The 206,335-nt window shown below is 73.5% G+C and carries 195 protein-coding genes, 3 tRNA genes and 1 riboswitch (1 of these 199 cut by a window edge); of the genes, 88 read left to right on the forward strand and 110 right to left on the reverse strand.

Annotation, left to right across the window (positions count from 1 at the left end; genetic code table 11):
* Positions 1–148: the end of a helix-turn-helix transcriptional regulator gene (locus Val02_RS03275; RefSeq protein WP_203897319.1), read on the forward strand. Its footprint begins 710 nt before the window's first position; 148 of the gene's 858 nt are visible here — the last part of the coding sequence; the start codon falls outside the window, past its left edge; its stop codon occupies positions 146–148.
* Here the strand turns inward: Val02_RS03275 and Val02_RS03280 are convergent.
* Positions 139–1,974 (reverse strand): AfsR/SARP family transcriptional regulator, encoded by a 1,836-nt coding sequence (locus tag Val02_RS03280; protein WP_239151881.1) that lies wholly within the window; start codon positions 1,972–1,974, stop codon positions 139–141. The genes Val02_RS03275 and Val02_RS03280 overlap by 10 nt on opposite strands.
* Positions 1,975–2,008: 34 nt before the next feature.
* On the opposite strand from Val02_RS03280, the gene Val02_RS03285 reads away from it, so the two are divergent.
* Positions 2,009–2,887 carry an alpha/beta fold hydrolase gene (locus Val02_RS03285; protein ID WP_203897320.1) on the forward strand — a complete coding sequence of 293 codons (879 nt, stop codon included), beginning with the start codon at positions 2,009–2,011 and terminating at the stop codon, positions 2,885–2,887.
* On the opposite strand, the gene Val02_RS03290 is transcribed toward Val02_RS03285, so the two are convergent.
* Entirely contained in the window at positions 2,853–3,707 is an 855-nt protein-coding gene (locus Val02_RS03290) for a helix-turn-helix transcriptional regulator (RefSeq protein WP_203897321.1), read from the reverse strand. The two genes, Val02_RS03285 and Val02_RS03290, sit on opposite strands and share 35 nt — an antisense overlap.
* A 103-nt stretch (positions 3,708–3,810) precedes the next feature.
* Between Val02_RS03290 and Val02_RS03295 the strand changes: the two genes are divergently transcribed.
* Both Val02_RS03295 and Val02_RS03300 read left to right on the forward strand, forming a co-directional pair.
* Positions 3,811–4,806, forward strand: coding sequence for an aldo/keto reductase (locus Val02_RS03295; RefSeq protein WP_203897322.1), 996 nt, complete (start codon positions 3,811–3,813; stop codon positions 4,804–4,806).
* Between the two features lie 150 nt (positions 4,807–4,956).
* Positions 4,957–5,736, forward strand: a complete 780-nt coding sequence (locus tag Val02_RS03300) for a MerR family transcriptional regulator (RefSeq protein ID WP_203897323.1) — start codon at positions 4,957–4,959, stop codon at positions 5,734–5,736.
* On the opposite strand, the gene Val02_RS03305 is transcribed toward Val02_RS03300, so the two are convergent.
* The gene (locus Val02_RS03305) at positions 5,678–6,721 is read right to left on the reverse strand and encodes a LacI family DNA-binding transcriptional regulator (RefSeq protein ID WP_203897324.1); all 1,044 of its coding nucleotides are present in this window, start codon (positions 6,719–6,721) and stop codon (positions 5,678–5,680) included. The genes Val02_RS03300 and Val02_RS03305 overlap by 59 nt on opposite strands.
* A 72-nt stretch (positions 6,722–6,793) precedes the next feature.
* Between Val02_RS03305 and Val02_RS03310 the strand changes: the two genes are divergently transcribed.
* A complete protein-coding gene (locus Val02_RS03310; protein WP_239151893.1) occupies positions 6,794–8,017 on the forward strand; it encodes an MFS transporter in 1,224 nt (407 codons plus the stop codon).
* 127 nt (positions 8,018–8,144) lie between these two features.
* Here the strand turns inward: Val02_RS03310 and Val02_RS03315 are convergent, their stop codons facing one another.
* The 4 genes from Val02_RS03315 to argG all read right to left on the reverse strand — a co-directional run bounded on the left by Val02_RS03315 (position 8,145) and on the right by argG (position 13,246).
* Positions 8,145–8,432, reverse strand: a complete 288-nt coding sequence (locus Val02_RS03315) for a hypothetical protein (RefSeq protein WP_203897325.1) — start codon at positions 8,430–8,432, stop codon at positions 8,145–8,147.
* Positions 8,429–8,773, reverse strand: a complete 345-nt coding sequence (locus Val02_RS03320) for a peptidyl-tRNA hydrolase (RefSeq protein WP_203897326.1) — start codon at positions 8,771–8,773, stop codon at positions 8,429–8,431. Before Val02_RS03320 ends, Val02_RS03315 begins: the two co-directional genes overlap by 4 nt.
* Positions 8,774–8,820: 47 nt before the next feature.
* The gene (locus Val02_RS03325; protein WP_203897327.1) at positions 8,821–11,724 is read right to left on the reverse strand and encodes an Hsp70 family protein; all 2,904 of its coding nucleotides are present in this window, start codon (positions 11,722–11,724) and stop codon (positions 8,821–8,823) included.
* Between the two features lie 73 nt (positions 11,725–11,797).
* Positions 11,798–13,246: an argininosuccinate synthase gene (gene argG / locus Val02_RS03330; RefSeq protein ID WP_203897328.1), complete on the reverse strand. Its 1,449-nt coding sequence runs from the start codon at positions 13,244–13,246 to the stop codon at positions 11,798–11,800.
* Between the two features lie 110 nt (positions 13,247–13,356).
* Here argG and Val02_RS03335 point away from each other — a divergent pair, with 110 nt between their 5' ends.
* Positions 13,357–13,938, forward strand: a complete 582-nt coding sequence (locus Val02_RS03335) for a DUF4232 domain-containing protein (protein WP_203897329.1) — start codon at positions 13,357–13,359, stop codon at positions 13,936–13,938.
* A gap of 4 nt (positions 13,939–13,942) precedes the next feature.
* On the opposite strand, the gene Val02_RS03340 is transcribed toward Val02_RS03335, so the two are convergent.
* Positions 13,943–14,470, reverse strand: a complete 528-nt coding sequence (locus Val02_RS03340) for a MauE/DoxX family redox-associated membrane protein (protein ID WP_203897330.1) — start codon at positions 14,468–14,470, stop codon at positions 13,943–13,945.
* Positions 14,471–14,525: 55 nt separating this feature from the next.
* Between Val02_RS03340 and Val02_RS03345 the strand changes: the two genes are divergently transcribed.
* Both Val02_RS03345 and Val02_RS03350 read left to right on the forward strand, forming a co-directional pair.
* On the forward strand, positions 14,526–14,918 hold the full coding sequence (locus Val02_RS03345; protein WP_203897331.1) for a hypothetical protein: 393 nt from the start codon (positions 14,526–14,528) through the stop codon (positions 14,916–14,918).
* Positions 14,918–17,374 carry a DUF4132 domain-containing protein gene (locus tag Val02_RS03350; RefSeq protein ID WP_203897332.1) on the forward strand — a complete coding sequence of 819 codons (2,457 nt, stop codon included), beginning with the start codon at positions 14,918–14,920 and terminating at the stop codon, positions 17,372–17,374. Before Val02_RS03345 ends, Val02_RS03350 begins: the two co-directional genes overlap by 1 nt.
* Positions 17,375–17,416: 42 nt before the next feature.
* Here the strand turns inward: Val02_RS03350 and Val02_RS03355 are convergent, their stop codons facing one another.
* A complete protein-coding gene (locus Val02_RS03355; RefSeq protein WP_203897333.1) occupies positions 17,417–18,355 on the reverse strand; it encodes a CPBP family intramembrane glutamic endopeptidase in 939 nt (312 codons plus the stop codon).
* Positions 18,356–18,519: 164 nt separating this feature from the next.
* Between Val02_RS03355 and Val02_RS03360 the strand changes: the two genes are divergently transcribed.
* Together Val02_RS03360 and Val02_RS03365 are read left to right on the forward strand one after the other, a co-directional pair.
* On the forward strand, positions 18,520–19,068 hold the full coding sequence (locus tag Val02_RS03360) for a DUF4142 domain-containing protein (protein WP_203897334.1): 549 nt from the start codon (positions 18,520–18,522) through the stop codon (positions 19,066–19,068).
* Between the two features lie 35 nt (positions 19,069–19,103).
* A complete protein-coding gene (locus Val02_RS03365) occupies positions 19,104–21,998 on the forward strand; it encodes a helix-turn-helix transcriptional regulator (RefSeq protein WP_203897335.1) in 2,895 nt (964 codons plus the stop codon).
* 141 nt (positions 21,999–22,139) lie between these two features.
* Here Val02_RS03365 and Val02_RS03370 read toward each other — a convergent pair whose 3' ends face one another.
* Positions 22,140–23,909, reverse strand: a complete 1,770-nt coding sequence (locus tag Val02_RS03370; RefSeq protein ID WP_203897336.1) for a hypothetical protein — start codon at positions 23,907–23,909, stop codon at positions 22,140–22,142.
* Positions 23,906–25,048 (reverse strand): type III PLP-dependent enzyme, encoded by a 1,143-nt coding sequence (locus tag Val02_RS03375; RefSeq protein WP_203897337.1) that lies wholly within the window; start codon positions 25,046–25,048, stop codon positions 23,906–23,908. Before Val02_RS03375 ends, Val02_RS03370 begins: the two co-directional genes overlap by 4 nt.
* 111 nt (positions 25,049–25,159) lie before the next feature.
* Here Val02_RS03375 and Val02_RS03380 point away from each other — a divergent pair, with 111 nt between their 5' ends.
* Positions 25,160–25,648, forward strand: a complete 489-nt coding sequence (locus tag Val02_RS03380; protein WP_239151909.1) for an ArsR/SmtB family transcription factor — start codon at positions 25,160–25,162, stop codon at positions 25,646–25,648.
* Between the two features lie 5 nt (positions 25,649–25,653).
* On the opposite strand, the gene Val02_RS03385 is transcribed toward Val02_RS03380, so the two are convergent.
* The 3 genes from Val02_RS03385 to Val02_RS03395 all read right to left on the reverse strand — a co-directional run bounded on the left by Val02_RS03385 (position 25,654) and on the right by Val02_RS03395 (position 28,815).
* Complete coding sequence (locus tag Val02_RS03385; protein WP_203897338.1) at positions 25,654–26,946, reverse strand: serine hydrolase; 1,293 nt, start codon at positions 26,944–26,946, stop codon at positions 25,654–25,656.
* A 28-nt stretch (positions 26,947–26,974) separates the two neighbouring features.
* Positions 26,975–27,928 (reverse strand): ADP-ribosylglycohydrolase family protein, encoded by a 954-nt coding sequence (locus Val02_RS03390; protein ID WP_203897339.1) that lies wholly within the window; start codon positions 27,926–27,928, stop codon positions 26,975–26,977.
* Between the two features lie 137 nt (positions 27,929–28,065).
* Positions 28,066–28,815, reverse strand: coding sequence for a nucleotidyltransferase domain-containing protein (locus Val02_RS03395; protein ID WP_239151918.1), 750 nt, complete (start codon positions 28,813–28,815; stop codon positions 28,066–28,068).
* A gap of 87 nt (positions 28,816–28,902) precedes the next feature.
* On the opposite strand from Val02_RS03395, the gene Val02_RS03400 reads away from it, so the two are divergent.
* Both Val02_RS03400 and Val02_RS03405 read left to right on the forward strand, forming a co-directional pair.
* Positions 28,903–29,850: a hypothetical protein gene (locus Val02_RS03400; RefSeq protein WP_203897340.1), complete on the forward strand. Its 948-nt coding sequence runs from the start codon at positions 28,903–28,905 to the stop codon at positions 29,848–29,850.
* A 70-nt stretch (positions 29,851–29,920) separates the two neighbouring features.
* Positions 29,921–30,943 carry a tetratricopeptide repeat protein gene (locus Val02_RS03405; RefSeq protein WP_203897341.1) on the forward strand — a complete coding sequence of 341 codons (1,023 nt, stop codon included), beginning with the start codon at positions 29,921–29,923 and terminating at the stop codon, positions 30,941–30,943.
* Here Val02_RS03405 and Val02_RS03410 read toward each other — a convergent pair.
* The 3 genes from Val02_RS03410 to Val02_RS03420 all read right to left on the reverse strand — a co-directional run bounded on the left by Val02_RS03410 (position 30,930) and on the right by Val02_RS03420 (position 34,249).
* Entirely contained in the window at positions 30,930–31,382 is a 453-nt protein-coding gene (locus Val02_RS03410; RefSeq protein WP_203897342.1) for an SMI1/KNR4 family protein, read from the reverse strand. The two genes, Val02_RS03405 and Val02_RS03410, sit on opposite strands and share 14 nt — an antisense overlap.
* 82 nt (positions 31,383–31,464) lie before the next feature.
* Positions 31,465–33,057, reverse strand: coding sequence for a glycoside hydrolase family 27 protein (locus Val02_RS03415; protein WP_203897343.1), 1,593 nt, complete (start codon positions 33,055–33,057; stop codon positions 31,465–31,467).
* A gap of 115 nt (positions 33,058–33,172) precedes the next feature.
* Positions 33,173–34,249 carry an aldose epimerase family protein gene (locus Val02_RS03420; protein WP_203897344.1) on the reverse strand — a complete coding sequence of 359 codons (1,077 nt, stop codon included), beginning with the start codon at positions 34,247–34,249 and terminating at the stop codon, positions 33,173–33,175.
* Positions 34,250–34,312: 63 nt separating this feature from the next.
* On the opposite strand from Val02_RS03420, the gene Val02_RS03425 reads away from it, so the two are divergent.
* From Val02_RS03425 to Val02_RS03440, 4 genes are all read left to right on the forward strand, one after another.
* Entirely contained in the window at positions 34,313–34,831 is a 519-nt protein-coding gene (locus Val02_RS03425) for a copper chaperone PCu(A)C (protein ID WP_203897345.1), read from the forward strand.
* Complete coding sequence (locus Val02_RS03430; protein ID WP_203897346.1) at positions 34,831–35,985, forward strand: Dyp-type peroxidase; 1,155 nt, start codon at positions 34,831–34,833, stop codon at positions 35,983–35,985. Before Val02_RS03425 ends, Val02_RS03430 begins: the two co-directional genes overlap by 1 nt.
* Positions 35,986–36,023: 38 nt before the next feature.
* Positions 36,024–37,340: an MFS transporter gene (locus Val02_RS03435; RefSeq protein ID WP_203897347.1), complete on the forward strand. Its 1,317-nt coding sequence runs from the start codon at positions 36,024–36,026 to the stop codon at positions 37,338–37,340.
* 134 nt (positions 37,341–37,474) lie between these two features.
* Positions 37,475–38,092, forward strand: coding sequence for a copper resistance CopC family protein (locus tag Val02_RS03440; protein ID WP_203897348.1), 618 nt, complete (start codon positions 37,475–37,477; stop codon positions 38,090–38,092).
* On the opposite strand, the gene Val02_RS03445 is transcribed toward Val02_RS03440, so the two are convergent.
* Positions 38,085–38,495, reverse strand: coding sequence for a hypothetical protein (locus tag Val02_RS03445; RefSeq protein WP_203897349.1), 411 nt, complete (start codon positions 38,493–38,495; stop codon positions 38,085–38,087). The genes Val02_RS03440 and Val02_RS03445 overlap by 8 nt on opposite strands.
* A 332-nt stretch (positions 38,496–38,827) precedes the next feature.
* On the opposite strand from Val02_RS03445, the gene Val02_RS03450 reads away from it, so the two are divergent.
* Positions 38,828–39,046 carry a hypothetical protein gene (locus tag Val02_RS03450; RefSeq protein ID WP_203897350.1) on the forward strand — a complete coding sequence of 73 codons (219 nt, stop codon included), beginning with the start codon at positions 38,828–38,830 and terminating at the stop codon, positions 39,044–39,046.
* Here the strand turns inward: Val02_RS03450 and Val02_RS03455 are convergent.
* Positions 39,001–40,164, reverse strand: a complete 1,164-nt coding sequence (locus tag Val02_RS03455) for a CaiB/BaiF CoA transferase family protein (protein ID WP_203897351.1) — start codon at positions 40,162–40,164, stop codon at positions 39,001–39,003. The two genes, Val02_RS03450 and Val02_RS03455, sit on opposite strands and share 46 nt — an antisense overlap.
* 93 nt (positions 40,165–40,257) lie before the next feature.
* Positions 40,258–41,256 carry a M14 family zinc carboxypeptidase gene (locus Val02_RS03460; RefSeq protein ID WP_203897352.1) on the reverse strand — a complete coding sequence of 333 codons (999 nt, stop codon included), beginning with the start codon at positions 41,254–41,256 and terminating at the stop codon, positions 40,258–40,260.
* A gap of 185 nt (positions 41,257–41,441) precedes the next feature.
* Here Val02_RS03460 and Val02_RS03465 point away from each other — a divergent pair, with 185 nt between their 5' ends.
* The 4 genes from Val02_RS03465 (at position 41,442) to Val02_RS03480 (ending at position 42,828) form a co-directional block, all read left to right on the forward strand.
* Positions 41,442–42,170: a DUF2382 domain-containing protein gene (locus tag Val02_RS03465; RefSeq protein ID WP_203897353.1), complete on the forward strand. Its 729-nt coding sequence runs from the start codon at positions 41,442–41,444 to the stop codon at positions 42,168–42,170.
* Between the two features lie 417 nt (positions 42,171–42,587).
* Positions 42,588–42,659 (forward strand) — tRNA-Asp (locus Val02_RS03470).
* Between the two features lie 6 nt (positions 42,660–42,665).
* A tRNA-Ser gene (locus Val02_RS03475) sits at positions 42,666–42,752 on the forward strand.
* A 4-nt stretch (positions 42,753–42,756) separates the two neighbouring features.
* Positions 42,757–42,828, forward strand: a tRNA-Val gene (locus Val02_RS03480).
* Positions 42,829–42,838: 10 nt separating this feature from the next.
* Here Val02_RS03480 and Val02_RS03485 read toward each other — a convergent pair.
* A complete protein-coding gene (locus Val02_RS03485) occupies positions 42,839–43,315 on the reverse strand; it encodes a DUF5997 family protein (protein WP_239151928.1) in 477 nt (158 codons plus the stop codon).
* 50 nt (positions 43,316–43,365) lie between these two features.
* Here Val02_RS03485 and Val02_RS03490 point away from each other — a divergent pair, with 50 nt between their 5' ends.
* Together Val02_RS03490 and Val02_RS03495 are read left to right on the forward strand one after the other, a co-directional pair.
* A complete protein-coding gene (locus Val02_RS03490; protein ID WP_203897354.1) occupies positions 43,366–44,040 on the forward strand; it encodes a LysR family transcriptional regulator substrate-binding protein in 675 nt (224 codons plus the stop codon).
* Positions 44,037–45,236 carry a hypothetical protein gene (locus Val02_RS03495; RefSeq protein ID WP_203897355.1) on the forward strand — a complete coding sequence of 400 codons (1,200 nt, stop codon included), beginning with the start codon at positions 44,037–44,039 and terminating at the stop codon, positions 45,234–45,236. The genes Val02_RS03490 and Val02_RS03495 overlap by 4 nt, the downstream gene beginning before the upstream one ends.
* Here the strand turns inward: Val02_RS03495 and Val02_RS03500 are convergent.
* From Val02_RS03500 to trpS, 6 genes are all read right to left on the reverse strand, one after another.
* Positions 45,229–45,615, reverse strand: coding sequence for a PPOX class F420-dependent oxidoreductase (locus Val02_RS03500; protein ID WP_203897356.1), 387 nt, complete (start codon positions 45,613–45,615; stop codon positions 45,229–45,231). The genes Val02_RS03495 and Val02_RS03500 overlap by 8 nt on opposite strands.
* 30 nt (positions 45,616–45,645) lie before the next feature.
* Complete coding sequence (locus tag Val02_RS03505; RefSeq protein ID WP_203897357.1) at positions 45,646–46,680, reverse strand: LuxR C-terminal-related transcriptional regulator; 1,035 nt, start codon at positions 46,678–46,680, stop codon at positions 45,646–45,648.
* A gap of 34 nt (positions 46,681–46,714) precedes the next feature.
* Positions 46,715–47,212, reverse strand: coding sequence for a cupin domain-containing protein (locus Val02_RS03510; protein WP_203897358.1), 498 nt, complete (start codon positions 47,210–47,212; stop codon positions 46,715–46,717).
* A gap of 75 nt (positions 47,213–47,287) precedes the next feature.
* On the reverse strand, positions 47,288–47,683 hold the full coding sequence (locus Val02_RS03515) for a nuclear transport factor 2 family protein (RefSeq protein WP_203897359.1): 396 nt from the start codon (positions 47,681–47,683) through the stop codon (positions 47,288–47,290).
* A gap of 16 nt (positions 47,684–47,699) precedes the next feature.
* Positions 47,700–47,906, reverse strand: a complete 207-nt coding sequence (locus tag Val02_RS03520; RefSeq protein ID WP_203897360.1) for a hypothetical protein — start codon at positions 47,904–47,906, stop codon at positions 47,700–47,702.
* Between the two features lie 173 nt (positions 47,907–48,079).
* Positions 48,080–49,105, reverse strand: a complete 1,026-nt coding sequence (gene trpS, locus Val02_RS03525) for a tryptophan--tRNA ligase (protein ID WP_203897361.1) — start codon at positions 49,103–49,105, stop codon at positions 48,080–48,082.
* A 536-nt stretch (positions 49,106–49,641) separates the two neighbouring features.
* On the opposite strand from trpS, the gene fusA reads away from it, so the two are divergent.
* On the forward strand, positions 49,642–51,654 hold the full coding sequence (fusA, locus tag Val02_RS03530) for an elongation factor G (protein ID WP_203897362.1): 2,013 nt from the start codon (positions 49,642–49,644) through the stop codon (positions 51,652–51,654).
* A 1-nt stretch (position 51,655) separates the two neighbouring features.
* On the opposite strand, the gene Val02_RS03535 is transcribed toward fusA, so the two are convergent.
* Positions 51,656–52,420 (reverse strand): poly-gamma-glutamate hydrolase family protein, encoded by a 765-nt coding sequence (locus Val02_RS03535; RefSeq protein WP_203897363.1) that lies wholly within the window; start codon positions 52,418–52,420, stop codon positions 51,656–51,658.
* Positions 52,421–52,477: 57 nt separating this feature from the next.
* Between Val02_RS03535 and Val02_RS03540 the strand changes: the two genes are divergently transcribed.
* Entirely contained in the window at positions 52,478–52,765 is a 288-nt protein-coding gene (locus Val02_RS03540; RefSeq protein WP_203897364.1) for a YciI family protein, read from the forward strand.
* Between the two features lie 9 nt (positions 52,766–52,774).
* Here Val02_RS03540 and Val02_RS03545 read toward each other — a convergent pair whose 3' ends face one another.
* From Val02_RS03545 to Val02_RS48120, 3 genes are all read right to left on the reverse strand, one after another.
* Positions 52,775–53,770: a tetratricopeptide repeat protein gene (locus Val02_RS03545; RefSeq protein WP_203897365.1), complete on the reverse strand. Its 996-nt coding sequence runs from the start codon at positions 53,768–53,770 to the stop codon at positions 52,775–52,777.
* Between the two features lie 115 nt (positions 53,771–53,885).
* Positions 53,886–54,011, reverse strand: a complete 126-nt coding sequence (locus Val02_RS48115; protein WP_275415537.1) for a hypothetical protein — start codon at positions 54,009–54,011, stop codon at positions 53,886–53,888.
* 222 nt (positions 54,012–54,233) lie between these two features.
* Positions 54,234–54,356, reverse strand: coding sequence for a hypothetical protein (locus Val02_RS48120; protein WP_275415538.1), 123 nt, complete (start codon positions 54,354–54,356; stop codon positions 54,234–54,236).
* Between the two features lie 56 nt (positions 54,357–54,412).
* On the opposite strand from Val02_RS48120, the gene crcB (Val02_RS03550) reads away from it, so the two are divergent.
* The 5 genes from crcB (Val02_RS03550) (at position 54,413) to Val02_RS03570 (ending at position 58,875) form a co-directional block, all read left to right on the forward strand.
* Entirely contained in the window at positions 54,413–54,820 is a 408-nt protein-coding gene (gene crcB / locus Val02_RS03550; RefSeq protein WP_203897366.1) for a fluoride efflux transporter CrcB, read from the forward strand.
* A complete protein-coding gene (gene crcB, locus Val02_RS03555; protein WP_203897367.1) occupies positions 54,817–55,170 on the forward strand; it encodes a fluoride efflux transporter CrcB in 354 nt (117 codons plus the stop codon). The genes crcB (Val02_RS03550) and crcB (Val02_RS03555) overlap by 4 nt, the downstream gene beginning before the upstream one ends.
* 82 nt (positions 55,171–55,252) lie before the next feature.
* Positions 55,253–57,187: a prenyltransferase/squalene oxidase repeat-containing protein gene (locus Val02_RS47110; RefSeq protein WP_239151938.1), complete on the forward strand. Its 1,935-nt coding sequence runs from the start codon at positions 55,253–55,255 to the stop codon at positions 57,185–57,187.
* Positions 57,187–58,377, forward strand: a complete 1,191-nt coding sequence (locus tag Val02_RS03565; protein ID WP_203897368.1) for an FAD-dependent monooxygenase — start codon at positions 57,187–57,189, stop codon at positions 58,375–58,377. Before Val02_RS47110 ends, Val02_RS03565 begins: the two co-directional genes overlap by 1 nt.
* 54 nt (positions 58,378–58,431) lie before the next feature.
* Positions 58,432–58,875, forward strand: coding sequence for a sigma factor-like helix-turn-helix DNA-binding protein (locus tag Val02_RS03570; protein WP_203897369.1), 444 nt, complete (start codon positions 58,432–58,434; stop codon positions 58,873–58,875).
* A gap of 3 nt (positions 58,876–58,878) precedes the next feature.
* Here Val02_RS03570 and Val02_RS03575 read toward each other — a convergent pair whose 3' ends face one another.
* Together Val02_RS03575 and Val02_RS03580 are read right to left on the reverse strand one after the other, a co-directional pair.
* Positions 58,879–59,676: a hypothetical protein gene (locus Val02_RS03575; RefSeq protein ID WP_203897370.1), complete on the reverse strand. Its 798-nt coding sequence runs from the start codon at positions 59,674–59,676 to the stop codon at positions 58,879–58,881.
* The gene (locus Val02_RS03580) at positions 59,673–60,167 is read right to left on the reverse strand and encodes a SigE family RNA polymerase sigma factor (protein WP_203897371.1); all 495 of its coding nucleotides are present in this window, start codon (positions 60,165–60,167) and stop codon (positions 59,673–59,675) included. The genes Val02_RS03575 and Val02_RS03580 overlap by 4 nt, the downstream gene beginning before the upstream one ends.
* A gap of 110 nt (positions 60,168–60,277) precedes the next feature.
* On the opposite strand from Val02_RS03580, the gene Val02_RS03585 reads away from it, so the two are divergent.
* Complete coding sequence (locus tag Val02_RS03585) at positions 60,278–61,135, forward strand: universal stress protein (RefSeq protein WP_203897372.1); 858 nt, start codon at positions 60,278–60,280, stop codon at positions 61,133–61,135.
* A gap of 132 nt (positions 61,136–61,267) precedes the next feature.
* Positions 61,268–61,987 carry a dienelactone hydrolase family protein gene (locus Val02_RS03590; protein WP_203897373.1) on the forward strand — a complete coding sequence of 240 codons (720 nt, stop codon included), beginning with the start codon at positions 61,268–61,270 and terminating at the stop codon, positions 61,985–61,987.
* A gap of 5 nt (positions 61,988–61,992) precedes the next feature.
* Here Val02_RS03590 and Val02_RS03595 read toward each other — a convergent pair whose 3' ends face one another.
* On the reverse strand, positions 61,993–62,175 hold the full coding sequence (locus Val02_RS03595) for a hypothetical protein (RefSeq protein WP_203897374.1): 183 nt from the start codon (positions 62,173–62,175) through the stop codon (positions 61,993–61,995).
* 64 nt (positions 62,176–62,239) lie between these two features.
* On the opposite strand from Val02_RS03595, the gene Val02_RS03600 reads away from it, so the two are divergent.
* Positions 62,240–62,701: a MarR family winged helix-turn-helix transcriptional regulator gene (locus Val02_RS03600; RefSeq protein WP_239151948.1), complete on the forward strand. Its 462-nt coding sequence runs from the start codon at positions 62,240–62,242 to the stop codon at positions 62,699–62,701.
* A 52-nt stretch (positions 62,702–62,753) separates the two neighbouring features.
* On the opposite strand, the gene Val02_RS03605 is transcribed toward Val02_RS03600, so the two are convergent.
* Positions 62,754–63,050, reverse strand: a complete 297-nt coding sequence (locus Val02_RS03605) for a DUF6223 family protein (RefSeq protein WP_203897375.1) — start codon at positions 63,048–63,050, stop codon at positions 62,754–62,756.
* A 196-nt stretch (positions 63,051–63,246) separates the two neighbouring features.
* Between Val02_RS03605 and Val02_RS03610 the strand changes: the two genes are divergently transcribed.
* From Val02_RS03610 to Val02_RS03625, 4 genes are read left to right on the forward strand one after another with little or no spacing between them, the layout of a single operon-like run.
* Positions 63,247–64,440, forward strand: a complete 1,194-nt coding sequence (locus Val02_RS03610) for a sensor histidine kinase (RefSeq protein WP_203897376.1) — start codon at positions 63,247–63,249, stop codon at positions 64,438–64,440.
* The gene (locus Val02_RS03615) at positions 64,437–65,099 is read left to right on the forward strand and encodes a response regulator (RefSeq protein WP_203897377.1); all 663 of its coding nucleotides are present in this window, start codon (positions 64,437–64,439) and stop codon (positions 65,097–65,099) included. Before Val02_RS03610 ends, Val02_RS03615 begins: the two co-directional genes overlap by 4 nt.
* Positions 65,100–65,139: 40 nt before the next feature.
* Positions 65,140–65,841, forward strand: coding sequence for an arsenate reductase/protein-tyrosine-phosphatase family protein (locus Val02_RS03620; protein ID WP_239151961.1), 702 nt, complete (start codon positions 65,140–65,142; stop codon positions 65,839–65,841).
* Positions 65,838–66,230 (forward strand): VOC family protein, encoded by a 393-nt coding sequence (locus tag Val02_RS03625; RefSeq protein ID WP_203897378.1) that lies wholly within the window; start codon positions 65,838–65,840, stop codon positions 66,228–66,230. Before Val02_RS03620 ends, Val02_RS03625 begins: the two co-directional genes overlap by 4 nt.
* A 7-nt stretch (positions 66,231–66,237) precedes the next feature.
* On the opposite strand, the gene Val02_RS03630 is transcribed toward Val02_RS03625, so the two are convergent.
* On the reverse strand, positions 66,238–66,654 hold the full coding sequence (locus Val02_RS03630) for a VOC family protein (RefSeq protein ID WP_203897379.1): 417 nt from the start codon (positions 66,652–66,654) through the stop codon (positions 66,238–66,240).
* A 128-nt stretch (positions 66,655–66,782) separates the two neighbouring features.
* Positions 66,783–67,901: a glycoside hydrolase family 26 protein gene (locus Val02_RS03635; protein ID WP_239151972.1), complete on the reverse strand. Its 1,119-nt coding sequence runs from the start codon at positions 67,899–67,901 to the stop codon at positions 66,783–66,785.
* Between the two features lie 273 nt (positions 67,902–68,174).
* On the opposite strand from Val02_RS03635, the gene Val02_RS03640 reads away from it, so the two are divergent.
* Entirely contained in the window at positions 68,175–70,277 is a 2,103-nt protein-coding gene (locus Val02_RS03640) for an MMPL family transporter (protein WP_203897380.1), read from the forward strand.
* A gap of 33 nt (positions 70,278–70,310) precedes the next feature.
* Positions 70,311–70,742 (forward strand): DivIVA domain-containing protein, encoded by a 432-nt coding sequence (locus Val02_RS48610; RefSeq protein ID WP_203897381.1) that lies wholly within the window; start codon positions 70,311–70,313, stop codon positions 70,740–70,742.
* A gap of 10 nt (positions 70,743–70,752) precedes the next feature.
* On the opposite strand, the gene rfbB is transcribed toward Val02_RS48610, so the two are convergent.
* From rfbB to Val02_RS03680, 7 genes are read right to left on the reverse strand one after another with little or no spacing between them, the layout of a single operon-like run.
* On the reverse strand, positions 70,753–71,739 hold the full coding sequence (gene rfbB / locus Val02_RS03650) for a dTDP-glucose 4,6-dehydratase (RefSeq protein ID WP_203897382.1): 987 nt from the start codon (positions 71,737–71,739) through the stop codon (positions 70,753–70,755).
* Between the two features lies 1 nt (position 71,740).
* Positions 71,741–72,499, reverse strand: coding sequence for a GntR family transcriptional regulator (locus Val02_RS03655; RefSeq protein ID WP_203897383.1), 759 nt, complete (start codon positions 72,497–72,499; stop codon positions 71,741–71,743).
* 49 nt (positions 72,500–72,548) lie between these two features.
* Positions 72,549–73,043, reverse strand: a complete 495-nt coding sequence (locus Val02_RS03660; protein WP_203897384.1) for a hypothetical protein — start codon at positions 73,041–73,043, stop codon at positions 72,549–72,551.
* The gene (locus Val02_RS03665; RefSeq protein WP_203897385.1) at positions 73,040–74,212 is read right to left on the reverse strand and encodes a molybdopterin-dependent oxidoreductase; all 1,173 of its coding nucleotides are present in this window, start codon (positions 74,210–74,212) and stop codon (positions 73,040–73,042) included. Before Val02_RS03665 ends, Val02_RS03660 begins: the two co-directional genes overlap by 4 nt.
* Positions 74,191–74,829 (reverse strand): methyltransferase domain-containing protein, encoded by a 639-nt coding sequence (locus tag Val02_RS03670; protein ID WP_239151994.1) that lies wholly within the window; start codon positions 74,827–74,829, stop codon positions 74,191–74,193. Before Val02_RS03670 ends, Val02_RS03665 begins: the two co-directional genes overlap by 22 nt.
* On the reverse strand, positions 74,826–75,590 hold the full coding sequence (locus tag Val02_RS03675) for a TIGR04282 family arsenosugar biosynthesis glycosyltransferase (protein ID WP_203897386.1): 765 nt from the start codon (positions 75,588–75,590) through the stop codon (positions 74,826–74,828). Before Val02_RS03675 ends, Val02_RS03670 begins: the two co-directional genes overlap by 4 nt.
* On the reverse strand, positions 75,587–76,246 hold the full coding sequence (locus Val02_RS03680) for a glycosyltransferase family 2 protein (protein WP_203897387.1): 660 nt from the start codon (positions 76,244–76,246) through the stop codon (positions 75,587–75,589). Before Val02_RS03680 ends, Val02_RS03675 begins: the two co-directional genes overlap by 4 nt.
* Before the next feature lie 113 nt (positions 76,247–76,359).
* Here Val02_RS03680 and Val02_RS03685 point away from each other — a divergent pair, with 113 nt between their 5' ends.
* The 4 genes from Val02_RS03685 to Val02_RS03700 are packed head-to-tail and all read left to right on the forward strand — an operon-like array spanning position 76,360 to position 80,068.
* On the forward strand, positions 76,360–77,673 hold the full coding sequence (locus Val02_RS03685) for a hypothetical protein (RefSeq protein WP_203897388.1): 1,314 nt from the start codon (positions 76,360–76,362) through the stop codon (positions 77,671–77,673).
* A gap of 6 nt (positions 77,674–77,679) precedes the next feature.
* Entirely contained in the window at positions 77,680–78,720 is a 1,041-nt protein-coding gene (locus Val02_RS03690; RefSeq protein WP_203897389.1) for an NAD-dependent epimerase/dehydratase family protein, read from the forward strand.
* 33 nt (positions 78,721–78,753) lie between these two features.
* A complete protein-coding gene (locus Val02_RS03695; RefSeq protein WP_203897390.1) occupies positions 78,754–79,020 on the forward strand; it encodes a hypothetical protein in 267 nt (88 codons plus the stop codon).
* Positions 79,021–79,024: 4 nt separating this feature from the next.
* Positions 79,025–80,068, forward strand: a complete 1,044-nt coding sequence (locus tag Val02_RS03700) for a hypothetical protein (protein WP_203897391.1) — start codon at positions 79,025–79,027, stop codon at positions 80,066–80,068.
* Here the strand turns inward: Val02_RS03700 and Val02_RS03705 are convergent.
* From Val02_RS03705 to Val02_RS03715, 3 genes are read right to left on the reverse strand one after another with little or no spacing between them, the layout of a single operon-like run.
* Entirely contained in the window at positions 80,055–84,680 is a 4,626-nt protein-coding gene (locus tag Val02_RS03705; RefSeq protein WP_203897392.1) for a DNA repair ATPase, read from the reverse strand. The genes Val02_RS03700 and Val02_RS03705 overlap by 14 nt on opposite strands.
* On the reverse strand, positions 84,677–86,548 hold the full coding sequence (locus Val02_RS03710; RefSeq protein ID WP_239152004.1) for a flotillin family protein: 1,872 nt from the start codon (positions 86,546–86,548) through the stop codon (positions 84,677–84,679). Before Val02_RS03710 ends, Val02_RS03705 begins: the two co-directional genes overlap by 4 nt.
* A 22-nt stretch (positions 86,549–86,570) precedes the next feature.
* Positions 86,571–87,161, reverse strand: coding sequence for a hypothetical protein (locus tag Val02_RS03715; RefSeq protein WP_239152015.1), 591 nt, complete (start codon positions 87,159–87,161; stop codon positions 86,571–86,573).
* 192 nt (positions 87,162–87,353) lie between these two features.
* Between Val02_RS03715 and Val02_RS03720 the strand changes: the two genes are divergently transcribed.
* The 3 genes from Val02_RS03720 (at position 87,354) to Val02_RS03730 (ending at position 89,581) form a co-directional block, all read left to right on the forward strand.
* A complete protein-coding gene (locus Val02_RS03720; RefSeq protein WP_203897393.1) occupies positions 87,354–88,424 on the forward strand; it encodes a PucR family transcriptional regulator in 1,071 nt (356 codons plus the stop codon).
* A 65-nt stretch (positions 88,425–88,489) separates the two neighbouring features.
* Positions 88,490–89,203, forward strand: a complete 714-nt coding sequence (locus Val02_RS03725) for an alpha/beta hydrolase (protein WP_203897394.1) — start codon at positions 88,490–88,492, stop codon at positions 89,201–89,203.
* 30 nt (positions 89,204–89,233) lie between these two features.
* Positions 89,234–89,581, forward strand: coding sequence for a TM2 domain-containing protein (locus Val02_RS03730; RefSeq protein ID WP_239152056.1), 348 nt, complete (start codon positions 89,234–89,236; stop codon positions 89,579–89,581).
* A gap of 58 nt (positions 89,582–89,639) precedes the next feature.
* Here Val02_RS03730 and Val02_RS03735 read toward each other — a convergent pair whose 3' ends face one another.
* Entirely contained in the window at positions 89,640–91,058 is a 1,419-nt protein-coding gene (locus Val02_RS03735) for an FAD-dependent monooxygenase (protein WP_203897395.1), read from the reverse strand.
* Between the two features lie 196 nt (positions 91,059–91,254).
* Here Val02_RS03735 and Val02_RS03740 point away from each other — a divergent pair, with 196 nt between their 5' ends.
* The 7 genes from Val02_RS03740 to Val02_RS03770 all read left to right on the forward strand — a co-directional run bounded on the left by Val02_RS03740 (position 91,255) and on the right by Val02_RS03770 (position 100,541).
* Positions 91,255–92,259: a LacI family DNA-binding transcriptional regulator gene (locus tag Val02_RS03740; protein ID WP_203897396.1), complete on the forward strand. Its 1,005-nt coding sequence runs from the start codon at positions 91,255–91,257 to the stop codon at positions 92,257–92,259.
* A 45-nt stretch (positions 92,260–92,304) separates the two neighbouring features.
* On the forward strand, positions 92,305–92,814 hold the full coding sequence (locus tag Val02_RS03745; RefSeq protein ID WP_203897397.1) for a hypothetical protein: 510 nt from the start codon (positions 92,305–92,307) through the stop codon (positions 92,812–92,814).
* Between the two features lie 132 nt (positions 92,815–92,946).
* Entirely contained in the window at positions 92,947–94,308 is a 1,362-nt protein-coding gene (locus Val02_RS03750) for an extracellular solute-binding protein (RefSeq protein WP_203897398.1), read from the forward strand.
* Positions 94,305–95,243, forward strand: coding sequence for a carbohydrate ABC transporter permease (locus Val02_RS03755; protein WP_239152075.1), 939 nt, complete (start codon positions 94,305–94,307; stop codon positions 95,241–95,243). Before Val02_RS03750 ends, Val02_RS03755 begins: the two co-directional genes overlap by 4 nt.
* Positions 95,244–95,254: 11 nt before the next feature.
* Entirely contained in the window at positions 95,255–96,133 is an 879-nt protein-coding gene (locus tag Val02_RS03760) for a carbohydrate ABC transporter permease (protein WP_203897399.1), read from the forward strand.
* Positions 96,130–97,725: a glycoside hydrolase family 13 protein gene (locus Val02_RS03765; protein ID WP_203897400.1), complete on the forward strand. Its 1,596-nt coding sequence runs from the start codon at positions 96,130–96,132 to the stop codon at positions 97,723–97,725. The genes Val02_RS03760 and Val02_RS03765 overlap by 4 nt, the downstream gene beginning before the upstream one ends.
* Before the next feature lie 23 nt (positions 97,726–97,748).
* Complete coding sequence (locus Val02_RS03770; RefSeq protein WP_203897401.1) at positions 97,749–100,541, forward strand: discoidin domain-containing protein; 2,793 nt, start codon at positions 97,749–97,751, stop codon at positions 100,539–100,541.
* Positions 100,542–100,553: 12 nt separating this feature from the next.
* Here the strand turns inward: Val02_RS03770 and Val02_RS03775 are convergent, their stop codons facing one another.
* Together Val02_RS03775 and Val02_RS03780 are read right to left on the reverse strand one after the other, a co-directional pair.
* Positions 100,554–101,003 (reverse strand): hypothetical protein, encoded by a 450-nt coding sequence (locus tag Val02_RS03775; RefSeq protein WP_203897402.1) that lies wholly within the window; start codon positions 101,001–101,003, stop codon positions 100,554–100,556.
* Between the two features lie 8 nt (positions 101,004–101,011).
* Positions 101,012–101,230: an alpha/beta hydrolase-fold protein gene (locus Val02_RS03780; RefSeq protein ID WP_203897403.1), complete on the reverse strand. Its 219-nt coding sequence runs from the start codon at positions 101,228–101,230 to the stop codon at positions 101,012–101,014.
* 171 nt (positions 101,231–101,401) lie between these two features.
* Between Val02_RS03780 and Val02_RS03785 the strand changes: the two genes are divergently transcribed.
* Positions 101,402–102,628: an MFS transporter gene (locus Val02_RS03785; protein WP_275415540.1), complete on the forward strand. Its 1,227-nt coding sequence runs from the start codon at positions 101,402–101,404 to the stop codon at positions 102,626–102,628.
* On the opposite strand, the gene Val02_RS03790 is transcribed toward Val02_RS03785, so the two are convergent.
* Positions 102,582–103,037 (reverse strand): hypothetical protein, encoded by a 456-nt coding sequence (locus Val02_RS03790; RefSeq protein WP_203897405.1) that lies wholly within the window; start codon positions 103,035–103,037, stop codon positions 102,582–102,584. The genes Val02_RS03785 and Val02_RS03790 overlap by 47 nt on opposite strands.
* A 97-nt stretch (positions 103,038–103,134) precedes the next feature.
* Here Val02_RS03790 and Val02_RS03795 point away from each other — a divergent pair, with 97 nt between their 5' ends.
* The gene (locus Val02_RS03795; protein ID WP_203897406.1) at positions 103,135–103,512 is read left to right on the forward strand and encodes a VOC family protein; all 378 of its coding nucleotides are present in this window, start codon (positions 103,135–103,137) and stop codon (positions 103,510–103,512) included.
* Positions 103,513–103,523: 11 nt separating this feature from the next.
* Here the strand turns inward: Val02_RS03795 and Val02_RS03800 are convergent, their stop codons facing one another.
* From Val02_RS03800 to Val02_RS03820, 5 genes are all read right to left on the reverse strand, one after another.
* Positions 103,524–104,033, reverse strand: coding sequence for a P-loop nucleotide/nucleoside kinase family protein (locus Val02_RS03800; protein ID WP_203897407.1), 510 nt, complete (start codon positions 104,031–104,033; stop codon positions 103,524–103,526).
* Positions 104,034–104,042: 9 nt separating this feature from the next.
* Positions 104,043–104,840 (reverse strand): SDR family NAD(P)-dependent oxidoreductase, encoded by a 798-nt coding sequence (locus Val02_RS03805; RefSeq protein WP_203897408.1) that lies wholly within the window; start codon positions 104,838–104,840, stop codon positions 104,043–104,045.
* A 76-nt stretch (positions 104,841–104,916) separates the two neighbouring features.
* Entirely contained in the window at positions 104,917–106,089 is a 1,173-nt protein-coding gene (locus Val02_RS03810; RefSeq protein WP_203897409.1) for a YncE family protein, read from the reverse strand.
* A gap of 51 nt (positions 106,090–106,140) precedes the next feature.
* Positions 106,141–106,977 carry a hypothetical protein gene (locus Val02_RS03815; RefSeq protein ID WP_203897410.1) on the reverse strand — a complete coding sequence of 279 codons (837 nt, stop codon included), beginning with the start codon at positions 106,975–106,977 and terminating at the stop codon, positions 106,141–106,143.
* A 12-nt stretch (positions 106,978–106,989) separates the two neighbouring features.
* A complete protein-coding gene (locus tag Val02_RS03820) occupies positions 106,990–107,850 on the reverse strand; it encodes a hypothetical protein (RefSeq protein ID WP_203897411.1) in 861 nt (286 codons plus the stop codon).
* Between the two features lie 31 nt (positions 107,851–107,881).
* Between Val02_RS03820 and Val02_RS03825 the strand changes: the two genes are divergently transcribed.
* The 3 genes from Val02_RS03825 (at position 107,882) to Val02_RS03835 (ending at position 111,477) form a co-directional block, all read left to right on the forward strand.
* Positions 107,882–108,889 (forward strand): NAD(P)H-dependent flavin oxidoreductase, encoded by a 1,008-nt coding sequence (locus Val02_RS03825; protein WP_203897412.1) that lies wholly within the window; start codon positions 107,882–107,884, stop codon positions 108,887–108,889.
* Positions 108,890–109,027: 138 nt separating this feature from the next.
* Entirely contained in the window at positions 109,028–109,735 is a 708-nt protein-coding gene (locus Val02_RS03830; RefSeq protein WP_203897413.1) for a hypothetical protein, read from the forward strand.
* 77 nt (positions 109,736–109,812) lie between these two features.
* Positions 109,813–111,477 (forward strand): methyl-accepting chemotaxis protein, encoded by a 1,665-nt coding sequence (locus Val02_RS03835; RefSeq protein ID WP_203897414.1) that lies wholly within the window; start codon positions 109,813–109,815, stop codon positions 111,475–111,477.
* Between the two features lie 65 nt (positions 111,478–111,542).
* On the opposite strand, the gene Val02_RS03840 is transcribed toward Val02_RS03835, so the two are convergent.
* The 12 genes from Val02_RS03840 to Val02_RS03895 all read right to left on the reverse strand — a co-directional run bounded on the left by Val02_RS03840 (position 111,543) and on the right by Val02_RS03895 (position 124,767).
* Positions 111,543–113,075 (reverse strand): M28 family metallopeptidase, encoded by a 1,533-nt coding sequence (locus Val02_RS03840; protein ID WP_203897415.1) that lies wholly within the window; start codon positions 113,073–113,075, stop codon positions 111,543–111,545.
* 115 nt (positions 113,076–113,190) lie between these two features.
* Positions 113,191–114,171: a YfaP family protein gene (locus Val02_RS03845; RefSeq protein WP_203897416.1), complete on the reverse strand. Its 981-nt coding sequence runs from the start codon at positions 114,169–114,171 to the stop codon at positions 113,191–113,193.
* 72 nt (positions 114,172–114,243) lie between these two features.
* Positions 114,244–115,080, reverse strand: a complete 837-nt coding sequence (locus tag Val02_RS03850) for a class I SAM-dependent methyltransferase (RefSeq protein ID WP_203897417.1) — start codon at positions 115,078–115,080, stop codon at positions 114,244–114,246.
* Positions 115,081–115,118: 38 nt separating this feature from the next.
* The gene (locus Val02_RS03855) at positions 115,119–115,793 is read right to left on the reverse strand and encodes a histone deacetylase (RefSeq protein ID WP_239152330.1); all 675 of its coding nucleotides are present in this window, start codon (positions 115,791–115,793) and stop codon (positions 115,119–115,121) included.
* Between the two features lie 5 nt (positions 115,794–115,798).
* Complete coding sequence (locus tag Val02_RS03860; protein WP_203897419.1) at positions 115,799–116,740, reverse strand: tetratricopeptide repeat protein; 942 nt, start codon at positions 116,738–116,740, stop codon at positions 115,799–115,801.
* A gap of 62 nt (positions 116,741–116,802) precedes the next feature.
* Positions 116,803–116,994 carry a hypothetical protein gene (locus Val02_RS03865; protein ID WP_203897420.1) on the reverse strand — a complete coding sequence of 64 codons (192 nt, stop codon included), beginning with the start codon at positions 116,992–116,994 and terminating at the stop codon, positions 116,803–116,805.
* A gap of 88 nt (positions 116,995–117,082) precedes the next feature.
* Positions 117,083–117,685 carry a GTP-binding protein gene (locus tag Val02_RS03870; RefSeq protein ID WP_203897421.1) on the reverse strand — a complete coding sequence of 201 codons (603 nt, stop codon included), beginning with the start codon at positions 117,683–117,685 and terminating at the stop codon, positions 117,083–117,085.
* Complete coding sequence (locus Val02_RS03875; protein WP_203897422.1) at positions 117,663–118,115, reverse strand: DUF742 domain-containing protein; 453 nt, start codon at positions 118,113–118,115, stop codon at positions 117,663–117,665. Before Val02_RS03875 ends, Val02_RS03870 begins: the two co-directional genes overlap by 23 nt.
* Positions 118,112–118,570 carry a roadblock/LC7 domain-containing protein gene (locus Val02_RS03880; protein ID WP_203897423.1) on the reverse strand — a complete coding sequence of 153 codons (459 nt, stop codon included), beginning with the start codon at positions 118,568–118,570 and terminating at the stop codon, positions 118,112–118,114. The genes Val02_RS03875 and Val02_RS03880 overlap by 4 nt, the downstream gene beginning before the upstream one ends.
* Entirely contained in the window at positions 118,567–121,515 is a 2,949-nt protein-coding gene (locus Val02_RS03885; protein WP_239152092.1) for a sensor histidine kinase, read from the reverse strand. Before Val02_RS03885 ends, Val02_RS03880 begins: the two co-directional genes overlap by 4 nt.
* Positions 121,505–122,686, reverse strand: a complete 1,182-nt coding sequence (locus Val02_RS03890; protein WP_203897424.1) for a hypothetical protein — start codon at positions 122,684–122,686, stop codon at positions 121,505–121,507. The genes Val02_RS03885 and Val02_RS03890 overlap by 11 nt, the downstream gene beginning before the upstream one ends.
* A 440-nt stretch (positions 122,687–123,126) precedes the next feature.
* Positions 123,127–124,767 (reverse strand): DUF885 domain-containing protein, encoded by a 1,641-nt coding sequence (locus Val02_RS03895; RefSeq protein ID WP_203897425.1) that lies wholly within the window; start codon positions 124,765–124,767, stop codon positions 123,127–123,129.
* A gap of 79 nt (positions 124,768–124,846) precedes the next feature.
* Between Val02_RS03895 and Val02_RS03900 the strand changes: the two genes are divergently transcribed.
* A complete protein-coding gene (locus Val02_RS03900; RefSeq protein WP_239152103.1) occupies positions 124,847–125,647 on the forward strand; it encodes a pentapeptide repeat-containing protein in 801 nt (266 codons plus the stop codon).
* Between the two features lie 120 nt (positions 125,648–125,767).
* On the opposite strand, the gene Val02_RS03905 is transcribed toward Val02_RS03900, so the two are convergent.
* Together Val02_RS03905 and Val02_RS03910 are read right to left on the reverse strand one after the other, a co-directional pair.
* Entirely contained in the window at positions 125,768–126,613 is an 846-nt protein-coding gene (locus Val02_RS03905; protein ID WP_203897426.1) for a metallophosphoesterase, read from the reverse strand.
* Entirely contained in the window at positions 126,606–127,535 is a 930-nt protein-coding gene (locus Val02_RS03910) for an acetamidase/formamidase family protein (protein ID WP_203897427.1), read from the reverse strand. Before Val02_RS03910 ends, Val02_RS03905 begins: the two co-directional genes overlap by 8 nt.
* A 93-nt stretch (positions 127,536–127,628) precedes the next feature.
* Here Val02_RS03910 and Val02_RS03915 point away from each other — a divergent pair, with 93 nt between their 5' ends.
* The 5 genes from Val02_RS03915 (at position 127,629) to Val02_RS03935 (ending at position 131,658) form a co-directional block, all read left to right on the forward strand.
* Entirely contained in the window at positions 127,629–127,976 is a 348-nt protein-coding gene (locus Val02_RS03915; protein WP_239152113.1) for a YciI family protein, read from the forward strand.
* Positions 127,977–127,984: 8 nt separating this feature from the next.
* Entirely contained in the window at positions 127,985–129,181 is a 1,197-nt protein-coding gene (locus Val02_RS03920) for an RNA polymerase sigma factor (protein WP_239152130.1), read from the forward strand.
* 20 nt (positions 129,182–129,201) lie between these two features.
* Positions 129,202–130,377 (forward strand): metallophosphoesterase, encoded by a 1,176-nt coding sequence (locus Val02_RS03925; RefSeq protein WP_203897428.1) that lies wholly within the window; start codon positions 129,202–129,204, stop codon positions 130,375–130,377.
* Positions 130,374–131,048, forward strand: coding sequence for a hotdog fold domain-containing protein (locus Val02_RS03930; protein ID WP_308439980.1), 675 nt, complete (start codon positions 130,374–130,376; stop codon positions 131,046–131,048). Before Val02_RS03925 ends, Val02_RS03930 begins: the two co-directional genes overlap by 4 nt.
* Before the next feature lie 82 nt (positions 131,049–131,130).
* Positions 131,131–131,658 carry a GNAT family N-acetyltransferase gene (locus Val02_RS03935; protein ID WP_203897429.1) on the forward strand — a complete coding sequence of 176 codons (528 nt, stop codon included), beginning with the start codon at positions 131,131–131,133 and terminating at the stop codon, positions 131,656–131,658.
* Between the two features lie 567 nt (positions 131,659–132,225).
* Here Val02_RS03935 and Val02_RS03940 read toward each other — a convergent pair.
* The 5 genes from Val02_RS03940 to Val02_RS03960 all read right to left on the reverse strand — a co-directional run bounded on the left by Val02_RS03940 (position 132,226) and on the right by Val02_RS03960 (position 139,463).
* The gene (locus tag Val02_RS03940; protein WP_203897430.1) at positions 132,226–135,051 is read right to left on the reverse strand and encodes a DUF5682 family protein; all 2,826 of its coding nucleotides are present in this window, start codon (positions 135,049–135,051) and stop codon (positions 132,226–132,228) included.
* A 79-nt stretch (positions 135,052–135,130) separates the two neighbouring features.
* Positions 135,131–136,246 (reverse strand): ATP-binding protein, encoded by a 1,116-nt coding sequence (locus tag Val02_RS03945; RefSeq protein ID WP_203897431.1) that lies wholly within the window; start codon positions 136,244–136,246, stop codon positions 135,131–135,133.
* A 12-nt stretch (positions 136,247–136,258) separates the two neighbouring features.
* Positions 136,259–137,566, reverse strand: a complete 1,308-nt coding sequence (locus Val02_RS03950; protein ID WP_203897432.1) for a VWA domain-containing protein — start codon at positions 137,564–137,566, stop codon at positions 136,259–136,261.
* Positions 137,563–138,951, reverse strand: coding sequence for a hypothetical protein (locus tag Val02_RS03955; protein WP_203897433.1), 1,389 nt, complete (start codon positions 138,949–138,951; stop codon positions 137,563–137,565). Before Val02_RS03955 ends, Val02_RS03950 begins: the two co-directional genes overlap by 4 nt.
* Positions 138,951–139,463, reverse strand: coding sequence for a hypothetical protein (locus Val02_RS03960; RefSeq protein ID WP_203897434.1), 513 nt, complete (start codon positions 139,461–139,463; stop codon positions 138,951–138,953). The genes Val02_RS03955 and Val02_RS03960 overlap by 1 nt, the downstream gene beginning before the upstream one ends.
* A gap of 127 nt (positions 139,464–139,590) precedes the next feature.
* On the opposite strand from Val02_RS03960, the gene Val02_RS03965 reads away from it, so the two are divergent.
* A complete protein-coding gene (locus Val02_RS03965; protein WP_203897435.1) occupies positions 139,591–142,242 on the forward strand; it encodes a DUF4132 domain-containing protein in 2,652 nt (883 codons plus the stop codon).
* A 24-nt stretch (positions 142,243–142,266) separates the two neighbouring features.
* Here Val02_RS03965 and Val02_RS03970 read toward each other — a convergent pair whose 3' ends face one another.
* Positions 142,267–143,031 (reverse strand): hypothetical protein, encoded by a 765-nt coding sequence (locus Val02_RS03970; RefSeq protein WP_203897436.1) that lies wholly within the window; start codon positions 143,029–143,031, stop codon positions 142,267–142,269.
* A gap of 27 nt (positions 143,032–143,058) precedes the next feature.
* Positions 143,059–143,433 carry a winged helix-turn-helix transcriptional regulator gene (locus Val02_RS03975; protein WP_203897437.1) on the reverse strand — a complete coding sequence of 125 codons (375 nt, stop codon included), beginning with the start codon at positions 143,431–143,433 and terminating at the stop codon, positions 143,059–143,061.
* 73 nt (positions 143,434–143,506) lie between these two features.
* Between Val02_RS03975 and Val02_RS03980 the strand changes: the two genes are divergently transcribed.
* Positions 143,507–143,872 (forward strand): DoxX family protein, encoded by a 366-nt coding sequence (locus Val02_RS03980; RefSeq protein WP_203897438.1) that lies wholly within the window; start codon positions 143,507–143,509, stop codon positions 143,870–143,872.
* 452 nt (positions 143,873–144,324) lie between these two features.
* On the opposite strand, the gene Val02_RS03985 is transcribed toward Val02_RS03980, so the two are convergent.
* Positions 144,325–145,449: a winged helix DNA-binding domain-containing protein gene (locus tag Val02_RS03985; protein WP_239152149.1), complete on the reverse strand. Its 1,125-nt coding sequence runs from the start codon at positions 145,447–145,449 to the stop codon at positions 144,325–144,327.
* Positions 145,450–145,734: 285 nt separating this feature from the next.
* On the reverse strand, positions 145,735–147,057 hold the full coding sequence (locus Val02_RS03990; protein WP_203897439.1) for a serine hydrolase domain-containing protein: 1,323 nt from the start codon (positions 147,055–147,057) through the stop codon (positions 145,735–145,737).
* A 42-nt stretch (positions 147,058–147,099) separates the two neighbouring features.
* On the opposite strand from Val02_RS03990, the gene Val02_RS03995 reads away from it, so the two are divergent.
* On the forward strand, positions 147,100–148,473 hold the full coding sequence (locus Val02_RS03995) for a M14 family zinc carboxypeptidase (protein WP_203897440.1): 1,374 nt from the start codon (positions 147,100–147,102) through the stop codon (positions 148,471–148,473).
* A gap of 175 nt (positions 148,474–148,648) precedes the next feature.
* On the opposite strand, the gene Val02_RS04000 is transcribed toward Val02_RS03995, so the two are convergent.
* The 3 genes from Val02_RS04000 to Val02_RS04010 are packed head-to-tail and all read right to left on the reverse strand — an operon-like array spanning position 148,649 to position 150,734.
* Positions 148,649–149,737, reverse strand: a complete 1,089-nt coding sequence (locus Val02_RS04000) for a DUF3500 domain-containing protein (RefSeq protein WP_203897441.1) — start codon at positions 149,735–149,737, stop codon at positions 148,649–148,651.
* Between the two features lie 37 nt (positions 149,738–149,774).
* Positions 149,775–150,239 carry a hypothetical protein gene (locus Val02_RS04005; RefSeq protein ID WP_203897442.1) on the reverse strand — a complete coding sequence of 155 codons (465 nt, stop codon included), beginning with the start codon at positions 150,237–150,239 and terminating at the stop codon, positions 149,775–149,777.
* Positions 150,240–150,734 carry an SRPBCC family protein gene (locus tag Val02_RS04010; protein ID WP_203897443.1) on the reverse strand — a complete coding sequence of 165 codons (495 nt, stop codon included), beginning with the start codon at positions 150,732–150,734 and terminating at the stop codon, positions 150,240–150,242.
* Positions 150,735–150,783: 49 nt separating this feature from the next.
* Here Val02_RS04010 and Val02_RS04015 point away from each other — a divergent pair, with 49 nt between their 5' ends.
* The 3 genes from Val02_RS04015 to Val02_RS04025 are packed head-to-tail and all read left to right on the forward strand — an operon-like array spanning position 150,784 to position 153,540.
* Positions 150,784–151,350, forward strand: coding sequence for a TetR/AcrR family transcriptional regulator (locus Val02_RS04015; RefSeq protein ID WP_203897444.1), 567 nt, complete (start codon positions 150,784–150,786; stop codon positions 151,348–151,350).
* Between the two features lie 10 nt (positions 151,351–151,360).
* On the forward strand, positions 151,361–152,389 hold the full coding sequence (locus tag Val02_RS04020) for an alpha/beta hydrolase (RefSeq protein ID WP_203897445.1): 1,029 nt from the start codon (positions 151,361–151,363) through the stop codon (positions 152,387–152,389).
* A complete protein-coding gene (locus Val02_RS04025) occupies positions 152,386–153,540 on the forward strand; it encodes an epoxide hydrolase family protein (protein WP_203897446.1) in 1,155 nt (384 codons plus the stop codon). The genes Val02_RS04020 and Val02_RS04025 overlap by 4 nt, the downstream gene beginning before the upstream one ends.
* Before the next feature lie 66 nt (positions 153,541–153,606).
* Here the strand turns inward: Val02_RS04025 and Val02_RS04030 are convergent, their stop codons facing one another.
* Entirely contained in the window at positions 153,607–158,463 is a 4,857-nt protein-coding gene (locus tag Val02_RS04030; protein ID WP_203897447.1) for a diguanylate cyclase domain-containing protein, read from the reverse strand.
* Between the two features lie 109 nt (positions 158,464–158,572).
* On the opposite strand from Val02_RS04030, the gene Val02_RS04035 reads away from it, so the two are divergent.
* Entirely contained in the window at positions 158,573–158,905 is a 333-nt protein-coding gene (locus tag Val02_RS04035) for a hypothetical protein (RefSeq protein WP_203897448.1), read from the forward strand.
* On the forward strand, positions 158,902–159,714 hold the full coding sequence (cobF, locus tag Val02_RS04040) for a precorrin-6A synthase (deacetylating) (RefSeq protein ID WP_203897449.1): 813 nt from the start codon (positions 158,902–158,904) through the stop codon (positions 159,712–159,714). Before Val02_RS04035 ends, cobF begins: the two co-directional genes overlap by 4 nt.
* On the opposite strand, the gene Val02_RS04045 is transcribed toward cobF, so the two are convergent.
* The 4 genes from Val02_RS04045 to Val02_RS04060 form a co-directional block, all read right to left on the reverse strand.
* Complete coding sequence (locus Val02_RS04045) at positions 159,665–160,393, reverse strand: cobalt-precorrin-6A reductase (protein ID WP_203897450.1); 729 nt, start codon at positions 160,391–160,393, stop codon at positions 159,665–159,667. The two genes, cobF and Val02_RS04045, sit on opposite strands and share 50 nt — an antisense overlap.
* A 10-nt stretch (positions 160,394–160,403) precedes the next feature.
* Complete coding sequence (locus Val02_RS04050; RefSeq protein ID WP_203897451.1) at positions 160,404–160,988, reverse strand: DUF4352 domain-containing protein; 585 nt, start codon at positions 160,986–160,988, stop codon at positions 160,404–160,406.
* A gap of 21 nt (positions 160,989–161,009) precedes the next feature.
* A complete protein-coding gene (locus Val02_RS04055) occupies positions 161,010–162,869 on the reverse strand; it encodes a fibronectin type III domain-containing protein (RefSeq protein ID WP_203897452.1) in 1,860 nt (619 codons plus the stop codon).
* A gap of 160 nt (positions 162,870–163,029) precedes the next feature.
* On the reverse strand, positions 163,030–164,793 hold the full coding sequence (locus tag Val02_RS04060) for a phage tail protein (protein ID WP_203897453.1): 1,764 nt from the start codon (positions 164,791–164,793) through the stop codon (positions 163,030–163,032).
* Positions 164,794–164,916: 123 nt separating this feature from the next.
* Here Val02_RS04060 and Val02_RS04065 point away from each other — a divergent pair, with 123 nt between their 5' ends.
* Complete coding sequence (locus Val02_RS04065) at positions 164,917–165,408, forward strand: SigE family RNA polymerase sigma factor (protein WP_203897454.1); 492 nt, start codon at positions 164,917–164,919, stop codon at positions 165,406–165,408.
* Between the two features lie 13 nt (positions 165,409–165,421).
* On the opposite strand, the gene Val02_RS04070 is transcribed toward Val02_RS04065, so the two are convergent.
* The 9 genes from Val02_RS04070 to Val02_RS04110 all read right to left on the reverse strand — a co-directional run bounded on the left by Val02_RS04070 (position 165,422) and on the right by Val02_RS04110 (position 177,022).
* Entirely contained in the window at positions 165,422–167,296 is a 1,875-nt protein-coding gene (locus Val02_RS04070; protein WP_203897455.1) for a sensor histidine kinase, read from the reverse strand.
* Entirely contained in the window at positions 167,286–167,975 is a 690-nt protein-coding gene (locus Val02_RS04075) for a response regulator (RefSeq protein ID WP_203897456.1), read from the reverse strand. Before Val02_RS04075 ends, Val02_RS04070 begins: the two co-directional genes overlap by 11 nt.
* Before the next feature lie 106 nt (positions 167,976–168,081).
* Positions 168,082–169,074, reverse strand: a complete 993-nt coding sequence (locus Val02_RS04080; protein WP_203897457.1) for a hypothetical protein — start codon at positions 169,072–169,074, stop codon at positions 168,082–168,084.
* A gap of 28 nt (positions 169,075–169,102) precedes the next feature.
* The gene (locus tag Val02_RS04085; RefSeq protein ID WP_203897458.1) at positions 169,103–170,887 is read right to left on the reverse strand and encodes a glycoside hydrolase family 76 protein; all 1,785 of its coding nucleotides are present in this window, start codon (positions 170,885–170,887) and stop codon (positions 169,103–169,105) included.
* On the reverse strand, positions 170,884–173,625 hold the full coding sequence (locus tag Val02_RS04090) for an AbfB domain-containing protein (RefSeq protein ID WP_203897459.1): 2,742 nt from the start codon (positions 173,623–173,625) through the stop codon (positions 170,884–170,886). Before Val02_RS04090 ends, Val02_RS04085 begins: the two co-directional genes overlap by 4 nt.
* A gap of 115 nt (positions 173,626–173,740) precedes the next feature.
* The gene (locus tag Val02_RS04095) at positions 173,741–175,432 is read right to left on the reverse strand and encodes a WD40 repeat domain-containing protein (RefSeq protein WP_203897460.1); all 1,692 of its coding nucleotides are present in this window, start codon (positions 175,430–175,432) and stop codon (positions 173,741–173,743) included.
* Positions 175,429–175,974: a maleylpyruvate isomerase N-terminal domain-containing protein gene (locus Val02_RS04100; RefSeq protein ID WP_203897461.1), complete on the reverse strand. Its 546-nt coding sequence runs from the start codon at positions 175,972–175,974 to the stop codon at positions 175,429–175,431. The genes Val02_RS04095 and Val02_RS04100 overlap by 4 nt, the downstream gene beginning before the upstream one ends.
* A 66-nt stretch (positions 175,975–176,040) precedes the next feature.
* Positions 176,041–176,523, reverse strand: coding sequence for a hypothetical protein (locus Val02_RS04105; protein WP_203897462.1), 483 nt, complete (start codon positions 176,521–176,523; stop codon positions 176,041–176,043).
* A 16-nt stretch (positions 176,524–176,539) separates the two neighbouring features.
* The gene (locus Val02_RS04110) at positions 176,540–177,022 is read right to left on the reverse strand and encodes a pyridoxamine 5'-phosphate oxidase family protein (RefSeq protein ID WP_203897463.1); all 483 of its coding nucleotides are present in this window, start codon (positions 177,020–177,022) and stop codon (positions 176,540–176,542) included.
* A gap of 89 nt (positions 177,023–177,111) precedes the next feature.
* Here Val02_RS04110 and Val02_RS04115 point away from each other — a divergent pair, with 89 nt between their 5' ends.
* Positions 177,112–178,344, forward strand: coding sequence for an MFS transporter (locus Val02_RS04115; protein ID WP_203897464.1), 1,233 nt, complete (start codon positions 177,112–177,114; stop codon positions 178,342–178,344).
* Between the two features lie 7 nt (positions 178,345–178,351).
* Complete coding sequence (locus Val02_RS04120; RefSeq protein ID WP_203897465.1) at positions 178,352–180,547, forward strand: ATP-binding protein; 2,196 nt, start codon at positions 178,352–178,354, stop codon at positions 180,545–180,547.
* On the opposite strand, the gene Val02_RS04125 is transcribed toward Val02_RS04120, so the two are convergent.
* From Val02_RS04125 to Val02_RS04140, 4 genes are all read right to left on the reverse strand, one after another.
* Positions 180,498–180,911, reverse strand: coding sequence for a response regulator transcription factor (locus Val02_RS04125; RefSeq protein ID WP_239152161.1), 414 nt, complete (start codon positions 180,909–180,911; stop codon positions 180,498–180,500). The genes Val02_RS04120 and Val02_RS04125 overlap by 50 nt on opposite strands.
* Positions 180,908–182,953 carry a sensor histidine kinase gene (locus tag Val02_RS04130; protein ID WP_239152177.1) on the reverse strand — a complete coding sequence of 682 codons (2,046 nt, stop codon included), beginning with the start codon at positions 182,951–182,953 and terminating at the stop codon, positions 180,908–180,910. Before Val02_RS04130 ends, Val02_RS04125 begins: the two co-directional genes overlap by 4 nt.
* Positions 182,954–183,175: 222 nt before the next feature.
* Positions 183,176–184,114, reverse strand: a complete 939-nt coding sequence (locus Val02_RS04135) for a lytic polysaccharide monooxygenase (RefSeq protein WP_203897466.1) — start codon at positions 184,112–184,114, stop codon at positions 183,176–183,178.
* A 36-nt stretch (positions 184,115–184,150) separates the two neighbouring features.
* Positions 184,151–185,032 carry a lytic polysaccharide monooxygenase auxiliary activity family 9 protein gene (locus Val02_RS04140; protein ID WP_239152188.1) on the reverse strand — a complete coding sequence of 294 codons (882 nt, stop codon included), beginning with the start codon at positions 185,030–185,032 and terminating at the stop codon, positions 184,151–184,153.
* 70 nt (positions 185,033–185,102) lie between these two features.
* Between Val02_RS04140 and Val02_RS04145 the strand changes: the two genes are divergently transcribed.
* From Val02_RS04145 to Val02_RS04155, 3 genes are all read left to right on the forward strand, one after another.
* A complete protein-coding gene (locus Val02_RS04145; protein ID WP_203897467.1) occupies positions 185,103–185,642 on the forward strand; it encodes an RNA 2'-phosphotransferase in 540 nt (179 codons plus the stop codon).
* A 120-nt stretch (positions 185,643–185,762) separates the two neighbouring features.
* Positions 185,763–186,560, forward strand: a complete 798-nt coding sequence (locus Val02_RS04150) for a DUF3152 domain-containing protein (RefSeq protein WP_203897468.1) — start codon at positions 185,763–185,765, stop codon at positions 186,558–186,560.
* A 23-nt stretch (positions 186,561–186,583) separates the two neighbouring features.
* A complete protein-coding gene (locus Val02_RS04155; protein WP_203897469.1) occupies positions 186,584–187,594 on the forward strand; it encodes an NAD-dependent epimerase/dehydratase family protein in 1,011 nt (336 codons plus the stop codon).
* On the opposite strand, the gene Val02_RS04160 is transcribed toward Val02_RS04155, so the two are convergent.
* A complete protein-coding gene (locus Val02_RS04160; protein ID WP_239152206.1) occupies positions 187,587–188,849 on the reverse strand; it encodes a hypothetical protein in 1,263 nt (420 codons plus the stop codon). The two genes, Val02_RS04155 and Val02_RS04160, sit on opposite strands and share 8 nt — an antisense overlap.
* A 161-nt stretch (positions 188,850–189,010) precedes the next feature.
* Here Val02_RS04160 and Val02_RS04165 point away from each other — a divergent pair, with 161 nt between their 5' ends.
* Both Val02_RS04165 and Val02_RS04170 read left to right on the forward strand, forming a co-directional pair.
* Entirely contained in the window at positions 189,011–189,334 is a 324-nt protein-coding gene (locus tag Val02_RS04165) for a hypothetical protein (protein ID WP_203897470.1), read from the forward strand.
* Between the two features lie 25 nt (positions 189,335–189,359).
* Positions 189,360–189,812, forward strand: a complete 453-nt coding sequence (locus Val02_RS04170) for an SbtR family transcriptional regulator (RefSeq protein ID WP_203897471.1) — start codon at positions 189,360–189,362, stop codon at positions 189,810–189,812.
* Positions 189,813–189,817: 5 nt separating this feature from the next.
* Here the strand turns inward: Val02_RS04170 and Val02_RS04175 are convergent, their stop codons facing one another.
* A complete protein-coding gene (locus tag Val02_RS04175) occupies positions 189,818–190,567 on the reverse strand; it encodes an SDR family NAD(P)-dependent oxidoreductase (RefSeq protein ID WP_203897472.1) in 750 nt (249 codons plus the stop codon).
* Between the two features lie 86 nt (positions 190,568–190,653).
* Here Val02_RS04175 and Val02_RS04180 point away from each other — a divergent pair, with 86 nt between their 5' ends.
* Positions 190,654–191,061, forward strand: a complete 408-nt coding sequence (locus tag Val02_RS04180; protein ID WP_203897473.1) for a hypothetical protein — start codon at positions 190,654–190,656, stop codon at positions 191,059–191,061.
* A gap of 3 nt (positions 191,062–191,064) precedes the next feature.
* Here Val02_RS04180 and Val02_RS04185 read toward each other — a convergent pair whose 3' ends face one another.
* Positions 191,065–192,519, reverse strand: coding sequence for an ATP-binding protein (locus tag Val02_RS04185; protein ID WP_203897474.1), 1,455 nt, complete (start codon positions 192,517–192,519; stop codon positions 191,065–191,067).
* Between the two features lie 247 nt (positions 192,520–192,766).
* On the opposite strand from Val02_RS04185, the gene Val02_RS04190 reads away from it, so the two are divergent.
* Complete coding sequence (locus Val02_RS04190; RefSeq protein ID WP_203897475.1) at positions 192,767–195,472, forward strand: type 1 periplasmic-binding domain-containing protein; 2,706 nt, start codon at positions 192,767–192,769, stop codon at positions 195,470–195,472.
* A gap of 15 nt (positions 195,473–195,487) precedes the next feature.
* On the opposite strand, the gene Val02_RS04195 is transcribed toward Val02_RS04190, so the two are convergent.
* Together Val02_RS04195 and Val02_RS04200 are read right to left on the reverse strand one after the other, a co-directional pair.
* Positions 195,488–195,982: a hypothetical protein gene (locus Val02_RS04195; RefSeq protein ID WP_203897476.1), complete on the reverse strand. Its 495-nt coding sequence runs from the start codon at positions 195,980–195,982 to the stop codon at positions 195,488–195,490.
* 79 nt (positions 195,983–196,061) lie between these two features.
* Positions 196,062–197,252 carry an MFS transporter gene (locus tag Val02_RS04200; RefSeq protein WP_203897477.1) on the reverse strand — a complete coding sequence of 397 codons (1,191 nt, stop codon included), beginning with the start codon at positions 197,250–197,252 and terminating at the stop codon, positions 196,062–196,064.
* A gap of 76 nt (positions 197,253–197,328) precedes the next feature.
* Between Val02_RS04200 and Val02_RS04205 the strand changes: the two genes are divergently transcribed.
* The 3 genes from Val02_RS04205 to Val02_RS04215 all read left to right on the forward strand — a co-directional run bounded on the left by Val02_RS04205 (position 197,329) and on the right by Val02_RS04215 (position 200,724).
* Positions 197,329–198,711, forward strand: a complete 1,383-nt coding sequence (locus tag Val02_RS04205) for a M1 family metallopeptidase (protein WP_203897478.1) — start codon at positions 197,329–197,331, stop codon at positions 198,709–198,711.
* Positions 198,712–198,744: 33 nt separating this feature from the next.
* Positions 198,745–198,864, forward strand: a riboswitch (SAM riboswitch).
* Between the two features lie 86 nt (positions 198,865–198,950).
* A complete protein-coding gene (locus Val02_RS04210) occupies positions 198,951–200,150 on the forward strand; it encodes an aminotransferase class V-fold PLP-dependent enzyme (RefSeq protein WP_373317854.1) in 1,200 nt (399 codons plus the stop codon).
* A 115-nt stretch (positions 200,151–200,265) separates the two neighbouring features.
* Positions 200,266–200,724, forward strand: coding sequence for a GNAT family N-acetyltransferase (locus tag Val02_RS04215; protein WP_203897480.1), 459 nt, complete (start codon positions 200,266–200,268; stop codon positions 200,722–200,724).
* Positions 200,725–200,827: 103 nt separating this feature from the next.
* On the opposite strand, the gene Val02_RS04220 is transcribed toward Val02_RS04215, so the two are convergent.
* Entirely contained in the window at positions 200,828–201,400 is a 573-nt protein-coding gene (locus Val02_RS04220; RefSeq protein WP_203897481.1) for a TetR/AcrR family transcriptional regulator, read from the reverse strand.
* A 61-nt stretch (positions 201,401–201,461) separates the two neighbouring features.
* Here Val02_RS04220 and Val02_RS04225 point away from each other — a divergent pair, with 61 nt between their 5' ends.
* Together Val02_RS04225 and Val02_RS04230 are read left to right on the forward strand one after the other, a co-directional pair.
* Entirely contained in the window at positions 201,462–201,863 is a 402-nt protein-coding gene (locus Val02_RS04225; RefSeq protein WP_203897482.1) for a nuclear transport factor 2 family protein, read from the forward strand.
* A gap of 130 nt (positions 201,864–201,993) precedes the next feature.
* On the forward strand, positions 201,994–203,145 hold the full coding sequence (locus tag Val02_RS04230) for an epoxide hydrolase family protein (RefSeq protein WP_203897483.1): 1,152 nt from the start codon (positions 201,994–201,996) through the stop codon (positions 203,143–203,145).
* Positions 203,146–203,280: 135 nt separating this feature from the next.
* Here the strand turns inward: Val02_RS04230 and Val02_RS04235 are convergent, their stop codons facing one another.
* The 4 genes from Val02_RS04235 to Val02_RS04250 all read right to left on the reverse strand — a co-directional run bounded on the left by Val02_RS04235 (position 203,281) and on the right by Val02_RS04250 (position 206,145).
* Entirely contained in the window at positions 203,281–203,499 is a 219-nt protein-coding gene (locus Val02_RS04235) for a BldC family transcriptional regulator (protein WP_203897484.1), read from the reverse strand.
* Between the two features lie 240 nt (positions 203,500–203,739).
* The gene (locus Val02_RS04240; RefSeq protein ID WP_203897485.1) at positions 203,740–204,936 is read right to left on the reverse strand and encodes an MFS transporter; all 1,197 of its coding nucleotides are present in this window, start codon (positions 204,934–204,936) and stop codon (positions 203,740–203,742) included.
* 55 nt (positions 204,937–204,991) lie between these two features.
* Positions 204,992–205,546: a GNAT family N-acetyltransferase gene (locus Val02_RS04245; RefSeq protein ID WP_203897486.1), complete on the reverse strand. Its 555-nt coding sequence runs from the start codon at positions 205,544–205,546 to the stop codon at positions 204,992–204,994.
* Positions 205,547–205,557: 11 nt separating this feature from the next.
* Positions 205,558–206,145 (reverse strand): hypothetical protein, encoded by a 588-nt coding sequence (locus Val02_RS04250; RefSeq protein WP_203897487.1) that lies wholly within the window; start codon positions 206,143–206,145, stop codon positions 205,558–205,560.
* Positions 206,146–206,335 lie beyond the last annotated feature (190 nt).

Raw genomic sequence — 206,335 nt, forward strand, 5'->3', positions numbered from 1 at the left:
TCCGGCGGTGGGGGAGATTCGGCTCGACTGCGAGGTGCTGATGGTGCCGGGCGCCGACCTGAAGCTGCTGACGATGTTCGCGCTGCCGGGGTCCGACGCCGCCGCGAAGCTGGGCGCGCTGCGGGCCGGTGCGGCCGTTCAGAGGTAGTCGGCCACCGGGCCGAAGGTGAGCAGGCCGCTGGCGGCGCCCGCCACCTCACCGGCCGCCGGCAGCAGCGCCGCGCGGGCGCGTTCGGCCAGCGGGGCGTCTCCCCACCGGGCCGCCGCGCGGGCGGTCAGGCACCACAGCGCCTCGGACAGGTGGTCGCGCGGCGGCTCCGGCAGACGCCGCAGCGCCGCTGACGCCGCGTCGCGGGTCGTCGCGAGCAGGGGCTCCACCCACGGCCGGTACGGGCCGTAGTCGAGCGGCTCCGGGGGTTCGCCGGCGCGGAGGCGCAGGCCGAGCAGGGCCAGCGGGAGGAGGCCGTGCGCGAGGCCGGGCATGTCGGACAGGCCGGCCACCCGCGCCGCGTGCCGGTAGGCGTCCGGGTCGGCGCTTCGCATCGCGCGGTACCAGACGGTGAAGACGCGGCCGAGCGGGAGTTCGTGGCGCTCGGCCAGGTCGTCGACCGCCGCCGCGTGCCCATCGGCCGCCGGGTGGTCGGCGAGCGCGGCGCACGACTGCAGGCAGATCAGGTGGCCGAGGACCGCCGCCGTCGCCAGGCCGTGCCGCTGCGCGACCTCGACGAGTTCGTGGCCGATCGCCAGCCGTTCGGGGGCCAGGCCGGTGCGGTGGAACGTCTGCATGAACAGGCCGTTCAGCGCGAAGGTGAGCAGGCCGGGGTCGCCCTGCTCGCGGGCGATCCGCACGGCCTGCGCGGCCGCGTCCCGCTCGGTGGCCGTCCCCCTGGTCTCCACGGCGATCGTGGCCAACAGGCGGGCGCGCAGCGCCGGTGGAGTCAACGACGGGAGGGCCCGGCGGGCGGCCGCCACGATCGCCGCCGCCTGCGCCGGATCGTCCGACCGGGTCCAGATCGCCGGCACGTCGTAGGCGCCGATGATCCGCGCGGTGAGCGCCGGGTCGCCGAGTTCCGCGGCCGCCTCGATCGTGGCCAGCCGCTGCGAACGGGCCGCGTGCAGGCCGTCGCCGCCGGTCACCGCGAGGCTGCGCAGCAGCGTGACGGTCGACTCCAGGCGGGTGCGCGTGCCGACCCGCACGAGCCGGTCGTAGGTGGCGGCGACCTCGGCCCACGGTTCGGTGGCGCCGGCGAGGCGCGGTTCGTGGCGCAGGATGTCGACCTCCAGGCCGGCGAGGGCGGGGCCGGGATCCACGCCGAGCGTCTCCGCCAGCATCTGCCGCGCCCGGCGCAGCACGGCGAGGGCGTCCCCCTGCCGCCCGGCCCGGTACAGGGCGAGCGCGAGCAGTCGCCAGCCCTCCTCGCGCCACGGATGTTCGGTCACGTGCGCGTCGAGCGCCGGGATCGCCAGCTCCGGCGGCCGACCCGACGCGTCGCGTTCGACGGCGTGCAGGCGCAGTTCGGTGAGGCGGGCGCGTTCGGCCGTGGCCCAGTGCGCGTCGGGGAAGTCGGCGTACGCGGGGCCGCGCCACCAGCGCAGCGCCTCGTCCAGCCGGGTTCCGGCGTCGACGGCGGCCTCGAACCGCCACGCGTCGACCGCCCCCGCCGGGACCCGCAGCGCGTAGCCGGGGCCGTCGGTGACCAGCAGCGACGGCGGGGTGCGCGGGGCACGCCCGGGCTCCAGCGCGCGGCGCAGCGCCGCCACGAACGTCCGCACCGCCGCGACCGCCCCCTCGGGCGGCTCCGGCCACAGGTCCGCGACGAGGGTGTCGAGCGGCACGACCCGTTCCCGCGCAATGATCAACCGGGCGAGAACGGCGCGGTGGCGCGGACCGCGCAGCGCGACCTCCTGTCCGCTCCCGTCCCACGCGGCGACCGGACCCAGGACCCCGAACCGCACGTCCATCGCATCGCTCATCGAACGCTCATCCGCCCGTCGCACCGTTGGCGGCATGACCTTGACCATTCCCGGCTTCACCTACCGCCGCGTGCCGGCCGCCGAGGGCGTCGCCCTGAACGTCGCGATCGGCGGCCACGGTCCGGCCGTTGTGCTGCTCCACGGGTTCCCTCAAACGCACTTGATGTGGCGACTCGTCGCCACCGAGCTTGCCACCGACCACACGGTGATCGTCCCGGACCTCCGGGGTTACGGCGCCAGCGACAAGCCGGCCGGCGACGACCCGGACGCCTACGCGAAGCGGACCATGGCCGCGGACGTCGTGACGGTGGCCGGGGTGCTCGGCTTCGACCGGTTCGCGCTCGCCGGCCACGACCGCGGCGCGCTCGTCGCGATCCGGGCCGGACTCGACCACCCGTCCAAGGTCACCCACCTGGCCTCGCTGGACGTGCTGCCGACCCTGGACATGTGGGACGTCATGCGCGGCACCACCGCGGCCGTCGGCTTCCACCTGTACCTCATGGCGCAGCCGCCCGGCCTGCCGGAACGCATGATCGCGGCGAGCGCGGACGAGTTCTTCGGCCACTTCCTCGACCTGTGGTCGCGCGACCCGGCCGCGATCCCGGACGACGTGCGCGCCGAGTACCTGCGGGCGAGCCGCGAGGCGGTGCCGTCGATCGTCGCGGACTACCGCGCCTCCGCCGGGGTCGACGTCGCGCACGACGCCGCCGACCGGGCCGCCGGCCGGCGGCTGACGATGCCGGTCACCGTGCTCCAGCAGGACTGGGGTGCCGCGCTCGGGTTCGACGCGGTCGGCCTGTGGCGGGCGTGGGCGCCGGACCTCGTCCACCGGACGGTGGACTTCGGGCACTTCATGGCCGAGGAGGCGCCCGTCGAGGTCACTCTCGCTCTGCGGGAACTGCTGAAGCGTTGAAATCTTGGGTGCCGAGGACGCGCAGGAGTTCTAGGCGCTCACGGGCCTCGGCGTCGGCCGGGGTGAGCACCAGCAGCTCCTGCCGCTGATCGGGCGTCACCAGCGTCTCGCAGTCCAGCACGATCGGGCCGACCCTGGGATGCACCAGCGTCTTGCGGTCGGCCCGCCGGACCGCCACCTCGTGCGCGGCCCAGAGGCGGCGGAAGTCCGCACTCTCCCGCTCCAGCCGTGCGACGAGGCCGACGACGTCCGGGTCCCCGGCCCGGCGCCCGGCGACCGCGCGCAGGTCGGCGACGAGCCGCCGGGAGTGCGCCTCCCGGTCCGCCGGCAGGTGCAGGGCGTCGCCCTCGGTGAACCAGCGGTACACGATGTGCCGGCGGATGCCGGTGATGCCGGTGTGGTCGCCGATCAGCAGGGTCGACATGCGGTTCTGGGCAAGGATCTCGCCGAGATCGGAGATCACCATGGCGGGCGTCCCGCCGAGCAGGTCGAGCATGCGCACCAGGCCGGCGCGGGCCAGCCGGGCGGTCGCGTCGGCCGGCGGCGGCTGATGCCCGGCCAGGTGGAACAGGTGGTCGCGTTCGTCGTCGGACAGGCGCAGCGCCCGGGCCAGCGCGCCGAGGAGTTGGGTCGACGGCTGGCTGCTGCGGCCCTGTTCGAGGCGGACCACGTAGTCGACCGACATGCCGGCGAGCATCGCCACCTCCTCGCGGCGCAGGCCGTTCGTGCGGCGGCGCGGGCCGTCGGCGATCCCGACCTCGGCCGGGCGGATCGCCTCGCGGCGGCGGCGCAGGAAGTCGGCGAGCTGCTCACGGTGCATGGCTCCATCGTCGCCGCTTTCCGGTGCGCGCAGCCAGGGAGCGGCTCTCCCACGATGAACTCTCCGCTCCCGGGTCCGTCGCCGGCGGCGCACGGTGGGAGGCATGCAGACACGACAACTCGGCAGCACCGGCCCGACCGTCTCCGCGTTCGGCCTCGGCGCGATGGCCATGTCCGGCCCCTACGGCACCTCCGACCGCGCCGAGAGCATCGCCACCGTGCACGCCGCACTCGACGCCGGGATCACCCTGATCGACACCGGCGACCACTACGGCAGTGGCCACAACGAACTCCTGCTCGCCGAGGCGCTGCGCGGCAGGCCCCGCGACAGCTACGTGCTGAGCGTGAAGTTCGGGGCGATGATGGGCGCGGATCGCCGGTTCTACGGGCAGGACAACCGGCCCGGGGCGGTCAAGACCCTGCTGGCGTACACGCTCACCCGGCTCGGCACCGATCACGTCGACATCTACCGGCCGGCCCGGCTGGACCCGGCGGTGCCGATCGAGGAGACGGCCGGCGCCGTCAAGGAACTCATCGACGCCGGCCTGGTGCGCCACCTCGGCCTCTCCGAGGTGAACGCCGACACGATCCGCCGGGCGCATGCCGTCGCACCCGTCGCCGACCTGCAGATCGAGTACTCGCTGGTCTCCCGCGCGGTCGAGACGGAGGTACTGCCGACCCTGCGCGAACTGGGCATCGGGCTCACCGCGTACGGGGTGCTGGCGCGCGGGCTCATCTCCGGCCACTGGCGCCCCGGCGGCTCGTCCGTGCCCGGCGACATGCGCGGCATGCACCCCCGCTTCGCCGACGAGAACGTCGCGCACAACCTCGCCCTCGTCGAGGCGCTGCGGCGGGTCGCCGACGCGCGGGGGCGCACCGTCGCGCAGCTGGCCATCGCCTGGGTGGCGGCCCAGGGGGAGAGCATCGTGCCGCTGGTCGGCGCCCGTTCGCGCGAACGGCTCGCCGAGGCGCTGCCGGCGCTCGACGTGACGCTGACGCCCGCGGACCTCGCCGAGATCGAACGCGCGATCCCGGCCGGTTCGGCCCGCGGCGACCGTTACCCGGCGGCGATGATGTCCACGCTCGGCGTCGGCAACTGAACGCGGGTCCGGCAGCGCAGTGGCCGGGAACGCGGAGCGGACCGGCCCGGAGCGGTGCGCGCGGGAGCGTACGGTCGTGCCCCCGGCGGACGCGCGTAAATCAGTGAGCTTTTGACCTTGCCCGTGGGGAAAGGCCTAGCGTCGTCTCCCGTGCGGGACCTCACGATCGGGCAGGCGGCGCGCCTCGCGGGCGTCACCCCGAAGGCGCTGCGCCACTACGACCGCATCGGCCTGCTCGCCCCGGCCGCCGTCGACCCGTCCACCGGGTACCGGTACTTCCGGGCCGAGCAGGTCGAACGGGCCCGCCTCATCCGGCGCCTGCGTGACCTCGAACTGCCGCTGGAGGAGATCCGGCGGCTGCTGTCCCTCGACCCGTCGGAGTTCGCGGCGGCGCTGAAGGAACACCGGCGCCGGATCGAGGCACGGCTCACCCGGCTGCAGCGGATCCTGCACACCCTCGACCACCTGGCCGCCTCGGAGGAGACCATGCTCACGGAGACCGACCGCGAACTGCCCGCCGCGCTGTTCAACGGCACCTGGACCCTGATGGAGAAGGAGGACCGCACGCCCGACGAGGACGCCCTCATGATCCATCAGGCGCACGCCTCGCTGTACCACTGGCTGCAGGTCGGCACGCCGCACAACGCCGCCCGCGGCGAGTGGCAGGTGTCCCGCGTCTACACGGTGCTGCGCCGGGCCGAGCCCGCGCTGTACCACGCGCGCCGCGTGCTGGACATCTGCCGGCGCCACGGCATCGGCGACTGGGACCTGGCGTTCGCGTACGAGGCGAACGCGCGGGCGCACGCCGTGGCCGGCGACCGGGACGAGGCGCGCCGGTGGGTGGAACAGGCGCGGCTGGCCGCCGTCGACATCACCGGCGAGGAGGATCGGGAGGCCCTGCTCGCCGACCTGGAGACGATCCCGCTGTAGCCGTCGTGCCGCGCACCACGAGCCGGGGCGGCAGCAGCACCTCGCGGTGCGCGACCGGGGTGCCCTCGATGCGGGCGACCGCGCGGGTGATCGCCTGTGCGGCCATCGTGTCGATGTCCTGCGCGACGGTGGTCAGGTCGATGTGCGCGAGCCGGCTGAACGCGGTGTCGTCGTAGCCCACGACGCTCAGGTCGTCCGGGACCCGCAGGCCGTGGCGGCGCACCACGTCCAGGAGGCCGGTGGCGCACAGGTCGTTGAAGACGGTGACGGCGGTGGGCGGCTCGTCCAGCAGCAGCCGCGCGGCGCGGGCGCCGTCGTCCTCGCCCGACCCGCCGGGAACGACCCGCGCCGACGCCTCGAGACCGTGGCGGCGCATGGCGTCGCGGTAGCCCTGGCGGCGTTCGGCGGAACCGTGGCTGCGCCCGCCGTCGACGTGCGCGATGCGCCGGTGCCCGAGCGCCACGAGGTGGTCGACCGCCAGCTGGGAGCCGCGCCGGTCGTCGGTGCGCACGACGTCGAGCCCGCGGTGGCGCACGCCGCGCATGAGGGTGACGACGGGCAGCCGGGCGCTGATGCCGGCGAGTTCGGCGACTGGGGTGCGCGGGCCGAAGAGCACCAGCGCCTCGCAGCGGTCCTGCAACAGGCCGGCGAGCGCGGTCCGGTCGTCCCGCCGGGGCGTGACGGCGCTGAGCGTGAGCTGGTACCCGGCCGTGTCGGCCGCGGCGTACAGCCCGGTCAGCAGGTCCACGTGGAACGGGTGTCGCACGTCGAAGACGACCCCGAGCAGGTGGCTGCGGCCGCTTCGCAGCAGGCGGGCGCGGCTGTCCGGGCGGTAGCCGAGCCGGCCGGCGACGTCGAGGACCCGCTGGCGGGTGGCGGCCCCGGCGCCGGGTGCGCCGCGCATGACGATCGAGGCGAGGGCGACCGAGACACCGGCCTCGGCGGCGACGTCGGCCAGGGTAGTGCGCCGTTCCCCGGAAGGCATCGGCTCAGCCTACTTTGTGATCACTGGAACGTTCTATCGGCGCGTCTACTAGAACGTTCTAGAGTCGGTGCGGTGGACACCAACCGGCGCTTCGCCGCCCTGCTCGCGCTCGCCCTCGGCGGCTTCGGCATCGGGCTCACCGAGTTCGCCGCCATGGGACTGCTCCCGGAACTCGCCCGCGACCTGCTGCCGGAGGCCTACGCGCGCTCCGCGCCGGGCGCCGTCGCGACGGCCGGCTGGACGATCACCGTCTACGCGCTCGGGGTCGTCGTCGGCGCACCGACGATCGCCGCGCTGACCGCCCGGGTGCCGCGCCGCAGCCTCGTGCTCGGACTGCTCGGCATGTTCGTGCTCGGCACCGTCGCCTCCGCGCTGGCGCCGACGTTCGCGCTGGTGCTGGTGGGGCGCTTCGTGGCGGCGCTGGCGCACGGGGCCTACTTCGGCGCGGCCGGCCTCCTCGCCGCGAACATCCTCGGCCCCGGCAGCCACGGCAAGGGGTTCGCCAGCGTGCTCGCCGGGCTGACCGCGGCCAACCTGGTGGGCGTTCCGCTGGTGACCGCGCTCGGACAGGCCCACGGCTGGCGCGTCGCGTATCTCGCCGTGGCGGGTGTCTTCGCGCTGACGTTCGCGTTCGTGGCGCTCACCGTTCCGCCCGTGGCGGCCGCGCCGGGCGGGTCGATCCGGGCCGAGCTGCGGGCGTTCCGGTCGCCGCAGGTGTGGCTGGTCGCGGCGGTCGTCGCCGTGGGGACCGCGGGCTTCTTCGCCGTCAACAGCTACGTGGCCCCGGTGACCACGCACGTCACGGGTCTTTCCGAGGACGTCGTCCCGTGGGTGCTCGCGGTGATGGGCCTCGGCATGACCGTGGGCATCGCCGTCGGCGGCGTCACCGCCGACCGGGACGTGCGCCGCAGCGTGCTGGTCGGCTTCGGCGGAATCCTGGCCTCCGTGGCGCTGTTCGCACTCGTGGCGCGCAATCCCGTGGGGCTGTTCGTGAGCGCGTTCCTGGTCGGCGCCACGAGCCTGGCGATCGCCCCGGCGCTGCAGGCCCGGCTGATCGCCGTCGCCCACGGGACGCAGCTGATGGGGGCCGCGCTCAACCAGTCGGCGTTCAACGTGGCCAACAGCGTCGGGGCCGCGCTCGGCGGCGCGGCCATCGCCGCCGGATGGGGATACCTCTCCTCGGCGTGGATCGGGGTCGCCCTGGTCGCGGGCGGCCTGCTGCTCGCCCTGCTGAGCTTCCAGGTGGGGGAACGGCATGAGCAGCCGGCCGCGCAGCGCGAGTCAGTGGTCGTGTAGGTGCCCCAGGCAGGAGTCGAACCCGCTACAGCCGTTTTAGAGGCGGCCGCTCATCCGTTGAGCATCTGGGACCGGGAGTGACCGGCGGCGGCCCGCGCCTCGGTAGGCAGGGCCGCCGCCGAGAATATTACGGCTCTTCGATCCGGTCGCGCTGCCGGTCGTCCGTGATCTCCGCGCGGGCCTTCCGGTACTCCTCCGCGGACAGCGACCGGCCGAGCCCGTCCAACGTGCGCAGGACGAACCGCTGCGTCACGATCCGGCGGTTGAGCGCGTCGAGTGCCGCGGCCTGCCGCCAGACCTTGCTCTGCAGCCACCGGGTCGCCTTGGGCAGGTCGCCGTCGAGCTGTGCCCGCAGGGCGTCGCGTTCGGCCGTGACCTCGGTGAGCCGGCTCCTCAGGTCGGATGCATCGGTCATGGAATCTTCACCTCCCCCCACCGTGCGAGGGCGAGCGGGAGGTTCGAGACGAGCCGATGAGCGGCGGGCTCCAGCGCGGCGGCGGTCAGCTCGAAGCCGAGGTCCGGTTCGTGGAACCGGACGACCCGGAGACCGAGTGCCGTCGCGTCATCGCACAACCACCCCAGTGCCAGCTCGTCAGGGACGGCGAGCAACACCAGGGTGTTGGACGTGGAATGCCAGTCACCGATCAGGTCCGGATGGCGAACGGCGAAATCGAGCGCCGCGTGCGCCGCCTGACAGGCCTGGACCCCGGGCCGAAGATCGTCACGGGTGACCAGATAGAACCGAGGGACATGCACCTACCGGAATGGCATGTCCAGAAGACTATCCGAGCGCCGCAACCGAATTACCCGACCGGCCACACCCGGACGGTGCCGGCCAGGTCAGCGGCGACCAGGGTCTTCCCGTCGGGCGAGAAGCGCAGCACCGACACGTTCGACACGTGCCCGCCGAACGTCATCACCGTCCGCCCGCTCGCCACGTCCCGCACCAGGCCGCCGTGCGCGTTCCCGACGGCGAGCCGCTTACCGTCCGGGCTGAACGCCAGTGCCGACACTCGGCCGAACTCGGGCACCGTGCTCGTCACCCGGCCGGCGGGCAGCTCCCACAGGCGCAGCACACCCCGTTCGTCGACCCCGGCGAGCTGCCGGTGTGCGGGGTCGAACGCGATCGTGGGCACCCGCATGCCGAGGGCGAACCCACGCACGCGGCGCGACGGCGTGTAGCCGGCGTCCCAGAACTGCACGCGCTTGTAGGTGTGGTCCGGCCCGTTGGCGATCAACAACAGGTTGTCGGGGCCGTACCCGACGACGCTCTTCTCGTAGGCGCCGTCCTCGGGCGGCTCGGTATCGATCTCGTAGGGGGCTCCGGTCGAACCGTCCCGCCATACGTAGGCATGTCCGGACCGGCCGGCGGAGGCCACGTCCTTGCCCTTGCGGTCGAACGCCACCGAGTATCCGAAGCCGGCGCTGCCGAACGTGCCCTCCTGCCGGCCGACGGTCGAGTACCTGCGTCCGCCGATGACCGGGGCCTCCACCGCCACGGCCTTCCCGTCGGGGCTGAACGCGACGGCCGCGTCGAGCGGCCCCACCCCGAGGCTGAGGTCGGCGACGAGCCTGCCGGAACCCGGTTCGCGCAGTTGCACCGACGGGTTTCGGCCGAGCGGCCGGACCGAGACGGCGACGAGGTCGCCGAGCGGCGAGTACGCCAGGTCCGACACGAAGCCGTCGACCAGCATCAGGGTCCGGGCGTCGAACGCCGGCGCCACCACCGTCGCCGCACCGGCAGAGGTCGCCACTGCCAGCGCGGTCGCCGCGGCCACCGCGTGGGACCGGCCGGCGAGCGGTAGCGGAGCGGCGACCGCCAACCCGAGCGCCGCCCCGATCAGCGGCCACAGCAGCCCGAACGCCACCGGGATCGCGGCCGCCGCACCGGACCAGGCCAGGTTCTCGCCGAACAGGCGCGTGTGGACGACTACCACGCCGCAGACTCCGAACAGCACCGGCAGCCACCGGGTGCGCCCGGGCAGCCAGTCGACCAGGGCGCAGGCGATCCCGGTGAGCACCGTGAGGGTGGTCTCCAGCATGTCGCCGCCGTACGTGGCGGTCGTATAGCCCGGTGTCCACCGGAACTCCATGATCAGATTGACGCCTTCGTCGTCGGCGAGGACGGTCAGCCGCAGGACCCAGCAGACGACCAGCGCACCGAGCATCAGCCGCGCCGCCGTCGCGTGCGCCCAGTGGCGGGCGAGTCCCGCGACGACGGCGGTCAACGCCACCAGCGCGAGCCACGACGCGACCCGCTCCTGACCGCCGAGGCTCAAACCCGTGGCCACCAGGAGCGCCACGGCGCCGCCGCCGGCCGCGATCCGCGCGGCGGCACCCCTGCCTTCCCTCGGGCTTGTCCCGGCATCGGCGGCGGTCTCGGTGTGCGGGTCCGGCCCGGCCGCCGGCAGCGCGGTGCCTCCGCCGCCGGCGCCCGTCCGAGCGGCGGCGCTGGGGCCCACCCGCAGGCCGGCGGTGCGCGGCGCGACCGCTGCACCCCTGACGGCGCGCGGACGGGCAATCGTCGGGGCGGCGAGCCGTGGCGCGGTGGCGGCCGCACCCGGGGTGGCGTTCGGGGTGTCGTGCGGTGGCGGGGTCGCGGGCGTGCTTGCGGCGGTGTGCGGGGCTGCGGTCGTCGGGGCGGGGGTGTGGGCGGCGCCCTCGACCACCACCAGCTCCGGCTGGTCGACGACGACCGGTGCCACCCGAAGTGTGCGGTGCAGCAGGCTCGCGGCCAGCGGTACCCGGCTCGCGCCGCCGACCAGCAGCACTCCCTCGACCGCCGTGCGGGTCACCCCGGCGCCGCGCAGCGTCTCGACGGTGACGTCCACGGTGCGTTCGAGCAGCGGCCGCGCCACCGCCTCGAACTCCGTGCGCGTCAGGTGTACGTCGCGTTCCAGCAGCGGCAGATGCAGGTCGGCGACGGAGAGGCGGGTCAGCTGTTCCTTGGCGGCGCGGGCGTTCTGCCACAGCGCGTGCCGGGCACGGCGGTCGGCCGGCGTGCGGGGCCACTCCAGCCGGGCCCACACAGGTGCGTCGGCGGAGTCGGGTTCCGCGGGTCTCAGGTGTGCCACCACGGCCGCGTCGAGGTCGAGCCCGCCCACGTCCGGCAGCCCGCCCTGGGCGACGACCGCCATCGTGCCGTCGACCCGGCTGACGACCGCCACGTCGCAGGTTCCCGCGCCGAGGTCGTACACCACCAGGTGACGGCCGGCGGGCAGGTCGCGTTCCAGCGCCGTCAGGTAGAACGCGGCGGCCGCGACCGGTTCGGGCACCAGGGCTACCTCGCCCAGGCCGGCGCGGGCCGCCGCCTCGGTCAGCACGCCACGCCGGGGCCCCGCCCACGCTGCCGGATGCGTCAACACCACGCCGTCGGGCGGTTGTCCGGCGATGCGGAGCACGTCGCCGGCGACCCGTCGCAGAACGGCGGCGATCAGGTCGACGACGGCGACCTCGTGCTCGCCCAGCCAGACTGTGCCCTCGTCGATCACCCGCTTGGGGTGCGGTTCGTAGCCGGCCGGGTCGGTCACCGCCGCCCGCGCGCCGTCCGTGCCCGTCAACAGGACCCCGTCCGCCCCCCGGAACACGCCGGAGGGCAGCAGCGGGGAGGCGTCGAAGAGCACCTGCCGGGTGCGCCCGTCGGCCCAGGCGATCAGCGCCACCGTGGCGGAGGTGCCGAAGTCGACACTCAGGCGGTACCCGGTCATGCGCGCCCGGCGCCGGCGGGAATCGGTAGCGGCATGCGCGCAATCCTATTGACGCCCGCCACTGCTCCGGGGCTCAGTCGGTGCCGGCCTCCATGGCGGCCTGGTCGAGCAGCACGTCCTCCGCGGAGACCGTGCCGCGCGAGGCGATCGCCTGGGCGCCGCCCTCCGGCATGTCGCCCACGAGGCCGGTCGAGGCGACCTGCGCCGCGCCGACGAGCATCGGGTGCGGGCTGCCGACCATGGCCAGGCCGGCGTACTGCTCGAGCTTCGCGCGGGAGTCGGCGATGTCGAGGTTGCGCATGGTCAGCTGGCCGATCCGGTCGACGGGGCCGAACGCGGAGTCCTCCACCCGTTCCATCGAGAGCTTGTCGGGGTGGTAGCTCAACGACGGACCGGAGGTGTCGAGAATGGAATAGTCCTCGCCACGGCGCAGCCGCAGCGTGACCTCGCCGGTGACCATGGTGCCGATCCACCGTTGCAGCGACTCGCGGATCATGAGCGCCTGCGGATCGAGCCAGCGCCCCTCGTACAGGAGGCGGCCCAGGCGGCGGCCGTCGGCGTGGTAGCTGGCGACGGTGTCCTCGTTGTGGATGGCGTTGACCAGCCGCTCGTAGGCGATGTGCAGCAGCGCCATGCCAGGGGCCTCGTAGATGCCGCGGCTCTTCGCCTCGATGATCCGGTTTTCGATCTGGTCGGACATGCCGAGGCCGTGGCGACCGCCGATCGCGTTGGCCTCCAGGACCAGATCGACCGACGAGGCGAACTCCTTGCCGTTGACGGTGACCGGCCGCCCGCGCTCGAACCCGATCGTGACGTCCTCGGGCGCGATGGCGATGTCCTGGTCCCAGAACCGCACGCCCATGATCGGCTCGACGAACTCCACGCCGGTGTCGAGGTGTTCCAGGCGCTTGGCCTCGTGCGTGGCGCCCCAGATGTTGGCGTCGGTCGAGTACGCCTTCTCGGCGCTGTCGCGGTAGGGGAGCCCGTGCTCGAGCAGCCACTCCGACATTTCCTGACGCCCACCGAGCTCGCTGACGAACTGCGCGTCCAACCACGGCTTGTAGATGCGCAGCGACGGGTTGGCGAGCAGGCCGTAGCGGTAGAACCGCTCGATGTCGTTGCCCTTGAACGTGGAGCCGTCGCCCCAGATCTGCACCTCGTCGTCGAGCATCGCGCGCACCAGCAGGGTGCCGGCGACGGCCCGGCCGAGCGGCGTCGTGTTGAAGTAGGTCCGGCCGCCCGAGCGGATGTGGAACGCGCCGCAGGCGAGCGCCGCGAAGCCCTCCTCGACGAGCAGCTCGCGGCCGTCGACCAGGCGGGCGATCTCGGCGCCGTAGGTGGTGGCGCGCTGCGGCACCGAGGCGATGTCGGGCTCGTCGTACTGGCCGATGTCGGCGGTGTAGGCGCACGGGACGGCGCCCTTCGCGCGCATCCAGGCGACGGCTACCGAGGTGTCGAGACCGCCGGAGAAGGCGATGCCGACGCGCTGACCGACGGGGAGCGAGGTGAGGACCTTGGACACGGCTGAAAGTATATACACACGACCGCATAATCATGCACCCTCTCCGCCGTGCCGATCTTCTTCCGGCGTCCGGCGCCGGTAGCCTGGCGGCGGGACGGGGAGGTGGATCGATGCGTCGTCGCGTGGTCGCGCTGGTGGTCGTTCTCGCGCTGGGGTTCACCGGTGGGTGTGCCGGTGCGCGGGTCGACGACGTGGCGGAGCGGGCCGGCACGGGGGTCGAGTCGGGTGCCGCGCCGTCGGCGCCGAGCGGTTCGGCGTCGTCGAGCGTCGAACCGGTGCCGACCGGCTGCCCGGAGAGCGGACTGCGGGTCACCGCCCCCGCCGAGGCGAACGCCGCGATGGGCTACCGCGAGCTGCCCCTGTACGTCACGAACTGCGGCGACAAGCCGGTGAAGGTCGAGGGCCGCCCGGAGATCGTGGTGCTGGACAAGGAACGCAGGCCGGCCGGCACGTCGATCGTTCCGAGCGTGCGCCACGCGGGGGAGCCGCGCACGCTGACCCTCGCACCGGGGCAGAAGGCGGTGTCGGTGCTCGCGTGGCGCAACACGGTCACGTCCGTCACGGACCCGACGGTGGAGGGGCATTACCTGTCCGTCGCCCCGAACGCCGGCGGCGCCCGCCAGCTGGTGCAGCTGCCCCATCGGCTCGACCTCGGCACCACGGGACGCCTCGAGGCGAGCGTCTGGCAGTAGGGGTTCAGGCGTCGGCGCGCAACGGCGTGAAGAGCTCGACGAGGTCGTCCAGGCGGGTGACCAGGACCGCCACGACGATCCCCGCCGCCGCGGCGACCATCGCCTCCGGCCAACGCGTCGGCGGGTCGGCCCGGACCGCCGCCGCCCCGATCCCGCTCACGACGAGCAGCACGGCGTTGCGCGCGACGTGGTACCGGCGGAACCGCGCCGGCCTGCCGCCGCCGAAGCACCGGCACGCGGCCGGCGTGCCCCGCCGCAGCACCGTCACGATCGCGGCGGTGAACCCGAGCAGCAGCACCGCCGCCGCCGCGAACCCGGCCGCCGGCAGCGTCGACAGCAGCAGCGGCACCGCCGCCTCGCCGAGCACCACCAGGGCCGCCACCGGCCGCACGGCCCGCGGCGCCAGCAGCCGCATCTCCGACAGCGAATCGCGGAACTGCGTGAACCCGCCCCCGACCGGTGCCTTGCTCGCCGCCGACAGCAGGAACACCAGCCCGATCAGGCAGCGGGAGAACGCCTCCACATAGGCCATGGGCGATGAGCCTACGCCCGGGTTTTTGTCAGAGGGCGCTGGCATGATGCCCGGCATGGCGGCACTGACGGTGTACGACGCGACCCTCACCGGCAAACGGCTGGACAGCATGGTGCTGCCCGACGTTCCCACGCGCATCACCGCGCGCGAGCTGATCCGGCTGCGGGTACGGGAGGAGGTGGCGCGTCACAACGCCGCCCTCCCGCCGGTGTTCCAGGGACTGGTGCGGCCGACGGAGGCGGAGATCGTGCGCAACGGCTACCGGCTGCGGGAGCCGCGCCGCCTCGATTGGGAGCGGCAGGCCGACGCGGCGTGCGCGGCGTTCCTGCGCAACGGGTTCGTGCTGCTGGTGGGCGAGCGGCAGGTGGCGGAATTGGACGAGGTGCTCGATCTGGACGGCGCGGCCGAGGTGGCGTTCGTCAAGTTGGTGGCGCTGGTGGGTGGCTGATGGCCGGCACGTTGGAGGCGCCGCCGGAGCTGCTCGCGGCGTACGGGGCGGAGCTGGCTGCCACCGAGGCGGAGGTCGGTGGCGGGCGTTCGTGGTGGACGGGCACCGGGCGGGACTGGCTCCGGGCGTGGCAGCACCTGCCCGTGTCGCGGCTGTCCGCCGATCGGCGCCGGCACGTCGCGCTGTCGCTGGTGCGGGCCATGAGCCGGAGCAGCTACGAGGACGACGACGAGCTGTTCCGGCGGATGCCGGCGATGGTGTCGCAGGTGCTCGACCCGGCCCTGCCATGGCGCGCCGACGACGTGGCGTTCCTGGTGCACGAGGGGCGGGCACTGGTGCGGGAGCCGTCGGAGGAGCTGCCGACGGCGCTCGTGCGGGCGCTGCGCACCGTGGTCGCCGCGCTCGACGCCGAGGGTGTGGCGCGGGTGGAGCCGCTGGTGTCGGCGTTCTGCGACGCGATGTCGAGCCGCTGCCGGGGTACCCAGCCGGAGTCGCTGCGGGTGGAGGTCACCGCGCTGCGGGCCGACGCGGTGGGCGAGGGGCGGACCGATGTCGTTCCACCGCATCTGCTGCACGGCGGGGACCTGTACGGGCCGGCGGCGCGCGAGCTGCTCGGCGATCTGCTGATCGCGCCGGGCGTGCCGGCGGTGCTGTCGCACTGCGCCGCCCTCGACCGGCCGGTGCCGACCAAGGCGTGGCGGGCGCAGTTCGCCCGGTTGCTGGCCGCCGCGCCCGGAGCGGTCCCGGCCGCCCGTGCGTTGCTGGAGCTTTTCGTCGAACACGCGCGGCGGGTCGAGCAGCTGCACCACGACGCCGAGTCGCTGGTGCGCGGTTTGCTGTGGGTGCTCGCCGACCGGGACGACGAGTGGGCGACGCCGCTGCTGGCCGACGTGGCGGTGCAGGGTTGCGCGGCCTACCCGCCGACCTCCGGCGTGCTGATCCATCCACGCATCGGCAACGCGGCGGTGGGGGTGCTGGCCGGCCGGGCGGGACAGGTGCCGCTCGGGACGCTGGCCCGGCTGTCGACGGTCGTTCGCAACAGGGCGCTGCACGGGCGGGTCGTGGCCGCGCTGGAGACGCTCGGCGCCGCGCGCGGCTGGTCGCTCGCGGAGGTGATGGAGCAGGCGGTCGACGATCACGGCCTCGATCCGGCCGGCGAGATACGGCGCGCCGTCGGCGAGTACGAGGCGACCGTGCGGCTGGTGCCCGGCGCGGGCCGGGCGACGCTGACGTTCACCCGGGCGGGCCGGCCGGTGCGCACGCCGCCGCGGCCGATCCGGGAGGAGGCCGCCGACCTGAAGGCCCTGGCACGCGCGGTCGACAAGACGCTCGCCGCCGAACGCGCCCGCGTCGAGTCGCTGCTGTCGACGACGCGCACGTGGGCGTTCGGGGAGTGGGCGTCGCGCTGTTGCGCGCATCCGGTCACCGGCGCGATCGCGCGGACCCTGGTGTGGGAGGTGCGCACCGGCGACGGCCCGTGGCGCGCGGGGCTGCCGGTGCACGTCGACGGCGGGTGGCGGCTGGTCGACCGGGCCGGCGCCCCGCACGCGGGCGAACGGGTGCGCCTGTGGCACCCGATCCGGGCCGACCTGGACGAGGTGCGCGCCTGGCGGGACCACGTCGCCGCAGTCTGGCCGGCGCAGCCGTTCAAGCAGGTGTTCCGCGAGGTGTACCTGCTGACGCCGGCCGAGGAGGAGACCGGCACGTACTCCAACCGGTTCGCGGCGCACGTGCTGCGCTACGGGCAGGTGGCGGCGCTGATCCGGGCCCGGGGCTGGCGTGCCAACCATCTCGGCCCGTTCGACGGCGGGTACAACGCCGAGGCGCAGAAAGAGTTCGCCGGCGCGTGGCGCGCGAGCTTCTTCATCGACGCCGTCGAGCCGGAGCGGCACCGCTACGAGGTGCGCCACTGCACGACCGACCGGGTGCGCTTCGCCCGGCGGGACGGCGCCTACTGGGCGGAGGCGCGGCTGTCGGACGTGCCCGTCGAGGTGTTCAGCGAGGCGATGCGCGACGTGGACCTGTTCGTCGGCGTGACCTCCGTGGCCGCTGATCCGGCGTGGGTCGACGGCGGCGACGAGCGGTTCCGGGCGTACCGGGAGTCGACGGCGTTCGGGACGCTGAGCGCCAACGCGCAGGTGCGGGCGGAAGCGTTGGCGCGGCTGCTCCCGCGCACCAAACTGGCGGCGGTCGTCGCGCTGGACGGGCGGTGGCTGCGGGTGCGCGGGAGGCGCCGCACGTACCGGATCCACATCGGTTCGGGCAACATCCTGATGGAGCCCAACGACGAGTACCTGTGCATCGTGCCGGCGCGCGGCAAGGGCACGTCGGTACAGCTGCCGTTCGACGACGATCCGATCCTGTCGGTGGTGCTGTCGAAGGCGTTCCTGCTGGCGGCGGATGACCGGATCACCGATCCGACGATCCTGGCGCAGATCGGCCGGGGCCCGGCGTGAGTTTCCGCTCGGCGGCGTGCGCCGTCCGCGTCGCGCCACCGGTCACGTGGCGCCGATCGCGGTCGTGGTCGCCAACCGGCGGCGGCCGGCCAACCAGCGCACGACGAGCGCGTACGCGACGAGCAGCGGCACGTCGATGACGAACAGCTGCCACGGCATGTCGGCCGCCGTGGACAGGTCGTTCGTGGGGCCGCCGGTGATGACGTCCAGGGCGAACGCGACGACGTTGTTCACCGCGTGCAGTGCGATCGCCGCCTCCAGCCCGCCGGTGCGGTACGCGAGCCATCCGGTGACGAGGCCGAAGAGCACCAGTTCGACAAAGCCCCAGCGGGTGCCGAGACCATGGGCGAGGGAGAACGCGAGCGCCGACACGACGATCGCCGGGATCGCGGAGCGGGTGTAACCACCCACGGCCTGCAACAGCCAGCCGCGGAAGAAGTACTCCTCGCCCGCGGCCTGGAACGGCACCAGCGCCAGCGTGAGCGCGAGCCCGACGAGCACCTTCGGCCAGGCCCCGAGGGTCAGCGCCGCCTCGCCCGCGGGCTCCGTCAGGGCCAGCAGCGCGATGCCGCCGCCGAGCGTCAGCACCGGCACGGGCACCGCCACCAGCAGGCAGATCCCGAGCCACCGCCAGCGCAGGCGGCCGGTGACCGACGACAGCGAACCCGCCGGACGGTTCTGCAGCACGCGGGCCGCCAGCAGCACCACCGGGATCGTCAGGCCCAACGCCCCCACCAGAAGCCACGTGTCGGTCGCGCCGCCGAAGACCGGGTAGCCGTCGGGCCCGTCCGGACGGCCGGCGACGAGTGGGGCGATCGCCGGGACGAGCTGCACGACCACGATCCCCACCAGCACCGCGAGGGTCGCGAGCGGCGGCAGCCACCAGTGGTGCCGTCCGAGGCGGCCGAGTCGGTGGAACGGCAGGTCGTGCCGCGGGGCCGGGGCCGGCGGCGCGACGGGTGCGGGGGCGGTCGTCGTCATGGCGCCCAGCAAAGCACCGGCATCGATCATGAACGTCGGCTGTCCGGATGAACCACGCGCCACCCCCGGGTGGAGTAGGCGCTGTGCGTTACGGAGTACGCGCAACGGGTAGTGGATGTCGGGCGCGGGTGAGCCGCCCGCCGGAACACACGGGGGAGAACGCTATGAGGATCGGTTCGCGCGCGGTCGGCGCCGTCACGACCGCACTGGCACTGGCGATCACGACGCCGGCGCACGCCGCACCGGGAGACGAACCGGCACCGGACGAGCCGGCCGCCGCCTGCCTGGAGGACGTGAAGTACCTGTACCGGGCGCACCGGGGCAACCTCGCGGAGCAGGCCGCCGCCGAGGCCGCGTTCGCCGGCACCGACAACGAACGCATCCACGAGATCGCGCGGATGCTCGACGAGGACCACACGGCGTTCGACCGGAAGGTGACCGCGCTCGCCGAGGCGCACGACGTGACGCTGCCGCCGCGGCCCAACCAGAGGCAGCGCGACGATCTCGCCGCCGTCGTGGCGCTGCGCGGGCGGCAGTTCGACCGCGGCTGGCTGGAACTGCAGACAGCGGCGCACGAACAGACGCTCGACCACATCGGGCGGGTGCGCGAGGGCGGCTGTGCCCCGGACGTGCACGCCGCCGCGGAGCAGGCCGAGCCGGTCGTCTCCGCCCACCTGGAGGCGGTCGAGGAGGCATCACGCTCCGTGCGGTGAACGGGCGGTAAGTCCGTGGTGACTACGATGCGCACGTGGTTCCCGCTCTCCTTGTCGGCCGCGACATCGAGACCGCGACGCTGCGCGCCCGGGTCGCGGCGTGCGCCGCCGGACACGGCCGGGCCACGCTGATCGGGGGAGAGCCGGGCATCGGAAAGTCCGCTCTGGTCCGGGACGTGTGCGACGCCGCCGCCGCGGCCGGCCTCACGGTCCTGCGGGGCGCCGGCGACGAACTGGGCCAGGTGCTGCCGCTGCTGCCGTTCCTGGCGGCGCTCGAGGTGAGCGGCGGTGCCGCGGCCGAGGAACCCGGCGGCCGGCGCGCCGCCGTGCTGCGGCTGCTGCGGGGCGAGCAGGAGTTCCGGGCCGTCGACGCCGTGTCGGCCGCGGCCGAGCAGCTGTTCGCGCTCGTCGAGGAGAGCGCCGCGCGCCGCCCGACCCTGCTGGCGATCGACGACCTGCAGTGGGCCGACCAGGCGTCGGTCGCGCTGTGGGCACGCCTCGCGCGTGCCGCCGGACGGCACCGGCTCCTTCTCGTCGGGGCCGTCCGGACGGCGCCCGGCGACGTGCTGCGGGCGTTGCGCCGGGTGGTCGAGCCGGCCGATCTCCTGCGTCCCGGGCCGCTCGCCGCCCCGGCGGTCGACGCGCTGCTGACCGCGTCGGTCGGGGCGCGGCCCGGGCCGCGGTTGACCCGGCTCGCCGCCGGCGCCGCCGGCAACCCGCTCTACATCACGGAACTGGTGGGTGCGCTCGCCCGCGCCGGACGGCTGGCCGAGGGGCCGGCGGGCGTCGTCGACTTCACCGGCGCCCGTCCGGCCGACGGAGCACCCGACCCGGCCGGTCGGACCGCCGGCGCGGACGAACCGCTCGCCGGAGGCGTGTCGGCGGCCGACGACGCGGTCCCGCCGTCGCTCGCCGCCGCCATCGCCGACCGGCTCGATTTCCTCTCCGACGAGGTGCGCCCGACGCTGCGGGCCGCCGCGCTGCTCGGCGTCCACTTCGACGTCGAGGACCTGGCCGCCGTCCAGCGGTGCGGCGTCGCCGAGCTGGTTCCGGTGCTCGACGTGGCGATCTCCGCCGGTGTGCTGGCCGACTCCGCGCACGGGCTCGGGTTCCGTCACCCGTTGATCCGGGCGGCCCTTTATGAGGAACTGGCACCGTCCGTGCGGCGCGCCTGGCACCGCGACGCCGCCCGCGCGCTGGCGGCCGCCGCAGCGCCGGTCGACCGGGTGGCCCGCCAGTTGCTGCCGGCGGCCGAACCCGGCGTTCCGCTCACCGGCTGGATGCTCGACTGGCTCGTCGAGGCGGGGCCGCCGCTGACCGCACAGGCACCCACCGTCGCGATCGACCTGCTGCGACGGGCCGTCGCCGGTCCGGGGCGGCCGGGTGAACGCACCTACGGCATGCTCGCCCGGCATCTCGCCGACGCCCTCTCCCGCGCCGGCGAACAGGCCGAGGCGGAGCGGGTGGCGTTCACCGCGTTGGGGCGGGTCACCGATGCCGAGGTCGTCACCGAGCTGCACTGGTCGCTGGCCCAGGTCCGGCTGAACGCCGGCCGGGTCACGGACGCGCTCGACGACCTCGACCGCGCGCTGGCCGCCCCGCATCTCGCCGAACGTCACCGCGCCCGGCTGCTCACCATGAAGGCCCGCATCGTGCGCTGGATGGGCGACATCGACCTGGCCGGCGCACTCGCCGACGAGGCGCTCGACGGCGCCACGGCCACCGGGGACACCGCGACGGTGGCGTGGGCGTTGCACACCAGGATCGTGGTGCTGGCGTTGCGGGGCGAACAGCTCGCGCTGCCGCCGCTGTTCGACCGGGCGCTGGCGGCTGTCGCGGACGAGCCGCGCCTGGCGGACCTGCGACTGCTGCTGGAGAACAACCGGGCGGTGGTGCTCGGCGCCGTCGACCGGATGGGGGAGGCGATCGCGCAGGCGACGGCGGTGTGCGCGGCGGCGGCTCGCACCGGCAGCGTGCTGAGGCTGGCCGGCGCCCATGGCACCCGCGGCGAACTGCTCTACGACGCGGGGCGGTGGGACGAGGCGCTCGCGGACGTGACGGCGTTCCCCGATGAGGTGAAGGACGTGTCGATGGTCTGCAACGCCCACGGGATCGCCGCGCTGGTCCTGCTGCACCGAGGCGGGATCGCCGAGGCGAGACGGCACCTGGAGCGCGGCATCCCGGCGGCGGCCACCATCCCCAACCGGCTCGTCGGCTCGCTCGTCGCCGCCCGCGCGCTGCTGGCCGAGCACGAGGGGCGGCCGGCGGACGCGCTGGCGACGCTCACCGCGTGGATCTCCGGCGACCAGGAACTCACCGAGGTGATCGACCTGCTCCCCGACGGGCTGCGCCTGGCGCGCGAACACGGCGATCCGGCCACCCGGGCGGCGATGCTCGCGCTCGCCGACAGCCTGTGGGCGAAGGCCGACGTGCCGCACCGCGCCGGCCTGGTGCACTACGGCAGGGGCCTGCACAGCGGCGACCCCGCCGTGCTGCGTCGGGCCGCCGCGTGCTTCCGGACCGCCGAACGTCCACTGTGGACAGCCACGGCGCTGGGCGCGGCCGCTGTCGCCGCGGCCGAGGCGGGGGACCGCGCGGGTGCGCGCGCGGCGTTCAGCGACGCGGTCGACGGCTACGAACGCCTCGGCGCCGCCTGGGACGTCGCGCGGTTGCAGGCGCGGATGTGGGCGTTCGGGATCCGGCGGGCGCCGCGGGTGAAGCACCGCACCGCGCGGCACGGGTGGGACAGCCTCACGCCGTCGGAGCAGCAGGTCGTCGCGCTGGTGCTGCGGGGGCTGTCCAACCCGCAGATCGCGGAGGAGTTGTACGTGTCGCCGCGAACGGTGGGCACGCACGTGTCGCGCATCCTGGCGAAGCTCGACCTGTCGTCGCGGACGGACCTGGTGCGCGAAGCGGCACGCCGCGGCTGATCCCCGTGGACGGCCGCCGTGCGGCGCGGTCCCGGGCGACGCCGGGCGTGAGCGCGGGTAGGGCCCGTCCACCGGGTGAACCGGCGGCGATTCGCGTGCCGCGTGTGCGGCCAAGCGGTGATTCCGGGTGTGCGGCCCGGGTCAGGCGCGCGGGCCGGGCCCGGGTGGGGCCGACTCGCGCCACGCCAGGCCGGGCTGGGCCGATCCGGGCCGGACCGACGCGGGCGGTGCGGGGACGGGCTCAGCCGGCGCGGCGGGGTACGACGGGGGCCGTCCCGCGCCGTGCCGGGCAGCCGGGGCACCGGCCGGCTCACGCCACGGCGACCCGGCCGGGTGCGGCGCGGCGCGCACCGGCACGGACCTGGTCACGGCGGTGTCCGGGAATCCCCGCGGCCCCGACCGGGCGGGGTCCGGACCCGCCTGCGCCGGCACGGGCCGGGTCACCGTCGGGTCCACGGGCCCACGCAATGCCGCGCCGGGTGCGGCGGCGGGGCGCGGCGTCCACGCCGGTGTGGCCCACGCCGCGATCGGCCGCACCGGCTCCGGCGGGCTCGGCTCCTGCCACGCCGACCCGATCCGGCCCGACCCGGCCCACGCCGTCGCCTCGGCCGCGTCGTCGGCGGCGAGTTCCTTCCAGGTCAGCCCGGGCTGGGCCGAGCCCGGCCGCACCGGCTTGGGCCGAGCCGGTTGCGGCCGGACGATGTGGCGCCGGGCCGATTCCGCGCGGGCCGGTTCCGGCCAGGTGAGCGGGGGACGGGTCGGCGCGCCGCCGGGCGCCGGGACGTGCGCCCGGGCCGAGTGCACCCCGGCGTGGAACCCGGCCGCCACCAACGCCCCGCACACCAGCAGCGCGGAGGTCCCGGCCCCGGCGACGTACCCGACGGTCTGCGCGGTCACCACGACCGGCAGCAGCCGAACGGCCAACGCACTGCCCAGCGCCCGGGTCGAGGCGGCCCACGCGAGCACCCGGGTGACGGCCCCGCCGCGGGTGCGTTCGGCGACCCGGGAGTCCATCTCACCCTCGAACGCCGTCATGCACAGCCCCGCCATGAACTGCGCCACCAGCAGCGCCACGGGATGCCACGCCGCCACGGTCCACCCGGCGAGCATGCCGACGCCCCACAGCGGCCAGCCGACGGTCTGCGGCAGCCGCAGCCGCCCGACCGCCTCGACCGCCCAGGACGAGCAGAGGCATCCGACGCTGAACGCCGCGGCCGCGCCCGCGACCCACACCTGCCCGTGCAGTTCGGCGGCGAGGGCCACGGCCAGCAGCGTCGGCCCGGTGGCGAGCAGGGCGATCCCGGCCCCGCCGCAGAGCGCCCAGACGGGCAGGCGCACCCGTGCGGTCCCGCCCGGCGTGGGCGTGGCGACGACCCGTGCGCGCCGGGCGCTCAGGTACGCGGGCAGCAGGCTGAGCACGTAGACGGCGACGACCCACAGCGGCACCGTCTCCCCGGGCAGGAGCGCCGCCGCCCCGGCACCGGCGGCCTCGATCGCCGCGATGGTCATCACGTAGCCGGTCATCGCGCGGGCGGTCGCCTCCACGGCGGCGACCTCGGCCCGCATGACGGCGTAGCCCGAGTACCCGGCGAGGTACATGACGGCCACCCCGGCCGCGATCAGCGGTGTCGGCGCGCCGGCGAGCAGGCCGGCGATGGTGGCCAGGCGCAGCGCCGCCTCGGTGAGCGAGACGAGGCGCAGCAGCGGGCCGCCGTTCATGCGGCGGGTGAGCCAACCCGTGACGGGTGCCGAGAGGACGACTCCGACCAGCATCGCGGCGTTGTAGGCGGCGGCTTCGGGCAGGCCGCCGCGCCGGACGGCCAGCAGCACGAACACCGTCCACCCGAGGGACAGCCCGAAGGAGTCGACCAGCCCGCAGAAGCGCAGTTCGCGTAGCCGGTCGGTGGTCATGACAGGAACGTCGTCGCGGGTGGGGCGAAGCCGTTGAAGTGCGAGGCGAAGCTCAGCGTGTAGGCGCCGGCGTGGCCCAGGTACACCCGGTCGCCGACGTCGACGGTGGTGGGCAGGAGGACGTTCTCGTAGACGGTGTCGGTGCTGTCGCAGGTCGGGCCGGTCAGCGTGAACGGGGCCAGGGCGCCGTCCGGTCGCGAGGTCCACACCGGCAGGTGCCAGCGGCCGTTCATCTGTTGGGCGTCGAGCAGGCCGTTGTAGGCGCCGGCGTCGAGGTGCAGCCAGCGGGTGCCGCCCCGCACGCTGCGGCCGATGACGCCCGCCACGAGCACGCCGGCCTCGGCGACCAGGTAGCGCCCGGGCTCCGCGGCGATGAGGGCGGGCCGGTACGGGAGACGTTCCAACGCGGGCCTGACGGCACGGGCGATGTCCACGATGGACGGTGCCGGCTCGACGTAGGGGACCGGGAAACCGCCGCCGAGGTCGAGCATGTCGAGCCGGATGCCGTCGCGCCGCAGCTGCGCCATGATGTCGCCCGTCGTGCGCAGTGCCGCCACCCAGGCCTGCGGATCCGCGCATTGACTTCCCACGTGGAACGTCAAACCGTACGGCCGCAGCCCGAGTGCGGCCGCGGTGCGGAAGAGTTCCCGGGCACGGGCCGGCTGTGCGCCGAGCTTCGCCGACAGCGGGAACATGCTGCTGCTGTCGTCGACCACGATGCGCAGATACACCGCGCTGCCGGGGGCGTGCCGCGCGAGCTTGCGCAGTTCGCCGGCGCTGTCGAAACTGAACCGCCACAGCCCGGCCGCGTAGGCCTCCTCCACGTGCGCGGGCACCTTCACCGGGTTGCTGAACAGCACCGTGGCGGGGTCGACGTCGACGGCGCGCAGCGCACGCAGTTCCCCGATGGAAGCGATCTCGAACCCGCAGCCCAGCGCGGCGAGGGAACGCAGGATCTCGGGGGAGCCGTTGCACTTCATCGCGTAGAAGCACGCGACGCCCGGCAGGGCGGACCTGAACGCCGCGTACCGCCCGGCGACGGTGCCGAGGTCGCAGGCGAGGAACGGCGTCGCCAGGTCCAGCGCGGCGAGGCCCAGCGGATCCGGCCCGGCGGGTGCCCGCGCGGCGGTGACTGTCATGCGAACGACGATCTCCCGGCCGGTTCGCGCAGACATCGGTCGATCGACGTACCCGGGAAGCCTGCCCGCCGGCCATTGCACAAGGCGTCTTGTATATGGAACGTTCGATGGGTGTCGGAGTCCCAGGTCCTCGCCGCGCTCGCCCACCCCTTGCGCCGCCGCCTCGTCGAGGTGCTGCGGGCCGGTGGCCCCTCGACGGTCGGCGCGCTCGCCGCGCACACCGCCCAGGCGGTCGGCAACGTCAGCCACCACATCCGCGTGCTCGCCGCCGCCGGACTGGTCGAGGAGGCCCCGGAACTGGCCCGCGACCGCCGCGAACGCTGGTGGCGCCCGGTACCCCGCCGCCCGGTGCCGGCGGGGTTGGACGCACACGGCCGCCGGGTGCGCGAGTGGGACTCGGCGCCCTCGGCGGAGCTCGCGGCGTGGGGCGACGCGCCGTTTCGCACCGACCGCTGGCTGCACCTCACCCCGGCCGAACTGGCCCGGCTCGGCACCGAGATCGAGGCGTTGCTGGAGCGGTGGAGCCGACGCCCGGCGCCGGAGGAGGGGGAGCGCGGCACGGTCTTCGTCTTCGCCCACGGTGTGCCGGCCCGCCCCTGAGGCCCCTATCGGCGATGTGCCGTCGTCCCGGTCCCGAACTGGTGCAGCGTCAACGACGTGGGCCGGCCCGCCGGATCGAGGGCGAAGGTGAGCGAGGCGCCGGCGGCCGGAAGGTGCGCCAGCGTGTCCGACCGGGGATCCACGACCAGCGGCGGCTGCCCCGGCACGCGCAGCAGCAGCTCGCCGCCCTCGGCGCTGATCGCGATCGGGACGCCGCTGTCGGTGTCGTAGCGGCCGACGTAGCGCGCCTCCGCCGACGCGGCGACCACGGCCGAGGCGGTCTGCTCGGGCGGATAGACGGGCGGATCGGGCCAGCCGGTCGCGGCCGCCGCCGCCTCGGCCAGCGCGTGGGCGACCGAACTGCCGTCCTCGCTGTTGGTCATGACGGCGACGGCGTGCCCCTCGCGAACGGTGGCGAGCAGGCCGCACCGGTAGCCGCGGTTGCTGCCGCCGTGCAGGAAGCGCCTGTTCGGGCCGGTGTGCTCGAGCTGGAGACCGAGGCCCCAGCCCGGCAGCTGTTCGGTCAGCAGCTCGGCACCGAGTGCGGGTGGCAGCAGCGCGCCGGGTCGCCCGGCCGCGGCGGCCTGAACGGCGGCGGCGAAGCGGACCAGATCCGTCGGCGTGCACCACAGCCCCGCGGCGGCCTGTTCCGGGTACACGTGCCAGCCGCCCGGCACCGGCACGCCGTCCACGTGCCCGACGGCGACCCGCGTCGGGTCCGGTGCGCGGAATCCGGCGCCGGTCATGCCGGCCGGCGCGAGTACCAGTTCGGCGGCCAGGTCCGCGAACGGCGCACCGGTGAGCTCCTCCAACAACAGCTGCAACAGCACGTAGCCGCCGCCGGAGTACCGGAACGTGAGGCCGGGGATCCCGTCGACGCGCACCGGTGCGGTGTCGGCCGGCGGCCGGCCGTCCAGGATCTCCACCAGGCCGGGCAGCGGCGCCCCGACGGGATAGCCGGGATAGCCGCTCATGGTGAGCGCGCCGCCGTGACACAGCAGGTGCCGGACGCTGACCCGGGCCGCCCAACCGGGCCGGGGAGGCAGCCGCCAGGAGCGCAGGACGTCGTTGACGTCGGCGTCGAGATCCAGTTCGCCGCGGGCGACCAGCCGCAGTGCCGCCATGGCCGCCACCGGCTTGCTGATCGACGCCGCCTGAAACCTCGTGTCGGGCGGCGCGCCCCAGGCCGCGTTCGTCAGCGTGCCGTCCGCGAGAACGGCGACGGAAACCGCCGGTACCCGCGCGCCGAGCGGGTGGGTCGCGACGATCGCGGACAGTCGGTCAGTGAGGGAGGGCACGGACCCATCCTGCCCGGTGCCGGCGCAGCTACGCGTGACCTGTGTAAGTCCCCGGTACTTCGTTCGCCGGGGTGTCGAGCCGCTCCGCGAGCCGGCGCAGGTCGCCGGCGCGCAGCACGCGGCCCGGGATCTCCACGTGCAGCGGCGCGAGCCAGCGTTCGGGGATCGCGTCGAGGCCGTACGCGACACCGGCCAGACCGCCGGTGACGGCCGCGACGGTGTCGGTGTCCCCGCCGAGGTCGATCGCCGCCCGCAGCGCGTCCGCGAAGTCGCCCGTCGTGCGCAGCGCCCAGAGCGCCGAGCCGAGCGTCGGCCACACCGCGCCGTCGGACTCGGTGGCGAGGTCCGGATGCCAGTCCCGGTCGAGGACCGCCGCCCACCGCCCGCGATGCTCCTTCTTGATCAAGGACAGCGTCCCGGGAACGGCGTCCAGCAGGTCGCCTCCGGCCAGCCCGACCCGGATCAGTTCGTGGTAGACGGCACACCCCTCGCCGGCGGACGGGTCCCCGTGGGTGAGCCCGGAGATCACCCGTGCGGCGTCCATTGTGGACTGTCGGCCGGCCCGGGCGAAGTACACCGCCGACGTGGTGGCCCGCATCAGCGAACCGTTGCCGGCCGCCCGGCGATGCGTGGCCGCGTGCGCGGCGGCGGCCCGGTCCCACGGCAGCCCGTTCGTGAGCACCTGCTCCGTCTGCAACCCGATGTCCTTCGGCTCCGACCGCGCCCACGCCCGGAACCGCGCGAACATGTCGGCCGGGTCCAGCCCGCCACACTCCACAAGGGACAGTCCCACGAGAACGGCCAGCTGCGTGTCGTCGGTCGCCTCGCCCGGCTCCCAACCGCCTCCCCCGCACATCGTCGCGTCGGCGGGAAACCGCTCGGAGAACGCCCGCGGCGCCCCGAACTCGAACGGCGCACCGAGCGCGTCCCCCACGGCCGAACCGAGCACCGCCCCGGCCACCCGCCGCCCCCGTGTCGGCACCGCACACCCCCGATCGTGAAAACCACCTGACGCGCGCCGGCCGCAGCGGCTCGCGGTGCTGTGCGTGGTGGCCGCCTCGGCGGGCCCGCCTTCCCCGGCGCCCGGAGGCGCGGCCGGGCCGCCGGCCGACAGCGGTCCTACGGCTCGGTGAGGACCGGGCGCAGCCGCTGCGCCAGCGGCGCGTCCGTCCGCGCGATCTCGTCGAGCAGCACCTGCGCCGCGGCCCGCAGCGCGCGGCGCAACTCGTCGTCGTCCAGCGAACGCACCAGCGTCGGCCCGAGGGCGTCCGTCACCTCGGCGGGCAGCAGGTGCGCGCCCTTGGCGTAGGCGCTCGGCAGCCCCAGCCGCAGGCAGGCCAGCGCCAGGGTCTGGGTGCGCAGCGCGCCGATCCAGTGTTCGGCCTGCCAGCGCCGGCCGCGCGCGATGGCAGACCGGGCGTGCAGGGCGTGGTGCCACGCGTGCCCGATGAGGTCGGCGGCGCGCGGCGGGGTCGCCGGCCGCGGCTCCCGCGCCTGGCCGAACACGGTGCGCCAGCGCGGTGAGTGCGCCGCGAACTCCTCCGGCGGCCCGAACGCCAGATCCACCTCCAGCCCGCCGGCCAGCAGGAACACCCGATACGTCGTGGCGCCGGCCGGCAGGTCCCAGTGGTGCAGCGCGCCGAACTCGTCGTAGAGCCGGCGGGTCCACCGCTCGCGGGCGGTGTCGAGCGAACCCTCGACGGCGAACACCAGATCGAGGTCCGACCAGCGGTCCTCGTCACCCGTGGCGGAGGAGCCGACGACGGCCACCCCGACGACGGCCGGATCCTCCGCGGCGAGCCCGAACAGCCGCTCCCGCACCAGGTCGCGTTCCTCCGGAGCGAACATCAGCCCGGTGCCTCCCGCCACCCGATCCCCACGCCGACAGACCCTACCGCCCAGCCCCGGCACGCCAGGATCGCGTCGTGCGGAGGCGGTGCGGGTATCCTCCCGGGCGTGACGGATCTTGCACTGCCGCCCTGCGGACCCGACGGACCCGACGCGGCGGCCCTGATCGAATCCGTGCGCGCGTGGTTCACCTCGCCGGCCCTGGCCGCCCTGGTGGAGCACTTCGGCGGGGCCGTCCCGGACGGGCCGCTGGACACCGTGCTGGACCGGGTGGCCGAGTTCTCCCGGGTGTGGGACTTCCGCGGCGGCGTCCGGGAACGCTTCGACACCGACCGGATCAACTACCTGCCGGCCGTCGACGAGATGCTGCGCGGGCACATCCGCACCCTCAACCTCGGCGGCCACCCGCCGGCCCACGACGAGTACGACCACGTCATCGTGCTCGGCGGCGGGATCCGCATCTCGATGGGGCGTTCCGGGTACGCGGCGCGGCTGGTGGCCGGCGGCCTGCGCACCCGCACCGTCGCCGGCCTGGGCAGCCTGCGCTACCGCGACGACCGTGAGCACCGGGAGGGCCTCCGTCTCGGGTTGCCCCCGGTCGAGACCGAGGCCGACATGATGTCGGTGGGTCTACGGCATTTCATGGAACTGCCCGAGCCCACCACGCACACCGACGGCGACGGCTGGTGGCACCGCGTGTGGGCCGGCACGCCCACGGTGCACGTGCTCGCCGCCGCGTCGACCCGCCCGCCGCTGCGCGCCAACACCGCCGACACCCTGATCGGCTGGGCGCACCACGTGCACACGCCCGGCCCGGGCGAACGCGTTCTGCTCATCACCAACGATCCCTACGTGCGCTACCAGCAGTGCGACGCCGTGCGCCTGCTCGGGATGCGCTTCGGCTGCGGGATCGAGACGGTCGGCTTCGACGCCGAGGCGCGGCGCGAGTGGTACCGCCCGCTCAGCACCACCGAACTCCTCCAGGAGGTGCGCTCGTCGATCCTGGCGATGCGCAACCTGCACCACGCCGTCGTGGCGGCCGCGCTGGGCGGCTGATCGGCCGGTTCGGGGAGCGATGCGTGGGGCCGCCGCCACCGGCGTGGGACCGGTGCCTACGATCTCGCTCATGTGGGGACGCCTGTTCGGCCGCGGGAACGGCACCGCCGAGCCGTTCGTCGACGATGATCCCGCCGTCGACGACCGGCCGCTGCGGACCGCCCGCGACCTCGTGCGGGCCGGTGACTGGCACGCGGCGCGGGACATCGTCCGGGCGGCCGGCACCGACCGGGAGCTGCGCGGCCGCCGCATCGGCGTGCTCACCACCGCCGCCAAGGAGAGCGACGGCTGGCTGATGGCCTGGCTGACGGCCGAGCCGTCGTCCCCGGACGCCGCGATCATCTTCGCCGCGCTGCTGAACGACCGCGCCGGCGACGCGCGCGGCTCCGCCTCCGCCGCGCACACCACACGAGAGCAGTTCGCCGCCTTCGGGGAACTCTCCCGGGCCGCGCACGAGGCGAGCCGCCGCGCCGTCGCGCTCGCCCCGGACGACCCGCAGCCGTGGATCGAGATCATCTACTCGCAGTTCGCCACCGGCGACCGGAACGCCTTCGACGAGGCCGTGCGGGAGGCCCTGCGCCGCGACCCGACCTACATCCGGGTGCACATCGCGGGGGTGTCGTTCCTGTGCCAGAAGTGGTTCGGGTCGCACGAACGGATGTTCGCGGCGGCCCGCACGCCGGCGGCGAGCGCACCGCCCGGGTCGGACCTGCACATCCTGCCGGTCTTCGGGCACATCGAGTACGCCCTGACCGAGTACTCGTTCCGCGAACGGACACCGCAGTCGTTCGCCGCGTGCCGGCGGTACTTCCAGCGGCCCGACGTGCGCCACGAGGTCGACGCGTGCGTGGCCCGCTTCCGCGCCGGTGGGCCGCACACCCGACTGCGCTCCCTCACCTGCCTGAACTGGATCGCCGTCGCGTACACCCTCGGCGACCGGCGGGCCGAGGCGAAGGCCGTCTTCGACGAGATGCTGCCCTACTACACCGACGCGCCCTCGTGGGGCTACTTCTGGGGCGACTCGTGGGTCGGGTTCCGCGACGCGTGGCGGTGGGCGCAGGGGCACACCCGCCACCCGTTCACAGATCGGTGATGCTTCCGTCGTCCGCGAACGCCGACACGGCCCCGAGCAGACGTTCCAGGAAAGAATCGAGATCCGGGGCGATCACCGTGACCGGCCCGTCGTAGAAACCGTCCACATAGGACGCATCCCGGATCCGGTACACGGCGTCGCCGAGGGCGTAGAGCGTGCCGCCGCCGTCGCTGCCGAAGACCACCACCTCGCCCTCGGCGATCCGGTCGACCGTGTACGGGGCCTGCAGGAAGTACCCGTTGCCGATGTCCGGCAGCGACACCGGGCCGACGGTGCGCAACAGCGCCGCCAGATCGGCCGGCAGCGGCACCGGCGCGTCCGGCTCCGGCGGCCCGATCTCGTGCGCGCCCGCCTCGAACGGATACGTCGACACGACGTCGCGCAGCGCCCGGTCGACCTCGGCCCGCAGCCGCGCCGCCCACTCCTGGAGATCCCGCACGGGAGAACTCTTCCAGAAGACCGCCGGCACCGCCGCCCCGCACCCGTCCCGGCCGGGCGTTCAACGCCGGCGCAGAGCCCCGTCAGCCGCGGGTCCAGCGCTGGTTGGGCTGGCCGTGGCAGTCCCAGATGATGATGCCGGTGCCGGGGGCCGTCTTCGCGCCGTCGACGTCGAGGCACAGGCCCGACTGCACGGCCGTGACCGTGCCGTCGGCGTTCAGGCGGAACTGCTGATTGGCCCCGCCGTGGCAGTCCCACAGGAGCACCTTCGTGCCGCCCGTGGTGCCGCCGTGGTCGACGTCGACGCAGCGGGTCCCGTCGTACGCGCGCAGTTCGCCCGAGGGCGTGAGGTTGAACCGCTGGTTGGCGCCGCCGTTGCAGGTGAAGATCTCCACGGCGGTCCCGTTGGCCACGATGTTGTCGTGGATGTCGAGGCACTGGCCGGTCGCCTGGCTGACGAGGGTGTGCCCGGCGTAGGCGGCGCCGCCGCTGATCCGGAAGACGGCGGTGCCGTGCGCGGGAACGGTCGCCGACAGCGCGCCGGTGGTCGTGGTGCTGGTGCCGGTCCACAGGTCCTTGACGGTGTAGGAGGCGGCGGCGTTCATGCCGACGCGGGCGGCCGTGGTGGCGATGGTCTGCGCGGTGTCGTTCTCGTTGAACAGGGCGACGGCGCGGTCGCCGTTCGACAGGATCCGGCTGAAGACCCACGCGCCGCCACCGTTGGCGACGACGTAGGCCTGCCGCCCGGCGGGGTCCTGGTCGACGGCGATCAGGTCGCGGTTGGTGAGGATGTCGAACGTCGCCTGCGAGGCGCGGCGCAGGTCGGTCCCGATGAGCAGCGGGGCCGCCATCATCGCCCAGAGCGCGAAGTGCGTGCGGTACTCGGTGTCCGTCATGCCGCCGTTGCCGACCTCCAGCATGTCGGGGTCGTTCCACGCGCCGGGCCGCGCGTACGCCGCGAGCGCGCTGTTGCGGCGGATGATGTTCAGCACCGAACCCCAGTTGTCCTCGATGTCGCCGGTGCTGCGCCACAGGTTGCCGACGGCCGGGGCCCACCGCCACGGCTCGCTCTCGCCCCACTCGCAGATCGCCAGGATCATCGGTCGGCCGGTGCGGGCGATCGCGTCGCGCATCCGCGTGTAGCGTTCGATCGCCGGGCGGCCCTGGTTGTTGCAGTTGTCGTACTTGAGGTAGTCCACGCCCCACGAGGCGAACAGGCGGGCGTCCTGGTCCTCGTGGTCGAGCCCGCCGGGGAAGCCGAGGGGGTTGCACGTCTTCGTGCCGGCGCTGGTGTAGATGCCGAACTTCAGCCCTTTGCCGTGCACGTAGTCGGCGACGGCCTTGATGCCGGACGGGAACCGGGCCGGGTCCGGCACCAGGTCGCCCTGGGCGTTGCGCTGCGGCAGGGCCCAGCAGTCGTCCAGGTTGACGTACTCGTAGCCGGCCGCCTTGAGCCCGCGTTCGACGAAGATGTCCGCGATGCCCTTGACCATCGCCTCGTTGAACTCGGCCCGGCAGTGCGTGGAGTTCCAGTTGTTGAAGCCCATCGGCGGCGTGCGGGCCAGCCCGTTGTCGATCGCGGCGGCCGGGGCCTCGGCGGCGACCTGCACCACCGGGACGACGGCGCCGACGGAGAGTGCGAGTGCGAGGGAGAGCGTCAACCGCCGGATGCGCATGCGGGCTCCTCAAGGTCACCGATGGGGAACATAGGTGACCATCAATGAGCATCGATGTCAACGGCGGATTTCCGGAGTGTTTCCCGCGCCACGGCGGTGACGTCGGGGAACGCGCTTACCGGCCGACGGTGTCGAAAGCCAGGCGCATGTGGTGCGTGTACCGGTCACCGGGACGCACTTCTGCCGACGGGAAGTGCGGGTGGTGTGGCGAGTCCGGGAACAGCTGCGTCTCCAGCGTCACCCCGGCGTAGGCCGGATACCGCTCGACCGGCGCCTTGCCGGTGACGCCCGCGAGGTATCCGCCGCTGTAGACCTGCACCCCCGGCTGGTCCGACGAAAGGGTGAGCCGCCGCCCCGACGCCGGGTCGGTCAGCACCACCACCTCCCGCGTGCCGGTGCCGTCGAGCACCCAGTTGTGGTCGTAGTTCCCGCGGTCGGCGGTGGTCCGGCCGGCGCCGGCCTGACGCACCTGCCCGAGGTCGCGGCCGATCGGCTTCGGCGTGCGGAAGTCGAACGGCGTCGCGTCGACCGGCCGCACCTCGCCGGTGGGCAGCAGGTCGTCGTCGACCGGCAGGTAGGCGCTCGCGTCGATGCGCAGCACGTGGTCGAGAACGGTGCCGCTGTCGTGGCCGCCGAGGTTGAAGTACGAGTGGTGCACGAGGTTCACGACCGTGGGGGCGTCGGTGGTGGCCGCGAAGTCGATGCTCAGCGCGTCGGGGCCGAGCGCGTACGTGACCGACGCGGCGAGCGCGCCCGGGTAGCCCTGGTCGCCGTCCGGCGACTCGAGGTGGAAGCGCACGGTGTGCTCGTCGACGTGTTCGGCGCGCCACAGCCGCTTGTCGAAGCCGTGCACGCCGCCGTGCAGGTGGTTCTCGCCCTCGTTGAGCGTCAGGGCGTAGTCGCGGCCGTCGACGCTCAGCCGCCCGCCGCGGATGCGGTTGGCGTAGCGGCCGGCGGTCGAGCCCATGTACGTCTCGTCGCTCGCCGACGTCTCCAGATCCGGCCGTCCCAGCACGATGTCGGCGAGGGCGCCGTCCCGGTCCGGCACGTGCAGCTCGAGCAGGCGGGCACCGAGATTCGTGAGGACGGCGCGCAGCGCTCCGTTGACGAGGGTGTAGCGATCGGCGTTCATCATCACCGTTCCCGGGTCGTCGCGTGCCGGCGGAAAGTTCCCGCCGGTGGCGAATGCCATGCGCACAGCGTATTTCGGCCATCGACGGGAACCGTCGCGGGGTCGCGCACGACCATTGCGATCATGCGTACACCGTGTATCCCGCGCCGCGGCATCGCCGTTCTGGCCGCTGCCGCCGCGCTCTCCCTCGGCGCGTGCGGCTCCTCCGACGACACCGCCGCCGCCACCCCGACGGCGTCCCCGGCCGCCGCCCTCACCGTCCGGGATCCGTGGGTCAAGGCGGCCGACTCCGGGATGACGGCCGCGTTCGCCGTTCTGGCAAACGACTCCGACACCGACGTGACCGTCACCGCCGTCACCTCTCCCGCCTCTCCGATGGAACTGCACGAGATGGCGATGCAGGAGGGCAAGATGGTGATGCGGCCCAAGGCGGGCGGCTTCGTCGTCAAGGCGCACGGCACCCACGAACTGTCGCCCGGCGGCGACCACCTGATGCTGATGCAGCCGTCCGCGCCCATCAAGCCGGGCGACCGGGTGGCGTTCACGCTCACGCTCGCCGACGGGCGGTCGGTGGCGTTCACGGCGGTGGCGAAGCCGTTCGCGGGCGCCGGGGAGAGCTACGCGCCGGGGATGCACGGCTGATGCGGCGGCGGCTCCTGCTCTCCGGCGGTGCCGGCGCGGCCGTCGGCGCGGTGGCCGCGACCGTCGCGAGTGGACGGTCGCCGGATCCCGCGGCACCGCCGTCCACTGTGGACGACACCGGCACCGGCGTGGTGCCGTTCCACGGACCGCGTCAGGCGGGCGTGAGCACGGAACCGCAGGCGCACGCGGCCTTCGTGGCGTTCACCCTCCACAGTGGAACGGACCGGGCCGCGCTCGGCCGGATGATGCGCCTGCTCAGCGACGACGCGTCCCGGCTGACCCGGGGCGTGGCGCCGCTCGGCGACACCGAACCCGAACTGGCCGTCCTGCCCGCGCGGCTGACCGTCACGTTCGGGTTCGGCCCCGGGCTCTACGCCGCCGCCGGGCTTCCCTCGCCGGTGGCCGAACTCCCGCCGTTCCCCATAGATCGGTTGGAAGAGGCGTGGTCGGGCGGTGACCTGATCCTCCAGATCTGCGCGGACGACCCCCTCACGGTGACCCACGCGCAGCGGATGCTCGTCAAGGACACCCGCCCGTTCGCGGCGGTCCGCTGGGTGCAGCGCGGCTTCCGGCGCAGCCGGGGCGCGCAGGCGCCCACCCACACCCAGCGCAACGTCATGGGCCAGCTCGACGGCACCGCCAACCCGCGCGACGCGGCGCTGGAAACCGCCGTGTGGGCCGGCGACGCGACGACTCTGGTGGTCCGCCGCATCCGCGCCGACCTGGAGCGCTGGGACCTGCTGAGCGCCGCCGACAAGGAACAGGCGGTCGGCCGGCGGCTGGGCAGCGGGGCGCCGCTGACCGGCACGCGCGAGCTGGACGAGCCCGACTTCGCCGCCGTGAACGCCGCCGGGCTGCGGGTGATGCCCGACTTCGCGCACGTGACGCGTGCCCGGGTCACCGACGACCGGCTGCGGATCCTGCGCCGCCCGTACAACTACGACCACTCCGTCGACGCGGCCGGACGGCCCGACACCGGACTGGTGTTCGCGTCGTACCAGTCCGATGTGGAGAGACAGTTCGTGCCGATCCAGCGGCGACTCGCCGAGATGGATCTGCTCAACGAGTGGGTCACGCCGGTGGGCTCGGCGGTCTTCGCCGTCCCGCCGGGGTGCCCCGAGGGCGGCTGGATCGGCTCCGCGCTGCTGTCCTGAACCCGGCGGGCCGGGCCGGATCGGGGCAAGATCCGTACATGGCCGTGGTCCTGGCGCTGTCGCTACTGTTCATCGAGTTCCTGGCGGGGCTGCAGCGCTACCTGTCGCAGGCCGTGCTGCCGCTGGTCGCCGCCGAACTGCACGGCACCGGCCTGTACGGGCCGCTGGACGCCGCCGCGCAGGCGCCGATGTTCCTGATGATGCCGGTGGGGGCGTGGCTGCTGTCGCGCTTCACGGTCGGCCGGCTGATGGTGACGTTCACGGCGCTGACCGTCGCCGGGGCCGGGCTGTGCGCCCTCGCGCCGTCCATGCCGGTCTTCATCGCCGGAACGGCGCTGCGTGCCCTGGCCTCCGGTGCGCTCGCCACCGTCGGCATGGGCGCGATCAGCCGGGGCCTGCCGCCGAGGTACCGGCAACTCGTGCTCGCCGGCATGTCGGGGATCTGGGTGTTCTCCTCGGTGCTCGGGCCGGTGTACGCGGTGGCCGCCGCGTCGGCGTTCGGGTGGCGGTGGGCGATGGTGCTGTACCTGCCGCTGCTGGTGCTGGCCCGGGTGGCGATCGCGCGCAGCATGCCGGAACGCGCCGAGGAGGCCGGGCCGGAGCAGGCGCCGTGGGGCTGGTCGTTCGTGCTCGCGGCCGGGTCGGCGGTGCTGTCGTTCCCGCTCGGCGGGTGGTCGGCGGTGGCGGTCCTCGCCGGTGGGGGCCTGATGCTGGTGGCCACCCGCGCGGTGCTGCCGCCGGGCACGTTCGGCGCGGCGCGGGGGCGGCGGGCGGCGTTGACCGCGCTGACGGTGACGGCCGCGGTGTACTTCGGGGCCTCGATGGTGCTCTCGGTCGTCGCGCACGACGCGTTCGGGCTCGGTGCCGGGCGGTTCGGGTTCGTCATCGCGGCGCCGGGCCTGATGTGGGCGGTGGCCGGGCTGTGGAGCGGCTCGCGTCCGGCGTCGGACGGGGCGGCGTTCCGGCGGCGAATGCTGCGCGGCGGGGCGACGATCGCGTTCGGGGTGGCGACGCTGCTGGTCACGACCTCGGCCGGGGTGCCGGCGTTCGGCGGCCTGCTGGTCGGCGCGGCACTGCTCGGCCTCGGTATGGGTGCGCTCTATCCGGACCTGCTCGGCCGTTGCCTGAGCCGGCCGGAGGTCGACGACGGGATCTCCGAGGACCGGATGGCGGCGGCGGTGGTGCTCGCCGAGTCGGTCGGGCTGGCGTTGGCGACGACCGCCGCGTACACGTGGCTCGGCACCGGCCTGGGTCTCGTCGACGACCCGCTGCGCCGTGCGCAGACGCTCTACGCGCTCCTGATCCCGCTCGCCGCGCTGATGCTCCACCGCCTGACGTCCGCCGCCCGCCCCTGATGCCCTCGCCGATCTTGCAGTTGTGGCTGGGACAGGGCGGGGCAAAAGCGGGCGCACCGGGCACCACAGGTGCAAGATCGGCGGAATGACGGGCGGCGCGGGAACTAATCGCCCCTCCCCGACGACGACTGTGCATGCGGAACTCTCTGCGCGCGGTGCAGTGCGCCCTCGGCGCCGTCGCCGTGCTCGCGCTCGTCGTCATCCCGGTCTCGCCGGCCGCCGCGCACGCGGCCCTGCAGAGTACCGACCCCAAGGCCGACAGCACCGTGTCGCAGGCGCTCACGCAGCTCACCCTCACCTTCAACCAGCAGGTCAAGCAGCAGTTCAGTGAGGTCGTCGTCACCGGGGCCGACGGGGCGGTCTACGGCGACGGTGCGCCGCGTTCGGTGGACAGCAACCTCGTGCAGGGCGTGAAGCCGCTGCCCGTCGGCAAGGTGACGATCGGCTGGCGGACGGTGTCGGCCGACGGCCACGCGATCCAGGGCCAGTTCGCGTTCACGAACGCCTTCGCGCCGCCGGCCCCGTCGCCCTCGCCGGTGGCGTCGAGCGCCCCGCCGGCGCCGACCGCGGCCGCCACGACCGGCGGTGCCGTGTCGACCACGCCGAAGAGCGACGAGTCGTCGGGGAGCGGGCTGTGGATCGGGCTCGTCGCCGCGCTGGTGGTCGTGGCGGCCCTCGGCGGCGTCCTCCTGTGGCGGCGCCGCGCCGCCGGCCGGCGCGCCGACCAACACGCTGCGAGAACATCTATGTGAGCAGGCCGCGCTGGTTGTCGATACCGCCCCGGATCATCCGTCCGTAGTCGTCGTCCGGCAGGACGGGTGCGTGTTCGGTCGCGAACGCCAGGTGCCGGCGCGCCGCGTCGAGGTCGCCGAGGCGCCGGTAGGCGTCGGTGAGGTTCAGGTGCAGCGACGGCAGGAAGCCGGTGAAGCGCGCGTCGGGCTGCTCCGGGACGACGGCCAGCGCGCGCAGGTCCCACGCCAGTTCCTCCGCCACGGACTCCTGAACGTCGGCCGCGTAGTGCGCGATCGCGCACCGCTGCACGGGGTCGTCCGCCTCGTCCCACAGCTCGGCCAGCAGCTCGCGCGCCGCCGCCGGGTCACCCTCGCGGCCGAGCGTGACGGCGGCCCCGACGCGTTCCATGATCTCCTCGGACATGCCGCCGATGCTGAACCCTGCACCGGGTCGAGGGTCAAGTCACGGTGGGGCGCCATGGGGTTCGATCTGCACGGGGGGCTGGCCGCCGGACTGCGCGACGCGGGCGGGGCGTGGCGGTTCATCCGCGGCTTCGCCGAGGCGCACGCCACCGCGATCCGGCCCGGCGACGGCAATACGGTGCGGGAGCTGGACGCCGCCGAGAAACGTTCGGGGACAACCCTTCCGGACGCCGTGCGCGACGCGTACCGGCTGTTCGGGCGGCGCGACGACCTCACCGGCGGGCAGGATCGCCGGCTCGCCCCGGACGACTGGTCCTGGTCGACGACGGGCGGGTGCTGGAGTTCCGCCACGAGAACCAGTACGTCACGCGGTGGGGTGTGCGGCTCACCGGCGCGCCCGACCCGCCGACGCGGTGGTTCGCGGGGGAGGGCGCGGTGCTGCGGGTCGACGCCGGCGACCGGCTGTGGGTGCGCGCCGAGTCGGCCGATGCGATCGCGGCCGTGCGTCAGGCGTTCCCGGGGGACTGGCTGATGTCGGAGCCGAACGGCTGAGCCAGCCAGGCCCGCAGCTCGGCGCCGTGCTCGTCCAGCCCCGGCGGCGGCAGGTCGTAGCGGGGCGGCGTGCGGGACAGGCCGATCGGGTTGCGGGTGGTGGGGATCCCGCCGACGTCGACGATCGGGTCGAGCCCCAGTTCGGTGGCGAACGCGACGCCGTCCGCGACGCTGTTGATCGGCCCGCACGGCACCCCCGCGGAGGTCAGCGCGCGGAACCACTCGGCCCGGGTGTTCTTGCGCAAAGCCGTCTCCAGCAACGGTTTCAGCGCGTCCCGGTGCGCCGTGCGATCGCGATTGCGGGCGAACCGGGGATCGTCGGCCAGCGCGTCCACGCCCAGCACCGCGCACAGCTTGCGGAACTGGCCGTCGTTGCCGGTCGCGACGACGAGTTCACCGTCCTGTGTGGACAGCGGCTCGTAGGGGAAGAGGCTCAGGTGCGCGTTGCCCATCCGGGTCGGCACGACACCGCCGGCGATGTACGCGCTGGTCTGGTTGACCAGGCCGGAGAGCGCGGAGGAGAGCAGGTTCACCTCGACGTGCTGCCCCTCGCCGGTCTCCCGCCGGTGATGCAACGCCGACAGGATCCCGATCGCCGCGTGCAACCCGGCGATGACGTCGAACACCGCCACCCCGGCCCGGTAGCCCTCGCCCGCCGGGTCGCCGGTGAGGCTCATCAGGCCGCTGACCGCCTGCACGATCAGGTCGTAGCCGGGCAGTGCCGCGCCGGCCCCGGTGCCGAAGCCGCTGATCGACGCGTAGACCACGGAGGGGTTGGCGGCGCAGACCGCGTCGTAGTCGAGCCCGAAGCGGGTCAGGCCGTTCGGCCGGAAGTTCTCCACGAAGATGTCGGCGCGGGCGGCCAGCTCCCGCGCGAGGGCCACGTCGTGCGGATCCCGCAGGTCGAGCGCGACGGACCGCTTGTTGCGGTTGATCGACAGGTAGTACGTGGCCGTGTCGTCGCGGGTCGGCGGCATCCACGCGCGGGTGTCGTCGCCGCCGGGGCTCTCCACCTTCACCACGGTCGCGCCGAGGTCGGCGAGCAGCATGGTGCAGTACGGTCCGGCGAGCACGCGTGAGAAGTCGGCGACGAGCAGGCCCGCGAGCGGCGCGGTCATCCGAGCACCACGTCGGCGCGGGCCTGCGGGTCGGCCGCGGTGCGCTCGAGCCGTTCCACGAGATCCACTGAACGAGCGTAACCGCCGGTCCGGTCAGGCGGCGTCGGCCTCGGCCGGCGGGATGAACGGCCCGCGGGCCGGGATGCTGTCGGCGCGCGCCGCATCGGTGCGCCAGAGGCTCCCGTCGGCCGCGCCCTGAGCGGTGGCGAGCATCGACACGAACGCCGTCCGGATCTGGAACTCGACGTCCGGGATCGAGGAGAGTTCGAGCAGCATCGAGGCGCTGCCGAGGATCCCGTAGGCGTTGCGGGCGATGCCCTCGTAGTCGCCGCCGGGATAGCGCGTCACGTTGGCGCCCGCGATCGCCGTGGTGCGCTCGACGTTGTGCACCACGAGCTGCTTCGAGCGGGTGCTCTCCGGCGCCAGCGGGCTGGTCGGCCACAGCACCGACGCGGTGGTCTCCCGCCCGTCCGGCTGAACGTAGCGGCCCTGCATGTGGTAGTCGACGACGACCGACGGCCGGGTGGCCCGCCACAGGCGCAGGATCGCCACCGACTCGGGCACCGGGTTGTCCGCGATCGGCGTGAGCGGGTTGTGGTAGCGGTTGATGTCGTAGCCGACGCCGGGTTCGGCATACTCGCCGGTGGCCGACGGATCGTGGTTGTAGCGCTGGTCGCGCGCGGCGCCGTCCGGGTTGGCCTGCACGACCACGTCGATCGTCACGCGGCCGCGCAGCCATCGGTGCCACGGGGTGTCCGGCACGCCGAGTGTCCACAGTGCACGGACGGCGGCGGGGGTGCCGAGCGGTTCGTCGCCGTGCTGCTGCGTGACGTAGAGGAGCCGGGTGGGGCCGTGGCCGACGGTGGCGAGCCGGATCGGGCGCCCCTCGTTGGTGCGGCCGACGGTGCCGGTGCGCACCCGGCCGTGGCTGTCCCGGGCGATCCGGGCGAGGGCCCGGCCGACCTGCTCGGGCGTGGGATCGGCGGGGATCAGGGCCGCCGGTGCGTCGTTGGGGATCGGGGCGGCGACGGCGGGCTCCGGGGCCACCAGGGCGGCGGCGAGGGTGGCGAGGACCATGAGGATCGATTTCACGCGAGCACTCCCCATCGAGGGCGATAAATCGGATCCGCCCACCCTACGACGTTCGGGTCCGCGCAAGGAGTGTCCCTCGTGGGCGCATCGGATTCACCCGTAGGGCGGGTGAGGGGTCGCTCATGCATTCACGTCGCGCCGACGGGTAGCCCGTTCAGCACCGCCGAACTGGAGGGAAACCGATAATGGCGAACACGCAGGAGCGCATCGACCCGTTGCGGGGCAAGGACGTGTACGACCGCAACGGCGACAAGGTCGGCACCGTCGGGCAGGTGTGGGCCGATGACGCCGGCCGACCCTCGTGGGTCTCGGTGCACACCGGTCTGTTCGGGCTCAACGAGTCGTTGCTGCCGCTGTACGACGCCTCGGTGGCGGACGACCGGCTGATCACCGGCTACGACAAGGATCTGGTCCGCCGGGCCCCGAACGTCGACGTCGGTGCGCACGAGGAGTTCGACGCCGACGGGTTGGCGCGGTTGTACTCGCACTACGGGCTCGCCCGGGGGGACGAGCGGACCGGCGCCGACGACGACGCGATGACCCGTTCCGAGGAGCGGCTGCGCGTCGGCACCGAACGCGAACGGGCCGGCACGGCCCGCCTGCGCAAGCACGTCGTGACCGAGCACGTGCAGACCACCGTCCCGGTACAGCGCGAGGAGGTGCGGCTGGAGACCGAGCCGATCACCGACGCCAACCGCGACCGGGCCTACGCCGGGCGGGACCTCTCCGAGGCCGAGCACGAGGTCACCCTGCACGCCGAGCGCCCGGTCGTCGACAAGGAGACTGTTCCGGTCGAACGGGTGCGGCTGGGCACCGGGACGGTGCGGGACGAGCACACCGTCGACGAGCGGGTGCGCAAGGAACGCGTCGAGGCGGACCTGCCCGACGAGCGGGGGAGCCGGCGCTTCGGCTGAACCCCGCCCGAACGGCCGATGGCCGGTCCTGCCCCGCGCCGGACCGGCCATCCGGCGTCAGGCCCGCGGGATCGCGAGCCGCGGCCGCCGCCGACCGGGTACACGCGCCCACTTGAATAATCGGTTTCACCGTGGGGGCCCGTGCCCTACCGTGGAACACATGACGAGCTACACCACCTTCGCAGGCGACAGCGCCGCGGCCGCGAGCACCAGCGCGGTGGCGAGTGATGTGGTCGCCCGGCACCGGTGGCGAGCGTAGACGCGAAAGAAGCGTCGAAGCCGCCCACCCGGGATCCGGGATCGGGCGGTTTTTCTTTGTTTGCCACACGGGCGACGCACAGGTGTGCAGCGTTGTCTTGCAAACAGCGCGGGCGCGGTTCGATACCGCGGTTGTCCACTCGGCGCGTGAGCGTCCGAGCCCTGTTAGCTCAATGGGAGAGCGTCCGCCTGTCGAGCGGAAGGCCGCCGGTTCGATCCCGGCACGGGGCGCGCAGTGAAGGGTTGGCCGAGTCCGGTCGAAGGCACCGCAGTGCTAATGCGGAGCGGGTCATACCGCCGGGGGTTCGAATCCCTCACCCTTCGCCTCGCCCGTGTAGCTCAACGGCTGAGCAGCTGCCCTACAAGCAGCGTGATGGGGGTTCGAATCCCTCCGCGGGTACTTTTCGCGATCAGCGGGCGCGCCGCTTGCTGATCTTCTTGGCGGGTGCTTTCTTGGCGGGGGCCTTCCGCACGGGCTTCTTGCCCGCGGCCGCCGCTGCCTTCTCGGCCGCGTCGGACTCGCGTTTGCCGGCGAGGCGCTGCTCCTCGCGCTTGGTGTCCGCGAGCGTCTCGCGTTCGCGCACCAGCCACTCGGGCGGGTCCGCGGCGAGCGCGGCGATCTGCTCGCTCGTCAGCGGCTCCGTCACACCCCCGCGGGCGAGGCCGCTGTTGGACACGCGCAGGCGCGCGGCGACGACGTTGCGTGGGTGCGGGCCGTTGCGGCGCAGCTCGACGAGCCACTGCGGCGGGTTGTGCTGCAGTTCGTCGAGCTCCTCGCGGGAGATCATGCCGTCCTGGAACTCCGCGGGTGTCGCCGGCAGGTGGACGCCGAGCTTCAGCGCCGCCGTGGCGGGCTTCATCACCTGGGACTTCTTCGGTTTGGGCATCCGCACAGGGTAGCCGGGCGGGTGGACGCCGTCGCCGGTACCCTGGCGCGGTGACGTTCCACCTGCTGGTCGTGCCCGGCGTGATCGTGGACCGATGGGCGCGGACCTGGTCGGAGCGACGGCCCGGGGTGCCCTTGGAGATCGTGCCGGTCGGGCCCCGCGCGGCCGCCGACGCGCTGCTGGCGAAGGAGGGCGACGCGGGCCTGATCCGGTTGCCGGTCGACAAAGAATCGTTTCACGCGATTCCACTGTGGACGGAGGAGACCGTCGTGATGGCGCCGCGCGACCACCTCTTCGCGGCGGCCGAGGGCGAGGTGTTCGTGGCGGACCTGGCCGACGAGACGCTGGTGCGCCCGCTCGACGACGTGCTCGCGTGGGAGTCCGTGCCGGGCGCCGACGTGGCGCGGCCGGACGACACGGCCGAGGCGGTCGAGTTCACCGCCGCCGGCGGCGGGGTGCTGGTGGTGCCGCGCTCGCTGGCCCGGCTGCATCACCGCAAGGACCTGGTGGTGCGGGTGGTGCCGGACGCGCCGACGTCGTCGGTCGGCCTCGTGTGGGAACGCGACTCGCACACCGAACTGGTCGAGGAGTGGATCGGCATCGTGCGCGGCCGCACCGCCAACAGCACCCGCGGGCGTGCCGAGGCGGCGCCGAAGCCGGACAGCGGCCGCGGGCGTGCCGCTGCGCAGGCGGCCAGGGCGGCGAAGGGCCGCCGGCGGCGGTGAGCGCCGGGGACGGCGACGGCGCGCCGGCGCGGGTGGGCGGCGACGCGGTACGGCGCACCGAACGCTGGTTCGTCCGGCACGGCGTGCCGCAGATGATCGCCGACTACGGCTTCTACACGTACGTGCTGCCGCGGATGGTGCCGTTCCTGGCGTTGGTGGCGGCGACCGGGCTGCTGTGGCCGTTGCGCGGGCATCTGTCGCCGGGGCAGCGGTTCGTGGCGGTGCTCGGCGTGCTCGCCGTGGGTCTGCTGGCCGGGGTTCTTCCGGCGAGGCTGTGGCGGCTGCCGCTGTTCCCGCGCCGGGCGTCGGTCGTCGTGGTGGCCGCGTACGCGTGCGTGCCGTTCCTGATCCCGCTGCTGGACGTGACCTCCCCCCGGGTGCGCGCCGGCGAGATCACCGACGGGGCCACGGACTACCTGACCGCGGCGACCGGCTTCGGGACCCTGTTCCTGGCGCTGTTCGCGACGGCGTGGGCGTCGACGACGTTCGGGGCGCTGCCGCTGCTGGGGCAGGCGGTGCGCTACGCCGGGCACGACATGCGCAACACCGTTCGCCTGCAGAGCCGCGCCCTGCCGACGCTGCTGTTCGTCACGCTCTTCTTTTTCTTCACCGGCGAACTGTGGCAGGCGATGGACCGGCTGTCGTGGTGGCGGCTGACGGCCGTGCTGGCGCTGTTCGCCGCCGTGACAGTGCTGGCCGCCGCGGGTCGGCTGCGCGAGGAGATCGGCGGCGTCGAGCAGGACCTGGACCTCGACAACGCCTGCCGCGGCACCCCGCTCGAGGGCGTGGACGTGCCCTCCGACGTGCCGCCGCCGCTGGACCCGTGGCAGCGGGCGAACCTGTTGATCCTGCTGGCCTCCCGGCAGATCGTGCAGGCGTTCGTCGTCGGCCTGGGGCTGTTCGGCTTCTTCCTGGTGCTGGGACTGCTGGTGGTCGACGACGCCACGGCCGAACAGTGGATCGGCGCGGCGCCGCACCACTCCGCGGCGCTGCCCGGCGTGCCCGTGGCGCTGCTGCGCAACGCCGCCCTGCTGGCCGGGTTCGGCAGCATGTACTTCGCGGTCACGTCCATGGTGGACAGCGAGCCGCGGCGTCAGTTCTTCACGCCGATCCTGGAAGAGGTGAGCCGGACGCTGGCCGTGCGCGCCGCCTATCTCGCGGTGCGCGCGCGTTCCCCCGAGAAACCGATCAGGTGAACGCGACCGCGATGCCCACCATCGGCGGCCGCTTGATGCGCAGCAGGCGGGCCAGCCCGTTGCCCAGCCGCGACGTGACGTACTTCTCCGCCACCAGTGCGCGCACCCGGCTGATGCCCTCGGCGTCGTCGATGACGCGGGCCGTCCCGGGGACGGTCACGGCCCCTGCCGGCGACACCCCGCGCACGTTGCACGGGGTCACCCGGACGCTGCCGTTGTTGCGGACCCGCTTCACCTTCCACGACGCCGCCTCGGTGACCACGAAGATCTCGTCGCCGTGGGTCACCTGCCACACCGGCGTGGCCACCGGCGTGCCGTCCTTGCGGAACGTCGTGAGGCTGACGTACTTGCTGCGGCTGATCTCCTGCGGCACGGTCACCGCACCAATGTAGCGGGCGTTTCCGGGAGGCTATGCCCTGTTCAGGTGGGCGACCAGGGCGGCGCGGCCACGCACCCCCAACTTCGCGAAGATCGACTTCAGGTGGTCCTGCACGGTGTCCACCGTGATGTGCAGTTCGGCGGCGATACGCGCGTACGGCAGCCCGTCGGCCACCCGCGCGGCCACCTCGCGCTCGCGGGGGCTCAGCCCGTGGGACAGGGCCAGCATCTCGGCGACGTCGGGGGCGGCGGCGCGTTCGATCACGACGACGACCGGCTCGCCCGCCGGGACGGCACCGTCGCCGGCCGTCATCGGCGACGCCCGCAACGACACCCAGGCGCCGCCGCGCGAACGGACCCGCAGGCGCGCGCGGGCATCCCGGCCGGCGCGGGCCGCCGACGCGACCTCCGCGACGCCCAACCCGCGGATGCCCGCGGCGAGCCAGGCCCGGGCGGCGTCGTTCGACATCAGCGTCGCGCCGCGGTCGTCGAGGACGAGGACGCCGGTGTCGGCGTGGGGCGTTCGCGGGTCGGCGGTGTCCCCGGCCGCCCGCCGCAGCGCCAGCGCGACCGGCCGGGACACCGCCCGCAGCAGGTCCGCGTCGGCGGCGGAGAAGTCCGGCCGTTCGCCGGTGCGGAACATCGCCACCGCACCCCAGCAGCGGCCGTCGGCGACGAACGCGGCCCGCAACTCGTGCCGGGCGCCGATCAGCGGCAGCACCGTGCGGAACCGGTGACTGGAGGCCGGATCGCCGCCGGTCGACCGGCTCAGGATGCCCACCGGATCGGCCGCCCGGGCCAGGTCGGCGAACTTGTCCACGTCCGGCACCCGGTACTCGTTGTGCGCGGCGAGCGGACCGGCCTCGGCCGGCAGGCCCTCCGACACGTCGTCGGTGACCAGCAGCGTCGTCGGGTCGAGCGTGCCGAAGCAGTACGCGTCGGCCGGGACGACGGGGCGCAGCCGGGCCATGACGGCGGTGCGCAGGGCGCGTGAGTCGAGCCCGGCGGCGCAGGCCCGCTCGACGGCGCGGACCGCGTTCAGCCGCGCACCGGAGATCCTCGCCACGCCGGTGATCGTAGCGAGGCGATCATGGTCCGGCTCAGGGGAGCGGCAGCCGGGGCAGGTCGGCGTCCGGCGGCGGGCCGAGCAGCTTCTGCCCGTTGCGCGCGGCCGCCTCGGCGAGCATCTCCCGGGTGACCGCCCAGCCGTCCGGAACGGGCTTCGTCAGGTCCCACCCGGCCGCACGGAAGAAGTTCTCCATACCGGCCGGGGTGGCCATGGCGAGCATGTCGACCCGCGGCGAGGTGAACCGGTACGCGTGCGGGACGCCGCGCGGCAGGAAGGCGACGCCGCCGGTGGACAGTTCCTGCCGCCGGTCGCCGACCCAGACGATGCCGCTGCCCGCCAGCAGCACGATGATCTCGTCCTCGTGGTCGTGCAGGTGCACCGGTGACGCGGTGCCGCCGACTGCGTCGGACCGGAACACCGTCAGCCGCCCGTCGGTGTGCCCACCGTCGAGCAGCACCCGCAGGACGCCGCCGCCCAGCCATCCGATCTGTTCGTGCTCGGCCGCCTCGGCCAGGTAAGGGATGCTCACCGCGCGAGCCTAGGGTCGGGACCGGTGCCGGCCGTATCCCAGGAATCCGGGATGGCGGCCGACGGGCGCGAACGGTCAGCCGGCCGACGGACGCGCGAGGTGGCCCTCCTGGGCGTGCGAGTAGTCGCGCGCCTCGGCGACCAGCCCGTCGGCGTCGAAGCGCAGCAGCGTCACGCCGCAGATCGTCAGCGGCGCACCGCCCGGATAGGTGACGGCCCAGTACTCCACGGCCGCGGTGTCCCCGTCCACGAACGGCGCCCCGAACCACACCTCGGCCGGCCGGGTCTCCGCGGCGAAGCACTCCGCCACGTACGCGCGCAGCCCGTCCCGCCCCCGGTACGGCCGGAACATCGACGCCCAGTGGTCGCCGTCGACGGCCTGCAGCGCGCAGATCGCCTCGACGTCCCGGGCCGGCCAGGCGTCGCGCCACACGTCGGCCCACCGTTGCGCGAGTGCCCTGATGTCGCTCATCCGCCAGACAGTACGGCTACCGCACCTGCTCCTCGACGCGGCGCCGGATGCCCTCGTTCGGGTGCGCGCGGGCGACGGCGATCACCTCGGCCCGCAGCGGCAACAGCTCCGCGGGGTAGTACTCCTCGTGCAGCGGCGTGATGGTCAGGATGGACTGCCGTACCCGGAGGGTCTCGTCGTCGATGAACACCCGCAGCGCGGTCGCGATCCAGGCGAGCGACACGTCGGTGGTGTCCTCGTCCCAGCCGTGGTGCGAGGGCGGCAGGCAGGTCCAGTACCAGGCCCGCGCCGCACCGGCCCCTTCCGCACGGCCGCGCCGACCGCGAAGCCCATCAGCGCGTGCAGCGCGGCGAGGTTCTCCTCGCGGGCCACGCTAGCCATGGACGGCAGTCCAGGTCAGTACGACATGCCCATCGCCTCCCGGACGGTGCGCAGCGTGCTTTCGGCGATCTCCTCGGCGCGCGCGTTGCCGGCCCGCAGCACCTCCCGCAGGTGGTCGTCGGCGCCGGCGAGCCGCTGACGACGTTCCCGCAGAGGACGGAGAGTGTCGTTGACCGCGTCGGTGACGACCCGCTTGAGCGCGGCGGCGCCGCCGTCCCCGATCTCCGCGGCGAGCGACCCGGGAGAGCGGCCCAGGCACGCCGCGCCGGTCGACAGGAGGTTGGCGACCCCGGGCCGGGCGATCGGGTCGTAGGTGATGTGCCGGTCGGCGTCGGTCTTCGCGGAACGGATCAGCCGCGCCGTCTCGTCCTCGCCGGCCCGCAGCGCGATGGCGTTGCCCGCGCTCTTGCTCATCTTCGCCCCGTCGGTGCCGAGCAGCAGCGGGACGGCCGACAGCAGCGCCTCCGGCTCGGTGAACACGGGCCCGTAGCGTTCGTTGAACCGCCGCGCGATCAGCCGGGTCGTCTCGACGTGCGGCAGCTGGTCGCGGCCGACCGGCACCAGGTTCGCGCCGCAGAACAGGATGTCGGCCGCCTGGTGCACCGGATAGGTCAGCAGCAGGCCGCTCAGCGCCCGCCCGCCGGTCGCCGCCGTCTCGGCCTTGACGGTCGGGTTGCGTTGTAGCTCGGCGACGCTGACCAGGCTGAGGAACGGCAGCAGCAGCTGGTTGAGCGCCGGCACCGCGCTGTGCGTGAAGATCGTGGCGGTGCGCGGGTCGATGCCGGCGGCCAGGTAGTCCAGCAGCAGCTCACGCACGTTCCCGCGAACATCGCCCGCGGCGTCGCGATCGGTGATCACCTGATAGTCGGCGATCACGATGAAGACCTCGACGCCGGCGGCCTGCAGTCGCACCCGGTTGGCGAGCGTGCCGAGGTAGTGGCCCAGGTGCAGCGGGCCGGTGGGGCGGTCGCCGGTCAGCACGCGGAAGCGCGCGGGGTCGGCGGCGACGCGTTCGTCGAGAGTGGCGGTGGTCAGGGTCATCGGTGCTCCTCGAGGAAAAGGAGCCACCCGCCGCACGCCGAGAACAGTTCGAGCCGCCGGAGGGCGGCTCGGGACAGGGTCAGGTCGCAGCCGCTACAGCGACTGCCACCGGGTGCGCGTGAACGTCAGCACCCCGGCATCGTACTCGACCGACGCCCACCCGTGCAGCAGCCGTCGTTCTACGGTGACGTTCAGCCGGGTGGTGCCTCGCCGTCGGGCGCGCTCACCACCCGAGGGCGGCGCGGAAATCTGATGTACGAATCTTGCACGGAGTACGTACACTCCTGCCGAAGCCGATCGATCGAGAGGGGAGCCCGCCGTGCGCTACCGCACCGCCGTCGTCGTCCCCCGGTCGCTGCACGAGGTGATCCTCGTGTCTTCGCGTCGCCCGTAGCCGGCGGCATGACCGGCCACGGGCGTCCGTGGCGATCCCCCGAACCCGCCCGTCGCGGCGGGTTTCCATGCGAGCCCCAAAAGGGGCGTTCGCCCGGACCGCGCTGTCCTTTTCCGTGGAACTTCCGAAAGGCCAACGCGCCATGCGCACCGACCTCGACCGCGTCCGCAACCTCGGCATCCTCGCGCACGTCGACGCGGGCAAGACCACCGTCACCGAACGGATCCTGTACGCCACCGGCACCACGTACAAGCAGGGTGAGGTGCACGACGGCACCACGGTGACCGACTTCGACGAGCAGGAACGCAAGCGCGGCATCACCATCTACGCCGCCGCCGTCACCTGCGAGTGGAACGACCACCGGATCAACCTGATCGACACGCCCGGCCACGTCGACTTCGCCGACGAGGTCGAACGCGCCCTGCGGGTGCTCGACGGCGCCGTCGCCGTGTTCGACGGCGTCGCCGGTGTGCAGCCGCAGAGCGAGTCGGTGTGGCGGCAGGCCGACCGGTACAACGTGCCGCGGATCGCGTTCGTCAACAAGCTCGACCGGGCGGGCGCGGACCTCGACGCCGCCGTCTCCTCCATCCGGGAACGCCTCGGCGTGCGGCCGCTCGTCGTGCAACGCCCGATCGGCCGGGAGGACGCGTTCGTCGGCGTCGTCGACCTGGTGCGCATGCGCGCGCTCACCTGGGACTCCGGCGTGCTGTCGACCGGTCCGGCGCCGGCCGACGCGCACGCTCAGCGGCACCTGCTGGAGGAGGCCGTGGCCGAGCTGCACCCGGCGGCGTTCGAGGAGTACTGCGCCACGTCCGCCCTGTCGGACGCGACGCTGGCGGCGGCCCTGCGGGAGCTGACGCTCAGTGGTGCCGGCGTGGTGGTGCTGTGCGGTTCGGCCAAGGCCATGCGCGGGGTCGAACCGCTCCTCGACGCGGTCGTCGCCTACCTGCCGGCGCCGGTGGACGTTCCCGCGGTGCGCGGCACGTGGAACGGCGCCGAGGTGACGCGCACCGCCGACCCGGCCCAGCCGTTCGCGGCGCTGGTGTCGAAGGTGCACGTGGCCGCCACCGGCCGGCTCACCTCGGTGCGGGTCTACTCGGGCACCCTGCGCAAGGGCGACGCGGTGCGCGACGCGACGACCGGCCGGGTCGAACGGGTCGGCCGGATCCTGCGCGTGCAGGCCGACCGGCACACCGACGTGGACGTCGCGACGGCGGGTGACATCGTGGCGCTGGTGGGCGTGAAGGAGGCCCGCGCCGGCGCGACGCTGTGCACCCCCGGCGCCGAACTGGTGCTGGAACCGCCGTCGGTGGCCGAACCGGTGGTCTCCGTGGCCGTCGAGGCGGTCCGCGGCACCGACACCGAACGCCTGGCCGTGGCGCTGGGTCGCCTCGTCGAGGAGGACCCGTCGCTGCGGCTGCGCACCGACGCCGAGACGGGCCAGACGGTCCTGTCCGGCATGGGCGAACTGCACCTGGAGGTGGCGGTCGAGAAGATGCGCCAGAGCGGCGGGCCCGCGGTGACCGTGGGCCGTCCGCAGGTGGCCTATCGCGAGACGGTCACGCGTGGCGTGTCGGGCTTCGTGTACCGGCACGTCAAGCAGGTCGGCGGCGCGGGGCAGTTCGCCCACGTGGTGCTCGACGTCGAGCCGTACGCCGACGGCGAGTTCGCGTTCGAGTCGGCGGTGGTCGGCGGCCGGGTGCCGAAGGAGTTCGTGCGCGCGGTCGAGGCCGGTTGTCGGGACGCGCTCGCGGACGGTCCGCTGGGCGGGCACCCGGTGATCGGGCTGCGGGTGCGGCTGGTCGACGGGCAGACGCACGTGAAGGACTCCTCCGACACGGCGTTCCGCATCGCCGGGCGGCTGGGCCTGCGGGACGCGCTGCGCGCCTGCACGGTCGTTCTCCTGGAACCGATCGTCGAACTGACGGTGACCACGACGGAGGAGACGGTCGGCGCGGTGCTCGGTGACCTCGCGGCCCGGCGGGGTCGGGTGCACGGCTCGACCCTGCGGCGCGGAACGGTCGTCGTGACGGCGACGGTGCCGCTGGTGGAGGTGTTCGGCTACGCGACGGCGCTGCGCAGCCGCACGCACGGCCGGGGCACCTTCTCGACCCGCCCGACCGGCTACGCCCCGGCCCCGGGGGTCGCGGTCTGACCTAGGGAAGGGCGGCCCGCACCGCGGCGACGAAGCTCCAGAAGGTCGTCGTCGTGGTGTGCGGCCGCCCGGCGCGCGTGTTCGTCGTGAACATCGCGCCGCGCAACGGCGTGGTCAGCTCGAGCTGGGCCCCGCCGCCGCTCAGCGTCCGGTTGACGATGTTGGCGGGATCGTCGCCGTCGAGCCCCGGCACGGCGGCGGCGTCCCGCGCGTCGAACCCGGCCGCGCCGAACGCACCCAGCAGCGCCTGCTTGAGCCCGGCGTCCCGCCCGCCGACCAGCACCGCGGCGGTGCCCTCCGGCAGGCCGGCCTGCGTGGGCGAACACCCGTGCAGGGACACCGCCCGCCGGGCACCCCCGCACAGCGACAGGGCCTGCGGATCGTCGCAGTGCGTCGACGTGACGTGCAGCGCCGCGTTGCCCGAGGAGCGCAGCCCCTCGAACATCCAGTGGTCGTGCACCGCCCCGCCGCCCGGCGTGAGGTCGGCGGGCCGGTAGCCGGCCACGGCGAGACACAGCTCGGAGGTGCCCGGCTCGATCCCGCCGCCGTGCGGGGCCAGCACCACGGTCGACGGCCACGCCCCGGTCTCGCTCGCCGCGTGCCGCCGGATCCGCCGGCCGTAGTCGACGCCCGCGACCAGCTCCGGGTCGGCGTAGAGGGCCGTGTAGGAGGGGTACCGGTCCGCGGCGCTCGCCCGGACGGCCGGCAGCACCGGCACGAACGCGGCACCACCGGCGGCGGTGAGGAGGGTGCGTCGACGAGGCATACGGCATCGTACGCCCCGGGAAAGATCGACGAGGGTGCCTGCGGCATGATCGGTCGCATGCCCGATGAGTCGACGTTCCTGGTGACGTACCGCTACGTGCCCGGGATGGAGGAACGCCGCACCCCGCACCGCGCCGCCCACCTGGAGTGGATACGCGAGTTGCACGCCGCCGGCCGGGTGCTGGTCGCCGGGGCGCTGCAGGACCCGGTCGACTCCGCGGTGCTGATCTTCCGCGCGCCGGACGGGTACACGGTGCGTCAGCTCCTGATGCACGACCCGTACGCCAGGGCCGAACTCATCGTCGACGTCTCCGTCCGCCCGTACGGCATCGCCGTCGGCGCCTGACGCCCGGTCTCAGCCGAGCCGGCGCAGGGCCACCGCGACCGGGTGGGTCGGCGGGCAGCGTTCCGCCACGATCGCCGACGCGCGCCGCACCAGCGCCGCGGACTCGGGCGTGCGCAGCAGCCGCGCCAGATTGTGCGCGATCGCCGCGATCTCCGGATGGTCGGGGCCGAGCAGTTCCTCCTTGACGGCCAGCGCCTGCCGGTAACGGCGTTCCGCGTCGGCGGTGCGGCCCTCGACGTGGTCGATGCCGGCGAGGTTGTGCAGGTGAACGGCGATCTCGTAGCGGCGCGGCGGGTGCGCCCGCGCACACGCGCGCATCGCCTCGTGAAAGAGCGCCCGCGCCTCGTCGAACCGGCGCTGCCCGGCCAGCGCCGCACCGAGCACCGCGACGTCCTGCGCGACGTCCACAGTGGACGAACCGCGGTCGGCGCGGCGCAGCGCCACCGCCCGGCGGGCGTGCCCCTCGGCCTCGACCCAACTGCGGCGGGCGTGCGCGAGGCCGGCGAGATTGTGCGCCAGGGCCGCGTCGTCGCCGGCCGTTCCGCCGCCGAGCGCCAGCAGCCGGCCGGCCTCGGCGTAGTGCGCCGCCGCCGCCTCGAACGCGCCGGTCTCCTTCGCCACGATGCCGTCCATCATGGACAGTGCGGCCCGCATCAGCGGCGCGGCGGTGCGCAGCCGTTCGCGGGCGTCGGACAGGGCGGCCGCCGCCTGCGGATACCGTGCGGCGCGGCGGTGCAGGTCGGCGACCTCCACCAGCACCCGGCCCCGCGACACGTCGTCGGTGAGCACGGATCCGGCCCGCCGCAACGCCTCCAGGGCGGCGCCGGGACGGTCGCGGTCGCGTTCTATCCGGGCCGCCGTGACGGCCGCGTCGGCGAGCAGGTCGTCCGGACCGCGCAGCGCCAGGCGTAACGCGTGCCGGGCGTGCACCGCCGCCTCGTCGAGGTCGCCGGCGTGGATCCAGTACCGCGCGAGCCGCAGCCTCCGCCGGGCCCGCCCGTTCACGGCGCGATCGGTTCGCAGTGCTGGTGCCCGACATGGGCCTGCGCGGCCACGCCGGCGAGGGCGAGCAGGCCGGTGACACCGGCGAGCAGGATCACCACCCGGCGGAACGCGCGCATCACTGCGCCACCAGTGGTTCACAGTGCTGGTGTCCGCTGTAGGCCTGCGCGGCCTCGCCGAGGAGCGCGAGCAGCCCGGTGATCCCCGCGACGAGGACGACGGCACGCCGGAGCCGCGGCCTCACGAGGTCACCAACGGCTCGAGCATCTTGATCGGGATGTAGGCGTACGCCGCCGAGCCGGTCACGACGAGCAGGCCGGCGATCCCGACGATCAGGGCGACGATCCGGCGGATCATGATTCGACCAGCGGTTCGGTGTGCTGCTGCTGCATGATCGCCCATGCGGCCGTGCCCGTCAGGGCGAGCAGCCCGGTGATGCCGGCGATGAGGATGAGGACGCGGCGCGTCATGATTCCTCCAGCGGTTCGCAGTGTTGCAGGTTCATGCCGGCGTGGGCGGCGTCGCCGAGCAGGGCGAGCGCGCCGGTGATCCCGGCGAGGAGAACGAGCGTGCGGCGGATTCGGGTCATGTCCCGTACGGCGTTCCACGCCGTTCCACCGGCGGCGGGGCTTGTAATCTGCGGCGGTGCGATCATCCGACCTCGACCCGGCCGTGCTGGCGGTCGTCGCCGTCGGCGGCGCGCTCGGTTCGGCGGCGCGCTACGGGGTCTCGCTGGCGCTGCCGCACGACCCGGCGTCGGGGCTGCCGTGGGCGACACTCGCCGTCAACGCCGTCGGCTGCCTCCTGATCGGCGTGCTGACGGTCGTGGTCACCGAGGCCCGGACCGCGCACCGCCTCGCCCGGCCGTTCCTCGGCGTGGGGTTCCTGGGCGGGTTCACGACGTTCTCCACGTGGGCGGTGGAGGTCCGCGGCATGCTGGCCGGCGGGCGGGCCCTGGTCGGGGTGGGATACCTGGCGCTGACGCTGGTCGTGGCGTTCGCGGCGGTCGCCGCGGGGCTGTCCGTCGCGCGGTGGGTCCGGGGGAGCCGGTGACGCTCGCGCTGGTGCTGCTCGGCGGCGCCGTCGGCGCCCTGCTCCGCTACGTCACCGAGGTCGTCGTCCGCCGCCGGCTGCGGACCGCCTTCCCCGTCGGCACCTTCCTGGTGAACGTCACGGGCAGCCTCGTTCTCGGCCTCGTCACCGGCGCGGCGACGGCGTTGCCGCCGGAGGTGGGAACCCTCGTCGGCACCGGCTTCTGCGGCGCGCTCACCACGTACAGCACGTTCGGCAACGAGACGCTGCAGCTGTGGCGCGACGACCGCCGCCGGATCGCTGTCGGCTACGTGACGGCGAGCGCGTTAGCGGGACTGGCCGGCGCGTTCCTCGGCGTGGCGCTTACGTAGTCGGCCGGCGCATTTGCGTAGCCGGATCATGCATCGACGGCCATAGAGTCGAAAGGACCGCTCCCTCGGAAGGTGGTCCACTGTGGACAGACGCGTCGACGCGGCCATCGCGGCAGCCGCCGGTTCGCTGTGGCGCGAACGCTCCCCGGACGGCGGGTTCACCGGCGGGGAACCGTCCGGCTCGGTGCTCGCCACGGCCGGCGCGATCGTCGCCCTGCACGCGGCCGACCCGGTGGGTTCCGCCGCACGGGTGGCCGCCGGTGCGCAGTGGCTGCGCCGCCACCGGGGTCCCGACGGCGGGTGGGGCGATCCGGCGGCCACGGCGGTGGCGATCGCCGCACTGCGCTGCACCGGAACGTCCACAGTGGAGGTCGCCGGCGGCCTGCGGCGGCTGCTCGCCATGGGCGGAGTGGCCGCCGTGGCCGACACCGCCACCGCGCACCTGTGCCGGCAGTTCCTCGACCTGGCCGGCCTCTCCGACGGCACGCGCCCGCACCGGCTGCCGCTCGAACTGGTCCTGCTCGACGGGCTGCGCCGGCGGCGGCTCGGCTACCGCTGCGTGGCGTTCGTGGCGACGGCGCTGCTGCAGGAGGTGACGATGCCGCCGCCGGGGCCGCCGCGCCGGTGGACGCTCGGCCGGGCGCGTGCCGCCGCGGTGGACCTGCTGGAGCGCGTGCACGACGACGAGGGCCGAACGGGCGAGTTCGGCGCGCAGCCGTGGCAGGCGGCGCTCGTCTGCCTGGGACTGGCCCGGGCCGGCCGCGCCCCGCACATCGTCGCGGCGACCGTGGGTTACCTGCACCGGGCGGCCCGCCCGGACGGCGGCTGGCCCGCCACGACCGGCCCCGACCTCGAGGGCACCGCCGTGGCGCTGGCCGCCCTGCTGACCACGCGCGTCGCGCCTGCCGACCCGACACCGCGCACCGACCCGGTGGCCGACGCCCTCCGCCACCTAGCCGCGCGCACCGCCCCGGACGCGGAGACATCCCGCTCCGCGCCCGGCCCGGGAGCCGCGACCGCAGCTCCGCCCGGCTCCGGGCTTGCCGGCCCGAGCGGCGACCGTCGCGGGCCCGCCGATGGGCCCGCCGCTCGGAGCGCGGACCCGGACGTGCGGGGTTTCGGGGACACGCCGCCCGGCGCGGGGCGCGTCGACGCGGCCGTCGAACGGCGGTGGCCGGACGGCCCGGCGGGCGGGCCCGGTGGGCTCGGCAGCGGTGGCCGGGACAGCGGTGACGCGCGGCTCGCCGAACTCCTGGAGTGGTTGCGGCGCAGCCGGCGGCGCACGCCGTTCCACCTCTTCGACGCGCCGGCCGGGGGCTGGAGTCGTTCGACCGGAAAGGGCTGGCCGAGCGCGGCGGCGACGGCCGAGGTGATCGTCGCGCTGGCCGCGGCGCCGGGCTCCGCCGACGACCCAGTCCTGCCGGGCGCGGCCCGCTGGCTGGTCGGACGCCGGGACCGCCGCGGCGCGTGGAGTCCGTGGGTGCGCGACACGTCGGTGGCCGGCGAGGGGCCGTGCCCGAGCGTGACGGCCCGGGCCGTCGTGGCGCTGCTCGCCGCGGGCGTCCCGGTGACCGACCCGCCGCTGCGGCACGCGCTGCGCTGGCTGCTGGCGGCGCAGCGCCCGGACGGCACGTTCGACCGGGCCGGCCACCGGGGGCGCACGCTCGGGACCGCGTGCGTGCTGGAGGCGCTGGCCGTCGCCGGGCTCGGCGCGCATCCGGTGGCCGTGCGGGCCCGGGACCGGCTGCTGGAGGTCCAGCGCGCGGACGGCTCGTGGGGCGACGGCACGGCCGAGGAGACGGTGTGGGCGCTGCTGGCGTTGCTGCGCGCCGGCGTTCCGGCCGACAGCAATGCGGTCCGGTGGGGCGTCGGCTGGCTGCTCGCCGCGCAGCGCCCCGACGGCACCTGGCCGACCGTCCACATCGGACAGGTGGCGGTGACCGGCAACGCGCTGCGCGTCCTGTCCCGCTACCGCGCGGCCGTCCCGGTCCCGGCCCGCGACTGGGCCGGTGCGTGATGGGCCCGGACGTCGTGGTCTGCGGGGCCGGTGCCGCCGGACTCGCCGCCGCGCACGCCCTCGGCCTGCTCGGCCTGCGGGTTCTCGTGTTGGAACGGCGCACCGCCCCGAGCGGCGTCGCCAAGGGCGAACTGCTGCAACCCGAGTCGATCGGCGCACTCGACGGCTGGGGCGTGCTGCCCGCCCTGTACGACGCCGGCGTCGGCGCGCTCGCCCGGATCCGCGTGCGGGACCCGCTCGGCGCGCCCCTGCTCACGCTCGACTACGACACCCTCGGCGGCGCGTACCGGCGGATCGGCTGCGTGCCGTACCCGACGCTGCTGCGCGCGTTCGCGGAGCGGCTGGCCCCCACCGTCGAACTGCGCCGCAACGTGCGCGTCGTCGAACCGCTGCGCAACGGCGGCGGCCGCGTCAACGGGGTGCGGGTCGCCGACGGCGAGACCATCCACGACATCCCGGCCCGGCTCGTGGTCGCCGCGGACGGCGTGTCGTCGCGCCTGCGCACCGCGCTGCTGATGCCGGCCCGTCGGCGCCGCTACGACCACAGCCTGCTCACCCTCGAACTGCGCGGCGCCGGCGTCGCCGAGGAGGTCAGCGCCCACCGCACCCCGCGCGGGCTGCGCCTGCTCTACCCGCTGCCGGACGGCCGGGTGCGGCTCTACGCGCAGGTGGGGCGCGACGAGTTCCGCGGCGGGACGGGCGACCTGAACGCCTGGGCGGACCGCCTCCTCGCCGACACGCCCGCGCTCGCCCCGCTCGCCGGGCCGCTGCGCGAGGGCCTGCACCGCCGGCAGCTGTTCGCCGTGTACCGGGTCGACGCGAGGGCGTTGGCGGCGCCCGGGTTCGTGCTGGTCGGCGAGGCCGCCCACGCCGTGCACCCGGTCGCCGCCCAGGGGGTGAGCGCCGCCCTCGCCGACGCGTGGGCGCTCGCCGCCCACCTGGCCGCCGCGGGCGGGATCGAGGCGGCCGCCGTCGACCGGGCCCTGCGCGGCTACGCGCACGAGCGGATGACCCGCCACGCCCGAACGGCCACGCTCGGTCACGACCTCGCCCGCATGCTCACCGGCACCGGCGGCCTGCCGCGCCTGCTCGGCACCCGCACGTTGCGCCGCGCCGCGACGAACCCTGGGGCAATCCTCGGAGAATTGGCGGGTGTCGCCATGTCCACGCCCCACTTGACGGGAATCTGACGCGCCGCCTCCTACCCTTCGACGGACGTCGCAGTCCGTAGGGAAAGGTGGTCGATGGACAGGACGGCGGTCGAGGAGGAGTACGTCGAGTACGTGACCGCACGGGCGGACGGGTTACGCCGCCTCGCGTTCGCGTTGACCGGTGACCCCGATCTCGCCGACGCCCTGGTCCAGTCGACCGTCACCGACCTGTACGTGCACTGGCGGCGGGCCCGTTCCGCACCCGACCTCGACGCCGACGTGCGCTCGGCGCTGGTCCGCTCGTGGGTGCGCGGCCGCCGCAGGGTCGTCGGCCGGGCCTCGGCCGACTCCGTGCGCGCCGCCATGCAACGGCTGCCGCGCCGGGTGCAGGCGGTGCTGGTGCTGCGGTTCGGCCTCGGCATGTCGGTCGACGCGACGGCCGCGACGCTGCGCTGCACCGACCGGGCCGTGCGCCGGCGGGCCGCCCGGGGGCTCGAGGCGTTGCGCGCGCACCTGGGCGACCCGCCGCCGGCGTGAACGTCAGATGTGCAGCGCCGGGTCGGTGGCGATGGCGATCAGCTGTTCCATGGTCAGCACCGGTTCGGTCTGGCGCGGGCCGCCGGTGTCGCCCTGGCCGCCCTGGTTGGCGGCGACGATGAGGATCGCCGTGCCGTCCGGGCGGGTCACCGCGACGTAGTTGTCCCGCACGACGCCCTCCTCGATGCGGTTGGCCAGCACCGTCTCGCCGCGCGGCCCGGTGCTGACCGTGCACAGGTGCGCCGGGAACGACGTGCAGTCCGTGGGCACCGACCAGACCGTGCTGCGCCGGCCGACCGACAGGGACACCTCGCCGGAGCGGCCGTTGCCGGTGACGTCCGCGGCCGCGTTGTAGTGGTCGAAGTCGCCGCCGCTGCGGTCCGCCTCGTGATACAGGTACGCGAACCGGAACGGGTCCTTGCCCTCGTGGCTGCGCCCCGTCGTGGCGCCGGGCACGACCCGGGTCAGCGCCGCCTTCGTCGCCTCGGACAGGCGCGCCTCGGTCGCCTGCGCCTCGGCCGGCGGGGTCCGGTACGCCTTGCCCAGCGGCGACGGGGTCGGGTTCGCCGACGCCGACGGTGACGGCGAGGGCACCGGCGGCGCCGCGTACTGCTCCTGCGGGCCGGTTCCGCCGGCCGTCACGAGCAGCGTGGCGCCCACCAGCCCGACCGCCGCCACCGCACCCCCGCCGGTGGCCCAGCGGCGCAGCCGCTCCCGGCGGCGTCCGCGCGCGATCACCCGTTCCACGTCGACGCCGGGCGGCGGCATCGCGCCGATGGCCTCGTCGAACACTGTCCTCATGGTCTGACTCCCGATTCTTCGGCGTGCTGTCGCAGGGTGGCGAGGGCGCGGGCACACTGGCTCTTGACGGTTCCCACGGATGTGCCCATCAGGGCGGCGGTCTCCTCGATGGAGTGGTCGGCGTAGAAACGCAGCACGACCACGGCCCGCTGGCGCGGCGGCAGCCCGCGAAGCAGGGCCATCAGCCCCTGCTCGTCGCCCGGCGGCGCGGCCGGGGCCTGCCGGTCCGGCAGCGCGCCCGCGGACTCGCGCCGGCGCCACGCCCGTTTCCGCTCGTCGAGCCACGTGTGCAGCAGCATCGCCCGCACGTATCCGTCGAGGTTCTCCGCCCGCTCGGCCTGTCTCCACTTGGCGTAGAGCTTCAGCAGCGTCGCGGCCACCACGTCGTCGGCCGTGTGCCAGTCGTGGCAGACCAGGTACGCGATGCGCCGCATCTCGTCCATCCGCGCCGCGACGTACTCCCGGAAGGCCGCCTCGTCGGCTGACTTCACCTTCGCTCCCTTCGGTCCCTCATCCGTGGAGACGGCGGTGACCCCCGCGTGGGGTTGTCGATGGGTCGATGTTGCTGCGGGGGAACGTCGGCACGGCGCACCATCGGGGCATGGAGCTCACGCCGCAGGTGGTCGTCGGGGTCGACGGCTCGGACCCCGGTCGCGCGGCGCTGCGCCTGGCCGCCGCGGAGGCCGCCCGGCGCCGGAGCGCGCTGCGGGTGGTGTGCGCGTTCGAGCCGGACTGGCCCTCCTCCCTCTACGGCGCCTCGCCGGACGTGCAACGCCTGGTGCGCGAACGCGCCGAACAGGTGGCCCGCGAGGCGGCGCACGACGCCCGGCGGTTCGCACCCGACGTCGAGGTCGTCGGCGAGGCCGTCGCCGGGGATCCGGGGGAGGTGCTCATCGACGCGGCCGACTCGGCGGGACTGCTGGTGATCGGCCATCGCGGGCACGGCGGCTTCGCGAGCCTGATGCTGGGCGCCGTGAGCCACATGGTGGCGATGCACGCGCGGGTGCCGGTTCTCGTGGCCCGGGGCGACACCGAGCCGGGCGACAAGCCGGTCGTCGTGGGCGTCGACCACACCAGCGAACACGCGGTGCGCGCGGCGTTCGAGGAGGCGGCGACGCGGGGCTGCGCACTGGTGGCGGCGCACGCGTACACGGTGCCGGTAGCGGCCTGGCCGGTGGTGTCGCTGCCGATCCCGTGCGAGCCGGACGTGGTGCGCAACGCCGCGTTCGAGGAGCTGAACGCCGCCCTCGCGCCCTGGCGGGACAAGTTCCCGGCGGTGCCGGTGAAGCCGGTCGCGGCGCGGGGGAGCGCGGCGCGCATGCTGGTGGGGATGTCCAGCGGGGCGGCCGTCGTGGTGGTGGGTTCGCGCGGGCACACGGCCGCCGTGGGCACGCTGCTCGGCGCGGTCGGCATGCAGCTGCTGCACCACTCGGACTGCCCGGTGCTGATCGCCCACTGACCGGGTGTGGTAGCTTCACCCGCACGTTCGACCGAGGGAGGTGAGACCGATCAACGCAGTGACAGGTCGGGGCTCCCTCGCCGGCGAGGCCTAGGGAGCGCCCGCAGCGGCATCCCGAAAGGCTCATCCTTCATGCGTTTCACCTCACGGGCGTCGTCCGACGGCGTCCTGACCCGGGAGTTCCTCCTCGACGGGATCCCGGCGGTGCTCCGGACACCCGACGGCGCGACCGGCACCCGCCCGTTGGTCCTGATCGGGCACGGCGGCGGCCAGCACAAGGCGGCGCCCGGCGTCGTGGCCCGGGCGCACCGGCTCGTATCGGAGTGCGGCTACGCGGTCGCGGCGGTCGACGCGCCGGCGCACGGCGGACGCCCCCGCAGCCCCGAGCACGAACGCCTCATCGGCGCGCTGCGCGCCGGCGGGGACCCGACCCCGGTCCTGACCGAACTGCACGCGCACCTCGCGGCGCAGAGCGTGCCGGAGTGGCGGGCCGTCCTGGACGCGCTGCGCACGCTCGACGGCGTCGGCGAGGGGCCGGTCGGCTACGTGGGCATGTCGCTCGGCTGCGCGCTGGGTGTGCCGTTCGTGGCGGCCGAGCCGCGGGTGCGCGCCGCCGTCCTCGGCCTGAACGGCGCCGGCACCTCCGTCGAGGCGGCCCGACGGATCACCGCCCCGGTCGAGTTCGTGCTCCAGTGGGACGACGAACGGGTGCCCCGCGACGCGGCCCTGGCGTTGTTCGACGCGTTCGGCTCGACGGAGAAGACCCTGCACGCCAACCCGGGCGGGCACGGCGACGTGCCGGCGTTCGAGACGGACAGCGCGATCCGCTTCCTCCGGCGCCACCTGGGCTGACGGGTCTACCGGTCCCCGGCGGCGGCGCGGCGGGCGGCACGCTCCTGCGCGGCGATGCGCTTGCGCTCGGCCCAGTGCCGCTTCCACTGCTCGCGGGCCTCGTTGGTGGCGCCGTGCAGCGCGCCCTCGACCGTCGCCGGGCCGTAGACCTTGAACAGCAGCGACCAGTGCCAGTCCCGTCGACTCACGGTTACCCCTCACGCCAATAGTTGGTACACAAATAATAGGCACACCATGCGTTAGGCTGGGAGGGTGACAAAGGCCGCAGCCACCGAAACCGACGATCTCCTCGCGCTCGAACGGCAGGTGTGCTTCGCGCTGGCCGTCGCCTCCCGCAACGTCATCGCGCTCTACCGGCCCCTGCTGGAGCCGATGGGGCTCACCCACCCGCAGTACCTGGCGATGCTGGCGCTGTGGGAGCGTTCGCCGCTGCGCGTCAACGAGCTGAGCCACCTGCTGCAGCTCGATCCCGGCACGCTGTCGCCGCTGCTCAAGCGCCTCGAGGCGGGCGGGCTGGTGCGCCGCGAGCGGGCCGCCCACGACGAACGCGCGCTCGCCGTGTCGCTCACCGACGCCGGCCGCGCGCTGCGCCGCGAGGCCGAGAAGATCCCGCCCGCCGTCGTGGCGAAGCTCGGCATGCCCCTGGCGAAGCTGCAGGAGCTGCACGCCGCGCTGACCGAGGTCATCGCCGCCACCCGCACGCCCGCCCGCTGAGCCCGACCGCCGTGCTCCCCGCGCGGCGGTACCCACGGCGGCCCGCGGGCGGCTACGCCCGGCGGCGGGCCAAGCCGCCCATGACCACCGCGGCCACGCCGAGCACGACGGCCGCGAAGCCGCCCACGATGCCGCTCCCGCTGCCCGGCCCGCCCTCGGCGGTGGCCACGACGAACACGCCCACGAGCGCGCCGGCCGTCCCGGTGGTCAGCGCGACGAGCGCGCCCCGACGGCCGGCGCGGCGGGCGAGGGCCAACCCGGCGACGATGACGGCGGCGAGCGCCACGAGCGCGGCGACGCTGGCCACGGCCCGATCGGCCGTCAGCGCGTAATTGTCCACAGTGGACATTGGTTCCTCCCGAATTCCGGTCCGGATGTGTGGCCCCGATCGTGTCCGGCGGCACCGCCGGCCGTCATCGTGCGGGCGCAGGCGCCGCGCGCTGCTGCGCCGGTGGTAGGCGCGGGGAAATACCGCGTGCGTGGTAGGCCGGCGCTCCTCCGCGCGCAGGAGTCGCGGCGGGCGCCGGCGCGGATAGGGTGCCCGCATGGGCAGGGCAAACGTCGCCCTCCGGGACTGGGCGGTGGCCGTCGGCGTGGCGGCGGTCGTTCTGGTGGCCGGGCTGGGCCTCGATCCGGGCGGCGGAGCCCCGGCGGACCTCACGGCGCGCGCGGTCGGCGGGCTGGCGCTGCTGGTCGCCGGCGGGCTGGCGCTGGCCGTGCGCCGGCGCGCGCCGGTCGCCGTCCTGGTCGTCACCGGGCTGTGCGCGGTGGGCGGGCAGGCGGCGGGGCTGGATGTTCCGGCGGTGGCGTACGTGGTCGCGGTGTACGCGGCCGTCCGGGCGGGGCACCGCACCGTCGCCGTCGTCGTCAGCCTGCTCGTGCTCGGGGCGCTCCCGCTCGCGACGATGGTGACCGGGCCGCTGGACACCGGTGCGGCGTTCGCCCGGGCGCGGGGTGTGCTGGAGCTGGCCTGGCTGATCGCCGCCGGCGCCGCGGGAGAGGCGGTGCGCCAGGCGGAACGGCGGGCCGACGAGGCCGAACGCACCCGTGAGGAGGCCGCGCTGCGCCGGGCCGGCGAGGAACGCCTGCACATCGCCCGGGAGTTGCACGACTCGCTCACGCACCAGATCTCCGTGATCACCGTGCAGGCGGAGGCGGCCGTCCACGTGGCCCGCCGGCGCGGCGAACCCGTCCCGGACGCGCTGCTGGCCATCCGCGACGCGGGCCGCGAGGCCTCCCGGGAGCTGCGCGCCACCCTGGAGACGCTGCGCGACGACGGCGCGAACGCCCCGTGCGGCCTCGACCGCCTGCCGGAGCTGGTGGCCCGCGCCCGTGCCGCCGGCCTCGACGCGACGCTGACGATCGCGGGGGAGCGCACCGGTGTGCCGGCCGCCGTCGAGCGGGCCGCGTACCGCATCGTGCAGGAGTCCCTGACGAACATCGCCCGCCACGCCGCGGCCGCCACGGCGACGGTGCGCGTCGAACACCTCCCGGGCAGGTTGACCGTGCGGGTGGAGGACGACGGGACGGCCCGCCCGGACGCCGTTGCGGAGCCCGGTGTCGGCCTGCGCGGCATGCGCGAACGGGTCACCGCCCTCGGCGGCCGCCTCCGCGTCGGCCCGCGCCCCACGGGCGGCTTCGCGGTGGAGGCCGACCTCCCCCTGACATCCGCCGCGGAGTCGTCGGTTCCCACCGAAGAACGTCGCCCGGCCGGGTCGGTGGCGGGGCGCACCGCGTGATCCGGGTCCTGATCGTCGACGACCAGCCGCTGATCCGCAGCGGCTTCCGTGCCCTGCTGGAGATCGAGGACGACATCGAGGTGGTCGGGGAGGCCGCCGACGGCGCCGAGGGGGTGGCGCTGGCCCGCCGCCTGCTGCCCGACATCGCGCTCGTGGACGTGCAGATGCCGTTCGTCGACGGGATCGAGGCGACCCGGCGGATCGCGGCCGACCCGGCGCTGTCCGGGGTGCACGTGGTCATCCTGACCAACTACGGCTTCGACGAGTACGTTTTCGACGCGCTGCGGGCCGGCGCGGCCGGGTTCCTCGTGAAGGACATCCGGCCCGACGACTTCCTGCACGCGGTGCGCGTGGCGGCCCGGGGCGACGCGCTGCTGGCCCCGTCGATCACCCGCAAGCTGATCGACCGCTACGTCACCCAGCCGCCGCGCCCCGAGCCCGGGCCGGCGCTGGCGGGGCTGACCAACCGGGAGCGCGAGGCCGTCGCGCTGGTGGCCCAGGGCCTGTCGAACGACCAGATCGCGACCCGCCTCGTGATCAGCCCGGTGACCGCGAAGACGCACGTCAACCGGGCGATGACGAAGCTGCGCGCCCGCGACCGCGCACAGCTGGTGGTGTTCGCCTACGAGTCCGGTCTGGTGACGCCCCGCAGCAGCTGAACGCTGTTGCATCAAATCAGTTTGATGTAGTCTGCGGGGCGTGGAGTTCCTCATCGCGGTGGGTCATCCGCTGCGCCGGCGCCTGCTGGGCGAGCTGGCCCGGGGCGACCGGGCGGTGCGCGAGCTGACGGCCCTGGTCGACGAGCCGCAGAACCTCGTCTCCTACCACCTGTCGAAGCTGCGCAAGGCCGAGCTGGTGACCGCCCGACGCAGCAGCGCCGACGGCCGCGACACCTACTACACGCTCGACCTGGACCGCTGCGCCGACCTGCTCGCCGGGGCCGGCGCGGCACTGCACCCGGCGCTGCGCCTGCGCCCGCCGGAGCGACCCGCGCCGGTCGGCGGACGGGTGCTCTTCCTGTGCACCGGCAACAGTTCGCGCTCGCAGATGGCCGAGGCGCTCCTGCGTCACCGCACCGCCGGGGCCGTCGAGGCGCACAGCGCCGGCAGCCGTCCCCGGCCGGTCGATCCGGACGCGGTCGCCGCGATGGCGGCCCGGGGCATCGACCTCACCGGGGCGCGGCCGAAGCACCTGGACGGCTTCACCGGGCAGCGGTTCGACCGCGTGATCACGCTGTGCGACCGGGTACGGGAGAGTTGTCCCGAGTTCCCCGGGCACGCCGAGCCGGTGCACTGGAGCATCCCGGAGCCGGCCGACCGGGCGGCGTTCGAGCGGGTCGCCGACGTGCTCGACCGGCGGATCGCACTCCTGCTGCACACCCTGACAACGGAGGCGTCATGACCGACCACACCGTGCACGTCCGTTACCTGGTGGACGACGTGCGAGCCGCGATCGACTTCTACACCACGCAGCTCGGCTTCACGTCCGACACGACGTTCCTGCCGGCGTTCGCCGACGTGCGGCGCGGCAACCTGCGGCTGCTGCTGTCCGGCCCGACGAGTTCGGCCGGCCGCGCGATGCCGGACGGGCGCAGCCCGCACCCCGGCGGCTGGAACCGCATCCACCTGCTCGTCGAGGACATCGACGCCGAGGTCGCGAAGCTGCGCGCGGCCGGTGTGCCGTTCCGCAGCGACGTGATCAGCGGGCCGGGCGGTCGGCAGATCGTGCTGGACGATCCGGCGGGCAACCCCGTCGAGCTGTTCCAGCCGGCCGACCGCGCGCCCCGCTGAGAGTGGCTCAGGCCTCCCGGGGCGCCCCGAGGTTGAACATCCACGAGACCCCGAACCGGTCCACGAACTGGCCGTACTCGTCGCCCCACATCTGCTTCTTCAGCGGCTCGTTGACGGTGCCGCCGGCCGACAGCTTCTCGAAGTAGCCGCGCAGGGTGTCATCGACGTCGCCGTTGATGCAGATCGTGACGCTGTCGCCCGCCTTCACCGGCATCTCGGGCGGCGTGTCCGCGCCCATGAGGGTGTAGCCGTCGGCGGTCTCCAGCTGGCCGTGCATGACCTTGTCGGCGACCGGCCCTTCCATGCCGAACTCGCCGAACGTGTTCACGGTGAGCGTTCCGCCGAGCACGCTCTTGTAGAACTCCAGCGCCTCACGGGCGTTGCCCTCGGGGAAGCTGATGTAGGGGTTGAGTCGAGAGGCCACGATGCCCTCCTTGGTGGGGACCGAAGGAACGCCCGCAGCCTAACGGGACGGCGACCCCACAAGTGCAAGATCAGCGAAGAACCGCCCCGACCGGCTCCGCCGGCCGGGGCGGTTCGTGGTGCGTGGATCTAGCGGACGCGGACGTTGAAGATCGGGTCGGCCGCGACCTTCCGGAACGCGGTCAGGCTCTCCCTGGTGCTGTCGATGCGCATGTCCAGGCCCTGCTGGTCGGAGGCGGTGTCGAAGTACACCATCGCCTTGATCGCGGGCATCGCCTTCAGCTGCTGCAGGACGGTGCCGTACAGCTTGGCCTTCTCGGCCGGCGAGCACTTCGTCCTGCACTCGTACATGCCCCACTCGGCGACCATGATCGGCTTGCCCGTGGTGAGCGCCCAGTTGTACCAACCCGGGAAGACGTTCTTGTCGGTGGTGCGGTTCATGAGGTTGTTGAAGTCGCCGTAGTGGTAGCCGTTCGGCTGCGAGTTGACGTAGGAGTCCACGCCGACCCAGTCGACGACGTCGTTGCCCGGGTACAGGTCCTTCCACCAGGAGGAGTTGTTCCACTTCTCGACGTTCATGTAGGCCATGACGAACACGACGTTGGTGACGCCGTTGGCGCGCATGCGCTGGACGGTGTGGCGGTACATCGCGGCGTAGTCCTTGGCGGTCATGCCGCTGCCGGTGTTGGTGGAGACGTCGTTCTCCGGCTCGTGGTGGATGGCCATGAAGAAGGTGTCGGTGTAGTTCGCCTTGATGTACTTGGCGAGCTTGTCGATGCGGGCGTCCTGCTTGCCCTTGGCGACGTCGGCCCACTTGGCGCCGTAGCCGACCTTCCAGTTCGTGAACAGGATGCGCGGCTTGCCGGCCTCGCGCGCCATGGCGATCTCGTCCTTGGTCGGGAACATCTCGTCGCCACGGTGGTAGGTGTGGTAGACCGACGCGGTCCGGCCCGACTTCTGCTCCCAGGTGCGCAGCGCCTCGTCGCGCGGGGTGTCGGAGAAGCCGCCCGCGGCCGCGCCCCACAGGATGTTGCACGAGGGCACGAGCTTCGCGTCGACCGTGCAGTTCGGCGCCGGCTTGGCCGGGGCGGCGGGAGCGGTCGGCGTGGTGCCGGCGAGGGCGCCACCGGCGAGGGCGATGCTGCCACCGAGGGCTGCGATGGTCGCCGCGAGCGGCAGGATCGCGCGGGTGATCACCCGGGCGGTCGAGGTGCGGCGGGCCGTGGTGTTGCGGGCGGTGGCAGTCACTGGGCTTCTCCTTCAGAAGTCCGTGGGCTGGACAAGAAGAAGATTCGCGGGCGGAAGTGGCGGGCCCGGGTCGCCGTTCGTTGCCGTCGAGTTGCGCCGTTCCCGGGAGGACCGTCCACAGTGGACACAGCACGCGGAAACCCGCTCCCGGCACGGTTTTCACCCGTCGGGAGCGGGCGGTTGCAGACGGGTATCCGGGGCTGATCAGCCGCCCCGCGGCCGGGGTGCGCCCGCCGTTGCCGGTTCGTGTCGTCGCGGTGCTTCGATACGGCGGTGGACGGGATCATGCGGGGGCTCGGCCGGTTCTGCACGCGCCGGCCGGGGTGGGTGGTGACCGGCTGGCTGCTGGCCGCCGTGGCGGTGGCGGCGTTGGTGGGGGCGTTCGGGCGGCCGGTCGCGGAGGACATCACGCTGCCGGGCAGCGACGGGCAGGTCGGCCGCGAACTGATGGAGCGCGCGTTCGCCGGTTCGGGGAACGGCACCGGGCAGCTGATCCTGCGGGTGCGCGACGGCAGCCTCGCCGACCCCGGCCGGGCCGAGGCGATCGCCGTCGCGCTCGCCGAGGTGAGAGCGCACCCGCACGTCGCGAACGTCCGCCCGCCCGACGCGGCACAGGGCACGCTCGGTGCCGACGGGCGCATCGGCTACGCCACGGTGGAGTTCGACGTGATCTCGCGGGAGGTCGACCGGGCGCTGGCCGAGGGGGTGCTCGACGCGGCCGCCCCGGCCCGCGCGGCGGGGGTCGAGACGGTCGGCGCGGGTGCGCTCGCCCGGCCGGAGTCCGGCACCCGCACCGGCGAACTCCTCGGGTTGGCCGTCGCGGCGCTGGTCATGGTGGTGGCGTTCGGCGGGCTGGTGGCCGCGGGGCTGCCACTGGTGACGGCGCTGGTGACGCTGCTGTGCGGGCTGGGGCTGATCGGGCTGGCGGGACACCTGACCGACGTGCCGTCGGTGGCGACCACGCTCGCCACGATGATCGGCCTGGGCGTCGGGGTCGACTACGCGCTGTTCCTGCTCACCCGGTACCGCGCGCTCGGCCGGGACCGGGCGGCGGTCGTGGCGACCGTGGCGTCCGCCGGCACGGCCGTGGTCTTCGCCGGCGGTTCGGTCGTGGTGGCGTTCGGGGGACTGGGGCTGGCGGGCGTGCCGATCCTGACGACGCTGGCGTGGACGGCGGGGCTGGTGGTGCTGCTCGCCGTCGGGGCGGCCACCACGCTGCTGCCGGCCGTGCTGACGCTGCTCGGGCCCAGGGTCGACGCGCTGCGGGTCTTCCGGCGGCCGGCGGGCTCAGGTCGTTCCCGCTGGGGAAGGCTGGCGGAGCGGATCACCCGGAAGCCCGGGCGGTACGCCCTGCTCACGACGGCGCTGCTGGTCCTGGTGACCGCTCCCGTCGCGGACCTCGAGACGGGGCAGCTCGACTTCGGGAACAACCCGCCGGGGACCGCGACGCGCACCGGGTACGACCTGCTCGCGGAGGGCTTCGGGCCGGGGATCAACGGGCCGCTGACCGTCGTCGCCGCGCTCGACCCGCCGGCCGGCGACGGCGACGGCCGGATCGCCGCGCTGCGGGACGCGGTCGCGCGCACGCCCGGGGTGGCCCGCACCCGGCCGGCCGCGGTGTCGGCCGACGGGCGGGTGGCGGCCGTGCGCGCGGAGGCGGACTCGGCGGCGAACGACCCGCGCACCGCCGACACGATCAGGGCGCTGCGGCGGGTGACGGTGGCCGGCGCGGACGTGCACGTGACCGGCGCCGTGGCGATCCGCGGCGACGTCGGCGAACGGGTCGCCCGGCGCATGCCGTGGGTCATCGCGGCGGTCGTGCTGCTGTCGGCGGTGCTGCTCCTGCTCGCCTTCCGGGCGCCGGTGCTGGCGCTCAAGGCGGCCGTCATGAACCTGCTCTCCGTCGGCACCGCGTACGGCGTGCTGACGGCGGTGTTCCAGTGGGGGTGGGGCGTGCGGGCGATCGGCCTGGACGGTCCGGTGCCGGTCGAGGCGTATGTGCCGATGATGCTGTTCGCGCTCCTCTTCGGGTTGTCGATGGACTACGAGGTGTTCCTGCTGAGCGCCGTGCGGGACGCGTGGCGGGCCTCGGGGGACAACCGGGCGGCGGTGCGCGACGGGCTCGCAGGCACCGGCCGGGTGATCACCTCGGCCGCGCTGATCATGGTCTGCGTCTTCGCGAGTTTCATCCTGAGCCCGAATCCGATCATCAAGATGTTCGGGCTCGGGTTGGCCGTGGCGATCGCCGTGGACGCCACGATCATCCGCGGGCTGCTGGTCCCCGCGACGATGGCGCTCCTCGGCGACCTGAACTGGTGGACGCCCTTCCACAAAGCGGGTCGAGGCGGGTCGATACCGGCGTCGCGGATCCGGTAGCCTCTGCGCTCCGGGCACACGGTGGGAGGGAAAGTGTCGGGCGAAATGGGCCTGGCCGCATGCGCCACCATTGTGTTGATCATCTGCCTGTTCCTGCTGATCCGCGGGCGGGGCAGCGACGACGATGACGACGCCGTGCCGGAGCCCAGGATCGACGCCCGTCCCGCCGAGGCCGTCCGCCGCGGGCGGGAGCACACCTTCGAGACCCTCGCCCGGCGCACCGACGAGATCACGTTCCGCCGGCCGCGGATGGGCCGGCCGGGCTACGAGGAGGACGAGGTCGACGCCTTCCTCGACGAGGTGATCCGGGCCTGCGCCGAGGGCGTGCCGCTGGATCCGGCGCGGGTGCGCGGGGTGTCGTTCCGCAAGTCGCGGATCGGGCGGCGCGGGTACGACGAGGACGAGGTCGACGTGTATCTCGACGAGGTCGAGGAGGCGATGCGCCGGCTCGGCGGCCCGACCTGATCGCGGCGTGCTACCAGGCGGACTCGGCGACCAGGAGGCGGTCGCGCAGCGGCGCCCACCACGCGCGGTGCGACGCGTACCAGTCGATCGTCGCCGCCAGGCCCGCGTCGAAATCGACCGTCGGGGCCCAGCCGAGTTCGGCGCGCAGGCGGGTGGAGTCCAGCAGGTAGCGGCGGTCGTGGCCGGGGCGGTCGGGCACCGTCTCGATCCGCGCCGCCGGCAGGCCCAGGTGCGAAAGGATCCGCCGGGCCAGGTCGGCGACGCTCACCTCGACGCCGGAGCCGACGTTGTACGTCGCGCCGATCCGTCCACTGTGGAGGACCCGGTCGATCGCCGCGCAGTGGTCCTCGACGTGCAGCCACTCCCTGGTGTTCTGGCTGGTCGCGTAGACCGGTAGCGTCCGGCCGTCCAGGCCGTTGGTCACAAAGAGCGGGATGACCTTCTCGGGGAACTGGTAAGGCCCGAAGTTGTTGGCGCAATTGGTGATCGTCACGGGCAGGCCGAACGTCTCGTGGTACGCCCGCACCGCGTGGTCGCCACCGGCCTTGCTGGCGTTGTAGGGCGTTCGCGGCCGGTAGGGGGACTCCTCGGCGAACGCGCCCGGGTCGTCCAGGGCCAGGTCGCCGTAGACCTCACAGGTCGACACGTGGTGGAAGCGGGCCACCCCGACCCGGCGGCAGGTCTCCAGGAGGCGCTGCGTGGCGAGGACGTTCGTGGCGAAGAACGCCCCGGGGTCCAGCACGGCGCGGCTGTTGTGCGACTCGGCCGCGAAGTTGACCACCACGTCGATGCGGTGCTCGCGCAGGGCGGCCTCCACAGTGGACGGATCCCCGATGTCGGCGTGCACGAAGGGCATGCCCTGCGGCAGGGACTCCCGCACGCCGGCGTAGGTCAGCGCGTCGAGGGCGACGACGCGGTCGTCGGGGTGGTGCGCGTGCCAGTAACGCACGAAGTTCGCCCCGATGAATCCGGCGGCACCGGTGACGAGCAGGCGCATATCACGTTCCCCCAATGTGGAGACCCGGCGGGTCGGCGGCGGGCCAGCCCCGGAACTCGACGTCGAGCCGGAACCGGTGGCCCAGATAACGGTGGTCGGACAGGGCCAGCGGGGTGGCCTCGTCGCGCAGCGCGAGCCGGCGCACGAGCAGAACGGGCGTGCCGGCGGCGACGTCGAGGAGCGCGGCGACGGACTCGCTCGCGGCGGCGGCCGCGATGCTCTGGCGCACGATCGTGACGCCGTGCCCGTGCCGCCGCAACGTCTCCCACACGCCCGGCTGCTCGGCGTCGGCGCGGCTGACCGGCGCGGCGACGGGCAGCGGCACCCACTCGGTGACGACGTCGAGCGGATGCGCGCCGGCGACCCGCACGGTGCGCACCCGCAACGCCTCCGCGCCGGCCGCGACGTCCAGCGCCGACGCGGTGTCCGGCGGCAGCGGCCGGTACCCGTACTCCACGACGCGCCGGGTCAGCGGCACACCGGCGTCGGCGACGGCCGAGGACGCGTGCTGGAACGTGCCGAGCGCCAGCGACTGCCCGAACGCCGCCCCGGCCGCGACGTACCAGCCGGAGCCCTTGCGGGCGGTGACCAGCCCCTCGTCGCGCAGCTGCTCGAGCGCGCGCCGCACGGTGACCCGGCTGACGCCGTGCCGCCGGCCGAGGTCGGCCTCGCTCTCCAGGGCGCCGGAACGGGCGTAGTCGCCGAGCGCGATGCGTTCGCGCAGCTCGGCGGCGAGCTGCGCGAACCGCGAACCTGTCATGGATCTGTATCGTACAGCAAGCGATCAGGTGCCCGCGCCCTCGTCGGCGTCAGGTGTCGGCGCCCGTGCCCGGGTCAGCGGGGGTGGCGACGCCGGGCCCGCGACGTGCCCGCCGCAGCGCCGCGCCCGCGATCCACGCGGCGACGCCCGACCAGACGACCGCGGCGGTCAGCGCCAGCCCGACCCCGTAGTCGCGCGGCAGCACCGACGGGTTGTCGGCCGGCGCCCCCGGCCCGAGCGCGAGCGGCAGCGCCACGAACGCGAGCACCGCCGTCACGAACAGGCCGCCGAGCACCGGCGTGCGAGCGGGTCGCGGCAGCCACCGGGTCACCGCCGTGCCGACGAGCAGCGCCGCCGGCAGCAGGACGAAGTCGTGCCCGACCAGGACCGCCGCCAGCACGACCAGGACCCCCGGCCGCCGTGCGTCGTGGTCCGTCAGCGCACCCACGAGGGCGAACGCCATGAGCCCCACACCCAGCGCCCCCAACAGGATCCGCACCGTCATCCCCGCCGCCGGCCGCTTCGACGGCGGACCGGCGCTCACGCGGACACCTCGATCCGGCCGACCCACTTGGTCTGCAGGACACCCGGACGGTTCGGGGCGATCAGCCGCAGCGGGTACCCGTGGTCGGGGTGCAGCGGCTCCCCGCCGAGCCGCAGCGCCAGCAGCGCCAGCGGATCGGCCGCCTGCGCGGAGTCCAATGTGGACACCCGGTACCGCCCCGCGCGTTGCAGCGACTCGACGGTGACACCGCTGTCCCGGGTGCCGCCGACGGCGCGGACCAGGTCGGTGACGCGCACGCCGGACCAGACGCCGTTCGCGCTCCAGCCCTCGACGCAGGCGATCGGCAGGGTCGCCGTGTGCTGGGGAAGCGCCGCGAGGTCCGCCAGGGAGAGCCGCAGCGTGCGGGCCGGGCCGGCGACCTCGAGCCGGTACTCCTCGGCCGTCGTCCTCACACCCGCGGCGGCGGCGGTGCGGTTCACCGGGAGCCCCTGCGGACCGATGCGCGGGTCGCGGGGCGCGAGGACGGACAGGCCGGCGAGCGGCCGCAGGGTCTGGCCGAGCGTGGCCGCCGTGACGGCGATCCCGGCCGCGCCCACGAACCCGAACAGCGCGCGCCGGCTCACGCCGTCCGGTGCCGGCGCCGGTGGCGGTCCGGTGAGCGCCGCCCTGATCAGCGGCAGCTTCACGGCCACGTGCAGCAGCAGCCCGCCGACGACGAGCCACGCCGCCCGGTAGTGCGCCGCCGGGAAGTAGAACGGCATCAGCCCGTAGACGCGGGCGACGTTCAGTACGCCGGTGACGAACTCGAACAGCGTGCCGGCGACGAGTGCGGCGATGCCGGCGCGTTCCAACGCGTGGGCCGCGTCGCGCACCGGCGGCAGTGCGAACAGCCGCGGGTACACCGACCACAGCTTCGCGGCCAGCAGCGGGATCGCCGCCAGCCCGGTCGCCACGTGCACGCCCTGCGTGACGCGGTACAGGCTCACCGGCCGCGTCGGGAACGTGAACCACCACGCCGGGTGCTGCAGCGCGTGGCTGTAGAGCCCGGTCGCGAAGCACACGCCGATCGCGAGCGCGAGCCACAGACCGAGCCGGCTCACCAGCCACGGCGACCGCAGCGCCGACGTGAACCGCGGCACCGGCCCTTTGCTGAGCGCGGCGCGTGCCCTACCGACCGGCCCGGCCCTCAGCGCAGGCGTACGAACCATCGGCCCGCCTCCGTCCAGATCCGCGCCACGGCGAGCCCGGCCGCCGCGGCCACCGTCCCGATGTCGGTCACCGTCACGTAGGCCCACGGGAAGGGCGTGCTGATCCGGCCGCCGCTCGCCAGCGCCACCTGCCCCCGCCACGAACGGGCACCCGGCGGCTCGCACTCCACGAGCACGTCGCCGTCGGGGGAGCGCAGGACCGCGCACCGTTCCAGCAGCCGCACCGGATCGCCGCCGATGCCGATGTTGCCGTCGGCGAGCAGCACGTGCCGCCAGGTCCCCTCGTCCGGCAGCGGCCCGAACAGGTCGGCGCGCACCGCCGGCGCCCCGCACCGCCGGGCCGCCCGCACGGCCGTGGCCGAGATGTCCACGCCGAGCGCACCCGTGCCCCGGGCGGCCAACCGCGCGGCGAGCCGCCCCGGCCCGCAGCCCAGATCCAGCACCGGCCCCACGCAACCGTCCATGATGGACCGATCGCCGGGGCGTTCACCGGTGTAGCGCCGCGCGTCGAGAACCTGCACCGCCCGGCCGCTCAGGTCGACGAGGCGCAGGACCGCCTCGGCGCCGCGGGTCGCCCGGCGCAGGGCGGCGTCGTACATCACCAGCGGCGCCGTCACGACCCCACCTCCCGCGCCGCCCCGACCGGTGTCGCTGCGGCGTGCGGCGGGTCGGCCGAGATCGCGCCGGGCTGTGCCGCGCCGGCCGGGGGCGGGAGGATCTCGCGCACGGCACGGGCGAAGCGGCCGTGCGGGGCGAGCGCCGCGACCGCCCGCGCGTCGGCCGCCGTGTCGACGTCGGTGCGGGTCGGCAGGTACGCCACGGACAGTCCGCGCGCCCGGAGGGCGGCCACCGTGCGCGCCGCCGTGTCCGCCCTGGACATCGGCACGTCGCGCAGTGCCGCGCCGTGCCGCGGGTCGCGCAGGGCGAGCGCCCACCAGCCGCCGTCGGCGGCCGGACCGATGGCGGCGTGGGCCGTCGCCAGGGCCGCCGCGGCGGCGTCCAGGTCGTCGCCGTCGACCTGCGGGGTGTCCATCCCGACGAGCACGCTCGGGCCGCCGCCGTCCGCGGCGTGGTCGGCGTAGGCGTGGGCGAGGCGTTCGGCGAGGCCGGTGCCGCGCTGCTGCCGCACCCGCCATCCCGCGGGCGGCCCGTGGTGTCCACTGAGGACGATCGTCCGTTCGACGAACGCGCGGGCGGCGGAGCCCGCGTCGAGGGTGTCGGCGAGCGCGGCGGCGGCGATCCGGGCGGCCTGCTCCGGGCTGCACGGCGGGCAGAGCCGCGTCTTCACCAGCCCCGGCACCGGCGCCTTCGCCATGAGGAGCAACGCCGTCCCCCACCCCGCCGCGCCGAGGGACACCGGGTCGGGCCGGGCGGTCATCGGGCACCCGCCAGCAGCCGGCTCATGTCCCGGACCGCCCGGGCCGTCCCGCGCACCGACCCCGTCACCTTCGAACGGGTCCCGGCCGCGCGCGGCCCGTAGGAGACGTCGACCTCCGTGACCCGCCACCCGGCGGCACCGGCGCGCAGCACCATCTCCAGCGGGTAGCCGAAGCGGCGGTCGCGCAGGTCCAACGCCCGCAACGCCTCCCGTGGCGCGGCACGCATCGGGCCGAGGTCGCGCAGCGGCAACCCGGCGGCGCGGCGCAACCGGTGCGCCAGCACGGCGTTCGCGACCCGGCCGTGCAGCGGCCACGCCGCCGCGCTCGTCGGTCGTCGCCGGCCGAGCACCAGATCGGCGGCGCCGTCGCGCACCGGGAACGCCACCCGGGGCAGTTCGGCAAGGTCCAGGGAGCCGTCGGCGTCGGCGAAACACACCACGTCGGCCGTCGCGGCGAGCAGCCCGGCATGCGCGGCGGCCCCGAACCCGCGCGTGGGCTCTTGCACGACCGTGGCACCGTGTCGTTCGGCGACCTCGGCCGAACCGTCGGTGGACCCGTTGTCCACCACGATCGCGCGGAAGCCGGCGGGCAGGCCGGTCAGCACGGCGGGCAGGGCGGGCGCCTCGTTGAGACAGGGCAGGACAACGTCAATCACGTGGCGGACGCTACCCACGGCGACGGCGGCGATCGCTTACGGAAATCTGACGGCACCTTACGAACCGAGAACGCGTCCCGTCGATGCGCGTCGGCACGCCTACGGTCGGACGTGTGCCCCTCGCATCCCGCGTCGAGCCCGCGTCCGCGACCCGGACCGTGGGTCCCGCCGTCGCCGTCGCCGTGGCCGCCGTCCTGGTCGCCGGCACCGCGCTCGGCGGTTACCTGCTCAGCCGTTCCGGCGTCGACCTGCACCTCGGCTCGACGCGGCCGGTCGGCGGGCACTACCGGGCGCACCTGACCGGCTGGCTGCTGCCGGCGGCGTTCGTCGCCCTCGTCGGCGTCCACAGTGGACAGCGGTGGGCGGCGACGCTGCCGTGGCGGCGGCTGCTCCTCGCCTCCTGGGCGGGTACGGTCGCCTGGGCGGTGACGCTGGCGCTCGTCGGTGGCGGCCCGCGCGCGTTGGGCGCGCCGCTGACCAGCCGGCACGAGTACCTGGCCGAGGTGGCGCGCGCCGACGCGATGGGCATCGGCGGTTTTCTGCGGGAGTTCGCGGTGTACATCGTGGACACACCGCCGGTGTGGACCACCCATGTGGCCGGGCATCCGCCGCTGGCGACGCTGGTCTTCGTGCTGCTGCACCGGATCGGGCTCGGTGGGCCCACCCCGGCCGCGCTGCTGTGCGTCGCCGTCGGCGCGTGTGCGGTGCCGGCGGTGCTGGATTCCGTGCGCCGGCGCGGCTCCGAGGGCATCGCGCGGCGGGCGGCGCCGTTCCTGGTGCTGGCGCCGACCGCGCTGTGGGTGGCGACCAGCGCCGACGCGCTGTTCGCCGGGGTCGCCGCCGTCGGGCTGTGGCTGCTCGTCTCGGCGGGCGGCCCGGCGCGGGCCGTGCTCGGTGGTGCCGTGCTCGGGGCGACCCTCTTCCTCTCCTACGGGCTGGTGCTGCTGGCGCCGCTCGCCCTGGTCGCCGCGTGGCGCGGCCGGGAGACCGCGCGCGTCGTCGGGCCGGCGCTCGCCGGGGTCGCGGTGGTGGTCGCCGGTTTCGCCCTCGCCGGGTTCGTCTGGTGGGAGGGACTGGCGGCGACCGCGCGGCGCGTGGTGCTCGGGGCCGGCCACCGGGATCGCCCCGGCTGGTTCTTCCTCTTCGGGAACGTCGCCGCGTCCGCAGTCGCCGTCGGACCGGCCACCGTCGGGGCGCTCGCCCGATGGCGGCCCGCGCCGTGGCTCTGGTTCCCGGGCGCCGCACTTCTCGCCATGACCGTCGCGACGGCCTCGCAGCTCTCCGTCGGCGAGGTCGAACGCATCTATCTCCCGTTCACGGTGTGGCTGCTGCCGCTGGCCGCACTTCTTCCGTCCGGACGGCGTTGGCTGGCCGCCTCCGCCGGGTGGGCGTTCCTGATCGCGATGACGACCGAATTGGCCTGGTGACGAAAGATGCGCGTACTCCTGACCGGCGCGGCCGGTTTCATCGGCACCCACGTCGCGTCCGCGCTGCGCGAGAGCGGGCACGACGTGGTGGCGCTCGACGGCTGGCACCCGGCCGCGCACCGCGGCGCACCACCGTCCATCGTGGAGGGTGTGCCGCTGCTGCACGCCGACGTGCGGGACCGCGCCGCCGTGGAACGGGCGCTGCACGGCGTCGACGCGGTGGTGCACCAGGCGGCCATGGTGGGCCTCGGCGCCGACGTCCAGGATCTGCCCGACTACGTGGGCTGCAACGACCTCGGCACGGCCGTGCTCCTCGCCGCGATGGCGGCCCACGGGGTGCGCCGGCTCGTGCTCGCCAGTTCCATGGTGATCTACGGGGAGGGGGCGTACCGGTGCGCCGCCCACGGCCCGGTCGTGCCCGCGGCCCGGCGCGAGAACGACCTGCGCGCCGGCCGCTTCGACCCGCCCTGCCCGCACTGCGACGCGCCGCTGACCCCGGAACGGGTCGACGAGGACGCGCCGGTGCGCCCGCGCAGCGTGTACGCCGCCACGAAGGCCGCGCAGGAACACCTCGCGGGCGCGTGGGCCGACGCGACCGGCGGCAGCGTCGCGGCACTGCGCTACCACAACGTCTACGGGCCCGGGATGCCGCGCGACACCCCGTACAGCGGCGTCGCGGCCATCTTCCGCTCCGCGCTCGAACGCGGGCAGCCCCCGACCGTCTTCGAGGACGGCGGGCAGCGGCGCGACTTCGTGCACGTGCGCGACGTGGCCCGCGCCAACGTGGCCGCGCTGGAGGCGGCACCGCCCGGCTTCCGCGCCTACAACATCGCCTCCGGCCGCCCCTGCACGATCGGCGACGTGGCGGCTTCCCTGGCGCGGGCGTGCGGTGGCCCGGCCCCCGTGGTGACCGGCCGGTTCCGGGCCGGGGACGTGCGGCACATCGTCGCCGCCCCGCACCGCGCCGGCGCCGAACTCGGCTTCACCGCCGCGCTCGCCTTCGCCGACGCGGTGGGGGAGTTCGCGATCGCGCCCCTGCGCGCCTAGCTCTCATTGACGTTCGCCGCTACCGTTTCCGGCGTGGACGACTTCGAGGCCTGGCTGGCCGCGACCCGCGACCAGATCTTCGGGGAGATCGACCGGCTGCACGAGCAGGTCCGGCGGGACGGCGCCGAGTTCCTCGCCGAGGAGGGCGGCAGCCCGGAGTTCGACGAGGTGGCGCAGCTGGTCGTTGCCGGGCGGCTCAGCTGGTCCGACGTCTGCACCGGCAACAGCGCCGACCCGGTGGTGCAGTCGCTGCACCGCCGGTTCTGGCAGGCCCCCGACGACGACGCCCGGCGGAGGTAGCCCGATGGCCGCCATCGAACACGACCCGCGCGACCTGGTCGCGTTCTCGGCGAACGTGCTCGACCCGAGCTGGGACCACTTCACCACGGTCAACCTGTACCTGCACAGGCACTGCGCCACCACCGAAGGGCTTGACGGCGTCTTCGGGGCGCTGCTCGGTCCGGCCGTGCGCAACTACGCGGCCGAGTGGCGCACCGTCGTCTCGCCCGGCGCCGGTGTGCTCCAGGCCGACTCGGCCGACCTGCGCAAGGCGGCCCGCAGGTACGAGCGCAACGAGCAGTACAACGCCGACTCGCTCTTCACCACCGGCAAGCGGCTGCAGCCCGGTTCCGGCGTGGAGGAACGGGTCGCGTTCGACACCGCGACGCCGAAGCTGAGCGTCGGTGCGTTCAAGCGGGTGTCCTACGGCGAGTTGGGCACCCCCGAGGTGCCGGCCGGACAGAAGGACTTCAAGCAGGCGTTCCAGGAACTCGACAGCAAGCTCGGCTGGCTCGAGCAGAAACTGCGCGAATACGTCGACGTCGACCTGCACGGCTACGTCCAGCCGCTGATCGGCGACTGGGGCGTGCTGTGGCGCATCTCCGACGCGTGGCGCCGCGCCGCCGGGCAGGGCGGCGACACCGCCGGGATGTATCCCCTCTACAAGGAGCTGCACACCTTCTCGCCCGCCCTGTACGCGCACTGGAACGGCCCCGGCGCGCGCGCGTTCGAGTTCCACCTCGACCGGTTCGAGGCGGCCGTGCTCGCCGCGTCGAACCAGGCGCAGTACGCGGCCGAGTCGGTGAAGGCCGGCGCCGTGTACGCCGAGAAGATCTTCAACCTGGTCTTCGACAAGGTCGAGGAGGCGCTCACCCGGGTGATGAAGCTCGCGACGTCGAAGGGCGGTGCGGCCGGGAAGTACCTGGAGGTCGTCGACCTCGTCGTGACGTTCCTCAAGGGCCTGCTGCAGACCGTCACCGACGGGGTCGGGACGCTCGTCGCCGGGTTCGATCGCTGGGTGGCCTACATGCGCACCGGCGGGGACTTCTCCGTCTTCAGGGAGAGCTGAGCGGCCGCGTCAGCTCCGCGAAGCGGCGCAGGTTCTCCGCCGCGTGCCGGGTCAGCGTCTGGGCCTGTCCGCGGTAGTGCTCCGCGACGAGCCCGTCGACCTCGGCGCGGTCCATCACCGGCAGGATGCGCGCGGCGATCGCGTTCAGGTCGCGGTAGGAGCCCTGCAGGAGGAACGGCGCCCCGTCCGGCCGGGTCGCCGAGTCGAGGTAGGTGCGGTTGACCGCGCGGACCACGTCGCGCGCGTGCGTGACGTGCCGCAGCACCACGGCGATCTCGTCGTCGGCGCGGGCGCGTTCGGTCAGGTCGACGCCGTCCACTGTGGACAGCGGGGCCAGCACCGGGTTGACGGCGAGGGCGTTCTCCAGGAACGACAGGGCGAACAGGTCGTCCCGGCCGGCCGTCACGTCGCCGAGGTTCCACACGTCGGCGCGGTTGGTGAGCATGTCCGGCACGCGGAAGCGTTCGCCGTGGCCGGTGTACGGGTTGCCGGCCAGGCAGACCGCGAACCGGCGGCCGCGCAGGTCGTACGTGCGGGCGACGCCGTCGCGGACACCCTCCATCCGCCGCTGGGCGTCGCACAGCGGCACGAAGCGCTGGAGCAGTTCGGGGGAGGTGTGCTGGATGTCGTCGACGTACAGCAGCACGTTGGTCCCCAGTTCCAGGGCGAACGTCACCTTCTCCACCTCGCGGGCGGCGGCCGCGTCCGGGGCCCGCGCCGGGTCGAGGGAGACGGTGCGGTGGCCGAGCGCGGGGCCGTTCACCCGGATGAACAGCAACCCGAGACGGCTCGCCACGTATTCCATCAACGTCGTCTTGCCGTAACCCGGCGGCGACACCAGCATCAGCAGCCCGGAACGCTCCACCGGCCCGCTGCCGACCGCGCCGAGCTGGCGCGCGAGGTTCTCGCCGACCAGCGGCAGGTACACCTCGTCGACGAGCCGGTTGCGGCGGAACCCGTCCGGCACGCGGGCCCGGAACTCGGCCGGCCGCAGGCGTTCCTCCGCGCGGCGCAGCACCTCCCGGCGCGCGGCGCGGTAGGCCCGCGCGACCGGCACCTCCTCTGCGGCGAACCGTCCGACCCGCACCAGCACCTCGTCCAGCCGCAGCGTCAGCGTGCCGTCGACGACGCGCGGGTGCGTGCCGACGAGTCCGTCCACTGTGGACGTCGCGTCGGTGTCGTCCGGATAGCGGGGCACCGCGCAGGCCAGCAGCGCCACCGCCTCCGGCAGGTCCGGCCCGGACTCGAACCCGGCCAGCCACGCCGCCGCCAGCCGGTAGCGGTCGACGGGCGACTGCTCCAGGGCGTTCAGGTCGGCGAGCAGCGTCTCCCAGGCGGGGCCGAGGGTCCCGGCGAACCGGTCGAGCAGGTCCCGCGCGCCGCGGCCGCTGACGAAGCCCTCGGGGCCGGCCGCCAGTTCCGCGACGAGGTAGTCGCCGGGGGCGGCCGGCACACCCCACTCGGCGAGGAACGGTCCGGCCGCCGCGTCGATCTCCCGCGCCAGGGCCGCCCGCGCCGCAGCGGGGGCGGTGTCGAAGGTCCGCGCGGCGCGGGCCAGGGACCGCGCCCGGACCGACCACAGTGGACCGACCGGCCCGTGCGCCCAGAAGAGCTGCGCCGCCGCCCGCACGTCCGGCGGATGGCGCAGCAGGCCGACCCGCGCGTCGAGGTCGGCGAGCGCACGAAGGATCCGTTCGGCGTCGCGGTCGTGCACGCCGCGCGTGTACCCCTCGTCGAGCCGCGTCAGGACGGCCTCGTCGACCGCGGCCCGCGGATCGGCGCCCGCGCGCACGGCGTCGAGCAGCGACACCGCGAGATACTCGGCGCGGTACACCCGTGGGGACTCCGACGGCACGGTCGCGGCGCGGTGCCCGCCGGCGAGCGCGGGGTCGCGCACCGGTTCGCGGTAGTCGGTGCCGCTGACGACCAACGCGGTCCCGTCGCCGTCGGCCACGAGCGTCAGCTCCATCGGCCGGGTGTGCACGGCGAACCGGTGCCGGCCCAGGCGCACCGTCCCGTCCTCGGCGTAGAGGTCGGCGCGGTCGCGCAGGATCCGCAGGGCGTCGAGGCGCACGGCGGCGAGCCGGCCCTCGAACTCCTCGGCGGCGGCCGCCTCGCCCAGGTCGCGCAGCTGCCCGAGCACGGCCCGCAGCCGGGCGACCAGCGGGTCGAGTTCCTCCACTGTGGACAGTGTCGCGGTCCGCTCGCGGATCGCGTCGAGGCACCGCCGCGCGGTCTCCGTGCGCCGGCGCACCCGCTCGGCCCGCTCGCCGGCCAGCGCCTGCCGCCGCTCCGCGAACGCCTCCACCACGTCCGCGCGCAGGTCGTCGACCGCCGCCGCGGGGGCGGTCTCCGGACGGCGTGCGTCCAGGTCGGTCAGCCGCTGCAGCAGTCCCGTCAGGCCGGCGTCGCACGCGTCGGGCGTGTCCGCGCCGTCGAGCGCGGTCGGCACCGCCTGCCGCAGCAGCGCCAGCTCCGCCGCGAACGCCGCCCGCTCCGCCCCGCCGCGCAACTCCCGCAGGTGAGCGTCGAGCGTGGTGCGCACGGCGTTGAGCCGCCCGAGCAGCACACCCGTACGCGCGAGAACATCCGCCCGCGCGGCCGGGTCGACGTCGTCCAGGCCACCGACGAGGTCGCCCAGGGCGCGCAGGGCGTCCGCCTCGGTCCGCACGTCGGCGACGACGGCCGCGCCGGCCGCGTACGCACCGCCACCGCTGCGACCGCCATCGCCGCCGCCGGAAGGCCCGGCCGCCACGCCGGCGGCTAACGGCCCGGTGCCCGCTGCTCCCGCTGCGCCCATGCCGCCGGCCGCCGCCACGCCGGTGGCGCTCGCTGCGCCGGAGCCGCCGGCCGGGCCGGGACCACCCGCCGGTGGCCCTGCCGCGATCGCCGCCGCCCTCGCCTCCAGCGCCCCGACGCGTTCCTCCTGCTCCGCGAAGCCGCCCGGCGCGGACAGCAGCGCCACCACGTCCCGCCCCGCCGCCGCCAGCGCCGCGTCCATCTCGTCGGCGAGCCCCGTGAGCCGGGTCCGGTCGGCGTGCGGCAGGTCGTGCAGGGCGGCGAGCCCGGCCCGTTCCCGCCGGAGTGACGCGATACGGGTCGTCCACTCGGCGCTCGTCCGGGGCCGGACGGACCGGTGTGCCAATGACACGACCCGTTCCGCGGCGGCGTCCACAGTGGACGCGGTCGCTGCGGCGAGCGCGTCGACGCGGACCCGTTCGGCGGCCACGCGGGCGGCGGCGTCGCGGACGGCGACGACGGGTGCGCGCAGGTCACCGACGTCGGCGTCGCCGAGCCAGTGGTACCGGTCGAGCAGCCGGGCGCACGCCGTGCGCACCTGGTCGGGCGCCGGTGTCGACCCGACCGCCAGGCGGTGCAGCGCCGAGGCGTCGGCGACGGCGGCCGCGAGGTCGGCGTTCCCGATGCGGGCGAGCGGGCCGTCGGAGCGCGGCGCCGCCACCGTGGCGAACGGCGTCCGCCACACCTGCGTCACGAAGTCGTCGCGCAGCAGCACCAGCGTCCCGTCGTCGCACAGCGCGTACCCCCGCCCGACGAGCGGCGCCGGTACCTCGCGGCGCACGGCGCTGTACGGCATCAGCAGCGTGCGCCCGTCCACCGGGGAGCGGAACGCGTACAGCACATCGGTGCCGTCCGCCGCGCGCACCGCGCCGTCGAAGGCCAGGTCGGCGGCGTCGACCGAGAAGGTCCGCCCCTCGCCGGTGGCCAGGTGGTAGCCGCCCGGGAAGACGACGCCGTGCCCGTCCGGCAGCAGGCGGCAGCCCTGGCCCACCGCGTCGACCCGGGTCACCGTGCCGGACGGCGGGTGGCAGATCAGGAAGCGTTCGACGGTCTCCCCGTAGGGCCGGATCCGCAGCAGCACCAACGGTTCCGCGACGGTCCACGCCACGGCGAGGTCGGCGAGGCTCTGCAGCGGCTCATCGACCGGCTCGCTCCACACCCGGTCGTCCGGGCGGGCCGAGACGGTCAGTTGTCCACCGTGGACGCGCACCGACAGGCCGCCCGGCGCGGCGACCGCACCGTCGACGAAGTCCTCCCGGGCGGCCCGGGTCCACGGCGGTTCCCCGTCGGCGACCGGGGACTGGCCGCGGTCGTCGAGGTAGCGCACCCCGTCCGGGGAGACCTCCCAGCGCAGGACCCGCAGATCCGGCCCGGTGCGGAAGACCGCCAGCAGCAGGCCGTCGGCGACCCGCAGGTCGGTCAGCCGGGCGTCCCGGAAGTACCGGAACAGTGTGGCCACGTCGGCGAGGAGCCGCTCGTCGGCCAACCATGCCGGTTGCGCCGGGGCACCGTCCACTGTGTACGCCCGCAGCACGTCGTCGACCCCGCCGGCCCGCCTCGGCCGCACCCCGACCAGAAGTTTCCCGTCCACGGCCACGATGTCGACCGGCGTCGCCGCGCCGTCCCACGCCAGGCGGCCGGTCCGCAGCAGGCGCAGCCCCGGGTCCCCGAACTCCGCCACCCGCCGCGACTCCAGCAGCGCGACCCGGCGGGCGAGTTCGGCGGCCCGGCCGGCGAGCCGGTCGCGCAGCACCGCGTAGGTGCCGTCGTCCGGCCCGCCGGCCGCCACCGGGGCCACGGCGAGCGCCGTCATCCCGCCGCCCCGTCGTGCGACGAGGAACCGCCGTTGGCCGAAGCCGGGGCGACCTTCGACGCGAGGAACCGGGTCACCGGCTCCACCAGGCCTTGCGCCAGTTCGGAGCGCTCCAGGAAGCCGTCGACGCTCTTGCCCAGCGTGACGGCGCCCACGAGCCGGTCCACGAACACGCTGTCGCCGCCGACGATGTCGATGTTCGCGTTCTCCAGGCCGGTCGACAGCACGAGCGCCTGCGCCTCGGCGACCTTCTGCTGCGCGGCGATCCCCGCGAGGCGCACCTCCTTGTCGGCCTCGACGCGCAGCCGGTACTCCTCGTGCCCGCGGCTCGCCTCGTCCAGGGCGGCCATCGCGGCGGCCTTGTCCACCAGGCCGGCGGCCTCGCCCTTGAGCCGGTCCCGCACGGCGGCCGCCTCGACGCGGGCCTTCTCCGCCGCCACGGCCGCCTCGGCCAGGCCGACCTTCTCCAGCGCGTCGGCGTCGCGCTCGCGCACCTGCGCCGCCGCCAGCCCGGCTGCCGCCGCCTCGGCCTGCAGCCCCTCCGCGAGCCGGATCTTCGCGGCCGCGTCGAGATCGGCTGACTCCTGCCGGGACCGCGCGAGGGTGATCGCCTCACGGGCCCGGAAGATCGCGGCCTGCTCGGCGGCCTCGGCGGCCTTGATGTCCTTCACGAGACGTTCCTGCGCCTCGGCCTCCGCCGCGATGACGACGGCCTGGCGGGTCCGTTCGGCCTCCTCGACGGTGCGCAGCCGCTTGATCGCCTCCTCCTGCTCGGCGACGGTGCGCTCGACGGCGATGCGTTCCCGCACGACGTCGGCGATGAGCCGCTTCTCGGCCTCCAGTTCCTTGTCCCGGCTGATGGCCGCCAGCGACACCTCGCGCTCCCGCGCCACGACCTCCAGCAGCCGGTCCTTCTCGATCCGCTCGGCCTCGACGGCGATGACCCGTTCGCGGTTCTTCCGCGCCACGGCGATCTCGCGGTCCTTGTTCTCGTCGAGGACGCCGATCTGCTCGTCGGTGCGGGTGTGCGCGGTCTGGTAGCGCAGGCGTTCCTCCGCCTGGACGCGGGAGATCTCGGCCTCCTCGCGGGCCCGCACGGTCTCGATCTCACGCCGCTGCCGGATCTCGGCATCGGCCTGACGACGTTCCAGCTCGAGGATCGCCTCGCGGGCGTCGACGTCCTGCCGAGCAATTTCCTTCTCCTCCGTGCGGCGGAACTCGTTGGTGCGGACGTGTTCGATCGCCGTCAGCTCGGTGATCTTCCGGATGCCCTGCGCGTCGAGGATGTTCGCCGGGTCGAGCCGCGCCATCGGGGTCTGCTCCAGGAAGTCGATCGCCGCGTCCTCGAGGCTGTAACCATTGAGGTCCGTGCCGATCACCCGGATGATCCGATCGCGGAACTCCTCCCGCTTGGTGTACAGGTCGACGAAGTCGAGCTGCTTGCCGACGGTCTTCAGGCCTTCGGAGAACTTCGCGTTGAACAGCTCCTGCAGCGTCTCCCGATCGGAGCCGCGCTGCGTCCCGATGGCCTGCGCCACCTTGATGACGTCCTCGACGGTCTTGTTGACCCGCACGAAGAACGAGATGCGGATGTCCGCACGGATGTTGTCCCGGCAGATGAGCCCCTCGGGACCGGTCCGCTCGATGTCGATGGTCTTCACCGAGATGTCCATGATCTCGGCCTTGTGCAGCACCGGCAGCACGATCGCCCCGGTGAACGTCACGTGCACCTGGCGCACCTTCGAGATGATGAGCGCCTTTCCCTGCGGAACCTTGCGGAAGAGGCGGGTCACGAGCAGCACCGTGCCGACGGCGACCAGCAGGCCGACGGCGAGCAGTACTCCGATTCCCGCGGTGATGACGTCCATGCGTGACGCCTCCTTCGGAAAGTCAGGTGATGGGGGTGATCCAGAAAACCTCGTCGTCGGCGTCGTATCCGTAGATGAGCGCCGTCCAGCCGGCCGCCTCGTGCGCCTCTCCGACCAGGCGCACCTGGATGACCGCGGACGAACCGTCGTCGGCCGTCACCTCGGCCTGCCCGTAACCGGTGTCGACGTGCCGGGTGCGCACCACGCACGTGCGCCCCACGAACGCCGACCGCGAGGCCCCTTCCGACGTCGGCAACAGCCGTCGTCCCGCCACGACGAGCCCGCGCGTGCCGGCCCACGCCACGCCGAGCGCCGCCGGCACCAGCAGCACCGCCAGCGTCGCCCGCACCGGACCCGGAACGGGCACCCGCCCGAGCAGTTCGCCGCCGGCGAGGCTGACGAACCACGCCAACGCGATCAGCGTGGTGCCGGCGACGGCGACCGGGACGCCGCTGAGTCCGACGGCGCCGGCGATCTCGTCGAGCCCGCCCTCGGCCCCCTCGGCGTCGGCCGCACCGAGGAGGACGAAGAGCCAGTAGCCCACGGCGACCAGCAGCAGGAACGTGAACAGCCCCGTGGGGAAGCCGAACGCCGCTTCCGCGAACCGGTTCACGAGCCACCTCCCGCCACGGTCCACAGTGGACCCGGGCGCTGCGCCCCCGTGCCGCACCGCCCGTGTGCCATAGCGTGCCCGGTGGGCGGGGCCCGCGACAGTGCCCGCTCCGGCTACGCTTGACGCGCCTTGATTGCCGGGTTCCGGCAACGAACATCGGAGGTGCACGTGGCCGTCAGCCGCTCGTCACGCATGTCCGCTCATTCCGCACTGCTGGACGGATACCCCGAGATCCTCGACGACGTGTGCCGCACGGGACGCCGGCTGACCCGCCGGGAGCGCGACGCGCGCCGGCGTCTCGGGGTGGCGGCCGCGGCGGACAACGTTCCGCTCGGGACGGTGGTGGACCTGTACCTCACGGCCACCCGGCGGGCGTGGGCCGACCTGACGGTGCCGCCGGCGCGGGCGCACGAGGTCGCCGGTGCCGTGCTCGACGCGGCCAACGACGCGATCGTGGCGCTGACGAAGGGCTACGACGAGGCGCAGCGCACGGCGATCCGGGCGGAGGAGGCGGCGCGTCGGGAGTTCGTCGACGACCTGCTCCTCGGTGGCGACCCGGGCCGGCTGGCCGAACGCGCGGGCCGCTTCGGACTGGTGCTGACCGCCCCGCACGTGGTGGCGGTGGTGCGCGGCGAGCAGCCGTTCGGGGACACCGACGAGCGCACCCGGCGGGCGGCGGAGCTGGCGCGGTCTCGGCTGGGCAGTGCACTGGTCGCCACCAAGGAGGGGCTGCTGGTGTGTGTCGTGCCGAGCGGCGACGACGCGGCCGTGGCCGACCGGATGCGCGAGGCGATGGGGCACGACCGGCCCGGCACCGTCGGCGTGGGGCGGCCGTACCCGGGGCCGGGCGGGGTCGCGCGTTCCTACGACGACGCCCGCACCGCCCTGGACCTGGCCCGGCGCCTCGGCCTTCCGGCCGGTCAGGTGCTCGGCGCGGACCTGCTGGTGTACCAGGTGCTCGGGCGCGACCGCGCCGCGATGGTCGATCTCGTGGCGACGGTGCTGGAGCCGTTGCGCGGTGCCCGCGGCGGCGCCCAGCCGCTGCTCGACACGCTCACCGCGTACTTCACGGCCGGCAGCGCCGCCGCGGCGGCGCGGGCGCTGCACCTGAGCGTGCGGGCGTTCACCTACCGGCTGGCGCGGGTGCAGCAGCTGACCGGCTACGACCCGGTCGCGCCGGCGCAGCGCTACACGCTGGAGACCGCCGTCCTCGGCGCCCGCATGCTCGGCTGGCCCGCCAACGACCTTCCCCCGCGCGGCTAGGGAATCGCCTGGATCGGGGCGTTACGGTTGGTCCGTCGAAGAGTCGGCGACCTACGGTCCCGGTCATGAACTTCGTCTTCGTGCCCGGCGTCAATCACGGCGGCTGGTGCTGGTACCCCGTCGGCCGGCGGGTCCGCGCGGCCGGGCACGCCGCGTACGCCCTCACGCTGCCGGGCCTGGCCATGGGTGACGATCCCACCGGCCTGCGTCTGGCGGACGCGGTCGATCACATCGTCCATGAGGTCGAACGTCGCGACCTGCGCGATGTCGTGCTCGTCGGCCACAGCTTCGCGGGCGTTCCGATCACCGGCGCGGTCCCGCGCATCGCCGACCGGCTGGCGCACCTGGCGTTCTTCAGCGCGTTCATCCCGCGGCGCAACGAGTCCATGGCGCAGGCGCTCGGTCCGGAGACGGCGGCATGGATCCGCGCCACCGTCGATTCGTCGCCCGACGGCACCGTCCCGCTGGACTTCGCCACGTTGAGCGGCCGGCTCATGCAGGACGAACCGGAGGCCCTCCAGCGGCTGGTCTTCGACCTGCTGACCCCGCAGCCGGGTGGCTACATCCTGGACGCGCTCGACGTCGACGGGCTGGCGACGCACGGACTGCCGATCACCTATCTGCTCGCCGAGCGGGACATCGCGCTCGCGGCGCCGGGCGTCGAACTGGCCGCACGCCTCGGCGTCGAACCGATCATGGTGCCCGGCACCCACGAGGCGATGCTGACGCACCCCGACGAACTGGCCGAGGCCCTGCTCAAGCACACCGTCGGCGGCTAGGACGCCGGCGGGGTGCGCTACCGTCGCTGCGTGCACACCATCGGCTCGGGGCCCTCCGCCGTGCCCGCGCACCTGCGGGCGCAGAAGGGGCTGCGGGCCGTCGCCGAGTACAACGACGTGCGCAAGTCGGCGCGGGTCGCCTATGCGCTCTGGTGCGTCGTGGGCATCTTCGGCGGGCACCGCTTCTATCTCGGCGACACCCGCCGTTCCATCGGAATGCTCTTCACCCTGGGCGGCCTGGGGCTCTGGACGGTGGTTGACGTCTTCCTCATCGGGCGGCGGGTCCGCGAGGTGAACGAGGCCCGGCGGGCCGCGGTCCTCGCCCGGCACCGGATCGCCGACTTCGACGGCTCCCCGATCTGGCTCGCCCGCCGCTGACCCCGCGACCCTGGGGCGTCCCGGGCGCCGCGGCCCGACGGGATCCACCGGACAGGACCTATGCGGCGCCGCCGCACCAGTGCGCCACCGCCGCGGCGAGCCCGGCCTCGTCGCCGCCGGCCCAGGCGATGTATCCGTCGGGGCGCACGAGCGTGTACCGCAGCAGCGGCGCGGCGGACCCCACGGGGACGGCCGGCACCGGCACCGACGGGGCCGGGCCCCGGTGGGCGACGACGAAGCCGCCGTCGCGCAGCGCCTCGTAGACGCCGTGCAGGCCGCCCGAGTCGACGTCCGGGAAGCGGCGGCCGGCCCACTGGCCGTCGCCGGCGTACCGGATGCCGACGCCGGTGATCCGGTCGGCGAGCGCGCGCCGCACCGGTCCGAGGCTGAGCGCCGTGCGGATGCCGAGGTTGCGCGCCTGCACGCCGAGCCGGGAGCGCGAGAGGACCGCCTTGAAGAGTAGGTCGGTGAGCTTGAGGACGCCGGCGCCGACCGGGTGGCGTTCGGACTGATAGGTGTCGAGCAGTCCGGGGAAGGCGCGCCCGCGCAGCTCCGCCGCCAGTTTCCAGCCGAGGTTGATCGCGTCCTGGATGCCGGTGTTCATGCCCTGGCCGCCTACCGGCGAATGGACGTGGGCCGCGTCGCCGGCCAGGAAGACCCGTCCCTCGCGGTAGCGTGCCGCCTGGCGTAGTTCGCTGAGGAACCGGGTCGACCACCGCGGGGCGCTCATCCCGAAGTCGTCGCCGGCGATCCGGGTGAACGACTCCAGCAGTTCCGCGTGCGTCACCGGAACGTCCAAGGGCACCGTGTCGCGCCGCCGGTCCCACGCGATCGCGCGGAACCATCCGTCGCCGAACGGCACGAAGAGCACCATGCCGTCGGGCGACCTGCGGGCGAAGAGCGTCTCGACGGGCGGCCGCGCGAGCTTCACGTCCGCGAGGATGATGTGCGTGGCGTACTGCTCGCCGACGAAGGGGATGCCGCTCAGTTCGCGAACGGCGCTGTGCGCGCCGTCGGCGCCGACGGCGTAGGTGGCGTCCACTGTGGACGGACCGGCGGGCGTGTCGACGGTGAGGCGCACGCCGTCGGCGTTCTGGGTGAGGCCGGTGACCCGGGCGCCACGGTCGATGCGGGCGCCGAGCTTGAGCGCGCGTTCGGTCAGCAGCTTCTCGGTGCCGCTCTGCGGGACGATCAGCGCCATCGGGTAGCGGCTGTCGACCGTGTCGAGCCTGACGGAGGCGCCCGGCGTGGGGGCCACGGACGTGACGGTCAGCCCGCGGGGGATGAGGTCGTCGGCGAGCCCGCGCCCGTCGAGCATCTCCAGGGTCCGGGCGTGCACGGCGAACGCGCGGGTGAGATTGGGCTCGTCGGCGCGCCGTTCGAGCACCCGGCACTCGATGCCGGCGAGACGCAGCTCGCCGGCGAGGGCGAGGCCGGTCGGGCCGGCTCCCACGATGGCGACCTCGGTGTCGGTCATGGTCGGGCTCCTGTCTCCAGCGCTGCATCGGTAACGGGGGGAAGGTACCCAGAATTCATCAAGCGTTGAAAGCCCTTTTTCATCATGTGATGAATTCGTTGGGTGCGTCGTGGCTTGCGTCCCGGCTTGCGCGAGATCGCCGAAAGCCATTCCGCAAGGATTGCAAGTTCTTGCATAGCTTGCGTACGATGCCGTCATGACGCGGCGGCTGGCAGAGGTGGCGAAGAAGGTCGGGGTCTCCGAGGCCACCGTCAGCCGGGTGCTCAACGGCAAGCCCGGCGTCTCGGAGGCCACCCGCGAGGCCGTGCTCACCGCGCTCGACGTGCTCGGGTACGAGCGGCCGACCCAGCTGCGCGGCGACCGTGGCCGGCTGGTCGGGCTGGTGCTGCCCGAGTTGCAGAACCCGATCTTCCCCGCGTTCGCCGAGGTGGTCGGCGGGGCGCTGGCCCAGCAGGGGTACACGCCGGTGCTCTGCACCCGCACGGCCGGCGGCGTCACCGAGGCGGAGTACGTCGAGCTGCTGTTGCAGCACCAGGTCTCCGGGATCATCTTCGCCGGGGGCTTCTACGCCCAGGCCGACGCGCCGCACGCGCACTACACCCGCATCCTGGAGCGCCGGCTGCCGGCCGTGCTGGTCAACGCCGCGATCGACCGGCTGGAGTTCCCCCGCGTCTCCTGTGACGACGCCGTGGCCGTCGAGCAGGCGCTCGGCCACCTGCTCGCCCTCGGGCACACGAGGATCGGCCTGCTGCTCGGGCCCGCGGACCACGTGCCGTCGCGGCGCAAGCGGGCGACGTTCACCGAGCTGGCGGGCGCGGCCGGGATCGACGCCGAGCTGGTCGAGCACGCGATGTTCTCCATCGAGAGCGGCCAGGCGGCGACGGCCCGGCTGCTGCGGCGCGGGGTGACCGGGGTGGTCTGCGCCTCCGACCCGCTCGCGCTCGGTGCGGTCCGCGCGGCCCGGCGCAGCGGCCGTTCCGTGCCCGGTGACCTCTCCGTCGTGGGCTACGACGACTCCGCGCTGATGAACTGCACCGACCCGCCGCTGACCACCGTGCGCCAGCCGATCGAGGCGATGGGTCGGGCCGCCGTCGAGCTGCTGGTGGGACAGATCGACCGGGCCTCCGTCTCCACGGACGAGCTTCTGTTCGAACCGGAGCTCGTGGTGCGCGGCAGCACCGGCCCGGCCGCCACCCGCTGACCCGATCCGCTGACGGGGCGCCCGCAAGCTCCCTACGCTGGTGGGATGCGGCTTCCGTGGCGTCGCCGGACCCCGGCGCCGGGCGAGGCGGCGGCGACGCTCGCGGCGATGTTCGCCGAGGAGGCGCGCTGCGACGGCCGGCTCGTGTACCCCGAACACCTCGACCGGTCCCGGCTGGACTTCTCGGTGAGCAGCCTGCTCGTGGTCGACGACTATCTCGACCACCTCCACGCGCACCGGCCGCCGGAGGTGATCAGCGGCGCGTTCGAGGGCGACGCGGAGTCGTCCTGGGGCCGCACCGTGATCCGCGCCGGTATGTACGTGGGTGAGGTCCTGCGCTGGAACAGCCGCCCCGGCTACGAGTGGCTGGCCTTCGACGCGGCCCGCGCGCGGTTCCCGGACTCCTTCCGCGACGTCGAGTGGAGCCTGTCGGCCTGCGCCGTGCTGGCGACGGCGGGGGGTGACCTCCTGGCGCCCGTGAGCAAGGTGCTGAAGTTCCTCGACAACGGTCGCGAGGACAGCGTGTACGCCTTCGCCGCCTACATCTGCCGGTAGCTGACCTGCGTCTTGGCGATTTTTTGCAGGGTTCTATTTACTTCTTGCGGAGCCTCGGCCTAACCTTCTGGGCACATCGAGGCCCGTGAGGGCTCCGTGCCACCCACCCTGCACCCCCTTGAAGGATCTGCCATGCAGAGACCCACCCTCTTGCGGCGCGGACTCCCGCTGCTGCTCGCCTCCGGGTTAGTGATCGCCGGCGCCGCCGCGTGCGGCGACAGCGACGAGGACTCCGCGGACGGCGTCACCACCATCACCGTCAACGCGCTGCCGCCGGAGACGGAGACCGTCAACCGCAAGAACTTCCTGGCCGACGTCGCGGAGTTCGAGAAGAAGTATCCGAACATCAAGATCAATGCCAAAGAAGGCAAGATGGACCCGAAGACGTTCAGCACCAAGCTGGCCGGTGGCCAGTTGGAGGACGTCTTCTACGTCTACTTCACCGATCCGGCGCAGCTCATCGCCAAGAAGCAGACCGCCGACATCACCCCGTACCTCAAGGACTTCCCGTCCGTGCAGAACCTCAAGCCGGACATCATGAAGGTGTTCAAGGACGAGAAGGGGAACGTCTACGGCCTGCCGTGGACCAACTACACGCTCGGCCTGCTGTACAACCGGGCGGTCTTCACCACGGCCGGCCTCGACCCGGACAAGCCGCCGACGACGTGGGCCGACGTGCGCACCGCCGCCAAGAAGATCGCCGACCTCGGTGACGGCTACGTCGGCTACGGCGACTACAGCAAGAACAACACCGGCGGCTGGCACTTCACCGCCGAGCTGTACTCGATCGGCGGCGACATCGCGGTCAAGAACGGCGACACGTGGAAGGCCGCGTTCAACAACGACAAGGGCAAGCAGGTCCTCCAGCAGCTGTACGACATGCGCTGGGTCGACAACAGCATGGGCAGCAAGCAGCTGCTCGAGTACGCCGACCTGCTGACGATGATGGGCTCCGGCAAGCTCGGCATGTACGTGGCCGCCGCCGACAACATCCCCACGATCGTCAACCAGTACCAGGGCAACTACAACGACTACGGCCTCGGCCCGATGCCCGGCGGCGTCAACGCGCTCGGCGGCGGCGAGGCGTTCATGTTCAACGCGAAGGCGTCGCCCGCCAAGCTCAAGGCCGGCATCACGTGGGTCACCTGGATGTACGCGAACGCCGACCGGCTGGAGTTCGACTACGCGCGCAAGAACGCCGACAAGGTGCCCGTCGGCCTGCCGCAGCCCAACCTCTTCACCGGTGCGGACGACGCCAAGCAGGCCGAGGCGGCCAAGAAGCACGGCAACGTGCCGACGCGGAACTACGCGCCGTTCGTCGCCGGCCTGGATAAGACGCCGCTGAAGCTCGAACCCCCGGCGGCGCAACAGATCTACGCCGTTCTCGACACCACGATGCAGGGCGTCCTGACGGACAAGAACGCCGACATCGGCAAGCTGCTCAATGAGGCCGAGAAGCAGGTGAACCAGATTCTCGCGGCAGTACCCAAGTGAGTGTGATCCAGCAGGAGCGGGTCGCCGGTCGCAGCACGCGGCCGGCGACCCCGCCGCTGACCAAGCGCCGCCGCAGGCTCGGCGACAACCTGCTCGCCTACGTGTTCCTCGCCGCGGCCCTCGTCTGCTTCGGGCTCTTCTCGTGGTACCCGATGGTGAAAGGCGTCGTCCTCAGCTTCCAGAAGGACTACCTCGTCACCGACCCCGAGTGGGTGGGCCTGGACAACTACCGCACGGTTCTCGCCGACCCGCTCTTCCTCACCGCGTGGTGGAACACGCTGAAGTTCACCGGGCTGGCGCTGGTCTTCGGCTACGCGGTGCCGTTCGGGATCGCCGTGCTGCTCAACGAACTGCGGCACTTCAAGGGCTACTTCCGCCTCGTGGTGTACCTGCCGGTGATGCTGCCGCCGATCGTGACCGTGCTGCTGTGGCAGTACTTCTACGACCCGGGGGCGGGGCTGTTCAACACCGTCCTCAGTGGACTGCACCTGCCGACGTCGGCGTGGACGCAGGACGCCGACACGGCGATGCTGTCGCTGGTGCTGGTGTCGACCTGGTCCAACCTGGGCGGCGCCACCATCATCTACCTCGCCGGCCTGCAGGGGATCCCGGGCGAGCTGTACGAGGCGGCGGAGCTGGACGGCGCGAACATCTGGCAGCGGCTGCGCCACGTGACGCTGCCGCAGATGCGGTTCCTGCTGCTGGTGATGCTGCTGTTGCAGGTCATCGCGACGATGCAGGTCTTCATCGAGCCGTTCCAGCTCACCGGCACCACGACGCCGTCGACAATCACGGTGATGATCCTGGTGTACCGGTACGCGTTCGCCGTCAACAACGACTTCGGGCTGGCCGCCGCGATGAGCGTGCAGCTGTTCATCGTGCTCGGGGCGTTCTCGGCGATATACCTGCGACTCACCCGCGACCGGAACGCGTGAAGGGCGAGGCGATGCGGACCCTGATCTCCGACAAGGACCTGAACCGACCGCGCGGCAAGGCGATCTACTGGACCGTCCTGACCCTGGTGACCGTCCTGTTCACGCTGGCGTTCGTCTTCCCGCTCTACTGGATGTTCGCCAGCGCGGTGAAGGCGCCCGCCGAGTACGCCGCGCCGGATCCGACGCTGATCCCCGAGTCGTTCCACCCCGAGGCCTATGCGAACGCCTGGACCCGGCTCGACGTCGCGCGGTACTTCTTCAACACCGCCTGGTACGCCCTCGGCGGCTGGCTGATCCAGCTCGTCGTCTGCGTCCTCGCGGCGTACGCGCTGTCGAAGCTGCGGCCGCGCTTCGGCAACCTGGTGCTGGGGGCGATGCTCGCCAGCCTCATGCTGCCCGCCTCGGCCCTGCTCGTGCCGGCCTACCTGACCGTCGTCGACGTGCCGCTGCTGCACGTCAACCTCATCGACACGCCCTGGGCGCTGTGGCTGCCCGCCGCGGCGAACGCGTTCAACGTGTACGTGCTCAAGCGGTTCTTCGACCAGATCCCGGACGACCTGCTCGACCAGGCCGCGATCGACGGCGCCGGACGGCTGCGAACGCTCTGGAGCGTCGTGCTCCCGCTGTCGCGGCCCGTCCTCGCGGTGGTCTCCATCCTGGCGGTCATCGCCATGTGGAAGGACTTCGTGTGGCCGCTGCTCGTCCTGCAGGACCCGCAGAAGCAGACGCTCAGCGTGGCGCTGTCGCGGATGGCCGGCATCGGGTCGTTCGTGCCGCCGACGGAACTGATGGCCGGGCTCGCCATCGCCAGCGTGCCGATGATCGTGGTGTTCCTGATCTTCCAGCGCCAGATCCTCGCCGGACTCTCCTCCGGCGGGCTCAAGGGATGAGGACTGTCATCAACACAGAACAGCCGTGGTGGCCCGGTGCCGCCATCTACCAGGTGTACATCCGCAGCTTCGCCGACGGGAACGGCGACGGCGTCGGCGACCTCGCCGGCCTGCGCGCCCGCCTGCCGTACCTCGCCGGGCTCGGCGTCGACGCCGTGTGGGTCACGCCGTGGTTCCCGTCGCCGATGGCCGACGGCGGGTACGACGTGGCCGACTACCGCGCCATCGACCCCGCGTTCGGCACGCTCGCGGAGGCGGAGAAGCTGGTCGAGGAGGCGCACTCGGTCGGCCTGCGGATGATTATCGACCTGGTGCCGAACCACTGCTCCAGCGAGCACGCGTGGTTCAGGGCCGCGCTCGCCGCGCCACCCGGTTCGGCGGAACGGGAACGCTTCGTCTTCCGCGACGGCGTCGACGGCGGGCCGCCCAACGGCTGGGAGTCCATCTTCGGCGGCCCGGCCTGGACGCAGGTCCACGATGGACAGTGGTACCTGCACCTGTTCGACACCGCCCAGCCGGACTTCAACTGGCACAACCCCGAGGTGCGGGCCGAGTTCCTCGACATCGTGCGCTTCTGGCTGGACCGCGGCGTCGACGGTATCCGCATCGACTCGGTCGCCGTGCTGCTGAAGGACTTCGCGCTCGGCCACCCCGAGTCGTACACGGATCGCGACGGCATCCACGACATCTACCGCGAGTGGCGGCGCGTCGCGGACACGTACCCCGGCGACCGGCTGCTCATCGGCGAGATCTGGCTGCCCGACCACGAACGCTTCAGCGCCTACCTGCGGCCGGACGAGCTGCACACGGCGTTCAACTTCGAGTTCCTCTGCTCGGCGTGGGAGGCCTCGTCCCTGCGGAAGGTCGTGGACGCCACGCTCGCCGCGCACGCTCCGGTCGCCGCGCATCCCACCTGGGTGCTGTCCAACCACGACACCACGCGCCACGTGACCCGCTACGGGCGGGCGGACACGACGTTCGCGTTCGGCGGTGCGCTGCACAGGAGTCCCACCGATGCGGCGCTCGGCACGCGGCGGGCCCGTGCGGCGGCGCTGCTGTCGATGGCGCTGCCCGGCGGCGTGTACGTCTACCAGGGCGAGGAACTCGGGCTGCCCGAGGTCGAGGATCTGCCGGACAGTGCGCGCCAGGACCCGATGTTCCACCGCACGAACGGCGTGGACGCCGGCCGGGACGGCTGCCGCGTGCCGATCCCGTGGTCGGGAACCGTTGCGCCGTACGGCTTTTCCCCTGCCGATGCGCACGCGCAGCCGTGGCTGCCGCAGCCGTCGGACTGGGCCGGTCTCTCCGTCGCGGCGCAGTCCCGACAGGAAGGCTCGATGCTGAATCTCTACCGCACCGCGCTCTCCCTCCGCTGTGACCTGGAAGCGCTCGGCGCGGGGGCGATCGCGTGGCGCGAGGACCTGCCCGAGGGCGTGGTGGCCTTCGACCGCGATCCGGGATTCACCTGCGTGGTGAATCTGTCGCCCGCACCGATCGACCTGCCGGCGCACAGCGAGGTGCTGCTGGCGAGTACACCCCTCGACGGCGACCGGCTGCCCACGGACGCCGCCGTCTGGCTTCGTCGCGCATAGCCCCTTTCGAAAGGACACCCCCCATGTCCAGACGCACCATGGCCGTGACCGGTCTCGCCGCGACACTCGTCGTGGCGGCCGGTGCGGTCGCGTTCCTCGCCGTGCAGGCGCCGCCCGCCCGCGCCGCCGGCTTGTCGCCGTTCGACATCCAGGGGCGCGGGGCCACCGTGCCCTTCGTCGAACAGGAGGCCGAGGAGGTCCCGCACACCGGTACGAAGATCGGGCCGGACCGCTACTACGGCACGCTCCCGTCGGAGGCGTCCGGCCGGGAGGCCGTCACCCTGGACGCCGTCGGCGAGTACGTCGAGTTCACCCTCACCGCGCCGGCCAACGCGATGACGTTCCGGTACAGCCTGCCGGACGGGCCGGGCGGGGTCGGCCGCGACGCGTCGATCGACGTGCGGGTCAACGGGAGCGTGCTGAGGAGCGTGCCCGTCACCTCGAAGTACGGCTGGTACTACGGCGCCTACCCGTTCACCAACACGCCGGGCCTGAATCCGCACCACTTCTACGACGAGGCGCGGACCATGTTCGGGTCCACGCTCGCCCAGGGGACGAAGGTGCGGTTGCAGGTCTCCTCGACCGCGCAGTCGCCGACGTTCACGATCGACCTCGCCGACTTCGAGGCCGTCCCGGACGCGAAACCCAAGCCCGCCAACGCCATCGACGTGGTCGCCGACTTCGGCGCCGACCCCGGCGGTGGGAGTGCCGACAACACGGCCAGGTTCCAGGCCGCGGTCGACGCCGGTCGGGCGCAGGGCCGTCCCGTCTACGTTCCCCGGGGGAACTACACGCTGTGGGACCACGTCGTCGTCGACGGCGTGACGCTGCAGGGCGCCGGCCCGTGGTACTCCGTCCTGGGTGGACGGCACCCTACCGAACGGAACCGGGCGGCCGGCATCTACGGCAAGTATGTGAGCGGCGGCGGCTACAAGGGCGGCATCCGTCCGCACGAGGCGAACGGCCCGAGCCGCAACGTCACCGTGAAGGACCTCGCGGTCATCGGCGACGTGCAGGAGCGGGTCGACGACGACCAGGTGAACGCGTTCGGCGGCGCGATGTCCAACTCGGTCATCGACAACGTGTGGATGCAGCACACGAAGGTCGGCGCGTGGATGGACGGCCCGATGGACGGGCTCACCATCCGCAACAGCCGCATCCTCGACCAGACCGCCGACGGCGTGAACTTCCACTGGGGCGTCACCAACTCCACCGTCACGAACACGTTCGTGCGCAACACCGGTGACGACGCGCTCGCGATGTGGGCCGACACCGTGCCGAACGTCAACAACTCGTTCACGTTCAACACGATCGGCGTCACGATCCTCGCGAACCACCTGGTGACCTACGGCGGGCGGGACATCAGGATCACCGACAACGTGACGGCCGACTCGGTCACCAACGGCGGCGGCATCCACGTCGCGAACCGCTACACCAACGTGCGCGGCGCCTCCGGCGTGCAGGGCACCGTCACCGTCGCCCGCAACACCCTCATCCGCAACGGCAACAGCGACTACAACTGGAACTTCGGCGTCGGCGCGATCTGGTTCAGCGGCCTCAACGAGGCCATCACGCAGGCCACCATCAACGTCACCGACACCGACATCCTCGACAGTTCCTACGCGGCGCTGCACTGGATCGAGGGCGAGGTGCACAACGTCAACCTGACGAACGTGCGCATCGACGGCGCGGGCACCTACGCGTTGCAGATCCAGGAGGCCGGCTCGGCGACGTTCACCAACGTGCGGGCCACGAACATCGCGCAGCCGAACCCGATCCACAACTGCAAGGGCAGCCTGTTCCGCATCACGCAGGGCGCCGGGAACTCGGGCTGGTATGCGGATCCGCCGTTCTGCGGCGACTGGCCGGCTCCGCAGTGGAACCACGGCCCGTCGACCCCGCCGTCCTCCGGCGGCCCCTCCAACCCGACGTCGCCCTCGCCGTCGCCGTCGAATCCGACGAACCCCGGCGGGAACCTCGCCCAGGGCCGGCCCGTCACCGCGTCGTCCACGAACGGCTCCTTCGCCGCCGGCAACGCGGTCGACGGCAACGCGAACACGTACTGGGAGAGTGCGAACAACTCGTTCCCGCAGACGTTCACGGTCGACCTGGGCTCGTCCGTCGAGAGTGGACGGATCGAACTGAAGCTGCCGCCGCCGTCCGCGTGGCAGGCCCGCACGCAGACCATCGAGGTGCTCGGCTCGAACGACGGGTCGAACTTCACCCGGCTCGTGGCGCCCACCGGCTACCGCTTCGACCCGGCGACCGGGAACACCGCCACCGTCGCGATCCCGTCCGGCAACCGGCGCTACCTGCGGCTGGCGTTCACCGGGAACACGGGCTGGCCGGCGGCGCAGCTGTCCGAGCTGGGCGTGTACCGGGGAACTTCGTTGCCGACCGGCAACCTCGCCGCCGGCAGGCCGGTCACGGCCACCAGCGCCACCCAGTCCTACGTCGCCGGCAACACCGTCGACGGCAACGCCGACACGTACTGGGAGAGCGCCAACAACGCCTTCCCGCAGTCGCTCACCGTCGACCTCGGTACGGCGACGGGTGTGGCGCGCGTCGTGCTGAAGCTCCCGCCGGCCGCCGCGTGGGCGGCCCGCACGCAGACCGTCGAGGTGCTCGGCTCCACCGACGGATCCTCCTACGGCACGGTGAAATCCGCGGCGGGGTACGGCTTCGACCCGGCGAGCGGGAACACCGTCACCATTACCTTCGCGGCCACCACACAGCGGTACCTGCGGCTGGCGTTCACCGGTAACACGGGCTGGCCGGCCGCTCAGGTGTCCGAGGTGGAGGCCTATTCGAGCTGACCGTAGCGGCGCTCAGTGTCGGCTCTCCGCCCAGGCCCGCCACTCGACCTCGGACGCGCGGTCGGCATCGGAACGGTCGGTGCCGGCCGCGCGGCGCTGTGCGGCCCCGACGAACGCGAACGCCGCGCGTGGCGCCGCGAGGGCCTCGGGACCGACGTGATCGGCCCCGTGCACGAGGTGGTACTCGTGGCCGATGTCGGCGTCCCACAGCGCGCGGTGCAGCTGCTCGGTCCCGTCGTGCATCCGGAACATGTCGCGGTCGCCGACCCGCAGGAAGATGGGCAGCCCGCTGGCGCGCACCGCGTTTGCGTTCGTGCGCAAGCGATGCAGCACGCTGTCGTCCTCCGCCATTGCCTCCTGGAGCTGAGCGAGCACGCCGAACGTGTTGCGCGGCCCGGCATTCTCCGGCAGCACGGCCGGGGCGATCGCGGCGATCGCCTGCCAGCGCTCCGGTGCGGCCATGGCCATTTTCAGCGCCCGTAACCACCCATCGACGACCCGACCAGCGACACCCTGCCGTCGGCGACGTCGTACTCGTCCACCAGGTGCTCGACGAACTCCTCCGCGACGAAGCTCTCCCAACGGCCGATGTAGAAGCCGCCGACCGTCGGCGTGGAGGCGCAGGCGACCGGTCCTACCCGGCCGGTCCGGGAACGGTATACGGCACGTCGCGCAACGCCGCACGCCACAACAGAGAACCCATGAGCGGGTACGCTACCGGCAGACAGAGGGGAGCCTCACATGCGTATCACCACCGGTACGGTCACCGCCGCTTCGCGCTGACCGCGTTTCTACGCCTTCCTCGGCGCGGAGCGGCGGCTTTCGCTGACCGTTTCCGTTTCGGCTTGAGGAGCTCTCCTTTGTGTGCCCATCTCGGTGGGAATTTCTCGAAACTGTGGGCCGCTTCGGCGGTGTCGAATCTCGGTGACGGGGTGACCATGGCGGCCGGTCCGCTGCTGGTCGCCTCGATCACCACCGCACCGGCGGCCGTCGCCGGTGCGGCGTTCGCGCAACAGTTGCCGTGGCTGCTGTTCGCGCTCGTGAGCGGTGCCTTCGTCGACCGGCTCGACCGGCGGCGGCTCATCGTGGCCGTCAATCTGTGCCGGGGGCTCGCGCTCGCGGTGCTGGCGTTCGCGGTGGTGCTTTCCGCGGTGTCGGTTCCGGTCGTGTACGTGGTGTTCTTTCTGCTGGGAACGGGGGAGACGCTCGTCGACACCGCGGCGGGCGCCCTTCTTCCGGCGATCGTTCCGGCCTCCGGGTTGGCGAGAGCCAACGCGCGGCTGTACGCGACGTTCACGATCGGGAACCAGTTCGTCGCGAAGCCTCTGGGCGCCTGGCTTTTCGGGGTGTCGGCGGCGGCGCCGTTCGGGTTCGACGCGGTCACGTTCCTGCTGGCCGCACTTCTCGTGGCGAGGATCCGGGTCGCGCCGGCACCCGCGCCGGCGCGTTCGTCGCTGCGGGAGGAGGTCGCCGAGGGGCTGCGGTGGTTGTGGCGGCACCGGCTGCTGCGCACCCTCGCGATGAGCATGGGGATCGGCAACGTCGCGTTCGGTGCGGCGTTCGCGGTGTTCGTGCTCTATTGCCGCGCGCGGCTCGGCCTGTCGGCCGTGGGGTTCGGGTTCCTGCTGACCGCGTTCGCGGTCGGGGGACTCGTCGGGACGGCCCTCGTCGAGCGGCTCACCCGCCTCGTCGGCGCCTCGGTGCTGCTGCGGGTCGGGTTGTTCGTCGAGGCGGCCACCCATGCGGTGCTCGGGTTCACCACCTCCGGGTTGGTCGCCTCCGCGGTGCTCGTCGGGTTCGGCGCGCACGCGATGGTGTGGGGCATCACGGTGGTGTCGTTGCGCCAACGGGTCGTGCCGGCGCACCTGCTCGGACGGGTGGGCGGCGTGTACTCGCTGCTGGACCTGGGCGGGGCGGCGCTGGGCACGCTGCTCGGCGGGCTGCTCGCGTCGATGTGGGGGCTGGCGGCGCCGTTGCGGTGCGCGGCGGCGGTGATGCTCGTCGTGGCACTGCTCGCGTGGCGGCCGCTGCGCGGCGCGGCTACCCGGGAAGCAGTTGCCGGGTCAGGCGTTCCAGGCCGTCCCTGATCAGCCGGCCGTAGTCGTCGTCGCCGAGCGCGTCGATCCCGGCCCGGGCCGCCGCGAGGTGTTCCCGGGCCGGGTCGAGCTCGCCGAGCCTGCGGTAGCACTCGGCCAGGTTCAGGTGCAGCGACGGGTACAGGCCGGCGACGGAGATCGGCACCCCGGCCGCGGCGACCCGTTCGTCGGTCAGCCGTGCGGCCGCCGTCAAGGCCCGCCGGTCCCATTCCAGTTCCGCGCGAACGTCGTCCTGCACGTCGGCCATCGAGTGCGCCAGCACGCACACGTGCAGCGGATCCCCCAGTTCCCCATCGATCTCGTCCCAGATCTCGGCGAACCTGAGCCGGGCCGCCGCACGCCGCCCCTGCCCGTGGTGCAGCGCCACCGCTTCGCCGATGCGCACCATCGTGGGATCCATGCTCGTCATCGTTCCCTACGGGCTGTGGCACGGGGGAGGGCGTGTCGCGCGACAGAACTTCCCTCGATCTTGAGGCGGGTGGGTCAGAATCGACGGCGTGTTGAGGCTGGGAGTGATCGCGCTCGGCGTGACCGACGTGCCGCGTGCCATCCGGTTCTGGACCGGGGCACTGGACTACCGACTGCACCCGGAAGGGTTCGGGGGGTGGACCAACGTGCTGGTCCCGCGCGACGGCGTGGGGACCCCGATCGCGCTGCAGACCAGTGTCGAGCCGCCGCCGGAGCACCCGCGGATCCACCTCGACCTGCACGTGGCCGACCTGGCCGAGCAGCGGGCGGAGGCGGAACGGCTGGTGTCGCTGGGCGCCGCACGGGTCGACTGGGACAGCTATCCCGACGACCCCGACTTCGTGGTGCTGGCCGACCCGGACGGGAACCGGTTCTGCATCGTCGACCTCGGTCACGTCCCGCGCTGAACCGCCGCCCGTCACGACACGGTCAGGTGGGCGAGTGCCCGCGCGACGTTGGCGTCCAGCGGCTCACACGCGTCGAGCACGAGGCGTTCGTCCTCCCAGGACAAGAAGCCCGCCCGGCGCGCCTCCACCGACTCCCACGTCGGCTCGCGGAACCCGGCGATGTCCCGCCGACGCGACTCCAGCCGCCTGCGGTGCAGCGCGCGATCGGAGCAGATCACCTCGATCCACCGCACCGCGAGGCCGTGCCGGGCGGCCAGCCCGCGCCACTGCGCACGCGCCTGCGACGCGTGGTTGACGGCGTCGACGATGACGTCCTGCTCCAGGGCGAGGATGTCGCTCGCGACGGCCCCGGCGGCGACGTAGGCGGCGAGGCCGGTGGGCTGTGCCCGGTCGACGCCGGCCCGCCACAGCGCCGCCTCGATCGGGTCGACCGACACGACCGGTGCCGGTAGGGCCCGGCCGAGGCGCTGCGCGACGGTACTCTTTCCGCTGCCGGGCAGACCGGACATCACCACCAGCACCGAGCGAGACTACGTGCCCGAGCCCGGCTCCGACATGCCGCGGTGCACCTTCGCGGCGACGGTCGCCGGGGTCACCTTGGCGGCGCCGGCCATCACCCGGTTCTTCATCGAACCGGCCACCACGTGGTCCTTGCCCTTCATCAGCGCCTTGAAGCCCTCCTCGGCGACGCGCGCGGGGTCGTCCTTGGAGCCCTGGCCGACCTTCGTGTCCGTCATGCCGGCCCGTTCGAAGAACTCGGTGTCGGTCGGCCCCGGCATCAACGCCGTCACGGTGACGCCGCTGTCCTTGAGTTCCTCCCGCAGTCCTTCGGAGAACGACAGCAGGAACGCCTTCGACGCCGCGTACACCGCCTCGAACGGCCCCGGCTGGGTGCCCGCGATCGACGACGTGAACAGGATGCGCCCGTCGCCGCGCGGCACCATGTCCCGCACGCACAGCTTCGCCAGGTGCACCGCGGAGCGCACGTTCAGGTCGACGAGGCTCAGCTCGGCGTCCAGGTCGGTCTCGGCGAACGGCCCACCGACACCCACTCCCGCGTTGATCGCCGCCGAGTCGACCGGCCGGCCGATCGCCTCCACGCGCGCCCACAGCGTCTCGACGCCCTCGAGGGTGGCCAGGTCGACCTGCACGGGGTGCACCTGCGCACCGGTCTCCTCGAGCTGCTGCGCGGTCAGCCTGATCTCCTCCCGCGAGGCGGCGACGACCAGGTCGTACCCGTGCTCCCCGAACTGTTTGGCGAGCTCGTACCCGATGCCGCTGGAGGCGCCGGTGACGACGGCGAGCGGACGGCTGCGCGGCGTTCCCATGATGGTGCTCCTTCCGTGTACCTCGTAGACACCTGCCCAATAGGGGGGCGGTTATGCGTCCAGGTACGACCGGGGGCTACCGCAGGATGCCGGTGTGCCCCAGGGAGTAGCGGCCCGGCTGCGGCCACACGCACAGCCCGTGCGGCTGCCCGCCGACCGGGATCTTCGCCAGCAGGTGGCCGTCGCCGGTGTCGAGCGCGTACACCTCCCGGTGGTACCGGCCGGAGAGCCACAGCACCTTGCCGTCGGCGGAGACGCCGCCCATGTCCGGGCTGCCGCCGCCGGGGATCTTCCACTTGTTGACGACGGTGCGGGTGGCGAAGTCCACGACGGAGACCGAGCCCTCGCCGCGGTTCGCCACGTACAGCACCTTGGAGTCGCGGCTCGGGTAGAGGCCGTGCGCGCCGTCGCCGGTGGCCATGAACGTCGGCTGGGTGAACGCCACCCCGTCGAGCAGCCAGACGCCGCCGGTCTGCATGTCGGCGACGTACCAGGTGCGGCCGTCCGGCGAGATCTTGATGTCCTGCGGCATCGGGTGGTGGCCGGGCAGCTTCAACTGCGCCACGACCTCCTGGCGCGCCACGTCCACCTTGAGGAGTTCGCCGGAGAACTCGCACGTGGCGATGAACCAGCGCCCGTCCGGCGAGAAGTCGACGTGGTTGACGCCGGCGCAGTTCACCGTCAGGGTCTTGCGGACCTCCATGGTGTGCGGGTCACGGAACACGATCTGCCTGCGCGCCTCCGCCATCACCACGGCGTACCTGCCGTCCGGAGTGAAGTACAGGTTGTACGGGTCGTCGACCGGCACCGGCTTGCCGAAGGCGCCCGTGGCCGGGTCGATCGGCACGAGGTCGTTGCCGTTGTTGTCGTTCACCCACAGGGTGCGCAGGTCCCAGGACGGCACCACGTGCTGCGGCCCGCGGCCGACCTTCTCCGTCCGGATCACCTTGAACGTCGCCGGGTCCACCACGGACACCGTGCCGCTGTCGAAGTTCGGCACGTAGACGCGGGCCAGGTGCGCCTTCACCGTGTCGGACAGCATGCCCGGCCGGCCCGCGGCGTACACGTCGGCCGTGTCGAGCGGCGCCGGCATGCCGGGCAGCCCGTCGTAGGGCGGCGGTGCGCTGGACGGGGCCGGCGGGACGGACGTCGGCGCCGGGTGCGCGGCGTGCTCGGCCCGGTCGTCCCCGCCGGAACATCCGGCGAGGGCCAGCAGCCCGGCGAGGGCGAGCGCGGTGAGGGACCTCATGAGGCCAGGACGGTACCGCCCGCCCACCCCGCCGTGGGGGCCAACGCCCGTTCAGAACCCGTTCGCGTGGATCCCCAGCGCGTAGGCGAGGTGCGGGGTGGTGGTGCCCTCGGCCCGGGCCCGCAGGTCGGCGTAGGTCGCCACGAGCAGCGGCGTCGTACAGGCCGCCGCGACGCCGCCGAACAGCGTCGTGAGCGTCGGGGCCAGGACCGTGATCAGCGTCTCGAGGGTGTCGAGGTCCGTGACGAAGAACGCGGACATCGCGGCGACCAGGCTGCCGAGCACCTGCGCGACGAGGAGGCCGACGAGGGTCAGTACGGCGAGCGTGACCGTGCGCGCCAACGCCGTCCCGAAGGAGGCGTGGAAGAGCTTGAAGCAGCGCGGGACGGCCGCCGAGCCGCGTTCGAACGCCACCACCGCCGGCAGCATCAGCACGACCAGCCCGACGTAGAGCGAGGGCAGCACCAGCAGGACGACGGAGACGGCGATCAGCAGCCCGGCCACGAACTCCCACGCGAACAGCGGCAGCGCCCGCCGCAGCGCGTAGCCCAGCGCCGTACCGACCCGCACCGGCGCACCGGCGGCGCGGGCGACGACCGCGTGCACCCCCGCGACGGTGACCACCGCCTGCGCCGCCAGCCGCACGGCGAGCCCGACGACGATGTACGACGTCGCGACGAGGATGGTGGGACCGTCGGTCACGACGCTCAACCGCCGGGCGGCCAGGAACAGCGGCACCTGCACCGCGGCGGCGACCAGCGCACCGACGAGGTGGACGGCGAGCAGGGGCCAGAAACAGCGGCCGAGCAGCCGGAGGCCGCGCGCCCACCACCCCCCGTAGTCGGGGCTGACCAACGGATCGGCGACTGCCGGGGCGGGGTAGTACATAGAGCCAGGACTCTACAGCCCGAGTTCCACCGCGAGGGTCGAGGAGGTGAGCGGCTCCGCGTGCGCGCGGATGTCGGCATAGGCCGTCAGCAGCAGCGGCGCGGTGAGGACGCCCCCGACGGCGCTGACCAGCCCGGCCGTGATCGCACCGCCGGCGAGGCCGGGCACCTCGACCATCGAGCCGAGCAGCCCGAGCCCGTCGCCGAACCGGGACAGCGCCTCGCCCGCCATCGCGAACCCGACGCCGACCAGCCCCGCGATGATGAGCCGGCTCGCCGCCACGTCCGTGCGGTGGTGGAACAGCCGGAAGCAGCGCACCAGCGCGCCACCGCGCTCGAACGCGACCACCGCCGGCAGGATCGACAGCACGGTGAGCACGTAGAGGACCGGGACGACGCAGGCGCACAGCGCGAGCAGCGCCAGCAGCCCGCCCAGGAACTGCCACCCGAGCAGCGGCAGCGCCCGCCGCAGCGCGTAGCCGACGGCGGCCCCGACGCGGGCCGGCCGGCCGAACGCCACCGACGCGGCGACGTGGATCGCGCCCACCGTCGTCACCGCCTGCACCCCGACGAAGACGGCGATCACCAGAAGCGTGTAGCCGCCGAGCGTGGCGAGCGTCGCCGCGTCGATCGTCTCGGCCCGCGGGTCGAGGTCGTCGGCGCTGCCGGCCGCCAGGAACAGCACCGGCGTCACGAACAGCGCCTGCGGGACGAGCCCGATGAGCTGGACCAGGAAGAGCGGTCGCCAGCCGGCCGAGACGATGCGCATCGCGCGGGCCCACCAGCCGCCGAGGTCGCCGCCGATCAGCGGGTCGCCGTAGGGCGGCGGTGGCGGCGGGTAGCCGTTCGGCGGCCCGCCCGGCCATTGATCCATGGCACGGCAGCGTACCTGCCAGACTGGCGTCATGACGTGGCGGGAGAACGGGCTGACGCGGCGCCTCGGGCTCGGCGTGCCGATCGTGCAGGCGCCGATGGCGGGCGGGTGGACGACGCCGCGGCTGGTCGCCGAGGTGTGCGAGGCGGGCGGTCTCGGGTCCGTCGCGGGGGCGATGCTGCCGCCCGCCGACCTGCGGGCGTTCGTGCGCGAGGTGCGGTCGTTGACGTCCCGGGCCTTCGCGGTCAATCTCTTCGCGCCCCTGCCCGCTCCTTCGGGGGAACGCCTTGAGCCCTGGGCCCGGCTGAGCGATCTGGCCGAGGTGCCGGCCCCGCGGGCGGCCGTGCCGTTCGAGGATCAGCTCGCCGTGGTGCTGGACGAACGGGTGCCGGTGTTCAGCTTCACCTTCGGGCTGCCGCCGCTGTCCGCACTGTCCTCTGTGGACACCGCGGACGGGGTGTTCGTCATCGGGACGGCCACCACCGTCGCCGAGGCGGTGGCGCTGGAGGAGGCGGGTGTGCACGCGATCGTCGCCCAGGGCTACGAGGCGGGTGGGCACCGCGGGACGTTCCTCGCCCCGGTCGAACGTTCGCTGGTGGGCACCGTGGCGCTGGTGCCGCAGGTGGTCGACGCGGTGTCGGTGCCGGTGATCGCCTCCGGCGGCATCATGGACGGGCGGGGGATCGCGGCGGCGCGTGCGCTCGGGGCACAGGCGGTGCAGCTCGGTTCGGCGTTCCTGCGAACGGAGGAAGCCGGCACGGGCCCGGAGTACCGCGCGGCACTGGGCCGCGACACCACCGTGACGAACGTCCTCACCGGCCGGCACGCCCGCGCGGTCCGCACCCCGCTGGTCGAACGCCTCGAGGCCTCCGGCGTCCGCCCGCCGGACTACCCGCTGCCCCGCCTGTTCCTGAAGGAGCCGCCGCTGCTGGTGGGACAGGCCGGCGCGATGGCCCGGGCGCTGCCGGCGCGCGAACTGATGGCGGCGCTCGCGGCCGAGACGGACCGAGCGATCGGCGGGATCTCGGGCGTGGCATGATGCCCCGGCGCGTTCATCGATCGCGCTGAGCGTCGGCTGTCGGTTGATCGGCGGGCGTCCCGGGCGGAAAGGCCGGTGACCCGTCGTCATCGCGCGTGGCATGATGCTCGCGCTCTGCACGGACGGGGGAGGAACGCGGTGCGCGCATCGATTGTGGTCACGGCGGTCGGCCTGGCGCTGCTGGCCGGCTGCGGCACGCCGGACGGGGACACCGTCTCGGTCGCCCGCCGGGCCGGCCCCGCCGCGTCCGCCTCGGGAGCCGCCGCGTCGCCGGCGCCGACCCTCGACCGCGCCGCGCTGGTCACCCGCAGCCGCGCGGCGATGGTGAAACCCGACGCCTACAAGGGTTTCGGCGTGCCGGCGACGGTCGAGAAGCAGCAGTACGACAACGACGAGGCGACCTCCCAGATCTGCGGCCTGTCGGTGATCGGCGAGAGCAACCTCACCCACGTGTCGAACTTCATCTCCTGGGACGGGCCGGACATCTACGTCCTGCACTTCACCCACGGGTACACGAAGCTGACCGGCAAGGAGGTCGTGGAAGCCGTGCGCCGCAACGCCTCCAACTGCACCACGTGGACCGAGCGGTACACCGACGGCGACATCAAGTACACGTTCCTCGAGACGTACGACCTCGGCGGGGTCGTCGCCGGCGCCGACGCCAGCTACGCGCGCTGCGACAACCTCAAGTTCGTCTCCGGCGACGACACGATCTACTGCGACGCGTTCATCGCCAAGGGGCCGCTGCTGACCCGCCTCTCGGTCACCTTCGGCTCGGTGCAGGAGACGAAGGCGAAGCTGAACCAGATGCTGCCGACGGCCGTCGCCGCGCTCGTCGCCGCCTAGGTTCCCGTCTCGGGGCTCCCGCCGGCACCGGAAAGCGTCAGAAGGCGCGTCGCGCACCATTGCCTCAGCAACGGCGGGTGCCGGCCGATCCCGAACGCGACGAGTACCAGCCGGAGCCGGGCGGAGTTGCCTCGATGTCGCTCACGCGGATGACCGTTGTCCAGAAGTTCATCACCGTTGCGCTCACCGGGCTGCTGGCGACGTTCCTGTCCGGTGGCATCGCGGTCCTGGGCTTTCTGACCCTGACGGAGGAGGCGGAGGACGTACGCCTGATCGAACAGCTGGACCGGCGGCTCGAACAGCTGGACCGGCAGGCGACCGAACTCGCCGCCGTGGCGTACCGGACGGCGGCCGCACCGGATCCGGCCGCCGCCCGTTCGATGATCGAGCAGACCGTCGCGGAGGCCGGCGCGGCGCTGGATCGCGCGACGGCCGCCGCCGACCTGGTGGCCGCCATGGACCTCGACGCAGGTCGCCTGGACATGCGCGGGGAACTCACCGCCGTGCGGACCGATCTCGCGGCGTTCAGCGACGTCGTGACGGCCCGACCGACCTCGGCCGGGGCGTCGGCGACCGGCGACGTGATCGACCGGCACCGCAGCGCCGTCGGCGACCGGTTGCGGACGATGATGAACAGGGTCGCCTCCGCGGCCCGGGCCGCCCGCGCGGATCTCGCCGAGACCTCCCACGATGCCCTCATGATCATCGGCGGCGCGGTGATTCCGCTGGCGAGCGTCTATCTCGTTGTCTGCGTGCTGGTCGCACGTTCGGTCGTGCGCCCGGTGCGGCGGGTCCGGAGGGTGCTGAACGCCATGGCCGGCGGCGACCTCACCCACCGGGTGGGCGTCCGGGGCCGGATCGGGATCCGGGGCCGGGACGAGGTCGCCGAGATGGCCCGGTCGCTGGACATCGCGCTGGACAGCATCGGCGGTTCGATCCGGGCGGTCGGCGACAGTGCGAGCCGCCTCGCCGACGCGGCGCACGGCCTGTCCGAGGGCAGCAGCGCCATCGCCGGCGCCGCCACCCGGACCAACGGTCAGGTCGCCGACGCCTCGTCCGGATCGCGCGACATCTCCTTCCACGTGACCAGCCTCGCCACCGGAAGCGAGGAGCTGGGCACGTCGATCGGCGAGATCTCCCGGCGGGCGAGCGACGCGGCCGAGTTCACCTCGGAGGCGGTGCGCGAGGCCGGCTCCGCCGACGAGAAGGTCGAGCAGCTGGGCGTCTCCTCCGACGAGATCGGCAAGGTGCTAGACCTCATCTCCTCCATCGCCCAGCAGACGCACCTGCTCGCGCTGAACGCGACCATCGAGGCGGCGCGGGCCGGGCGGGCCGGGGCCGGGTTCTCGGTCGTGGCCGCGGAGGTCAAGGAACTGGCGTCGGAGACCGCCGGCGCGACGGAGCAGGTGCGTCAGCGGGTCACGGCGATCCAGGACGACAGCGCCGCCGCGGCGGCCGCGATCCGACGCATGGTGACCACGGTGGAGAAGATCAACGATCACCAGGACGCGATCGCACGCGCCGTCGGCGAACAGGCCACGACCACCGCGCAGATGAGCCGGAGCGTGTCGGAGGCGGCCGGCGGGGCACAACGCGTCGCCGGCAACCTGGTCACCGCGGCCGGCGCCACCGTCGAGACGGCCGAGATGGTCAAGGCCACCGACCGGCGGATCGGCGAACTCGCCACGATGTCGCAGGAACTGCGCGCACTCGTCGGCAGGTTCGTCATCGACGCGCCGTGAACGGCCCCGGGCGGGCCGCGTGCTGAGGCCTCCGGCCCGCCCGGGAACGTGCGGCCGCGGCGCCGTCAGACGATCCGCGCGATCCGCACGTCGTCCACGGCGGCCTCGACGAGGCTCGCCCCGCTCGCGTCGGTCACCTCGACGAGGATGCGCACGCTCTGCCCGGCGAACCCGCTGATGTCCACAGTGGACGAACCCCACGCGGCGGCCCGGGTGCTCGCCGCGCCGGTCACGTTCAGCACCGTCGTCGTGGTCGTGCCGACGACCCGCACGCGGAAGAAGTCGGCGCTGCTGGAGTTGTTCAGGTGCGCCAGGTACCAGGAGAACGAGAGCTGGAGCGTGGCGCCGGCGGGCAACGCGACCGCCGGGCTCCGCACCGAGGTGAGCCCGCCGTCGACGTCGAAGTCGCCGGCCGTGCTGCCGGCCGAGGCGCCGGTGACGAGGTCGTTCGTGCCGCTGACCGTGGTGCCGAGCTGGGTGGCCGTGCCGCTGGAGGTCGTGGCGGCCGGGTCGCCGCGCTCCCACGCCCCGGTGGTGGCCGTGTCGGTGCCGGACGGGTTCGTGGTCCAGCCGGTGGCCGTCTCGAACGAGTCCGACCAGACCGTCTCCGTCGCCGGCGGCGCGGCCGACAGGGTCCAGACGGCGTGCGCGATCGCGTCGGCGTTGCGGTCCAGGGCGGTGTCGTTGACGTTCGACGTGGTGTCGCAGGCGCGGTGGTAGCACGGGTCGAACGCGCTGCCGGCCGTGCCGCCCCACTTCGTCGCCTGGGCGCTGGACTTGGTGCCCTCGGCGCCGGTGAACGTGCCGCCGGCGGCGATGCCGACCGAGATGAACGGGCCGTAGTCGGAGCGGCCGTCGAAGTCGGTGTCCTCCATCGGCACGTTGATGCCGGTGAAGTAGCTGCGGATGACGTTCTCGATCTCGGTCGAACCGGCGGGTCCGGGCCCCGCGCCGGTGCCGGCCGAGTTGTCGCCGTCGTAGACGAAGTAGCCCGGGTTCGGCGAACCGACCATGTCGAAGTTGAGGTAGCCGGAGATCTTCGCGCGGTCGGCGGTCGGCAGGTTGTTCACGTAGAACTGGGAGCCGCGCAGGCCCAGTTCCTCGGCGCCCCACCAGGCGAAGCGCAGGTGCTTCGCCGGCTGGAAGCCGCTGCTGGCAACGGTTTTGGCGACCTCGAGGATGGCGGCCGAGCCGGTGCCGTTGTCGTTGATGCCGGGGCCGGCCGTGACGCTGTCGAGGTGCGCGCCGGTCATCAGCACCTGGTTCGGGTCGCCGCCCGGCCAGTCGGCGATGAGGTTGTAGCCCGTGGCGCTGTTGTAGGTGAACTGCTGCACGGTCGTGGTGAAGCCGACGGCGTCGAGCTGCGCCTTCACGTAGTTGATCGACGCGAGGTACCCGGGGCGGCCGTGTGCCCGGTTTCCGCCGTTGGCGGTGGCGATGCTCTGCAGCTGGGTGAGGTGCGCCTTGACGTTCGACAGGGAGATGTCCGGCGCGGCCTGAACGGTGACCGGCGCGGCGACGGCGGGTGGGGTCGCCACCGGCGCCAGGGCCAGGACCGCGACGGCGCCCGCACGGAGGGCGTTGCGCAACAGGGGCATGGAAGCTCCTCTATGGCTCGGGTGCGCAAACCCTAAAGCCGGGGCCACCCGCCCCGGTACCCTCTGTGTCCACCCGCTCGCGGCCCGGGTCCCCGCGCCCGGGCCGCGACGGCGGTCAGGTGACCGTGAAGGTCGCGATCTCCTTGCCGGCGCCCTTCTCGCCCTCGTCGCCCTTGCCGGTGAACGTCCCGTTGTAGGTCTTCGCGGGCTGGCCGCCGACCCGGACCGTCACGACGTAGTTGGTCTTCGCCTCGTCGCAGTTGGACCAGTAGTCCACGCGCACCGTGTAGGTGCCCGGCGGCGCGTCGGTGAAGGTGATGTTCTCGTTGTTGGTGTTGTCGATCTCGCACTCGGCGTTGGAGTCGAGGTCGAGTTCGCCGCCGGAGGCCGACCGGTCGTGGTCGTAGTAGATCTCCTCGCCGCTGGCGTCGACGACGTGCAGGTCGACGTCGCTCGCGGCGTCCCAGGAGACGCTGACCTGCACCTCACCGGTGCCGACCTGAACGGCGTCGACGGCCTGCCGGCCGAGCACGCCCTGCACGCCGCTCGCGTCGACGGCCGCGTAGAAGAAGACGAACGCCGACGAAGGCAGGTTCTGCTTGAGGCTGACGACGATGTCGGCCTCGGCGACCGCGGAGGGCAGCGCGATCTCGAAGTAGCCGCGCTCCGGGTTGGCCGAGGCGGCCTCCGCCGGTGCGGACGGGGCCTGGGTGCGGGGCCGGCCGCTGCGGCTCGCGCTCGGGGTCGGGGCCGCCGCGCTCGCCGACGGGGCGGGGAGGGCCTTGATGCCGAGGCGCAGCTTGCCGAAGGGCGCACTGGCCTTCACGGTGTCGCGGGTGCTGCCGCCGTTGACGGCCTTGGCGACGCCGGCGACCTCGATCGTGGGGCCGTTGCCGGCGCCGGCCTGCAGCGGCTTGTTCTGCAGCTCGGCCTTTGCCGAGTCCTGGCCGACGACGGCGACGGACTCGACGAAGTCGCCGATCACCGGCGGGGGCAGTTCGGGTGGGTCGGGCAGAAGCGGGGTGTTGCACGCGGCGAGCACCAGCGCGGTGACCGCGAGGACAGCGGCGACACCCCTAACGCGGGGAAGATTCACGCAGTGGAACGTAGGGGACGATCGCAACTGTTCCGCACGCAGGCCCCCCAACGGACCTCGATGTCTGCCCCGTTAGTCCGTCGGCAGGGGCATGCCCTCGTCGTAGCGCCGCGCGAGCAGCCGGATCCGGTCGCCGAGCCGGGGGTGGGACATGCTGCGCGTGCCGGCCGAGACCCAGTCGGAGAGGAAGAGCCGGCGCGCGTGGCGGATGCGGTGCCCGCGCGGGCGGTAGAAGCGTTCGAAGACGGTGTCGCAGTCGACGACCCGGAAGCCGCAGTCCACGACGAGGCCGATCAGCGTCTCCGGGGAGAAGTGCCAGCGGTGCACGTCGGGCGCCCACGCGGGCCAGGCCGCGCCCTGCCGTCCGGCGGCGGCGGAGGCGATGTTGGGCACCTCCAGGCAGAGCCAGCCTCCGGGCGCCACGGCGCCGCGGGCCACCTCCAGGAATTCGCGCGGGTTCTCCACATCCGGGAGAACGTCGAACGCGCACACGACGTCCACCTCGTCCACCGTCGCGGCGAGGGTCTCGAAGTAGCCGTGGCGCACCGGTGCGCCCATCATCTCGTTGGCGTAGCGGGCGGCCTCCCGGGAGACGTCGATGCCGGAGGCGTCGATGCCGGCGCGGCGGGCCGCCACGACGAAGTGGCCCTCGGCGCAGCCGGCCTCCAGGAGCGTCGCGGGACGGGCCACGGCGGTGATCCGGCGCAGCCGCCGGTCGGCGACGAGGCGCCGCAGGTCGTCGTCCTCCTCCGGCAGTTCCGCGTAGAGGCGGGCCGGGGAGGGGAGTTCGGCGGTGGTGCGGCCGAAGCCGCAGGAGACGCACTGCTGGACGGTGCCGTCGAGGAGCGGCCGGTGCGGTCGGGGGCCGCACAGTACACAGTGGACGGTCGCGGAGATGCTCGTGGTCATGTGCTCGTCCTCTCTGATGTGAGCGGGCTGCACCTTCACTATGCGGCCGTTTCATGCCTGAACCGGGCAAAACGCGAAAATCGGCTCTCCTCGGCACGGACGGCCCGCGCGGCGATCCGGGCGACCCGTGCGCGGGACCAGTGGCCCGCCACCCCGGGGCGGCTCGTCAGGTAGTCGGCGATGCGGGCGGCGTTCCAGCGGTGGGCCTCGTGCAGTCCGCCGGCCAGCATCGCCAGGTAGCGCGGCGCGGGCGGGTTGGGCGTCACGTCGGCCGCCGACCACGGGGCGGTGAACGTCAGCACCGGGAACCCGGCCCGCGTTCCGGCGCGCACCAGCGTCTCGTAGCGGCCGTCACCCAGGACCGCCCGGCCCGTCGCGACCGCCTCGGCGAGCCGTTCCGGACCGATGCCGGGCGGCGGGCGGTGCATCTCCTGCGTGGCGATGTCCAGGAACTGCCGCCCCGTCACCAGGTACCCGCGGGCGGCCGCCACCCCGGGCAGCGTCGGGTCGTAGAACGCGATCCCGCCGGTCCACGTCACCGACTCCCACGCGAAGTGGATCCCGCCGGGCAGCAGCAGCGGGGCGGTGCGCCGCGGCGGGCGGGTGTCCCGGCAGCCGGGGCAGGCCCGCAGGCCGCCCGGCGGCGTGCCCCCCGTCAGGTAGAACCGGAACCGCGCGGCGTGCATGTTCGACCCGTACGCCGCGTACCACACCCCGCTCAAGTGACGCGGGTAAGGACGAGGTCGAAATCCTTGTGCCAGTTCTGCCCGTCCCGGCACATCTCCCAGTAGCCGGTGATCGTGTTCCCGTCCGCGCTCAGCCGCCCGGTGTAGCGCTGCGCGAAGCCCGGCTGATCCCGGCTGAGGGTCCACACGCCCGCGGAAAGACCCATGGCGTACACCCGGTGCACGCCCCGCGCGTCGGCGTACAACTGCGTGAACGCACCCGTCCCGTCGTCGATGCCGATCACCGAGGAGGTCGGCATGGGGGAGTTCTCGATCCAGGCCGGCGGCGGCGTGAAGTCCTCGGCCGGGATCGACTCGGCCCGCTGGACCAGATGCGTCCCACCCGGCAGCCACCCGAACGTCGTCACGCCCACCATCACCGGCGCGCCGTCGACCTCGGCACGCATGCGCCACGTGCCCACCAGCGGGGCCAGCGGTGCCAGCGCGGGGCTGACGGTGGGCTCGGCGACCAGTTCGGCCACGTAGTCGCGCAGCGCCCGCCCGTACATCGTCAGGTGCGGCACCAGCGCCGTGAGCGCCGTCGCGACGGCCTCCCGGTCCCGGCCGGAGTCCAGCAGCGCCAACGCCAGGAACGCCCGCACCTCGTCGGCGAGCGGCTCATCGCGCGCCGTCTCGGCCCGCAGCAGCGCGACGCTCTCGCTGAGGCGTCCCACGTTCCGCAGCGAACTGGCCAACTGGATCACGGCCTGGCGGCGCCGCTCCCCGGCGAGTCCGGCGGCGAGCGCGCGCTCGTAGAGGGGGATCGCCTCGGCCGGCCGGTCGGTCCCGTCGTACGCCCCGCCCAGCTCGAACGGCCCCACCGGATCGTCCGGGTCCAACTCGGCGACCAGGGACCGGATGCGCGCCACGATGTCGGCCTCGGGGGTGTTCGCCCAGACCTCGTCGACCCGGGCCTGCCACTCGGCTGTGCTCATCGGCCCAGCCTCGCAGATCAGCCGCGCCCGCGCCGGGAACGACCCGGCACGGGCGCCGGGCATCAGAGGTAGAGGTCGATGCCCTTCTTGTCGTTGATCAGGTTGACGACCTTCGTCGGAAGGTCCACCTGCCGGATCGCCTGGAGCAGGTCCGCCTGGGCGTTGACCTGTGCCTGACGGGCGGCCGGGTCCGGCGTACGACCGGCGGCCGCGACGAGGCCGAGGGCGTTGCCGGAGATCGAACTGACAGACATGCGTGACCACCTTCGTGAGCGCCGGCGCGTGCCGGCGGCGACAGTTGTCACCCACTCCTGTCGGACGGTCGGTCGGATATCTGAGCCTTTATGCCCTCAACGGCGAGCGGTGCGACACGGCCCGGTGCAGCGCCAGGTCCAGGACGACCAGCAGGGCGTCGCGGACCGAGGTGCGGTTGCGCGCGTCGAACGCCACGACCGGCGTGTGGTCCTGGATGGCCAGCGCCCACCGCACGGTGTCGAGGTCGGCGCCGAGCCTGCCGTCGAACGCGTTCACCGCCACGATGAACGGCAGGCCCACCTGCTCGAAGTAGTCGACCGCCGGATAGCAGTCGTCCAGCCGGGAGGCGTCCACCACGACCATCGCACCGAGCGCACCGCGGGACAGGTCGTCCCACATGTACCCGAAGCGCTCCTGTCCCGGGGTGCCGAACAGGTACAGCTTCAGCGAGTGGTCGATCGACACGCTGCCGAAGTCCATCGCGACGGTGGTGGTGCGCTTCTCGGTGCGCTGGCCCGGATTGTCGATGCCGACGGACTCGGCCGTCATCTCGGCCTCGGTGGTCAGCGGCGGGATGTCGGAGATCGCCCCGACGGTCGTGGTCTTGCCCACGCCGAACCCGCCGGCGATCACGATCTTGACGGGAACCGGTGGCCGTCGGACCGGTTCAGTGGATCGCGCGGAGTCCATTGATCACTCGCAAAATGGTGTCGGGGTCGAAGACGGGATCGGTCTCGAACGCGTGCAGGTCGAGGTAACCGGCGTGGTGCAGGTCGGCGACAAGGATCTTGATGACGCCGAGGTGCAGGTGCAGCCGAGCGGAGATCTCGGCCACGGACAGCGGCGACTGGCACAGGTGCAGGATGTGCTGCGACTCCGGTGCCATGGCCGCGACCAGGTGCGGCGGCGCCCCGGGCCGCGCGGTCACCTGTGTCTCGAGCTTGATGTCCGCGCTGTCGGCGTTCACCCGACCGCCGGTCAGGATGAACGGCCGCAGCGCCGCCTGGCCGGCCTGGGGGACCGGTTCGACGTGCTGCGACGGCGCCGGTGGGCGGGCCGGCGCGCCGGACAGGAACGGGCGGATCCTGGGTGCCCCACCGCCCTCCGGCGGGATGCTCACTGCTGGACGGCGTTCTTCAATTCAGCGATGAGGCGCGGCGTGAGGGCGGCACCGGCCCGGCGGGCGAACAGGGTCATCTCGTACGCCACCGCGCTGAGGTTGGCTGCCCGGGTCGCGATCACCCCGAGCACGGAACCGGCGCTGATCGAGGTCAGCAGCAGGTAGCCGTCGCTCATGTCGATGATCACCCGGTTGACCGAACCCAGCGTGTACCAGTGCGCCGGACCGGCCGCGAGGCTCGTCATGCCGGAGATCGCGGCGGCGAGACGGTCCGCGTTCGCCCGGTCCTTGGTCGCCGACATCGCCATGAGCAGGCCGTCCGAGGAGACGGCGACGGCCTCGACGACACCCGAGGTGCTGGAGGTGAAGGTGTCCAGCAGCCAGTTGAAGGTCTGCGCCTCCGAGCTGAGCTGCGGGCGTGCCTGAGCGCTGTCCTGGATGTAGGGACTGGTCATCGCGTCGTTCCTTCGTCGGTCGGCAGGGAGGGGTCGTTGAGCGCGCGGAACACGCCCGATTCAAACGCATCGATCAGGTCGCGTGCCTCGTCCGGATCGGGCAATCCGGGGTCGACGGCCGGACGGTTCATCGGCACCTCGTCGCCCTGCAGGGCACGGAGGCTCGCCCCCGGAACCCGGCGGGACAGGCCCCGGGGCGCACCGGCTGGGGCCGGTTCGTCCCGCGGGACCGGCTGGTCCCCTCGGGCCGGTACCGCCACGGGCTCCTGCGGCCGTACCGGCGGCCACTGGCGGGGCGGCGGTGCCAGGTCGGCCGGCGCCACCCGCTCCACCGGGGGAGCGAGGAACGCCGCCGACTGCGCGCCGAAGCCGAGCGGCTCCGGTTCGTACGCCGGCGCAGGGTCATACGCCGGTGGTGCCTGCGGGAACGTCGGCGCGGCCGCGAAGGCGTCCTGCGGGGCCACCTCGGCCCGCTGCACGGCGTCCTCGAAGCCCTCGAGCAGCGCCTGCACCTCGGCCGCCTCGGACGCCACGTCGGCGGCGGAGGAGAGGTCGGCCAGCGGGCTCGGCGGCGGGGCGCCGCGCAGCCCGGCGGGCAGGTTCGCCCCGGGGACCCGTCGGCGCACACCCGCGCCGTTGGTCCCGGCGGGCGGCGGTGGCGGCGGGTCGGCCGGCCGCGTGGCCGGTGGCCAGTTCGGGGGCGGGCCCGTCGGACCCACCCGGCGCGGCGCGGCCGTCGGCATCGGGGCTACCGCGGCGACCGGCGGATACTGCGGCGGCAGCGGCGCCAGCGGCTCCGTGGTGAACACCGCGCCGGACGGTGCCGGGCCGTCCGTGACGACCGGGATCTCCATGGTCGCGTCGATGGTGTTCCCCGAGTGGACGGCGCGGCGCGGCTGCTCCGGGGCCATCGGGGCGGCCCGGCCGGCCGCCGGCGGCAGTGCCGGTGCGGCGTTGCCGCCGATCGCGCGCTGCGGCATCGCGAAGCCGTTCCAGGACTTCGCGTTCTCCAGCTGCTTGGCGACGCGGGTCAGCGTCCCCATGTCCAGCGGCGTGGAGGCGCCGACGCTCACCAGTTCCTGGGGGCGGTGGTGGTGGCGGGAGGCGATGTGCACCGACGGGATCATCAGCGTGGCCGTGACGCCGCCGTCGGGCGTCTGGGCCAGCGACACCCCGATGCCGTGGCGCCGGGCGAGCCGGCCGACCACGAACAGGCCCAGCACCTCGGTCGGCACCAGGTCCAGCCGCTCGCGGCGGGTCAGTCGGGCGTTCTCCACGGCGATCTGCTCGGCCGGCATGCCGATGCCGTGGTCGATGATGGTCAGCCGGATGTCGGCCACGTACGGCTCGGCCGTGACCGTCACCGACGTGTGCGGCGGGGAGAAGACGGTGGCGTTCTCCATCAGCTCCGCCAGCATCAGCACCAGGTCCCCGATGATCGCCGGGGCGACCATGATGTCCTGCGGGATCTGCACGCTGACCCGGCTGTAGTCCTCGATCTCACCGAGCGCCAGGCGGGTGGTGTCCAGCAGCGCCAACGGCTCGATGTACGCGTCGCTGGTCGCCTCGCCGGAGAGCACGACCAGGCTGGAGGCGTTCCGCTGGAGGCGGCTGGCCATGTGGTCGAGGCGGTACAGCTGCTCCAGGCGGTCCGGCTCGGTCTCCCGGCCCTCGAGCGTGTCGATCAGTTGCAGCTGCCGGCCGGCGAGGTTCTGCGTACGGCGGCCGATGTGACCGAACATCTTCGCCACGTTGCGCCGCGAGGCCACCTGACGTTCCACCAGCTGGGCGGCGGTCTCCTGGAGCCGGTCGAACGCCCGCGCCAGGTCGCCGATCTCGTCCTTCGTGGTGATCTCCACCCGGTCGAGTCGCACGGGTTCGTGGTCGTCGACCTCCTCGTCGGAGACACGCACCAGCTCCTGCTCGGCGACCTGCGCCACGTGGCCGGCCGAGGTGGTCAGCCGGTCCAGCGGGATGGCGACCGCGCGGGCCGTCGCGATGGACAGCAGCAGCACCAGGACGAACATGATGAGCGCGAGGCTGGTGACGACGTACGCCGTCGTGGTCTCGGTGCGCTGCCGCTCCTGCATCAGGGCGTTCACGTCGGTGACGATCTTCGCTTCCACGAAGCGGCCGAGCGCGATGTAGGACTCCAGCGGGTCGAACAGGTTCTCCGGCGCCGCGAGCCGGGCCAGGGCCTGGCGCGGGTTGCTGGTGAAGTCCGAACCGGCGCCGCCGAGGCCGGCCTCCAGGTTCTGTGTCGCCTGGTCCTGCAGGAGCCGCTGCTCACGGGTCGCGAAGCTGCGGAACCGGGAGGTCGCCGTGCGCATCGCGGACAGCGTTCCCGTGAAGCTGACGATACTGGCGTCGGTCTTGGTCGCCGCCATGATCAGAACGAGACCGGCGGCGGAGGCGTTGCCCTCGTCCACCCGCAGCAGCGAGTCCAGCGCGATGACCTGCCGGCCCTCGGTCGTGGTCGCGTCGACGCCGTCGACGAGGTGCAGCGTGTTGATGAGGCGGTCGATCGCGGCCGAGTAGATCTGGTGGATGTCCTCGACCCGGGCGTTGCCGGACTCCACCACGATGCGTACGGCGGCGAGCGTGCTGATGTTGTGGATCGAGTCGCGCAGGTCGTCGGGGAGATCCTCGCCGTACTCCGCGTTGAGGTCGGTGACCCGGTCGGTGACGTTGGCGATCTGGAGCATGACGCGGCTGCGGTCGGTGAGGCCGAGCCGATGGCCGACCGCGAGCATCCGCTCCTGCTGCAGGTCGCGGATGAGCGCGCCGACGGCACCGGCGACCTGGACGTTGCGGGCCGTGTCGGCGGCCCGGTTCGCGTCCCGGACGTTGGTGACCGCGAGGCTGGCCGTCAGGACCGCCACCGCGATCAGCGGCGCCAGGACCAGCAGCGTCAGCTTGGTGCGGATGCGGAGGTTACCGAGCACGGGACCACTCCCGCTCCGCGTTGCGGGCACCGCCGTCGAGCGCGGCCAGCGCGGCGTACGGGTCGTCGTCGCGCGGCCGGCCGTGGGTCGGTGCGGGCGGCGGGCCGGGGGGACCGGACGGTGCGGTGGGGCCGGCCTGGCGCGGGGCCGGGGCCGGGCGGGCCGCCGGGCGGCGCAGGCCGGAGACCAGCAGGGCGGCCAGCGGCACCAGCGCGAGCAGGATGCCGGCGAGCAGCAGCAGTAACGCCATCAGGCGCGAGCCGCTCAGGTCGTCGCCGCGCTGCGCGATCAGGCCGTCGAGCTCGTCGAGGATGGTGGCGGCCAGTTCGACGCCGGCGGCCTGCAGCTCGACGCGGGCCGGGTTGACCCGGGAACTGTCGACCGGGGTGCGCCCGTCGAGCGCCGACAGCGACTGGGTCAGCGACTGCACGCCGCGCTGGAACCGGTCGAGGCGGCCGAGCAGGTTGCCGCTCATCGTGCGGCTGCTGGTGCCCTCGATGGCCGACTGGAGGTCCTGCGCGAGGTCGGAGACCGGCGACAGCACCCCGTCGCGGGCGGTCAGCAGGTTGGCGGTGGCCGTGGGCAGGTCGGTGCGCACCTTGCCGGTGAGGACCGCCAGGTCGGCGAAGCGGCCGGCGGCCACGATCGCCTCGGGCAGTTCCTCGGAGGCGCCGTCCTGCAGGTAGTAGGCGTCGGCGTCCTGCTCACGGATCAGGTGGGAGCGGTCGCGCACCTGGTCGTAGAGGGCGAGCAGGAGTTCGGCGGCCTCGCCGTAGTTGTTGTAGACCGTGGTCGCGTCCGGGGTGTCGCCGCCGAGCAGGCCCTCGATCTTCTCGCGGAGGCTGGTCCAGCGCTCGTGGGTGTGCAGCGAACCGCCGATGCGGGCGTCGACCGCGGCGGTGGCGGCGACGGCCTGGGTGAGCGTCTCGCGCTTGAACTCCCGGCCGGCGACGGCGGCGGACTGCGCGTCCGTCAGGGCGATGGTCAGCGGCCCTAAGGTCTTCAGGTACTCGATGCCCAGCCGTTCCTGGTCGGCGGTGGCGATGCGGTCGCCCTCCTCGCCCCAGGTCCGGCCGAACAGGAGGCCGACCGGTACCACCAGTGCCACGGCCAGCAGGCCGCGCAGTACCAGTGCGGTGACCGGATACGACCGGGTCGTGTGTGTCGCCATGTTCAGGCCTCCGGCAGTGCATTCTCGAATTCGGCTACGCCGCGTAAAGCCACCCGTGGGCGGGCTCCGGATTGCTGCGTAATTCCGGTGCCGGTCCGAGACGGTAAACCAGAATTCGCTGAATCGGGTCCCCAGTTGGTCGAAGAGTTTTCGATTACACGTAGCCAATTCGAAGGGTTGCCGGCGAGTAGCATTGCGTGATCGACATTTGTCCGGATCGCGGTAGTAGGAGTTTGATGTTCGCATCGCGCTGATGTGCCATGCGTGGGCGTTATCTACGGATAAACCGGTGAGGCTGCCCTCACCCGGGTCACGGCGCCGGACCCGGCCACTTCCCGTGCGTAGTCACGAAGCGTGGCATCGACTCGGGTCGTCATATTGCGTTCGGCGCCCCCGGGCGCGTCCTCCGAGAGCGCCGTATTCGGACTATGAAATCGACGTTATTCGTTCGATGCGTCGATCCTGCGGAGGGTGTCCACCAAGCCGTCCAGTCCGATGGGGCCGACCTCAAGGGCAGCCGTGTGCCACCGTTTCAGGTCGAATCCGCTCCGCCGTCGGGCCTCCTCGCGGGCGGCCACCCAGACCCGTTCGCCCAGCTTGTAGGAGATGGCCTGCGCCGGCCAACCGAGGTAGCGCACCAGCTCAGCGTGGATGCGCGCCTCGATCAGATGCCCCCGCTCGCGCAGCACCGTGGACGCCCGATCGAACGTCCACGCTTGACCGGCCCACTCCGTGCCCGCCGGCAACGGCAGCCCGACGTGCACCCCGATGTCGACCACGACCCGCGCCGCCCGCCACGCCGAACCGACGAGCATCCCGATCCGGCTGCCCGGTTCGGTGTACCAGCCCAACTCGTCGGCGAGCCGTTCGGAGTAGAGCGCCCAGCCCTCGGCGTTCGCCGGCACGAACACCGTGCGGGCGAAGCGTGACAGTGCGTCACCGGAGGCCTTCATCGCTCCGAACTGCAGATGGTGCCCGGGCACGCCCTCGTGGAACACCGTCGCCAGTTCGTTCCAGGTGGCGAAGCGGTCCCGGCCGGACAGCGGCCACCACGTGCGGCCCGGGCGGCTCAGGTCCTCGCTCGGCGGCGTGTAGTACGGCGCGCCGGAGTTCGAGTCGTGGGCGATCGTCACGTCGACCGTGCGCAGCTTCGCGGGGATGTCGAAGTGCACGCCGTCGAGCCGGTCGACCGCCCGCTCGTGCCACTCCTTGAGCCAGGCGTGGTACGCGTCGACGCCGGTGACGTACTCGGTCCCGTTCAGCAGGTCGATCGCCTCCGCGACCGACGCGCCGGGGCTCAGCTTGTCGGACTCGGCGACCAGTTCGGCCTCCAGGCGGTCCAGCTCCGCCCAGCCCCACTCGTACGCCTCGTGCGGGTCGAGGTCGGTGCCGAGCATCTTGCGGGCCAGCACCTTGTACCGCTCCAGGCCGACGCCGTCCGCCTGGGCCGCCCGCGGCGCGTACTCCTCCCGCAGGAAACGGGCCGTCTCGGCGTAGGCCTCGTGCGCCCGTTCCGCCGCCGCCGCGAGTTCCGCGACGAGCGTGCCGTCCGCCTCCGCGGCGAGCTTCGCGTGGGTGCCGCCCGCGTACCGGTCCGCCTGGACCGCGGCCTCCAGGGCCTGGCGCCGCGCCGCGGGCAGTCCGGTCGCGAGCCCGTGCGCCAGGCTCGCGCGCCATCCTTCGAGCATCGCGGGAACGTCACCGAGGCGCGTCAGCACCCGACGCCAGCCCTCCTCGTCGGCGTGTGCGATGAGGTGCACCCCGTCGCGGACCTGGGACAGCGGCCCGAACTGCGCGCGCAGCTGCCGCCACTGCTCACCCGTCTCGTGCCAGGCGGCGTCGGCCTCGAGGCGTTCGCGCAGGTGCGCCGCGGCCCGCCGGTCGGCCTCCGAGGTCGGCTCCAGCGGCGCGAGCCGGCCCAGGGTGGCGGCGATCAGCTCGGCCCGGGCACGGTAGCCGTCCGGGCCGTAGTCGGTGCCGTTGCCGGCGCCGCCCACGATGCCGTGCATCTCGGCCTGAACCGGGTCCAGGGCGGCCCAGGCGGTGATGTACTCGTCGCACAGTTCGAAGATCGGTGTCACCCCGCCAACCTATCGATCACGTCCCGTGGCGGCACGTCCCCGGCCGCGGGGACAGCGGGCGCGGGTAGGCTCGTTCGTCGTGCCCGCACCGTTGGACCGTGCCCCGCTTCGCGCGGACTGCGCGCGTTGCGCCGCGCTGTGCTGTGTGGGACTCGCCTTCCAGGCCTCGGCGGACTTCGCGATCGACAAGCCGGCCGGCACGCCGTGCGTCAACCTCCTGCCGGACAGCCGCTGCGGCATCCACGACCGCCTGCGCGAGAACGGCTTCGCGGGCTGCGTCACCTACGACTGCTTCGGTGCCGGCCAGCGGGTGACCCAGGAGACCTTCGGCGGGCGGCCGGCGCCGGGGATGTTCGCGGCGCTGGAGGTCGTGCGTCAGCTGCACGAGCTGCTCTGGTACCTCGCCGACGCCCGCGAACGCCCCGCGACCCGCCCGCTGCACGCGGCCCTGGGCAAGGCCGCCGCCGCCACGGAACGCCTCGCCGCCGGCGACCCGGAGGCACTGCGCACGCTCGACGTGGCCGCCCACCGCACCGAGGTGAACGCCCTGCTCCTGCGGGCGAGCGCACTGGTGCGGGCGGCGCACCGGGGCCCGGACCGGCGCGGCGCCGACCTGATCGGCCGGGACCTGCGCAAGGCCCGGCTGCGCGGCGCGGACCTGCGCGGCGCCTACCTCATCGGCGCCGACCTGCGCGGCGTGGACCTTCGCGAGGCCGACCTGATCGGCGCCGACCTGCGGGGAGCCGACCTGCGCGCCGCGGACCTGACCGGCGCACTCTTCCTCACCCAGTCCCAGGCGCAGTCCGCGAGAGGCGACGCGTCCACCCGCCTCCCCACCACACTCCTGCGCCCCACACACTGGACCGCCGAACGTGTGTGAGCTCACGGAGGTCAACAAGCTAGTTGATATCCCTGAGCTCACACACGTCCGCAGTGAACTCACACCCGTGCGGCGGCACGGCGGTCGGTCGCGCCCACGACGGACGCGCGTAGACGGAAGCTATTGAAATGCGCGGTGGACGCGGGCCGCGTCGGGATACAGCGGCCGCAACCCCGCACGCGCCACCTCGGCCGCGGAACCGGCGGGACGGCCCAGGTCCCACTCCAGGTAGACCTTGTCGCCGTCGTGGCAGCCGAAGCTCGTCGACACGCACAGCAGCGGCTCGTGCTCGATCCAGTGGCCCTCGCGCACGACGTCGTGCCCAAAGACCGCGACCCGGGCGGACGGGTGCAGGGCGCGGAGAAAGGCCCGGGCCCGCTCCGGCGTCGTCGTGCGGGCCCAGAGCAGCGCGCCCAACGGGCCGGCGGCCGTCATGCGATGCGTGGGCGTGTCGACGTTGCCGCGCAGGTCGATCGCCTCGAGGTCGGCGGGCCCGGAGATCCGCGCGTGCGGCGCCCCGTGGGTGAACGCGATCCCGGCGCCGGGCGCCACCGCCGCGAGCGCCCACGTGGACAGCCAGCCGCGGATCGCATCGAAGTCGCCGTACCGCGCCTCCAACGCGGCCGCCTCGTCGTCGTGGAACTTCGACAGCCGCGGCCCGCCGAGGTGCGCGTGCTCGTGGTTGCCGAGCAGGAAGTGCACCCGCCCGGGGAACTCCTCGGCCAGCCGCAGCGCGTGGGACAGCAGTTCGGGGGTGCGGTCGGCGTAGAAGCTGCCCAGGTGTTCGGGCCAGTGCCGGCGGGGGATCGCGGGGCCGTGCACCAGGTCGCCGCAGAAGAGCAGGTGCGCGTCGGAACCGAGGTCGCGGAAGCGGTGCTCGACGGCGTGGAAGTCCTCGAGATTGCCGTGCAGGTCGGTGACGGCCAGCAGCGTGCCCGTCGCCGGAAGGGCGATGACCCTAGGCATCCAGCACGCCGTCGCGCAGAACGGCGTGCGCGCCCACCGTGCGGTTGACGATCTGGGTGATCCGCAGGTCGACGGCGACGCTCGCCAGGGCGGCCGCCTCGGCGCGCTTCACCCCGTGCTCGCGGCCCATCAGGTCGAACATGGCGTTCAGGGCCTGGTACATCGCGGCGTCGACGGTGTCGCCGAGCCCGAGCGTCAGCCATGCCCCGCCGGAACGCACCACCGGGCCGCCGATCGGCAGGTCGTCGCGCAGGTCGAAGGTGAGCGTGACCCGCTCCATCGGGCACTCGACCGCGGTGCCGCCGACCTCCCCGTCGCCCTGCGCGGCATGCCCGTCGCCCACGGAGAAGAGCGCCCCGTCGACCGGCACCGGCAGGTACAGCGTGCTGCCGGCGACGAGATCCTTGAGGTCGAGGTTGCCGCCGTGCGCCCGCGGCGGGATGGTCGAGTGCCGACCCGGCTCGGCCGGCGGCATGCCCAGCACCCCCATGAACGGCCGCAGCGCCACCCGGTGCCCGAACTGGTTCACGCCGCGCATGGCGGCCGGGTCGAGCGTCCAGTCGAGGACGGCGTACTCGTCCAGCAGCCCGTACGCCTCGGTGAACGGCGTCGGCCGCCCACCCGCCACGGTCGCGCCGTAGGCGCCGGGCACCACCGCGTCGACGTTCACCACGAGGGTCGTGCCGGGTCGGGCGCCGCGCACGGCCACCGGGCCGATGAGCGCGTGGCCGTAGCCGGTGCGGTGCTGCGGGACGCGTTCCCAGAGGCTGGGGTCGAGGCCGGGCTGGGCGCCGGTGCGCCACCAGCAGTCGAGCGTGCGGAACGTGACCGTGTCGCCCGGGTCGATCGTCAGCACCGGAGCGGCGTCGGGGTCGAAGAAGCCGTGCAGGGTCGTGTCGTCCGGGACGAGGGTGTACTCCACCCGGCCCATCGTGCCGAAAAATCATCGCGCCGTCGCTGTCGATTTCGGCGGGGAGCGTTCGTTCAGAGGGTGTAGACAGGCCCGAAGGAGGCGATGGAGATGACGCAGTACCTGCTCGCGGTATACCAGCCCGACGGTGAGCCGCCGCCGCCCGAGTTCCTCGAACCGATCATGGAAGCGGTCGGCAAGGTCGAACAGGAGTGCAAGGACTCCGGCGCGTGGGTGTTCTCGGGCGGGCTGACGGGGGCCGAGAGCGCCACGGTGGTGCGCGTGCAGGACGGCCGCGAACTGCTCACCGACGGGCCGTTCGCCGAGGGGAAGGAACACCTCGGCGGCTTCACCATCGTGGACGTGCCGGACCTGGACGCGGCCCTGGTGTGGGGGAAGAAGTTCGCCGCCGCCACCGGCCTGCCGTTGGAGGTCCGCGCGTTCCGTTGGTAGCAGATCCGGTGGTAGTGGATCTCGACTCGCTGTACCGCGCGGAGTACGGCCGCGCGGTCGCGATCGTGACGCGCGTGACGGGTGACCTGGACCTGGCCGAGGAGTCGGTCCAGGAAGCCTTCACGTCGGCGGCGGCCCGCTGGCCCACGGCCGGGCCGCCGCCGAGCCCGGTGGGCTGGATCATCACGACCGCCCGCAACAACGCCGTCGACCGGCTGCGCCGCGAGTCCCGCCGGGCGACCAAGGAGGCCGCGTTCGTCGTCGACCCGGAGCCGGAGGAGGTGGGACCCGTGTACGACGACCGGCTGCGGCTGATCTTCACCTGTTGCCATCCGGCGCTCGCCCCGGCGGCCCGCGTGGCGCTGACGCTGCGCCTGCTCGGCGGGCTGACGACGCCGGAGATCGCGCGGGCGTTCCTGGTGCCGGAGAGCACGATGGCGCAGCGGCTGGTGCGCGCCAAGAACAAGATCCGCGAGGCGCGCATCCCGTACCGGGTGCCGGCCGAGGCGGACCTGCCGGACCGGCTGTCGGGCGTGCTGGCCGTGCTCTACCTGATCTTCAACGAGGGCTACGCGGCCAGCGGCGGCGACGCGCTGGTGCGCGCCGAGCTGTGCGCCGAGGCGATCCGGCTCGGGCGGGTCCTCGCCGAACTGATGCCCGACGAGCCGGAGGCGCTCGGCCTGCTCGGGCTGATGCTGCTCATCGAGGCCCGCCGGCCGGCCCGCACGACCCCGGACGGCGCGCTGGTGCGCCTCGCCGACCAGGACCGGACGCGCTGGGACGCCGGACTGCTCGCCGAGGGGCGGGCCCTGGTGCGCCGCTGCCTGCGCCGCGACCGGCCCGGGCCGTACCAGCTCCAGGCGGCGATCAACGCCGTGCACAGCGACCCGCCGCCGACCGACTGGGGCCAGATCCTCGCGCTCTACGACCACCTGCTGGCGATCGCGCCGTCGCCGGTGGTCGCGCTGCACCGGGCGGTCGCGGTGGCCGAGGTGCACGGGCCCGTCGCGGCTCTTCGCCTCGTGGACGAGCTTCCGTTGGAACGGCACCACGTCTACCACGCCGTCCGGGCCGACCTGCTGCGCCGGCTGGGTCGCACCGATGCGGCCCACGAGGCCTACGGGACGGCCGCCGACCTGACGGGCAACGAGGCCGAACGGGCCTTTCTGAGAGCCGCACAGGAAGCGTTGGTCGAGCGGCAATAACGCGTGTAATGCTGGGCGACATGTCAGCTGACGTGGTTCAACCGGCGCGGCGCTCCCTCGTGCGGCCGCTCCTCTTCGGGCTCATCCTCATCACCCTGCTGGGGCTGCTGTTCGGTGTGCCGTGGTGGACCCTCGTCGCCGCCGGGCAGTGGCCGACCGGTGTGTTCGTGGCGGGCACGGCGCTGTTCGCGGTGGCGGTGCTGGCGTTCCCCGTGCTGATGTTCCGGGGACACGCGCGGGGCAACGACGGCGCGACGGTCACCGCGGACGTCCTCCTCGGCGCGATCTGGGTGCTCTTCACCTGGTCCGTGATCGGCAACCTGCTGCGGCTCGCGCTGATCGCCGCCGGGGTCGAGGACCCGACGCGCTCCCGCGCCGTCGCCGTCTCGGTCACCGTGATCTCGGCCGTCCTGCTCATCTGGGGGAACGTCGAAGCGATGCGGATCCCGCGCATCCGCCGGGTCACGGTCGACCTCCCACGCCTCGCGCCCGGCCTGGACGGCACCAAGGTCGTCCTGATCACCGACACCCACTACGGCCCGATCGACCGCGTCGCCTGGTCCAAGGGCGTCACCGAGGCCGTGAACGCGCTCGAGCCCGACATCGTCTGCCACACCGGCGACATCGCCGACGGCAGCGTGGAGCAGCGCCGCGACCAGGCCGCCCCGCTCGCCGACATCCGCGCGAAGCTCGCCCGCACCTACGTGACCGGCAACCACGAGTACTTCGGCGAGGCCGACGTCTGGATGACGCACATGCGCGACCTCGGCTGGGAAGCGCTGCACAACCGGCACATCGTCGTCGAACGCGACGGCGCGTCGCTGGTGATCGCCGGCGTCGACGACCGCACCGCCAAGAACTCCCGCCTGCCCGGCCACCGCGCCGACCACGCCACCGCCCTCGCCGGGGCCGACCCCGACCTGCCGGTGCTGCTGCTGGCGCACCAGCCGAAGCAGATCGACGACGCGGTCGCGCACGGCGTCGACCTGCAGCTGTCCGGGCACACGCACGGCGGGCAGATCTGGCCGTTCTCCTGGCTGGTGCGCCTCGACCAGCCGGTGGTGCAGGGCCTGTCCCGGCACGGCGCGCGCACCCAGCTCTACACCAGCCGCGGCACGGGTTTCTGGGGGCCGCCGTTCCGGGTGTTCGCGCCGAGCGAGATCACCGAACTGACGCTGCGGTCCGGGGCGGCGTGAGGATCACGGTCGGGGCGCGGTTCAACGGGCCGCCCGGGTCGGGGAACGGTGGATACTGCGCGGGGCTCTTCGCCTCGGGTGCGGGGCTCTTTTCCTCGGGTGCGGGCAGTGCGGTCGAGGTGACGTTGCGCAAGCCGCCGCCGCTCGACACGCCGCTGTCCATTGTGGACGGTGAGGTGCGGGCACCGGACGGGACGCTCGTCGCCACCGTGTCCGTGGGGGCACCGGTCACGGAGACCGTGCCGGCGGTGCCGTGGGACGTGGCGGAGGCGGCCGCGCGGACGTACGACGGGTTCGCCGGGCATCCGTTCGGGACGTGCTACGTGTGCGGGCCGGACCGCGTGGACGGGCTGGGCATCTACCCCGGACGGCTCGCCGACGGGACGACCGCGGCGCCGTGGACCGTGCCGGGCGAGGTCGGCCCCGAGACGGTGTGGGCCGCACTCGACTGCCCCGGCGGCTGGACCGTCCTCGGGCCGGACCGCGCCTGCGTGCTGGGGCGCATCGCCGTTCACATGAGGGAACTGCCGAAGCCCGGATCGCGGTGCGTCGTCCGCGGCGCGCTCGTGACGTCCGAGGGGCGCAAATCCCTGGTGCACACGACGCTGTACGGGCCCGACGGGGCCGAACTGGCGCGGGCCCGGGCCACCTGGATCGAGATCACGATCTGACCGGCTACCGGATCGCCCAGAGTTGGCCGCCGGGGGGCCGCCGCGGCCGGGCGGGCGCGTCGGCGCGGCCTAGCATGACCCGGTGAACGAAAAGTTGACCTACCGCACCGCCACCGAGGACGACGTGCCCGCCCTGGTGGAACTGGTGCAGTCGGCCTATCGCGGCGACGTCAGCCGGCAGGGCTGGACCAACGAGGCGGACATCCTCGAGGGCCAGCGCGTCGACGCCGAGATGGTGACCGCCGCGGTGAACGACCTCGCCGCCGTCGTGATCGTCGCGCACGCCGGCGCCGAGATGGTTGCCTGCTGCCACCTCGAACGGCGGGACGGCTTCGCCTTCTTCGGGATGTTCGCCGTGCGGCCCACGCTGCAGCGCGGCGGAGTGGGGCGGGCGGTGCTCGCCGAGGCCGAACGCGTCGCGCGCACCGACTGGGACGTGGCCGAGGTGCGGATGACCGTCATCGGCCTGCGCGAGGAGCTGATCGCCTGGTACGAACGGCGTGGCTACGCGCGCACCGGCGAGTCGAAGCCGTTCCCGTACGGGGACCTCCGCATCGGCGTGCCGCTGCGGAACGACCTGCGCCTCGTGGTCCTGTCGAAGAAGGTCTGACCGCTTTTCGTGCGCCGATCTTGCCCGGCGCTCGTGGCGTCGGCGGCGGCGCGTCCCCGTGTCGCCTGCGTCGCCTGCGTCGATCTTGCAGTTGTGGTGCCCGTTGTGTTGATTTTGGCGGTGATTGTTCCCGCCATAGGTGCAAGCTCGATGAGCGGTGCGGCCTGGTGCGGCCTGGTGGGTCCCGGTGCCGGGCGTGGGTGACGGGCGCCCCGGCAGGGCGACCGGCTTGGGCGCGGGGGCGCATCCGAGGGCGACGGCGTCTCGGGTCGCCGCCCGCCGCATGGGTGATGTCCGGTGTGTCGGCTGTCAGCCGCCTGCCGCCGTCGGGTGATGTCCGTGGGTCAGCCGCCCGCGTCCGCTGTCGGGGGTTATGCGCCAAGCGCGGCCCGCCGGTGATGTTTCCTGCGTCGGCCGCTCGCCGCCCGCCGCCGGGGCGATGTGCCGTGCGTCGGCTGTCGGCCACTGCCCCGGCGGGGTGATGTGCCGTGCGTCCGTCGACCGCCGCCGTGGATGGGTGGGCCGGCCGCGCGGGGCCTGGGAAATTGTCACCGCGCGGCCGGGGCTTCAGGGTGACAGCAGCGCCGCGAGGGCGCGTGCCGTCTCGGGATGGGACTCCAGCAGGGCCTGCGCCTCGGCGGCGCCCGTTCCGGTGGTGCCGTGTGCGCCGTTGACGCCGGCCGGTCCGGCCCCGGCGGGGGTCACCGCGCGCCAGCCGGGCTCGAGGCCGAGGAGCGCGGCCAGCGCGTCCGTCGCCGCCGGGTGCGCCGCGAGCAGGTCGGCCGCCGGCCCACCGACGGGCAGCGCGACGGCCGTGTGCGTCGCCGGAGCGGTGCGGCGCTCCCAGGGTGGGGTCCAGGCGTCGACGGCGGCCAGGCCGGCCGGGAAGGTCCGCGCCGCTTCGCGCACCAGCACGGGGACCAGTTCGCCCGCCTGCTCCTTGAGCGTGGTGATCAATGTCGGCAGCCACGGCAGCAGCACTGGATCCGGCAGCCGCGCGAACGCCTTCGACATGGCCTCCACGACGAAGCCCGCGAGGCCCGGTGCCGGTTCGAGGGACTGCACGAAGCCGCTCAGGTACTGCGGGAACGCCGGCACCACCAGCGGGTTGTCGAGCAGCGCGTCGGTCCGCTCACGCAGTTCGGCGATCGTGAGCTGGCCCAACTGCGTGCGTGCCGCCCACAGCAGCGCCACCTTGGCGGGCGACTCCGGATGCGACTGCCGCACGGCCAGTTCGAGCTGCGCCCGGTCGCAGCCCAGCGACAGCGCGAGGCTCTCCAGCGTGAACAGGAAACCGAGCATCGCGGCCACCTGCCGCACCGGCGTCTCGTCCTCGACGAAAGCCGTCGGCAGCAGCGTGCAGTAGTGCGCGTACCCGACCTTGACGAACTCCTCGCACCAGTGCGGCAGCGCGGGCTCGGCCGTCCGGTAGTAGGCGAGCAGGCCGCGGATGCGGCGCAGCACCTCGGGGGCGTCGTCGACGGTGCGCTCGGCGGCGAGCAGTTCGACGGCGCGGCCGCCCAACTCGTCGGTGAAGCGCCTGCTGTCGAGGTACAGCAGCGCGTCCTCCACCGCTTCGAGCGCCTTCGCGGCGGTCGCCTGCGGCTCCCGGACGGCTTTGCGCAGCCGCTGCTCGAGCACCTGCTCGACGGTGACGCCCTCGTAGCCGAGTTCGATGATGGCGCGCTGGTTGCGGCCGATGTCGAGATCCCAGCTCTCCTGCGGCGAACGCTGGCCGAGCCGCCGCTGGCCCATGATCGGCCGCACCGCGCCCCGCGGCAGCAGCCGGCGCAGCACCCACAGCAGGTGCGAACAGGGCACCAGCTCCGGCTCGGCGTCGAGATTCATCAGCGCCCGCTGGATGGTGCGCCGGTCGAGGTCGAGGCCCAACGGCGCGAGCCGGTCGTAGACGTCGCGGGCCAGCGGCGGCAACGCGTCGTAGCCCACCTGCCCGATCCGGTCGCCGCCGAGCAGGATCTCGCACAGGCGGCGGACGTCCCGCCGGCCCGGCACCACGTCCTTCTCGATGCACGTGACGGCCGCGTCCTGGAAGTCGTACGGGGTGGGGCGGCGCCGGTTGCGCATCCCGGCCAGGAGGATCGACGTCTCGAAGACCGCGATCGCGTCGGCGGTGCTCGCCAGGTAGCCGTTGCGGCGGGCGAGGCGCACGATGTCGACGCTCCAGCCGAGCAGTTCCTCCTCGTCCAGGCCGTGCAGGAGGGGTGGGCCGGAGAGGAACCCGCTCAACCGGTCGGTCGTGGGCGGGTCGACGACCGGCTGCGCGGCGAGTGCCTTTTTCGCCCGTTTGCGGCTGCCCTGCTGGCCGTCGAGCTGGAACGGCGTCACCGCGTAACGCGTCAGCGCCCGGCTCCACGTGGCGCCCGCGATCGACACCGACCCCGACGCCAGCCCGAACTGCGCCTCGATCGCCCCGTGGCTCGACGGGATCAACCCGTACAGCCATCGGGTGGCGGTGCGCGGCGACGGTTCGTAGGCCTCGGCGGGCTCCGCCGACCCGAACTGCGCCACCCGGCTCGCGGCGTGGAACGCACCGCACACGTACAGGCAGTCGGCCCGGTCGGTGCCGGTCGCCGCGAGATGTTCGCGCATGCGGGTCCACATGTAGCGCTCGCGGTCCTCGTCGCGGGCGAGCCGCTCATCGCCCCGGGACGGTGCCAGCCGGCGGAACAGGCTGCCGATGAGCACCATCACCTGGCGGTACTCCTCGTAGTCCGCCCCGACGAGCGGCTGCTCCACGTACTGGTCCCACCACTCCGACCAGTGCCGCACCTTGCCGTGGTGCAGCAGGTGCTCCTCCAACTCCGCGAAGCGGGGCCGCAGGTCGCCGATCTCGATGCCGACGGCGTCGCCGTGCAGATCGGTCTCCTCGTCGTCCACTGTGGACTGCGGAGTCTCGGGTTCGCGCGGCAGCCACTGGAACACGTGGTCCGTGGAGCGGTCGACGAGGACCAGTTCGACGCCGGGCGTGTCCAACGCGTAGGCGATCGCCTGGTACTCGGCCGACGCCTCGGTGATCGGTGCGACGACGTTGAGCGGCGACCAGTCCTTCGGAAAGCCGTCGGTCTCGGACGCGAACGCCTGCAGCGCCACCGGCAGGCGGCAGTTACGCAGCTCGTCGAGGAGGGGGCGCAGGTCCTCACACAGTTCCAGATAAATGACCTTGGGCTGCTTGGCCCGCAGCCGGCGCACCATCGCCAGCCCCGACGAGGGGGAGTGGTGGCACACCGGGAAGATCTCCAACGGCTCGGCGAGCGCGCGGTCGACGTCGTCGACGATCCCGGCCAGGATCTCGGACAGCGCGTCGGGGCCGCCGGCGAAGCGCGCGGCGGCGTCGACCAGCTGCCCGCGCAGGGCGGAGAAAGCGCCGCTCATGTCACCGCCTCGCTTCGCTCACCGGCGCCATGAGACGCGTGGCGCGCAGTGCTGATGATTCGCTCCCGCAAGCGTCCGCTCATGACAGTGTGCTGATCGCCTGGCGGCCGCCCTCCAGGAACGCCGGCCACTCGCCGCCGTCCTGCTTGCTGCGCGGCTCCACGACACCGTGCCAGTACTTGTTGAGGATGGCCAGGTCCTCGGGGCTGCGCCGGGCCAGCGACCCGACCAGCGAGCCGGCGAGCGTCTCCGCCCGCAGCGTGCGGTCGCCGAAGAAGTTGCTGTGCAGCACCGCGTCCTCCAGCACGCCGATCTGCTCGGCGGTCGACAGCGCGGACTCCAGCCGCTCGTCGTCGCTGCCCGCCGCCGCGGACGCCGCGCGCAGGTCGGCGAAGCTCTGCAGCAGGATGTCGAGCAGCGTCGGCGGCACCTCCAGCTCGATCTCGTGCCGGCGCAGCAGCTCGACCGTGCGGAACCGGACGATCTCCGCCTCGCTCTTCTTGTTGGTCACCACGGGGATGCGCACGAAGTTGAAGCGCCGCTTGAGGGCGGACGACAGGTCGTTGACTCCCCGGTCGCGGCTGTTGGCCGTCGCGATGATGGAGAAGCCGGGCTGCGCGAACGCGATGTTGTCGGTGCTCAGCTCCGGGATGGAGATGTACTTCTCGGACAGGATCGAGATGAGCGCGTCCTGCACGTCGCTGGTAGAACGGGTCAGCTCCTCGAAGCGCCCGATGCGGCCGGTCTCCATCGCCGTCATGATCGGCGAGGGGATCATCGACGCGCGGGACTGTCCCTTGGCGATCACCATCGAGACGTTCCACGAGTACTTGATGTGGTCCTCGGTCGTGCCCGCGGTGCCCTGCACGACCAGGGTCGAGTTGCGGCAGATGGCCGCGGCGAGCAGTTCGGCCAGCCAGGACTTGCCGGTGCCCGGGTCGCCGATCAGCAGCAGCCCGCGGTCGGAGGCGAGCGTCACGATGCTGCGTTCGACGAAGCTCCGGTCGCCGAACCACTTCTGGCTCACCTCGCGGTCGAGCCCGTCGGCGCGTTCGGAGCCGAGAATGAACAACCGCACCATGCGTGGGCTCAGCCGCCACGTGAACGGCTTGGGCGCGTCGTCGATCGACTCCAGCCAGTCGAGCTCCTCGGCGTACTTGACCTCGGCCGGCGGGCGCAGAATCTCGTCGGACATTGCGGTGCTCTCCTAGGTGAGGAAGTTCTTCAGCTCGAAGACGAGCTTCTTGATGTGCCCGGACAGGACGGGTGTCCCGAGGTCCTTGAACTTCTCCCGGAACCACGGGTTTACGCTCTGGTGGCCGCCGCTTCCGACCGACCCGACGGGGATGACCCGCACGCCGGAGCGGTGCAGCCCGGCCAGCCCGTCGAAGACCTCCTGGTGCTTCCACTCGTAGTAGTCGGAGATCCACACGACGACGGTGTTGCGCGGGTCGGCGACCTTCGGCCCGGCGAGCAGCAGCGCGGCGGTGCCGTCGGTGCCGCCGCCGAGCTGGGTGCGCAGCAGCACCTCGAACGGGTCCTTCACCCACGGAGTCAGGTCGATCGCTCGCGTGTCGTACGCGATGAGGTGCACGTCGACCTTCGGCAGGCCGGCGAAGATCGACGCGAGGATGGTGCAGTTGACCATCGCGTCGACCATCGAGCCGGACTGGTCGACCACCACGATCAGCCGGGCCGGCGTGGTGCGGCGGGCGGTGTGCCGGTAGTAGAGCGCGTCGACGTAGAGACGCTCGTCCTCCGGGCTCCAGTTGGTGAGGTTCTTCCAGATGGTGCGCTCGATGTCGAGGTTGCGGAACACTCGCTTCGGCGGCACCGACCGGTCGATCGTGCCGACGCTGGTCTGCTCGACCTGCGTGCGCAGCACCTCCGCGACCTCGTCGACGAACCGCCGGATCAACGCCTTCGCCTGCGCCAGCGCGACCCCGGAGAGGTTGTGCTTGTCGCGCAGCAACTGCTCGATGAGCGACATGCTCGGGGTGAGCTGCCGCGCCAGGGCCGGGTCGGCGAGGACCTCGCGCAGTTGCATCCGCTTGACGAGGTCGCCCTCGATGCCGGCGAGCACCCCGCCGATGTCGCTGTCGCGCGGCCGCTGCCGCAGCGATCCCGGTGCGCAGCCGAGCCCCTGCTCGAACCAGCCAGCGTCGGACTGCCACCCGGCCAGCTGCGTGGCGGTGACGTTGCCCGTGCCGGTGGCGAAGACGTTGAGCAGCAGCTTGGAGACGAGGGCCGCGCGACGGACCTCCTCCGCGCCGGTCTCCTCCGACGTAGCGTCCTCCGGCGAGGGCGCCATCAGGCCACGGAACTCCTCGGCCAGCTCCGGATGGCGCTGCACCACCGTGTCGACCGACACCGACGGGTCGAGCAACGCGGTCGGCAGGCCGATGTCGTCGACGATCGCGACGCTGGCCGACTCGAGGGCCCGCTGCTCCTCGGGGTCGAAGAGCCGCGCGATGAGCCGCCAGTAGAGGACCTGGCGACGAGCCTGTGCGTTCATTTGCGCAGCAGCCTTCCCGCGCGTTCGCGTAGCACGGACACCGCGTCGCCGGCCTTCGCCGCGGCCTTGACCACCTTGGGATCGGTCGGTCCCAGCGCCCAGTCGCCGGTGTGCGTGGCGACCGGCTTGCGCTTCACCGTGCCCCGCACGGCGAGCGGCCGCAGCGACCACCGGCCGGCGTCCCAGCGCAGCAGCCCGATGCAGGCCTCGGCGGCGGCCACCGCCTCGGCGGTCAGCGGCCCGCAGTCGGGTAGGGACTCGACGTCGACCGTGAGCGTCTCCCCGTCGATGTCGAACCCGCCCTCGCCGGCCGTGAAGCCCTCGATCAGGACCGGCGTCGCGACGCCCACCGGATGGCGGTCCAGCGGGTGCACCGGTGGCGCGACGGCGCCCGGCAGCAGCACCCGCGCGGTCGCGAACGGGTCCGCCGGCGCACCGGCGCTCGCACGCTCGTCGTGCCACACCAGGTCGCCGCCGGGCAGCAGCGGCATGTCCACGAGGTCGAGGGCGTGCCCTCCGGCGAGCGCGCCGAGCAGCACCGGCCGGTCGCCGAACAGTTGCCACACGGCCGGCCCGACGATCGTGTCCACCTTGGCCGCGACGAGGTTCGTACGCACCAGCCGGGGAGTGTCGCCGCCCGCCGGCTCGAGCACGCCGTGCACCTGGACCCGCACCGCGGTGGCGTGCTCGTGCACGTCGACCCCGAGCACGAGCAACCGCCCGGTCACGTCGGTGGCGCCGGCGGCACCCCACGCGCCCGCGCGGGTCAGCAGCAGCGCGCGGGACCACAGGTCGGCCCAGCGGCGCTCCGGCAGGCGGGGCATCGTCGCCACCGGCGAACTCGCCCGCAGCTCGTCGGTGAGCCCGTCGAGGAGCACCGCGACGCGGCGCAGTGCCGGCTCGCCGTAGAGCGCCTCGACCAGCGGCGCCGACGCCGAGACGAGCTCGTGGTCCACACCGCGCCAGCCGGTGACGGCGACCTCGGTGAGCCAGGCCCGGACGCCGGCGAGCAGGTTTGGTGCGACGGGTGGGCCTTCGGAGGCCGACGGCTGCCATGACTCGCGTGTCCGCCCGAGCGCGGCGTCGCAGCGCGCCAGCAGCGCGTCGTGCGCCGCGCCCAGCAACGCGGCCCGCGCGGCGGCGAGCGCGCTCAGGTGCTCCTCGGAGACCGAACCGGCGGCCACCTTGGCGACCGCGTCGGCCACGGCGTCCCCGAGCGGACTGCCCGCGACGGCGCCCGCGAGGACGGTCAGCCGGCCGGCGCGTTCCTCACCGAGTCGCGCGAACCCGTGCCCGAGCGCGTCGTCGAAGCCGTCGACCAGATCCAACGCACCGTCCACATCGGACAGTGGCGCGCGCAGCTCCGCGAGATTGCTGCCCCGCATCAGCGCGCCCCTCCCGTCGGGAACCAGTCCAGCTCCGGCACCGGCGCCACACTCACCGGAACCTCCAGATACGCCAGGTGCCGCAGGAACCGGCTGAACACCGTCGCGGCCGGTGTCGAATCGCGCTGCCCGCGCAGCTGTGCCATCAGCTCCGCACCGCTCTCACCGGCCGCGTCGACCTGCAGATAACGCGCCACCCGCGCGAACCCGTGCTGCAACACGGCTTCGTCCACAAGGGACTGAAGGTGCTTGCAGGGGCGTGACCCGAGGCCGCCGCAGGGGCGGTTGTTGTTGGTGCTGCAGGAGAAGCCGTGCGTGCCCGCGCCGATCGACGACACGTACACCCGCGCGATGTCCGAACCGCTGGAGACAACACCCTGCAGCCGCCCGTCGGCCAGCTCCACGAACGGCACCTTCGCCAGCTTGCGCGGCCGCACGGGCGGCACGACCCGCGCGGTGCTTGCGCGCTCCCACCCGGAATCGTGCTTCTCAAAAGCACTCTCGTCGTCCACCCGCGTATTTGTACCCCATCGAAGAAAGCCGCGATATCCCGTCATTCTTTGACGGTGTTTTCGCGTCGTATCGGCCCTGAACTGCCCCTTCGGGAAAATGTCGGACCCCACGGTTAGGTTGCGCGGCATGTCTGTGGTGGGCCGGGACGACGGCGAGATCAAACGAGCACCCGTGGTGCGTGGCGACCTTCGGCTGCCCGGATTGCTGCTCCGTCCACCGTGGACGGTCGACCGTCCGGCCGCGCGTCCGCCGATGATGCCCGGGCTGCGCTGCCCCGACGCCGTGTGCCTGAGTTGGGAGCCCGGCGAGCGGGCCGGGTGGTGGGAGTTCGCGGCGGCGGTGGGCGTTCCGCGGCGGCGGCCGGACTGGGAAAGCGTCGCCGCACGACAGCGCGACGGGGTGCTGGAGCCGTTGTGGCAGGCGGCCTTCTTCCTGCACGGCCCCGCCGATCTCGCGCGCCCGTTGGTCGGTGCGTGGCTGCCCGACTGGTCCGGCGACACGGGCCGGTGGGCGCGCGCGGCTCTCGCGCGCTTCGGGCTGGACGCGGTGCCGTTCGCCCTCGCGGTCGCCCACGACGGGCCGGGCTGCGCCGAGGTCCTGCTGCCGCTCACCGGACCGCCGGTCGCGACGCTCGTCGCGCGCTGGCTCGGTCGCGCGGACGGCGAGGAGCGCCGCCGGGTGGCCCGTGCCTGGCTGCGCCGTCACCCCATGGCGGCCGCCCGTGCCCTGGTGCCGCACGCCCTCGGTCGCATCTCGGTCGAACGCCACATGGCCGGCCGCGCGCTGCGTGCCCTGGTCGCGGCCGGTCATCGGCCCACCGTCGAGGAGGCCGCCGCGTCCTACGGCGCACCGGCCGACGAGGCCGTGCGGCGGCTGCTCGACGCGGACCTGTTCGCGGCGCTGCCGGTGCGGGTGCCCGGGCTGCCCGACTGGGCGGAGCCGGACCGCCACCCGGCGATCCGCCTGCGCGACACCGACACCGCCGGGCACACGGGCACCGCGTTCCTCCACGGCACCGACGGCGTGCCGCCCGTCCGCGGCGACACCGAGCGGCGCGGTGCCGACCGAGTGCCACCCGCCCGCGGCGATGCCGCGCGGCGTCGCGCCGACGGCGTGCCGTCCCCCCGTGGTGATGCCGGTCGGCGTGGTGCCGGCGACATGCCACCGGCTTTCGGCGATGCCGCGCGGCGTGCCGTGGACGGCGTGTCGTCCGTCCGCGACGGTGCCGGCCGGCGTGGTGGCGGCGACATGCCACCGGCTTTCGGCGAAGCTGCGGGGCGTGGTGGCGGCGATGGGCCGGGCAGCCCGGACGACGGGGTGGTGCGTGGGGTCGATTCCGTGCGGCAGGGCGGCAGCGTCGTCGGGTTGTCGGTGGGCGGTGCCGCGTCCCGGGCCGGCGCGATCGCGCTGCGCGGCGGCGGCGTGCTGTCCGCACGCGCCACCCGGCACCTGACCGTCATGCTCGCCATGTCCCGCCCCGGCGCCCCGTACCCCGGCGTCGCGCAGGCGGCGGCCGCCTGCGACCCGGCGAGCCTGGCCGCGTTCGGCTGGTCGCTGTTCCGGGACTGGCTGGCGTGCCACTCGCCACCGGAAGGCGCCTGGACCCTGCTGGCGCTCGGGCTGATCGGCGACGACACGACCGTGCGCCGGCTCGCGCCCTACGTGCGCCGCTGGCCAGGCCGCGCCTCGCCGGCCCGCGCGGTGACGGCGCTGGAGGCGATCGCGGCCATCGGTTCGGACGTGGCGCTGCGGCACCTGCACCTGCTCGCCGGCCGCGCGGAAAACCCCGGGATCCGTGCGCGGGCCGGTGCGCTGCTGGCCGAGACGGCGGCGGCCCGCGGGCTCACCGGCGAACGCCTCGCCGACCGGCTGGTCCCCGACGCCGGGCTCGATGCGGACGGCGGCATGTCGCTCGACTACGGTCCGCGCCGCTTCCGGGTGGGGCTCGACGCGAAGCTGCGGCCGTTCGTGGTGGACGCCGCGGGCGAACGCGCCTCGGAGCCGCCCCCGCCGGCGTTCGGCGACGATCCGCAGCGGGTCGCGGCGGCGCGGGACCGGTTCGCCCGGCTGCGGCACGAGCTGCGCACGCTCGGCGCCGACGAGATCCGGCGGATGCAGCGGGCCATGGTCGACGGGCGGCGCTGGGGCGGGGCGGAGTTCCGGGAGTTCGTGGTGCGCCATCCGCTGCTGCGGCACGTCGCGCACGGGCTGGTATGGGGTGTGTTCGACGGGGCGGGCGCGGCGACGGGCACGTTCCGGCTGGTGGCCGGTGAGCCGGTCGACGTGCACGGGCGGCCGTTCCCGGTCAGTGACACGGCGCGGGTCGGTGTGGCGCATCCGGTGCACCTCGACGGTGTCGCGCGGCGGTGGGCGGAGGTGCTCAAGGTGCAGCCGTTCGCCCAGCTGCGCCGCGAGGTCGGTCGGCTGCGCCCCGACGAGGAACGCCGCACCGTGCTGGTCCGCTACGCCGGCCGGACAATGCCGGCGAGCCACCTGTCGGCGTTGCGCTGGCACGGCTGGCGGCCGGGCGAGGCTCTCGACGACGGCCTGCGCCACTGGATCGAACGCGACCTGCCGGGCGGCCTCTCCGCGGTGGCGACGGTGGCGCCCCCGCTCGCCGCCGGGCTGGCCGACGGGGGAGACCGCACGCTCACCGGGGTCGCCGTGCTGGGCCGGCACGACGACCGTTCGGCGCCCGGCGGCGGCCTGCCGTGGGGCGAGGTCGACCCGGTGCTCGTCGCCGAGATCCTGCGCGACCTCGACCGCGCGGTGCCCTGAGATGGACGGCCTGGCGTGAGACCCCTATTCGTGCGGCAGCAGATAGCGCCAGTTCACCGAGACGAACGCGCCGGCGCGGGTGCGGTAGTGCGACCACACTCCCTCGTCGGTGTGCGGGATCAGGCGCTTCACCGCGCGCGCCTGCTTGTGGCGAAGCTTGCGTTCCTTGTAGATCACGTCCTCGCCCACCGGGGGCAGCGGCACCTCGTCGGGCCAGCGCTTCGCGTCCTTGGGATCGAGATCGAGGTGCACGGCCACCAGCAGCACCGCGTCCGGCCGCCACGGCTGGCCCTGCCGGCTCACCTTGCGCCGCAGCGGGGCCACGTGGTCGTACAACTCGTACATCGGCTTCGGGAAGACCCGCTGCTCCCGCGCCATGACCCAGCCGTCGAGGCCGGCCCGGAAGACGTCGTTCCGCTCGTCGCGCACCTCGAGGATGTCGGCCGGCACGTCGGCGACGATCGGAGCACCCGGGCGGCGGGTGGAGTTGCGCTTGTCGCGGAGCACCTCGGCGGCGTGCCGCTGGAGGTCGCGTTCGGCCCGGCCGCTCAGGTCCAGGGCCCGGCTCGCGTCGGCGATGGCCAGGCCCCCGTGGTAGACGACCAGCGGCGGCGGCACGAGCACTCCCACGCCCGGCGGCACGAACCCGCCCGAGATCGACCAGGAGAACATCGGCCCGCGCACCGTCTCGGCAGGAGCGGCGGAGGCGTGGGCTGGGGCGGCTGCCGCACCGGTGGCGGCGGTCAGGGCCAGCGCACCGCCGGCGGCAAAGAACGTTCTACGGTCCACCCCGCCAGGATAAAGGTGCAAATAGGATTATTTGCCCCGTTCCCGGTAGGCCGCCCGGCTGGCCTCGATCTGCGGCACGTGCTCCATCGCCCACCCGGCGAGCGCCAACGCCGGCGCCAGCAGGCTGCGCCCCGCGTCGGTCAGCGCGTACTCGACCCGCGGCGGCACCTCGGCGTGCACGGTGCGCGCGACGAGCCCGTCGCGTTCGAGGTTTCGCAGGGTCAGCGTCAACATCCGCTGCGAGATGCCGGGGACCCGCTGCCGCAGGTCGCCGAAGCGCACGGTGCCCTCGTCCAGGGTGGCCACCACCAGCAGGGTCCACTTGTTGCAGATCCGGTCGAGGATCGCGCGGATCGTGCGCCCGCCGTCGCCGCGGATCATGCACGTGTGGCCGTAGTCCATCGCAGTCTCCTGTGCCTTACTAACACGCATGTGCCTTTTGTAGGCCCGTCGATACTGACGCATCATCGCCGCCATGGAGATCGCATACTGGGTCGTCGGCGGCCTGCTGGCAGTGTTCTACCTCTACGCCGGTGGCAAGAAGGCCGTGCAGAGCAGGGAACAGCTGCTGCCGATGATGGGCTGGGTCGACACGATGCCCATGCCGCTCGTCCGGACCATCGGCGTGCTGGAGCTGCTCGGCGCCGTCGGTCTGATCCTGCCGCCGTTGACCGACATCCTGCCGGGGCTGGCGGTGGCGGCCGCCGTCGGGCTGGTGCTGATCCAGATCGGGGGCATCGTGACCCACCTGCGCCGGGGCGAGGCCCGCCTGATCGGCCTCAACATCGTCCTGCTGGTGCTCGCCGCCGTGGCCGCCTGGCTCGCCACCTCTGTCGTCTGAGGATCACCGCCCGAAGGCGCGCCACCGCCGGGCCGCGCGGGGCCGGCGGGCGCCGAGGTCCGGCCGCCGGCCACCCGGTGAGCGCCGCCCCGCCGACGCCGGCGGGCTGCCGCCCCGCGAAGGTCCGCGCTGTGCGGCTGGGCTCGACCCCGAGGGGTCACCTCGCGGGCCGGCTCGACGCCGCAGTGCAGCCGTGCGGCCGGGCTCGCCGTGAAGGTCGGCGCCGTGCGGGTCGGCTCGCCGCGAAGTGCCGCGTGCGGCCGGCTCACCGCGGAGGGGCGGCCGCGCGGGCCGGCTTGCCGCGAAAAGTGCCCGCCGTGCGGGTCGGCTCGCCGTGGATGGGCCGCCGTGCGGGTCGGCTCGCCGCGGACGGGCCGCCCTGCGGCTGGGCTCGACGCGGAGGGACCGCGCGCGGGCGGGCCGAGGCCACGAAGCGGTCCACCGACGCATGCTCAGGCGTGTGGGCCCACCGTCACCGGGCCGACCGTCAGGGTGGGGACGGCCTCCAGTGCGGCTCCGACCCGTTCGACCTCATGGGCGAGCGCACGGCGCAGGGCGACGGTCAGCGGTGCCAGGGGCTCGACGGTCACCGCGATCCGGCGGCCCGACCGCCGCTGGTGCCATACGCCCGCGACCAGCCCGTCCACGACGAGCACCGGGAAGTTGCCGGCCTGGCCGGTGCGGCTGAGCGCGCGCTCGGCCGCGGCACCGGCGAACAGCGCCGCCCGGGGATGGGAGCCGACGACGTACGGATCGAAGTAGGGCAGCAGCCGCAGGCCGCTCGGGGGTGCGTCGAAGGTGTCGCCCGGCAGGCGCCACAGCGTCTCGCCGGCGACGGTCACCGGTTCGAGGTCGTCGTGTGCGGCGAAGCGTTCGGTGGCCCAGCGCACCGGTGCGGCCAGCCACTGCGCGAAGTGCCGCGGGGCGGCCGGGCCGTAGGCCTGCAGGTAGTCGCGGACCAGGTCGGTCGGGCCGTCCGGGGCGAAGCCGGGCGACCAGCGGGACGGGCCGGTGTAGGTGACCGTGCGGCCGCGCGGCGGGCCGAAGCAGAGCGCGCCGCGGTGCGCCGCCGTGCCGATCGCCTGCCGCCACCGGGGCCACCAGCCCTGGAACGCCGGCATGCACAGCTCGCCCGCCCACGGTCCCAGCGCGTCGACGACGGCGCTGTCCAGTTCGTCGACGGTCAGCTCGGCGCCGGCCAGCGCGGCACCGATCGCGGCCACCACGTCGTCGGTCCGCGCCGCGTCGAGCCGCGCGGCGGCCGGCAGCGGGACGGGCTGCCACGGGATCGCCGACAGGGCGCCGACCCAGCGCGGGAGGTCGGTCGTGGGCAGCAGATGCACCGTCCCGCGCGGCCCGAACGTCTTCACCAGCACCCGGTCCCGCCAGAGCGCGTCCCGCACGGACGTGCGCGTGGCGCCGTCCCACCGCAGCGCGACGGAGAGTTCGGCGGCGGAGATGACCTGCGCGTGCGCCCCGCACATGGCGCGCACGGCCGTGACCGCGTCCGGCCCCGGCGCGGTGAGCAGATGCCGCGCGGAGCGCGCCCGACACACGTCGACGAAGGAGACCTCCACGCTCCCCATCCTCGCCGAGCCGGCCCCCGGAGGGATGGACGCACGGCCCACCGGTCTCGAGGAGGTGCGCCCCGCGAAACGAGGCCCGACGGCACAAGCGCGGCGTGGCCCACGCCTGACGAACGGGTCCGGCCCGCGACGCGGCACCGCTGGAGCCGCACCACCCCCCGGACAGGTCGGCGGCGATCGGTGAGCGCCGCCCGGCGAGCGGGTACCACGCGAGCGACGCTCCACGGCCGAGACCGGCAGCGCGGCGTCGCCCACGCCCGACCAACTGGGGCACCGCTACACGCGCCGCGCCACCCGGCCCGCGTGCAGGAACCCGTCCACGAACGTCACCGTCGAATGCGCCCCGTCGTGCCCCTCGACGGACACGAACGTGTCGTCGGTCAGCGCCACGTACCGCTCCACCCGGGGCTCCCCTCCCGCCTCGGCCGCGAACCCGACCGGGGTCGTCCGCAGCGAGATCCCGCCCTCGGCGCCCGTCACCTCGTACTCCGCCATCGGATAGGCGTACCTGCCGAGGAACGGCGTCACGTCGAGCGCCCGCGGCGCGGCGGGCGGAACGGGGCCGGCCGGCACCGTGACGCCCGTCATCTCCGAGACGATCGCGCCGAGCAGGTCCCGCATGAGCCCGTACCCGTTGCCGTTGCTGCAGATCGCCACCACGAGGTCGTGCCCGGGGACGATCCGTAGCACGGTGTCCTGCCCGGGGGTGCCGCCGTCATGGCCGAACGCGGGCGTGCCGTTCCAGTCGAACAGCTCGGCGCCGAGGCTCCACGCGTACGACCCCATGATCGGCGGACCGGGAACGCGCACCTCGGCGTCGCGCATCGCCGGGTGGTGCGTGAGCAGATACCGGCCGAGCTTGAGGAGCTCGCGCGGGGCGGCGCACGGCGTCGACCCGGCCGGAGCGTTCGACCGCGGCATCTGCCACCGCGACACCACCCTCAACCCGCCACCACCGCCGGAGGAAGAGTCCGCGGCGGGAGAACGCAGATGCCCGACGGCCGCGCCGAACATCAACGCCTCGTCGGCGAACAACGCCGTGCGGCTCATGCCGAGCGGCTCGAAGAGGCGTTCGCGGACCAGCGCCTCCCACGTGTCGGCGCCGCGCAGCCGCACGGCGAGCGCACCGAGGACGCAGTAGCCGGAGTTGCAGTACGAGAAGAGCGCGCCGGGCGGGTAGAGCTGTCCGGCGGCGTCGCCGAGCAGCGCGACGTACCGGTCGAGCGCGTCGTCGCCGCGTCCGGTGTCGGTGAAGATGTCGCCGTCGAAGCCGCCGGTGTGGGTCAGCAGGTGCCGGACGGTCACGGTCCGCGTCACCTCCGGGTCTTTCACGCGGAACGTCGGAAGGTGTCGGCGCACGGGATCGTCGAGCCCGACGGTGCCCTCCTCGACGAGCTGCATGACCAGCGCCGCCGTGAGCAGTTTGGTGACCGAGCCGATCTGGAAGACGCTGTCGGGGCCGACCGGGAAACCGGTGTCGCGGCTGAGCACACCACTCGTCGCGGTCCACTCGGCGGCGCCGCGGCCGACCGCGACGGAGATGCCGGCGACGTCGCGGCCGGCGCTGAGTTCGTCGAGAAGGGATTGAAGGTCACGCATCTGTCGAACCCTTTCACAGCGGGCGTCACCTTACGATGGGTTGTGATCGACGAACTGTCCGAGGTGATACGTTCCGTACCGTCCGCCGACCGGTTTCCGACAGTGGACGAGTTGGCCGCTTCGGTCGAACGCCTCCGCGCCGAGCACCCCGACATCATCACCGAGCACCGCATCGGCACCTCCCGCCTCGGCGAACCCCTGTCCGCGATGCGCGTCGGCGACGGCCCGCGCCACGCCATCGTGTTCGGGGGCGTGCATCCCAACGAGCCGGTCGGCGGGCTGACGGCGGTGCATCTGGTGCGCACGCTCGCCGCCGACGCCGGCCTGCGCGCACGGCTCGGTTTCACCTGGCACGTCATTCCGTGCATCGATCCGGACGGCATGCGCCTCAACGAGGGCTGGTTCGCCGGGCCGCTCAGCTGGGGGTCGTACGGGCGGGCGTTCTACCGGCCGGCGCCGGACGAACAGGTGGAGTGGACGTTCCCGCTGCGGTACAAGCGGGCCTGGTTCGACCGGGTGCTGCCGGAGACCCTGGCGCTGATGCGGCTCATCGACGACACGCGGCCCGCGCTGCTGTGCTCGTTGCACAACGGCGAGTACGGCGGCGTCTTCTACTACCTGTCCCGCCCCGAACCGGAGCTGTACGACACGTTGACCGCGATCCCGGCTCGGCTGGGCCTGCCGTTGCACACCGGCGAGCCGGAGGCGCCCTGCATCGCGAACTACGCCCCGGGTGTCTACGGCACCATCAACGTCGCCGACGAGTACGACTATCTGGAGTCGCACGGCATCGACCCGGTCGGTGCGCTGGCCGGTGACTCGAGTGCGGCCTACGCGGCGCGCTACGGCGCGCTGACGCTGGTGAGCGAGGTGCCGTACTGGGCGCACACCGACGCCGACGATCCGGCACCGACGGCGGTTCCCTACGCGCAGCTGCTGCGCGAACGGGTCGCCGCCGTGCGGGAGGTGTACGCGACCCTCCAGTCGGTACTGTCCACTGTGGAGGGTGAACTCTCGGTCGGGTCGCCGTTCCTGCGGGCGTGCCGCAGTTTCGTGCCGAGTCTCGACGGGCTCGCGACCCGCGAGGCGGAGCGCGCCGCCGACCCCGCGCACGCCCGGCCGGCCACCGTGGCCGAACGCTTCAGCGGCGAGGCGATGCTGCACCAGATGCGGATCAGGTTCGGCGGGATGCTGTTGCGCGCGATCGAGGGGGAGTTCGCGATCGGGCACGCGACGCCGGTGCTGCGCCGCCAGTACGCGCTCCTGTCGAGGGCGTACGACGCGTGGGCGCTCGAGGCGGAGACGACCACGACGCCGCACACGGTGCCGATCGGGGACCTGGTGGCGATCCAGTACGCCGCGATCCTGGCGACCGCCGTCCACCTCCGCGACGCCGGGAGATCCACCTCGACCTAGTGTCCTAGGATGCGCTAGGCGGCGCGAGCGCCGCCACCCGGGACGAGCGCCGCCCTCGGGGGACAAGGATGATCGTGGATCTTGAAGCACCGATGTCGTGAACCGACCCGTGGATCAACCCCCACGCACCAAGATCCACGATCAAGCCGCCGGAGGGGTCAAGCCGCCGGTGAGGTCAAGCCGCCCCGTAGTCGGCCCCGGGCTCGCGGTACACCGCGTGGATGTGCGAGGCGCCGCCGCCGTTCGGACCCGACCCCTGCTGGTGGGCGAACTCGATCAGGAACGTCGCCCCCTGCACCCGGTAGTACACCGGCTGCCCGAGCGTTCCCGACCCGGACCACGCGAACGTCACCGACGCCACCGTCCGCCGCACCGCCTCCCGCTTCGCCGCCGCCTGCGAGGGGTTCAGGGCGTCGATCCACTCGTCGACGAGTGCGTACAGCAGCAGCCGCTGCGCCTCGGTGAAGGTCGTCGCCGGGACCCCCTCGGGGGCCAGGGTCCGGCCGTCCTGCCCGGGACCGAGCACGATCTCGGCCACGCCGGCCGGCAGCGTGGCCGCCGCCCGCTGTTCCTCGTCGAGGGCGTTGAACAGGGCGAACGCCTTGTGGGTCTCGGCGCAGAGCGGTTCGGACAGGCCGCCGTCGGCGGAGGGGTGGCTGGCCGGCTGGGCGCCCCAGAGCGTGGGTGCGAGGGTCATGCCGGTGCCGTCGACGGTGATGTTGAGGCCGAGGTGGTGGCCGCCGTACTGGATCGTCCAGCGGCCCAGCGCGGCGGGCACGCCGAGGATGCGGATCCAGTAGTGGTCGGCGCCGAAGTCGAGGTTGATGCCGCCGGAGTCGGCGAGGACGCCGTCGGCCGCCGCGATGCCGAGCACCTGCCGGTAGCCCTCTTCGCTCAGCGCCGCGCGCAGGATCGCGTGCGCGGCGCGGCGTTCGTCGGGGCTGAGGGTGTCCATCCGCAGGCCCGCGCGCTTGAAGAGCTGGTCGGGCAGGTGGGACCAGTGCGCGAGGTTGGCCGGTGTCCGTTCGTCCCGCACGACCGTCCGGCGCGTGCCGTCGAGCATCCGGAGGAACGTCTCCGTAGCGGCCAGCGTCGCCGTGGCCGCCTCGCCCGAGGCCGTCGCGGTGGGCGAGGGGGAGACCGGGCACTCGGCGGGGGTGCCTGACGGGTAGCCGGCCGGGGCGGGCTCGCGGTAGTCGGCGGCGCCGCACGCGGAGGCCAGCGCGGCCACGAGTGCCAGCCCGACGAGCCTGCGAGTCACCATGTGTCGCAGGCTAGTCAACGCACGGTGCCGGGATGGCTCAGTCGTGGAGTTCGGCCCGGCGCACCTCGTCGAGCGCGGCGGCCAGGTACGGCGCGAACGGCCGCCCGTCGAGCAGGAACGCCACCAGCAGCGGCCCGTGCTCGGCCAGCGCGGCGGGGTCGAGCGCACCCTGTTCGTCGGGGTCGTGCAGGCCCAGCGCGCCGGCGAGCAGCAGCAGCAGGACGTGCGGGTCGACGTCGGGTCGCCAGCTGGCGGCGCCGCGCACGCAGTCGGTGAGGATGCGCTGGATGTCGCCGCTGTCGAGGCCGTCCGGGTGGCGTTCCTCCAGGATGAGCCGCGTCGCGGAGCCCATCGCCAAGCCGGTCTGATCGGTGGTGGCGAGGGTGCTCACGGCGTTCCCGTAAAGCTCCGTGTCCTGTGTGGACGCGGCGGCGACGGCCTCGTCGGCGGCGGCCGCGACGGCGCGCGCGGCGGGTGGCAGGTGGCGCCAGGATGTGGTCACTCAGGTCCTCGCGACGGCTGGACGGCGGCGGCTGGCCAGCGAGCGTAGCAACCGCACGTACGGCGACCAGCGGGCGGGCCGACGAACGGCACCGGTGGCGGCGCGTTCGGCATTGTCGAGCAGGTCGCGCAGGAGGGCGTCGTGCAGCCACCGGAACGCCAGCGGCCAGCCGAGCACCATCGCCCCGTGCAGCCGTCCGCCCATGTCGTGGACGAGCCGGCTGCGCCCGGCGCCGACCTCCTCGACCCGGAACTCGTGGAACCCGTCGAGCCCGATCGTCGGGTCGAACGCGAAGCGCAGCCGCCGCCCGGGCTCGTACTCGACGACGGTGTACCGGATCGGCCCGTGGCGGTCGCGCGATCCGACGGCGAGCCCGTCGTCGAGGCGGGACGGCGGCCACCGGTCGCCGGGCCAGAGCCGCTGCGGCAGCCCGTCCAGCAGGGCGCCCAGGACGGGCGCGGGGACGGCGAACTCGCGGTGATGGGTGTTCCTCATGAGGACCTCCATACGGTTGCGTATGGAAAACGTACGCTACCGTATGGTCATGGCGGAACCCCGGACCCGACTCAGCGCGGAGAGCTGGGCCACAGCGGCCCTCGACGCGATCGGCGAGGGCGGCCTGGCGGCCGTCGCCGTGGAGCCCATCGCCGCCCGGCTGGGCGCCACCAAGGGCAGCTTCTACTGGCACTTCGCCAACCGGGACGCGCTCGTCGCGGCCGCCCTCGCGCGGTGGGAGGAGCGGCACACCGGCCGCGTCATCGCCGAGGTCGAGGCCGCGGCGAGCGATCCGGCGCGGCGGCTGCGGTTGCTGTTCGCGGCGGTGACCGGGCACGCCCGGGCCGACGCCATCGAGCTGGCCCTCCTGGCGGCCGCCGACCACCCGCTCGTCGGCCCCGTCGTCGAACGGGTCGCCCGCCGCCGCATCGACTATCTCGTCGGCCTTTTCTCGGCGATCGGATTCCCGGCGGCCGAGGCGAAGCGGCGCGGCCTCTGGGCGTACAGCACCTACCTGGGAAACCTTCAGCTGGCCGGCCGGATGCCGGGGCTGCTGCCCGGGGGCAGGGCCGCCGACCGCTACCTGGACAGCATCATGGACACCATGCTGAGCTAGGGCAATGCCTATGCCGTGGAGTCACGAGTTTGCCGGCCGTCTCGACGAGCACACCATCGACAGCGCGCTCCTGCGCGACAACCCGCTGGGCGACCCGGCGCAGCGGCCGCTGTGGGTCTACGTCCCGCCGGGCTACGACGAGGAACCGCGGCGCCGCTACCCGAGCGTGTACGTGATCCAGGGCTACACCGGGCACCTGGCCATGTGGCGAAACCGTTCGGCGTACCGGCAGCCGTTCCCGGAGACCGCCGACGCGCTCTTCGCCTCGGGGGACGCGCCGCCGTGCGTCGTGGTCTACGTGGACGCGTGGACCGCCTACGGCGGCAGCCAGTTCGTCGACTCGCCGGGGACCGGGAAGTACCACTCGTACCTCTGCGACGAGGTGGTGCCGTTCGTCGACGCGCGCTACCGGACCCTCGACGCGGCCGCGCACCGGGGGGTCAGCGGCAAGTCCTCGGGCGGCTTCGGCGCGCTCATCACCCCGATGCTGCGCCCCGACCTGTTCGGCGGACTGGCCAGCCACGCCGGTGACAGCCTCTACGAGTACGCCTACCTGCACGAGTTCGCGCTCGCGACGCGTGCGCTGCGGGACCACTACGAGGGCTCGTACGAGAAGTTCTGGGCCGACTTCCGGTCCCGGCCGGCCTTCACCAAGGAGCACGACGGGACGCTGGTGATGGTGTACGGCTGCGCGGCGGCGTTCTCGGCCGACGCGGACGGGACGGTGCGGCTGCCGTTCGACCCGGTGACCGGGCAGCTGGTGCCGCAGGCGTGGCAGCGGTGGCTGGACTGGGACCCGGTGCGCATGATCCCGAAGTACGCCGACGCGTTGCGCGGCCTCAAGGCGATCTACCTGGACGCGGGCAAGCGCGACGAGTGGTTCCTCGACCTGGGCCACGGCGCGGTCCGGGCCGAACTGGCGAAGATCGGCGTCACCGACGTGCACCACGAGCTGTTCGAGGGCACGCACATGGCCATCGACTACCGCTACCCGATCGGCCTGCGGTACCTGGCCGAGCGACTCGCACCGGCGTCGTGACGCTGCCGTTCGGACCGTCCGATGTGGACGATCTGCGCGTCCGGCTGGCCCGCACCCGGTGGCCGGACGAGCCCGCGGGCGCCGGAGACCGGTACGGCCTGCCGCTCGCCGACGCCCGCGACCTCGCCACGTACTGGGCGGAGGGCTTCGACTTCGACGCGTTCGCGCATCGGCTCGACGCGCTGCCGCACCACGCCGTGCAGATCGACGGGGCGACCGTCCACTGTGTACACGCGCGGTCGTCCCGGCCGGACGCCACCGCGCTGCTGCTGACGCACGGCTGGCCCGGTTCGATCCTGGAGTTCACCGGCCTGCTCGACGCGCTCACCGAGCCGGATGGGCCCGACGTGCCGGCGTTCCACGTGGTGGTGCCGTCGATTCCGGGCTTCGGGCTGTCCGGCCCGACGCGGGACACCGGCTGGGGCACGGCGCGGATCGCGCGCGCGTTCGACGTTCTCATGAATCGGCTGGGCTACGACCGCTACGGCGCGCACGGCGGCGACTGGGGCGCCCTCATCACCCGGGAACTGGCCCTGATGGCGCCGCAGGCCCTGTCCGGCCAGCACCTGACGATGCTGCCGTGGGCCGTGGCGCGGCCCGGCGTCGAGGTGCCCGGCGCCGACCCGGAAACCGTCGCGGCGTCGGCCCGGCGCGCGGCGCTGGCCCGCCGCGACGAGCTGGGCTACGGCATCCAGCAGGGCACCCGGCCGATGACCCTCGCGTACGGCCTCACCGACTCGCCGGTCGGGCAGCTCGCGTGGATCGCGGAGAAGATCTACGCATGGAGCGACCCGGCGTGCCGGCCGGACCGGGACACGATCCTGGCCAACGTGAGCCTGTACTGGTTCACCCGCACGGCCGGCTCGTCGGCGCGGCTGTACCGCGAGTACTACCGCTCCACTGTGGACACTGCCGCGCGCGGGGAGGGACCGGCGCGCGGCCACGTGCGCACCGGCGTCTCGGTCTTCCCGCACGACACCTCGTTGCCCGTGCGGGAGCTGGCCGAACGCCTCGACCCGGTCGAACGCTGGACGGTGCACGAGCGCGGCGGCCACTTCCCCGGCTGGGAACAGCCCGACGAGTTGGTCGCGGAGCTGCGCGAGTTCCTCGGCAGGAGGGGAGCGGGACGGCAGCACACGGCCGAAAGGTGACCTTCCGACCGTGTGCGCATCTGTACCCGTTGACACGTGCCGCACGGGGCATCGGTTCACGGGAATCTATGGGCCGGCACACCTCACCCGGTCCCGCCCGTCCTGCTTGGCGACGTAGAGCGCGGCGTCGGCGCGGCCCAGCAGGTCCTCCGGCGCGTCCTGCCGGCGCGGCACCACGGCGGCGGCGCCGGCGCTGACCGTCACGATGCCCAGCTCGCTCGCCTCGTGCGGCAGGGCCAGCGCGGCGACGGCGGCGCGGGCCCGTTCGCCCAGCGCCGTCGCGCCCGCCCGGTCGGCGTCCGGCAGCACGATCGCGAACTCCTCGCCGCCGTAGCGGCACACCAGGTCCGTGGCGCTGCGGGTGCCGTGCGCCAGCGTCGCCGCGACCCGGCGCAGGCACTCGTCGCCGGCGACGTGGCCGTAGTGGTCGTTGTACCGCTTGAAGTGGTCCACGTCGAAGAGGACCAGCCCGAGCGGCTGGCCGCTGCGCAGCGCCCGGCTCCACTCCGACTCCAGCGTCCGGTTGAACCGGCGCCGGTTGGCCAGGCCGGTCAGCGCGTCCGTGCCGGAGAGCACCTCCAGTTGCCGGTTCGCGGCGGCGAGGGCCTCGGTGCGGTCGGCGACGCGTTCCTCCAGCGAACCGTAGAGGACGGCGTTGGCGAGCGAGACGATGAGCTGTCCGGTGATCAGCGTGACGGCGTCGAGGCGGTCGGCGGTGAACGCGCCGCTGCCGTGCTCGTTCGCCAGCATCAGCACGGCACGCGTCTCGCCCTGGTGCAGCACCGGCACCACGAGCAGCGAACATCGACCGAGCCCGGCGACGTAGGCGTCCCGCGCGAAGCGGTCGTCCCGGGTGGCGTCCTCGACGAGCAGCGGCTCACGGGTACGTTCGGCGTACCGGAACGCCGTGATCGGCAACAGCCCGCGCCGCCCGGCGTCCTCGACCGGCAGCGCCTGCTCCCCGGCCGAACCGGGCGCGGCCTGCGCCAGCAGGAACCACTCGCCGGTGTCGTCGTTGCGCAGCACCACCTGCACCCGCGTGGCGCCGGTGATGGCGGTCAGCTGCTCCACGATGGCGGTGTGCAGGCGTTCGAGGTTCGTCTCGGAGCTCAGTGCCTGCGAGGCGCGCAGGATGGCGAGCATGTCCAGCCGGTCGGCGTCCGCGTCGGACTCGTCGGCCGGTGCCGTGTGCCGTGGCGGCGGGGGCAGCTCGTGGCGCTCCTCCAGCCGGTGAACGGCCGCGTCGGCGCCCCACGTCCGGTAGCGGTCGCGCGCCTCGGCGAGCCAGCGCAGTCCGTGCCGGGGCAGGTCGTGCGCGAGGTGGAACAGGCCGAGGCGTTCGGCGATCAGCGCGTGGTGCCAGGGCCGGCCGCGCGGGCTCACCTCGCGCGCCGCCGCGTCGTACGCCGCCAGCGCCGCGGGGAAGTCGCCGGCGGCGTCGGCCCGTTCGGCGCGCACGAGGGCGGCCAGGTGGGCGACGTTCGCCGGGGCCTCGGCGGCGCGGGCGTCGAGCCACTCCAGGTGCCGGTCGAACTCCTCGGAAGGGCCGCCGCGCGCCAGTGCGAGGGCGCGCAGGAAGCGCAGCTGCACGTTCGGGTAGCCGGGGATGAAGGAGGCGAGTTCCCACGCACGGGCCGTGTGCGCGTCGAGGGCCGCGGGGTCGTCGAGGACCGCCGCCGCGATCGCGGCGCAGATGTGCAGCATGCCGGTGGCGAGCGGGTTCCCGGCGACCTCGGACTCGGTGAAGCCACCGCCGTGCATCAGGGCGTCGGCCAGTTGCCGGTACCCGGCGGCGTACTGGACGTTGAGCCGGTTGGCGGTGCGGGTCGCCATCGCGACGGCCGCGTCGATCTCGGCGACGAACGCCTGCAGCGAATCGCCGCTGTCCAGCCGGGCCGGCAGCAGCGTCATGCTGGTGTTGCAGGCCATCTGCAGGTCGCCGCCGCGCAGCAGCCCCTCCCGGGCCAGGCGGGCCTGTCCGACGGTGTTCTCCAGCGGCTCCGCCCAGGGCTGCAGGTGCAGCGCGAACCGGTGGCGCAGCACCGACGTGTCCGGTTCGTAGCCGCGCGCCTCGGCCACCGCCAGCACGTGCCGGCCGACGGTGTAGCCGATGCGGTAGTCGTTCGAGGCGGCGGTCGCCATCGGGCCCACGATGGTCAGGTTGGCCGCCAGGCCGCCGGACGGGCCGTGCGCCACCCACATGCGCTGGCTCTCCAGCACGATCCACGCCAGCGTCACCTTGTCCCCGACGAAGAACGCCGTGGGCAGCAGCCGGTTGAACAGCCGCTGGGTCGCGCGCACCCGCGGCGGCAGGTCCTCGGGACGGGCCAGGTCGGCGGCGAGGTCCAGGTGCGCGGCCCACTCGGCGAGTTCGGCGCGGCGGGCCGGCAGCGTGGCGGGGAAGTCGGGGCCGGGCACCGGGTGGCCGAGCCGGGCGATCAGGTCCAGGCCCAGGGCGATGGCCTCGGCGTGCGCGTTGCGCTGGGTCAGGCTGCCGATCTGGATGCCGGCCGCCGGTTCCAGCGTCACCGGGTCGGGGTCGCGGCGCACCAGCGAGGCGTAGACGGCGTCGGCCTCGTCGAGGCGGCCGAGCGCGTGCAGGGCGGCGTGGCGTTCGATGTCCAGGTCGATCAGCGCGGGGGTGTCCGGTGCGACGCCGAGCGTGTCCCACAGGGTCGCGGCGGCGCTCAGGTACCGCTCGGCGGTGGCGTGGTTGCTGATCCGCCACGCGTTCGTCGCGGCCGTGCGGTACAGGGCGATGATCGCCAGCGTCTCCTCGGGCGAGGTGTCCCGCGGCGCGGCGGCGAGGTACTGCTCGGCGGCCTCCACCTGCCGGCCGGTGCGGCGGGCCAGCCGGCGGGCGAGGGCGAGGTGCAGGGCGGTGCGCCGGTCCGGGTCGAGGCTGGCGTAGGCCGCCTGGTGCACGCGGTCGTGCCGGAAGCGCACCCGGTCGCCGTCGGGTCCGGCATCGCGGTCGATGACGAGCAGGCCGTCCTCCAGCGGCGGGGTGAGCCGTTGCAGCACCGCGCCGGTGCCCGGCAGCAGGTCCGGGGCGGGGTCGCCGGCGGCCGCCGCGAGCACCTCCAGCCGCACGTCGCCGCCGAGGCAGGCCATCATCTGCAGCAGTTCGCGGGAGAGCTCGGGCAGCCGGTCGATGCGCTCGCGCAGCAGGTCGACGACGTCGCCGCGGGAGACGACCCGGCGGATGGCCCGGTCGTCCCAGGTCCAGCCGTGCGCGCCGAGCACGAGGGCGTCCTCGTGGCGCAGCGTGTTGATCAGTTCGAGCGTGTCGTACGGGTTGCCGGCGGTCCACTCCCGCACGGTGTCGGCGAGTGCGGCCGCCCGTTCGGCCGGCAGCCGCAGCAGCTCGGTGAGCAGGGCGCCGAGGCCGGTCGGCGGCAGGTTCGACAGGTGCAGCGGCGGCGGTGCGACCCCGAGGTGCCGCCACCGTTGCAGCATCGCCGTCAACGGGTGCGTCGGATCCGTGCCCGCCCCCCGGAACGCCCCCACCACCAGCAGCCCGGGCAGCGCCGACCCGGTCAGCACCGCGTCGACCAGCCCGAGCGTCGCCGGTTCGGCCCACTGGAGGTCGTCGACGACCAGCACCACCGGCCGGACCGGGGAGACGACGACCCGCAGCACGTCGAGCAGCGCCTGCCGCAGCCGCACCTCCGCCTCCACCGGGTCGGTGGTGACCGACGCGTGGCCGGCGCCGAGCAGCACCGCGAACTCCGGCAGCGCGCCGGTGACGAGCCCCGTGTTCGGCCCCAGCACGTCGAGCAGGTGCCGGCGGGTCGCGGCCAGGTCGGTCTCGGTCTCGGCGAGCAGGCGCCGGCCGAGCGCGCGGACGGCCTGCAGCCCGGCCCCCTCCGCGGCGTCCTGCCGGAACTGGTCGGACTTGCCGACCACGAACCACCCGTCGCGCGCAAGGACTTCCGGCCGCAACGCGTCCACCAGCGACGACTTCCCCACGCCCGGCGCGCCGGCGATCAACACGGCCCGGGCCGCGCCCTCCGACGCCTGCGCGAACGCCGACCGCAGCTGGGCCACCTCCTTGTCCCGCCCGACCGGCCGGGACGGCGCCACCAGCCGCGGCGGGAAGTCCCAGGCGCCGAGCCGGAACCGCAGCCCCGGCCGCTCCTCGACGGCGGCGAGGTCCCGGGCCAGCCCCTCGGCGCTCTGGTAGCGGCGGTCAGGTTCCTTCTCCAGCAGCCGCGCGACGATGTCGGCCAGCGCCGGCGGCACGTCCGGTGCCAGTTCGGTCAGCGGCGGCGGGACCCGCACCAGGATGTCGCGCACCAGCCGCAGTTCGTCGTCGCCCTCGACCGGCGGCCGGCCGGCGACCAGCCAGAACAGGACGGCCCCGACGCCGTACAGGTCCGCGCGGTGGTCGACCGGCTGGCCGGTGCGGCCGGTGCACTCCGGCGGCAGGAAGCCGAGCGTGTCGAGCGCGCCCCGGTGCACGGCGGCGCCGGGACGCCCCTCGGCGAACGTCGACGCCGAGTCGAAGTCGATCACCATCGGCCGCCGGTCTGCGCCCAGGACCAGGATCGACTCCGGGTTGAGGTACTTGTGCAGCACGCCGGCGTCGTGGATCGCGCCGACGACCGTCACCAGCCGGCGGGCGAACCCGAGCACCAGCGACAGCTCCAGCCGCACGTGGCGCAGCTGCGGACCGGCGCAGCCGGCGAGCAGCACCTCGTCGGGGCCGGCGCCGGGCAGCAGCCGGGGGACGCCCGGCACCTCGGCGAGGCGTTCCAGCAGGGTGATCTCGGTGTGCCGGCGGGCCGCGGCGAGCGGGCCCCGGTACTCCTTGCGGACCAGCACGCCCTCGGGGCCCTCGTAGCGGGTGATCCGCTTGCGTTCGTCCTCGTGCAGCACCGTGCCGCGCCGCTCGTCGGCGGGCGATTCCCGCACCGGCACGGTCCCCACATCGGTCGTCTTCGGCAGCACCCACCCCGGCCTGAGGCAAACGAGGCGCTAGACTGGTTCGGCAGATCTCTCGTTCTTCAGGTTGTTAGGGGAAAGTTCAATGGCGGGTGGTAAGACCTCCAAGACCGCGCGCGCGTCAGTCGCAGCCGGTCAGCGTGGTGCAGCCGGTGGCGTCACCGTCCTGGGGGAGATGAAGTTCCTCATCCCGCTCAACCTGGGCAAGCACGTGTACGTCCGCAACATCTCCACCGGCCGCACCGAGCACTGCGCGACCGACTCGGACAAGCTGGTCGAGCAGCTGCGCACGCTCGCCACGGCCGGCCACGCCGCCAAGCTCCGTGACGAGGTGAAGCTCCTCCAGCAGGCGCACCCGGACCACGGCTGGGACAAGGTCGAGGCGAAGCTCGTCTCCGAGGGCGTCTTCGCCGAGTGACCGAAGCGTCAGAGCGCGGCGTTCCCGACGGGGGCGCCGCGCTTTCTGGTGCCCGGAAACTGCTCGTCATCGGCATCGGTGCCGGTGACCCGGAGGACCTGACCCTGCGGGCCGTGCGCGCCATCGGCGAAGCCGACGTCTTCTTCCTGCTCGACAAGGGCGAGGCGAAGGAGAGCATGATCCGGCTGCGCCGGGAGATGCTGGCCGCGTACGCGAAGCCCGGCCACCGGGTCGCCGAGGGCGTCGATCCAGACCGGGACCGGCGGCCCGCGGACTATCCCGAGGCGGTCGCCGCGTGGCGGGCCCGGCGTGCGGAGATCACCGGCGACCTCATCAGGGGGCACCTGGCCGAGGGGGAGACCGGCGCGTTCCTCGTCTGGGGCGACCCGTCGCTCTACGACAGCACCCTCGGCGTGCTCGCCGATCTCGACGTTCCGGTCGAGGTGACGGTGGTGGCGGGCATCAGCAGCGTCTCGTCGCTCGCCGCCCGGCACGGGATCGGGCTCAACCGGGTCGGCGGTGCCGTCGCGGTGACCACCGGCCGGCGGCTCTCCGAGGGGTGGCCGGACGGGGTGGACGACGTCGTGGTGATGCTGGACGCGCGGCAGGCGTTCGCGGGCGTTCCGGCGGAGGGCGTCGAGATCTACTGGGGCGCTTACCTGGGCACGCCCGACGAGCTGCTGGTCGCCGGCCCGCTCGCCGAGGTCGCGGGGGAGATCTCCCGCGTGCGCGCCGCGGCCCGCGCCCGGCACGGCTGGATCATGGACACCTACCTGCTAAGGCGGACAACCACGCCACCGCCGCGCTGACGCCGCTCACGCGCGTCCCGGCCGTCTCCTCCCGCGGTCTTTCCGCGAGAACGACCGGAAGGCGCAGTTCTCGACAGGCGGTCAGCTTGGCGTCGGCGGCCCCACCGCTGTCCCGCGCGACCACCACGTCGATCGCGTGGCGGGTGAGCAGGTCGCGTTCGCCGTCGACGGTGAACGGCCCCCGCTCGCGCACCACGTGCAGCCGCCGGGGCAGGGGCGGGGCGGGCCGCTCGACGGTCCGGGCCAGGCACCACGCGTCGACGCCCGCGAACGCGGCCAGTCCACCGCTGCCCACGGCCAGGAAAAGACGTTCGCCCAGAGTGGGAGCCAGCGCGGCGGCGGCCTCGAGGGACGGCACCCGCCGCCAGTCGTCGCCCGGCCGCTCCGTCCACGGTGGACGGACGAGGCGCAGCAGCGGCACGCCGACGGCGGTCGTGGCCGACGCGGCGGCGGCCGAGATGCCGGCGGCGAACGGGTGGGTCGCGTCCACGACCGCGTCGAAGCGCCCGACGCGCAGGTAGTCCGCGAGCCCGCCGCCGAACCCGCCCACCCGCACGTCGCCCTCCGGCAGCACCGGCGCGGCGGTCCGCCCGGCCAGCGACGACACCACGTCGAACCCGGGCAGCGCGCCGGCCAGCTCCCGCCCCTCGCCCGTCCCGCCCAGGATCAGCACCCGCACGGGACGATCGTTACACGACGGGCCAGTCGTGCGTCTTGCCGCCGCCCTGGGAGTGTTCGCTCTCGGAGTACCGAACGGCGCTCGGCCGGCTGTTGGGCACGTCGAACACGATCCATCCGCGCACGCAGGTGCCGGCCGCCAGCGAGTGCTCCCGCGGGTAGGCCGGCTGCGGGAAGGCGGGGTTGTCGAAGCCGTAGGCCGCCACGGTGGAGGTGTCGCCGAAGACCAGCGTGAACGGCTTCGTGTCGATCACCTGCACCAGGGAGGTGGTGCGGTTGCAGGTGCGCACGTCGATCGCCGCGAACTGGTGCCCGGCGGTCTTCGGCGTCGGCGGCTTCGCGCTCAGCGGCTGCTTGTACTCGAAGACCGTCACCTGCAGCGGTCCGCTCCACTCGGCGACCGACAGCGGGGTGCCGATCTGCGGCGGCGCCTCGGCCTTCGCGCTCGCGGCGGGTGAACCGGGGGGACCGCTGCCGGACGGTGAACCGCTCACGGGGCGGGTGGCCGGCGCGGTGGCCGTGGGGCTCTCGTCGTCCCCACAGCCCCCGAGCGCGACCCCCGCCCCGAGAACGATCACCAGAAGTATCCTTCGCACTTACTCCACGTTACCGTGCCGTCACTTCGTGCTCGCCCACTCGCCGACGGAGACCGTCATGTTGTCGTACGGGTCCATGCCCGAGTAGTGCAGCGCCGTCCAGTCCCGCTGGTTGTTCGCCAGCTGCCACTCCCACACGTGGAACCCGGCGTACTGGCCGGTCGGGATCTGTTCGGCGGCGCAGCCGGTGCCGTACAGCGCCTTGAGGTCGGCCACCTCCAGGACCGTCCTGCCGTCGACCGTCGCGACGAACGTGTTGCCGAACGCCCGCAGCGTCACCCGGTGCTGGGCGAGCGTGGTCGTCCCGGGCGGGGCGAACGCGCCGGCGAGCCGGGTCGCGCAGCCGGTGCGCCCGTCGCTGCGCGTGTTCGTCAGCGTGAACCCGGGCCCGGTCAGCGTCTGCCCGTCGACCGTGGTGGTGTAGGCCGGCTCGTAGCGCAGCACCAGGCCCTGGCCCCACCGGTCGCCGCGCAGGATCGCCCCGTAGCCGCGCTCCGCCGAGAACTTCGTGGTCCAGATGTCGTAGGCGAGGCCGTGGTCGGCGCTGCGCAGCGGCTCCGCCGTCACCCGCACCGAGCGGCCGGTCTGCTCGGCGTCCTCCCAGCTGCCGCCGCTCGCCAGGTCGTAGGCGCTCAGCGGCATGTCGCCGCCGATCTGCGCGGTCTCCCGGGACCACTCCTGCTCACCGGTCTCGCTGACCCCGCTGACCACGATCGTGTACAGGCCCTGCGGCACGTCGTACATCGAGATGGCGGTGGTGCCCGGTTCCAGCCACTGCTCGGCGGTGTACCCGTCGGCGCGGGAGATCCGCATGACCGTGTTCGGGTAGGCGGCCAGGTCGCCGCTGGCCAGGTCCAGTTCGGCCTGGATCCGGCCGAGCGTGTGGTTGACGGTGACCCGCTGCGCCTGCGACTCCTCCTGCGCGGGGGCGACGCGGGCCGTCGGACCGACGCCGCTCGCGTACCCGTCCGCGTAGACGGCGTTCACGGCGAACTCCGCGGAGCCGGTCGCCTCGGGCCACGACTCCGGCAGGTCGATCGCGGTGGAGGTGCCCGTGACGTCGACCTGGGTGGCGTCGGCCCACGACGCGTCGTACGCCACGTAGGCGCCGTCCGCGTAGCCGTACCGCACCGTGTAGTGCGCGATCGCGCCGTGCTCCGGGCTGACGCCGGCCTTCCAGTTCAGCAGGAACCGGCGCGGGTCGGCCGGGTCCCGCTTGGCGGTGAGGCCGGTCGGCTCCGCCACCGGGGTCGCGACGGCGGCCGGCACGACGGCCTGCGCCTGCGGGCCGCACGACTCGTAGCCGTTGCGCGCCGACATCCGCACGGTCAGCCGCGTGGTCGCCGGAACGTTCGGCAGGACGACGGAGTGCCCGCCGGGCCACAGGTGGGTGTTGTAGTTCTCGCCCCAGCCGTCGAGCGTGTAGCCGGTGATCGGGTGGTAGCCCTCGTCGCGCGGCGTCTCCCAGGTGACCGTGACGTCGCTGCCGTTGCGGGTGGCCTTCAGCCCCTCCACCGGCCCGGGGGCGACCGTGCCGAGCCAGACGCTCTTCGAGACGGTGCCCGCGCCGGCGGAGTCCCGCGCCGCCACATTGAACCGGTACCGCTTGCACCCGTCCGGCACCGCGAACGACATCGAGGTGGTGCCCGCCGGCACGACCGTCACGGTGTCCTTCTTGCCGTCGAAGAAGCTGACGTAGTACCGCGCCGCGCCCTCGACCGGCTGCCACGTGAGGTTCGCCGTGTTCAGGTCCGCGCCGCGGGTCACCTGCACGCCGCTCGGGGCGCCCGGGCCGGCCATCGCCACCCCCGCGCCCCACGCCAGCAGGGTCCCCCCGGCGGCCACCGCCACCAGCGGCTTCGCCGCGCGCTTCCAGTTCATCGTGTGCGTTCCTCCCCGGTCGCTGCCAGGTCGTTCACGTTGCCGGGCGGGGTTCAAGCGCGGCTCAAGGCCGGCTCCGGATCGGTTGTTCGCAGCCGGCGGGCGCGGACGCGTCGAAGGCCCTCCCCGGTGTGGGAAGGGCCTTCGACGCATGGAGCTGTCAGACGCCGGTGCCGATCGCGATGTTCGAGAACGGCTTCAGGTAGATGTCGTGCCACACGTGCACGGCCACCTTCTCGCCCCGGGGCGCGTCGCCGCCGCAGTTCGCGGCGTTCACGGCCTTGATGTCGGAGACCTGCAGGACGGTCTTGCCGTCGACGGTCGCGGTGAACGTGTTGCCGATCGCGCGCACCACCACCCGGTGCCGACCCGCGCCGAACGTGCCGGGCGGGGCGAAGGCGCCCGCGAGCTGCTTGCCGCACTCGGTGTTGTTGGTCAGCTTCACCAGGGAGAACCCGGGCCCGGTCAGCGCCTTGCCGTCGACCGTCTCGGTGTGGTTCGGCTCGTAGCGGAACACCAGGCCGCTCTGCTTGGTCGAGTACACGTCCGCCGTGGCGCGCACCATCGCCGCGTAGCTCTCGTTGGCCGCCGTGTCGATCGAGTACGCGAGGCTCTGGTCCTGGCTGCCGAGCGGCTTGTTCACCGCCATGATCGCGTTGCCGCTGGCGCCCTTCCAGGTGGTGCCGAGGTCGTCGAAGTCGGCGTCCGAGGCGAGGGTGTCGCCGCCGATCTGCACCGTCTCCCGCGACCACTCCTCCTCGCCCAGCTCGTTCGCGCCGCTGACCGTCACCGTGTAGACACCCTTGGGCACGTCGTACATCGCGATCGAACGGGTGCCCGGCTCCAGCCACTCCTCGCTGGTGTAGCCGTCGGCGCGGCTGACCCGCAGCACGGCGTTCGGGTAGGCGGCGTACTGGCCGGAGGCCAGCTCGAGGCGGGCGAAGATCCGGCCGAACGTGTGGCTGACCGTCACCTTCTGCGACGGCACGTAGGGCTTGCCGCCGAGGTTCGCCCACGCGTGGCCGCCGAACTGGCCGTCGGCGAACCACGCGACCACGGCGAAGGTCGCGCCGTCGGGGTCGTTCCACGTCTCCGGCAGGTCGACGGTGGTGCTGGTGCCCGTCAGGTCCACCGTCTTCCAGGTGGTCGAACCGTACAGGTACTTGAACGTGTAGTGGTGCACCGCGCCGTGCGAGGTGTTCTTCGGCGCCTGCCACGTGAGGGTCAGGTGCCGCGGGTCGGCCGGATCCCGGTTGACCTTGAACTGCCCCGGCTCGTCGGAGTCCGGGTCCTTGCTGACCTTGGACATCACGTGGGTCGAGGTGCAGCCGGCGAGGCTGTTGTACGGGCTCACCATGGCCAGCGCGTCCATGGTCGGGCTGACGTCGGTGAACGTCGTCGTCAGGCCGGTCACGGAGCGGCGCACGGTCTGGCCGTTGACGCTCAGCCCCACGTCGTAGTGGTCCACCGGGGCGTCACCCGCGTGCGCCGGCGGCTGCCAGGTGACCGTCACGGCGGTCGCGTCCGCGCTGCGGGTCACCTTGACGTTCGACGCCTCACCCGGGCCGGCGGTGTCCAGCCAGGTGCTCTTCGACGCGGTGCCCTTCCCGGAGGCGTCCCGGGACGCCACCTTGAACCGCCACCGCCCGCACAGTCCGGCGTCGTCGAACGCGAATGAGGTGGCGCCTCCGGCAATCACGGAGACCTTCTCGTGGCTGCCGTCGGAGACGCTGACGTGGTAGTTCGTCGCGCCCTCGACCGGAGCCCACGACACGGTCACCTTGGACGGGTCGTCGGCGTTCCGGGTCACCGTCACGCCGGTCGGCGCACCGGGACCGGCCATCGCCACGCCCGCGCCCCACACCAGCAGGGTCCCGCCCGCCGCCACCGCCACCAGTGGCCTGGCCGCCTGCTTCCACCTCATCGAGTTTCTGTCCTCTCACTGTCGGTCAACCTGATCGAGAGTGCCGGGCCAGATTCAAGAGCGGATCAAGGAAGGCTCCGGTCCTGACAACTTCTTCACATCCCCCGACCAGGATCTCGAGGTATGCCGGAGGAGTTCGTCGAGTACGTGCGGGGCCGTGCCCCCCGCCTGCGCCAGCGCGCCTACCTGATGTGCCGGGACCGGGCCTTCGCCCATGACCTCACCCAGGACACCCTGGCCAAGCTCTATGTCTCGTGGGAACGGGCCCGTGAGGCGGACAACCTCGACGCCTACGTCTCGCGGATCATGCTGCGCACGTTCCTCGACCACAAGCGTTCGCGCGCCGCGCGTGAGGTCGCCGTGGCGGAGATCTTCCCGCACGGGGAGCACCGGGACCCGTCCCCGGAGACCAGGCTCGCCCTGATGGCGGCGCTGCGGCGGCTCCCGACCCGCGACCGCGCCATCGTGGTGCTGCGCTACTGGGAGGATCACAGCGTCGAGTCGGTCGCCGCGATGCTGAACGTCTCCACGTCGATGGTGAAGACCCGCAGCATGCGCGCCCTGGCCCGGCTGCGTCAGCTGCTCGCCGCCGAGGCCACCGCGCTCGCCGCGTAGGTGTTGCTGTTCCCTAGCGGATGGCCGGGGCGCGGGTCGGGAAGCGCATCGTGAAGGTGGTGCCCCGGCCCGGCGCGCTCGTCACCGTGACGCTGCCGTTGTGGGCGTCCACGATCTGCTTCACGATCGCCAGGCCCAGGCCGCTGCCGCCGGTCTCCCGGGTGCGCGAGCGGTCGGCCCGCCAGAAGCGGTCGAACACGTGCGGCAGGTCCTCGGCGGCGATGCCGGTGCCGGTGTCGCTGACCTCCAGTTCGACGACGTCCTCGACCAGCCGGCCGTGGACCGTCACGCGGCCGCCGGGCGGGGTGTAGCGCACGGCGTTCGACACGAGGTTGCCGACGGCCTGGCGCAGCCGCACCGGATCGGCCGGCAGGCTCGGGTCGCCCGAGGTGCGGGTGGCCAGGGTGACGGCCGCGGCGTCGGCGTTCCCGCCGTGGGCGGTCACCACCTGGTCGAGCAGGTCCGCCACCCGCACCGGCTCGCGGTGCAGTCGCAGCCGGCCCGCGTCGGCCGCGGCGAGGTCCTGCAGGTCGTCGATCAGGTGCTGGAGCTGCAGCGCCTCGTTGAGCAGCGCGGCGGTCAGCGCCGGGTCGGACAGCGGCGTCGCGAGGCCGTCCTCGGCCGCCTCCAGCCAGCTGCGAATGTTGGTCAGCGGGGTGCGCAGCTCGTGGGCGACGTCGCGGACCAGGTCCTTTCGTTGGGCGTCGGCGCGCTCACGCCGTTCCGACAAGTCATTGAGGGCCGCGGCCAGCACCCCGATCTCACCCCGGTCGCCGACGCGGGCCGGGCCTCCCGAAGGGTCCTGGGCGGCCTCGGTCAACGCCCGCAGCGGACGGATCAGCCGGGCCGCGACGAGCGCCGTGATCGCGATCGTGATCGTCAGGACGAGCGCGGTCACCCCGGCGATGCGCAGCAGGTTCTCCCGCGACAGGTTGAACCGCGTCGTGGAGATGCCGCCCGGGCTCATCACGAACAGCAGCGCCGGCGGCGCCACGTAGGGCCGCAGCTGCTCGCGGTAGCTGGAGTCGACACAGTTCTGCGCGGTGACCCGCTGGTTCTCCGGGAACATGTCGCTGATGTCCCGTTCGGTCGGCGAGCGGAGGTAGAACTTCTGCGCCGGGATGCCCTGGCGGGACAGGCACGCGAGCGAGGAACGGTTCAACACGTCCAGCGCCCGCAGCTCGGTCGGCATCAGCTCGTCCAGGTATCCGTCCGGACCCAGGTCGGCCGCCTCACCCGGCTTGACCGGTCGGGCGCCACCGGCCGGGCCGCCGCACTCCTGCCGGATGACCTCCTTCTCCTTGGCGTCGTCCAGGCCGGCGTAGTTCGGGGAGGTGATCTCCACCTTCTGCCGGCCGTTCGGCTGCTCCACCGCGCGCGCATCAAAGCCCGACCTGGTCAGGCAGGTGAGGATCCGGTCGGCCATCGTCTTCTGGTCCGCCCGTTCCTGATCGGTCAGCCGGTAGGGGCCGACGGCCCGCCGGTCGATCCGGTCCGACGCCGAGTTCGGTGACAGCAGGGAGTCGGTGTTGAGGGGGTTCAGGGTGGCCGACTCGCGCTCGGGCAGGTCGGCGGCCGGCGAGGAGACCGCGATCGGGGTGCGCCCCTCGAGGGTGGTGATCACGATCTGGCGGCCGGTGCGCTGCGAGAGGTCGGCGACGAGTTCGCTCACGCCGTCCCAGGTCGGGTGCAGGGCCGCGAACCCGACGAGGGCGTCGTAGATCGCCGCGTCGTCGGTGAGCGCCTGCCCCTGCGCCTGCTGGAACGCCCGCGTGGTGCTCTGCACCGCCAGCCAGGCCGTGGCCGCCGTCGAACAGACCACGATGAGGATCGAGGTCGCGATCAGCCGCAGCAGGAGGCTGCGCCGCAGGGGGACCCTATCCGCCATGGATCTTGTATCCCACGCCGAACACCGTCCGGATGTACTCCGGTCGGGCCGGATCGGCCTCGATCTTCTTGCGCAGGTTGCGCACGTGCACGTCGACGGTGCGTTCCGTGGTGGCCCGGTCGATCACGCTGGTGCGCACCAGCAACTGCTGGCGGGTGAAGACGCGGCCCGGCCGGGCCACCATGGCGGCCAGGATCTCGAACTCGCCCGGCGTGCACTCCACGGGGCGGCCGTCGACGCGGACCTCGCGGCGTTCGACGTCGACGGCCAGGCCGCCGGCGCGCAGCAGTTGCCGTTCCTCCTGGGCGGGTGCCGGTCGGCCGGCGCGCCGCAGCAGGGTGCGCACGCGCGCCACGAGCTCCCGCGGGCTGTACGGCTTGGTCAGGTAGTCGTCGGCGCCGGTCTCCAACCCGATGAGCAGGTCGTCCTCGGTCGAACGGGCGGTCAGCATGAGCACCGGCACGTCCGACTCGCGGCGCAGCACCCGGCAGACCTCCAGGCCGTCGGTGTGCGGCATCATCACGTCGAGCACGACGAGATCCGGCCGTTCCCGGCGGACGGTGTCGATCGCGGCGCGTCCGTCCCGGACGACCGTCGTCGTGTGGCCGTCCTGCTCCAGATAGCGGCGGATCACCTCGGCCTGCATGGCGTTGTCCTCGGCCACCAGCACGAAGGGCATGGCGTGCACCGTAAACCCGCTCGCGAATCTTGACAAACCTCGCCCTCTTCACCACTTCCTGACATCCCCGTGCCGGCCGCCCGGGCGCCCGATCAAGATCACCCGCCTACGGCCCGAACGGGTCCCAGTGCGCCGCGGTGCGCAGCAACGACAGCGCCGCCTCCGGATGAGCGGCGGCCCACCGGTCGTCGAAGAGGAACCACTGGTCGAAGCCGAAGAAGTCGTCGATGTACCGGGCGACCTGCGCGATGTGTGGATCCACCCGCACCAGGGACCGGGTGGGCGGCTCCGGATCGGGCCGCAGGTCGAAGAGCGCCGCCTGCTCGGGTCGCGGCAGGAGGACCGGCGGCACGAGTTCCGCGGACGGGTCGTAGCCGTCCAGCCGGGAGTAGCGGTGCAGCGCCGGCCCGGGGTCGTTCTCGCCGGGCGCCACGAGGGCCCGGAGCAGCCGCGCCTCGTCCGGCAGGGCCTCGGCCCGCGCGTCGTCGAGGTCGCGCAGCGTCGCGCCGAGGTTCGGCAGACTCACGCCGGGGAACGCGACCGCGCCGGCCACGTCCAGGTTGGAGCCCTCGGGCGTCGGGTCCCAGCCGATGCGCACGGACCAGACGCAGTGCGCGGCCGGCGGGGCGATCCGCACGGTGCGCACCGGCACGTCGGGCACGAACGCGTCGCCGTCGCCGGCGGAGAAGGGCAGCGGCCACGCGTCGTTCAGCAGGTACGCGAGCCGGTCGGGCGACGCCGCCACGGCCACGTCGTCGAGCAGGTAGTAGGCGAGGTCGACCTCGTCGTCGTCGGTGCGCACCCGCAGGGTGTGTTCGTCCAGCCGAACGTTGACGGTGACGTCGTCGCCCTCGACGTACAGGTGCTCGTACAGCAGCGCGCGCAGTTCGTCGACGGTCGCGGGCTTCGGCAGGTCGTGCTCGTGCACCGCCTCGAAGATCGACTCCAGCCCGTAGGCGTCGATGTCCTGATCGGCGAGCCACTTCTCCGGATCCTCACCCCAGCCCCGACGGAACCAGTCGAGGACGGTCGCGTCGGGGAGGGTGACGATCGACTTGCTGAACGGCCCGAAGTCCCGCCAGCGGCACACGTAATACACGCGGCCACTCTAGGGCGCGTCTCCTGCCCTAGACCGCCAACAGTGCCGCCAGGCCGGTCGCCTGGGTGCGCCAGTCGCGCGGGTTCGTGGCGCTGCCGCCGCTCCAGCGCAGCCCGATGCGGTTGAGGGGGTCCCGATCGGCCGCCCAGAGCGTGTCCGCCTGCGTGCGGGCATAAGCGCGGTACCGGGCGTCGCCGGTCGTGTCGGCCAGGTCGTCGAGGTAGCGCATGAACACCCCCTTGAACTGCTTCTGGTTGTCGTCGCAGGTGCCGGCCGGATCGCAGGACTCGGTCAGCACGCCGTTCCTGGTCAGGACCGTGGAGGCCAGCGCGGCGTCGGCCAGACGGCGGGCCCTGGCCAGCAGGTTCGGGTCGCCGGAGGCGCGGTACAGCTCCAGCGCGCCGCCGATCGCCAGGCCCTGGTTGTACGTCCAGACCGTCTGGCCGTTGTTGGCGCAGCCGCCGGTGAGGCCGTCGTTGACCAGACCGGCGCCGTTGATCAGGCCGCTGCCGTCGAACCAGCGCCAGCCCGCGTTCGCGCGGGAGAGCCAGGTGCTGTCGCCGGGCAGGCGGTTGTGCAGGGCCGCCGTCAGGCGGATGTACAGGCCGACGGTGACGGCGTTCTTGTAGGTGCGTTCGCGGTTCCACCAGACGCCGCCGCCGCACGTGCCGGTGTCCCAGAAGCCGTGCACGTACGTGGCGATCGTCGCCGCCATGTCCAGGTAGCGCCGCTCACCCGTCAGGTCGAACGCCGCCACCCAGGCGATGCCCCACCAGGCCGCGTCGTCGATCGCGCGGCTGATGAAGTTCCCCTCGATGGGATCGCTGCTCTTGATCCCGGCGGGGAAGGTGCCCTTGTTGACGTCGAACGTCCGCTCGACCAGCCACCGCAGGTCCGAACGCCCGGCCCGGCGCTGCCAGTCGATGACGGTCGTGAGCGTGGCGGCGGTGTTCCACCAGCTCGACGGCCACCAGGCGGTGTCGGCGCGGTACGCGTACAGCAGGGCGTCGGCGGCGGCGTTCGCCCGGTCGAGCGGCGGGCGGGCCCAGGCGGTGCAGGAGCCGTCGTTGCCGTCGACGCCCTTCCCGCATGCCCGGACGGCCCCGCCGTACAGCAGCGAACGCGGATCGCGCGTCTGGAACAGCGCGGTCCGGCCGGTGGTGGTGCGCCCCAGCGACGAGCCGCCCGGCCAGGAGGCGCCCTCGTCCCAGGAACGGTCCAGCCACACCTCGTCGCCGGCGACGCCGTTCGTGAGCGTTCCCCAGGCGAGGCCCCGGCTGTCGACGTGCAGCGCGATGCGGCGCCCGCGCAACGTCGTCTCCGGCACCGGCTGCACGTCGCCGGCGGCACCCGACGCGGCGGCCCGGTCGCACACGCCGCCGTCGCAGACCGACGGGTACACCCACTGCGTGCAGGCGACCCCGCCGGCGTCGCCGCAGGCGCGCACGATGCCGCGCCGGTGGTTCACCGGGTCGGCGACGTTGTACATGAGCGTGCGCGTGCCGGTCCACGTCGACGGGATGCTGGCCCGGCCGAGCAGCCCGTCCCAGGTGGCGCCGCCGTCCCAGGAACGGTCGAGCCACACCGCGTTGCCGGTGGTGCCGTTGTCGATGCTGCCCCACGCCATGCCGTCGGTGTCGGAGACGTGCAGCACGAGGCGGCGCCCGTTGAGGTTGACCTCCGGGACGGGAAAGATTTCCTGTCGGGCCCGCGACGGGTCCAGCGTGTCGCAGAACTGCGCGCAGACCGTGGCGGCCGACACCGCCGGCACCTGCGCGGGTGCCAGCAGCGCCAGCAGGATCAGCAGCCTCACGTCGGGGTGCCGTTCACCCAGGCGGTGGTGACCCGCCACGTGACGTCGGCGTCGAAGCTGCCCGGGTTGTCCCAGGTGTTCCCGCCGCCGTTCGTCGCGATGTACACCAGCTCGGCGTAGTGCCGGATGAAGTAGCCCGGATAGTTGAGCGACTCCAACGCCGCGTTGCCGCCCGTGCCGCCGCGCGGCGGCTGCGCGCAGAACGTGGCGTCCTGGGCGAACAGCGCCGAGTTGTCGTTGGTGTTGCGCACCAGCCGATAGCCGCTGTGCCGCAGGAACTGGCCCTGGTAGTTCACCGACTCCAGGGAGAAGCAGCTGCTGTCGGCGAGGCCCGGGCGCAGCGTGAAGCTGGCGTCCTGCTTCGTCACGGTGGTGCTCGAGGCGGTCACCACGTCCGTGCGGGCGGCGCCGTCGAAGTGGCGCAGCCACCGGTCGGTGTAGCCGGACGTCGTGACGCGCAACGAACTCACCTGTCCCTGCGGCAGGTCGGCGCCGCTGCGCCACCAGGGCGGGCTGACCGTCCACGTGGCGTCGTCGTTGTACGAACCCGTGCCGGGCGGGTCCATCCACACCTCCCCGCCCCGGTGCCGCAGGAACGAACCGGGCAGGCTCGGCGACTCGAACGACGTCGCCCCGCCGGAGCGGCCGGGCCGGGCGCAGAACGTCGCGTCGGCCCGGTAGGTGCCTCCGGTGTCGGCCTCCTTGTACACCCGGTTCCCGCGATGGCGCAGGTACTGGCCGGGGAAGTTGCGCGACTCGAACGAGTAGCAGTTCGCGTCGGACAGCCCCGGGCGCACCCAGAACGTGGCGTCCTGCTTCAGGGTCTGGCCGCTGGAGCCGTTGACGACCTCGGTGTTGACCACGCCGTTGATGTGCCGCAGCGAACGGTCCTGGTAGCCGGGCGTGGTGACCTTCAGCGACACCAGCCGGTTCAGCGGCAGCACGGTGCCGGACGCGGCGGCGATGACCCGCAGGTTGACCGCCCGCACGCGGGCGAAGTCCATCTTGCGCACCTGCCGGTCGTAGGTGAAGAAGCCGTTGATCTCGTCCTCGACGTCGGTCGGCTCCGTGTAGATCGAACCCGAGACGCCGCTGCCGTTCTGCAGGTCGACGAGCTTCTCGGTGATCTGCACGTACCGGGCGGTCAGCGCGTCGACGGTGGGCAGCATCTCGTAGGCGAACGTGTTGCCCGGGTTCCACTCGTGGCCCGTGACGTGCAGGCCGAGGCCGCCGTACTCGCCCTGGACCAGGATCCGGGTGCTGCTGGGCTGGCGGGCGACGTTCGGGCCGACGTACCAGTGGTCGTCGATCACGTCGCCGTTGCCCGGGTCCGGGTCGGAGTCGCAGCAGTTGGAACCGCTGTTGTGGTTGACCAGCCGGGTCGGGTCGAGGCTCTTCACCAGGTCGGCGATGCGGCCGGCGTCGTACTCGCCCCAGCCCTCGTTGAACGGCACCCACTGCACGATCGACGTGATGCCGCGCAGGTTCTCGACCATGCGGCGCAGCTCGACCTCGAAGCGCTGTCTGCCCACTGTGGACGGTTCGCGGCCGCTGGCCAGGGCCGGCATGTCCTGCCACACCATGAGTCCGAGCCGGTCGGCGTGGTAGAACCAGCGCGCCGGCTCGACCTTGATGTGCTTGCGCACGGTGTTGAAGCCGAGCGCCTTCTGCTGCTCCAGGTCGAAGCGCAGCGCCTCGTCGGTCGGCGCGGTGTACAGCCCGTCCGGCCAGTAGCCCTGGTCGAGGGTGCCGAGCTGGTAGACGAACTTGCCGTTCAGCGTGGGGCGCAGGACGCCGCCGAGCATCGCCTTGCCGACCGAGCGCATCCCGAAGTAGCCGCCCACGGAGTCGCCGCCGCTGAGCGTGACGCGCAGGTCGTACAGGTACGGGTCGTCCGGGGTCCAGAGGCGGGCGTTCGGGACGGGCACCCGCAGGAGCGAGCCCACGGTGCCGGTGGCCGTCGCGACGAGGGCGCCGCCGCTGTAGACCTGCGCGGTGACGCCCTGCCCGGCGGTGCCCTGCACGGTCAGGTCGAGCGCGCCGGCGGCGAGGTTGGGGACCGTGTCGAGGCGGGTCACCCGCGCGGCCGGGGTCGGCTCGAGCCAGACCGTCTGCCAGATGCCCGACGACGGCGTGTACCAGATGCCGCCGGGGGCGAGCCGCTGCTTGCCGACCGGGATCTCCTGGGCGTTGACCGGCGCCCACACGCCGACGATGATCTCGTTGCTCCCGGTCCGCAGTGCGCCGGTGATGTCGTAGGTGAACGGGTCGTAGCCGCCGTCGTGGGTGCCGAGCAGCGTGCCGTTGATCCATACCTTGGAACGCCACATGACGGCGCCGAAGTTCAGCTGGATGCGCTGACCCGACCAGTCGGCCGGGACGGTGAAGGTGCGCCGCGAGTACGAGTAGTCCTGGTGGCGCATGATGCCGGACAGCGCCGACTCGATCGGGTAGGGGACGAGGATCTCCTCGCCGAGGTTCTGGCCCACGGGCGGGTTGTCGATGTTCGTGGCGCCAGCGAACTGCCACGTGCCGTTGAGGCTCAGCCAGCGGTCCCGGGTGAGCTGCGGGCGCGGGTACTCGGGGAGCGGGTTGGTCGTGGAGACCTGTCCGGTCCACGGGGTGGCCAGACGCGGCGGCTTGGGGGCGGCGACGGCGGGCGTGCTCGCGACGAGGGTCCCGGCGAGAAGGGCGGTGACGGCGATCCAGACGGAGGTGCGACGGCGTGACGCGGCCATGGGCGTGACCTCTCACAAGGTCGGGGACCGCGGGAGGACGGGCCGGTCGACTCTTCAGAAGATTGACGACGACCAATGTCGTTGGGAAAACGTTATCCGATCTCGAAACCGGCCGTCAATCGACGTCGCGCCACTCCACCAGCAACCCGTCCAGGGTCCCGATGACCAGCCCGCCGACTGCGGTCAGCGCCAGGGAGAGCGGTATCCGGGACAGCCCGCCCGCCTCCACCTCGCGGCGCCGGTGGAGCCGCCCGGTGACCGCGTCGAGCACCGCGACGTCGCCGTTGTTGAACGCCACGAAGACCCGCCGCCCGTCCGACTCCACCGCCGTCACCGGATGATCCGCGCGGTGCACCCACGACACCGTCCCCGACGGGTACGCCCGCCGCACCACGAACACGCACCCGGTGCGCAGCGCGAATCCACAGTGGACGGCGCCGGCCTGCACCACCGCCGGCCCGCCCGCGTCGGTCAGGAACACGGCCGGCCCGCCCCCGGGAACGCCGTCGCGTTCGGTGCCCCAGTCGAGCGGGAACACCGGCCGCACGCTCCCGTCCGGCACGTCGACGGCGACCACGCACCGCTGGCCGTCGACCTCGTCGACGCAGAGCAGCTCGGGGGAGTGCCGCACGTCGAAGTAGAGGCCCGGCCCGCGCAGGTCCACAGTGGACACCGCCGTCCCGTCCGGCCGGTACAGCACCGACCCGGAACGCCCGCGCAGCACGAACCACCCGTCGCTGCGCGACACCAGCACGGCCGCCCCGTCGGACGGAAGCTCCGCCCGCGGCAACCCGGTCCCGACATCCAACAGGGATACCACGGCCGCCCCCGCCTCCCCGGCCGGATCCGCCGCGCCGCGCGCCGACGGCGCCCCGCCGCCGAAGAGAGCGGCCGCCGCGCCGCCGGCCGAGCCGTCCGCCCCGGCGCCGTACAGGGCCGCCGCGTCGTCGACGGCTCCCGGCACCGTCACCACCGACGAGCCGGCGACCGCCAACTGGCACCCCGCGCCGATCACCGGCACGGACCAGTCCGGCGATGGCCCGGCAGACCAGCACTCCGCCCGCACCCCCGGCCCGTCGGCGGACAGCCCCGCGAGCGCGGCGAGAACCCGCCCGTCCGGCAGGGCACGCAACGCCCACACGGCACCCCGCCCGACCCGGTGTGTCCCGCGCGACGTGCACAACCCGTCCACGATCAGCGCCGCGTCGCCGGCTTCGGCGTTGCCGGACGGCACGGGCGCGGCCGGCTCCGGCCGCCGGCACAGGGCGCCGACGCGCACCATCCCGGGCTGCGCCCGCCGCCAGTCGGAGCGCCGAACCGCCACGGTGAAGCGCGCCGCGCCCTCCCGTTCGGCCTCGCCGTCGTTGCGCGTCGACAGGATCAGGTCGAGGGTCTCGCCGTCGGGCCGCCACGCGACCCGGTGCACCCAGCGCAACTCGTCCAGGACGGAGACGACGTCGCCGGTGCGCACGTCGAGCAGGAGCAACTCGCCGTCGGAACGCCATCCGCCGTCGTAGGTGCCGGTGCCGACGGCCACCAGCGGCAGCGTCGGGTGGAACGCGATCGAGGACGGCTCCCAGGACGAGGTGACCAGGTGCGCGCAGGACAGGTCGGCCGTGCGGTACACCCCGATCGGGTACCAGCCGCGGTGGGGCTCCGGGCGTTCCCCCACATCGAAGCCGTGCCAGCGGGGAGCCGACGGCGCGCCACCCACGGCGACCAACGTCCCGTCGGGCGAGACTTGGACGGCCACCGGCCGGCCGACCGCGGCGAACGGTCCGTCGCCGCGCACGCGCGCCGCGCTCACCCGACCCGGGTGACGGCGGTCAGCAGGCCGCCCAGCCGGTCGAGCAGCGCGCCGTCGCCGCGAGCGGTCACCTCTCCCGCGAAGCCGCGGTTCCACAGCCGGCGCAGCAGGGGGTCGGGCACCCCGTGGACCACCGCGTCCGGGGTCCCGCCGCCGGCCGGCCCGACCCGCACGCCGTCGATGCGGTGCATCGCCGTCTCGTGCGCCATCCGCCGGATCCAGAAGCCGACCGTGTCGGGTTGCCCGCCGCACGACTCCGCCGGGTCGCCGCCCTTCAGCCGGCGGAGCAGCTCGGCATGGCCGCGGTCCAGCGCGGCGATCGGATCCTCTGCCGACAGATCTTCCGGGGGAACGTCCTGCGGCAACCGCAGCCGTCGGGACGCCACGTTGAGGTACGCGTGGGCGACGTGGCGCACGAGGTCGTCGAGTGTCCACTCGGGACACGTCGGCACCTGGACGGCCCGGCCGTCCACCTCGGCCGCGAGCGCGCGGATCAGCGCGACGTCGGCGGCGAGATGGGTGAGGTAGCGGTCCGGTTCCATGCGTTCCACCCAACCACAGCGAAACGCGGATCAAACCGCCGTGGAACCTAGTTGACTGAACGCGAGTCAGTCCTCGGCTTGCGGGGCGGCGGGCGCCATCGCGATCCACCACGCGGACTGCACGCCGAGGAAGACCAGCAGGCACAGCAGGATCGCCTCGATCTGCAGCGACGTGAACGTCGGCTTCGCCGCCTCGGTGGCGCCCGGGACCGCCGCGACGACCGCCACCGCCAGGTACAGCGGCACCGCCCCGAACCGCAGCAGCGCGGCCGCCGCGCGGGCCGCACCCGCCACCTCGTGGGACATCAGCAGCACGGCCGCCGCCCCGGCCACGCCCGCCAGCGTGAACGCCGAACGCCACAACAGCGGCGCGTCGGGCGCCACCTGCGACAGCAGCGAAACGGTGCCCGGGATGACGAACTGCAGCGACACCACGTAGGCGAGCCGGCTGGAACGCAGCTCCACCCGATCGTTGACGGCCACCCACCACAGGCCCAGCAACGTGAAGTTGACTCCGGAGACAACGGCGTAGAACGCGCTCAGATCCACGCCGTGGAGGATAGGGTCACGCGGCCGTGTGGGCGTCGACCGGCACTCGGGGGTTCGGGTCGAACCTCTGCTCGTCGAAGAGGATCCAGCTCGTCACGTCGATCTGGTACACGCGGTGGTGCGCCTCGCCGGAGAGCATGCGCGCCGGGTCGATCGCCCGGGTCGCGCGCGGCCACCGCGACGTGTACGCCGCGATCTGCTCCTCGATGCCGGTGATCGGCAGCTCACGCGCGTTGCCCTGGAACGTCACGCCGGTGACGTCCTGTCCGAGCTCCTCCAACTCGATCGCCAGAACGGCCCCGGCGACGCGCGGCTCGGAGCGCAGGTTGGCGCAGTGCACACGGGAAGGGCGGGAGATGAACCACAGCCGGTCCGGGTCGAACGCGCTCGCGAACCAGAGGTTGCACACGTACGGGGCGCCGTCCTCGCCGACGGTCGCCAGTTGCAGCACCTTTCCGGTCGCTACGTACTCCTCGAGGACCTTCCGGGCATCTGTCATCGATCATCCTTCCCGCTCGTGGCGGTCACGATCGTAACCCGGCGTCACAGCGGTACGACATAGTGAAGTTGCGTTGCTACAGTCCCACCGTGGACAAGATCAACGGCCGCCGGCGCTGGGCCGCGCTGCTCTCGTTGGCCCTCGGCGGAGTGGCGATCGGGCTCACCGAGTTCGTGCCCTCGGGGCTGCTGCCGGAGATCGCGCACGACGTTCTCGGCGACGAGTACGCGCGCTCGCGGCCGGACGCGGTGGCGCACGCCGGCTGGATGATCACCGCCTACGCGCTGGGCGTCGTCGTCGGCGCGCCGCTGATCGCCGCGCTGACCGCCCGGCTGCCGCGCCGGCGGCTCGTGCTGTGGCTGCTGATCGGGTTCGTGCTCGGGACGCTCGCCTCCGCGCTGGCGCCGACGTTCGGCACGGTGCTGGTGGCCCGCTTCGCCGCCGGCCTGCCGCACGGCGCGTACTTCGGCGCGGCCGGGCTGCTCGCCGCGGCGCTCATGGGGCCGGGCAGCGAGGCGCGCGGGTTCGCGGTCGTGCTGGGCGGGCTCACCGCCTCCAACGTGGCCGGCGTCCCGCTGGTCACCTGGCTCGGGCAGACGGTCGGCTGGCGGATCGCGTACCTCGCCGTCGCCGCCGTGTTCGGGCTCGCGCTGCTGGCCGTGGCGGTGAGCGTGCCGGAGGCGCCGGCCGCGCCGGGCGGTTCACCCGCGGCCGAACTGCGTGCCCTGCGCCGGCCCCAGGTGTGGCTCGTCGCCGTCACCGCCGCGGTCGGCTTCGCCGGCTTCTTCGCGATCAGCAGCTACATCGCGCCGGTGACCACTGAGGTGGCCGGCCTGCCGTCGGGTGTCGTGGCGTGGGTGCTGGTCGCCGTCGGTCTCGGCATGACCGTGGGCAACGCGCTCGGCGGCTGGTTCGCCGACCGCGACCTGCGCCGCGCCACGCTGCTCGGCTTCACCGGCATGATCGTCGCGGCGGCGTTCTTCGCGCTCGCGGCGGGCCACCCCGTGGGGCTGTTCCTCGGCGCGTTCCTGACCGGCGCGACCAGTCTCTTCCTCGGCCCGGCCCTGCAGTCCCGGCTGATCGCGGTGGCCCCCGGCGCGCAGCTCATGGGCGCCGCCGTCAACCAGTCCGCGATGAACTGCGCCAACAGCCTCGGCGCCGCGGTGGGCAGCGTGGTGATCGCCGCCGGACTCGGCTACCGCGCGCCGGCCTGGGTGGGCGCCGCCCTCGCCGCCGTGGGGCTGGCCCTCGCCGCCACCGGCTACGCGCTCGAGCGTCGTGTGCGCGAATACGCCCCCGTCGCTGCGGCCGACGTTCGATGATCGGAACGTGGGCGCCCGCTGGCGGGACGGGGTGCGGCCCGTCATCGTCTACCCGCTGCTGCTCGCGGTCGCCGGAGTAGCGGCGTCCGGAGCGGTCGGCGCGGTGCTGCGCGACTCCCAGGAACGCACCACGGACACCGCCATGATCCGTCGCACCGCGGAGATCCAGGCGGCCGTCGCCTCCGAGGTGCGCCGCTACGAGGACACCCTCACCACTCTCGCCACCGCCACCGGCGCGCTCGAACGGCTCGACACCACGCGGTTCGCCGACGTCACCGCCGCCATGGACGACCTGCGCCTGGCCGGCGCCATCTCGGCCCTGTTCGTCGTCGCGGACACCACCGCGACGATGCCGGACGTGCAGCGCGAGTGGCGCCAACGCGGCGCCACCGGCCTGGTGCTCGACGGCGGCGGCGCCGGCCCCGAGCACCTGCACGTCGTGCTGGAACGGCTGATCGACCCGACCGTCACGCTGAGCGTGCGCGGGTTCGACTTCAGCCGGTACCCGCCGGTCGCGGCGGCGCTCACCGAGGCGCGGGGGACCGGGACGCCGGCCGCGTCGGAGACGTTCCTGCTGCCGGACGACCCGTTGCGCCCGAACGGGCCGGCGCAGCGGGCGTTCGTGCTGGCCGCCCCGGTGCGCGGGCCGCCGGAGGGCGCGTTCCTCGGCTGGATCCTGATGGGCGTGCGCGGGGAGGACTTCATCGGCTCGGTCCTGCGCCGGGCCGGCCAGGGGCTCCTCGACGTCACCGTGTGGGCCCGCACGGTCGAGGGCGGCGATGCCGTCGTGGCCGTGCACGAGCCCGGCTCCGGCACCCCGCGCGACCTGCGCCGCGTGGTCGACCTCGACGTGGCCCACCGCCGCTGGCGCCTCGAGGCGCGCGCCAGCGCGGCCGAGATCCCCGGCGGCGCGAACGCCCTTCCCGCGGCCGTCAGCGCCGCCGGCCTGGTGCTGACCCTGCTGCTGTGCCTGCTGGTGTACGTGCTCGGCACCGGCCGGGCCCGGGCCCGCGCCCAGGTGCACGAGGCCACCGGGGCGCTGCGCGACGAACTGATCCGCCGGCGCGCCGCCGAGGCCGGGGTGGCCGCGCAGAAGGACTACCTGACGCAGGTTCTCGACGCGATCGACGTCGCCGTGCTCACCTGCGACCCGGACGGCACGATCGTGCACGCGAACCGGCGCGCGCGGGACTTCCTGCCGGCGGATCCGGGCCGGCGCTCCGTGGACTCCCTGCTGCCCGGCCTCGTGCCGACCGCGGCCGACGGCACCCCGCTGCCGCCCGCGGAACTGCCGCTGGCCCGCGCGCTGCGCGGCGAGCCGGTCGTCGGCGCGGAGGCCCTGCTCACCCGCCCGGACGGCAGCCGCGAGGTGATGCTCATGCACGCCCGGCCGCTCTTCGCCGGCGACGAGACGATCATCGGAGCCGTCGCGTCCGGCTACGGGATCACCGAGCTGCGCGCCCGCGAGGCCGAACTGGCCGCGTTCGCCGCCGTCGTCGCGCACGACCTGCAGTCGCCGCTGACCACCGTGCGCGGCTACGCCGACCTGGTCCGCACGCGCCTCACCGACAATCCCGAGATGGCCGCCCACGTGCACGACCTCGACACCGTCATCCGCACCTCGCGGCGCATGTCGACGCTGATCAGCGACCTGCTGGCGTTCACGTCCGCGGGTGACAGCGCGGTGCACCCGCGGACCGTGGCGCTGTCCGCGCTCGTCGAGGAGGTGATCCAGGACCGGCTGGCCGCCGTCGCGGTCGACCCGTACACGCCGGTGCCGCGCTTCGACGTCGGACCGCTCCCGGCCGTCGAGGCGGACCCGTCCCTCGTGCACCAGCTGCTCGACAACGTCATCGGGAACGCCGTCAAGTACACGCCCCCCGGACAGCCGGCCAGGATCGAGATCACCGGCCGGGACGACGGCGCCGGCCTGGTGCACGTGGCGATCGCCGACCGGGGGATCGGCATCCCCGCCGGCCAGCACGACGCGGTGTTCACCGGGTTTCGCCGGGCCCACCCGAAGTCCGGCTACACCGGCACCGGCCTCGGCCTGGCCATCTGCCAGCGGGTGGTGGAACGCCACGGCGGCACGATCGCCGCCCACGACAACCCCGGCGGCGGCACCGTCATCCGGTTCACGCTGCCGGCCGCGGTCAGAACGTCAGCAGTTCCTCGATCCGGGCAAGCAGTGTCCGCGGGCTGAACGGCTTCGTCAGGTACAGGTCGGCGCCGGCCATCATGCCCTCGCTCTCGAACATGACGTGCGCCCGCGCGGTCAGCATGACGATCGGGAGGCTGCGGGTGCGGCCGTCGGCGCGCAGTTCCTTGCACACCTCGACGCCGGACAGGCCGGGCATCATCACGTCCAGCACCACGAGATCGGGCAGCCGCTTGGCGATGCGGGCCAGCGCGGCCTCGCCGTTGGCGGCGGTGTCGACCCGGTAGCCGGCGCTCGTCAGCTTCAGTTCGAGCAGCTCACGCAGGTCGGCGTCGTCGTCGACGACCAGGATGTTCGGCTGCCGGAGGTCGTCCAGGCTCGGCAGCGAGATGGAAAGTCCGTTGCTCACTGGTCATCGCTCCTCTTACTGGTAGCCGGTTCGAGGATGCCGGCCGAAAGGACGGTTTCCGGGTGCTGCTGGGGTGCGGCCGGGTTGCGGGCGGCCGGCATCGTGAAGCAGATGCGGGTGCCGCCGCCCGGGTCGTCGCGGGCGACGATGGTGCCGCCGTGGCGTTCCACGACCCGCTTGCAGATGGCCAGGCCGAGGCCGGTGCCGGTGTAGCCCGAGGCACGGTGCGCCCGGTGGAACGTGTCGAAGACGGCCTCGTGCTGGCCGGGCGGGATGCCGATGCCGTTGTCCGCCACGACGATCTCCACCCAGCCCGGTGCGCCGTCCGCGGTGCCGATCGTCACGACGGCCGTGGCACCGGGTGCGGTGTACTTGACGGCGTTGCTCACCAGGTTGTCCAGCACCTGGCGGATCAACGCGGGGTCGGCGTGCAGCGGTGCCAGTTCCCCCAACTCGAACCGGGGGACGGGGGTGCCGGCGGCGGTCGCGAGATCGACGCGCGCGGCGGTGATGTCGTTGACCATGGCGCGCAGGTCCACGGTCTGCGGATTGATCTCCCCGTCCCGGGCCGTGGTGTAACCGAGCAGGTCGGTGATCAGGCCGCGCATCCGGGCGGCGCTGCGGCGGATCCGGTCGACGCTGCGCTCGGCGCCGGCGTAGGCCGGGTGCGGCGGTGCCTTCTCCAGCAGGTCGGCGAGGTCCTCCGCCCAGCCGTCCACGGTGGTCAGCGGGTTGAGCAGGTCGTGCGCGACCACCCCGGCGAACGCGGCCAGCTCGTCGCGGTGCCGGCGTTCGGCCGTGACGTCGTGGAACATCAGCACGGCGGCGTGCCCGGTGCCCGGGTCGAACCCCAGCTCGGCGGCGGTGACCTGGACGATGCGGCCGTCGCCGACCCGCACGTCCAGCCCGTGCGCGGCGACCAGCGCGCTCTCGTCGATCGGGGAGCCGTCCGGCAGCGTCATCCCGGCGTAGCCGGTCGGCCCCCCGAACAGCGACAGCGCGGCCGGGTTGCGCAGCAGCACCCGCCCCGCGGGGTCGACCACGTCGAGGCCGTCGTCGGTGGACTCCACGATCGCGGACATCAGGCCGGCCTGGCGGGAGGCCGCCTGTTCGGCCGCGCTGAGCCGCCCGACGAGCGCGTCCCGCTCGTCCCGGTTGAGCGCGATGGCCAGCCCCACGACCGCCACCATCCCGACGAACGCCTGCGCCACCAGCGCCCGCACGCCGTACGAGGGGATGTCGGCGAACGGCCCGTCGCCGTGCAGCGTGAACAGGATCGCCGCGGTCCCCACGCACAGGTCGTGCAGCACCACGAACGTCGTGTGCAGCCGCAGCCCCGCCCACACCGTCAGCATCAGCAGCGGGAACGCCAGCGGCAGCCCGTGGTTGACCCCGAACGCCACGAAGTAGGCCAGCGCGGAGGCGGCGATCAGGGCGGTGTACTCCGACACCCGCCACTGCGGCACCCGGATCTCCCGCCACCGGCGCAGCGCCGGCCACACGAACGCCATCCGCAGCCCGAGCGTGCCGATCAGCACGATGCTCACCGTGTTGCGGGTGAGCCAGACGGTCGTGGCGAGCCACGAGTACTGGCCGCTGACCAGCCACACGGCGGTCGGCCCGAGCGCGGCGCCGACGGCGGTACTGGCCGCGGCGGCGGCGATCAGCCGCCACAGCTCACCGGTGTGCTCGAGGCGCTTCGCGCCGCCGCCGCCCCACAGGTGCGGGCACAGCCGTCCGAACAGCCACAGGAACACCCACACCTGGATCAGGTTGGCCGCGGCGAACGCCACCGCCAGCACGAGCGGCGCGCCGGTGGTCAGGTTGACCAGCAGCGTGACGGCGACCAGCGCACCCGCGTCCAGATAGGCCCAGCGGGTGCGCACCGAGGTGGCGAACCAGACCACGGCCACGCCGGCGGCCGGCCACACCAGGCTCAGGTTGGTGCCCGGCATGACGGTCAGCCGTCCGGCGTAGGCGGCCGCGACGTAGAGCGCCGCGAACCCGACGGTCCGCAGGACCGGCCATGCGCGCTTCGACACACCGCCTCCCGAGTACTCACCGAACACGTCGGCGCCCCCCGGTCCGGCCTGAGCCCTTCCGTCGGCGGCTGATCCTAGCGTCCTAGGACGCGCGAGGCGGCGTGGCGCCGGCCACCCGGCGCGAGGCCCCGCGCCGATCTTGCAATGTGGCGCCCGGGGTGCCCGGTTTTGCCCGGCGGTGTCCCCACCACAACTGCAAGATCGACGGAGGAGGAGGCCCGGTCAGGCGTCGTCGGGGGCGCCGTCCGGCAGCGGATCGGGGCGGCGGCGGTAGACCAGCCACGCGCCGACCGCGGCCAACGCCAGGGCGATCGTGGTCGCCGCGAGCAGCGCGACCCGGGGCGTGGCGGAGGACGGGCGCGGCCGGTCGGCGTTCGGCCGGTCGCCACCGGCCGGGAACTCCGGCTCGACCGGTGGCTGCGCCTCGGGCGGGGCCACCGGCTCCGCGGGGGCGGCGGGGGATCCGGCGCCGGGATCCGGCATCGGCGGGGGCATCCCGAAGTCGACGTCGGCGCAGGAGTAGTAGGTGTCGGGGCCGTCGGACGTCTGCCAGATCGTGTAGATCACGTGGCGGCCGGTGCGCCGGGGGAGTTCGCCGTGCATCACGTAGGCGCCGTCGCGCAGCGGCGGGTCGGTCGCCGTCAGGAACGGCTCTTCCGGCAGGTCCGCCCAGTGGAGCCCGTCCGTCGGCGTCCAGCCGGTGCGCGTGACGTACATCCGGAAGGTGCCCCGGTGCGGCGCGGCCGGGCGGTACCGGAACGTGAACATCTGCCCGGGTGCCATCGCCGTGGTGGGCCAGTCGCCGCGCGGCAGGTCCAGGCCGGCGTACCGGGGCACCCCGGCGCTGCACAGCTTGCCGTCGGGGATCCGCTGGCGGTCCCTTCCGTTGACGCCCGGCACCCGAACGTTGTCCCCCTTGCCGGCCGGACCCGGACCGCCCGGCCCTCGGCCCCGCGCCGGACCCGGTGCGCGGCCCGCCGACATCGCCGCCGCGCAGGCCGCTTCGGCGCTGTTCCGCCCGCCGGACGCGCACCCGGCCGCCCGGCTGAGCGGAACAGACCCGGTGTCGCGCGCGCTCGCCGGGACGCCGGTCAGCGCGAGGACGATCAGCGGGGTGCCGCAGGCGACGGCCAACAGCGTCGCGCGGCGGGTCGCGAACATGTCAATGGATACGAGCCGCGGGCCCGCGCGGTTCCGTCAGGTCCCGGTGCGGCGCCGCCGGAGGCGGGCCCACGCGCCGAGGCCCGCCACCAGGGCGAGGCCGACCGCGCCGGCCGTGATCGGGAGCGCCGCGCCGGTGCCGGAGGTGCGCCGCAGCGCCTCGGCCGACGGCGCCGCGTCGACCACCGCCGGCTCCGACGCCGGTTCGGAGGAGGGGGCCACGGCCGCCGCGGACTCCGACGGTGCCGGCCCGGCCGACGGGGCGGGGGAGGACGGGAGCGGGGCGGCCGCCGGTGCCGCGCCGAAGTCGACGTCGGAGCAGGAGTAGTAGGTGTCCGGGCTGCTGGAGTTCTGCCAGATCGTGTAGATCAGGTGCCGGCCGGTGCGCTTCGGGAGCCTGCCGTTCATCACGTAGGCGCCGTCGCGGATCGGCGGGTCGGTCACCGACAGGAACGGCTCGGCCGGCAGGTCGCCCCAGTGCAGGCCGGACGTCGGCGACCAGCCCTCGTTCGTGGCGTACATGCGGAACGTGCCCTTGTGCGGGATCGTTGTCCGGTAGGTGAACGTGAACGCCGCCCCGGGGGTCAGTGCCGTCGTGGGCCAGTCGCCGCGCGGCAGGTCCAGGCCGGCGAAGCGGGACAGGCCGGCGCTGCACAGCTTGCCGTCGGGGATCTTCTGGCGGTCCTTGCCGTTGACGCCGGCGACCCGCAGGTTGTCCCAGTCGAGCTTGCCGCCGCCGCTGGCCTCGATCGCCGCCGCACAGGCCGGGCCGGTGCGGTGCCTGCCGTCAGGGCCGCACTCCGCCGCCCTGCTCAGCGGCGCGGTCGGGGCACCGTGCGCGCGCGCCGGGACGCCGGTCAGCGCGATGATCATCAGTGGGACGCCGGCCAGCAGCGCCGCGCGGCGGATAGCGGTCACTGTTGGTGTACGCGGCCGGGGCCCGGGAAGTTCCCGAAAAGGGATTGAGGGCGCCCGTCAAGCTGGAGTCATGCAACATCGAGAACTGGTCAGACTGAGCAAGCGCATGTCGAAGGTCCTGCGGCACGACCCGGCGCGGGCCGGGCTCACGCTCGACCCCGGCGGCTGGGTCCCGGTCGACCGCTTCCTGGCCGCGATGAAGATCTCCCGCGCGGACCTCGACGAGGTCGTCGCCGGCAACGACAAGCAGCGCTTCGCGGTCGAGCCCGGGCCCGACGGCGTCGAGCGCATCCGCGCCAACCAGGGCCACTCGATCGACGTCGACCTCGGCCTCGCCGCCGTCCCCCCGCCCCAGGTGCTCTATCACGGCACCAGCGCGGCGGTCCTCGACTCGATCCTGTCGACCGGCCTGCACCGCGCCGGCCGCCACCACGTCCACCTCTCCGCGGACACCTCCACGGCCCACCGGGTCGGCGCCCGTCGGGCCGGCGCGGTCGTGATCCTCACCGTCGACGCCGCCGCGATGGAACGGGCGGGGCACGAGTTCTACCGCAGCGCCAACGGCGTATGGCTCACCGACGAGGTGCCCCCGGAGTACATCCACCACTGAGTGCTAACCGGCCCCGACTGTTGCACGGAGTGAGTTTTCCTTATTTTCTTGTGTCCCCGTTGGATCATCATGCACGCAACGCACTACTCTTCCCCGGAACCTGGGGGAGGCAAGGTTACTGTGCGTGTTCGCTGGCGGGCGATTGTGTCGATAGCCGTCGTTCTGGTGCTGACGGCGTGTGCGGGGGAGCCACCCCCCGCCGACGCGAACGACCGCATCCCCCAGAAGCCGGCCACGGCGGTGCAGCCGGCACCCTCGATCCCGCCGAGCCCGAGCCCCGTCCCGCCACCGACCGGTGGGAGCGGGTCGTTCACGGCCGGCTCCGGCAGGGGAGAGGTGCTGGGTGCCGGCAACAAGCTCATCCGGTACCGCATCGAGGTGGAGACCGGCATCCTCTGGGGCGAGAACCCGGTGTGGACGCCGGCCGAGTTCGGCACGACGGTCGACAAGATCCTCGGCGCCCCGCAGGGCTGGACCGAGTCGGCGCAGCACCCGGTGACCAACGCCGACGTGCGCCTGTCCAACGCGTCGTGGCGTTTCCAGCGCGTCGACGGAACGGCCTACGAGGTGCGGCTGCGCCTGGCGACGCCGGACACCGTCGACCGGGAGTGCGGCAAGGTGGGGCTGGACACGGCCGGCGAGCACTCGTGCCGTTCCGGGCAGACCATCCTGATCAACCTGAAGCGCTGGCTGAACGGCGCCAAGGAGTACCCGGTCACCATCGACGACTACCGCGCGGCGGTGATCAACCACGAGGTGGGCCACTACCTCGGGTTCGACCACATGAACTGCCCGGGGCCCGGCAAGCCCGGCCCGATCATGATGACCCAGACGATCAATCTGCAGGGCTGCGTGCCGAACGTGCACCCGTTCCTGAAGGACGGCACCTTCCCGTCCGGCCCCTGGGTCCAGTCCTGACCCATCCCCGGTTGGATGGCGGGGTGCGCATTCTCGTCCTCGGCGGTACCCGGTTCGTAGGGCACGCGGTTGTCACTGCCGCGCTTGCCGCCGGTCATCACGTGACGACGTTCAACCGGGGGTCCTCCGGGGACGACGTACCCGGTGCGGAGACGATCCGTGGCGACCGGAACCGCGATCGGGACCTCACCGCGCTGGCGGAACGGGGACCGTGGGACGCGGTGATCGACACGTCCGGGTACGTGCCCCGAAATGTGGGCGACGTGGCCCGCGGACTCGAACGGGCGGCCGAACGCTACCTCTTCGTGTCGACGGTGAGCGTCTACGCCGACTGGCCCGTGCTGCCGTTGACTGATGATTCGCCCGTTCTGGTCTGCCCTCCGGACGCCGGCCCGGACTTCGGGAACGACACCGAGGACGGGCCGACCCGCTACGGCTATCAGAAGGCCGGCTGCGAGGCGGCCGTCGCGATGGCGTTCGGCCACGAGCGCACGACGGTACTGCGCCCGGGCGTGGTCCTCGGCCGGCGCGAGTATGTCGGCCGCCTGCCGTGGTGGCTGCGACGCGTCGCTCGGGGCGGCCGCGTCCTGGCGCCGGGTGCGCCGAGCCGGACGATCCAGCCGGTGGACGTGCGCGACCTGGCGGAGTTCGCCGTGTCGGCGATCGAGCGCGGACACGCCGGTTCCTACAACGTCTGCGCACCCCGCGACTTCATCACCTTCGAGGAGCTGCTGCGCGCCTGCATCCGGGCGACGCGGTCGGACGCCGAACTCGTGTGGGTGCCGGACCAGGACCTGGTCGGCGGCGGCGTCAGGCAGTGGTCCGAGCTGCCACTGTGGCGAACCTTCCCGGGGGTGTGGCAGGTGGACGCGGCGCGAGCCCGACGGCTGGGATTGCGCAGCAGGCCGATCGCGGAGACGGTCGCGTCCACGTGGGAGTGGTTGTGCGAGTCCGGTGAGCGGTCGCGTGACGCCCGGGCGACCGAGATCGGCATCTCGCCCGAGCGGGAGGCTCGCCTGCTCGGGGCTAGATGAGCGGGCGGGAGGACGTCTCGGCGAGCCAGGACTCGATTCGCTGGGCGAGCTGCGCCAGACCGGAGTCCCCGTTCTTCGCGGGAGCTGCCAGCGCGGTGCTGATCCTTCGCATCCTTCCGGTCAGCGACACGTTGCGCTTGGCGACGGGCAGGTCAAGGACGGATCCCAGGGCCGCGATCACCCCGTCGCGGTCCCGCATCAGCAGCCGACCGGCGGCGATGTCGATCAGGGCGCCGTTGATCTGTGAGTACGGCCGGCGGCCCGGAGGCTCAGCGGCGTAGCGTTCGAGGGCTGTTTCGGCGTACCGAACGGCCTTCTCGCCGTCGTGGACGTCCAGCCAGCAGGCCGCCGCGCAGGCTGCCGCTCTTGCCTCCTCGAAAGCGAACTCCCCGCCGACCGAGGTGGTGAGTTCATCCTGCCGCAGGGCGGCGACAGCCCTGTCCCGATCCGCATCGGTCAGTGTCCTGTCGACGGCCACCTTGTCACCCAGCAGCGCATAGGAGCGAGCGGCGATGTGACGCAGTCTGAGGCGTGGTGACCCCTCGGGCGCCTGCGACATGGCTCGCGAATAGTAGGTGAGGGCGGCATCCGGTTCGTCGCGCCAGTTGGCGAGCGTCATCTGAAGGCCGAGCGTCCAGGCCTTGAGCGAGGCGTGCCCGGCCAGATCGGCATATCGGGTCGAGGCGCGCGCGAGCGTCTCGGACTCGTGCCAGTGGCCCAGGTCGAACGCGGTCGAGGCCATGAGTGACGTGGCCTGCCCGATCGTCGAGTAGAGATCGGACAGTGCAGTGGGACGACGGGTCCGGTCGACCTGCCGGCGCGCCTCCTCTCGAATCTGCCGAGCCGAGGTAAACACATCGAAGGCCGTCCTGCTGGTTGCCCGCGAAAGCAGGGTCACCTCGTCCTGAAGCGACTCCGGTGACTCTGCCGGAGCGGCCGTGTTCAGCAGCAGTGCGTCGCTGGTGACGTCGTCGACCGCAGCGACGACGGTGTGCGCGACGGATTCGTCCGCAACCGACTTCGGCTGCCGCACTTCGCCGACGAATCTGTCCCGTGCCGCGGCCGGCAGACGTCGGAGCGCGGCGTGCAACAAATCCTGATTCGCCGAACCCGGCACGGTGTCCGGTCTGCTGTGCCAGTACGCGACCGTGCGAGTGGCTATTCCGAGCCAGCCGGCGAAGCGTTCGTTGGTCATGCCGGCTGCTGCCTGAAGCGCGCACGCGAGCGCACCGGTCCACCGGTCGACGTCGCGCATCGCTTCCCCTTCCGGAAGGCGACGACAGTTGCTTGCACCGCATTGCACTCGCCTGCATCGCGCTTTCCTCGATGGGGCGCCGTGTCCTTGGTTGACTGCTCCTCAGCAGGTCGAACATCGACATTCTATGCGAGGGCCGCGCAATTCATGAGGAGGCTTTCATGATCGAATTGATTCGCCCGGGCGCGACACACGGCGATTTTGCCCATCCGGGGTGGTGCGATGCGCATTTCTGCGGACAGTCGAATCCCTTGCCCTGCCACTTGAGCACGCCGCGCCGCGCCGGCGGCGGTCGTCCCGGTGACGTCATGATCACCGCGCAGCTCTCCTGCCTCATCGATGAACCGCTGGGCGAGGCGCCGGTGTCCATCGAGGTGGTGGTGCGTGATCCCGTGACGGGAAAGGCGGGGAGATTTTTGCTGGACAGGGAAATAGCCGGCCGATTTCGGGACTCGCTCGACGAGCTCCTCCCGATGGCGGACTGAGGCGTCGTGGTGGATCCGACTGCTGATGGCGCGGCCGTCCTACGCGCCGATGCCGTGCGAAATCGAGAGCGGATCCTTGTCGCGGCGGAGGCCGTCCTCGCCGCACAGGGCCACCACGCGTCGACCGACGCGATCGCGCCTGGCCGGGCGGGCGTTCTTCGAGGTCTTCACCGGAATCGTCGGCGAGCGCACCCGCGGCGGGGAGGTCACCGACAGAATCGCGCGGGCCGGGCTGGACGCGGAAATGGTGGCGAACCGTCCCGGCCATCCCGTAAACCCCGCGCTCGGTACCTTGCTGGCGCGTGCCCAACGTTCCGGCAGGGTGCGTCCGGACGTCGACGCCGCCGTCGTCGCCATGGTGATGGTGGGAACGGTCCACGCATTGCGCCACGCCGAGCCGCCGACTCGCAGCCGGATCCTCGCCGTCGTGCTTGACGGGCTGCGCCGCAGCGATCCGGCGCGCCGAAGAAGACGGTGATCGCGTCAGGTCCGCAGGTATGAGGCGCCGTTCAGGTCGACGACCGTGCCGCTGGCCCACTCGGCCTGCGGCGACGCCAGCCAGTGCACCGCCGCCGCGATCTCCTCCGGTTCCGCCACGCGGCCGAACGGGCTCTGCGCGCGGATCGCGTCCCCGGCCGGCGAGGCGAGATGCCCGGCCGCCATGTCGGTCGAGACGAACCCCGGCGCCACCACCGTGACGGCGATCCCGCGCGGTGCGAGCGCCACCGCCATCGACTGGCTGAACGCGTTCAGCGCCGCCTTGCTCGCCCCGTACGCCGGGTGCTGGGGCTCGCCGCGGAAGGCGCCGCGCGAGGAGACGTTGACGATGCGCCCGCCGGTGCCCATGTGGCGCAGTGCGCACCAGACGACGTTGGCGGCGCCGAACAGGTTGACGTCGAGCGTGCGCCGCCACGCCTCCTGCCACTTCGCGTAGCCGTCCGGGGCGTCCGGCGACGGGTGGGACAGGTAGACGCCGGCGTTGTTGACCACCACGTCCAGCCCGCCCAATTGAGCGGCGGCGTCGTCCACGAAGTGCTGAACCCGTTCGGCCGAGGCCAGATCGCCGGAGACGACGGCGTGACCGGCCCCGGGGAGCGCTGCGACGACGGCGTCGGCCAGGGCGGGGGAGTCGCGGTGATGGACGGCGACCCGGTCGCCGGAACGGGCGAAGGCCAGCGCGACGGCGCGCCCGATGCCGCGCGAGGCACCGGTGACGAGAACGGCTCGAGACATGCCCAACTTTTTCACGCCGCCGGACAACGTTTCGGGCCGGCACGCACATCTATGTGGATGGTATCGACGTCGATCACGGAGGAACGATGCGAAGGATCACGGGGGTCGCGGGTGTCGCCGCGGCGGTCCTGGCGGCGGGCGCGCTGGCACTGGCCGGCTCGGCCCCGGCGTACGCGGCCACGGTCGTGACGCCGATCGGCACCGTCGGCGCCGAGCAGTACCAGGGCGCCTACTGCGACGACTTCGGCGCGGACGTGCTGGTCACGGTGACGGGTGGCCGCCCGTCGACCACGTACACGGCGCACGCCACCGGCTTCGGCACGGGCCCGGTCGCGTTCACGACCGACGCCGCCGGCGCCGGCTCGGTGCGGGTGCACAACGTGACCACCCCGTCGGGCAGCGGCATCGGCACCGCGACGGTGCTGGTGTCGGCGTCGCCGTACACGACGGCCGTCACCGCGGAGATCAACTGCCCGGGCAACAAGGGCGACTGAGCCTCACGCCCGGGGCGTCGTCACCTCGGCGATGCCCCGGGCCAGCTCCTCCTGCGTGATCGGTTCGGCCCGCTTGCCGCTGCGCGCCTCCTGCATCGCCTTGGCCAGCCGGGCCCGCCGCAACACCTCTTTGAGGTCCGCCCCGGTCATTCCGGGAGCCCCCGAGACCAGCGCGTCCACGTCGATGTTCCGGTCGAACATCCGAAATCCGGCCCGGTCGTACCGACGTGCGAGATCCCGGATCATCGTGCGCAGGATGGCCGCTCGCCCGGTGGCGTCCGGACGCGGGACGGCGATCTTCACGTCGAACCGCCCCGAGCGGATCAGCGACTCGTCGACCCGCTGCGGGAAGTTCGTCGTCGCCACGACGATCACCAGCGGGTTGGCCTCGATGAGGGTGTTCATCTCCTGCTTGAAGATGCCCGCGACGGCGCTGACCGCATGGCTCGCCGCGTCGTCCCCGGCGCCCGCGTAGGTGATGATGCTGTCGAACTCGTCGAACAGCAGCACGGTCGGCTCCCGGTACCGGCGCGCCTCGGCGAAGATCCGCTTGATGTTGCGCTCGGAGGCGCCGAGCCACTTGTCGAGGATCTCCGGCGTGCGCACCTCGCGGAACCGCGCACCCACCTCGTTGGCCAACGCCCGGGCCAGCATCGTCTTGCCCGTGCCGGGCGGCCCGTAGAGCAGGATCCCCTGCGGCCGGCGGGCGCCCCAGCGGGCCATCGCCTCCGGATGCTTGAACGACACGGCGATCTCGCGGAACTGCGCGACGACCGGGTCGAGGCCGCCGACCTGGTCCAGGGTGACCGCCTCCGAGGACTCCTCGGCCGGTGCCGGCGGCTGCGGGGGCCGCGCCGGGCGGGGGATCGGCGCCGACGCCGGGCCGAGCACGTACCGCCGGCCGGCGAGCGCCTTGCGACCGTCGGTGGCGATCTCGCCGACCGCGTCCAGCACGGCCGCGAAGACGGCCTCCACGTGCGCCGGCCGCACCGAGCCGCTCGGCACGCCGGTGCGCAGCACCAGCCCGCCCTTGCCGTCCGGCGTCAGCTCCATCCGCAGCGGCCGCCCCTCCTCGACGGCGACCGTGCGCACCTCGCGCGGCGGCGGAGCGTTCATCCTGCGGTGCAGCTCGGCCGCGGCCTCGCCGACGCCGTCGACCAGCTTCGTCGCCCAGCGGTCGCCGGCCTGCACGCGCCGGGACAGCAGCACCCCGAGCGGGTCGTTGCCCGGCGTGAAGAAGTACCGCCACGCGGGCGGCAGGGCGTTGACGCCGGTCGTGGTGACCCGGGCGGTGAGCACGTGCGTGTCGACGTCGCGGGCGAGCAGGAAGCGCACCCCGCGCACGGGGGCCGGGAAGTCACCCGCCCGCAACAGGTCGACCGGCTCGGGACCGGCGGTCTCCAGCGCCTCGGCGATGCCGTCGGACCTGACCTCGTAGGTGGACGGATGTTCGGCCACGTGACCCCCTCGCTTCGAACGGGCGTGCCATCGAGTCTGGCACGCCGTGTGCCGGAACAACCACCACGCGACGAGAACGGTCGATCAGACGAGAAGCGGACAGGCGTGCCACGTCCCCAACGGGTGAACGTCGCCGCGCGGTAAGCAATGAAAACGGACCATCAGCGCAATTGCTGAAAGAGAAACGCCGCGGGTCCCGTCTACGCTGCGCTGCGCATTGTGCGAATGGAAGGGAATGGTGATTTCCGTGCACGGCAGAAATCCCGCACTGCTTTCCGAACGGGAGATGCACACGCTGCGATTCACCGGTGCGCCGGAATTGCTGCGCCTGCTCGACCGGCTCGTGCGTCGACCCCGCCTGTGGTTCGTCGGCGTATATCTGCCGATTATCTATCTGGTCGGCGGTGCCGCCGGCGAGAATGTCCTGGGCGTGCTGGCCGAACGGCTCAATCGCGCACGGGGCCGAAAGATAATTCACGTCAAATTGTCGGCGCGGGCACCGGTGCCGCCCGACGGCGCGCCGCCCGGCCGGACCCCGGACCAGGAATTCGTCGCGCGACTGCACCGGTTGCTCGACGCGGTGGTGACGAATTTCGCGGCGACCCGAAAGGGCGTGCGGCGCATCCGGTTCCCGTATTACGGGGCGGTCAGCTGGTTGGTGGGCCTGTACACGGACGATCCCGCGGTGCGACCCGAGGAGCGGGCCGGCCGGCACGAGGCGGAGCTGCGCGAGTTCCTGAACGGGCGCCGGCCGGCGGTGCGCGCCGTCGACGCGGCCACCCGGCCGTTGACCGCCGAGGTGCCCTGGTACGTGCTGATCACGGCGCGGTTGACGCTGCGCGGCAGCCAACTGGTCTCCCGGCTGTGGCCGGTGCGCGCGTGGCTCGTGCGGCACCCGGCCGTCCGCAACCGCATGAGCAATCTCAGCGAACTCGCGGCCGCGTTCGCCGCGCGGGAGTTCGCCCCCGAGGCCGTCGGTCGGATGCTGGTCGACGCCGTGCTCACGGACCTGCGGATCGCGTACCGGCGTTCGGTGCTGCCGGGAACGCGCCGGGGCCGGCTGAGCCATCCGGTGCTGCTCCTCGACGACGTCGGCACCGACACCGCCGGCGTGGAACTGCTGCGGCTGCTGTCGGCCGCGCGGAACGAACCCGTCGAGCGGCGGTTCGGCCGGCGTCCGCGCTACCGGCAGGACCCGCTGCTGGTCGTCGCCGTCGGCCCGCGCGAGGGGCTGACCGCGCTCACCGGTGCCCGCCGGGCGGCCGACGGCGAGCCGCTGACCCCGGCCGAGCTGCCCGCCCCGTACCTGCGCTGGCTGGAGGAACTGCGGGCCGGCGGGACGCACCGTTCGTGGCTGCTGCCGATGCGCCTGAGCTACCCGGACCCGTTGCCGGACGGCTGGCAGCGCCCGATCGCCCTGGCCGGCATGCCGCACGGGCGGCGTTCCGTGGCGGCCGTGGTGGTCACCGCGATGCTGCTCGGCCTGGCCGCCGTGGTCGGCGGCTACGTGTACGGGCACTGCGGTTCGCCGCCGTCGCGCGCGGCGATGACCCGGGTGCCGCTGGCCGAGGAACGGCACCAGTGCGTCGGCGTCTCCTCGGGGCGCCACCGCTTCTTCGCCGACGTCGACGACGACGCGCCGATCTCCGGGGCGCTGCGGCAGGACCTGCGCCGCGTGGAGGAACGCATCGCCGCCAACAACGAACGGGCGCTGCGCCGTTCGGACCACGTCACGCTGGTGTACGTCGGCATCCTCTCGTCCTCCGGCGCGGAGTCGTACCAGTCCGCGCTGGAGGACCTGCTCGGGCTGGTGACGGCGCAGGAGAAGTACCTGAGCCTGCAGGCGCCGGTGCGGCTGCTGCTCGCCAACGGCGGCGACGGGATGCTGCACGGCGCGCTGGCGGTCGACTCGATCGTGGCCGCCGCCGAGAACGACCCGAGCATCGTGGGCGTCCTCGGCCTCGGCATCAGCAAGAAGCAGACCCGCAAGGCGATGCTGCGACTGGCCGCGGCCCGGATCCCGATGGTCGGCACCACCCTGACGGCGACGGAACTGGCCACCCGCACCACGTCGTACTACCGGCAGGTCGGTCCGACGAACCGGCGCACGGCGGCGGTGCTGGCCTTCCACGCGAAGACCGCCAAGCTGGCCAAGCGCGCCCGGGTGTACTACTCGGCCGACCCGGACGACCTGTACAGCTCGGACCTGAAGGAGCAGCTGGACGAGGCGCTCGGCGCCGTCGGGATCGCGGTCACCGCGCGGACCTACTACACACATCCGAGCCAGGGCGGCCACACCATCCAGGAACTGGGCGAGCAGGCCTGCGAACTCGGGGCCGACGACGTGGTGATCTACGCCGGCCGGGCCGAACGCTTCGACGACCTCGTCGCCGGCATGAGCGCACACTGCCACGGCGCCTACCCGAAGCTGCTCGCCGGCGACGACGTCACGCGGTTCATGCTCGACCCGCGGGACCTGCCGCGCGGGCTGACCGTCGAGTACACCGCGCTCGCCACCAGCATCGTCTGGGGCGAGGACTGCACCAGCCTGCCGTTCTTCGTGGAGTCCAGCGCGGTGGCGCAACGGATCCGGCTGAGCGCGGAGTCCGGGGACTGCAAGCGCCGCGGCGACGGGAACGCCATGCTCGCCTACGACGCGTTCACCACGATTATGACGGCCGTGACCGGTGCCCGGGCCGGCGGCGGGCGGCCGCACCGGGAGGCGCTCGTCGGGCACCTGCAGCAGATCCGCGACGAGGCCCGGCTGACCGGCGCGACCGGCATCATCGACTTCGCGCGTAAGCACACGGTGCCGCTGGACAAGACGGTGGTCATGCTGAGCAGGGTCGGCCGCAACGCCCCGACGCTGGTGCTGCACTGCGGCTCGTTCGGCGACCCCCGGCTGCCGAAGCCGCACAAGGACTGCCCGAAGGACACCGACGACGTCGGTTAGGTGCGATCACGCACCTCAGTCCGTCTCGTGCAGGCACCGGGTCCAGACGATCATCCGGACGGTGGTGTCCGTGCTGCGGGACAGGGCGACCGTGTGGCCGTCCCGCAGGTCGATCTTGAGATCGGCGGGTCCGGCCCAGGGGCCCTTGACCCACGGGTCGTCGCCGGTCCGCGGGTGGAGACCGGCCGCTTGCCAGTGATCGGTCAGGAGGGCGTAGGTGGCCTTCTCCTCGGCGGCGGCGATCGGCAGGTGATAGGTGCCCTGCATCCGGTAGAGCTCCTTGTCCGGGAAGTCGCTGATCTGGCCCGGGCAGGTGAGGCGCTCCTCCTTGGGGGCGTCCAGGGAGATCGCGGCGATCGCGGCGACCCGCTCGGCACGCTCGCGGACCTGCTGCCGCGCTGTGGCCGGCGCGAGGTCCGGGGTGAAGTCGCCGCCGCCGCCGGCATCCGGGACCGAGCATCCTCCGGCTCCCGCGAGCAGAGCCGCCGCGAGAATCATCCGCCTGATCACGGCGCGCACTATATAGACCGCGAGCGCGATGCGGCCAGGACCCGTCTCGTCGATCAGCCGCGTGCGAGGCGGCGTTGATCTAGGCGGCGTGGGGCACGCCGGCGGGCTCGGGTGCCGGCCGGTGTGCCCTCCTGAGGAGAAGAGCGCCGAGCAGCGCCCCGAACAGCTTCCCGCCGGCGAACAGCAGCACCAGCCAGGCGCCGCCGAGCCCGATCGTCGCGCCGGCCACCGCCGCCCCCACCGCGCCGGAGGAGACCTTGATGCCGGCGCTGATCGTGAACACCTGCGTGTGCACCGGCGCCGGCGCGTACCTGTCCCGCACCCCGAACTGCCCGCTCGCCACCGGTCCGGTCGTGAAGCCGGAGAGCGCGAACAGCACCACGGCGACCGGCATCCCGCCGCCGAGCGGAACGCACATCAGCGGCACCGCGCCGACGAGCGTTCCCCAGATGACCAGGCGCTGCGGGCGTTCGACCCAGGGAGTGAAGCGCGCGTTGGCGAGCGAACCGATCAGCCCGCCCACGGCGTAGGCCGAGATCAGCAGCCCGGCGTCGGTCGCGTCGCCGGTCCGCTCGGTGGCCAGCACCGTCGCCGCGATCGGCAGCACGCCGATGCCGATGGCGCCGAGGCTGCTCGCGAACGTGATCGCCCGCAGCACCGGATCCGTCCACAGCACCACCACACCGGCGGCCATCGGCGGACGCGGCCCGCTCGCCACCCGCTCGCGCAGCGGCAGGGTGAGGACCAGCAGCGCCCCGCACGCGGCCACGGCGGCCGCCACCAGCGCGGCCGGCCGGGCGTCGATGCGCGCCGCGAGCAGCGCCGCGAACGCCGGCCCCACGATCCCGGCCGTGTTGTACGTGAGCACGTCGAAGCTGTACGCGCGCGGCCGCCGCTTCGCCGGCACCAGCTCCTTGAGCAGGCTCGACAAGCCGCCGGTCGCCAGTGGCGCGCAGCACCCGCCCAGAACGACCACCACCACGGCCGTCCACGCCGGCGCGCCGCCCACCAGCAGCGCGCAGCCCGCGAGGCTGGACGCGAAGGTCAGCAGCGCCACCGTGTAGAACAGCCGCGGCCGCCGGGTCCGGTCCCCGTACGCGCCGATCAGCGGCGCCGCCACCACGTGCGGGATCATCAGCGCGGCGACCAGGATCCCGCCGAGCGCGGCGTCGCCGGTGCGGTCCACGGCGAGCAGGACGATCGCCACCCGCGCACCCTCGTCGGCGAGGCGGACCAGCGCGGCCACGAGCAGGTAACGCGCCAGGACCATGCCTCCGACCCTAAGGATCTCCCTCGTCGGACCGGTGCTCTCGTGGTGGAGGTCACTGGTCGGTACTGTCCCCTGCATGCAGCTCTTACGTGGTGCGGTGGTGCTCGCGACCGTCGCGGCGACGGTGTTCACGGCCGGTCCGGCGCAGGCCGCCGCGCCCCGGCCGGGCGCCCCTGGTGCGGGCGACGAGTACTTCCCGCTCGCCGGCAACGGGGGATACGACGTTCGCCACTACGAGCTCGACATCCGCTACGACCCGGCGACCCGGGCGTTCAGCGGCGTCGCCGAGGTGACCGCGCGCACCACGGCCGCGCTGTCGTCGTTCAACCTGGATCTGCGCGGCTTCACCGTGCGCGCGGTGACGGTCGACGGGCGGGCCGCCGCGTTCACCCGGGACGGGCAGGAGCTGACCGTCGCGCCGCGCGGCGGGCTGGGCAGGGACCGGCTGTTCAAGGTGGTCGTGCGCTACGACGGCAGCACCGGCCGGCCGGTGGACAACACCGGCGCGCTCTACGGCTGGGTCTCCACGCCGGACGGGTCGTTCGTCGCCAACGAGCCCGAGGGCGCCTCGACCTGGTACCCGGTCAACGACCACCCGACCGACAAGGCCGGCTACGACTTCCGGATCACCGTGCCCGAGGGCAAGGTCGCCGTCTGCAACGGCGAACTCGTCGCCAACCGCACGTCGAACGGCTGGACGACGTGGGTGTGGCGGGCGAACGACCCGATGGCGAGCTACCTGTCGACGGCCTCGATCGGCGACTACGACCTGCGGAAGCGGCGCGGCCCGAAGGGGCTGCCGATCATCGACGCGATCGACCGGGACCTGCCGGAGACCGCCGACGACGGGCTGGCCCGCACCGACGAGATGATCACCTACTTCGGCAAGGTGTTCGGGCCGTACCCGTTCTCGTCGTACGGCGCGATCGTGGACGACGACGAGGACGCCGGCTACGCGTTGGAGACCCAGACCCGGCCGATCTACTCCGGGGCGCCGGACGAGTCGACCGTCGCGCACGAGCTGGCGCACCAGTGGTTCGGCAACAGCGTCAGCCCGAACGCGTGGAGCGAGATCTGGCTCAACGAGGGCTTCGCCACCTACGCCGAGTGGCTGTGGGAGGAGCACAACGGCGGAAAGTCGGCCGCCGACCAATTCGCCGAGCTGTACGCCCGCCCGGAGAGCTCCACCATCTGGAACCCGCCGCCGGCGGCCCCCGGCGCGGAGAACCTCTTCGCCGGTTCGGTGTACATCCGCGGCGCGATGGCGTTGCAGGCGCTGCGGGCGAAGGTCGGCGACGCGAAGTTCTTCGCGATCCTGCCCGCCTGGTACGCGCGGTACCGGGACCGGGACGCCGACACCCAGGACCTGGTGGTGCTCTCCTCGGCGATCGCCCGTCAGGACCTGCGGGCCTTCTTCCGCACGTGGGTGTACACGCCCGGGAAACCCACCACCTGGTAGATCCATCCACGAAGATCCGTTATGCTCGGGCCAGGTCATGAGTGCCAGCGCGTAGCCCCGGCTTGCTGGCCGGCAACCCTTGCGATCCGCGATGGGGTGCCCCGGGTGAGGACCTGGCCCGTGCGCCGGCTTGGCCGCGGGCAAGCGCGGACCCTCCAGCGACTGTGGGGTCCCTGGCCCCTGGGGGTTCGCCCGTGCTCGCCACCGCCACCTTCGACTGCACGACCGACGCGCTCGACGTGGTCGGCGCCGACCTGTCCGTCACCCTCGCCGACGGCAGCGCTTCCCGTTTCGTGAACCTCGACCTCGCCGCCTCGGCCCCCTGCGTGCGGGCCGCCGCCCGGGCCGTCGAGGCGGTGCTGCCCTGGTACGCGAGCGTGCACCGCGGGGCGGGAGCCCGTTCGGCGCGGTGCACGCTGGAGTACGAACGGGCCCGCCAGTCGGTCGGCGACTTCGTCGGCGCCGGTGCGCAGGACCTCGTGGTGTTCACCCGCAACACCACCGACGCCACCAACCTGCTGGCCCGGGCCCTGCCCACCGGCACCACGACGGTGGTCTTCGAGACCGAGCACCACGCGACCCTCCTGCCCTGGCCGAACGCCCGCCGCCTGCCGGCGCCGCAGAGCCCCGACGACGCGGTGCGGGCCCTCGAGGCGGCGCTGCGCTACCTGGCCGGCCCGGTGCTGGTGGCGGTCACCGGGGCCAGCAACGTCACCGGCGAGATCTGGCCGGTGCGCCGGCTCGCCGACGTCGCCCACGCGCACGGCGCGCGGCTGTTCGTCGACGCGGCCCAGCTCGCCCCGCACACCCCCGTCGACCTGAACGCCCTCGGCGCCGACTATCTGGCGTTCTCCGGGCACAAGCTGTACGCGCCGTTCGGGGCCGGGGTGCTGGTCGGACGCGGCGACTGGCTGGACGCGGCGCCCCCGTACCTGGCGGGCGGTGGGGCCAGCGCCCGGGTCGGCGACACCGCGGACGACCTGACCTGGGCCACCGGGCCGGCCCGGCACGAGGGCGGCACCCCGAACCTGCTCGGCGCCGTGGCCCTCGCCGCGGTCTGCGACGCGCTCGTGGCCGCCGACCGGGACGCGCTGCACGCCCACGAGCAGCGGCTCCTGGCGCGCCTGCGGGCCGGGGTCGCCGCCGTGCCGGGGGTGCGCGACGTCAGCCTGTTCGGCCCCGAACACCCGCGGGTGGGCATCGTCTCGTTGGCGCTGCCGGGCCACGACGCGACGGCGGTGGCCGACCGCCTCGGTCACGAACACGGCATCGGCGTGCGGGCGGGGCAGTTCTGCGCGCATCCGTTGGCCCGCCGGCTGAGCGGCGTCGACGGCTCCTGCGGCGCGGCGGGCGCCACGCTGCTGCGGGCCAGTATCGGGCTCGGCACCACCGAGGAGGACGTGAACCGCTTCGTCGAGGCGCTGCGCGCGGTGCTGTAGGGTCGCGCCGCCCGCCGCGGCCGAACCGGAGCGGGCGGATCCCTCGACCGTGCGCGCCACGTACGCGGTCCCGCAGAGATTCACCATCGCCGCGCGGGCCGGTAGCGTTCCGTTCATGCCGTCCGCCGCTTTCGTGCCACCCGGCTTCGTTCCGCCGACGTCGCTGGTCACCGACCGATTTCGCCTGGAGCCGCTGGGTCCGCGGCACAACGCGGCCGACCACGCCGCGTGGACGTCGAGCATCGGGCACATCCGGGCCACCCCGGGTTACCCGGACGGCACCTGGCCGCCACTCGACGGCATGCCGCTGGACCGGAACCTCGCCGATCTTCGCCGGCACGCTGACGACTTCGCGAAACGCACCGGATTCACCTTCACCGTCCTCGACCCGGCCGACGGCGACGTCATGGGCTGCGTCTACCTGTACCCCTCGAAGGCGGCGGAGTACGACGTGACGATCCAGTCCTGGGTGCGGGCCGACCGGGCGGCCCTCGACGTGCCGCTGGCCGAGGCCGTCGCGCACTGGGTCGCCACGGCGTGGCCGTGGCACCGCCCGGACCGGCGCGGCCGCTGACCGCCGGATCCGGGCCGATCCGCTCATCCGCCCGCGCGGAGTCGTCGCTGCGGCCGGATCGGGAGGGCTGAGCCGGCCACGCTCAGGCCCGTGACACCGCGCCTCACTCGTCGGCGGTCGGGGTGATAGCGACGATGCCGGTGCGCAGAATCGCGACCAGCCGGCGGGCCCGGTCGGCGTCGACGGCCAGGGCGGCGCCGCTGGCCAGCGTCAGTACGTCGGCGGCGGTGAGGTCGGGACGCAGGGTCGGCGCGGCGCGCCGGACCAGGCGGTCGGCGATCGTGGTGATCGAGGCGTGCCATTCGTGGAACAGCGCCGTGCGGCGCCCGTCGGCGCCTTCGGTGGCGGCCAGGGCGAGGGGGCGCTTCGTGGCGACGTGTGCCACGAACTCGTCGAGCCAGGCGAAGAGCGCGTCCGTCGGATCGGCCGACTCCAGCAACCGCGTGCCGTGCCGGCACAGCGCGTCGACCTCGTCGGAGTAGACGGCGACGAGCAGGTCGGCGCGGGTCGGAAAGTGGCGGTACAGGGTGGCGTTGCCGACGCCGGCACGCCGGGCGATCACGTCGAACGCGACGTCGTTCCCGGCCTCAGCCAGTGCTTCGCCGGCCGCGGCGATCAGCCGGGCGCGGTTGCGGGACGCGTCGGCACGTGGGCCGCGCTTGCTATCCGAGGACATCCCCGGATACGTTACCGGCAACTAAACGGGGAGTACCCCGCTTCGACGGAGGGGAGCCGCGATGGCGCTGACGACGGACGATCGGATTGCCATCGCGGATCTGATCAGCCTGCACGGCCACCTGGTCGACCGCGGTGACTTCGCCGGCCTGGCGGCGCTCTTCACCGAACAGGTGGTCTACGACGTGTCGGCCTTCGGCGGCGGCGCCCTGGTGGGTCTCGCCGCGATCCGCGACGCCGGTACGGCGCTGGCCGACGCCAATCCCGTCGCGCACCACGTGACCAACATCGTGCTGCGCGAGACGGCGGACGGCGTCGTGCACGCCCTCTCCAAGGGCCTCGGGGTGATGGCCGACGGTTCGACCGGCAGCGTCACGTACGACGACACCGTCGAGCGAACCGCCGCCGGCTGGCGTATCACGCACCGGATCGTGCGCCCGCGGCGCACGCCCCTACGGGACTGAGGCCGGTACCCGCGCGAGGCGCCGCCGATGTCGTTGACCTGGCGGTGGCGAAGCCGGATCCCAACCCGATGAACGGCACCCGGCGTGGGTCGCCTTGCCGGGTGCCGTTCGGTCGCCGTAGGAATGTCCGATGGGGATCGACGTCGCGCCGTACCGGGTACACGTGCCGGAGTCCGACCTGGCCGACCTGCGCGCCCGGCTGGCCCGCGCCCGCTGGCCCGAGGCGTCGCCGGTGCCGGGCTGGACCCAGGGGATACCGCTGGAGGTGCTGCGGGACCTGTGCCGGTACTGGGCCGACGGGTACGACTGGCGTGTCGCCGAGGCGCGACTGAACGCGGTGCCGCAGTACCTCGTCGGCGTGCGGGGCATCCGGGTGCACGTGCTGCACGCGCGTTCCCCGCATCCCGACGCGTTGCCGCTGGTGCTCACCCACGGCTGGCCGGGTTCGGTGCTCGAACTGGTCGGCCTGGTCGCACCGCTGACCGATCCGGTGCGGCACGGCGGCTCGGCCGGGGACGCGTTCGACGTGGTGATCCCGTCGCTGCCCGGATACGGGTTCAGCGCCAGGCCGACCGCTCCGGGCTGGGGCATCGAACGCATCGCAACCGCCTGGGCCGAACTGATGGCGGGCCTCGGCTACAGCCGCTACGGTGCGGCCGGCAGCGACTGGGGGACCAGCATCTCCAGTTGCCTGGCGACCGTGGACCCGGGGCGGGTGGCCGGGATCCATCTCGTTCCACCGCTGGCTGGACCGGATCCGGCGGACCCGCACCACACCGACGCCGAACGGGCCGCGCTGGCCCGGCTGCGCGACCGGGCGCGGACCTCCTCGGCGTACTCCGAGATGCACCGCACCGCGCCGCAGACCGTCGGCTACGCCCTGGTGGACTCGCCGACCGGCCTTTGCGCGTGGATGGCCGAGAAGCTGATGGCGTGGAGCGACCCCGCACCGCCGGGCGGCCTGTCCCGCGACCAGATCCTGGACCAGGTCTCCCTGTACTGGCTGACCGGTACCGCGGCGTCCGCGGCGCGCCTCTACGCGGAGAGCATCGACCGGGTGTCGGCCTGGATCGGCGGCACCCGCCTCGATCCGGTGTCCGTCCCGGTCGGCGCCTCCGTCTTCCCCGCCGAGGTGCCGCGGCCCTCCCGGCGCTGGGCGGCCCGCCGCTACCCCGACATCCGTTACTGGGCCGAACACGGGCGGGGCGGGCACTTCCCGGCCCTGGAGGCACCCGACCTTCTCGTCGACGACCTGCGGAACTTCTTCCGGCCGCTGCGCTGACCGCCGCCGGTTTCGGGTTCACCGGGCGGAGGTGGATGTTCGGGTGAGCGAAACGGCGGCGGGAGCGGCGCGCCGACCGGGACTTCCCGGTGGCCGGCGCGATCCGCTCTCGTTGCCGCGTGGGGGAGGGCCGGACTACTCGCCGGTGCGCTGCTGGGGGATGCCGCCGTTGCCGCCGTGCAGCAGGGCCCGCACCTCGGAGGCGCGGTAGCGGCGGTGGCCGCCGAGCGTGAAGATCGCGGTCAACTTCTCGGCCTTGGCCCAACGGGTCACGGTCTTCGGGTCGACGCGGAACATCGACGCGACCTCGGCGGGGGTGAGCAACGGGTCGGAATCCTGCATGCGGGAAGCCATCGGGGTGCTCCTCGGGAGTCGGTGAACTTCGACGGGTTCTATGGTGCCTGTTGTCCGACGATGTCCGACATAGCCTAAACGGGTGACAATTGAGACCGGTGCCCCCGAGGGCGTAACCTCGCCCGATTGTTGCCGTCGGTAACCATAAGCCCGTTCAGGGGGCGCCACCAGCGCGTAAGGCCGGATCTCGCGCAGCCCGTCTGATACTCCTCGTCACGGAGCATCACCGTCCGGTCACGTTCAAACGACACGTGTGGGGGACCCCGTCGGGGTGCGGTCCGGGGCGCGCACCGCGAACGACCCCGCGAGCCCGATCACGCCGAACGCCAGCACCGCCGGCACCACGAACGCCCACCGCAGGTCGGCCGCCTCGGCGACCACCCCGATGAGGCCCGCCCCGACGACGAAGCCCGCGTAGTTGAACAGGTTGACCCGGGCCACCGCGACACCGGTGTGCGCCGGATCGAGGCGCCCCGCCGCCGAGAACGACAGCGGCACCACCACGCACAGCCCGAGCCCCTGCAACGCGAACCCGGCGAGGGCGACGCCCGAGTCCGGCGCGGCCGCCACGACGAGCAGCCCCACGCCACCGATCGCCGCGCCCGCGCGGGTCACCACGGCCGGCCCGTACTGCCGCACCAACCGGTCGGCGGCGGCCCGGCCGAGCATCGTGGCGCACTGGTAGGCGAAGACGCCCAGCGCGGCGACACTGCGGGAGGACTCCAGCACGTCGTCGAGGAAGACCGCGCTCCAGTTGGAGGTCGCCGAGTCCGCGACGTACATGAGCATCACGGCCGTCCCGATGAGGGCCACCGGGCGCCAGGGGATCGCGGCGACCGCGGCGGCGTCCACTGTGGACGGTGCCAGCGCGGTCTCCTCGGCGCGGCGCAGCTCCCGTGGGCCGGCGGCCAGCGTGAGCACCAGGCCGACCAGCGCCGCCGCCGTCAGCGACTCCAGGACCGTCAGGCCGGCCTTCGCCGTGGCCGCGGTGGTCAGCGCCCCGGCGACCGCGCCCAGGCTCCACCAGCCGTGGAACGACGACAGCAGCGGCCGGCCGTAGCGGCGTTCGACGGCGACGCCCTGCATGTTCATGGTGGCGTCGACGATCCCGAGGCCCAGGCCGAGCAGCACCAGGGCGGCGGCCAGCGCCGGCACCGAACTCGCCGCGCCGACGGCCACCAGCGCGGCGCACACCAGGGGACCACCGACGCGCAGGACCGGTGCGCTGCCGAGGCGGGGCGCCAGGGCGCCGGCGACGATGCTGCCGATGCCGGCGACGAGCGGGACGGCGAGCAGCACCAGCGACAGTTCGCCGTCGGTGAAGCCGAAGCGGTCCTTGAGGACGTTCGTCTGGGTCAGCAGCGCCGCGAACGAGAAGCCCTGTGCCGCGTAGGCGGCCCCGACGGCGATGCGTGCCTGCTGATCCCGTGCCGCCACCGCAGCCCCCGTTCGCTAGGGATCTCCGTAGCATCCGGCACGGTGGCGTTCCCGTCTACCCGTGGCGCAGGACCCAGATCGGCAGGCCCGCGACAGCGGTCTCGCCGACGACGCGCCAGCCGGCGCCCTGGTATATCGCGACGTTGCGCAGGTTGCTCGTCTCCAGGAACGCGGGCACGCCGTCGAGGCGGGCGCGAGCCATGCCGGGGATCATCGCGGCGCGGCCCAGGCCCTTGCCCCGGCACGCCGGGTCGGTGGCGAGCATGCCCAGGTACCAGTGCGGGCCGGCCGGGAGGAGGCCGTGCACGGCCTCGTCGTAGGCGGTGAGGCGTTCGGTGACGCCGGCGGGGTAGGCGTGTGGGTCGCCGCCGTCCCCGCCGGGCGGCGACCAGAGCGCCACGGCGGCGCCGCCCTCGACCGTCCACACGGCACCGAGCGGCATGCGCCGGTCGAAGCGCCCGCCGGCGAAGTGCGGCATGTGCGCCTCGTACACGTCGTCGTCCGGGAACATCCACCGCACCGCCGGGTCTTCCCGGAAGGCGGCGACGAGGGTGGCGACGACCCGGGCACGGTCGTCCGGCGTGGCGGGCAGGACGTCGGGGTTGTTCATGACGGGCAACCCTAACGCCCACCCGCCGATGCGCTCACCGGGATATGGGCGACGGCGCGGCGGGTGGGGTGGCCGTCCGGGGCCACGTCGAACAGGTAGTCCGCGTCGCCTATCCGGGCGCGGACGGTGCGGTTGCCGGCGAACTCGACGGCGCCCAGCGCCACCGCCCGGTACTCGTCGGAGTAGCTGACCAGGTGCCCCATGTCCCGCGCGAGGACGCCGGAGCCGGCCCACAGGTGCAGCACGTGGGTGCTGTCGGCCCCGAGGCTGTACTCCGCGTAGCGCGCCACGGCGTACCGCCCGTCGGGGGACGTGGCGAGCACCTCCCAGTGCGGCGCGAACCGCTGCACCCCGGCCACCCCGAACGTCCCCAGCAGCGCGGCGACCACGAAGCCCACCGCCCCGACGACCTTGATCCGGCGGCTGAGGCTGTGCCGGCGGTCGGCCAGCGCTGCGGCGGTCGCGAGCCCCAGGGTGACGGCCCCGCCGGCCACCACGGCGGTGGCCCGGTGCACCCGGGCGAGGTCGGTGGGATTGGCGACAGCGAGGAGCGTGAACGCCAGCGCGGCAGTCGGAAGCGCCCAATTCCGTCGGCCCATGCCCCCAATCGTGATCGATTCCGCCACGGGCCGCCACCGTACAGGGACGCTGAGAAGCCACTGACCTAGCATCCTAGGACGCGGTAGAGGCAGTGCGACCCGTCGCGAGCGACGGCAATACCGCACACCCACGGGGGAACGCGGACCCGGCAGCGGAGCGGTCGAGCACGCCGCAGGCGGATCGGCCCGG

The organism is Virgisporangium aliadipatigenens, assembly GCF_016863615.1.
GTDB lineage: Bacteria > Actinomycetota > Actinomycetes > Mycobacteriales > Micromonosporaceae > Virgisporangium > Virgisporangium aliadipatigenens.

Excerpts from the sequence above, each read along its gene's own strand:
- Val02_RS03280 (WP_239151881.1), bottom strand. The coding sequence starts at position 1,974 with ATGAGCGATGCGATGGACGTGCGGTTCGGGGTCCTGGGTCCGGTCGCC.
- Val02_RS03285 (WP_203897320.1), top strand. The coding sequence starts at position 2,009 with ATGACCTTGACCATTCCCGGCTTCACCTACCGCCGCGTGCCGGCCGCC.
- Val02_RS03290 (WP_203897321.1), bottom strand. The coding sequence starts at position 3,707 with ATGCACCGTGAGCAGCTCGCCGACTTCCTGCGCCGCCGCCGCGAGGCG.
- Val02_RS03295 (WP_203897322.1), top strand. The coding sequence starts at position 3,811 with ATGCAGACACGACAACTCGGCAGCACCGGCCCGACCGTCTCCGCGTTC.
- Val02_RS03305 (WP_203897324.1), bottom strand. The coding sequence starts at position 6,721 with ATGCCTTCCGGGGAACGGCGCACTACCCTGGCCGACGTCGCCGCCGAG.
- Val02_RS03315 (WP_203897325.1), bottom strand. The coding sequence starts at position 8,432 with ATGACCGATGCATCCGACCTGAGGAGCCGGCTCACCGAGGTCACGGCC.
- Val02_RS03325 (WP_203897327.1), bottom strand. The coding sequence starts at position 11,724 with ATGACCGGGTACCGCCTGAGTGTCGACTTCGGCACCTCCGCCACGGTG.
- Val02_RS03335 (WP_203897329.1), top strand. The coding sequence starts at position 13,357 with ATGCGTCGTCGCGTGGTCGCGCTGGTGGTCGTTCTCGCGCTGGGGTTC.
- Val02_RS03340 (WP_203897330.1), bottom strand. The coding sequence starts at position 14,470 with ATGGCCTATGTGGAGGCGTTCTCCCGCTGCCTGATCGGGCTGGTGTTC.
- Val02_RS03345 (WP_203897331.1), top strand. The coding sequence starts at position 14,526 with ATGGCGGCACTGACGGTGTACGACGCGACCCTCACCGGCAAACGGCTG.
- Val02_RS03350 (WP_203897332.1), top strand. The coding sequence starts at position 14,918 with ATGGCCGGCACGTTGGAGGCGCCGCCGGAGCTGCTCGCGGCGTACGGG.
- Val02_RS03355 (WP_203897333.1), bottom strand. The coding sequence starts at position 18,355 with ATGACGACGACCGCCCCCGCACCCGTCGCGCCGCCGGCCCCGGCCCCG.
- Val02_RS03360 (WP_203897334.1), top strand. The coding sequence starts at position 18,520 with ATGAGGATCGGTTCGCGCGCGGTCGGCGCCGTCACGACCGCACTGGCA.
- Val02_RS03370 (WP_203897336.1), bottom strand. The coding sequence starts at position 23,909 with ATGACCACCGACCGGCTACGCGAACTGCGCTTCTGCGGGCTGGTCGAC.
- Val02_RS03375 (WP_203897337.1), bottom strand. The coding sequence starts at position 25,048 with ATGACAGTCACCGCCGCGCGGGCACCCGCCGGGCCGGATCCGCTGGGC.
- Val02_RS03405 (WP_203897341.1), top strand. The coding sequence starts at position 29,921 with ATGTGGGGACGCCTGTTCGGCCGCGGGAACGGCACCGCCGAGCCGTTC.
- Val02_RS03415 (WP_203897343.1), bottom strand. The coding sequence starts at position 33,057 with ATGCGCATCCGGCGGTTGACGCTCTCCCTCGCACTCGCACTCTCCGTC.
- Val02_RS03420 (WP_203897344.1), bottom strand. The coding sequence starts at position 34,249 with ATGGCATTCGCCACCGGCGGGAACTTTCCGCCGGCACGCGACGACCCG.
- Val02_RS03425 (WP_203897345.1), top strand. The coding sequence starts at position 34,313 with ATGCGTACACCGTGTATCCCGCGCCGCGGCATCGCCGTTCTGGCCGCT.
- Val02_RS03430 (WP_203897346.1), top strand. The coding sequence starts at position 34,831 with ATGCGGCGGCGGCTCCTGCTCTCCGGCGGTGCCGGCGCGGCCGTCGGC.
- Val02_RS03435 (WP_203897347.1), top strand. The coding sequence starts at position 36,024 with ATGGCCGTGGTCCTGGCGCTGTCGCTACTGTTCATCGAGTTCCTGGCG.
- Val02_RS03440 (WP_203897348.1), top strand. The coding sequence starts at position 37,475 with ATGCGGAACTCTCTGCGCGCGGTGCAGTGCGCCCTCGGCGCCGTCGCC.
- Val02_RS03445 (WP_203897349.1), bottom strand. The coding sequence starts at position 38,495 with ATGTCCGAGGAGATCATGGAACGCGTCGGGGCCGCCGTCACGCTCGGC.
- Val02_RS03455 (WP_203897351.1), bottom strand. The coding sequence starts at position 40,164 with ATGACCGCGCCGCTCGCGGGCCTGCTCGTCGCCGACTTCTCACGCGTG.
- Val02_RS03465 (WP_203897353.1), top strand. The coding sequence starts at position 41,442 with ATGGCGAACACGCAGGAGCGCATCGACCCGTTGCGGGGCAAGGACGTG.
- Val02_RS03485 (WP_239151928.1), bottom strand. The coding sequence starts at position 43,315 with ATGCCCAAACCGAAGAAGTCCCAGGTGATGAAGCCCGCCACGGCGGCG.
- Val02_RS03515 (WP_203897359.1), bottom strand. The coding sequence starts at position 47,683 with ATGAGCGACATCAGGGCACTCGCGCAACGGTGGGCCGACGTGTGGCGC.
- trpS (WP_203897361.1), bottom strand. The coding sequence starts at position 49,105 with ATGACCCTGACCACCGCCACTCTCGACGAACGCGTCGCCGCCGACCCC.
- fusA (WP_203897362.1), top strand. The coding sequence starts at position 49,642 with ATGCGCACCGACCTCGACCGCGTCCGCAACCTCGGCATCCTCGCGCAC.
- Val02_RS03535 (WP_203897363.1), bottom strand. The coding sequence starts at position 52,420 with ATGCCTCGTCGACGCACCCTCCTCACCGCCGCCGGTGGTGCCGCGTTC.
- Val02_RS03540 (WP_203897364.1), top strand. The coding sequence starts at position 52,478 with ATGCCCGATGAGTCGACGTTCCTGGTGACGTACCGCTACGTGCCCGGG.
- Val02_RS48120 (WP_275415538.1), bottom strand. The coding sequence starts at position 54,356 with ATGACCCGAATCCGCCGCACGCTCGTTCTCCTCGCCGGGATCACCGGC.
- Val02_RS03565 (WP_203897368.1), top strand. The coding sequence starts at position 57,187 with ATGGGCCCGGACGTCGTGGTCTGCGGGGCCGGTGCCGCCGGACTCGCC.
- Val02_RS03570 (WP_203897369.1), top strand. The coding sequence starts at position 58,432 with ATGGACAGGACGGCGGTCGAGGAGGAGTACGTCGAGTACGTGACCGCA.
- Val02_RS03575 (WP_203897370.1), bottom strand. The coding sequence starts at position 59,676 with ATGAGGACAGTGTTCGACGAGGCCATCGGCGCGATGCCGCCGCCCGGC.
- Val02_RS03585 (WP_203897372.1), top strand. The coding sequence starts at position 60,278 with ATGGAGCTCACGCCGCAGGTGGTCGTCGGGGTCGACGGCTCGGACCCC.
- Val02_RS03590 (WP_203897373.1), top strand. The coding sequence starts at position 61,268 with ATGCGTTTCACCTCACGGGCGTCGTCCGACGGCGTCCTGACCCGGGAG.
- Val02_RS03605 (WP_203897375.1), bottom strand. The coding sequence starts at position 63,050 with ATGTCCACTGTGGACAATTACGCGCTGACGGCCGATCGGGCCGTGGCC.
- Val02_RS03610 (WP_203897376.1), top strand. The coding sequence starts at position 63,247 with ATGGGCAGGGCAAACGTCGCCCTCCGGGACTGGGCGGTGGCCGTCGGC.
- Val02_RS03625 (WP_203897378.1), top strand. The coding sequence starts at position 65,838 with ATGACCGACCACACCGTGCACGTCCGTTACCTGGTGGACGACGTGCGA.
- rfbB (WP_203897382.1), bottom strand. The coding sequence starts at position 71,739 with ATGCGCCTGCTCGTCACCGGTGCCGCCGGATTCATCGGGGCGAACTTC.
- Val02_RS03655 (WP_203897383.1), bottom strand. The coding sequence starts at position 72,499 with ATGACAGGTTCGCGGTTCGCGCAGCTCGCCGCCGAGCTGCGCGAACGC.
- Val02_RS03665 (WP_203897385.1), bottom strand. The coding sequence starts at position 74,212 with ATGGTTCGTACGCCTGCGCTGAGGGCCGGGCCGGTCGGTAGGGCACGC.
- Val02_RS03675 (WP_203897386.1), bottom strand. The coding sequence starts at position 75,590 with ATGACCGCCCGGCCCGACCCGGTGTCCCTCGGCGCGGCGGGGTGGGGG.
- Val02_RS03690 (WP_203897389.1), top strand. The coding sequence starts at position 77,680 with ATGCGCGTACTCCTGACCGGCGCGGCCGGTTTCATCGGCACCCACGTC.
- Val02_RS03700 (WP_203897391.1), top strand. The coding sequence starts at position 79,025 with ATGGCCGCCATCGAACACGACCCGCGCGACCTGGTCGCGTTCTCGGCG.
- Val02_RS03705 (WP_203897392.1), bottom strand. The coding sequence starts at position 84,680 with ATGACGGCGCTCGCCGTGGCCCCGGTGGCGGCCGGCGGGCCGGACGAC.
- Val02_RS03710 (WP_239152004.1), bottom strand. The coding sequence starts at position 86,548 with ATGGACGTCATCACCGCGGGAATCGGAGTACTGCTCGCCGTCGGCCTG.
- Val02_RS03720 (WP_203897393.1), top strand. The coding sequence starts at position 87,354 with ATGTCCGCTCATTCCGCACTGCTGGACGGATACCCCGAGATCCTCGAC.
- Val02_RS03725 (WP_203897394.1), top strand. The coding sequence starts at position 88,490 with ATGAACTTCGTCTTCGTGCCCGGCGTCAATCACGGCGGCTGGTGCTGG.
- Val02_RS03735 (WP_203897395.1), bottom strand. The coding sequence starts at position 91,058 with ATGACCGACACCGAGGTCGCCATCGTGGGAGCCGGCCCGACCGGCCTC.
- Val02_RS03740 (WP_203897396.1), top strand. The coding sequence starts at position 91,255 with ATGACGCGGCGGCTGGCAGAGGTGGCGAAGAAGGTCGGGGTCTCCGAG.
- Val02_RS03745 (WP_203897397.1), top strand. The coding sequence starts at position 92,305 with ATGCGGCTTCCGTGGCGTCGCCGGACCCCGGCGCCGGGCGAGGCGGCG.
- Val02_RS03750 (WP_203897398.1), top strand. The coding sequence starts at position 92,947 with ATGCAGAGACCCACCCTCTTGCGGCGCGGACTCCCGCTGCTGCTCGCC.
- Val02_RS03760 (WP_203897399.1), top strand. The coding sequence starts at position 95,255 with ATGCGGACCCTGATCTCCGACAAGGACCTGAACCGACCGCGCGGCAAG.
- Val02_RS03765 (WP_203897400.1), top strand. The coding sequence starts at position 96,130 with ATGAGGACTGTCATCAACACAGAACAGCCGTGGTGGCCCGGTGCCGCC.
- Val02_RS03770 (WP_203897401.1), top strand. The coding sequence starts at position 97,749 with ATGTCCAGACGCACCATGGCCGTGACCGGTCTCGCCGCGACACTCGTC.
- Val02_RS03775 (WP_203897402.1), bottom strand. The coding sequence starts at position 101,003 with ATGGCCGCACCGGAGCGCTGGCAGGCGATCGCCGCGATCGCCCCGGCC.
- Val02_RS03790 (WP_203897405.1), bottom strand. The coding sequence starts at position 103,037 with ATGGATCCCACGATGGTGCGCATCGGCGAAGCGGTGGCGCTGCACCAC.
- Val02_RS03805 (WP_203897408.1), bottom strand. The coding sequence starts at position 104,840 with ATGGGAACGCCGCGCAGCCGTCCGCTCGCCGTCGTCACCGGCGCCTCC.
- Val02_RS03810 (WP_203897409.1), bottom strand. The coding sequence starts at position 106,089 with ATGAGGTCCCTCACCGCGCTCGCCCTCGCCGGGCTGCTGGCCCTCGCC.
- Val02_RS03815 (WP_203897410.1), bottom strand. The coding sequence starts at position 106,977 with ATGTACTACCCCGCCCCGGCAGTCGCCGATCCGTTGGTCAGCCCCGAC.
- Val02_RS03820 (WP_203897411.1), bottom strand. The coding sequence starts at position 107,850 with ATGGATCAATGGCCGGGCGGGCCGCCGAACGGCTACCCGCCGCCACCG.
- Val02_RS03825 (WP_203897412.1), top strand. The coding sequence starts at position 107,882 with ATGACGTGGCGGGAGAACGGGCTGACGCGGCGCCTCGGGCTCGGCGTG.
- Val02_RS03840 (WP_203897415.1), bottom strand. The coding sequence starts at position 113,075 with ATGCCCCTGTTGCGCAACGCCCTCCGTGCGGGCGCCGTCGCGGTCCTG.
- Val02_RS03850 (WP_203897417.1), bottom strand. The coding sequence starts at position 115,080 with ATGACCACGAGCATCTCCGCGACCGTCCACTGTGTACTGTGCGGCCCC.
- Val02_RS03860 (WP_203897419.1), bottom strand. The coding sequence starts at position 116,740 with ATGAGCACAGCCGAGTGGCAGGCCCGGGTCGACGAGGTCTGGGCGAAC.
- Val02_RS03865 (WP_203897420.1), bottom strand. The coding sequence starts at position 116,994 with ATGTCTGTCAGTTCGATCTCCGGCAACGCCCTCGGCCTCGTCGCGGCC.
- Val02_RS03870 (WP_203897421.1), bottom strand. The coding sequence starts at position 117,685 with ATGGACTCCGCGCGATCCACTGAACCGGTCCGACGGCCACCGGTTCCC.
- Val02_RS03880 (WP_203897423.1), bottom strand. The coding sequence starts at position 118,570 with ATGACCAGTCCCTACATCCAGGACAGCGCTCAGGCACGCCCGCAGCTC.
- Val02_RS03890 (WP_203897424.1), bottom strand. The coding sequence starts at position 122,686 with ATGGCGACACACACGACCCGGTCGTATCCGGTCACCGCACTGGTACTG.
- Val02_RS03905 (WP_203897426.1), bottom strand. The coding sequence starts at position 126,613 with ATGCCTAGGGTCATCGCCCTTCCGGCGACGGGCACGCTGCTGGCCGTC.
- Val02_RS03915 (WP_239152113.1), top strand. The coding sequence starts at position 127,629 with ATGGAGATGACGCAGTACCTGCTCGCGGTATACCAGCCCGACGGTGAG.
- Val02_RS03925 (WP_203897428.1), top strand. The coding sequence starts at position 129,202 with ATGTCAGCTGACGTGGTTCAACCGGCGCGGCGCTCCCTCGTGCGGCCG.
- Val02_RS03940 (WP_203897430.1), bottom strand. The coding sequence starts at position 135,051 with ATGAGCGGCGCTTTCTCCGCCCTGCGCGGGCAGCTGGTCGACGCCGCC.
- Val02_RS03945 (WP_203897431.1), bottom strand. The coding sequence starts at position 136,246 with ATGTCCGACGAGATTCTGCGCCCGCCGGCCGAGGTCAAGTACGCCGAG.
- Val02_RS03950 (WP_203897432.1), bottom strand. The coding sequence starts at position 137,566 with ATGAACGCACAGGCTCGTCGCCAGGTCCTCTACTGGCGGCTCATCGCG.
- Val02_RS03955 (WP_203897433.1), bottom strand. The coding sequence starts at position 138,951 with ATGCGGGGCAGCAATCTCGCGGAGCTGCGCGCGCCACTGTCCGATGTG.
- Val02_RS03965 (WP_203897435.1), top strand. The coding sequence starts at position 139,591 with ATGTCTGTGGTGGGCCGGGACGACGGCGAGATCAAACGAGCACCCGTG.
- Val02_RS03975 (WP_203897437.1), bottom strand. The coding sequence starts at position 143,433 with ATGGACTACGGCCACACGTGCATGATCCGCGGCGACGGCGGGCGCACG.
- Val02_RS03980 (WP_203897438.1), top strand. The coding sequence starts at position 143,507 with ATGGAGATCGCATACTGGGTCGTCGGCGGCCTGCTGGCAGTGTTCTAC.
- Val02_RS03990 (WP_203897439.1), bottom strand. The coding sequence starts at position 147,057 with ATGCGTGACCTTCAATCCCTTCTCGACGAACTCAGCGCCGGCCGCGAC.
- Val02_RS04000 (WP_203897441.1), bottom strand. The coding sequence starts at position 149,737 with ATGGTGACTCGCAGGCTCGTCGGGCTGGCACTCGTGGCCGCGCTGGCC.
- Val02_RS04010 (WP_203897443.1), bottom strand. The coding sequence starts at position 150,734 with ATGAGGAACACCCATCACCGCGAGTTCGCCGTCCCCGCGCCCGTCCTG.
- Val02_RS04015 (WP_203897444.1), top strand. The coding sequence starts at position 150,784 with ATGGCGGAACCCCGGACCCGACTCAGCGCGGAGAGCTGGGCCACAGCG.
- Val02_RS04020 (WP_203897445.1), top strand. The coding sequence starts at position 151,361 with ATGCCGTGGAGTCACGAGTTTGCCGGCCGTCTCGACGAGCACACCATC.
- Val02_RS04035 (WP_203897448.1), top strand. The coding sequence starts at position 158,573 with ATGGCGGGTGGTAAGACCTCCAAGACCGCGCGCGCGTCAGTCGCAGCC.
- Val02_RS04055 (WP_203897452.1), bottom strand. The coding sequence starts at position 162,869 with ATGAACTGGAAGCGCGCGGCGAAGCCGCTGGTGGCGGTGGCCGCCGGG.
- Val02_RS04060 (WP_203897453.1), bottom strand. The coding sequence starts at position 164,793 with ATGAGGTGGAAGCAGGCGGCCAGGCCACTGGTGGCGGTGGCGGCGGGC.
- Val02_RS04065 (WP_203897454.1), top strand. The coding sequence starts at position 164,917 with ATGCCGGAGGAGTTCGTCGAGTACGTGCGGGGCCGTGCCCCCCGCCTG.
- Val02_RS04070 (WP_203897455.1), bottom strand. The coding sequence starts at position 167,296 with ATGGCGGATAGGGTCCCCCTGCGGCGCAGCCTCCTGCTGCGGCTGATC.
- Val02_RS04075 (WP_203897456.1), bottom strand. The coding sequence starts at position 167,975 with ATGCCCTTCGTGCTGGTGGCCGAGGACAACGCCATGCAGGCCGAGGTG.
- Val02_RS04090 (WP_203897459.1), bottom strand. The coding sequence starts at position 173,625 with ATGGCCGCGTCACGCCGTCGCACCTCCGTCTGGATCGCCGTCACCGCC.
- Val02_RS04100 (WP_203897461.1), bottom strand. The coding sequence starts at position 175,974 with ATGGAACCGGACCGCTACCTCACCCATCTCGCCGCCGACGTCGCGCTG.
- Val02_RS04110 (WP_203897463.1), bottom strand. The coding sequence starts at position 177,022 with ATGACAGATGCCCGGAAGGTCCTCGAGGAGTACGTAGCGACCGGAAAG.
- Val02_RS04135 (WP_203897466.1), bottom strand. The coding sequence starts at position 184,114 with ATGTTCGCGACCCGCCGCGCGACGCTGTTGGCCGTCGCCTGCGGCACC.
- Val02_RS04145 (WP_203897467.1), top strand. The coding sequence starts at position 185,103 with ATGCAACATCGAGAACTGGTCAGACTGAGCAAGCGCATGTCGAAGGTC.
- Val02_RS04160 (WP_239152206.1), bottom strand. The coding sequence starts at position 188,849 with ATGCGCGACGTCGACCGGTGGACCGGTGCGCTCGCGTGCGCGCTTCAG.
- Val02_RS04165 (WP_203897470.1), top strand. The coding sequence starts at position 189,011 with ATGATCGAATTGATTCGCCCGGGCGCGACACACGGCGATTTTGCCCAT.
- Val02_RS04170 (WP_203897471.1), top strand. The coding sequence starts at position 189,360 with ATGGCGCGGCCGTCCTACGCGCCGATGCCGTGCGAAATCGAGAGCGGA.
- Val02_RS04175 (WP_203897472.1), bottom strand. The coding sequence starts at position 190,567 with ATGTCTCGAGCCGTTCTCGTCACCGGTGCCTCGCGCGGCATCGGGCGC.
- Val02_RS04180 (WP_203897473.1), top strand. The coding sequence starts at position 190,654 with ATGCGAAGGATCACGGGGGTCGCGGGTGTCGCCGCGGCGGTCCTGGCG.
- Val02_RS04200 (WP_203897477.1), bottom strand. The coding sequence starts at position 197,252 with ATGGTCCTGGCGCGTTACCTGCTCGTGGCCGCGCTGGTCCGCCTCGCC.
- Val02_RS04205 (WP_203897478.1), top strand. The coding sequence starts at position 197,329 with ATGCAGCTCTTACGTGGTGCGGTGGTGCTCGCGACCGTCGCGGCGACG.
- Val02_RS04215 (WP_203897480.1), top strand. The coding sequence starts at position 200,266 with ATGCCGTCCGCCGCTTTCGTGCCACCCGGCTTCGTTCCGCCGACGTCG.
- Val02_RS04220 (WP_203897481.1), bottom strand. The coding sequence starts at position 201,400 with ATGTCCTCGGATAGCAAGCGCGGCCCACGTGCCGACGCGTCCCGCAAC.
- Val02_RS04225 (WP_203897482.1), top strand. The coding sequence starts at position 201,462 with ATGGCGCTGACGACGGACGATCGGATTGCCATCGCGGATCTGATCAGC.
- Val02_RS04230 (WP_203897483.1), top strand. The coding sequence starts at position 201,994 with ATGGGGATCGACGTCGCGCCGTACCGGGTACACGTGCCGGAGTCCGAC.
- Val02_RS04235 (WP_203897484.1), bottom strand. The coding sequence starts at position 203,499 with ATGGCTTCCCGCATGCAGGATTCCGACCCGTTGCTCACCCCCGCCGAG.
- Val02_RS04245 (WP_203897486.1), bottom strand. The coding sequence starts at position 205,546 with ATGAACAACCCCGACGTCCTGCCCGCCACGCCGGACGACCGTGCCCGG.
- Val02_RS04250 (WP_203897487.1), bottom strand. The coding sequence starts at position 206,145 with ATGGGCCGACGGAATTGGGCGCTTCCGACTGCCGCGCTGGCGTTCACG.